Here is a 223,378-nt window from a genome sequence, read left to right on the forward strand (position 1 = left end):
GGTCCCCCAGGAGAGCTGACCGGGCTTGCGGGCCGGACCGCGGTCGTAGGCCTGGCGCCACACGATGCGGGGACCGCCGGTCTCGTCGACATCGACCAGGTACAGCGCGTGGGTGGTGGCGATCGAGACGCCCTCGGGCGCGGTGGAAATGCTGTTGGCGACCTTCTCCCCCGGACCGAGCGCGATCGACCGGGCCGCGCCGGTCGCCGGATCGGAGTAACCCGCCACCGCGTTGTCGGTGGCGAACCACACCCGGCCGTCGAAGTCGGGCATCACCGAACTCACAGCGTCGCAGTCGCTACCACCGCAGTGGCCCGTGACGGCTTGCGCTATATCGGTTCTCGTCTCGACGAACAGCTTCCAGTCGTCGCCGTCCTTGCGGTGACCGATCCGTAGCAGCTGACCGCTGCCGTCGACGGTGACCATGCGGTCGTCGCTGTCGAGATAGGCGTACACACCACCGAGGAGGCTGCCCTTGGCCAAATCGAGGGAGGCCAGCGGCTGCCCGCTGCCGGGGTCGAGCAGGAACACCTTCGGGGCCCGGTCGATGATCTTGGTGCACAGCGCCTGCGGAATCCCGTCCGCGCCTTGCAGAATGGTCGGACACGCAGCAGCGAGTTCGCGGAAGTCGCTGTCGATGCTTCCGGTTCCTGGACCCGCGAAAGGCGTGGCGTCGGACGACTCGGCATCCCCGTGCATCGTCGCGGTTCCCGGCGGGCCCAGGTGCGGATTCGCGGGCGGTAGCGAACCGAACTCCGCGGCGGCGGTTCCGGTGGTGACCATGAGCGACACGGTCAGACACAGCGCGGCGGTCGCGGCGATGCGACCCATTCTTGCGAACACGGGCGACTCCCTGATTCCTGCCATCGACGCGCTCGCTCGCCAGAGCGAACCCGCCTCGAAACAAATACTCGAACTCAGCCTTTCGAATACTCGTACAGCTCGCAGAGTAGGGGACCGCAGTCGCGACGGCAAGATCCGTCGGCGACCGTCGCGCACCCCGGTCGGCACCACTGGTTCCGGGTTGCGGGTGCCTCGGTTCCGATCCGCGACCGCCGACTCGAGCGACGCCGGCACCACGAACACAACGTCATTCCACGATCTTGGGGAACACTCGATGTCATGGAACCACTCGTGTCTGACGCGACCGACACCGAACCGATGTTGGTTACCACCCTCGATGCTTGGCGGTCGGGAGGTGATCAGCTGCCCGTCGACGACGACCGGACCGCCTGGGCGGCAGACGACGAGTCGGCGCTTCTGGTTGCCGATGCGCTGGCGCCGACCGCACAGATCCTCGTCGTCACCCCGCGCGCGGCATCGCCGACCGCGGGACATCTGCCCGCCGGGAAGGTGCGGTGGGCCCGGCGCGGCCCGGCAGGCCGCCATACCGAACTGCTGCACCGGCCCTCGACCGCGGAGACCCTCGACCTGCTGCCGCATCCCGAAGGCGGCTGGTTTCGCGAAACTTGGCGCAGTGCGCATACTTTCGCGCCCACTGACTATCCGGGCCCACGCGCCGCGGCGACCGGCATCCTGTTCCTGCTCCCCGAGCACGAACAGTCGATCTGGCATGCGGTGCGCTCCGACGAACTGTGGATGTGGCACCGAGGCGGACCGCTGGAACTCCTGCTGGGCGGCGACAGCGACACTCCCACCACAACCGAGACCGTGATCCTCGGCCCAGCCATCGAGTCGGGGCACCGCGTGCAGCAACTCGTCCCAGCGGGTAATTGGCAGGCGGCCCGGCCGTGCGGTGGTGCGGAGGTACTGGTGAGCTGCGTCGTCGCACCGGGCTTCGATTTCGAGGACTTCCGGAGCTGAACCCACACTCGATCGCCGGAAATGGCGAGCTCTCGGCTCGCCATTCCACTGTTACCGGGTTGCTGATTGATTCCTCGGCGCGCAGGGAGCAGAGTTGCGATACACAGCGCGACATCACCCCTTCGAGCACACGCTGATCGGAGAATCATGGGACACCGGACGAGTTTCGCAGTGTTTGTCGCGACCGCGAGTTTGTTCATTGCCACGGGCTGCGCGACATCGTCGGATTCCGGCGGCGATGCCACCAGCACGTCGGCCGGCGCGCAGGCCGAGCCCGCCTACGCCACCACCCTCAGGCCGGTGATCACCCAGCTCATGAAGGACAACGTCATTCCCGGTGCTGTCGTGGTCGTCAAATCGCCGAAGCAAGGCGATTGGACCGAGACATTCGGCACCCGGGTCATCGGGGCCGACGACCCCATGTCGGTGGACGACTATTTCCGCATCGCCAGCAACACCAAAACCATGACGTCGACCGTCATTCTGCAGTTGGTGCAGGAGGGAAAACTCGCACTCGAGGACCCGATTGCCAAATATTGGCCGGATGTGCCGAACGGCGACGAGATCACCATCGCCCAGCTCTCCGAAATGCGAAGCGGGCTCTACAGTTACACGTTCGACCCACAGTTCAATGCCATGCTCGACAGTGACCCGAACAAGGTGTGGACGCCCGAGGAGTTGCTCGCCATCGCCTTCTCCCATCCGGTCAATTTCGCGCCGGGGGAGAAATTCGACTACAGCAATACCAACATCATCCTGCTCGGCCTGGTCATCGAGAAGATCACGAAGATGACGGCCGCCGAGAATTTCCAGCAGCGGATCTTCGAACCACTCGGCCTGAAGCACACCTCGCTGCCCGCGGCGGCGGACCACTCGATCCCCGATCCGCACCCGCAGGGGTACGCGTTCGGCACCAATGTCTCCACCATCGACACCTTCGCCCTGCCGCCCGAGCAGCAGGCCGCCGCGCTCGCGGGCACGCTGCAACCCAACAACGCGACCGACGAGAGCCCGTCGTGGACGTGGACCGCGGGTGCCGCGATCTCGACGGTCGGTGATGTGGCCACGTACGTGCGGGCACTCGTCGAGGGCGACCTGCTGGACGAGCAGATGCAGCGAGTGCGGATGGACAGCATCCAGCCGATCGATCCGGCCGCCCCCGATGTCGCCGGATACGGTCTCGGCATCGTCCGATTCGGGTTGCATCTGTTCGGACACGACGGTCAGATACCGGGGTACATGACCTTCATGGGCCATGACCCGGAGTCCGACCTCACGATCGTGGTCGCCACGAACCTCGCGACGGTGCCGTCGGGCGAAGGGTCGGCACTGGTGCTGGTCAAGGGCATGCTGCCGACCTTCTACGGCAACGAGGCGGTGCCGGGCAGCCCGGCCGCGCCGAACACCGGCGCGACGACCGCGCCCACCAGCCCTGCTCCACCGACCACCACCGGCCGGTGACGACCCCGCGAGCCCGCCACCCGAACGAATGTCCGCTGCACACGATGACGCCCGGCTGATCCGATGTTCGCATGCGGTGAGGCGATCCTTGCTTTACTGCTCGAAGGAGATATCGGAGTCTACGGAGGTGTCATCGACGGTGCCCGCTCGACGATTCGCCCGGCAATGGGCCGCGCACCTGGCTGCGGTGAACATCCCGGTACACGGCGAAGACGAGCTCGTCGACGTCCTCGAAGATCTCCTGGCCCGAGTGCTGGTCGCGCTGGCCAACCCCGCGTGGGATCCCGCCATCGGCGAAAACCTCGGGATCGCCGTCGCCGATCTCGGTTTCCGCTCCCCCGCTGTCATCGACGCCTCGCTGCCGACCCTGCGTGAGGTCTGCCGGCACGCCGGAGCGCCACCCGAGGTCCTGACGAGCCTGGCCTCGCGATTCGGCCTCGGCGTCGGGCGCAGTCTCACCTCCGAGTCGGTGACCCCGCACGCCGCCGACGGCTTCGAGATCGCGTTCCGCCACGCGTCGGTGGCCATGTCCATCGGCGACGCCCGAGGCCGCATCATCGACGCCAATCCGGCCTTCGAACGCCTGGTGGGGTACTCGCTCGACCAGCTACGGGGACTCGACGGCTTCGACCTGGCCGGCGACACCGCCGACGTCGAGCGCCGGCGCATCTTCGCCGAACTCGCCGGCAACGATTCGGGGGCCGTGCGGTTCGAAAGCGAACAGCCTCGCCCGGACGGGACCACCAGGTGGGTCGGCTGGACGATCACCCAGTGCGTCTCGGCCGACGGCGAACGGGCTTATCTGCTCGGCTTCGGCCAGGACCTCACCGAACAGCACACCGCCGCGCAACGCCTGCACTGGCAGGCCCACCACGACCCGCTCACCGGCCTGACCAACCGGCGCGGCCTGCACACCGAGCTGCACTCGCTCGTCGGCGACGCCCACCCCGGACAGTGCGCGGCGGTGTGCGCACTCGACGTCGACGGGTTCAAAGCGGTCAACGACACCTACGGACATGCCGTGGGCGATCAGATCCTCGTCGAGCTCGCCGAACGCCTGCGGCGATGCTTGAGCACCGATGAGGAGCTGCTCGCTCGCCTCGGCGGGGACGAGTTCATCGTGGTACTCCCCCCGTCCGCGGTCGACCGAGCGCGCAAGACCATCGATCTGCTCCACGCCGCGGTGATCGATCCGTTCGCCCTGCCCGACGGGCCGATATCGGTATCGGTCAGCATCGGCGCGGTGGTGACGCCGCTGACCGGCAGACGCGTTTCCGAACTGCTCGCCGAGGCCGACGACTGCCTCTACCAGGCCAAAGCGCTGGGCAAGAATCGGTGGATTCTGCGCGAGCGGTGAGTCAGCGGGCGATTCCGTCGAACATCAGCCGCTGTATCGCGATACTGAGCTCTCGTTGCTGTTCGGGCGGCCCACTGTCGTCCGCGCTGCCCCGGTCCCCGGCATCTCTGGCGCAGGCGATGACCCCGGCCAGCAGCATGCCCATCACAGCCTGCGCCGTGTGGTCGACATCGAGATCGGCGCGCAGGTACCCGCGTTCGATCCCGTGTTCGAGATAGCCGGCCGTGAGCGCGTTGGCCGAGTCGAGCACGCTGAACATTCGTTTGTTCAATTCGGCGTCGACACCGACCGTCCCGGTGAACAGGAACCGGGGAATGCGCGGGTCGGAGTACAGGATGCCGGTCAGTCCGTCGGCGATGCGGCCGACCTGGGCGCGGTAGTCGTCGAGGGTTTCCGCGGCGGCGGGGGCGTTGTCGGTCGCCAAGGCTTCCAGCACGCGACCGAACAGGTCGTCCACGACGTGGTCGATGATGTCGCGCTTGTTCTGGAAATACCGGTAGAAGGTGCCGTGGCCGATCCCCAGCCGCGTGGCGATGTCGGCGATCGAGGTGTCGTGGTAGCCGCTCGTCGCGAAACAGTCGAAGGCGGCGTCGATGATGTCGCGGCGTGTTTCCTCGCGCATGCGTTCCGCTCGCTGAGCGCGTCTGTCTCCGAGTGCCTCTGGTCCGACCACGCCTGTGATGATAGCCTCCGTCAAAGTTGAGTGACACTTCATTCCGTAAGTAGAATGATGTGTCAGTCCAGGCATGGAGACAGAACAAGGGAGTTCGTCATGCGTGACCCGAAGATCGTCATCATCGGCGCCGGCGTCGCCGGGATCACCGCCGGCGTGATCTTCAAGCAGGCCGGCTTCGAGAACTTCGTGATCGTGGAGAAGGGCTCCGATGTCGGCGGGGTCTGGCATTGGAACCGCTACCCCGGACTGACCTGCGATGTTCCGTCGCAGATCTATCAGTTCGGCTTCGCACCCAAACCCGACTGGTCACAGATCTGGGCCACCGGTGGCGAGATCCAGCGCTACCACCGCGATGTGGTCGAGCAGTTCGGTCTGACCGATCATCTCGCACTGAACAGTGAGGTCACCGAGGCCGTTCACGGCGCCGACGGGTGGACCGTCACCCTCGCGGGCGGCCGAGAGATCACGGCGGACTTCGTCATCGCCGCCACCGGCGTGCTGCACCACCCCTTCACCCCCGATATCCCGGGAATCGACCGGTTCACCGGTGCGGTGGTCCATACCGCCCGGTGGGACGACGCGATCGAGACCGCAGGCAAGCGCATCGCGGTGGTCGGCAGCGGGTCCACCGGCGTTCAGGTGGTCTCCGCGCTGCAACCGCGAGCCGCGAAGTTGACCCAGTTCGCCCGCACACCCCAATGGGTGCTCTGGGCTCCGATGGGTCTGCCCCAGCCGCGACTGCTGGCCGAGCTGCTCGCCGCCGCGCCCGCCGCGCACCAGCGCCTCTACTCCACGCTGTTGTGGAGCTCGGGCATCCTCGCCGATATCGCGTTGAAACCGACATGGCGACGCCGCGCCGCGCAGCAGTTCGCCCGGTGGTCGCTGACCACCCAGGTGCGCGATCCACAGCTACGAGCGGCGTTGACTCCCGACTACGAGCCGTTCTGCAAACGGCAGGTCCTCTCCGGCACCTATCACCGCGCGATCGGCGCCGGCAACGCGGCGTTGGTGACCGACGCGATCAGCGAGATCACCGAAACCGGAATCCGCACCGCCGACGGCACTCACCACGATCTCGACGTGATCGTCTTCGCGACCGGCTTCCACCCACACAACTACATGCGCCCGATGAACCTGCGTGGCCGCGACGGACTGAGCATCGACGAGGCCTGGGCGAAGGGGCCACGCGCCTACCGGATGACCGCGATCCCCGGTTTCCCGAACTTGTTCACCGTGCTCGGCCCGAACTCGCCCACCGGATCGATCTCGCTGCAGTACTCCGCGGAACTGACTGCCCGCTACATCACGCGGTGGCTGAAACGCTTCCGCGACAACGAGTTCGACACCGTAGAGGTGACCGAGGAGGCCACCGTCCGGTTCAACGACTCCGTCGCCGACGCCATGGGCCCGACCGTGTGGAACACCGGTTGCAACTCCTGGTACTTCACCGAGGAAAACACCATCGACCTGTGGCCTTTCGACCGCAAGACGATGACCACCCTGCTCACCGAACCCGACGACCGCGACTACCTGATCGCTCACCAGGATGGAACTCTGTCATGACGACACGACACGTCGACGTACTGATCATCGGTGCCGGCCTCTCCGGCATCGGCACTGCCTGTCAGCTCGTTCGCGAGCGGACCGGCCGCAGCTTCGCGATCATCGAACGTCGCGACAACGTCGGCGGTACCTGGGATCTGTTCAAGTATCCGGGCATCCGGTCCGACTCGGACATGTTGACCTTCGGGTTCGGGTTCCGCCCGTGGATCGGCACCAAGATCCTGGCCGACGGGCCGAGCATCCGGAACTACATCGAAGACACCGCCCGCGAGTACGGCGTGCTGGAGCATATCCACTTCGGCCGCAGAGGAATTCGCGCCTCCTTCGACAGCACCACCGGACTGTGGACGGGCGAAGTCCGCAACGAGCGCACCGGCGAGATCGAGATCTGGTCGGCGAATTTCCTGGTCGGCGCCACCGGCTACTACGACTACGACAAGGGCTATCAGCCGGCGTTCCCCGGGGCCGCGGACTTCACCGGCCAGATCGTGCACCCGCAGCACTGGCCCGAGGACCTCGACTACCAGGGCAAGAAGGTCGTGGTGATCGGTTCGGGTGCCACCGCGATCACCCTGATCCCCGCGATGGCCGACGCCGTCGAGCACATCACCATGCTGCAGCGCTCGCCCACCTACCTCCAGACGCTGCCCTCGAATGATCCCGTCGCGATCACGATGCGCAAAGCCCGTGTGCCGGAGAAGATCGCCTATCGGATCGGTCGTGCCCGCAATATCGCGTTGCAGCGCGCCAGTTTCCAGCTCTCGCGCACCAATCCCGAGCTGGCCAAGAAGGTGTTCTTGAACCAGGTCAGACTGCAAGTGGGCGACAAGATCGACATGCGGCACTTCACGCCCGGTTACAACCCGTGGGATCAGCGTCTGTGCGTGGTGCCCAACGGTGACCTGTTCAAGGCGCTGAAAAGCGGCAAGGCCGATATCGTCACCGACCGCATCGCGAAGTTCACCGAGAAGGGCGTGCTGACCGAGTCGGGCCAGGAGCTCGAGGCCGACATCATCGTCACCGCCACCGGCCTGAACGTGCAGATCGTCGGCGGCGCCGAACTCGTAGTGGACGGCGTACCGGTGGACCCCCACGGTTCGGTGCTCTACAAGGGTGTCCTGATCTCCGGGGTCCCCAATGCCATGATCATTCTCGGCTACACCAACGCGTCGTGGACGCTCAAGGCCGACCTCGCCGCCACCTATTTCTGCCGAGTCCTCAACGCCATGCGCGACGGCGGATACTCCCGGTTCTCGGTGCGAGCGGGTGCCGACGACATCGCCGAAGAGTCCGTGATGGGTGGTGACCTGACCTCCGGCTACATCCAGCGCGGCGACGGTGTCATGCCGCGACAGGGGCGGCGCTCCCCGTGGAAGGTGGTCAACAACTACTACCGCGATCGCGCCCTACTCGGCAAAGGCGAACTCCTCGACGGCGTACTGACGTTCGACCGGATCGCCGCACCCCACGGCACGGGGTTGGTCCGATGATGTCGTGCCGGCGCACAAGGTTTTATCAGCCCCTCCCGGAATCGACCGTGAGCAGAGCCGCCGCCGGGGAAATTCTGCGAATCAGACCGATGACCGCACGGATCGCCCCGGGAATCACGGTGCGGGCCGACGCGTATCGCGTGTTGTACCGTTCCACCGACCTTGCCGGGAAGCCGATCACGGTCTCGGGAGCAATTCTGATTCCCCGCGATATCTCGGGACCGCTGCCACTGGTCGGGTTCGCTCCGGGCACGCAGGGAATGGCACGTTCGGCAGCGGTGTCGCGGCTACTCGAGCGCGGGCTGGAATACGAAGGAGTGTTCATCGCCGCCGCGTTGGCCCGCGGCTGGGTGGTGGCGGTCACGGACTACCCCGGGCTGGGAACCGAGGGAACTCATCCCTATGTGATCGGTCCGGCCAACAGCCGCGCCTTGCTCGACGTCATGCGTGCCGCGCGGTACCTGCTCACCACCCGATCGGCGCAGATCAGCCAGTACGGGATCTACGGCTACTCCGAGGGCGGCAACACCGCTGCCTGGGCCGCGCAGATCCAGTCGCTCTACGCTCCAGATCTGCCGTTGGCCGGTGTCGCTGTCGGCGCGCCACCCGCCGACCTCGCCGAAATGGGTGCGAGCCTCGATCGCACCGCGGGCTTGTTCCTGCTGGTGTACTCGGCGATGGGGCTGGAAGCCAGTTTCGACAACCTGGATCTGCGCCGAAATCTCAACGCCGCGGGCAAGTTCACGCTGCCGGTGATTCGTCGACTGCATCCGCTGGCGCTCGCCGCGGTCGGGTTCGTCATCCCGAAGTCGCGGACCGTCTATCTCCGCACCGACCCGTTCGAGGATCCGGTGTGGCTCGAGCGAATGCGTGAGGTCAGCCTCGGATACCTACCGCCGACAGCGCCGGTGCTCGTCGGGCACGGCCCCCGCGACCGGGTGGTTCCCTACCGACAGACTGAGCTGCTCACCCAGCGGTGGCGCGAACTCGGCGTCGAGGTCAGCGAACATCGGATCCGATTCGGTGGCCACTTCACCGCGGCACCGCAATTCGCCCGGGCCGGATTCGCGTTCCTCGCCGACTGCTTCGCCGAGCAGGACCGGACGGCGACCCCGACCGCCTCCTGAGCGATTCCGCCGGAGTCCGTCGGATGTCGCGGCGCAGCACTGCCGGTGCCGACCGACGCCCGCGCCACCCGGATCGCCGAGATCGTCACCGAGCTCACCGGTGACGCCGCGAAGCAACGCATTCAGTTCTGGCACAACGGAAATGCAGCGCCGGATGACGGATTTCCTCGCCGACGACGGGGCGGGTGCGGTGCTGCTCGATATGGCCGTCATCGGGGATCGTCCTAAGGGAAGGTTAGGAACCGCCCGTGCCGCTTCCGTTCGGCATGTGAGCGCCGACACAGTGGTCTCCGACGGCGCAATGCCGCGCCGATAGAGGAGGGTCCAAGGTGACAACGACACAGGCCGGTGGTGAACGGCGAGTCGTGGCGAACGTGCTGCGCGGCTCGATCGGCAACCTCGTCGAGTGGTACGACTGGTACGTCTACGCCGCGTTCAGCGTGTACTTCGCGAAGGCGTTCTTCCCGGACGGCGACCCCACGGCGCAACTGCTGTCGACGGCGGCGGTATTCGCGGTCGGGTTCATCATGCGCCCGATCGGCGGCTGGGCGCTCGGGCGCTACGCCGACCGGTTCGGCCGACGCGCCGCCCTCACTCTGTCGGTGACGGTGATGGCCGCGGGTTCGCTGATGATCGCGGTGACGCCCGGATTCCAGACCATCGGTATCGCGGCACCGGTGTTGCTGCTCATGGCGCGACTGCTGCAAGGACTGTCGGTCGGCGGTGAATACGCCACCAGCGCAACGTATCTGTCCGAGGTCGCGTCCCCGGGCCGGCGCGGGTTCTACTCGAGCTTCCAGTACGTGACGCTGGTCGCGGGCCAGCTCGTCGCCCTGGGCGTGCAGATCATCCTGCAGCAGATGCTCTCGTCCGAGCAGATGTACAGCTGGGGCTGGCGCATCCCGTTCCTGATCGGTTCCGGTGGCGCGATCGTGGTGATGCTGCTGCGACGCGGCATGGACGAGTCGGACTCGTTCAAGGCGATGGAGAAGACGGCCGACACCGGCAAGGCGGCCGCGAGCAGCTCGCGCGGTTCGCTGCGGGTCCTGCTGCAGTACCCCCGCGAATGCCTGCTGGTAGTCGGCCTGACGCTGGGCGGCACGGTGGCGTTCTACACCTACACGACCTACATGCAGAAGTTCATGATCAATACCTCGGGCATCTCCAAGGACACCGTGGCCTGGATCAACTTCGTCGCGCTCCTGGTCTTCGTGGTGCTCCAGCCGATCGCGGGCGGTCTGTCCGACCGGATCGGCCGCCGCAAACTGCTCATCTTCTTCGGTGTCGCCGGCACGGTGCTGACAGTGCCGATCATGACGGCGCTCGCGCACACCTCCAACCCACTCGCGGCCTTCGGCCTGATGATGACCGCGCTGGTGATCGTCACCGGCTACACCTCGATCAATTCGATCGTGAAGGCCGAGCTGTTCCCCACCAAGATCCGCGCGCTCGGCGTCGGGCTGCCGTACGCGCTGACCGTCGCGATCTTCGGTGGTACCGCGGAGATGATCGCGCTGGCGTTGAAGAAGGCAGGCCTCGAGTCGCTCTACTTCTTCTACGTCGCCGGATGTATCGCGATCTCGCTGATCACCTACTACTTCATGCGGGAGACCTCGGCCGAGTCGACCATCGACGCCGACGACGTCGTCGATGCCGATGCGGTCGAGCCGGAACGGGCGATGGCCGCCGTGCGTGGCTGACCGTCCGGAACACGCGCCGGTCCTGCCGCTATGGGAGGATCGGCGCGTGCGGCTTGCGGTGGTCGAGGACGACGACGGGGTGGGCGACGCCCTGGTAGAGGCGCTCACCGCGCGCGGCTACCGGGCCGAGCGCATGCGCCGTGGCGCCGACCTGCTCATCGCCCACCGCGATTTCGACGCCGTGCTCCTCGACCTCGGGCTGCCCGATGCCGACGGGTTGCAGGTCCTGCGTCAGCTGCGTGAGGTCAGCACGATCCCGGTATTGATCCTGACCGCCCGCAGCGACGAACGCTCCATCGTGCGTGGCTTGCGTGGCGGAGCGGACGACTATGTGGTCAAGCCCCCGCGGATCGCCGAACTGATGGCGCGGCTCGAGACCGTACTGCGCCGGGCCGCGGCCGTCGCCACGCGGGCCAGGACCGAAGTCGTCACCGGTGATGTCCGGGTGGATCTGCATGCGCGGGTTGTCGAGGTGGCCGGTGCTCCGATCGCGCTCACCCAGAAGGAATTCGAGCTCGTCGAGGTTCTGGTGGAACGGCCGGGCGCCGCGGTGAGCAGGCAGCAGCTGATGGACCGCATCTGGGGCGATGCGTTCGTCGCGGTCTCGCGCTCGCTCGATGTCCACATGACCGGGCTGCGCGCCAAACTGAACCGGCCCGGGCTGATCACCACCATTCGCGGCTACGGGTATCGGTGGGGCGAGTGAGTGCTCGAGGACCGGCATGCGCCGCAGACTGCTGATCGCGCTCACCGTCTTCGCGGCGCTCGCGGTGCTGGCCTTCGCGATTCCGCTGTCGCTGACCGCCGCCACCAGCCGAACCCAGGAGCTGGTGCTCGGCCGATCCGGTGACGCCGACCGCTTCGCGACCCTCGCCGACGCGGCGGGGTCGGCCGGCGGGGTGCAGGCACTCGCCGACGAGGTCGGCCGCTATCACGAGCTGTACGGGGAGAACGTGCTGGTCGTGGATGCTCGCGGGGCACCGATCGTCAACGCCGGGGTCGAGGTGAGCGATGTGCGGATCCGGGCCGCGGTGGCCGCGGCTCGCCGCAACCAGCGACCGCAGCAGGTGGATCGGCTGACGCCGTGGAGCGCCCCGGTCATGCTCATCGCCCGGCCCGTCGGCACGGGCGTGCAGGTCAACGGGGCCGTCGTGATCGAGGCGTCGACCGCCGCGGCGCGCGCGACGATCGCCCGGGTGTGGGCGGTGATCGCGGTGGGCGCGCTCGGCGCGATGGTGGTCTTCGTGCTGTTGGCACTGGTCCTGAGCCGATGGGTGCTGCGCCCGCTGGCCGCGATGTCGGACGCGGTCGCCGAACTCACCGCGACACTGCCGAAACCACGCGGCCGCGCCCCGATCACCAGAAATTACGGTGGCCCACCGGAGGTCCGTGATCTCGCCGAATCCGTCGACGCCATGGCCACCGCCGTCGCCGATTCCGCCGACGCGCAACACCAGCTCGTCGCCGATACCGCGCATGCCATGCGAAACCCGCTCGCCGCCTTGATGATTCGTCTCGACTCGCTGGAGTACGCGGTCCCCGGCCAGGCGTCGGCGACTTTCCGCGGTGCGACCGCGGAAGTGGAACGGCTGACCGCGCTCCTCGACGATCTGCTGGAGCTGGCCGTGGCACAAGCACCCGCGTCCTTCGGCACTGCGGCATCCACCGACGAGCGGTGCGATCCGGCACAGGTCGTGGCCGACCGAATCGACGCATGGGGGTCGGCGTTCGACGACGCGGGGATGCGGTTGACCACGGCACGCCGACCCGACGGATCGGTCAGCCCTGCGCCGCCGGACGGCGGTGAGGATTCCGGCAGCCACAGCGCGGCGGCGATCAGCTCGGCGGCGCTGGCCCAGATTCTCGATGTGGCACTGAGCAATTCGTGCCGGTACGCGGGATCCGGCGCGCACACGGTCGTCGGGGTGAGCGACGAACCGGGCTGGGTGAGGGTCCAGGTCGCCGACGACGGGCCGGGCGTCGCGCCGGACGAACTCGACAAACTCACGGCGCGGTTCTTCCGCGGTTCCGCCGCGGCCGCGGGCGGAACGGGGCTGGGGCTGTCGATCGCGCAGGCACTGGCCACGGCGTGGGGCGCGAGGTTGACGGTCGAGGCGGTGCACCCGCACGGGCTCGCCGTGACGGTCCGGATACCCGAGGTGGCGCGATGAGTGGTGGATCGCCGATGTCACGTCGCCGAATGTTGGCCTTGGCCGCACTTGTGTCGGCGGGCGTGGCCGGGTGCGGCACGAACGACCGGACAACGGTGCGGCTGGCCTCGGGCGAGGACGGGGGCTTCTACTACGCCTTCGGGCGACTGCTGGCCGCCGCGGCCGCTGACGACACCGACACTCTCCGCATCGAACCGGTGGAAACCGCTGGGTCGCAACAGAATCTGCGGATGGTCGCCGACGGCGACGTCGACACCGCACTGGCGCTGGCGGATTCGGCGAGCGATTTCGGCGGGCGTGTGGTGGCGCTCGGTCGCGTCTACGAGAACTATCTCCAGCTGGCGGTCCGCACCGGCGATCCGATCAACGAGGTCGCCGACCTGCGCGGACGCCGAGTCAATCTCGGTGCCGCGGGCTCGGGCGCCGCGGTCACCGGTCAGCGACTGCTGACAACCGCCGGGCTGGATCCGAGCGTCGACGTCGTGGTCGAGCATCGACCGCTGCGCGAGGCCGCGCAACGTTTGACCGACGGCGACATCGACGCGTTGCTGTGGGCCGGTGGCGTGCCCACCGCCGCACTCGCCGTGCCCGATCCCCTGCGCCTGATCGACCTCGGCGCCCTCGCCGCTCCCCTGCGCGAGCGATACGGCCCCGTCTACGACCGGGTCGCCATTCCCGCCGACGCCTATCCGGGTAGCCCGGCGGTGCACACGATCGGCGTCGCCAACCTTCTCCTGGCCGCCGCGACCCTGCCCGACGAGACAGCGGCCGCCATCGTCGACCTGCTGGTCCGCCACGCGGACGCGCTCGTCCCCGCCGAGGCCGCGGGCACCCAGTTCCTCGACGGCCGATTCCTGATCGGCACCGGGACGGTCCCGCTGCACCCGGGCGCCGTCGAGGTCTACCGCCGCTGGCACGGCTGAATCCGCCAGTCAATAGTAAGGTTTGCCTTACCTTATTGAGTATGGTCTAGTGATCGCGAACCGATAGCCACGTGCGGAGGAGAATCGTGATCGCGAACCAGGATCGACCCGACCGTGCCCTCACCCGGCGCCGATTCTTCGCGGTAGCGGGGGCGGTCGGGGTGAGCGCGAGTCTTGCGGCCTGCGGGGCCAACGCCGACAACGGACGCGACAGCACCGGGAGCTGGCAGTTTCCCGATGGCCGTGGCGGCACCGTGCGGACGGAGGGGACGCCGCGCCGGGTGGTCGCCTTCACCGGCTCGGCGGGCGCGCTGGTCGATTACGGGGTACGCGAGCCCATCGTGGGCATTTTCGGCGAGGCGCATGCCCGCGACATGCTGGGCGACCTCGATCCGAACTCGGTGACCGTCGTCGGTGACGCCTGGGGGCAGTTCGACATCGAGAAGTACGCGACGCTCGAGCCCGATCTGCTCGTCACCGATTCCTATGTGCCGGGCCGACTCTGGTATGTCCCCGACGACAACCTGTCCAAGATCGAGTCGGCGAACCCGAATGTGGTCGCCGTGCAGATCGCCGGTCAGCGGCTCCCCGACATCATCGCGCGCTATCGCGACCTGGCCGCGGCGCTCGGCGCCGAGACCGCCACCCCGGCGGTCGCGGCCGCGGAGCAGCGCTTCGCCGCCGCGTCCCAGGCGGTGCGCGACGCCGTCGCGGCGCGCCCCGGCTTGCGCGTGCTCGCCGCCTCGGCAACCCCCGAACTCTTCTACGCCTCCGACCCGCGCGCCTCGGCCGATCTGAGCTACTTCACCGAACTCGGGGTCGAATTCGTCGTTCCCGACCAGGTCGATCCCGGCGGCTACTTCCAATCGCTGAGCTGGGAGACGGCCGACCGCTATCGCGCCGACCTGATCCTGCTCGACGACCGAACCTCCGGCCTGCAGCCGGCCGCGCTCGCCGACCGGCCGGTCTGGCGCAGCCTGCCCGCGGTGCTGGCCGGCCAGGTCGCGCCCTGGTCGCCGATCTTCCGCTTCTCCCATGCCGCCACCGCTCCCCTGCTGGAACGCCTGGCGACCACGATCCGGGACGCGCAGCGAGTCCGCTGACCGACCTTTTTGCCGAACCCGCAATTTCGCGTGCCAGATCGTGGTGGCCTCAGCGAAACTGGGCGCGCCTGCTCATCCACCGCAGCGCCTGACGTTCGCGACGAAGGAAGGTGACCACCGTGCCCAGCACACCGCGTCGCGCCCGCCGCCGAGACACCCCGCCCCCACGGACGGGAAGCGAGGAGATCGAGGTCCTGCGCGGATTCCTCGATTATCTGCGGACTTCGATCGTCGCGAAGGTGGACGGCGCGCCCGAACCTCGAGTACGCACGGCAGCGGTGGCATCGGGCACCAATCTGCTCGGCCTGCTCGAGCACCTCACCTTCGTCGAACGCTCGATGTTCCTCGGGGACACCGTGACCGACTGGCAGGCGACCTTCCACGCCCCGGCGTCTGCCACTGTGACCGACGTCGTCGCCCGCTACCGGGCCGCGGTCGAGCAAGCGAACGAGATACTCGACGGCTGCACCGATCTCGGTGCCCCGCTGCCTCGACCACGACCGGGACGCCGCGCTCCCAGCGTGCGCTGGGCACTCGCCCACATGATCGAGGAAACCGGGCGCCACGCAGGCCACGCCGACATCCTCCGCGAACTGATCGACGGCGCCACCGGCCGCTGATCTCACCCGGACAAGGAACAGATGATCTCCACCTCCCGACCACACAGCGTCGGTCGATCCGCCTGCGCGGCAGCGGCTTTCGCGCTCGCATTCCTGCTCACGATGTGTGCCGCAGCCTGTTCCCCGGCCGCCTCCGACATCGCACCCCACGCCGCCGCGACGGCGGGCGACCCCGTGTTCGACAAGACATTCCGGCACGAGTTCGCCGACGTCGACGGTGTCCGGATGCACTATGTGACCGGCGGCAGCGGCACACCGGTGGTGCTGATCCACGGGTGGCCGCAGACCTGGTACGGCTGGTGGCCGATCATGCCCGCCCTCGCCGAGAACCACACCGTCTACGCCGTCGACCTGCCCGGGCTCGGTGACAGCACCGGTTCACCGACCGCCTACGACAAGGCCACGCTGGCGCGGTACGTGCACACCCTCATCGCCGACCGGCTCGGCGTGCGGGATGCGCGCGTGGTCGGACACGACTTCGGCGCCGCCGTCGCCTTCGCGTACGCCGCCCAGTTCCCCGCCGATACCGACCGCCTCGGCTACCTCGATCTCCCGCTGCCCGGGCCCGCGATCGACGCACCGACCTACCGCACACTGAGCTGGCACATCGCGTTGCACTCCCAGCGGCGAGTACCCGAAGCTGTTGTCGGCGACAACGTTCGCGAGTACCTGGCGCTGTTCTACCCGCAGGTCTCCTTCGGCGGCACGGCGTTCGGCGGCACCTCGGATCGGTCCCCGTTCACCGACGCCGAGGTCGACGAGTTCGCCCGCACCTACCGCAAGCCCGAGGCTCTCGCGGGCGGCTTCGAGCTCTACCGCGCCCTCGACCAGGACGTCCGCGACACGGTGGCGACCGCGCCGACTCCAGTCCCGACTCTGCTCATGACCGCCGAGGGGCAGCTCGAGGCGATCCGCGCCACCGTTTCCCCGCGCCTGAGCAACATCGTGCGGGCGGTCGACGTGCCGCACGCCGGACATTGGCTCGTCGAGGAGAACCCTCGATTCGTCACCGAGGAACTCCAGAGCTTCCTCGCCTGACACTGCCGTGCCGACACTGTCGCCTCGATATGCCATCATGAACTGTAACGAGTTCTAGAAATGCCCGAGGAGGCCACCGTGGGTGCTGCGCGATCGGTGCGGACAGGGCCGTTCGTCGTGCCCGCCGTGGACGAGATCCCCGGTGGGCGGATGCTCGACCTTCCCGGACGTGGCCGGACCTATGTCGTCGACCTCCCCGGACCACCCGGCGCACCGGTGCTGATCCTGCTGCACGGCACTGCGTGCACGGCGGCACTGAACTGGTTTCCCGCATTGGAGTCGCTGAGCGCCCACTATCGCGTGGTGCTGTTCGATCAGCGCTGGCACGGGCGCGGGATCCAGTCGGCCCAGTTCCGGATCGACGACTGCGCCGACGATGTGGTCGCGGTCGCCGACGCGCTGGGTCTGGATCGCTTTGTCTGCGTCGGCTATTCGCTCGGCGGTATCGTCTCGCTGCTCACGGCACGCCGGTACCCGGACCGGGTGGCGGGACTGGTCCTGTGCGCGACTCCGTATCGCTTCCAGGAGAAGTGGCGCGAGCGGGCGTTCCATCGCGGTTTCGCTTCCGTCGCCGAGGCACTGGGCGACTATCCGTATCGCCGCGCCCGGCGGTTCACGCGGGCCCTGCCGGATCTGCCGCCCGCCTTGGTGCCGGGGCAGCTCCGCCGCTGGGCGGTGGCCGAATTCCGCAGTACGAGTGGCTGGGCGCTAGCCCCCGTGCTGGCCGAGATCGGGACCTTCGACGCCACCGAGTGGCTACCCGAGCTGCGGATGCCGACCGCGGTGGTCATCACGACCAGAGACCGGGCGATCCCGGTGTACCGCCAGATCGAACTCGCGGCCGCCGTCCCGGGGTCGAGTATTCATCCGCTCGCGGCGGGTCACGCGGCGTGCGCCGTCGCGCCGGACCGGTTCGTCGCGGCGCTGACCGACGCGTGCCGGGCAGTGGCGGCACGGCTGTAGGTGACGACCCTGTTCGACGCCGGTGGCGAACAGGGCGATCGGCCCGAGCGGGTGATCAGCCCTTGGCTCGCGCCGCGGCGAGCAGGTCTTCGATCACGGCGGGCACGGCTTCGGCCAGTGCGTCGACATCGGGAACCAGGTCGCGGCAGGCGATGAAGCCGAAATCGAGATCGCCGCAGTTCGACAGCACGGTGACGGTGAGCCCGGCACCGTGGAAGACCGGACCGAACGGAAACATCCCGTCCACCCGGACGCCGAGGAAGTACAGCGGCATCGGCGGGCCCGGCACATTCGAGACCACCAGGTTGTGCACCACCGGGTGCCGTTCGGCCAGCTTCAGCGACGAGTACACGCGCGAGGCGAGCCGAAACGTGTTGGGCGGGGCGTACTTCGACCAGTCCTGCAGGAAGTCGGCGCCGATCATGTCGTGTTCGGCCTTGGCTTCGCGGTTCGCGACGGCCAGCACCCGCAGCCGCTCGACCGGATCGGCGACATCGGTGCCGAGGCGACAGAACAGCGTCGAGACCTTGTTGATCCCCTCGGTGTGCCGGGTGGATTCGTGCACCGAGACCGGCACCGACGCGATCAGGGAGCGATCGGGCAGCTCGCCTCGTTCTTCCAGGTAGCGGCGCAGCACGCCGCCGACGACGGCCAGCACCACATCGTTGACCTTCACCCCGAACGCGGCCTTGATCTCCTTGATCGCGCCGAGGTCGGTCTTGGTGAACGAGACCGACCGCGCCGCGGTGACGGCCTGGTTGAACGGGGTGCGTGGCGCGGAGAACGGAAGTTCCATCCCCGCTTGATTGTTGCGGCGCCGCCGGGCGAAGCCCGCGACCATCCCGAGGGTCTTGGGGACCATGCCGAGCATGCCGGCCCTGGCGGGCAAGCGGACCGCGGCCCGCGCCGCCAGTTCCAGATCGCCGGGCACCGGTTCCGGTTGCCACGGCTCGGGTTCCGGGCGGCTGGTCCCCGGCTCCAGATCGCACAGGTGCATCATCATGTTCGTGCCGGTGATGCCGTCGACGGCCGAGTGATGGTACTTGCAGACGACGGCCACCTTGCCGTCGTCGAGACCTTCCACCACCGACATCTCCCACAGCGGCCGATTCCGGTCCATCGGGCGACTGGCGATGGCGCCGATCAGCGCGGCCAGACCGCCCGTCGCCGGCAATTCCACGCGCCGGATGTGGTTGTCGATGTCGAAGTCGGCGTCGTCGACCCACAGCGGATGATCGAGGTTGAACGGCACCGAGTGGATTCGGCGGCGCATATGCGGGATGAGGGGCAACCGCTTGCGGAGCTCGTCGCGGAGGTCGCCGAAGGAGTAGGGCCCGTCGGCCGGGTCGAGGATCAGCAGTGCGCAGACGTGGAGATGCTGGGTGTCGGTCTCCAGATAGAGGAAACTGGCATCCAGTCCGGTGAGTTGTTCCATAGCAGAAGCCTACTAGAACACGTTCTAGTTTTGCCGTCACCCGTGCCGAATTTTGACGACGATCACAAGTGGTACGCCGGTGCCGACAACACCTCCGACCGGGCTGCACGCCCGGCCGGATGTGTTGTCGCACAGATCAACTCAGCGCGGCGCCATCCGGATGGCGCCGTCGAGGCGAATGGTCTCGCCGTTGAGCATCGGGTTCTCCACGATGTGGCGGGCCAACGCGGCGAACTCGGTGGGCTGCCCCAGGCGCGAGGGGTGCGGCACCTGCGCGCCGAGGGACTGCAGCGCCTCCTCGGGCAGCGTCTCGAACAGCGGCGTGCGGAACAGGCCGGGCGCGATCGTGACGACGCGGATCTTGAAGCTCGCCAGGTCACGTGCGATCGGCAGGGTCAGGCCGACGATGCCACCCTTGGACGCGGCGTAGGCGGCCTGGCCGATCTGGCCGTCGTAGGCGGCGACGGAGGCGGTGTTGATGATGACGCCGCGCTCCTCACCGACCGGGTCGGTGCCCGACATGCGCTCGGCGGCCAGCCGGATCACGTTGAACGTGCCGACGAGGTTGACGTTGATCACCTTGGTGAAATCGGCGAGCGGGAACGCGCCCTTCTTGCCGACCGTCTTGATCGCGTTGCCGATACCGGCGCAGTTCACGGCGATCCGCAGCGGCGCCAGCGACTCGGCGACGTCGAGGGCCGCGGCCACCGCCGATTCGTCGGTCACGTCCGCGGCCGCGAACGCCGCGCCCTCGCCCAGTTCCTTGGCGATGGCCGCACCGTTGGACGAGGGGAGGTCGACGATGACGACCTTGGCACCCTTGGCGTGCAGTTCCTGCACGGTCGCCAAGCCGAGACCCGACGCACCGCCGGTGACGATCGCGGACGAGTTGACGAAATCCATACTGTTTCTCCTGTTTTCGGTGAGGTCTCCCTGAATATTGACACACTTCGCCAAAACTGTTTGGCTTTCGCGGTGACCCAGCCAGCTCCCCGCCGCCCCGGCCGCCCCTCCGTGCTGGACACCAGGGCCGTGTCGGTCGGCGCACTGCGCTTGTGGACCGACCGCGGTTTCGCCACCACCAGCTGGAGCGATCTCGCCGAGGCCACCGGAATCAGCACGCGCACCCTGCTGCGACACTTCTCGTCCCGAGCCGAGATCGCCTGGATCGGGGTCGCGCCCGCGACGGAGCGGCTACGAGACGCGCTCGCCGGCGCCGCACCCGAGGAGCCGCCCGCGGTGGTCGTGCGGTCCGCGATCGTCGAGTCGGTGTCGCGCGATCCGCAGATCCAGGAGCTGGCGCCGGACTGGCTGCGGCTGATCTCCTCCGAACCCGAGCTGGCCGCGACCGCTCCCCGGATCTACCGCCCGTGGATCGATACGCTGTCGGACTACCTCGCCGGTCGACTGCCCGGCTCCCCCGCTCCCATCTGCCGGGCCATCGCCACCGCGTACCAGTCCGCCACCTTCGCCGCGCTGATCGAGTGGGCCGAGTCCGGCGCGCAGGGCGACTGCGCGGACTCGGTCGACCGGATGCTGCGCTGGATGGATCCGCACCTGCCGGGCTCCGCGCCGGACCGAGCGCCACTCGATCGCGGCTAGGCTCGCACGCGCCGCCGCGATCGGGCCTCGCCGGTCTCCGGTGCGAACGAGGTGAGGCCGATCTCCCGGTATCGCCCGGCCAGGCGTTCGTACTTGCGCCGATTGCGGGCCATCGGGGAGTCGGTGACCGCGGCCGGGAGCCGGGTGTAGGCGACGCGCAGAACGGTCGTGAGGATTCGGAAGTGCCGGTCGTGGCGAGCGGTCCAGGTGATCGGCATCTTGGCGCGCACCTCGGGGTGCATGATCCCGCAGCCGAGAACCATCGCAATATAGCCGAACGTGGGCGCGCTCACCCACCAGAACGGGGCGGTGACGGCGGGCAGGAAGTCCGGGCGCGGTGCACGGCGAACCGTTGTGGTGGCCGCCTCCAGCGCCGGGGTCGCGCGCAGTTCGGTGATCATCTGGTCGTAGTGGACGGCCAGGTCCGCGTAGTTCGCGATCGGCTGCGAGTTACCCGGCAGGTGCAGGCCGCGCGTTTTGGTGCGGTAGTGGTCCCAGATGGCCTGGTCGGCGGCCGGCGACGGGGTGTCGCCGGTCAATGCGAGGTAGGCGCCGCGCTGGACGAAGAAAGTCGAGTAGAGGATCCAGTTCCAGGCGTGCGGGTTGAGCGCCGAATAGCGTTCACCGTCCGGGCCGACGCCTTTGACGTCGCGATGCAGGAGCATGAGCCGCTGCGACTCGGCGTCCCGGTCGGCGTCTTCGCCGTGATAGATCAGCTGGTCGGCCGCCGCGGTGCGCACTGCCCGCGCCCACGGCTGATATCGCGCCCGGCCGGTGGCCTCGAGCGCGGCCGAGACGGGGGGCAGCATCGGCTGGTCGAACAGGCCGACCCCGAACAAACCGAACAGCACCGAGCCGCCGACACGTTCGAATCGTGCGACGGCGCTGTGGGATTCGCGCGAGGACGCCGGGCTGACGTCGACCGAGCGGGTTTCCTGATGTGGCACAGGACAGGTCATCGGTGAACTCCTTTGTTCCGCCGACAGTTCTGGTGCTGGACGACACCATAAACTAGTCTGGTGTCAGAGTGCACCAGAATTGAGGGAGGGTCAAGAGTTCCGGGTGGACTATTCTGGCGCCCGAGGTAGAGGAAGGGCGGCCATGCGCAACGACACCGACGACGCGGCGACATCACGCGTCTACGGCGGTGTAGCCGCGGACGAACGCCGGTCCCGCCGTCGTGGCGCGCTGTTCGACGCCGCGCTCGACCTGCTCGCCGAGGGCGGAGCGCCCGCGGTCACCAAACGGGCCGTCTGCGTGCGAGCCCGGCTCAACGATCGCTACTTCTACGAGCAGTTCACCGACCGCGACGCCCTGCTCACCGCGCTGGTCGAGGAGCACACCGCCCTCGGCATCGCCGCGGTGGTCACCGCCACCCACGACGCCGACCCCGACGTCCACAGCCAGGTGCGCGCGGCGGCGGACGCCGCGCTGGGCTTCCTGCTCGCCGACCCCCGCCGATCGGCCCTGCTGCTCAATGCGCAGAGCACCGAGGCACTGCAGGCCGCGCGACTGACCACCCAGCACGCGATCGCGCGCGCGATGTCGGCGGTGGGTCGCGAGATCCTCGCCGAACCCGCCGATCCGCTCGACGCCGACATGACCGCCTACAGCGTGGTCAGCGGCGCACTGGAGCTGGTCGCGGCCTGGATGCGCGGCGAATTCGACACCACCCGGGAACATCTCACCGACCTCATCGCCCGGCTGCTGCTCAGCTCCGACAGCACGCAGCACGTCACCGCGACGAAGTCGGCGCAATAGCGCGAGCCGCCCAGGCACGAAAGTCTCCCACTCCCCGGTCGTCCAGTGGTGTCGCCGGAGCTCGGCGTGGGACGCTCAGAGATCGAGACTGTCGATCGAGGAGGCCACCGCCAGATGCGGGGAATCAACCACATCGTTCTGTTCGTCGCGGATCTGCCGCGCAGCATCGCGTTCTACGAGGACGTGCTCGGATTCGAGCGGCTCGCCGAAGGATTCCCCGGCGGCGCGTTTCTGCGTCACCCCGGCTCGGCCAACGATCACGACCTCGGCCTCTTCCAGGCCAGGACGCCCACGGCGGGCCCGGCGGGCTCGGTCGGGCTCTATCACGTCGCCTGGGAAGTGGACACGTTGTCCGAGCTCGTCGCCGTCCGGGACCGCTTGACGGCGGCTCGCGCACTCACCGGTGCCGGTGATCACGGGTCGACCAAGGCGCTCTACGCCCGCGACCCCGACGGCATCGAGTTCGAGGTGTGCTGGCTGGTGCCCGATGAGCAGGTGGAGGACGCCCTCGCTCCCGGCACCTCATTGACCGCGCCACTCGACATCGACGCCCAGATCCGGCGGTACGGCGCGACCACCGCTGGCGGCCCACGCACCGATCCCCAGGTATGGGCGCGCGTGGCGGCACGTCGGGCGGCGGCGTCGTAACCCGCGCCGGTGTCGGCTAGCGGTTACCAGCTGATATCGGCCGTCGACTCGAGCGGGCTGCGCTGGGCCACCGACTCCTGGGTCACGAAAGTGTCGGCGATGTGGAGCGCGGCCGGGAATCGGCAGTGCGCTCGCTGTTCGATCTCGGCCACGGCGACCTGGAAAACGCGGAACTCGTCGAGGGCGAGCGCTTCGAGTTCGTCGAGGTGCTGGGTCAGCAGAAACGCCTTGCAACGCAGTCGGTTTCCCTCGGCGAAGCAGATCACCTTCCAGTACTCCCGAGGCAGGGCCACCCCACGATGCACCTGGTCGTCCGCGCGGAAGGCGGGCCCGCCGAGCACGCTCACCCTCAGGTTGTCGACCTCGACGTCGGCGAAGACCGCGTCTTCGAGTTGGCCCCACACCCCGGCGCGACTGCTCTGGTTGAAGTCGTCCATCTGCGGGGTGATGTTGGTGTAGAAGAACGAGTCGACATTGGCCTGCTCGGCTTCGGCCTCACTGCCCCACAGCAGATCCGCGCGCCGCGCCAGGTGGCCGCGATCGAGCCGATTCTGTCGGTAGAGTTCGTTTCCCACCTGCGCCTCGGCCGGGACGCGTGGGTCTTTCACGAAGTCGATGCCGGTGCGGGAAAGTTTGCGCATCGCGGCGCCGTCGATGTTCCAGGCCACCCAGAACGCGAACCGCCGTGGCCTGCTCAGCGCCAACGAGAAGTGGGTGTAGCTGATGACGTCGGAGCCGTCGAGGCGAACCGCATCGCCGCGCACGGCCGCATCCAGTTCCGGAACCTCGACCCGCGACCCGAGAAAGTCCGGGTCGTACCCGGTCCGCGGCGCGTCGCTCTCGAATCCGGTTGTCGACGGAGAATCCACGTGGACGGTCATCGCAGGCCCCTTCCCGAAGGGTGGACAAGGTGTGTCGGCAGTTGCGTACACACGATCGTCGTCGCCACCGCAGCCATCCTCACGAGTAGTCGACTACCCGTTGTCCGCGCCCGCGGGCGAGGAGAGGTCCGCTCCCCTAGCGCGGGTCCGGGGTCCCGTCGCCGGTCACGGCGAAGGTGGCCCACGCACGGACGACCACGGTGCCCGCGGCGTCGGCGCCGCACAGGCTCACATCGACCCGGGATTCGCCGTCTTGCACGTAGCTCTGGGTCACCCGCCCCGAACACGACATGACATCGCCGGGCGGCAGTGGTCGCACCGACCTGGTGCGGAAGCGGCGGATCGCCTCGGCCCCGAGCCAGTCGGTGGCGTAGGTCGCCAGCAGCGCCGCCGCCTGCGGTGACACCTGCTCGCCCGCGAAGGCTTCCGCCGCCGCCCACGACTCGGCGACCAGACCGCCCGTGCGGTCGAAGTATCGGGTGAGCGACTCGGCGGCGCCGACCGCGGGTTGGCCGGGGGCGCCCGCGCGGATCGCGGTCAACTGGTCACCCGCGCGCGGCGGCGGACCGAAGAACCGGTGATCGGTTTCGACTCGCTCCCCTGCGATGGATCCGTCGGCGGGCAGGAAGGTCGGCGGCACCACGGGCCGATCGGCGAGCCGGTAGGCCGGATTGTCCGAGCGCGCCGCCTGTGCGAACAGCCGGATGGCATCGGTGTCCAGTACCACCGCGACGTTACCCATGATTCACTCCTGCTCGTCGAAACCGATGCCGTCACGGTAGGGCGGTCCGCCTCCTGTGATCGGTTCCTCTCCCGGTCATCGGGACAGCGGCCGACCGGGACGAAAACATGTCCGCTGACCGGGAACACCACGACCCGCCGACCCCCGCGCGGCGCGACCATCGGCGCAGCTCATCCCCACTCCGTCCGAACATGGAGGTTTCGATGCCGGAGAACTCGCCGAACGGCCGATCGCAGGACACCACCGCCGACTACCGGCAGATCGAGGCCGCCGCGGCGCCGACTCGGTTCGCCCGCGGCTGGCACTGCCTCGGCCTGCTCTCGTCGTTCCGCGACGGCAACCCGCACGAGGTGAAGGCCTTCGGCACCATGCTCGTGGTGTTCCAGTCCGAATCCGACGGCGCGCTGCACGTGCTCGACGGCTACTGCCGCCACATGGGCGGCAACCTCGCGCGCGGCACCATCAAGGGCGACTCGATCGCCTGCCCGTTTCACGACTGGCGCTGGGGCGGCAACGGCAAGTGCACGGCCATTCCGTACGCGCGCCGGGTGCCGCCGCTGGCCAAGACCCGCACCTGGCCGACACTGGAGCGCAACGGCCAGCTCTACGTCTGGCACGACCCGCAGGGTTCCAAGCCCACCGACGAGGTGACCATCCCCGAGATCGAGGGGTACGGCACGCCGGAGTGGACCGACCTGACCTGGAATTCGATTCTGATCGAGGGCTCGCACTGCCGCGAGATCGTCGACAACGTCGTCGACATGGCGCACTTCTTCTACGTGCACTACTCGTTCCCGCGCTACTTCAAGAACGTCTTCGAGGGCCACGTCGCCACCCAGTACATGCGCTCGACCCCGCGCCACGACGTCACCGTCGGCACCAGCTACGACGACCCGGATTCCGCGCTGCGCTCGGACGCCTCGTATTTCGGTCCGTCGTACATGCTCGATTGGCTGTGGAGCGAATCGAACGGGATGACAATCGAGACGGTGCTCGTCAACTGCCACTACCCGGTCGACGAGAACTCGTTCGTGCTGCAGTACGGCGCGATGGTCAAGAAGCCCGAGGGCATGTCCGACGAGGACGCCAACGCGATGGCGGCGCAGTTCGCGCAGGGCGTGGAGTACGGCTTCGAGCAGGACGTCGAGATCTGGAAGAACAAGGCGCCCATCGACAATCCGCTGCTGTCGGAGGAAGACGGCCCGGTGTATCAGCTGCGCCGTTGGTACAAGCAGTTCTATGTCGACGTCGACGACGTCACCGAGGACATGACCAAGCGGTTCGAGTTCGAGATCGATACCGATCGCGCGGTGACGAGCTGGGAGGCCGAGGTGGCCGACAACATCGCCCGCGGCGCCGTCATCGACACCATGTCCTGATCCGCCACCCCACTACGAACAGAAAGCATCACCGGAGATGACCAGAGTTCTCGACAATATCGCCGCCATCGCGGACCAGCTGCGTGAGCAGGCACCGGAGGCGGAGCGGCTCGGGCAGCTGCCCGATGCCACAGCCCAGCTGCTGAAGACGGCGGGCCCGATCCGCCTGCTGCAGCCGAAGAAGTACAGCGGCTACGAGGCGCACCCGCGCGAGTTCGCCGAGACGGTGATGGCCACCGCCGCGCTCGACCCGGCCAGCGGCTGGATCGCCGGCATCGTCGGCGTGCACCCGTGGCAGCTGGCCTTCGCCGACCCGAAGGTGCAGGACGAGGTGTGGGCCGACGACCACGACACCTGGATGGCCTCGCCCTACGCGCCGACCGGCATCGCCCGTCCGGTCGACGGCGGCTACATCTTCAACGGCCGCTGGCAGTTCAGCTCCGGCACCGACCACTGTGACTGGATCTTCCTGGGCGCCATGCTCGGTGATGCCGAGGGCAAGATGGCGCTGCCGCCGACGATGCTGCACATGATCCTGCCGCGCCAGGATTACCAGATCGTCGAGGACTCCTGGAACGTGGTGGGCCTCAAGGGGACCGGATCCAAGGACATCATCGTCAAGGACGCGTTCGTGCCCGACTACCGGGTGATGAACGGCGACCACGTCATCGACGGCACCGCGCAGAAGGAGTACGGGGTCACCGAGACGCTGTACAAGATGCCGTGGTCGACGATGTTCCCGCTGGGCATCAGCTCCGCGGTGGTCGGCATCGCCGAGGGCGCGCTGGCCGCACACCTGGACTACCAGCGCGACCGGGTCGGCGCGCAGGGCACCGCGGTCAAGGACGATCCGTACGTGCTGTTCGCCATCGGCGAGGCCGCCGCCGACATCAACGCCGCGCGCCAGGAACTCCTCGCCAACGCCGACAAGATCTTCGACGCCGTCGATGCGGGCAAGGAGATCGGCTTCGCCGAGCGGGCCGCGGTCCGGCGCACCCAGGTCCGCGCGGCCTGGCGCGCGGTCACCGCCGTGGACCAGATCTTCGCCCGCTCCGGCGGCAACGCTATGCGGATCGACAAGCCGCTGCAGCGCTACTGGCGCGACGCCCACGTCGGCCTCGCCCACGCCATCCACGTGCCGAGCACGGTGTATCACGCCTCGGCCGTCAGCTCCCTCGGTCTCGAGCCCGCGGACAACCTGCGCTCGATGATCTGACCCGAACACCACGAAGGACAACGGAAATGACAGACATCAAAGGCCTCGGCTACGTCAAGATCCAGACCGCCGATATGGACCGGTGGCGCAAGTTCGCGTTCGAGGTGCTCGGCTTCGCGCAGGGCAGCGGGCCCGACGAGGACGCGCTGTACCTGCGGATGGACGAGCGCGCGGCGCGGATCACGATCGTGCCGGGCGACAGCGACGCCATCGTCACGATCGGCTGGGAAGTCCGCGACCACGCGGCACTGGTCCGCGTGCAGGAAGCCGTGACGGCGGCCGGGATCGCGGTGAAACCGCTGTCGGTCGAAGAGGCCGACGCGCGCGGGGTCGAGGAGGTCATCACCTTCCAGGACCCGACCGGCGCCACCCTCGAGATCTTCCACGGCGCGGTGCTCGACCACAGCCCGGTGATCACCCCGTTCGGCGCGCGATTCGTCACCGGCGCACAGGGTCTGGGCCATGTCGTGCTGCCGACCATGGACCCCAACGGCGCGTTCGGCTTCTACACCGACGTGCTCGGGTTCCTGCCGCGCGGCGCGTTCCGGATCCCGGCGCCGCCGGAGTACGGCCCGATGCGGGTGCGGTTCCTCGGTGTCAACGAACGCCATCACAGCCTGGCGCTGTGCCCTGCCCCGCACGGCGGCGCGCCGGGCCTGGTGCACATCATGGTGGAGGTCGACTCCCTCGATGCCGTCGGCCAGGCTCTCGATCGGGTGACCAAGGACGGCTTCTCGGTGTCCTCGACGCTGGGCAGGCACACCAACGACAAGATGGTGTCGTTCTATGTCCGCGCGCCCGGCGGCTGGGATATCGAGTTCGGTACCGAAGGCATGCGGGTCGACGAGACGTACTACAGCGCCGAGGAGATCACCGCGGACAGCTACTGGGGCCACGACTGGTCCGGGAGTGAGCCGCTCGCGGCGATGTAATTCCGCAGGTAGTCCCACGACGGCCCCTGGCCCGAGCTCCTCGCTCGGGCCAGGGGCCGTCTTTTTCATATTGACCTGCCGATTCATGTGACAACGACCACAACGGATGGTATGAATAGGTATATGCCTAATCGAAATATGCGACTGGGCATCAGCTCGTAGATCCGAATGGAGAGCTCATGGTCATCCAGGCCGAGGCCACCACCCCGAGCGCGATCCTCGATCGCGCGTCCCTGCTGCTCGACGCCTTCGACGGCCCGGGCAGGCTCACGCTCGCCCAGATCGTCCGGCGCACCGGTCTACCCCGGTCCTCGGCGCATCGCATGCTCGATCGGCTGGTGCAGTTGCGCTGGCTACGTCGCGAGGGGCGCGACTACGAACTCGGCATCCGGCTGATGGAGCTCGGCTCACTGGCGGTGCACCAGGACCGGCTGCACCGCGCGGCGATGCCGTTCCTGCACGAGCTGCACCGGGTCACCGGGTTCGTGGTGCATCTGGCCGTGCTGGACGGTCCCGACGTCGTGTACCTCGACAAGGTCGGCGGCGAGCTGTCGGCGGTGGTGCCCACCCGCGTCGGCGGCAGGCGGCCCGCTGCCTGTACCGCGGTCGGCAAGGCGATCCTGGCCTACTCCGACGAGCGCCGCATCGCCGATGCCCTCGCGGGTCAGGCCGGCGCACGCACCCGCTACTCGATCACCACCAAGGCCCAGCTCGACACCGAACTGGACAAGGTGCGCGCGCACGGGATCGCCGTCGAGCGCGAGGAGTCGCTGCCCGGCTTCGGCTGTATCGCGGCGCCCATCGGCGATCTCGGCGAGGCCGCCGTGGCGGCGGTGTCGGTGTGTGGACCGGTGGATCGGATGCTGTTCGATCACCGTCTCAGCGCGCCGGTGCGCACGACCGCGCTCAATATCTGGCGCCACGTCGACGACGGCCGGGTCCGGGTGCATCCGACGTTGCAGCAGCATCCTCGTCCGCTGGGCGTGAGCCGTTCGTACGCCGACCACCGCGGGCCGCGTACGGCGTGATGCCCCGTCGCGCCGTACGCCGCCGGCCCGAACGCGGGCGGCGCACGGCGCGACCCGGTTGTGCGCAGCAGCGGGTCAGATCCGTTCGCGGACGATCACTTCCGTCAGAGCGGGCGGTTCACGCAAAAACTGTGGCAGATCCGGTCGCGGATGATCATGTCCGGGCATTCGGGGTCGAACCAGCGGTCGACGTGCGCCCAGTGGACCGGATGCATCAGATAGGGGCCTGCGAGAGCGTCGAGGTCGGCGAACTCCTGCTCCCAGACATGGGTCCACGCCGCGAGTCCGGTGCCACGGGTGACCCGGCTCAACTGCCAGGATCGGATGCCCGGCAGGTAGCGGGGCATCCGCAGCAGGTCTGCCTCGAAGCGTTCGACCGTCGCGCGCGGGGTGTGCTGCTCGACTCGCAGCAGCAGTACCCGGTATACCGACCCGGTGGCGTCCGGCTCGGCGATACCCGCTGTGCCGCCGTGATATTCGGCGCCGTCGACGTGGGCGACCGGACTCTCGCTCAGTAGGGTATCCACCTCGGTGGTGGTCCCCGTCCAGTCCGCGGACTCGTCGAAGCGCAGGTGCACCAGGACATCACCACCGTTGCGCACGCCCGGCAATGTGGGCTCGACCAGCACGCGGCGTGCGGCCGGGGCGGCGATTTCGCGCACCCTGGTCATCAGCCGGTCACGCACCACGGCCTCGGTGCCGGGCGAAAGATGCACCAGCCGAGTCACTTCAAACATTGCCGAGCCTGTCGATGTCGGTGGCGAGCGCGCCGGTCGAGCGGGTCCGTTCGACGATCAGCTCCCGCGCCGAGGCCCACCACTGCCGCACCGACTCATCCGAACGTCCCTGCCAGGTCATCTCCCACCAGCCCTGTGCGCCGTCGAGCACCCAGCTCGCGATGATCGTGTTCGACTCGTCCGGGAACCACACGGGCGGACTCACCACGATCCGCTCCAGCGTCATGCCGCGTCGGCGCGCACCCGGGGCGTAGTCGCGCAGATAGGCGTCGACGAATTCCCTGGCCCGTCCTGGCTTGGTCACTACGGTGTCGATCACGTAGACCTTCGTGGCTTCCATGCACCGACCGTAGGCAGCCGCCGAAGGGCATCGACCTGGTGTTTCCGCCCAGTGGGAGAACGCGGTACGGATCGCGCGGCACCGACCCTACGGTGAGGCCGACGACGTCCGATTCCGTCGCCGAAATTCAGGAGGACCAGTGACTGTGCGAACGTTCCCGACCACCGGGCCCGGTGCGGTTCCCGATCCGGAAGTCGCGGCCGTGCTCGCCACGCTCGACGCCGGATTCCCCGATGTCGCCACGATGGCCGCGAGCGAGGCGCGTGCCGCGATCCGCGCCAGACGCGCTCCGCTGCAACGACTTCCCGATATGGCGCTGGCGCGCGACCTCACGATCGACGGACCCGGCGGCCCGCTACCGCTGCGGGTGTTCCGGCCGCATCTCGACGGCGAACCGCTGCCGGTGATCGTGTTCGCGCACGGCGGCGGCTTCGTGTTCTGCGACCTCGACAGTCACGACGAGTTCTGCCGCTCGATGGCCGCGGGTGTCGGTGCGGTGGTGGTCTCGGTCGACTATCGGCTCGCGCCCGAGCACGCGGGCCCCGCGGCCCATGACGACATGTTCGCGGCGCTGCGGTGGACCGCCGCCAACGCCGGCGACCATGGCGGCGACCCGTCGAGGATCGCGGTGGCCGGTGACAGCGCGGGCGGTAATCTCGCCGCCACCGTGGCCATCGCGGCCAGGGACGCGGACGGGCCACAGATCGCGGCCCAGATCCTGATCTATCCGGTGATCGACGACGATTTCGAGACCGAGTCCTACCGGCGATTCGGCACGGGCCACTACAACACCACCAGCGCCATGCGGTGGTACTGGGCGAACTACGCACCGCACGGCACCGACGACGTGCGTCTCGTGCCGACCAGGGCGGACTCGCTGGCCGGTCTACCGCCCGCGGTGGTGGTCACCGCCGAACTGGACCCGCCGTGTTCGGCCGGGGACGCCTACGCCCAGCGCCTGGCAGCCGACGGTGTCGCGGTTCGTTATCGCCGCTACACCGGGCTGTTCCACGGATTCCTCAGCATCCCGTCCCTCGCCGCCACCGTCGCCGCGCGCACCGAGATCTGGGCTATGGTGCGCGAGACGCTCGACCTCCCTCGGGACCCGAGGTGATCGGTACCGGTAGCGCCCCACCCGAGACCCTTCAGGCCCGCGTTCCGAGTAGGGGGTTCAGGTTCAGACCGCGGTGAAGTACTCGATCTTCGGCGCAGCCGCCAGCAAGGGAGCCATCAACTTGCCTGCCGCGCGGAAGTGCTCCGACCGGCCGTGGGCTTCGACGGCGGCGTCGTCGGAGTACAGCTCGAAGAACCGGTAGTGATCGGCGTCGGTCCGCGAACGCACCAGCTGGTAGGCCAGATTGCCCGGCTCGTTGGCCTTGATCTGTTCGACGAGATCGGCGACGACGGCTTCGAACTCCGCACCCGCACCGGCTTTGACGGTCACCTCGGCGATGACTGCGATCATGATTTCTCTCCTTTTTCCGTGCGACAGTACCCGCGATCGGAGAGACACGGCCTAGTCTGCCGGGTCGTGCTGCTCGAGCTCTTCTTCGCGCACCCGCTGCTCGATCTCGCGCCAGCGACCCGGCGTCGGGTGGGGGTAGTCGGTGCGGTCGTCGTGTTCGGCGCCGGCCAAGACGGTAGCCGCGTTGTCGATGTCATCGATCAGCTGCTGCGCGAGGTCGCGTTCGGTCGCGTAGTGGCGCTGCGCCCATTGCAGCACGAGCTGCGAATAGGCCCAGCCCGGTTCGGATTTCGCGGCTTCGGCATCGATCGCGGCGCGTTGGGCGAGTTTGTCGACGTCGGCGATGTGGTCGTGCAGGATCTGCTTGAGCCGATCCGGGGACCCGAGATGGCCGAACATCACGCGCAGCAGCACGTGGTGTTTGAGCACCGACGGATCGACCGGCGCCTTGTTCCACCACGTGGTCACCGCGGCCCGGCCCTCCGCGGTGATCTGGTACAGCCGTCTGGCGCGCATGGTGTTGTCGGGATCGAGTCGCGAACTCGCGAAGCCGTGCTGTTCGAGCTTCTTCAGCTCGGCGTAGATCTGGCTGTAGGACGGGGTCCAGTAGACGTAGCGCAGACTCCAGTCCGCCCATTTCTTCAGGTCGTAGCCGGAGATCTCCTCCTCGTACGAGAGCATGGCGAGCACCGCCCAGCTGGTCGGCGGCAGATTGGGCACGCCGGAGTCGGGGTCGGGGGTAGCCATGGCTGAATGCTAGCAACCGATCTTCCCGGAATTCACCCGTCAGCAACCGCTGACCGGGAGGCCGTCTTGAGGCGCTGCCCGATCTTCCCGGATTCTGGGAGGCATCGAATTCCGTTCGGAAGGACCTCTATGAATGCGGACAACGTCGTCGTCGACGCAGGTATCCCGGCCCCCGCGGACCTGCGCAGAGTGCTCGGGCACTTCGCGACGGGCGTCGCGGTGATCGCCGCCCACGACGGGACGCGACCGCTCGGCTTCACCTGTCAGTCGGTGGTGTCGGTGTCGCTGGACCCGCCGTATGTGTCGTTCTGCCCGGCCAAGAGTTCCACCAGCTGGCCGCTGCTGCGGGCGGCGGGCGCGTTGTGCATCAACATCCTGGCGCAGGAGCAGAGCGCGCTGTGCCGCCAGTTCGCGGTGAGCGGGGCCGACAAGTTCGCCGGCGTCGAATGGGACAGGGCGGGCAACGGCGCGCCCGCGCTGGCGGGGGCGCTGGCCCAGATCGAGGTGACGGTGGAGCTCGAGCACGACGCGGGCGACCACACCGTGGTACTCGCGCGCATCGGTGAGCTGCGGGCCACCGAGGGCGCCGAGCCGCTGCTGTTCTACAAGGGCGGGTTCGGCGGCTTCACGGCCTGACACGACGACGGGGTGGTCCGGTGCGGACCACCCCGTCGTCGCTCACGCCTCGATGACGTCGAAGCCCTTGTACCCGGCGGCCGCGACCTCGGCGATGATCTGGCCGTAGACGCCGAAGCCGCCGACGAAGGGCATGAACACCCGTGGCCTGCCTTCGATGTTCGCACCCAGGTACCACGAATTCGCCTGTGTCATCAGCGTTCCCGCGGCCCGGTTCACGCATTCGAGCACCCACTCCGCCACCGCGTCCTGGCGTGCCTCCAGCGCCACCGCTCCCCTGCCGTCGAGGAAGCCGATCGCCTCGGCCACCCAGTCGACGTGCAGTTCCGAGTGCAGCACCATGTTGGCCAGCACCGACGGACTGCCGGGACCGGTGAGGTTGAACAGGTTCGGAAACCCTGCCATCCCCAGTCCCAGATAGGTTTTCGGCCCTTCCCGCCAGGCGTGGTTGAGCGTCTCCCCGTCGCGGCCGACGATGTTCATCCGCGACACCGAACCGGTCATCGCGTCGAAGCCGGTCGCGAGCACGAGGGTGTCGAGGGGGTAATGCGTGTCGGTGGTGTGCACGCCCTCGGCGTCGATCCGGGTGATCGGTGTCGCCTTCAGGTCGACGAGGTCGACATTGGCGCGGTTGAAGGTCTGGTAGTAGTTCGTGTCGGTGCAGATCCGCTTGGTGCCGATGGGGTGGTCGTGCGGGACGAGCAGGTCGGCGACGCGCGGGTCCTCGATCACCGCCCGCACCTTCTCCTCCCAGAATTCGCGGGCGGTGTCGTTGGCGGCGAGGGTCGTCAGCTGATCGGGGAAGGTCTTGCTGAACAGCACACCGCCCAGCGCCCAGCGCTTCTCGTAGGCCTCGCGCCGGTCCGGCTCGCTCACCGCGACCGCGGATGCCGGATGCGCCTGGTGTGGCGAACCGCCGCCGCTGGCCATCGACAGCCGCCTGCGCTCGGGATAGTTCGCCTTCTGCGCGGCCCGGTCCTGTTCGGTCAGCGGCGTATTACCGGCGGGCACACTGTAATTGGCGGTGCGCTGGAACACGTGCAAGCGCTCGGCCTGCTCGGCCACGCACGGGATCGTCTGGATACCGGAGGAGCCGGTGCCGATCACGCCGACCCGGCGGCCGGTGAGATCGACCCCCTCGTGCGGCCAGTGCGACGTGTGCAGGAGCTGCCCGGCGAAGGTGTCGAGTCCGTCGATGGCCGGGGTGTTGGCGTTGGAGAGCGGGCCGGTGGCCAGCACGACGAACCGGGCCGAGACCGCGCGGCCGGTATCGGTGTCGACCTGCCAGCGCAGGGTCTGCTCGTCGAGCACGATATCGGTGACGCGCGTGTTGAATTCGATGTCGCGACGCAGTTCGTAGCGGTCGGCGACGTGCTCGAGGTAGGACAGGATCTCGGGCTGGGTGGCGTACTTCTCGCTCCAGTTCCACTCCTGTTGCAGCGCGTCGTCGAAGGAGTACGAGTAGTCGACGCTCTCGACATCGCAGCGCGCGCCCGGGTAGCGGTTCCAGTACCAGACGCCGCCCACGCCGTCGCCGGCTTCGAACACCCGCACGGTGAGACCGCTGCCGCGGAAGCGGTGCAGCGCGTAGAGGCCGGCGATGCCCGCACCGACGACGACCACGTCGACGTCGGCCGGGCCTTTCGCTGGTGCCGATGGGGTCTCGGGGTTCACAGTGCCTACCTTTCGATGGAGACCGGTTTCTCTGCGGGCGACGCTAAGGACGCGCACCGCGTTCGAGCAGGTCCCCTTCCCGCTGACCGGCACATTCGCGCATCGATGCTCTCCCGGTGATCGGGAGAGCCGCCCCACGACCACCGGCGCCGGGCCTACCGTCGAGCGCAATTCGAGGTGGTACCAGGAGGAAACAGTGGTGGACTGGAACGACGAGGTGGATGTGCTGGTCGCGGGGTCGGGTGGTGGCCTGGCCGGCGCCTACACCGCCGCGCGCGAGGGACTCAGCGTCGCGGTGGTCGAGGCGACCGACAAGTTCGGTGGCACGACGGCGTACTCGGGCGGCGGCGGGGTGTGGTTCCCCTGCAACCCCGTACTGGAGCGCGCGGGCACCGACGACACCCTCGACGACGCACTGACCTACTACCGCGCGGTGGTCGGTGACCGCACCCCCGACGAACTGCAGCAGACCTACGTGCGGCGGGGCCGCGATCTCATCGAGTACCTCGAAGCCGACGACCATTTCGCGTTCATGGTGCTGCCGTGGCCGGACTACTTCGGGAAGGCACCCAAGGCCCGGCTCGACGGTCAGCGCCACATCATGCCGACACCGCTGCCTGCCGCGGAGCTGGGCCCGCTGCGCGCATCGTTGCGCGGAACGCTGGACACCGACCGGCTCGGCGCTCCCCCGCAGGACCTGCTGATCGGCGGTCAGGCGCTGATCGGGCGGATGCTGCGCGCGATCTCGAGCTACCCGCACGCACAGCTGCACCTGGATTCGCCGCTGGTGGAACTGGTGGTCGAGGACGGTGTGGTGACGGGCGCGATCGTCGAACGCGACGGCGCCCGCGTCGCGATCCGCGCGCGGCGCGGCGTGATCCTGGCGGCGGGCGGTTTCGAGCAGAACGCCGAGCTGCGCACGCACTACGGTGTGCCGGGCGAGGCGCGAGACACCATGGGGCCCTGGGGAAATCAGGGTAGGGCGCATCAGGCGGGCATCGCGGCGGGCGCCGACACCGATCTGATGGATCAGGCGTGGTGGTCGCCCGGACTGACCCATCCCGACGGGCGGTCCGCGTTCGCGCTGTGGTTCACCGGCGGCATCTTCGTCGATCAGGACGGCAAGCGGTTCGTCAACGAGTCGGCCCCCTACGACCGGCTCGGCCGCGACGTGATCCGCCAGATGAACGATCGCGGGCTCACCCTGCCGTTCTGGATGATCTACGACGACAAGGAGGGCGAGGTGCCGCCGATCAAGGCCACCAATGTCTCTATGGTCGAGACCGAGAAGTACGTCGAGGCCGGGCTGTGGCACACCGCCGACACCCTCGCCGAGCTGGCCGCGAAGATCGGCGTGCCCGCGGCGAACCTGGCGGCCACCGTGGAGCGGTTCAACGCGATCGTCGCCACCGGTGCCGACCCCGATTTCGGGCGCGGCGACGAGGCCTACGACCGGGCCTTCTCCAACGGCGAACCGCCACTGGTGACCATCGACAAGGGGCCCTACCACGCGGCGGCGTTCGGCATCTCCGATCTGGGCACCAAGGGCGGGCTGCGCACCGACAGCGCGGCCCGGGTTCTGGGCCGCGACGGCGAGCCGATCCCCGGCCTCTACGCCGCGGGCAACACCATGGCTGCCGTGAGCGGCGAGGTCTACCCCGGCGGCGGCAATCCGATCGGCGCGTCCATGCTGTTCAGCCACCTCGCCGTCCGCCACATCCTCGGCGAATGATCCACCCCCTGTCTTTCCCGCTGGACGGGAGAGACCGGGGCATCCGAGCCACCGGATGTGGTTCGGTTCACAGACATATCCCTTTCGACATTTCAGGAGCGACACGATGGCTTCAGCGGACGACATTCGCGCAACGGTGCGCAAATATGTGGAGGCCGTCGGCAGCGGTACGGCCGCCGACGTCGTCGCCCTCTACCGCGAGGACGCGACGGTCGAGGACCCGGTCGGCACCGAACCGCATGTCGGGCACGCGGCGATCACGAAGTTCTACGAGAACATCGAGCCGCTGGAGCGTTCGACCGAACTGTTCTCCGTCCGCGTGGCCGGCAACAGCGCCGCGTTCAGCTTCCGGGTGGTCACCAAGTTCGGTGAGCAGACCTTCACCCTCGATCCGATCGATGTCATGACCTTCGACGAGGACGCCCGCATCGTGAGCATGCGCGCGTTCTGGTCCCAGGACGACATGGTCGTCGGCTGAGCGAGGCGGAAATGACTGCGACCGAACAACACTGGGATCACGAAGTCGGCTTCCTCGTCGTCGGCAGCGGCGCGGGCGGGCTCACCGCCGCGCTCGCCGCCGCCGATCGCGGCCTGGACACCCTGGTCATCGAGAAAGCCTCCGTGTACGGCGGCAGCACCGCGCTCTCGGGCGGCGGCATCTGGGTGCCCAACAACCCGGCGCTGCTGCGCGAGGGCCTCGGCGATTCCCGCGCCGACGTGCGCGCCTACCTCGACGCCGTGGTCGGCGATCGGGTGCCGTCGGCCAACCTCGACGCGTTCATCGACGAGGGCCCGCGGATGCTGGCCTTCCTCGAGACCAGCCCGCACCTGCGATTCCAGTGGTGCGCCGGCTATTCCGACTATCACCCCGAAGCACCGGGGGGACGGCCCGCGGGCCGCTCCATCGAGCCGCTGCCGGTCGATCTCAAACAGCTCGGCGCCGATGAGGATCTGCTGCGTCCGGCCGCGCTCGCGACACCGCCGGGGCTGTTCATCACCTCCAAGGACTTCGTCCAGCTCAATATGGTGACCCGCACCTGGAAGGCACGCTGGACCGCGCTGCTGACCGGCCTGCGGGCGGTCAAGGCGATCGTGTTGCGCAGACACATGGACACGCTCGGCCGGGCCCTGATCGCCCGGCTGCGCCTGGCCGTGCGTGATGCGGGAGTGCAGCTGTGGCTCGACACCCCGTTGCGCTCGCTGATCACCGACGACACGGGCGCGGTGCTCGGCGTGCTCGCCGAGCGCGACGGCCGCGAGATCCGGATCAGGGCGCGTGCCGGTGTGCTGCTGGCCACCGGCGGGTTCGAGTACAACCAGGCCATGCGCAAGGACCACCTGCCCGAGGGCGGGCGCGACAACTTCAGCGCGGCGTCGGCGGACAACACCGGCGACGGCATCATCGCGGGCGAAAAGATCGGCGCGGCAGTCGATCTCATGGACGACGCGTGGTGGATGCCGTCGTTCCAGCGACCGGAGGGCATCAACCAGGTGCTGGTGTCGGAGCGCTCGATCCCACGCTCGATCATCGTCGACAGCACGGGCAAGCGGTTCACCAACGAGGCATCGCCGTATGTGACGTTCGTGCACGCCCAGCTGAAGGGCGGCCACGATCCGGCCTGGCTGGTCTTCGACGCCAAAGCCAAGAGCCGCTACCCGATCGGTGGCATCGTGCCCGGCCAGAAGTTCCCGGCCTCGTGGTCGGGGGCCGGCCTGATCCGGTCCGCGCCCGATCTCGAGGGACTCGCCGCCGCCATCGGCGTGCCCGCCGACGCGTTGCGCGACACAGTGGGACGCTTCAACGGTTTCGCTCGCGACGGGCACGACGCGGACTTCGGCCGCGGGGTCAGCGCCTACGACAACTACTACGGTGATCCGACCCTGGCCACACCCGCACTCGATGTGCTGGACAAGGGCCCGTTCTACGCGCTGCGGGTGCGGATCGGCGACCTCGGCACCAAGGGCGGCCTGGTCTACAACGCCGACGCCCAGGTGCTGCGCGCCGACGGGTCTCCCATCCCCGGCCTCTACGCCGTGGGCAACACCTCCGCCGCGGTGATGGGCAACGACTACGCCGGTGCGGGCGCGACGATCGGCCCGGCCATGGTGTTCGGCTACATCGGCGCCCGCCATGCCGCCGGCGAGCGATGAGAGGGGCGGCCATGCAACCCGTCGAATGCGCTTCCTGCGGAAACAAGGTGCTGGCAGAGAAATTCAGTCCCAGTCACACCAGCATCCAGTGGCTCGACGACGCCGAGTCCGCGTGCCCCGAATTCGCTCGGCGCGCGGCCCTCGGTGAGCACAGCAGCTGGATCCCCACCTGCCCCGCCCTGCGCGACTCCATCGAGGACGCCGTCCGCGTCGGCGCGCTGGCGACCGATCAGCTCCGCCACGAACCGGTTCCCGGCCGACTCGGCTGACACCCAAGACCAGGAGAGAACCCCATGAACAGACTCGACAACCACCGGACGCTGGTCACCGGCGCCGCCTCGGGCATCGGCGCGGCCACCGCCCTGCGACTGCTCGACGAGGGCGCCAGGGTGGTCGCCGCCGACGTATCAGCCGAGGGCCTCGCCGCGACGAGCGCGCAGGCCGCCGAGCGCGGCACCGCCGACCGGCTCACCACCCTCACCATCGATATCGGCGACGAACAGTCGGTGATCGAGGGCGTCCGCTCCTCGATCGAGACCCTCGGCGGCCTGGATTCGCTGGTGAACGCGGCGGGCATCCTGCGTGCCTCGCACACCGATCAGACCCCGCTCGACCTGTGGGACCTGATCATCCGGGTGAACCTCACCGGCACCTTCCTCGTCGTCCGCGAGGCACTGCCGGCCCTGCTGGTCAACCCGCGCGCGACCGTGGTGAACTTCAGCTCGACGTCGGCGGCCTTCGCGCACCCGTACATGGCGGCCTACGCGGCGAGCAAGGGCGGCATCCAGTCCTTCACCCACGCCATCGCCCTCGAGTACGGCGGCAAGGGCTTGCGCGCTGTCTGTGTCGCGCCCGGCAGCATCAAGTCCGGAATCACCGAAGCCACTGGTGGATACGTGCCCTCCGACGCCAACTGGGCACTGTTCGGAAAGCTGTCGCCCGTCCTGCCGACCGACCTCGAATCCGGCGGCGCGGGCATGGGTGACCCGGCCGCGGTCGCCGGCGTGATCGCGATGCTCGTCTCCGAGGACGGCGCCTTCATCACCGGCACCGAGATCCGCATCGACGGCGGTACCCACGCATGACCGACCTGAGCTACGAGGGCACGCTGCGCGAGATCACCACCGACGCGGGCGTCTTGCGGTACCACGAGGCGGGCGAAGGACCGCCGCTGTTGCTCCTGCACGGATCAGGGCCCGGTGTCACCGGATGGCGCAACTTCCGCGGTAACCTCGCCGTCTTCGCGCAACGATTCCGTTGTCTCGTCCTGGAATTCCCCGGTTTCGGGGTGAGCGACGACTTCGGCGGACATCCGATGATCACCGCGCTGGATGCGGTGGTTCGTTTCGTCGACGCGCTCGGCCTCGACAGCGTCGACATCATCGGCAACTCGATGGGTGGCGGCGTAGCGCTCAACTACGCCATCGCCCATCCCGAGCGGGTCGGCAAGCTGGTGACGATCGGCGGCATCGGCCGCAATCTCTTCAGCCCCGGCCCCGGCGAGGGCATCAAGCTGCTCCAGGAGTTCACCGAGGAACCGACCCGCGAGCGATTGATCCAGTGGCTGCATTCGATGGTCTACGACCACGCGATGGTGACCGAGGAATTGATCGAGGAGCGCTGGGCCCAGGCCACCGATCCCGCGACGCTGGACAGCGCTCGCCGGATGTACAGCAAGGCCGCGTTCGCGATGATGATCAAGGCGATGGAGGCCTCCGACGCACCGCCGCCGTGGGCGATGCTGCACAAGGTGGCTGCCCCCACGCTGATCACCTGGGGCCGCGACGACCGGGTGAGCCCCCTCGATATGGCGCTGATCCCGATGCGTACCATCCCGCGCGCCGAACTGCACGTGTTCCCCCACTGTGGGCACTGGGCGATGATCGAACGCAAGGGCGAATTCGAGTCGGCCGTACTGGCTTTCCTCACCCGCAAGGACACCGCACACTGAACCGGCACAATGCGCGGGCCGCCATGGGCGGCCCGCGCATTGCGGTTTTCGCGGCGGATTCTCTGCCGGCTGCTGGCAGGATGAACTGCTATGCGCTTCACCGTGCCCACCATCGTGGTGATGATGGCGGCAGTCCTGCTCACTGGATGTTCGCTCTTCCCGCAAGGGCCTGATCAGGCCGAGCGTGACCGCTGGTCCCGGGTGATCGAGACAGCCATCGAAGCCCTTCCGGGAGTGGCCGACGCGTCGCATACGTTCCAGTACCACCCGTACGGCCCCAACTCCTACTACACATCCCGACTCGAGGTGCAGCTCGAGGACGGCGTCACACCAGCCGAGACCGCGTCCGTCGTGCGTGTCATGGGCGCTGTGCAGCTGCCGCCGCACTATCGAGGCGACTCGACCTCGGTCAAGATCCGCCGGATGACGGACTCCTATTCCGGGAGCTGGCGGTTCGGGCGAGACGTGGAGGTGGAGGCGAACGCGGCAAACACCTGGACCCGAGTGTCATCGGCCGATACCGGTGCGGAGATACACTGGGCCAGCCACGGCGTCAAGACCGGAGACGCGGACGGACACGCCGAATCCATCAGTGTCCGAGCGGGCTCCGAGGCCGAACCCCAGCGCGCCACCGCGGCGATGCTCCGAATCATCCAGGACTTCCCGGAACTGGCATCCAACGACTGGACAGTGTCGCCCGTTCACGGGGAGGGCATGTCCGAGCAGTACTCGAGACTGGAACCCAGTCTGACCCACTCGGACCGCCGCCCCCGTTTCCCCTCCAACGGCGAACTCGAATTGTGGGAGTGGTTCCTGACCGATCAACCCACTCCGTTCCTCGCCGAGGTGTCGGTGTTCGACCCGCCCGACGCCGCGGGCCGCACCCTGGATGTCACGGTGTTCCCGCCCGTCGGAGAGAAATTCAGCACCGCGCAGGCGACGCAACTCGCCGACCGGCATCTTCGTTACCTGGCCCGGCCCGGTGCGGTGGTCGACTACACGATCGTGACGCGCGACGGCCCCCGGGTCGCCGTCTTTGTCGGCGGCTGCCCGGCATCCGAGCGCGAGGTCGCACCGGAGTCGGAGCCCTTCGCGCGTCAGTACGAACGGTGCTAGCGCACTAGCGCTGGGTGCTGCCCGCGTCGATGGGCAACGTCACCGCGGTGATGTAGCGGCCCTCGTCCGAGGCGAGGAACAGGGCGGCGTTGGCGATGTCGACCGGGTCGACCCACGGGATGGGCAGCATGTTCATCGTCACGGCCGCCTCCGCGAATTCCTCGCGGGTGGGGTTCTCCCGGTCGGGCCGGAAAACCTTGCGCACCATGTCGTTCTGGATCATCGGGGTGTCGACATTGGTCGGATGCACCGAGTTCACCCGGACATGGTGCGGGGCCAGCTCTTTCGCGAGCGAGCGCATCAGCCCCACCACCCCGTGTTTGGCGGCGGTGTAGTGCGCGACACCCACCAGGCCGCGTAGTCCGGCGATCGAGCTGGTCAGGATCATCGCGCCGCCGCCGCGCGCGATCAGGTGCGGGGTGGCGGCCTTGCACGTCTGCCACACCCCGGTCAGATTGACGTCGATCATTGTGTGCCACTGCTGTTCGGTCAGTTCCAGTGCGCCGCCGCTGGAACTGATTCCGGCAGTGGCGCAAACGATGTCGAGACCACCCAGCTGCTCGACCGCGGCGTCGACCGCGGCCCGCAGCGCCGCGCCGTCGCGGACGTCGACGGTCGCGGCGACGATCCGCGCACCGGTCGCCTCGACCGCGCGCACGGTCTCGGCGAGGTCGTCGTGGGTCGCTCCCGGCGACACCACGGTCTCGACCGGCCCGCAGATGTCGACGGCGACGATGTCGGCGCCTTCCTCGGCCAGCCGGATCGCCTGTGCGCGGCCGATACCGCGCGCGGCGCCGGTGATCAGCGCGATCTTGCCCGAAACCCGTCCCATGTCACACCTTCTGAGTAAGTCCGGCATCCACCACGAGTTGGGTTCCCGTCACGTAACGGGACTCGTCGGATGCGAGGAAGAGCACGGCATTGCTGATGTCGACCGGATCCACCCACGGAACGGGCAGAATCGTGCGCCGGGCCAGCGCCTCCGCCGCGTCCTGCTGCGTCGGATTCGGCAGGTCGGGGCGCAGTTTGGCGTACACCGCGTCGTTGAGGATCATCGGCGTGGCGACCGAGCCGGGATGCACCGTGTTCACCCGGATCCCGCGCGGGCCGAGCTCGTTGGCCAAGGTGCGAGCGAGCCCGACCACGGCGTGCTTGCTCGCCGAGTAGTGCGCGGCGGCGGCCGCGCCGACGATGCCGTTGGTGGAGCTCACGATCACCACCGAGCCGCCGTCGGACAGGACGGGGACGGCCGCGCGCACGGTGTGCCACATACCCGTGAGGTTGATGTCGATGGTGCGCTGCCAGGCCTGATCCGACAGCTCCCAGGACAGGCCGAGGTCGGTGTAGATGCCGGCGTTGGCCACGATCACGTCCAGGCGGCCCAGCGCGGCGACGCCGTCGGCGACCGCCACGTCCAGGGCTGCCTGATCGCGCACGTCGGCGACGCCGGTGACGCACTGGCGACCCGTTGCCTCGACTTCGCGTGCTGTCTCGGCCAGCTCGGGCGCGGCGGCCTCGATGTCGAGTGCGATGATGTCGGCGCCTTCCTCGGCCAGCCGACGGCAATGGGCGCGGCCCATTCCCCCGGCCGCGCCGGTCACCAGCGCGACGGTGTGCTGCATGCGGTTCATCGGGTGCCCCCGGAGAATCTGGTGTCCACGAGCCCGACGCTAGGGTCGCCGTCCACCGCATCTGCCCTGGTCTTCCCGGTCAGCGGGCAGTGCACCGCGATCTCCCGGCCACCGGGAGCCACGGGCTCCGCAACGCCGGCGAGCCTGCGACGGTGCTCCGCAAGACCGGTTCCGAGATCGAGGAGAACACCAGTGACGAGGGCGACTGTCGACGTTCCGCGGAACTCGCGAGTGGTGACGCTGCGCGTATCCGCGGTGATCGAAGAGACCGCGGACGCGCGGACGCTGGTGTTCGAGGTACCCGAAGCGGTCGCCGACCGCTTCGCCTTCCGGCCGGGCCAGTTCCTCACGCTGCGGATCCCGAGCGAGCGGCCCGAACCGGTGGCGCGCTGCTATTCGCTGGCGAGTTCGCCGTTCACGGGCGATCCGCCGCAGGTCACGGTCAAGCGCACACCCGGCGGCTACGGCTCGAACTGGTTGTGCGACAACATCGCTGTCGGCGACACCCTCGATGTGCTGCCGCCGCAGGGCGCCTTCACCCCGGCCTCGCTCGACACCGATCTGCTGTTGTGGGCGGCGGGCAGCGGCATCACACCGGTGATGTCGATCCTGCGTTCGGCCCTGGCCTGCGGCACCGGCCGGGTGGTGCTGTTCTACGCCAATCGCGAGCAGGCATCGGTGATCTTCGCCGACGCCCTGCGCGATCTCGTCGCCCGGTACCCGGGCCGGATCACTGTGGCGCACTGGCTCGAATCGCTGCAGGGCCTGCCCACCGCGGCCCAGCTGGCCGACTTCGCCGCGCCGTATTCGTCCTTCGCGGCGTTCGTGTGCGGGCCCGGCCCGTTCATGTCGGCGGTGACCGAGGCACTCTCGGGCGCCGGATGGCCGCGCGAACGCGTCACCACCGAGGTGTTCGTCTCGCTGTCCGGTGATCCGTTCGCCGAACCCGAGCCGCTCGACCCCGTCGACGACGCGGATGCCGCGCGCGTGGAGGTAGAGCTCGACGGGACCGTGCACGCGTTGAGCTGGCCGCGCTCGCGCACCCTCGTCGACGTCATGCTCGCCGGCGGGCTCGATGTCCCGTACTCCTGCCGCGAGGGCGAGTGCGGAACGTGCGCGTGCACCGTCGTCGACGGTGAGGTCACCACGACCAACTCGGCCGTCCTCGATCAGGACGACATCGACGCCGGGTACACCCTGGCCTGCCAGGCCCGCCCGCGCACCGACCGGGTTCGTATCCGCTTCTGAGCGAGAGGTGTTCTGTGGCAACCGATACCGCGCGGCCCGATGTCGGCTTCGGCTCGGACCGTGGGCCGGTGCTGGCCTCGCTGATGCTCGCCACCGGACTCGTCGCGCTCGATTCGACGATCCTGGCGACCGCGGTGCTGTCGATCACCGACAGTCTGGGCGATTTCACGCTGTTTCCGTGGCTGTTTACGAGCTATCTGCTCGCCCAGGCCGTCACTGTGCCGATCTACGGCGCGCTCGCCGACACGTTCGGGCGCAAACCGGTGATGTTGTTCGGCATCGCGGTGTTCGCGCTGGGCTCGCTGCTGTGCGGGCTGGCGAGCAGCATGCTCGCCCTGATCGTGTTCCGCGCCGTCCAGGGCATCGGCGCCGGCGCCATCCAACCCACCACCATGGTCATCGCGGGTGATCTGTACACGTTGGCCGAACGTGCCACGGTCCAGGGCTATCTGGCCGGGGTGTGGGCGGTGGCCTCGGTGACGGGCCCGCTGCTCGGTGGCATCTGCGCCGACTATCTCGGGTGGCGGTGGATCTTCCTGGTCAACCTGCCGCTGGCCGTGCTCGCCGCCTGGATGCTGATCCGCAACTTCCACGAGTCCGTACCGCGGCGCAGGCGCAGCGTCGACTACGCCGGGGCGGTCCTGTTGACGCTCGGTGCGGGGGCACTGGTGCTCGGACTGCTCGAGGGCGGTCACGCGTGGGCGTGGGGATCGCCGGTCGGTATCGCGGTCTTCGGGTGCGCCGGACTGTCGCTCACGCTGTTCGTCGCCGTCGAAGCGCGGGCCACGCAACCGATTCTGCCGCTGTGGGTGTTCACCCGGCGGGTGGTGATCGCGAGCAGTGTCGCGGCCATGCTGGGCGGGGCGCTGCTGTTCGGGTTCACGACGTATGTGCCGATGTTCAATCAGGGCGTGCTCGGGTCGAGCGCCCTGGTCGCGGGGCTCGTCACCGGAGCGCTCACCCTGGGCTGGCCGTTGGCCGCGGCCAGAGCGGGAAAGGTATACCTGCGCTTCGGGTTTCGCACGTGCGCGGTGCTGGGCAGTACCGTCGCGGCACTCGGCGTGGCGACCACCCTGCTGCTCGACGAGGACTCGGCCCTGTGGCAGGTCGCCGCGTCGTGTTTCGTCGTCGGCGCGGGCATGGGCTTGGTGGCCACACCCACGCTCATCGCGGCGCAGACGAGCGCGCGGTGGGCCGAACGCGGGGTCGTCACCTCCGCCACCATGTTCGCGCGGTCGCTGGGCAGCGCGGTGGGAGTCGCGGTCTTCGGCGCCATCGTCAACGCGCGCTTGGCCGGCGACAGTGCACCGACACCGCAATCGCTGTCCGCCGCAATACATCTCGTGTTCGTGTCCATCGCGGTCATGACCGTTGTCCTGGTCGTCGCGTGCGCGGCGATCCCGCGCCGGGCCGGGGAATTTCCTGTCCATCCAGCGGGAGAGCCCGGCCCGGTGAGCCGCCTCGACCACGAGCATGGGGTGGCATCACCAGACGAGAAGAGGGAGCCAGGATGCTGACAACCGGCATGCGCACCGAGCTCGCCGCCGAACTGGCGCGGGCGGAGCTGGATCGGGTGGCCGTGTCCCCCATCGTCGACCGGTATCCGGGCATCGATGTGGTGGACGCGTACGAGGTCCAGCTGCTCAATATCCGGCGCAGGCTCGACGACGGCGGAAAGGTCGTCGGGCACAAGGTGGGGCTGTCGTCGAAGGCGATGCAGCAGATGATGGGCGTCGACGAGCCCGACTACGGTCACCTGCTCGCCGACATGGAGGTCTACGAGGACGTCCCCGTCGATACCACCAAGTTCCTGCTGCCGCGCGTGGAGGTCGAGGTCGGGTTCGTCCTCGGCGCCGACCTGCCCGGCGAGGACTGCACCGAAGCCGACGTCTTGGCCGCGACCGTCGCCTACGCGCCATCGATCGAGCTGATCGACTCACGGATCACCGACTGGCAGATCGGGCTCGCCGACACCATCTCCGACAACGCTTCCTCGGCCGGGTTCGTCCTGGGCCGCGAACGCGTCGCCCCGGGCGATATCGATATCACCGCGATCGATGCAGTGCTCACCCGCAACGGTGAGATCGTCGCCGAAGGCCGCAGCGACGCGGTCCTCGGGGATCCGTCGATCGCGGTCGCCTGGCTGGCCCGCAAGGTCGCGACCTTCGGGGTCCGGCTGAAAGCGGGCGACATCGTGCTCCCCGGTTCCTGTACCCGCGCCATCGACGCCCGACCCGGCGACGATTTCCGCGCCGACTTCACCGGACTCGGCTCCGTCCGCTTGTCGTTCACCTGAGCCGATCCCACCCGCGGCCCGTCCGGGCCGCCATTCCTCGAGGAGGCCAACCGTGTCCCACGGTTCCGTCACCGCCGCGATCGTCGGATCCGGCAACATCAGCACCGATCTGCTCTACAAACTGCTGCGCTCGGAGTCCATCGAGCCGCGCTGGATGATCGGCATCGACCCCGAGAGCGAAGGGCTCGAACGCGCGCGCGGACTCGGCCTGGAAACCTCCGCCGAAGGTGTGGACTGGCTGCTCGCCCAGGACGAGAAGCCCGACATAGTGTTCGAGGCGACTTCGGCCTACGTCCACCGCGCGGCCGCACCCCGCTATGCCGAACTCGGCATCCGCGCCGTCGACCTCACCCCCGCCGCGGTGGGTCCGGCCGTGGTACCGCCGGTGAACCTGGCCTCGCTGCTGGAAGCGCCGAACGTCAACATGATCACCTGCGGCGGGCAGGCCACCATCCCGATCGTCGCCGCGGTTTCGCGCGTCGTGCCTGTCCCCTATGCCGAGATCGTTGCGTCGGTCTCGTCCAATTCGGCAGGTCCTGGCACCCGCGCCAACATCGACGAGTTCACCAAGACCACCAGCCGTGGCGTGGAAACCATCGGCGGCGCCCAGCGCGGCAAGGCGATCATCATCCTGAACCCCGCCGAACCACCGATGATCATGCGCGACACCATCTTCTGCGCCATCCCCGACGACGCCGACCACGACGCGATCACCGCCTCCATCCACCAGATGGTCGCCGACATCCAGCAATACGTGCCCGGCTACCGCCTGCTCAACGAACCCCAGTTCGACGAACCCTCCGTCGTTTCGGGCGGACTGGCGAAGGTTTCGGTGTTCGTCGAGGTCGAAGGGGCGGGCGATTTCCTGCCCCCGTACGCGGGCAACCTCGACATCATGACCGCCGCGGCAACCCGTGTCGGTGAGGTCATGGCCGATCAGATCCTGTCGACGCGGGTGTGATCATGACCGATTCGTCAGCCCTGGACACCATCACCCCCGAGGCCCTGCGTCCGCCGCAGCCGAGCCGGGCGTAAGGAGACTCGACCATGCCATTCTCTGCTGAACTCGACATCCGGATCACCGACACCTCCCTGCGTGACGGCTCCCACCACAAACGCCACCAATTCACCACCACCGAAGTCCGCGACATCGTCACCGCCCTCGACAACGCCGGCGTCCCCGTCATCGAAGTCACCCACGGCGACGGTTTGGGTGGTTCCTCGTTCAACTACGGATTCTCCAAAACCCCCGAACAAGAACTCATCACCGTCGCCGCCCGAACAGCCAAGAACGCCAAGATCGCGTTCCTCATGCTGCCCGGCGTCGGCGTCAAAGAAGACATCAAGATCTCGCAGGACAACGGCGCCGCCATCTGCCGCATCGCCACCCACTGCACCGAAGCCGACGTCTCCGTCCAGCACTTCGGCTACGCCCGCGACCTCGGCCTCGAAACCGTCGGCTTCCTCATGATGTCGCACACCCAGCCACCCGAAACCCTCGCGAAACAGGCCCGGATCATGGCCGACGCAGGCTGCCAATGCGTCTACATCGTCGACTCCGCGGGCGCACTCGTCCTCGAACAAGTCTCCGACCGCGTCGCCGCCGTCGTCACCGAACTCGGCACCGACGCCCAGGTCGGGTTCCACGGGCACGAAAACCTCGGCCTCGCCGTGGCCAACTCCGTCTACGCCGTCCGCGCCGGCGCCACCCAGATCGACGGCTCCACCCGCCGCTTCGGCGCCGGTGCGGGCAACACCCCCGTCGAAGCCTTCGTCGGCGTCGCCGACAAGCTGGCCATCAAGACCGGCGTCGACTTCTTCGCCATCGCCGACGCCGCCGAAGACGTCGTCCGCCCCGCCATGCCCCAGGAATGCCTGCTCGACCGGCAATCACTGATGATGGGCTACGCGGGCGTCTACTCCAGCTTCCTCAAGCACGCCGAACGCCAAGCCGAACGCTACGGCGTCTCCGCCGCCGAAATGCTCGTCCGCGCGGGCAAACGCAAACTCGTCGGCGGCCAGGAAGACCAACTCATCGACATCGCTTTGGAACTCCAGCGCGAAGCCTCCGTCACGGTCTGAAGTACCCGATTCAGTCATCATCGCCCCGCGTGGATCGCACGCGGGGGCGATGGTGACTTTCCACGAAGAACACGGTGCGGATATAGTCTCGTCGGCGAAATCCACTGTCCGAATGGACATTTCGAGTGGGTCGGCTATCGTCTGTCGCACGCCGTTCGGGACCGGTCGACGTGCGACCACCGCACGCCGGGTCCCGATGAAGTGGGGGATCATGGCCCAGCGGAGTCATCGCAGGCAGACCGGTCAGCTGATCACGCCTGACGGCGTGCCCGGCGACGGCGTGGACCAGGTGCACGTCAGCGGTGCCATCGCTCTGCCCGTCGCCCCGGATGCGCTGTGGGACCTACTGTCCGAACCGCACACTATCGCCGCGTGGATGTCCGAACTCCACTCCTGGACCGGCCCGGCGCCGGATCGAGTCGGTGCCGATCTCGAACTCGCCGCTCAGGTCCAGATGTTCGACATGCTCCACGACGTGCATCTGGTCATCACCGAATACTGCCCGAACCGCAGCTGGACGATGACGTGCGGCGCGGTGACCGGTATCGCGGTCACCTTCGCCGTCGAACTCGAGCACCTGCGCGACCTCTCGCGCGCCACTCTTCGCACCGGCCTGCACGGCCAGGTGTTACGAGACGCCGACGCGGTCGTACTCGGTCACGCCCTTCAGCGCGGGTTGGACTCGAGCCTTCGTCAACTGGCCGACATCGCGGACCCGAACGGAATCACTGCCCGGCCCCCGGTAGCCGTCGTCAACCACCTGGGCTGAGACCGCCGGGGTCACCGGATGTTCAGGCGACGCGCGCGTGTTCCTCGACCGCCGCGGGCTCCTGCGCAGGCTGCGCCGGCCGACGTCCGGTGACGAGGAACAAGACAACCAGCCCGACCGCCAGCCACACATACGTGTCGCCGATGATGTGCTGATCCCACGTCCATGAGGTCTCACGGTGTTCACCGTCGGGCAGGAAACTGTGCGGCGCGATCACGAAGACCGCGGCGACGACGACAGTCGTGGCGTACCAGCCGCGAGCGCTGCTGACCGGCAGGGTACGGGCGTGGCAGACCATCGCCAGCAACGCGGGCGCGATCCAGACCCAGTGGTGCGACCACGAGATCGGCGACAGCAGCAGCGTGAAGACCGCGTTGAGCGACAGCGCGATCGCGGGGGCGTCGGCGGCCTTGCGCATCGCGGCGACGACCAGGACCAGCAGCAGGGTGCCCAGCACCAGCCACAGCGCGTCGAACGGCAGACCGGTGATGTGCAGGCGGGCCATGACGGCCTGGATCGACTGATTGGTATGGAAAGCCGAGCCGCTCAGGCCCGAGACGTTGCCGAGGCCGCCGAACCAGTAGCGGGTGGATTCGGTGGGCAGGAACGCGAAGGAGGCGATGGTGGCGATCGCCCCGGTGCCCGCGGCGGTCGCGGCGGCCTTGTAGTCCTTGCGTACCAGGAAGTAGAGAACGAAGGCGGCGGGCGTGAGTTTGATGGCGGCAGCCAGACCGATCAGCATGCCGCGCGGGTAGCGGGTCTTCGGGAGCAGGCAATCGGTGGCGACCAGCACCATCAGCAGGAGATTGACCTGACCGAAGTCGATGGTCGAGCGAACCGGTTCCAGCAGCATCGCCAGGGGGACCGCGCAGGCGGTGACGAGCAGGGCGACCTGCTTGCGGTCGGGGTGGTAGCGGCGGGCCACCAGATACAGCGTCCAGGCGACGGCGGCGATCGACACCACGACGTAGAGGATCTTCGCCGTGCCCCACGGCAGCAGCGCGAACGGCGCGAGCGCGATGGCCGCGAACGGCGGGTAGATGAAGGGCAGACCGATGCCGATCGAGGTCTTGGGCAGCTGACCGTACATATCGGCGCCGTCGCGCATCGCCTCGATGCCGAGGCGGTAGACCTGGAGATCGATGAACCCGCCGGAATAGCGTTCGAAGGGCCAGATCGGCGTCCTGACACAGACCACCGACACAATGGTGAGCAACACCGGCACCAGCCACCATGCTCGATTGATCGGGCGTGGGGAACGCTCTTGCTCGGGGTGGGTGGTGTCACTACTCATCCGCGGCGACTATACCGACTCGCACGCGCTGCCGGGGCACCGCCCATCGGCGGGGGTGACGTGCGCAATAGCCAGGCGGATGCCCGCCCACGAACCGAACGCGCTGAAGACGGGCCTGGTCAGTCGCCGCGGTTGTAGCGGGTCAGGTAACCGGCCATCGCCGCGACATCGTCGTCTGTCCAGTCGGCGAAACGCGCCTGGAAGGCCTCCCGGCGCCGGCGTTCGGCCTCGCCGGCGACGGCTCGGCCCTCGGGGGTGGCGCGCAGGACGTGGTTGCGCCGATTGCCGGGATCGACCGCGCGTTCGAGGTAGCCGAGCTTCTCGAGTGCGCCGACCTGCCTGCTGACGGTCGATTTGTCGAGCAGGAACTGCTCGGCCAGGTCGGTGGCCAGGCAACCGTCGCGTTCGAGGATCAGGTCGAGAATGCTGTAGGCGACCAGGCTCAGCTCGGGGTGTAGTTCGGCGGCGCGGCCGCGGGCACGGCGAGCGAAAGCGGTGAGTTCCCGCTGGATGGTGTCGACAGCCTGGGTTCTTGTGCTCCGCGCGTTCATAGTTGTATCATACAACCATACATAGTTGCATTTACCAACTGTTTGGAGATCTGCCCCGATGACTCGCACCCAGTTCCGGCACGTCGCCGGACATCTGCTGACGCCGCTGCTGATGTGCCTCGGTATGGCTCTGGCCTACCTCGGCGCGTTCCATCAGCCCGAGCCGAACAATCTCGCGCTCGCCGTGGTGGGCGATTCCCCGCAGACGATGGTGCTGGCACAGACGATGAAGGACAAGGGCGGCGCCGGGCTCGACATGGTCACCGTGCCCGATCGCGACGCGGCCATCGACGCACTGCGCAATCGCGAGCTCGTCGGCGCCTATGTGCCCGACGCCGCCAAGCCGGAACTGCTGGTCGCCACCGCGAGCTCCGACACCAGCGCGATGGCCGCGGAAGTGGCCTTCCGGTCGGTATCGGATCACCAGGGCGTGCCGCTGGTGATCACCGATGTCACGACCAAGGCGGGCGGTGACCCGACCGGGCAGGGCATCTTCTTCCTGCTGGTCGCGTTGAGCGTGGGCGCGTACGGCAGCGTCGCGGTGATCGGCGCGGCGGGCGCGCTGCTGCGGATGCGGGTGCGCGCCGCGATCGGTGTGGTGACCGCGCTGATCGTCAGCCTCATCGGCGTCGTGGTGGCGGGTCCGGTGTTCGGCGTGATCGACACCGATCTCGCGAGCGTGTTCGCCATCGCCTGGGTCTACACCTCGGGCATCATCCTGATCGGCATCGGCCTGCACACGTTCTTGAAGCGCTGGACCACCCTCGCTCTGATCACCCTGTTCGTGATGCTGAACTTCACCACCTCCGGCGGCGTCTACGGGCCCGAACTCCAGAACGGGTTCTTCGGTGCGCTGCACTCGTTCTGGAACGGCGCCGACTTCGTCGAAGGCCTGCGCAGTCTGCTCTACTTCGACGGTGGCGCCGGGTTCGGCTCCCGCCTGTTCGGGTTGTTCGCCTGGCTGGTCGTGGGTGTGGCGCTGGTCGTGGTGGCCGGTCGGTACGAGGCACGCCACGCACCCCAGCCGGTCGCACCTGCCGCGGTCGAGGAAGAGATCGGCGAATCGGTGGCCGTCTGAGGCGTCGATTCCACGCCTGATCAGTCAGGTCAGGCCCCGGCGAATCCCGTTGCCCGACATCCGGACACACTGTCGCGGACCAGGTCGACCGGGGTCGCCGGGGCACTGTCGTTTTCAACGGCCGTCTTGTCGTGAATCGACCACGACTCCACGTAGACACGAGTACGGTGTAGCGCGCAACCGCGGACAGTCTGGCGCCGCGAGGGGGTGTAACAGCGGAAAGGGCGGGTGCCACCGATGAATGATCCCGACGCGCAACGCCCTGGCGACCCACTCCCCCTCGATCAGCGCTACGACGGCGCCGATCCGATCGAATGGTGCGGTGCGGCGGTCTATCCGATGTACACCGAGGCGCTGCCCGCCGGAACGACGGCGGTGCATCTGCGCGCACTGTCGGTGATGGCACCCGAGGACGTGTCGGGCCTCGGCCTCGGTCTCTCCGTCCACGACGGGCACGTGAATCTGAACGGGAAATCGCTGGCGGGCGTCGACATCTGGTACGAAGCCCTCGCCGACGGCATCGACATCTCGGTGACCGCGGACGCACCCGACGCGCTGTTCACCCTCACACCCGTCTGGGTGGCCGAATCGGGCACACACCAATCCTGGACCGGCAACTACGGCATGGTCGTCGACCTGCTCCCCGACGGGGCCTCGACCCTGTGGTGCAGCACCGGTCCCGGCACACCAGATTTCAACGAACTGGTCGTCGAACTCAGCACCGGTCCGGCCGAACCGGCACGCCCCGAACCACCCCACGATCCGGCCGACCCGGCTACGACACCGCTCGGCCCGGCCCCCTCGACTCCCCCCGTCGAACCAAGTCCCCCCGCCGCTTCCACCGAACCGGCATCATCGGATCCCCCACCGAAAATCTCGATCGCCCCGACCGATCCGCCCGAGCACCCACGAACCAGCCAGGGCGTCGGCGGCGCCCTGCACGACCTGGGAACCGCCATGCACGAACGCGGCGAACACGACTCGGCCCGCGCCCTCTGGACCCAAGCCGCACAGGCAGGCCACAGCGGCGCCGCCTACGACCTGGGCACCCTGCTCCTCCAGCAAGGCGAACGCGCCGCCGCCGAACAATGGTGGAAGGCCGCCGCCCACGACGACCCACGCGCCGCGGCCTCCCTCTCCGCCCTGTCCGAACAGCCTTAGGACGAGAAAAGCCGCCACCCGTGGTGATCCGCGGGTGGCGGCTTCGTGGCCGACCTGCCTAGGGCGACTGGTCCGCCAGCACCGCACCGGCTTCGGCCGAATTCTTACGCAAGGGCGTGAAATCGCGGGCGGCGATGTGTTGCGGGCGGCGCTGGGGGGCCGCGAAAGGCTCCGCCAGGGCGTTTTCCACGCTGTTGAACACCAGGAAGATGTTCGAGCGCGGGAACGGGGTGATGTTGTTCGACGAACCGTGCATCATGTTGGAGTCGAACAACAGCGCCGAACCGGCCCGCCCGGTGAACTGGGTGATCCCGTAACGGGCGGCCAGGAACGTGACATCGTCCGTCGTCGGGACCCCGATTCGCTGCTCGCGCAACGACTCCCGATAGTGACCGCTCGGCGTTTCGCCCAGGCACGGCACAAAGGTGCGGTGTGAACCGGGCATCAGCATCAGGCTGCCGTTGAACGGATAGTTGTCGGTCAACGCGATCGACAGACTCACCGCCCGCGGGGCCGGCATGCCGTCCTCGGCGTGCCAGGTCTCGAAATCGGAATGCCAGCCGAAACCACTACCACCGAAACCGGGCATGTAGTTCACCCGGGTCTGATGCAGGTACACCGGCGAACCGAGGATCTGCTCGGCCAGGCCCGCGATCCGCGATTCGGCGACCAGCTCCGCGATCGGTTTGCTGAGCTGATGCACCTGGAACACCGAACGGACCTGCCCCGCAACGGGTTCCACGATCACCCGTTCATCGCCGTAGAGCACGGGGTCGGCCGCGAGATGGCCGACCTCGGCGCCGAAGGCGGCCACCTCGTCGGGGGTGAGCAGGTCGGGGATCGTCGCGAAACCGTTCGCGTCGAATCCGATCAGCTCCGGCGAGGTGACCTGGCCCCACACCGTGGGATCGGTGCGTTCGATATGCGGGGCAGGCTCGGACAACCGGGTCGGGTAGCGGTCGAGCTGATCAGACACTGGCGCCATCCTCCTCGATAATCAGCGGATACACCCCGTTCTCATCGTGTACCTCGCGACCGGTGACCGGCGGATTGAAGACGCACAACATCCGCAGCTGGGTGCGGGCGGTGACCTGGTGACGTTCGTGTCCGTCGAGCAGGTACATCGAGCCCGGGCCCAGCTCGTACGTTGTCTGGTTGTCGAGATCGAGCAGGCTGCCCTCACCCTCGACCAGCCACACCGCCTCGACGTGATTCTGGTAGTGGAACCGGTGGACGGTGCCCGCCTCGATCGTGGTCTCGTGGAAGGAGAAACCGACCTTGTCGCCGCCGAGCACGATGCGCTTGCTGCGCCAACCCGGCCCTGCCACATCGCGTTCGGTGCCGGTGATCTCTTCGGTGGTGCGCACGATCATGCGGCACCACCACAGACGGTGTCGATCGAGGAGACCAGCACCGACAGGCCCTGATCGAGTTCGTCGCTGCCCAGCGTCAACGGCGGCAGCAGTTTCACGACCTCGTCCATCGACCCCGAGGTCTCCACCAGCAGACCCTGTTCGAACGCGGTGCGGCACACCTTGCCCGCCTGCGACGGGTCGTCGAAGACGATGCCGTGCACCATGCCGCGTCCACGAGTGGACACTCCGGCATGCCGCTGCGCGACCGCGTCGAGCGTGCGACCCACGTAGGCGCCGTTCTCGGCGGTGCGCTGGGCGAGTTTGTCATCGGACCAGTACTCGCGCAGGGCGGCGGTCGCGGTGACGAAGGCGGGGTTGTTGCCACGGAAGGTGCCGTTGTGCTCACCGGGCGCCCACTGGTCGTGCTCGGGCTTGAGCAGCACCAGCGCCATCGGCAGACCGTAGCCGCCGATCGACTTGGACAGCGTCACGATGTCGGGGGTGATGCCGGCGATCTCGAAGGAGAAGAACGGGCCGGTGCGCCCGCAGCCCATCTGCACGTCGTCGACGATGAGCAGGATGTCGCGCGCGGCGCACAGTCCGGCCAGGTGACGCAGCCATTCGGCGCGGGCCAGGTTCACGCCGCCCTCACCCTGCACGGTCTCCACGATCACCGCGGCGGGGCGATCGAAGCCCGAGGAGCTGTCGTCGAGGACGCGCTGCATCCAGCCGAAGTCCTCGATGGTGTTGTCGAAGTAGCCGTCGTAGGGCATCGGGGTGGAGTGCTCGAGCGGCACCCCGGCACCGGCCCGCTTGGCGGCGTTGCCGGTCACCGACAGCGCACCGAGGGTCATGCCGTGGAAGGCGTTGGTGAAGCTCAGGATGGTCTTGCGGCCGGTGACCTTGCGGGCCAGCTTGAGCGCGGCTTCGACGGCGTTCGCGCCGGTCGGGCCAGGGAACTGGACCTTGTAGTCGAGGCCACGCGGCGAGAGCAGATTGTCGCGGATGGTCTCGAGCAGTTCACGCTTGGCCACGGTCGACATATCCAGACCGTGGGTGATGCCGTTGCTGCCGATGTATTCCAGCAGCGCCTTTTTCAGAATCGGGTTGTTGTGTCCGTAGTTCAACGCGCCGGCGCCTGCGAAGAAGTCGAGGTATTCGCGGCCCTGCTCGTCGCGCAACCAGGCGCCTTCGGCGGTGCTGAAGATGGCCGGCCAGTCACGGCAGTATCCGCGCACATTCGATTCCATGGCCTCGAAAATGCTGGTGTCGGTGGTCGTGATCATCGTCGTTCCTCCTGGCGCTGAGCCGGTGAAATCACATACAGCAGCTCTGCCTCGTGTGAATCGGGGAAATCGTTTTCTTCGAACAGGTCCTCGGTGCGCAAATCGGCACCGCGTTCCCGGGCCACCGCGGAGAACAGCGCATGCGAGGCGGTGTTTCCGGGTGAGATCGTGGTTTCCAAGGTGGTGATGCCCGCGCCGGCTACCGAATCCAGCAGCGCGTGCAGGATGGCGGCGGCCAGGCCGCGGCCGCGAGCTTGCGCGTCGACGGCGATCTGCCAGACGAACAGCGTGTCCGGAGCTTCCGGGCGCACATATCCGATGACGAATCCGACGGGCTGACCGTCACTTTCGGCAACCAACGAGGTTGCGGCGAAATCGCGACACCACAGCAGGTACGCGTAGCTGGAATTGACGTCGAGTACCTGCGAATCGCGGGCGATCCGCCACAGCTGGGCACCGTCGCCCAGCCGCGGATGACGCAATCTCGGTTCCGAACCAGGGGCCGCCGCGCTGGCGGCCGGCTCGATGGACATGGTGGACGTTGTCATATATCTAACGTGCCCAGCCGACTTTGCGGTCTTTGTGTCGAGCTCTTTGCGGTTGTATGACGAATCGTTTACTACGACTGCACGTCGAGGCGATACCCGAGACCGCGGACGGTAACCACGATGCGCGGGTCCGACGGGTCGCGTTCGATCTTGGTACGCAGGCGTCGCACGTGGACGTCGACGATGCGCTCGTCACCGAAAAAGCCCTGATCCCACACTCTTTCGAGCAGCACGGATCGACTCAGCACGCGGCCGGGGGTCTCCGCCAGTTCACACAGCAACCGGAATTCGGTGACCGTGAGGTGGATCTCCTCGGCGCCGCGACGCACCGCGCCCGCGTCGGCCGCCAGCACCAGCGGCGCGTGCGGATCGGCGTCGAGCACGGCCTCGGGGGTCGTGTCGCGATCGGCGGTGATGCGGGCGCGACGGCGGAGCGCGCGCATCCTGGCGGTGATCTCCTTGATTTCGAACGGCTTGCTCACGAAGTCGTCGGCCCCCGCCTCCAGGGCCGCGACCACGTCGTGGGTGTCGTAACGGGTGCTGATCACGATGATCGGCACATCGTGGTCACGACGGATCTCCCGGATGCAGTCGAAGCCGTCGGCTTCGCCGCGCATCAGGTCGACGATCATCAGATCGGGTGGCCCGTCGCTGCGCAGCCGATCGAGGGCGTCGGAAGGCACGCCTGCCTCGGCTACGGCATACCCTTCGTCTTCCATCGCGCGACGCAGGTCGCCGCGCATCTGGACATCGTCGTCCACGATCATCAGGTTCGCGCTCATGTGTGTGCACATCCTTTGCTGACACGCCGGGCGTGTGCCGGTGCACTGGGGGGTTTCGCGTCCCCAGACCGACACGACTACCCGCCTTCGAGCTTGTTACCGATCTGTTATGTACCCAGACTGGTGCAGACGTAAACCCGTCGTAACAATTCGCCCGCTCAACGGGCGGTTCGAGGGGACGTGGCCGGTGGCATAGTCGCAGGGGTGACCCCGACTTTCGCTGATATCGAAGCCGCCGCAGCGCGCATCGACGGACTGGTTCGCCCGATCACTGTCGCACCGGCCGGACCAGGGCCGGACCCGCTCTGGTTCGCACTGGAGTTCTTGCAGTTCACCGGCACGTTCAAGGCGCGTGGTGCGCAGAATTTCGTGCGCGCGCACGCGGCAGCGGAAACGTTGCCGGACGCGGGTGTGACGATCGCCTCGGGCGGCAATGCCGGGTTGGCGTGCGCATGGGCGGCACGGGAGGCGGGGGTGCCCGCGACGGTGTTTCTGCCCGAGACCGCGCCTGCGGTCAAAATCGGTCGACTTCGTGACTACGGCGCGCGGGTGCGACTGATCGGTCCGGAATACAAGCAGGCGTTGGCCGCTTGCCGGGAATTCGCCGAGACCAGTGGTGCGCTGGCCGCCCATGCCTATGACGATACGCTCGTGGCCGCGGGCGCCGGCACGCTGATGCGCGAGATCCAGGCGCGCATCCCCGACGTGGACACGGTGCTCGTCGCCGTCGGCGGCGGTGGGTTGTTCACCGGAACGGCGGTCGCCGCACAGCATTTCGGGATTCGCACGGTGGCCGTCGAACCCGTGGGCTGTCGATCGCTGAACGCCGCGCTCGAAGCCGGTCACCCGGTGGATGTCACCGTCGACTCGATCGCCGCGGATTCCCTCGGCGCCCCGAATGTGTCGGCGATGGCCTTGGCCGCCGCCCAGCATCCGAGTGTGCGGTCGTTGCTGGTGCCCGACGAGGCGATCCGCGCGGCCAGGCAGCAGCTGTGGACCTCCCATCGCATCGCCGTGGAGAACGGCGCGGCCACCGCGATGGCGGCACTGCTCGACACCGGTTCGGGCCCGGCCTATCGGCCCGAGCCCGGCGAACGGGTGTGCGTGATCCTGTGTGGGGCCAATACCGACCCCAGCGACCTCGTCTAGCGGACCAGGGCGTTCTTGTCGACATAGTTGGTCATCGCGGAGTTCAAACCGCGCATGGCCAAGGTGTAGCCGTAAGGGAAGTACCGCTGACCCCAGTGGGCCAACTGGATGTCGCGGGAGGTGTAGACCCAGTAGCGGTTGCGCTCGACACCCTTGATCACCGACGTGGCCGCCTGCTCCGGGGTGACGGCGTGGCGCATGAACAGCCTGATCGCCTTGTTCAGCGCCGCGTTGTCGCGGTCGACGCCCGCGATGTCGACGCTGTCGACCATCGGGGTGGCCATCGCGCCGGGGCAGACCAGGCTGACGCCGATCTTGTGGCGGCGCAGGTCGAACCGCAGCACCTCCGAGACACCGCGCAGGCCGAACTTGGTGGCGCTGTAGGGCGCGTGCCACGGTAGACCGAAGATGCCCGCCGCCGAGGACACGTTCACCAGGTGACCGCCGCGACCGGCGGTGATCATCGGGCGCACGAACTCCTCGATGATGTGGATGGGGCCCATCAGGTTGATGTCGACGGTGCGGCGCCACTGCTGGGGCGTGAGCTTGTCGACGGTGCCCCAGGTGGCGATGCCCGCCACGTTCATGACGATGTCGACATGGCTCACGGCCTCGAAAGTATGGGCGGCGAGACCGACGACCGCGGAATGGTCGCTGACGTCGGCCGCGTGCGCGAGATGCACCGTCGCCCCGGCCGCGCGCAGTTCCTCGGCGGTGGTGGCGAGCGTGTCGGCCGTGATGTCGGTGAGGACGAGCGAGGCCCCCTTCGCGGCGGCCGCGAACGCCGTGGCGCGGCCGAGGCCGCTGGCGGCACCGGTGATCAGGCAGGTCTTCCCGTCGAACTTCGTCATGGTCCCGACCCTACGTTTGGTGAACAGATGCGTCTACGGTTCCGCGGTGATCGCGATGGTGGTCCAGCCGCCGACATGGATCCGGCTGCCTTCGCGCAGTGCGACCGCCTGCTGCGGTGTGATCGATGATTCGGCGCCGTCCAGGCTGGTTCCGTTGGTGGAACCGAGGTCGGTGATGGTGAGCGCGCCCCTCTGATCGACCTGGATCATCGCATGTGCGCGGGAGACGCCGATATCCGCCGGGGCGATGCCGAGGTCGATCTCGGGCACGATCCCTTGCGAGGCCGATCGTTTTCCGATCAGGAACTGGTTGCCACGCAAGATGATTCGACGTTCGGGGTAGAAGTCCGGGAATTCGACACGCTCGGCATCGGGTCCCTTGCGGGCTCGGACGCGCGCGTAGAACTCGCGGTCGGCGAAGATCCGCGCGACCCACACCCCGGATCGACCACTGTCGGGGGGCGCGCCGGCGGCGATCATGGTGGGGTCGAATCCGGGATCGGCCGATTCCGCTCGGTCACCGGGACGCGCCGACGTCGCTGTCGCCGGTGGCAGGGCGGAATCGTGGCCGCATCCTTCGCAGAAGCGTCCGCTGGTCGGCGCGTGGCAGTTCGGGCACAGGCGCAGAGCCGCCGGGTCGGGCGCGGGCGCCGCGCCCAGAGCCGATCCGCACACATCGCAGTAGTCCGTCGACCGCGACTGGTGTCCGTCCGCGCACATCGGCATGTCAGCCGCCCTCCGGCCGCACCCGGGCGGTCTTGGTGGAGCGGATGTCGAGGGCGAGTTCGTCGGCCGCGGCGACCTGGCCGCGCAGCTTCACGGTGCCGTCGTGCTCGACCTCGACCACACCGCGCAGCAGTTTGGCGGTGGACTCGTGGCCGGAGGCGGCGGCGAGTTCCACCGCGCGACGCAGCTTCGCGGTCGCGGTAGTGACATCGCCGGTGCGGCGCGCCGCCAGACCTTCCTGCACGGCCTGGGCCAGTTCGACCTGGCCGGTGTAGTGGGCGACGCGGGTACTGATGCGGGTCGACAGCGTCGAATCGGTGGTCCAGACCGCGCGCACCAGGCCCTGGCCCAGTACCTCGTCGCCGGCCAGCACACTCAGCCGCGCGGCCAGCTTCTCCCGGCCCGGCGCGGCCGGTTCCAGTTCGATCTGCACGTGGTATTCGCGCTCCTCGGCTGCCCACGACGACAGCGGGTAGTCCCCCACCTGCGCACCCACGTCGATCCGGCGCCCGGTCAGATCCTCGAGCACCGGCGAGACCTGTTTGACCATCCGCACCCGCGCACCGGCCGGAGTCCACACCTTCAGCGTCAGTTCCGGGATCACGCGCGCGGCCGAGGAACGCATCATCGCGGCGAAATCTCGGGCCAGGTCCTTCGGATCGGCGACGATGTTCGCGTCACCGGACAGTTTCGAGGCGATCTTGCGCACCTCCTCGGCGACCCAGTCGTCGCCGACACCGCGGCAGTCGCAGACGAAAAGCCCTTCGGCACGGTCGAGTTCGGTCGCGAGCTCCTGCGGGGTCTCGTGCTCGTTCTTGCCGTCGGTGAGCAGAATCGCGTGCGCCTGCGCGCCGGGGTGCGCGGCGGCGACCTCGCGGGCCAGCGCCAGCCATGAACCCATCGCGGTGCCGCCGTCGGGCCGCAACCGATCCAGGGCTCGCCGGGCCGAGGCGCGATGTGTGCGGTCGGCGGGGGCGGACAGGGTGTTGTCGCTCGGGTAGATCATCCGGGCCGACTCGGTGCCCTCGATGATGGCGAACGCGGTGCCGTCGGGGATCTCGTCGAGCGCGGTGCGGGTGGCGTTGCGCGCGTTCTCGAATTTGCGCTTGTTACCCATCGATCCGGAGCAGTCGATGATCAGGATCTCGAGCCGCGGCGGCGGTGTCGCGACGGCGGCGAGTTCGGGCCCGGTGGTCACCGTCAGCACCGCGTCCACCACGCTCGCGCCTTCGGCGAGGAATTCGTTCTGGTCGACGGCGATCGAGATACCGGCTGTCTCAGGGGAACTCATGACACTCCTGGTTCGGGCGATACGGCAACGGGCACCGGAGCCAGGGCGACGGTGATGTTGTCACTGCCCCCGCTGTTGAGGGCGAAGTCGGCGAGCGCGCGCGCGGCGGCCTGCGGCGACGTCTCGACGGTGAAGCCGGCGAGCGCGACCGCCTCGGGCAGGTAGTTCCACAGGCCGTCGCTGCACAGCAGCAGCGTGCCCGGCTCGGTGGCGAGCATGCGTTGCAGGCAGTTCGCCGACCACGGTGCTTCGCCACCGTCGGCGCCGAGCCAGCGCAGCAGGGTGTGGGCGCGCGGGTCGTTCATCGCCGCGGTCTCGTCGAGGGCGCCCGCGTCGACGAGAGCCTGGGCCCAGGAATCGTCGACGCTGAGCCGGCGTGACGCGGTCGGATCGCCCGCCGCCAGCCAGAATGCCCTGCTGTCACCGACGTTGGCGACGGTGATGTCGGTACCCACGCTGGTCTCGCGCACGATCGCGGAGACGTAGGTGCACGACGGTGCGTACTCGGGGGTGCGTGACATGCCGCGCACCGCGGCGGTCGCCGCCGCCAGGCCCGCCATCGCGGCATCGGAGTCGGCCCTGCCCTCGGCCAGGGCGGCCAGCGCGGCATCGACACCGGTGCGGGCGGCATTGCCGGAGGCCGCCTGCGGATCCTGGGAAGTGGAGACGCCGTCGCTGACCACGATCACCCGGATGCCGTCGCCCTCGCGCACCGCGGCCGCGACCGCGTCTTCGTTGCGGGAGTGGCTGATTCCGCGGTCGGTGAGGACATACACCGCGCCGAGATCTTCCTCGAAACGGTCAGGGACAGGCTTGGGGCTGCCGCATTTGACGCAGTAGCCGCCCTCGTAGCGGCGTTCACCGCAGGTCGAGCACTGCGGCACCGCGACCGGATCATGCACGGGCAGTGCGACTTTGCGCACGCCGAGTTCGCGACCGCAACCTTCACAGAAGCGGTGTCCCGCCCGCGCCGAGCCCGCGCAGTCGGCACAGCCCGGCGCCGTCACAGGGTGGTCCTGGGGCGCACCGAGTTCGCCTGGTCCACCAGGACGAATCGGGTCCACATGTCGTCGGCCTCGCGCGCCAGTGTCCGCAAGCATCGTTCCAATCCCGTCCGCACGCCCTGCTCGGTGAATTCCACGTCCAACAGCTTGCCTGGTGTCCTCGGTTGCTGTCCCGACCGGATCCAGTTCAGTGCCGCCTCGAGGACGACCATCCGCACCTGCGCGGTGCGTTTGCGCGAGTCGAGGCGCAAGTGGTCGACCCGCTCGCCGGTCCGGCGGAGCAGGTCCTCGTCGAGGTCGGCCGGATCCCGGTACGCCAGTAGCGTTTCGACGGCGGAGAGCCGGGCCTCGGTGAACATCGAGGAGGTGCGGTCGACCTGATCGAGGACCGCCACCGCGCCCGTGCGGTCACCGCAGGCGCGGCGCAGTCGCGCGGCGCCGAAGGCGGCGGACAGATAGGTGTGGTCGGTGCGCCAGACCGTTTCGTAGAGCGCCGGCGCGCGGCCGAGCTCGAAGGCTCCGGTGTCGGGCTGCTCGCCGCGGGCGCCTGCACCGAGCTCCAGGGCGGCCGCCAGCGCGAGTTTGGGAGCGGATTCACCGGGCAGTGCCGCGTAGACGGACTCGAAATCGGCGGCCGCATCGGCATAGTCGCCGGTGAGCAGGGCAGCCTTGGCTCGATACCAGACGGGGCGCCAGTCGAATTCGAGCTCGGCGTCCAAGGCGGCCAGCCGGGTCAGCGCCGCTGCCGCGTCACCCGCTTCGAGCTCGGCGCGCACCAGTCGCAGCGGGATCTCGACCGACTCGCCCGATCCGGTCACCACCGCGCGCAGTCCGGCGGTGAGTGCCCGCTCGAGTTCGGCCGGGGTCGCGGCATCGGTGGTCGCCAGCAGGGCGGCGCCACTGTCGCCGGGGTCGACCAGCGGGGCGGGCAGGCCGGCGATGAGGGCGCCCGGTTCCGGTGTGACGCTGTCGATGCCGAAGACGGCACGGGCGGGACCGAACTGGCTCGACATGCCGGGCCGTGGGATGCCGTCGCCGGTCGCCAGCACCTCGCGCAGCACACCGGTGAGCTGGTCGGCCATTTCGCTCGTCGATGCGAAACGCGCCAGTGGGTCGGGGTCGGTGGACCGCTGCAGGAATCGGTACAGCGAATCATGTTCGGCCAGTACCGGTTCGGTCTCGGGACCGGGGATCGGGCCGAGCTTGCCGTCGACGGAGGGCACTCGCATCATCAGCACGGCCAGTGTGCGGCCCGCGGTGTAGATCTCGGTGGCCACCGTCGGCCCGGTTTCGGCGATCTCGGGTGCCTGGTAGCCGAGGGTGCCGTAGATGGGGCTGGTGCGGTCGTCCATCGCGATGACCGCACCGAGGTCGATCAGCTCGAGGCGTTCCTCGGTCTGCATCACATTGTCGGGCTTGAAATCGCAGTAGGCCCAGCCGCGAGCGTGCAGATAGCCGAGGGCGGGCAGCATTTCCAGCACATAGGCGATCGCCTGCGCGGGCGGCAGATAGCGCTGGGTCTCAGCGCGGTGGGCGCGCAGGATCTGCTTGAGCGAGGTGCCGCCGACATAGGCCATGACGATGTAGCCGACGGGTTCGCCGTCGGCGTCGGCGTGTTCGGTGAAGTTGTGGATCTTGACGATGTTGGGGTGGTCGACCTCGGCGAGGAAACGCCGTTCGGCCAGGGCCGCGGCCAGGGCGTCGGCGTCGCCGGTGTCGATGAGCCCTTTGAGGACCACCCAGCGTTTGTTGACGGCGCGGTCGGTGGCCAGATAGATCCAGCCGAGACCACCGTGGGCCAGCGCCCCCGCCACTTCGTACTGGCCGCCGACGAGATCGCCTGCCCGCAGCCGGGGCACGAAGGAGTAGCGGGTGCCACAGTGCGGGCAGAACCCGGCGGTGCGGCCGGGAACACCGGCCTGGCCGCGCCCGACAGGCTTGTCACACTTGCCGCAGAAGCGGTCGGATTCGGGCACCTGGGGGTCGGTGAGCACCGCCGTGGCCGGGTCGACGCGCGGGACCGGCGGCACTTCGACGAGCCCGGCGCCGAGCCTGCCGCGCGCGGCCGAACGCGCCGAGCCCGAACGGGTTCGGACCGAGCGGCTCGAGGTGCGCCCGCTCGCGCTGACCGTCGACGCGGACGGGCTGTGCATCGGACCCGTCACCGTGGCCGGTGCGGTACCGCAGGTGTCGCAGTAACCGTCGACGATCGTGCCGTCGCACTCGGGTTCGCCACAGGCGCCGGGAACCGGCACGGGTATCGGTGGCGGCTGCGGGTTCGCACTGCGCGGCTGCGCTGTCGTGCGCCCCGATCGGCCGTTGCCCGCGAGGCCGGCCTGCGGTACCGGTGGCGCGCTCGCGACGGGCGCGGTACCGCACAGTGCGCAGTAGCCGTCCTCGATCGTGCCGCCGCACCCCGGTTCACTACACCTCATGCTGTCCGCCCCGCTTTCTCCCCGATGATCGAACGATAGTCCGCGACGGCCCGGGTGACCGCGGCCAGATCGCACGGTGTGCGGGTGAGCAGACCGGCCGCGATCCGGTCGGCGGCGAGCACATCCCGGTCCTCGCTCACTCCGAGCCGCGAGGCCTTCGCACGGTAGGCGGTGAGTCTGCCGCGCAGTTCCGCGCGCCGATCGAGCAGACCACGCGCCAATTCCTCACGCCGTGTGGCCTTTTCGGCAGCGTCGCCTGCCCGCACGCGCAGCGCGAGCAGATGTTCCACTGTCGGCCGATCGGGCGTACCGCCGAGAGTGTCGAGTTCGGTGCGCAATCTCGTGGCCGGTTCGCCGCCATCGGGTAGCTCGCCGGTCGCGACCTTGTGCTGAGCCTGGGTGACGGTGCCGTCGGCGCGATCTTGCCGTTCGCCGAGATCGGCCAACTGTGCGCGCAGGGCGGCGACAGCGCCGGGCAGATCGGCGGCAACGGCGAGATGGTCGCTGTGGCGGGCGGATTCGGTATCGATCAGCGCCGTGAGCGAGGCGAGGGCGCCGGCGATCTCACCCGGCCCGAAACCGAGCGGATCGGTGCCCGCGCGACCCAAGAGCGTGGACAGTGGTTCGGTGGCCGCGTCCAGCGCGCCACGCGCTTGCTCGACGCGCTGTTGCAGCGGGGCGAGTGCGCCGAGCACCTGTTCATCGACCGCCGCGACCTCGTCGGCGAACGGGGCGACGAAGGCGAACGCGGCGCGCATCCGGTCCAGGCAATCGGCGATGCCGACTGTCACGACGGTCTCACTGGGACCGGTCAGGCCGCGCTGCGCCAAGGGGATCGGGATCCGCGCCACCTCGTGCGGGCGACCGCGCAGCAGCTCGGTGAGCCGCCCCCGCGACCGGTCGTCGACCCTGCCGCGACCGGCCCGCACCGCCTGCGCCTCGCCGAGGATGGCGCGCACCCGCCCCAGGTCCTCCCAGAGTTCGCCCAGTGCCTTCTCCACCGGCGCCCACCGACGCGCGGTCTCCCCCGTCGGCGGATAGCGGCGGACCAGGGCCAGGCCGGGGTGGCGGTCCAGTTCCAGCAGGGTCGTGGTCACCGTCGCCAATTCCGCTGTGCGCCCCGCCAGTTCACGATCGATCTCGAGCACGCCGAGCATCGGCCAGCTCATCCGACGTACCGGGGTACCGGCGGCCCCTGCGAGGGGCCCAGAGTCGACAGGTGCTGGGCGTAGATCCGCTGCCAGGTGCCGTCGGTACGGGCGCGGTCGAGCACGCCGTTGACGAAACGCACCAGCTCGTCGCTGCCGCGCGGCACCCCGACGGCGTAAGCGCCCGCGCCGATCGGGTCGCCGACGACCTCGAGATTGTGGTCCTGGGCAACCAGCCCCGCCAGGATCGGCTCGTCCCCGCTGATCGCGTCGACGGTGCCCTGCTGCAGCGCCACCAGGCAGTCGGTCCAATTGGTCACGCCGAGCACGGTGGGTGGGGTCGGCAGCGTGAACAGCGGCGCGGCGGCGGTGGTGCCCTTCGCTACGCAGACCCGCTTGCCCGCGAGCCCGGCGCCGTTGGTGATGCCCGCCCCGTGCGGGGCCGCGATGCGCTGCGCCGCACGGTAGTACACGCTGGAGAAGTCGACCTCACGGCGGCGTTCGCAGGTCGCCGAGAAGGTGCGCACGATCATGTCGACCTTCTTCTCCTGCAACAGCGGGATCCGGTCGGCCGCGGTGACGGAACGCAGTTCGATCTTGTCCGGGTCACCGAACAGATCGCGCGCGATCTCCCTGGCCAGGTCGATGTCGAAACCCTCGAGCTTGCCGGTCGACGGGTTGCGGAACCCGAACATGTAGGTGTTCTGATCGACGCCGACCCGCAGCCTGCCGTTGGCGATGATGGCGGCCATCGCCGACCCCGCGGGCATCGCACCCGGTCGCGGCTGGGTCGTCGGCGCCAATGTCGCTTCGGTATCGCAGGTTCCGGTGCCCTCGGCGGTCGGCGCCGAGGTGATCGCCTCGGCGCCGGGCAGCGGTGGGGCCACGGCGGTGGCGGCGATGGTCGACGGTTCGGGGGCGTCGGCACAGCCCGCGACCAGCGCGACGGCCGCGGCGAGCGCGACCAGCAGTGGACGCCTCACAAGAACTCCTTGAGTCGTGGCCAGAGTCCGGAGATCACCGCGCCGGCCGCGGCCAGCAGCAGGAGCAGGGTGCCGAAGGGGCTGAGGGTCAACGATGTTCCGGCAGCGGCGACACCGTCGCGCAGGTCGTCGCGGGCCTGGGCGAGGTCGTCGCGCAGTTCCTGGTCGAGGCGGGCGAAGCTGGTGGCCGAGCTGTCGGGGCCGGTGCCGATCGCCTGGGTGACCGCGCCGGGATAGTCGGCCTTCTCGTAGGCGGTGCGCTGGGCATTGTGCCCCGCGTTCCAATTCGTCAGCGCGCGTTCGGCATCGGAGTCGCCGCCACCGGCCGCGGTGAGGCGACCACGCAGGTCGCCGCTGTGGGTTTGGAAGGCCTTCTCCGTGGCGGTGATGTCGCCGCGGGTGATCAGGGCCAGGGTTTCGTCGGTGCGGGCCTGCTGGGCCAGGATGCGGGCCCCTGCCAGGTTCTCCACACGCGCTCCGGCGCCGGAACTTCCGTCCTCGAGCAATTGCGCGGCGGTCGAGGTGGCGCCCGCGGTCCACAGCAGCGCCACCAAAGCGGCCAGCGCCGCCATCGCCAGGCCGGTGTTCACCAGGCGGTTCGTCCGGCGCAGCAACACGATCGACCCGACCAGGCACACCGCGAGGACCAGCAGCAGGAGCACGATGCTCGTCCACGGCAGCGCGCCGATGCGCTGCTGGTCCTCCCGCACCGCGGCGAAGCGGGCCCTACTGAGTTGTTCGGCATTGGGCAGCAGCGATGTCTGCATCAGATCCGAGGCCTGGCGCAGATACGCCGAACCCACCGGGAAGCCCTGACGATTGTTGGCGCGCGCGGTCTCCACCAAGCCCGTGTAGGTCGGCAGGTCGGCGGCGATGCGGGCGACGATCGCCCTGGTCTGCGCGTCGGTGGCACCGGCGGTCGCCTCCGCCAGGGCGGCGGCGGCCTCGGCGAGCGCCTGCTCGTAGGTGTCTCGCACCTGTGGCGATTCGATGCCGCCGGACAGGAAGGCCGTCGCGGCGCCCGCGTCGGCGGCCGAGAGCGAGACATACAGACTCTGCGCGGCGAAGGCCAGCGGCTCGGTCCGATCCAGCACCTGTTCGGTGCGCACGATCTTGGCGTCGAGCTGTCGTCCCGCCGTCGATCCGGCAACCAGGCAGGCCACCGTGGTCACGACGAGGACCACCCCGATCGCACCTGGTGTCGTCGCGGCGAATCGCCGCAGCCACGTCCCCGCGTCACGGATGGTCGCCGGTAGGCGAGATCCCACACCGTCCTCCTTCATCTCCCCGGGCGGTGTCTTCGATCGCGATAGTACGGGAGCCGCTGAAAGTTCGCCCGGGTGAAGGAAATCGGCCGAAACGCGACAGCGAGGAGGCCCGCCACGCGGCCCAGCGACCCGGTGCGGACACGCAAGAATCCACTGCGGCCGATTCCTGACCGCGACAGCCCCCGAATTCGTGGCACAAGATCGTCGACAGTGACCCTCAACGGGTAGGACTACACTCTTTTCCTACGGTGACCCTCGGGTAGATCGGAGTCGACATGTCGAAGTTGATGAACTCCTTGTCCGAAGACGAGTACGTCCTGATCCGCGGCACAAAGAAAGCGCAGATGGCCGATCTCGACGAAGAGGCGCTGATCCGGCTGCATACCCGTGTGCGGCGGGCGCGCAACAAATTCGTCAAGGTGTACCGCCGATCCGGCGCGGCCAAGGTAGAAGCCAAGGGAGCGCGCGGCGCCGGAAAATCGGCGAACACCCATAACGCCGGCAAAGCGGAAGTCTTCGAAAGCGCGCTAAGCAGGGTGAGCCGCCAGCTGGCCACGGCCTCGAAGCGCAATGCCCGCAAGTTGAAGGCCGAGAGGCTCGCCCGCGCCCGCAAGGACGCGCCGTCGTTCAGCGATATCGGCGACAGTGACGGGAAGGTGCGCTCCGCGGGGAAAGCGCGCACCGACGCCACCCGCGAGTCCTCCGGTCGAAAGAAGTTCGAGGCCTCCAGCATCGCCGCGGGGGCACGGCGCCAAGCCGCGAAGGACGGGCGCTAGCTCCGAGGAGAGCTAGCGCTGCCACCGGCCATCCTCAGTAGCGCGCCTAGGCGCCGATGCTCTCCGCGCCCGGCTCCACGCTGGTGCCGGTCTTGCTGAACTGGAGCACGCCGTCCTCGATCGGGGCCTTGTGCATCAGGGTGCGGTCCCGGTAGTAGTTGTTGACCAGTTTCCAGGCACCGCGCGCGCCCTGGCGGGGCATGGCGTCGTTGCCCCGCTGGATGTAGCCCGAGGTGAGGGCGCCACCCATGAGCGACTCGTCGGCGATGTCGTCGGGGTTGGCGTGCACCTCGAAGGTCGTGTAGCCGCGGTCGCGCATGATGTTGAGCACGCGGCACAGGTACGCGGCGGCGAGGTCGGCCTTCAGGGTCCAGGAGGCGTTGGTGTAGCCGATGATCATCAGGAAGTTCGGGATGTCGGAGTACAGGACGCTCTTGTAGGCGACCGTCTCGTTGAACTTCACCGGAGCGCCGTCGATGGTGAGCGTGATGCCGCCGAGCATCTGCACGTTCAGGCCGGTGGCGGTGACGATGATATCGGCCTCGAGCTCCTGGCCCGACTCGGTCAGCACGCCCTTCTCGGTGAACTTCGCGATGCGGTCGGTGACGATATCGGCCTTACCGCTCTTGAGCACCTTGAACAGGTCACCGTTGGGCACCACGCACAGGCGCTGATCCCACGGGTTGTAGCTGGGGGTGAAGTGGCGCAGGTCGACCTTCTTGCCGAGCTGCAGGCGCACCTGCGCCAGCATGAGCTTCTTGGCCAGCTCGGGGTTGGTGCGCGAGAGCTGGAAGCTGGCGCGCTGCAGGGCGATGTTGCGGGCGCGACCGATCTTGTAGGCGACGGCGTCGGGCACGCGCGACTTCTTGAAACCGATAGCGACCGGGTCGTCCGACGGCAGCGCCTGGATCCAGGTGGGCGAGCGCTGCAGCATGGTGACGTGCGCGGCGGTGTCGGCCATCGACGGGATCAGCGTGATCGCGGTGGCGCCGGAACCGATGACGACGACCCTCTTGCCTGCGTAATCCAGGTCCTCCGGCCAGTGCTGCGGGTGCACGATCTGACCCTTGAAGTCGTCCTGACCGGGGAATTCGGGCTGGTAGCCCTTGTCGTAGTTGTAGTAGCCGCTGGCGCCGACGACGAAGTTCGCGGTCCAGGTCTCGGTCTCGCCGGTCGCCTCGATCACGGCCTGCACGGTCCACAGCGCGGTGCCACGATCGAAATCGGCGGTGACGACCTTGCGGCCGAACGTGATGTGGTCGGTGACGCCGTATTCCTTGGCGGTGTCCTCGACGTACTGCCGGATGCTGGCGCCGTCGGCGAGCACCTTGGTGCCGATCCAGGGGCGGAAGCCGAAACCGAAGGTGAGCATGTCCGAGTCCGAGCGGATGCCGGGGTACTTGAACAGGTCCCAGGTACCACCGATGTTCTCGCGGCGCTCGAGGATCGCGTAGGTGCGTCCGGTCTGCTCGCGAGTCAGGTGACAGGCCGTACCGATTCCGGAGAGGCCAGCGCCGATGATCAGTACGTCGACATGCCGCGTCATTGAGGAAACTCGTTTCGTAGGGTCGCCGGCCCGAGCACCGTCGCCCGAGCTTTTCACGAGGTTACGTGTTTCGCTTAGTTACGTCTAGTTCGGCATGCCCGCGCTGCGGCGTGTCGGGGGTTGCGCGCACGGTGATCGGAATCCGTGACGGGGGCGAGCGCACCGGTCAGCATCGAGGGATGACCGATCACCGACTGTCGTTTCACTGGTTCCTGCCCACCTACGGCGACTCACGCGGCCTGATGGCGGGCGGACACGGGAGCTTCATGTCCGGTGATCGCCCCGCGACCCTGCGCTATCTCAACCAGCTCACCGCCGCGGCCGAGGACAACGGCTTCGAGGGTGTCCTGACCCCGACCGGCGCCTGGTGCGAGGACGCGTGGCTGACCACCGCCATGCTCGTGCAGACCAGCGAGACGCTGAAGTTCCTGGTCGCGCTGCGTCCCGGTCTGACCAGCCCCACCCTGGCCGCCCAGATGGCGGCGACGTTCCAGCGGCATTCCGCCGGGCGTCTGCTGCTCAATGTCGTCACCGGTGGCGAGCAGCGCGAGCAGGAGGCCTACGGCGACTTCCTGGACAAGGCCGAGCGCTACGCGCGCACCGGCGAGTTCTTGCACATCGTGCGCGAGCTGTGGTCGTCGACCGAGCCGTTCAGCTTCACCGGCGAGCACCTGCGGGTGAAGGACGCGATCCTCAGCGCCCGTCCCGATCCGGTTCCGCCGGTGTTCTTCGGCGGTTCGTCAGGGCCTGCCGGGCCGATCGCCGCCCGCTACGCCGACACCTACCTCACCTGGGGCGAACCGGTGGACGCGGTCGCGAAGAAGCTGGACTGGATCCGCGGACTGGCCGCGATCGAGGGCCGCACCGTCGACTTCGGCCTGCGCATCCACGTGATCAGCCGCGACACCGCCGCCGAGGCGTGGACCGAGGCCGAACGGCTCCTCGACGGCATCTCACCCGGTGAGATCGAACGGGTGCAGGCGAACCTGGCCAAGAGCGACTCCGAGGGGCAGCGCCGGATGGCGCGTCTGCACAACGGGCGCACGGACGGGCTCGAGATCGCCCCGAATCTGTGGGCGGGCGTCGGCCTCGTGCGCGGTGGCGCGGGCACGGCGCTGGTCGGGTCGCACGCCGAAGTGGCCGATCGACTGCTCGAGTACGCCGCCATCGGGATCGACCACTTCATCCTGTCCGGGTATCCGCATCTGGAGGAGGCGTACTGGTTCGGCGAGGGCGTGCTGCCGATCCTGGAGCGCAAGGGCGTGTGGACCCATCCCTCACGGCCGGTGTCGGTGCCCACCGTCGCGCCGTTCACCGCGGCCGCCAGTAGCTGACGACTTCGGGCGCGCCCCCGGTTCAGGGTCGCGCCCCGGGGTTCGAAACCCTGGAACGGCAGTCACTGCACCATTGCCCTTACTGCCGTTTACCGGGTGGCACGCTGTCCCAACATCTTTCGATGGGCGTGTGACCTGCGGGTTATCCGGTTACCCAGCGGTAGGACTCAAATGCCATGACGCACACCGTGCTTGGCTGCACCGCACTCCCCCAACCGATTTCGGCATCGAGTGCAGCCGGGGTTCCACGTGAATCAGTGCGGTTCGGGACAGGTCCGGGCAGCGATCCACAGGGCTGGTGGCCCTCGGCGATAGGCTCGACAACGTGACTCTCACCGTCGGCTTCGACCTGGACATGACTCTCATCGATTCACGTCCGGGCGTCGCCCTGGCGATCGACACCCTCGCGCGCGAGTTCGATCTCCCGATGGACGGTTCACACTTCGCCGAGCACCTCGGCCCGCCACTGGCCACGCTGCTCGGCGACGCGGGCGCGCCCGACGATCTGATCCCCCACCTGGTCACCCGGTACCGCGAGCTGTACCCGGACGTCCTCGGCCACATCGGCGCCCTCCCCGGCGCGGACGACGCGCTGGCCGCCGTGCAGGCCGGCGGTGGGCGGACGTTGGTCGTCACCGGCAAATTCGAGCCGCACGCGCGCCTGCACGTCGACCATCTCGGCTGGCGGGTCGATCGCCTCGCCGGTGACCTGTGGGCGACCGGAAAGGCCGACGTGTTGCGCGAGGAGTCGGCCCACGTCTTCGTCGGCGACCACGCGGGCGACATGCGCGGCGCCAAGGCGGCGGGCGTGGTGGCCGTCGGCGTCACGACCGGACCCTACGACGCCGACGGATTGTGGACCGCGGGCGCCGATGTGGTCCTGGACGATCTCACCCGGTTCGGCGAATGGCTGTCCGAGCACGCATCCGGGCGATAGTCCTCGAAACAGCTTGTGACGCACACCAGTTCCGGAACCCATCCGCGGCCCGGCGCGTTCACCGGTCATGCCGACCGACCCCTACTGGAACCACAACACGCACTACCACCCCTGGGTACTCGATCAGGTGCCCGACACTGCCCGCACGGCATTGGACATCGGCTGCGGTGACGGGTTACTCGCCCGCAAATTAGCGACCCGCTGTGACGCGGTGCTCGGCGTGGACATCGATGACCGGGTCATCGCCAACGCGCCCGCCGCCCCCAACGTCCACCTCGAACACGCCGACTTCCGCGACCTCGACCAAACCTTCGACGTGGTCACCGCCGTCGCCACCTTGCACCATGTCCCGGTACGTGAGGGCGTCACCGCCCTGCGCCATCTCGTCGCCCCCGGCGGCACCCTCGCGGTGGTCGGCCTCTGGAAGATGCACCCGGTCAGCGACTTCCACTACCTCCCCCTCCTCCCCGCGATCTGGGGCCTGGATCGGTGGCGGCGCCGGTCGCACGGCGGCCCCGATGTGGCGCTGGCCGACCCACGCGAAACCCTCGCCGAAATCCGTTCCGCCGCCGCCGAACACCTGCCCGGTGCCGAGATCCACCGCCGCCTGATGTGGCGCTACACGCTGCGCTGGCAGCGCCCGCGCTGAGTTGTCACCGCGGGTACGCGGCGACCAGTCCGCCGTCGACGATGATGTCCTGACCGTTGATGTAGGACGCCTCGGCAGAGCCGAGAAAGGCGACGAGGGCGGCGATCTCGTCGGTGTTGCCGAATCGTCCGCTCACGACGCGGGACGCGGCCATGGTGGCGAACTCCTCGGTCATCGCCCCGGCGGACATGGGGGTATCGATATAGCCGGGGCTGATGGAGTTGACCCGGATGCCGCGGGGGCCGAGTTCGGTGGCGAGGGTGCGGGCGAGATTGTGGACCGCGGCCTTGGTGGCGGCGTAGAGGGACAGGGCGCTGTCGGCGCGGTGCAGGGTCCACGACGCGTTGAGGACCACGGCCGCGCCGGGGGTGAGCAGCGGCAACGTCTTCTGGACGGTGAAGAACACGCCCTTGAGGTTGACGTCGACGGTGTGGTCGAAGTCGGCCTCGGTGATGTCGGAGAACGCGGCGAAGGCGCCGGTGCCCGCGTTGGCGAAGACCAGATCGAGGCGGCCGAATCGCGCGGTGACGGCGGCGACCATCGTGTCGATGGCGTTCAGGTCGGCGGTGTCGGCGGCGAGACCGGTGTCGCGCGGGCCGAGCTGCGCGGCGGCGGCCCGGACGCGTTCGCCGGTGCGGCCGGTGATGACGACGTGGGCGCCTTCGTCGGTCAACCGCTGTGCGGTGGCCAGGCCCATTCCGCTGGTGCCGCCGGTGACGAGCGCGATCTTGTCGGTGTAACGGTTCATGAGATTCCTTCGGTGAGGTGGTCGGCGACAGTGGGCAGCCAGGCCGGCCGGTTGTTCCCGACGAGGTGGTCGCCGCCGGGGATGCGCAGGTAGTGGGCACGGGGTGCGGTGCGCGCCAGCAGTGCACCGTCGGTGACCCCGGGGATGGCGTCGTCCGCGCCGTCGACGACCAGCAGTGGGCAGCGCAGGGCCGGGGCGAGGGGTGTCAGATCGACTGTGGAGGCGAAGGCTTCGGCGGCCTCGCGGGACCCTGCTCGGCGGGTGATGAGGTCACCGACGGGGTCGGGCAGTGCCGGCCAGTCGAGTCGGAACGGTCCACTCACCGTGGCGGCCACGGTGATTCGCGGGTCGAGTGCCGCGGCGGCTGCCGCGTAGTACCCGCCGAGGCTGAGCCCGACGATGCCCACCTCCGCGACACCGAGCGCGTCGATCACCCCGCCGATCACGACGGGATAGTCGGTGGTCACGTTCGAGGTCGCGGCGAGCACGCCCTGCCCGGGTCCGTCCATGGCGAACACGGCCGCGCCTCGACGGACGAGCGCGTCGGCGAGCACATGGAACTCGTCCTTGCTCGAGTCCAGTCCCGGCACCACGATCACAGTGCGTGCCGCGTCAGCGGGGCCGCGCAGGATGCCGGTGAAATCGCGACCGGTGATCCGCCGCGAATCCGGTTCCAGGAGCGAGAAGCCCGCTTCGGCGGCGGAGTCGGCCGCCGCCGCGTGCACGTGGTGATCGCTGTCGGGGATGAGCGTGGCCAAGTGCGCCCATCGTGCCGCCATCAGGAGATTCTCGCCTCGGGTGACCGACGACGGCGGCGCTGTTGGATATCGCGCGGCCGCCGACCCACGGTCCGCCCGGTCAGGCCCGGGGTGCGGTTGCGTAACCCCCCGGTGCTGCTCGGCCGCGACCCGGAACCGCAGGGCCGCGGCCGCGCACGCGGGCGCCCAGTCGGCGGGTGTCGCGACCGCGGCACAGGCCCGGCGATAGGCGTGTGGGTCGATTCCCGCGCCCGTGGCGCGACTGAACATCGACTCGACCAGTTCGGCGTTCACCGCGCCGCACCCGTGGTCAGGACGGCCTTGCCTCGAATGCGCCGATCCCGCAGATCTACCAGCACTTCAGCGGTCTCGGACCAGTCGGCGACCCGGCCGATCTCCGGATGCAGCCTGTTCTCGGCGACGAGCCGCACGAGCGTGGCGAGGTCGCGATCGTAGGGCGCGCCCGCGTAGTGGAAGTGCCGGAGCGTCGCGTTCTCCGGGCCGGTGAAGAAGTCGAAGAAATCGAGCGTCGCCGGTGTTCGGCTCGCCTGCCCGAACCAGACCGCCGTGCCACCGGGAACGAGCTTTGCCAGGCACAGTGCCAGTGCGGGGCCGCCGGTCGACTCGAGGACGAGGTCGAAGGGCCCGGAGGCCGCGTCGAGGTCGTGCACCACCTGGGTGGCGCCCAGGGCCGAGAGCCGCTGTCCGCGTTCGGGCGACGCCGTGACGGCGGTGACCGAGGCGCCGGCTGCCGCCGCGAGTTCGGTCACGTAGTGCCCGACGCCGCCCGATGCCCCGGTGAGCAGGATCCGAGTCCCCGCTACCGGCCCCGCCACCCGCATCAATCGCAGGGCGGTGATGCCGGCCAGCGGAAGGGCGGCCGCACGGACCGCGTCCACCCCGTCGGGCAGGGGAACCAGTGCGTCCGTCGGCACCGCCGCGTATTCCGCCCAGCCACCCAGCGGCGGATGACCGACGACCCGGGTCCCGACCGATGGGCCGGATCCGTCGGCCGCGGCCTGCACGACCAGTCCGGCGATGTCTTTGCCCGGCAACAGATCCGGGCGCGGATCCGCCAACAGGAAGGTCTCGCCACGGTTGGGCGCGAAAGCCTCGACGCGGACGAGTGCCTCGTCGGCGCGGGGCACGGGTTCGGCCGCTTCGGTCATGGTGACCGGCCGCTTCGGGTCGCCGGTCGGAATCAAACGTCGCATGCCGTGATGTAACCGCCGCACCGTCGGCCCGGGCCAACAACTGGGCCGCGATGGTGACAACGCACGGTTGTCGCCGCTGCGTGTCATACCTGGACGCCGACCGCCGACGGTTTCGCCGCAGTCGGTGGAACTCCGTGTCAGGGCGGCCGACAGGAGCGCTATGGTGCGAACGTGGACCTGGACCTGGCAACCGTGCGCGCGTTCGTGCGCACGGCGCACGAACGGCATTTCGGCCGTGCCGCCGCGAACCTCGGGATCACTCAGCAGGCGCTGTCCAAGCGAGTGGCCCGACTGGAATCCAGCCTCGGTGTCCGCCTACTCGACCGCGACCAGCACGGGGTACGACTCACCGAGGCCGGCGCGCGGTTTCTGCCGGGCGCCGAGGAGACCCTGCGCGCCGGTGATCGGGCGGTGGCCGCCCTCGTCGGCGCGCACGGTCCCCTGCACATCGACGTGTGGGGACACCTGTTCGCTCCGCTGCGCACGGTCGCCCAGGTCGCGACCGCACCGGGAGCACCGCCACTACGACCGGGCCACGGACGCGACCTGCCCACCGTCGCCGCGGCCGTCGTCCACGGTGAGATCGACGCCGGATTCGGCCGGGTCCACCCGCCCTTACCGGACGGGTTGACCCATCGTCTCGTCCGCCTCGAGCCGGTCGATGTGGTCGTGAGCACCGATCATCGGCTCGCCGGGGCCACCTCACTGCGCCCCGACCAGCTGCGCGACAGCGTCCTGCACGCACCGGCCGATCTCGGCCGCCTGGACTTTCTTGCCCGTTTCGCCGAACGTTTCGGTATCAGCGAGCACCTCACCACGCCGAATCTCGGTCTCGCACCGATGCTTTCGACCCTGGCCGCCGATCCGCGTGGCTTCGCCCTCCTGCCCGCCGACGTCGAGTTCCCCGAGGCGCCAGGGGTCACCGCGATACCGCTGGTGGACCCGACTCCCCTCTACGCCTGGTCGTTGATCTGGCGTACCGGCGCCGAACCGCCACTGCTCGAAGCGCTGGTGACCGCCCTGGTCCGGACGGCAGGCGAGAATCGGTGGCTGGAGTACGACCCGGCCCGCGACTGGTTACCGACGCAGGAACCCACCCTCGCCTGATCACGGGCACAGCGACTCTGTCGGTCCGTATTGTCCGAATCGATGCGGGAGGTCCGCTCACCCGGTGATACAGTCCGGCAGGATTTTTCGATGGGGAGGGTCAGTCATCAACGCAGCACGGACAGTTGGGTGGCGCACCGGGTTCGGGGGGTCGGCTCGATGAATCGCACCAGGTGGATCATCGCGAGCCTGGTGGCGGTGGTCGCGGTCGTCGTGGCGGTGGTCGTCGTCGTGGTGGTCACCCGCGACGAGGATCCGCGTGAATTCGTCGCGGAGAAGTACCGGCGAGCACAGCAACTCGATCAGGCGAACAACGGCCTGGCGTTCCTCGCCACCGCCGCACCGGCCGCGGTGGCCGCCACGATCGCGAAAGCCACCGACCCGCGCGGCCTGCGCAACACCGGCGACAACCACTACCTACGCTTCGACCACGACCTCCTCGCGGTGTCACCGCATGCCGGTGGCTCCCTGATCCTCGTCGACAGCTACGCCAACGGCACGCGCCGCCATCACGCCCACACCAGCGGTTACGGCTGGACCAGCGGCTCCGCGGCGGGCGACTACCGCGGCGGCGGCAGCGACAACGGCGGCAAGTAGTTCATTCGGGCATCTCGCCCGCACAGCACAGGAGGACACTCATGCTCGCCGACCTGGCGGCGGACGCGGGCGCAGCGCTCGCCTATTCCGCGGTGGGAATCGTGTTGATGGCCGTCGGTTTCGGCGTCGTCGACCTGCTCACCCCGGGCGACCTGCGCGCCCAGATCTGGATCGAACGCAACCGCAATGCCGCGATCCTGCTCGCCTCGAACCTGTTCGGGGTCGGGATCATCGTGGCCGTGGCCATCTGGACCTCGGAAGGCAAGATCGCCGAGGCGCTGCTGTCCAGCGCGATTTACGGGGTGATCGGGCTGGCCGCGATGGCGGTGGCGTTCGTGCTGCTCGACGCGCTCACCCCCGGCGACTTCCGGGCCGTCGTCGCCGACGCCGAACCGCATCCGGCGGTGTGGGTCACGGCGTCGGCGCATGTCGCGGTGGCGCTGGTGGTGGCCGCGGGCCTGACCTGATGCCCCGGCACCGCCTGGCCAGGGCGGCACTGCTGGCGACCGTGTTCGTCTGCGCGGCATGCGGTTTGGTGTACGAGCTGTCGCTGGTCACCCTGGGCAGCTATCTGATCGGTGACACCGCCGCGCAGGCGTCGATCACGTTGAGCGTGATGGTCTGCTCGATGGGTGTCGGCGCGCTGCTGGCGAAACCGCTCCGGTCGCGTGCCGCCGCGGCTTTCGTGGCCGTGGAACTGGCATTGGCCGTCGTCGGCGGGCTGTCCGTGGCTGCCCTGTACGCCAGTTACGCGTGGCTCAATCTCTATACCGGCACGCTGGTGCTGGCGGCGGCGGTGATCGGGATGCTCGTCGGTGCGGAGATCCCGTTGCTGATGGAGTTGCTCCAGGACATCCGCGAGCAGGAGGCCAGCAGCGCGGTCGCCGACCTGTTCGCGGCCGACTACGTGGGCGCGCTGCTGGGTGGCCTGGCGTTTCCGTTCCTGCTGCTGCCGGTGTTCGGGCAGATCCGCGGCAGCCTGGTGGTCGGGGTCGTGAACGCGATCGCCGGACTCGCGTTGGCGTTCTTCTTCTTTCGCGACAAGATGACGCGCGGCGCTCGCCACGCCCTGATCGCCGCGACCGTCGTGGTGGCCTGCGGGCTGACCGGTAGTTACCTCTACGCCGACCGTTTCGAGGCGACCGCGCAGCAGGCGCTGTTCGCCCACCCGATCGTGTGGCAGACGCGCACGCCCTATCAGCAGATCGTGCTCACCGAATCGTTCTCCCCGTTCGCCACCACCGATACCCGGCTCTATCTCAACGGCGGACTCCAGTTCTCCTCGGTCGACGAATACCGCTATCACGAGGCGCTGGTGCACCCGGTGCTGGCGGGCCCGCACCGTTCGGTGCTGGTGCTGGGCGGCGGCGACGGCCTCGCGCTGCGCGAGATCCTGCGCTATCGCGACGTCGCCGAGGTGACCCTGGTCGAACTCGATCCGGCGATGATCGAGCTGGCCCGCACCGACGACCGGCTCACCGATCTCAACCGCCGCGCGTTCGACGATCGACGGGTCACCGTGGTCGAGGCCGACGCCTTCACCTGGTTACGCAGTGCCCCAGGGCTTTTCGACGCGGTGATCGTCGATCTGCCGGACCCCGACCAGACCTCGGTGGCCAAGCTGTACTCGCAGGAGTTCTACGCGATGACCGCCAACGTGCTGGCCCCCGGCGCCCGCATGGTCGTCCAATCGGGCTCGCCCTTCTTCGCCCCGCGCTCCTTCTGGACCATCGACGCCACCGTGCGCTCGGCGGGTCTGCACACCACCCCGTATCACGTGGACGTCCCGAGCTTCGGCGACTGGGGCTTCGTGCTGGCGTCGGCGGGCGCGGCGCCGACGCCGTCCCTGCGCAGCCCCGGGCCCCTGCGTTCCCTGGACGAGACCACCCTCACCGCGGCAACCGTCTTCCCACCGGACCGCCGAGCGGTCGACCCCGAGGTCTCGACATTGATGCGTCCGGTGATCCTGGATCTGCAACGCCAAGAATGGCGTTGACGTCAGACCTGACCCGAACAGGCCAGGTGCGTACCGACGACGACGAGCCCGAGGACGGCGACCACCGCCGACAACGCCGGGGCAGGTTCTCGCATTAACCGGGACGCGCCGCGCCGCACAGCGACACCTGCCCGCTCCAGCCGGCTCCCAAGGGCCGGACGCCCGGTGGGCTCGCCGTCCGCGCGCCCGCGGAACTTGCGGCGGACGACGCCGAGCAGTGTGAGGACGAGCGCGGTGATCAACATCGTCTTTCCTTCCCGCTCAACGGGTTCCGACAACAGCACGCGATGAGTTCGCGGGCCGTCCGGGAGCGGTGACGATGCCGAACGCGATCAGGCTGTCGGCGGTGTCGCGCACGGTGTCCTCGATCGGGCGCATGGTCCAGCCCAGTTCGCGGCGGGCCTTGTCGGCGCTGACGTGTTCGGTGCGGCCCAGCACCGGCACGGTCAGGCGCACACCTTTGTCGAAGACGGCGACCACGCGGATCACCCAGTTCGGCAGGACCCGGGTGGGGACACGGAAGCCCTCGGCGGCGTAGTCGCGGGCCAGCATACCGGCCAGCTCCCCCATCCAGAGCGGATCGGCCGCGCAGATGTACCGATTGCCCGCGGCCTCGGGAACTTCCATCGCCAGCCGGTGCGCCACGGCGAGGTCGCGCACGTCGACGGGGGTCCAGCCGGTTTTCACCGAACCGGGGACGTCGCGGGCCAGCAGTCGGCGGACCGGCTCGTGGGAGGTACTGGTCCTGGCTTCGAGCAGCGGGCCCAGGATCATGCCGGGATTGACCACCACCAGTTCCAGATCCGAGGCGGCGGGCAGGGATTCGACGAAGTCCCAGGCCGCGCGCTCGGCGAGGGTCTTGCTCTTCTGATACGCGGGGATGCGCTCGACCACCGACCAGTCGTCCTCGGTTCGTACCTCGTCGGTGTCGTGGCCGTAGGCGACGGCGGCGACCGAGGAGGTCAGCACGACGCGGCGGACACCGGCGGCCGCTGCGGCGCGCAACACGCGCAGGGTGCCCTGCACCGCGGGCTCGATGAGGTCCTGCTCGTCCTCCGGCGGTGCCGCGGGGAACGGCGAGGCAACGTGCAGCACGGTGTCGCAGCCGGTGACCGCCGCGGCCCAGCCCGCGTCGTCGTCGAGGGAGGCGGCGACGAATTCCAGCTCGCCCCCGGTGCGGCGGGCGAGTTCGGTCAGGTGGGCGCGGGTGGCGTGCGCGGCGAGGTCGCGCACGGTGGCGCGGACGGCATAGCCGTGGTCGAGGAGTTCGGCGATGCAGTGGCCGGCGACGAAACCTGTCGCGCCGGTGACGAGTACCCGGGTGGTCATGGTGGTCATCCATTCCGTCGATTCGGTGGAGCACGCATCTAAGCGATGCTCAATTAATCTAAACACTGCATAGATTTCCTGTCCAGTGCCAATTCCGGCGGAGGTCTCGCATACGCTCGGAGGGTGAAGCGCACCAGTTACCACCACGGCGATCTGCGCGCCACGCTGATGGACGCCTGCCTGCGCCTGATCGAGAGCGAGGGCCTGGCCGCGGTGAGCCTGCGCCGGGTCGCCAGGGAGGCCGGGGTCAGCAGCGGCGCGCCCTATCACCATTTCGCCGACCGCGCCGCGCTGCTCTCCGCCCTGTCGATCGACGGCTTCCAGCAGTTGGCGGCCTATCTGACCGCCGCCAGGGCCACGACCACCGACCCGCTGGCTGCCCTCACCGAACTCGGCGATGCCTACGTGCGGTTCTCCCGCGAACACCCGGCCCAGTTCCGGCTCATGTTCCGGCCCGAACTGTCCCAGCCGGAAAAGCACCCCGACGCCCACGCCGCCGGCGACGCCGCCTTCGACGTCCTGGTCCGGACGGTCGCCGACTGTGTCGCCGTCGGGGCGCTGCCCGCCGATCGCGCCGAGACCCTGGCCGTCGCCTGGTGGGGACTGGCACACGGGCTGGCATCGCTGTGGCTCGACGGACATCTCGAAAAGCGCAGTGAACAGATGGGCACGCACGCCCCCGAACTCGTCGACACGATCATGCGCACCTTCACCGCGCTGATCGCGCCGGGATCGGCGACCGCCTGACGCGCCGCCCAAATTCCGGCGACCCGGCACGTGCACTCACCTAGAGTGAGTAACACCGTCTTTGTCCGTGCGTACCCGCTTCGAGCAGGAGGCCCGATGTCCGGCACCGCGAAACTCGATCCCGTGGTCGAAGCGTTCGTCGACGCGCTCAACGCGCAGGACACCGACCAGTTCTACGGTGTGCTCACCGAGGACGCGACGATGTCCGATGACGGTGTCGAACGCAATCTCGCCCAGTGGACCGAGGCCGAGATCTTCAGCAGCAACGGACATCTGGTCGTGGACACGGTCGACTCCGACGACGGCCTCGCCCTCACCGCCGACTACACCAACAGCCGGTGGGGTTCGATGCGCACCACCTGGCAGTTCGTCCTGCGCGACGGGCTGATCAGCCGATTCGAAACAGGACAGGCGTGACCGACGATCTTCTTCTCACCCCGCGTTACGGCACAGCCACACTCGCCGATCTCCTCCCGTCGGTACTGAGCTGCCTCGGTGTCCCCGGCGACACCGACCGACTCGGCCTCGATCTCGATGTCGACCGTGTCTGCGTATTACTCGTGGACGGACTCGGCGCACAAGCCCTGGCGGCCGAATCCGCTGCGGCGCCGTTCCTGACGAGCCTGCCCGAGGCGAGCATCGACGCCGGGTTCCCGAGCACCACGGCGACGAGTCTGACCACCCTCGGCACCGGCCTGCCCGCCGGCGAGCACGGCATCGTCGGCTACTGCATGCGCCTGCCCGGCGAGGAACGCCTGTTCAACTCGCTCAGGTGGCAACTCATGGGCGACGGACCGAAGGCCGACGCACGCGCCACGCTCCCACCAGACCGGATCCAGCCGCATCGCACCGTCTTCGAGCGCGCCACCGCGGCGGGCATCGCGGCGGTACAGGTCGCACCGAGCTACCAGGACGGTTCCGGCCTGACCTCGGCCGGCTGGCGCGGCGGCGAATTCCGCACCGCCTACTCGGTCGGCGATCTCGTCGACGGAGTTCTCAACGCCCTCACCTCGGCACCGAAAACCCTGGTCTACACCTATCATTCGGAACTCGACACCACCGGCCACGCTCGCGGGCCGGCCAGCCGCGCATGGCGGTTCGAACTCGCCAATGTCGACCGGATCGCCGCCGAGATCGCCGCGCGCCTGCCCGCTCGCTCGGCGCTGATCGTCACCGCCGATCACGGCATGATCGAACTGCGCGAGCGCGTCGACTTCGACACCCACCCGCACCTGCCGGACGATGTCGCGGCACTCGGCGGTGAACCACGCGCCCGCCACGTCTACACCGACAACCCCGCCGCGGTCGCCGACACCTGGCGCGGCGTTCTCGGGAGCGGATTCCTGGTGCGCACCCGAGACGAGGCGATCGAGGCAGGCTGGTTCGGCCCGGTCGTCACCCGCGACGCCGCCGCGCGCATCGGCGATCTCGTCGTGATCGCGAGCGGCGACGGCGGTGTCGTACGGTCGGGCGCCGAACCGCTGCAATCGATGATGATCGGCCACCACGGCTCGCTCACCGCCGCCGAGCTGCGGGTTCCCCTGCGAATCCACCGCGCCTGAGCACCACCGCATAAGCTGGCGTCGACGCGCAACCGCGCGCAGCGAACCATTCCAGGAGGAATCATGCACGCCAACACCCGAACCGGCGCCGTCGCGGTGGGCGTCGCGGTGCTGGCGGCACTGGCCACCGGATGCACCGAGGTCGAGCGAGTGCTCAACCAGGGCGGTGACACGAGCTGTCGCGACTACGTCAACCAGGACGCGAACACCAAGCGGATCACCATTACCAAGGCGATCAAGCAGCAGACCGGCAACGACAACGAACCGGCGGGCACCGTGGTCGACTCGATGATCGTGCAGGTCGATCTGCTGTGCGCGACTCAGCGCAATGTCGACACCCCGATCAAGAACGCCGATATCGCCGGGATCTTCCTGAACAAGTAGTCACCGGCGTCAAGGCAACGCGACAGCCCGGCGACCGGTGACCGGTCGTCCTCGGCACAAACGTTCCCACGGCGGTGGCACAGCTGATAGACAGTAAGCGCCACACCCGTTCTCGTCGCTGGAACGGTGCGTCACCGACGAAGCAGGGAGTGAACGTGGGCGAGGAACTGGGCAGGGCACCAGGCGCCCACGACGACCCGATCGCCGGACCGCACCGGCCCGAACGACTCTCGGACTACCGGGTCGAACTCGAGAAGCAGTGGAACCGCCTCGCCGCACCCTCGCGCCCGCTGACCCTGCCCCGCGACACCGGGGCCGTGCGCAACGATGTCGCCAAATCCTGGCAGCGCTCCCTGCACACCGTCGACCCCGCCACCGAAGTCGCTCCCGGATTCAACGACATCAGTGACCGCTGGTCGGAATCCCCGCTGCGCAGACCGGTCACCGAACTCGCGGGTCAGCTGCGCGGAATGGCCGAGGAGTCGGGCTATCTCGCCGTCGTCAGTGACGAATCGGGCACCATCTTGTGGACCGCGGGCGATCGCACGCTGCGCCGCCAAGGGGAAGCGGTGAACTTCGCGCCGGGCGGGGTCTGGGACGAAAGCCACATGGGCACCAACGGGTTATCTCTGGCCCTGCACGACGACAGGGCCGTCACCGTGTTCTCCGCCGAACATCTCGTCGCCGCGCTGCACGGCTGGGTCTGCTACTCCGCGCCGATCCACGGCCCCGACGGCCGCACGGTGGGTGTGCTCGATCTGTCCTCGACGTGGGAACGTTCGCATCCGATGGTGATGACCTCGGTCCGCGCATTGGTCACCGCCGTGGAGACCATGCTGCGGGCCGAGGCGCCCACCCCGGCACCGGGTGTTCGGCTCGAATGCCTCGGCGCCGCACGGCTTTTGCGCGACGGCAGACCGGTGCCGCTGCCGCCGCGCCAACTCGAGATCCTCGCGCTGCTGGCGCTCGAGCCCGACGGCTACACCCCCGAGCAATTGCACGCCGCGGTCTACGGTGAGCGGCCGGTGTCGCTGAACACGCTCAAAGCCGATGTGTCGCACCTTCGCCGCGCCACCCGCGGCGAGATCACCAACCGGCGCTACATGCTCACCGGCCAGGTGTCCTGCGACGCGGTGGACCTACTGGCCGCCATCGAGGGCGGCGACCTCACCTCGGCGCTGTGGCTGTATCGCGGACCACTGCTGCCCGGATCGGATCTGCCCGGCGTCGAACAGTGGCGCGCCCACCTCGATGTCGGCATCCGCAACGCCGTGCTGGGCAGCGACCGGCCCGAGCACGCGGTCGCGTTCGGGCAGCGCTGCCCCGGCGATGTCGCCGTGCACGAGCACGCCCTGCGGCTACTGCCTCGCGACGACGTCCGCCGCGCCGTCGTGACGGCCCGGCTTTTCACCGCACGCCAGGGCTGACCTGCGCAGACGCCGTCACCAACCTCGTACCAACCTTCGCCGACCATAGTGTGGGGCACCACGCAGAGGTCGCGAGGAGCGAGGCGAATGATCTACGGCAAACCCGGATCGGATACCGGCATAGTCAGCTATGCCGCCCGATACGACAACTTCATCGGAGGTGACTGGTCGCCCCCTGTCGAAGGCCGTTATTTCGACAACACCTCACCGGTCGACGGTGAGATCTTCTGCGCGGTGGCCCGTTCCAGCGCCGCCGACATCGACATGGCGCTCGAGGCGGCACACCGCGCCACCGACCGATGGGCCGCGACCTCGGTCACCGAGCGGGCCGACATCCTGCTCAAGATCGCCGACCGGATCGAGAACAGTCTCGAACCGCTGGCCGTGGCCGAGACCTGGGACAACGGCAAACCGGTGCGCGAAACCCTGGCGGCGGACCTCCCGCTGGCCATCGATCACTTCCGGTACTTCGCGGGTGTGCTTCGCGCCCAAGAGGGCTCGCTGTCCCAGATCGACGCCGACACGGTCGCCTATCACTTCCACGAACCGCTCGGCGTGGTCGGCCAGATCATTCCGTGGAACTTCCCGATCCTGATGGCCGCCTGGAAACTCGCACCCGCGCTGGCGGCGGGCAACTGCGTGGTCATCAAACCGGCCGAACAGACACCGGCGTCGCTGCTGCTCGTCGTCGAACTCATCGCGGATCTGTTACCCGACGGAGTTCTCAACGTGGTCAACGGTTTCGGTGTCGAGGCGGGCAAACCGCTGGCACAGAGCCCACGGGTGGCCAAGCTCGCCTTCACCGGCGAGACCACCACCGGGCGGTTGATCATGCAGTACGCCAGCGAGAACATCATTCCGGTCACTCTCGAACTCGGCGGCAAGAGCCCCAACATCTTCCTGCCCGATGTGCTGGCCGCCGACGACGATTACCTCGACAAGGCCGTCGAGGGGTTCGTCATGTTCGCCCTGAACCAGGGCGAGGTGTGCACGTGCCCGTCGCGGGCGCTGATCCACTCGTCGATCTACGACGAGTTCCTCGCCCGCGCCATCGCCCGCACCGAGGCCATCGTGTCCGGTCATCCGCTCGACACCGAGACGATGATCGGCGCACAGGCCGGCAACGACCAGTACGAGAAGATTCTGTCCTATTTCGACATCGGCAGAGCCGAAGGCGCCCGTGTGCTCACTGGAGGGGAAGCACGCAAGGTCGACGGTCTACCGGGTGGGTACTACATCGAACCCACGGTCTTCTCCGGTGACAATACGATGCGGATCTTCCAGGAGGAGATCTTCGGCCCGGTCGTCGCGGTCACCCGCTTCGATACCGTCGACGAAGCGATCCGCATCGCCAACGACACCCTCTACGGTCTCGGTGCGGGCGTGTGGACCCGCGACATGAACACCGCCCACCGACTCGGCCGCGGCATCAAGGCAGGCCGGGTCTGGACCAACTGCTACCACGCCTACCCCGCCCATGCCGCGTTCGGCGGCTACAAGAAGTCGGGGTTCGGCAGGGAGAACCACGCGATGATGCTCGGGCACTACCAGCAGACCAAGAACCTGCTGGTCAGTTATTCGACGACGAAACTCGGGATGTTCTGATGCAGAATCGAATCCACCGTGTGGAGATCACCGAGCGCGCTCAGACCCTGCTCCGCCGCCTCATCGAGGACAACGGCCCGGTGCTGTTCCGCCAGGCCGGCGAGGGCTGCGACGACGACGCCGCACCGGTGTGCCTGTCGGCCAAGCAGTTCCCGATCGAGAAGGCCGACATCCTGCTCGGCCGGCTCAGCTGGCACACCGAATTCTGGATCAGCGCGGCACAATTCGAATGCTGGAAAGATACCCACCTCACCGTCGATGTGACGCGCGGTGAGGCTGCCGAGGATTCGCTCGAGGCAGGCCAGGGCATGCGATTCGTGTTGCGCGCCAGGCTGCTGACCGAGGCGGAGCACGCGGCACTGGCGGCCGGGCCGCCACCACGCACGGGCGCCGACCGCACACTGTAGCGGCGCCCGCCGAAAACCTGACCTGGCAGCATCTTTCCCGGCGCTGCCAGGTCGCGGCGAGCCCCCGCCGACTGGGCCATCGCGGCTCAGCCGGCGGGGTGAGCTCGCCGTTTTTTCGTTTTCACCCCCATATAGCAAATGTGTTCCCGCGCAAACCAAATCGCGTCTCGCTCAGCGAGACACAGGCGACAACAGTGCAACGATTCCGTTACGTTATGGCGATGTTCTTAGCGAGACTCGGTGTGCGCACCCGGATTCTGGCGATTGCTCTCATCCCGAGTTTGACTCTGGTGGTGGTCGGCGTCGGTACGGCGGGCTACCTGGTCGAGCAGAGCAACAAGGCCAAGTCGTGGGCCGTGCAGTTGCAGGATGCCGCTGTACCGGCCCGTGAGCTGATCGAGGCGGTCCAATCCGAGCGCCACCTGACCCTGGCCCACATCGCGGGCGACGAGACCGCCGCACTCGGCCTGGCCGCCGCGCGCACGCGCATGGACGGCGCCTTTCGCGGCCTGATCGCCGCCGGTGAGAACCTGCGCGCGATCGATGACTCCAACATCGGCAACGACAAGGCCGGCTTCGCCACTCTCGGCACGCATCTGGACGGCGTGCGCAAGGGCGCCGACGCCCGGATGCTGCCGATCGCGGACGCCTACCTGTTCTACAACTCGCTGCTCAACGTGATCATCCAGGGCACCAAGGTCGCCGAGCGCGCGGCGCCCGACGCGGTCGTCGCGACCGGTGTGTCCGAGGGCTTGCGCTTGCTCGGTGCCGCCGAGGCGATGTCGCGCAGCAACGCGGTCGCCGCCGCGATGGTGGCCTCGGACGGTGCCTCGACCATCCCGCTCGACGAGTTCACCAACCAGAGCGGCCTCTACCACGGCGAAATCGCCAACCTGGCCGCCGGACTCGACGAACCCGAGCGCGGCGCCGTCGTCGCGTTGACGGCCACCGGGCACTGGCAGCGGCTGAGCGCGATGGAATCCGCTCTCGTGCAGCGTTTCGCGGTGTCGGCGGCCGCCCAGGCGAGTACCTCGACCAGCAAGGCTCCCACCCCCGTCGCACTGCCGATGCCGATTCCCGAATGGCAGAACGCCGCGGCCGAGGTCAACCGGAGCCTGCTCGACTCCTACACCAGCTACAACGACCATGTGCAGAAGCTTGCCGAGGATTCCTCGCGCAAGGCCGAGACCAATGCCGCGCTGGCGGGCGGCGGCGTGCTCGCGCTCAGTGCGCTCGTCTTCCTCATCGCGATCGTCCTGGCGAACCGGATCATTCGCCGGCTGCGCCGGCTGCGCACCGCGACACTGCAACTCGCCGACGAGCAGCTGCCCGCCACCATGCGCACCCTGCGCGACGGTGGCGAGGTCGACCCGGCCGACACCGCGCCCACCCTGGACTTCGGGCACGACGAGATCGGTCAGGTCGCCAAGGCCTTCGAACACGCCGCCGCCGCGGCGATCGGTGCCGCGGTCGACGAGGCCCGTACTCGCGAGGGCGTGCGAGCGGTGTTCCTCAACATCGCCCACCGCAGCCAGATCGTGGTGCACCGCCAGCTCGAGATCCTCGACGAAGCCGAACGCCGCCAAGAGGATCCGGCACTGCTCGAGACGCTGTTCCGGCTCGATCACCTGGCCACCCGTGAACGTCGCAACGCCGAGAACCTGATCATCCTCGGCGGCGGTCGCCCGGGACGGCAGTGGCGTCAGCCGGTGCCGGTGATGGACGTGGTGCGCAGCGCCATCGGCGAAACGCTCGACTACGCGCGCGTGCGGGTCACCAAGCTGCCCGAGGTCAGCGTCGTCGGCACCGTCGTGGCCGACCTCGTGCACCTGCTCGCCGAGCTCGTCGACAACGCCACCGCGTTCTCCCCGCCGCAGTCGCGGGTCGAGGCGAGCGGCAATGTCGTCGGCAAGGGCGTGGTCGTCGAGATCACCGATCAGGGCATGGGCATGAGCGCCGACGACCTGGTCCGCTACAACACCATGCTGGCCGATCCGCCGGATTTCGGTGTCGGCACGCTGTCCTCGGACTCGCGCCTGGGCCTGTTCGTGGTCGCCCGGCTGGCCCTCGCGCACGGTGTGTCGGTGCGGCTGAGCGAATCCGATTACGGCGGCATCCGCGCCATCGTGCTGATCCCCCAGCAGTTGCTGGCAGGTGAGGCCGACCTCGCGGGCACGCCGCCCACGATGACCGGCCCGCTGCGTCGTGGGCTGCCCGCACCGCAGGATTCGGGACCGATCGCCGCTCTCGAATCCGCGCCCGCGCCGGTCGCGACCCTGGTCGCCGACCCGCCGACCCCGCGCCCGATGGCACCGGCCCCCGAGGCGCCCCCCGCGCAGACCCCGCGCTACGACACCGGCTCCGACGAACGACCCGCGCTGCCGCGTCGCAGCAGGCAGACCAATCTGGCGCCCGAGCTCGCCGAGCCCGCCGCCGAGGCGCCGCGCGCACCCGAGCGCCCCCGCTCCGCAGAACAGGCGCGCGACATCATGTCCGCGATCGAGAACGGCACCCGCCAGGGTCGCAAACAACAGACCACATCGAACCAGGACGAACAGGAAGGCTGAGGTGAACTCTTCCCCCGGTGATCTCAACTGGCTACTCGACGATCTCGTCGACCGGCTGGCAGGGGTCCGCTACGCGGTCGTGCTGTCCACCGACGGACTGCTGCTCGGACGCTCCTCGCAGATGAAGCGTGAAGACGCCGAACACTTCGCCGCCATGTCCTCGACCCTCTACGGTCTCGCCCGCAGCGCGGGCAGCCGGTTCGACGGCGGCGGCGTGCGCCAAGCGGTGATCGAGCTCGATCGAGCCGTGCTCTTCGTGACCTCGGCCGGTGACAACGCTTGTCTGGCACTGCAAGCCAACGAATCGGCCAATCTCGGCATGGTCGCCTACGAAATGAATCTCACCGTGCAGCGGGTCGGCAGCTATCTGTCTACGGAGCCGCGGCACGGGCATGCGCAGCTATAGAAAGTCTCGACAATGACTCGACTCGGCGATCCGTGGTTCGACGACGCGGCCGGACCCCTGGTCAGGCCGTACGCGGTGACCCGCGGCCGCACCATGGGCGCGGCGCACGACCTGGACATGCTCACAGTGGTGGTGGCGGTATACCCCGCCCCCACCCTGCGCAAACCAGAACCCGAGTACGCGACGATCGCACAGTTGTGCAAGCGTCCGCAGTCGGTGGCCGAGGTCTCGGCCGTGCTGAAACTGCCTCTGGCGGTAACCAAGATCCTCGTCGGTGATCTCATCGCCGAGGGCCACCTCATCTTCCGGGCTCCGGTAGCGGCCGAGGCCGGTGCCGGTGACCTCAACATATTGCGAGCGGTTCTGGATGGCATCCGAAAACTTTGACCCGATGTCCGCAGGCGACCAGCACATGGCCGCCTCGGTCAAAATCCTCATCGCCGGCGGCTTCGGCGTCGGCAAGACCACCATGGTCGGCGCGATCAGCGAGATCGCGCCGCTGCGGACCGAAGAGCTGATCACCGAGGTCAGCACCGGTGTCGACGACCTGTCGGGGGTGGAGCAGAAGCACACGACCACCGTCGCGCTGGACTTCGGCCGCATCACCATCGACCGGGATCTGGTGCTGTACCTGTTCGGTACGCCCGGACAGGACCGCTTCTGGTTCCTGTGGGACGAGCTGTGCCGTGGCGCCCTCGGCGCGATCGTGCTGGCCGACACCCGGCGATTGAGCAATTCGTTCGCGGCGGTGGACTTCTTCGAGCGGCGCGGCTTGCCGTTCCTGATCGCGGTGAACTGCTTCGACGGCGCGCCGCGCTACACGGTCGACGAGGTGCGCGATGCCCTGGACCTGGATCCGAACACGCCGGTGATCCTGTGCGACGCGCGCGATCGGCCCTCGGCCAAGGCGGTGCTGACCCACCTGGTCGAGTACTTGATCGATCGCGCCGCACGAACTCCCGTCACCACCTGAGACTATGCCGAGCCCGGCGCGGGGACTGCCCGTTCCGCGGCTCGGCTGGTCTGCTCCCAGGCCGACCAGGTGGCCATCTTGGCGCGCGCGAGGTCGAAGGCCAAGTCGTACACCATGTTTCCGAGCAGCAGGCGCAGCGGCGGTTCCCCGGCGCCGACGAGCGTGAGCAGCGCCTCGGCGGCGAGGGCGGGCTCGCTGTCGACCGATCCCTCGGCCCACTGGGCCTCGAGCTGGGCACGGAGCGGGGCGTAGGCCTGGATCGGGGTGGTAGTCACCATCGCCGAATACAGGTCGGTCCAGTACCCACCCGGCTGCAGAATACTCACGCGCACACCGAATTCCGCGGCTTCCATCGCCAGGGCCTCGCTCATGCCCTCGAGCGCGAACTTGCTCGCGGCATACATTCCCGACAGCGGGAACCCGGCGAGTCCGCCGATGCTCGACACCTGCACGATGTGCCCGCTGCGCTGCGCGCGCAGATGCGGGAGCACGGCCTGACTCACCCAGAGCGCGCCGAAGAAGTTGACCTCCATCTGCGCGCGAGCCTCGGCTTCGCTGAACTCCTCGATCATGCCCATCGAAAGCGTGCCCGCGTTGTTGACCACGATGTCGAGGCGGCCGAAGTGGGCGACAGCGGCATCGACCGCCGCGTGCACCGCGGCGCGGTCGGTGACATCGACGGTCAACGGCAGTACCCGGCCCGGATGCGCCGCGGCGAGCTCGTCGAGGGCGGATCCGGTGCGCGCGGCGGCGGCGACCCGGTCCCCCGCCGCCAGCGCCGCTTCGGCGAAGGCGCGACCGAGACCGCGGCTCGCTCCGGTGATGAACCAGACGCGGGATGCAGTGGTAGCGGCGGTGGTCATGGCGTTCCTCCTTGGCTAGACAAGACGTTGCGTCTCGTCTGATGATCCGAGGATGCCAGCGGTTCACCGGCCTGTCAAGACGCAACGTCTCGTCTCTTAGATTGCTAGGATGGCGACATGAGCCAGCAGAACCCCCGGGCGTCGGCCGACGCGACCCGGCGCAACGAAGGATCCCGGCGCGCCATCCTGTCCGCCGCCTTCGAGCTGGCGGGCGAGATCGGCTACGACAAGCTGACCATCGAGGCGATCGCCGCCAGGGCAGGTGTCGGCAAGCAGACGATCTACCGGTGGTGGCCGTCCAAGGGCGCCGTCCTGCTCGACGCCTTCCTGATGCTCAGCGAGACCGGCGACGACGCGACACCGGGCCTGCCCGACACCGGCGACCTGGAAGCCGACCTGAAACTGGTCCTGCGCGCGACCGTCGCCGAACTCGCCGACCCCCGCTTCGACCTCCCCCTGCGCGGCCTGACCAGCGCCATCATGCACGACACCGCCCTGGCCGCCACCTACGTCGAACGCCTACAGAGCCCCGTGGACGACCTGAAACGTCGCAGACTCGCCGACGCCCAAGCCGCGGGCCAGATCGCCCCCGATATCGACCTCGACGTGGCCATCGCGATGATCTGGGGCCCGCTGATGGACCGCTGGCTCCTGCGCACCGGCACCCTCACCACCGAATTCGCCGATCGCGTCGTGGAGACTGCGCTGCGCGGACTACGCGGCTGACTGATCGAAAGCACGTCCTATCAGCGACATTCGGCCCGCACCGCACAATTGTCGTGCCCCTGCCTCGATGACCGGCGCGCGACGATGACGCCGGGGCGACTTCACCCACGTAGCGACTCGGGTAGCGGAGAACGATCACCCGCGCCGGGGCCGTCCATCAGTGTCAGGTCGCGGCCGTGGACTCGCTCGCCGCAGTGCGAGCAGGTGGGCTCGATGGTGGCGAGGTGGGCGCAGGTGCGGTGCAGGACCTCTACCGGGGGCCCGTTCGGGGCGGCCCATTCGTCGCCCCACTGGCGCATCGCGGTGATCACCTGCCACAGGGAGCGACCCTTGGCGGTCAGACGGTAGTCGTAGCGGACGGGGTTGTCCTGGTAGGGCTCTCTCGTCATGATCTCGTGTTCGACCAGGCCTTCGAGGCGTTGGGTGAGCACGTTGCGGGCGATGCCGAGGCGGTCGCGGAACTCGTCGAAACGGGTCACGCCGAAGAGGGCGTCACGCACGATCAACAAGGTCCACCACTCCCCGACCACTTCCAAGCACTGGGCCAGGGAGCAGTTCATGTCTTCGAAGCTGGTGCGCCGCATGCCCTGAGTCTAGTCGGTTGCATGAAAGAACTCACCCATCTACGGTGAGTTGCATGATGAAACTCACTGGGCGGTTCGGCGCGCGATTCGCCCTCACCGCCACGGACTCCGGGCGGTGGCATGCCGTGGTCGACGACTCGTGGCGCGGCTGGACCGGCCCGCACGGCGGCACGCTCGCCGGGCTCCTGATCGACGTCGCCCAGCAGGCGAGCTCGCGCGAGCACCCCGTGCGCGCCGCCGATGTCCGGTTCCTCGGCCGACCGGCGACCGGCGCGTTCACCCTGCACGCCACCGAACACCCGGTCGGGCGCAGCACGACGATGCTGGACGTGGTCGCCGAACAGGACGGTGCGCGGGTCGCCGCGGCCACCGTCACCCTGGGCGCGCCCGGCGCGACCGCGATCCCCGCCCACAGCGCCAGACCCGCACCCGTCGTCGCGGCCGCACCGGACTGCGCGCTGTTCCGGCTGCCGCCGGAGATCGTGCCCGTCGGCGCGCATTTCGTCATCCGTCCCGCCGCGGGCCCATTGCCTCTCAGCGGCGCGGATGAGGCGATGATGTGCGCCTGGATCGCACTCGACCCCGCGCTGCCCCTCGACGCGCCGAGCCTGGCCGTCCTCGCCGACGCGCTGCCACCGGGACTGTTCCCGCTGCTCACCGCGCCGGTCGTCGTCCCGACCGTCACCCTGTCGCTGCAACTGCACGCCGATCTCACCCACCTCGGCGACACGCCCGTGCTGGTCCGCGCCGCGAACGTCAGTTCCGGTGACGGCTGGTCGGTCGACGACACCGATATCTGGGACGGCGACGGCGTACTGCTCGCCACCGCCCGTCAAACCCGCCGCGTCCTCGGCTGAACGAGAGCTGGAACATGCCATCCACTACCCCACTCCGGGAGACCAATCCCCGGTTGGTGCTCGCCATCGTCTCCATCGGCGTGCTGTTGTCGAGCCTGGACCTGTTCATCGTCAATGTCGCCATGCCCGCCATGGCAGACGACTTCGGCGCCGGCCTGACCGAACTGTCCTGGGTGCTCAACCTCTACGCCATCGTCTTCGCCGCCCTGCTCGTTCCGGCCGGTCGCCTCGGCGACCGCGGCGGCAACCGCGCCACCTTTCTCACCGGCCTGGCTATCTTCGTGATCGGGTCGGCACTGTGCTCGGCGGCCTGGAACGTGGAGTCGCTCATCGCTTTCCGTGTTCTGCAGGCGGTGGGATGCGCCCTGCTCACCCCGTCCTCACTCGCACTGGTACTCGCCGCGACACCGCCGCAGCGGCGCGCGGGTGCGGTTCGGCTGTGGGTCGCGTTCGGTGGTCTCGGCGCCGCGCTGGGCCCGGTGCTCGGCGGCTTGCTGGTCGAAATCGATTGGCGCTGGGTGTTTCTCGTGAACGTGCCGATCGGGTTGGCGGCGTTCGCGATCGGTGTCCGTAAGCTGCCGTGCCCGCCCGCCGCGGGCGGCCCGCTGCCCGATCTGCTGGGTGCGGGCGCGCTGATCGGGGCGGTCGGGTCGCTGATCCTGGCCGTCGTCCAGGGTCCCGACTGGGGCTGGACCTCCACCGGAGTCCTCGCCGCGTTCGGTATCGCGATCGCGCTCGGGGTCGTCTTCGCCGTGAGCTCGGCTCGTCATCACAGCCCGATCGTCGACCCCGCCCTGCTCCGGGTCCCGAATTTCGTGCTCGCGGGTGCGAATTCACTGGTGTTCCAAATCGCGTTCGCGGGCATGCTGCTCTCGGTCACGCTCTGGGCGCAGAACGTGTGGGGGTGGTCGGCCTTGCAGACCGGACTCGCGATCGCGCCCGGCCCCCTGGTCGTGCCGTTCGTCGCCATCGCCGCGGGCAAACTCATCGCGCGAATCGGTGCGGGACCGGTGATCGCGGCAGGCGGACTCGCCTTCGGCGGTGGACTCCTGTGGTGGGCGCGCGCAGCCGAACTGTCACCGGACTATGTCGGTGGCCTGCTCGGCGGCATGCTGCTGACCGGTCTCGGCGTCGGGCTCACCCTGCCGACCGCGTTCGCCGTCGGCGCGGGAACCCTGCCCCCGCAACGCTTCGCGACCGGATCGGGCGTCCTGAGCATGGCCCGCCAACTCGGCCTAGCCCTCGGCGTCGCGCTTCTCGTCGCGCTGCTCGGTACGCCCGACACCCCCGCTGCCACGCTCGACGCCTTCCAGCGCGCCTGGTACGTGACCGCCGCGGTCGCGGTCCTCGCCGGACTCATCGGCTTCGCCGTGCGGACCCCAGCGCAGGCCGGACCACCGATCGAATCGCCCGGCCACACTCCGGAGGCGACCGAAAGATCCGGGGGCGCGGCAGTATCGGCGTGACCCCGAGCGGTCGGCGACCACGATGTCGCCGGCCGCGTCCTCCGGTCCGCTCAGCCCCAGGTCGCCTGATCGGGGACCGAGGAATCGAAGATCACGTAGAAGAAGTGACCGGGAGTCAGCTCGTTCATGTCGTGCCAGCGGCCCCAGGGGTCGCGCTGGTAGTAGTTCTCCATCCCGGTGCCGTCGTCGTAGCAGACGATGTTCGACGTCCCGAACGGACTCCAGTACACGTCCGTGCCAGGACGTGGCATCTCGAGCGGGGTGCGGAACAGGTGACTGCACGGCGTGATGACGGGGTCGTAATAGCTGGGCTGGGCGGCGGCGGTGGCATGCCCGGCGATCCCGGCCACGGTGACGGCGGCGACCGCGAGGCCGAGACGAACGGTGGAACGCATCGAATCTGCTCCTGACCTGAGCGGAAATGAAGGCTCTTCGTATCGCGAACGATATTACGCCCGGTCGTCGATCGGCACGAAAATCAGACCACAGACGGATCTGCCGAGCCGTTCGGTCGCGCTACCGTGGCAGGAGCGGTTCGGCGGAGGGTAGGAAAGCTGTGGACAGCACGACGATTGCCCGGCAGTGCACATTGTGTGAAGCGCACTGCGGGATTCTGGTCACGGTCGAAGATTCGCGGGTCACCCGCGTCGAAGGCAACCCGGACGACGTGCTGTCGAAGGGCTACATCTGCCCGAAGGCGACAGCCATGGGCGGTCTGCACCACGACCCCGACCGGCTGCGGACACCGATGCGCCGCGTCGGCGACAGTTTCGAACCGGTCGGCTGGGACGAGGCCTTCCGCGAGATCGGTCAGCGTTTGCGCGCGGTGCGGTCCGCGCACGGTCCCAGCGCCATCGGGATGTACATCGGCAACCCGGCCGCGCACAGTTCCTCGGTGATGTACGCAGCGCTGCTGCGGGCCGTCCTGCTGACCCGGAACTTCTTCTCCGCGTCCTCGATCGATCAGTTCCCGCAGGAGTTCGTCGCGTGGCGGATGTTCGGCTCGAACGTTCTCATGCCGATCACCGATATCGACCGCACCGACCGGCTGGTGGTGCTCGGCGCCAATCCCGCGGTGTCCAACGGATCGATCACCACCATGCCCGGCGCCAAATCGCGCCTCAAGGCGGTCCGCGCCCGGGGCGGCACCGTCGTCGTGATCGACCCGCGCCGCACCGAAACCGCCCGGCTGGCAGACGAACACGTGGCGGTCCGTCCCGGCGGCGATGTGTACCTGCTGCTCGCGATGCTGCATGTGCTGATCACCGAGGAACTGTGCGACGAACGGGCGGTCCGCGCGCTGTGCACCGGCTGGGACGAGCTGGCCGCACTGGTCGCCGACACCACCGCGGAACGCATGGCGCCACTGGCAGGCGTCGACGCGGACACCATCAGACGGCTGGCCCGCGACCACGCGGCGGCACCCTCGGCAGTGTTGTACGCGCGAATCGGGGTGTGCCAGCAGGTGACGGGCACGCTCACCCACTGGCTGGTCAACACGATCAACGCGGTCACCGGCAATCTCGATCGCGCGGGCGGTCAGATGTTCGCGACCCCCGTCGTCGACGCCGCCCGCTACGCGAAGTACCTGCCCATGGGACACGGCGCGTGGACCGACCGCTCCGGCGCGCACAAGTCGTTCCGCAGCGAACTGCCGGTCGCGGTCCTCGCCGAGGAGATCCGCACCGAAGGACCGGGCCAGATCAAAGCGATGATCACCTACGCGGGCAATCCGGTGCTCTCGACTCCGCAGGCGGACAAGCTCGATGCCGCGCTGGAATCTTTGGGTTGCTATGTGGCCGTCGACATGTACATCACCGAGACGACCCGGCACGCCGACTTCATCCTGCCGCCCGTCTCCGCGCTGGAACGCGAGGAACTGAGCCTGCTGTTCCCGATCTTCAGCGTTCGCAACAACGCCCGCTACGACGCCAGGGTGTTCGAGCCGCCCGCCGACGGATTGGACGACTGGCAGATCCTGGCACGGCTGGTGACCGAAATGGTCCCGCTGCCGGCACGGCGGCTCACCGCACGGGTGCTCAATGCCGCGTTCGAACAGTTCAGCCCCTTGCGACTGTCCGCGGCGGCCGTCGCGACGGGCCCCTACGGAATCCTGCGTCGTGGACGGAACGGGTTGACGCTGAAGAAGATTCGGGACACGGCAGGCGGTGTCGACCTCGGACCGCTGCAACCACGGCTGCCCGAACTGATCGGCACCGGCGATCGCAAGACACACTTGGCACCCGCGGATTTCCTGGCGGCGGTGCGCACGGTCCTCGACGACGCGACCGGGGCGGCCGAGCCGGGCTACGACCTCCAGCTCATCGGACGGCGGCACCTGCGCAGCAACAACTCCTGGCTGCACAACATCCCGTCGATGGTGAAGGGCCGCGACCGCTGCACCGTGCTCATCCATCCCGACGATGCCGCCGCCCGTGGTCTCGCCGACGGTGATCCGGCCACGATCGAATCCCCGGTCGGCTCGATCGTGGTTCCGGTGGAGATCAGTGGCGATATTCGCGCCGGGGTGGTGGCGATCCCCCACGGATGGGGCCATCGCGAACCCGGGGTCGGCTGGTCGGTCGCGGCGGGCCTGCCGGGCGCCAATGTCAACCTGCTGCACGACCCGGCCCGCACCGACCTGCTCTCCGGCACGTCGGCGGTCAACAGCACGTGGGTGCGGGTGAACCCGGTGGCGTCCGAAACCCCGGACGCCACACCACGATCCGAGGTCGTGGCCGCGCCGCGGTGAACCCGGCTACGAGGTCGGGTCCACCGCGCCGGGGTCAGCGAAAGCGCAGGTTCGCGGTGGCGAGACCGAAGATCTTGCGGCCGCCGGACTTGGCGACGATGGCGATCACCGCGCTGCGGGTCTCCGGGTCGAGGGACTTCACGCGGCCGGTGTACTCGACCTGGCCGCCCTCCCGGCCGACGATGGTGTAGGTCGACAGGCGAACGCCGTAGCGGGTGACGGCGCCGGGGTCGCCGGACCACGTGGACAGGAAGCCCGCACCCAGACCCATGGTGAGCATGCCGTGGGCGATGATGTCGGGCAGGCCCGCCAGCTCGGCGATCTTCTCGTCCCAGTGGATGGGGTTGCCGTCGCCGGAGACGCCGGCGTAGTTGACGAGGTCACCGCGCGAGACGCGGGCGTCGCGGAGCGGGAGTTCGTCGCCGACGGTGAGTTCGTCGAACGACAGCCTGGTGCTGGGGACGCGGGCAGCGCCCTCGACCGACAGCACAACCTCGCCCTCGGGACGCAGGGTGGTCTCCACCACGGCGTTCTTGTCGGCGCTGTAGATGCTCACGCCGTGCAGCATGATGTTCTCCACCGCGGCGGTGATCGCGGGATCCACGCCGTCGTCCCCGGTGATACCGACGACCGTGGTGTGCATGATGTGCACGGTCTCGCCGAGCTCGTCGACGAAGGTGTTGGTGACAGTGATCAGGTCCTTGCCCGCGATCGTGCGCACCGAGGTCAGCTCGACATCGACCACGAGTCGGTCACCGGCCACGATCGGCTTGTGCTGTTCGAAGACCTGCTCGGTCTGCACGAACATGTCGTAGCCGACGACCACCGTTTCGAACAACAATTTGTTCGCCGCCATAGCCGGGATGGAGACGAACGTCAGCGGCGCGACCAGCCCCGGGTAGCCGAGCGCGGCGGCGGCCTCGTCCTCCCAGTGGGCAGGATGGAAGTCCTGGACGGCGCGCGCGTATTCGCGGATCTTCTCGCGACCGACCTCGTAGACGCCCTCGACCCGGTAGTAGTGCCCTACCTTCGACGCGGTGTCAGGGCCATCGATGGGCGGGGCATCGACTACGGAAGTCACTATGAATCACCTTCGTTCGGGGAACGGACACCCGGCAGGCTAGTCGACGCGCAGGCGGACCGGGCATTCCTTGGCACAGTTCACAGTTCTGCGCTCTTCCACCGCGGTCAGAACGAGGGTACGTCGCTGGTGCTGGCGTTGCCACCGATCGAAGGCTGCAGCGTGATCTCCCAATCGGAGTCACCGTCGAACGGGTCGTCGAACTTCTGGAACTCACGCTCGCGGGTGAAGGCCAGCGTCGCCTCGTCCCAATCCTTGCCGGTCTTCAGATAGACGTAGTACGTGCCGTCGATCCCGGTGAGGGTGGCGTTGGAATTGCCCTGCACGTAGATGGTGGCCTGCGGCTTCTTGGGATCACCGTTGGTCACCACGACCGCGAAGTCGTCGCTGTTGCCGTTGACGATGTCGAGCTTGCCCGCACCGACCAGCCCGTCCTGCTGGACCACCGCTCCGTTCTCGCCACGACGGTTCAGCACCGGCGCCGCGGGAGTGGTCGCGCGCACGGTCGTGGTCGCCTTCGACGAACTGCTCGCCGGCGCGGCGTCGACGGACTGTCCCGACTCGCATCCCGCTACCAGAAGGGCCACCGCGATCGCGGACACGGCATACCACTGACGATTCGACATCGTTCCCACCCCATGCTCATGGACCGGACTCCCCGATCCGGTCTTCCTCGCCAGTATTGCGCGAATTGCCCAGTATGTCATCACAACTCATCCTGGAAACCCGCCCCCACATCATCTGGAATGAGTCATGATCTGGAATGTGTCCACCACATCGGACTTCGAACAGATGCTGCGCGCAGCCTCCCTGCGCGTCACCGCGCCACGCCTGGCGGTGCTCACCGCAGTGCACCAGCATCCGCATGCCGATACGGACACCATTCTGAGCCGAGTCAGAGCCACCCTCGGGGCCGTCAGCCAGCAGGCCGTCTACGACGTACTGCGGGCACTCACCAGCGCCGGACTGCTCCGGCGGATCCAGCCGATGGGCACCGTCGCACGCTATGAGACCCGCGTCGGTGACAACCATCATCACCTGGTGTGCCGATCCTGTGGGGTGATCGTCGATGTCGAGTGCGCCGTCGGCGACGCACCCTGTCTGACTCCCCTCGACGACCGCGGTTTCGTCGTCGACGAGGCAGAAGTCATCTACTGGGGCAGGTGCCCCGACTGCACGACATCACCATCACTCTCCTGAAAGGATTCACCGTGCCCGAGGAACACCCACCTATCGCGGAAGCCAACACGGAAGCCGGTGACAGTGGTTGCCCCGTCATGCATCGTCCGTTCGCCTCCACCGACGCGCGCGGAGCGAACGCCGAGTGGTGGCCGAACCAGCTCAATCTCACACTGCTGCAGAAGAATCCGCCCTCGGTGAACCCGATGGGCGAACACTTCGACTACGCGGCCGAATTCGCCACCCTCGACCTGGCCGCGGTGAAGGCCGACATCGAGCAGGTCATGACGACCTCACAGTCCTGGTGGCCCGCCGACTTCGGCCACTACGGCCCGTTCTTCATCCGGATGGCCTGGCACTCCGCGGGCACCTACCGGGTCGGTGACGGCCGCGGCGGCGCGGGCGCGGGCCTGCAGCGCTTCGCCCCGCTCAACAGCTGGCCCGACAACGCCAGCCTGGACAAGGCGCGCCGGCTGCTGTGGCCGGTGAAGAAGAAGTACGGCCGCAAGCTGTCGTGGGCCGACCTCATCGTCTACACCGGCAACGTCGCGCTCGAGTCGATGGGCTTCGAGACGTTCGGTTTCGGTGGCGGCCGCGTCGACGCGTGGGAGCCCGAGGAAGACGTGTTCTGGGGCCCCGAGCGCACCTGGCTCGGCGACGAACGCTACACCGGTGACCGTAACCTCGAGCGTCCGCTCGCCGCGGTCCAGATGGGCCTGATCTACGTCAATCCCGAAGGCCCCAACGGCAATCCGGATCCCATCGCCGCCGCCGTGGACATCCGCGAGACCTTCGCGCGGATGGCGATGAACGACGAGGAGACCGCCGCGTTGATCGCCGGCGGCCACACCTTCGGCAAGACCCACGGTGCGGGCGACGCCGATCTGGTCGGCGTCGAACCGGAAGCCGCACCGCTGGAACAGCAAGGGCTGGGCTGGAAGAGCAGCTTCGGCACCGGAGTCGGCGAGGACGCGATCACCAGCGGCCTGGAAGGCATCTGGAACAGCACCCCCATCACCTGGGACAACAACTTCCTCGAAACCCTCTACGGGTACGAATGGGAGCTGACCAAGAGTCCGGCGGGCGCGCACCAGTGGATTCCGAAGGACGGCGCGGGCGCCGACACTGTGCCCGACCCGTTCATCACCGGCAAGAAGCGCGCACCGATCATGCTCACCACCGACCTGTCGCTGCGGTTCGACCCGATCTACGGCCCGATCACCCGCCGCTGGCTGGAGAACCCCGCGGAGTTCGCCGACGCGTTCGCCCGCGCCTGGTACAAGCTCACCCACCGCGACATGGGTCCGATCGCCCGCTACCTCGGCCCGCTGGTTCCGTCCGAGGAACTGCTGTGGCAGGACCCGGTGCCCGCCCAGAACGGCCCGGTGATCGGTGATTCCGAGATCGCCGCGCTCAAGGGCCAGATCCAGGCCTCCGGCCTGTCCATCGCCCAGCTGGTGACGACGGCGTGGGCGGCGGCCTCGTCGTTCCGCGGCAGCGACAAGCGCGGCGGCGCCAACGGTGGCCGGATCCGGCTGCAGCCGCAGGCGGGCTGGGCGGTCAACCAGCCCGACGAGCTCGCCCAGGTGGTGCGCGTCTACGAGGGCATCCAGGACACGTTCAACGCCGGCGGCGGCACGCAGGTGTCGTTCGCCGACCTGGTCGTCCTCGGCGGCGCGGTCGGTGTGGAACAGGCCGCCCAGGCTGCCGGTTTCCCGGTGACGGTGCCGTTCACGCCGGGTCGTACCGACGCGACCCAGGCCCAGACCGACGTCGAGTCCTTCGACGCGCTCGAGACCCCGGCCGACGGGTTCCGTAACTACGTGTCCAAGGACGCGCAGATCCCCGCGGAGTTCCTGCTGATCGACAAGGCGAACCTGCTCACGCTCAGTGCGCCGGAGATGACCGTGCTGATCGGCGGTCTGCGCGTGCTCGGCGCGAACTACCAGTCCTCGCCGCTGGGCGTGTTCACCGATACCCCGGGTGCGCTGACGAACGACTTCTTCGTCAACCTCCTCGACATGGGTACCGAGTGGGCGCCCTCGGCCGCCGACGAGAACAGCTACGAAGGCCGTGACCGCTCCTCCGGTGCGGTCACGTGGACCGGCAGCCGCGTCGACCTGGTGTTCGGCTCCAACTCGCAGCTGCGGGCCGTGGCCGAGGCCTACGCGACCGACGACGCGAAGGAGAAGTTCGTGCACGACTTCGTCGCCGCGTGGACCAAGGTCAGCAACCTGGACCGGTTCGACGTCACCGCCTGATCCGAACAGCGAAACACCCTGCGGCTCAGCTCGAGTCGCAGGGTGTTCCGTTGGTGACTAGGACTCGGCGAGGGCGGCCAGCCGGTCCACCGATGCCTGCAGCTTGTCGGCGGTGGTGGCCTTGGCCCGCACCTGACGCAACTCGTCGTGCAGTTCGGTCCAGTCGTAGGTGTGGGTCACCCGGGTGTGGGTGTCGTCGATCGGCTCGAGCTCCCAGCGCCACAGGTGTCCCGGCGGGGTCTTGTCCCGCTCCGACGGGTTCCACGCGATACGGCGACCCTCCTCGAACTCGACGATGTGGTTGTCCCGGTCGGCGCCGTTGGTCAGCGTCGTGGTGAACACGTCACCGACCGCGCGGACCCGCTGGCCTTCGACGGCCTGCGCGAGGTTGTCGTTGCCGTCCCAGCGCGGCTGCTGCGCGGGATCGGCGATCAGGTCGAAGATCGCGGCGGGGGTCGCCGCGATGTCGCGGGAGGCGTGGACGATGCGTGGCACGTCGATGGTTTCGGTCACCGGGCGATAGAACCAGCAGCTCACCCACCCCGGCAACCATTCCGCTCGAGCACGCGACTAACTCGTTCGATACACCGCGAACACCGGGATCTCCCGATCGGTCTTGTCGCGGTACTCGGCGAAGCCCGGCAGCCGCTCGACCATCCGGTCGTAGAGGGCGGTGCGCTCGGGATCGGCGACGAGTTCCGCCTTGCCCCGGTATGTTTCGGTCCCGACCTCCACGGTGAGTTCCGGGTCGGCGAGGAGGTTGTGATACCAGGCCGGGTGTTTGTCGGCGCCACCGTTGGAGGCGATCAGCACGATCCGGTCGCCGTCGGGCAGGAACACCAGCGGATTGGTGATCGCGCGCCCGGACTTCGCGCCGGTGGTGGTGATGATCACCATGGCGTCGTTGCCTTCGAACATGCCACCGACGCGGCCGCCGTTAGCACGGAACTCGGCGATCACCTGGTCGTTGAAAGCATTCATCGTGGTCCTTCCGTCGGGTAACTCCCCCTGCCCCAACGATCCAGGCGCGCCCCGCATTCCGGCGCTGTCCACGGCATATGCGCCAAAGTAGTGACTTACTCTAACGTTGCGGGGTGCTAGGACATTCTCATGCGACGAGTGGGGCGCTGGCCTGGGCCGGTACGGCCGCCGCGTTACCGCTCACAGTCGCCGCTTTCCCCCTGTTCGACAGCGATACAACGCGATTCGGCATCGCCGAACTCATCATGGGCACGCTGCTCACCGCGGGTGCGGCGCTGCTGCCGGACGCGGATCATCCCAGCGGCACCATCTCCCACGTGCTCGGGCCGGTGTCACATCACCTGTGCCGGTTGATCTCCTGGGCGTCGGGCGGACATCGTCACGGCACGCATTCACTGCTGTTCGTCGTCGCCGCGGTCGCGGCCACCTGGGCCGGGGAGCACTACCTCGGCAGACCGTTCACCCTCGGCCTCGTGTTCTTCCTGCTCGCCCTCGCGGTGCGATCGCTGCACCTGTGCCCGCCGGGAAAGAGCGTCCGGACCTACGGAACGGTGATCGTGCTCGCGACGGCGGGCACCTTCGCGGTCGATCAGTGGATCGTCGACCGACCGGCGTGGCTGCCGATCTGCGTGGGTCTCGGCTGCCTGGCCCACCTGCTCGGCGACTGCCTCACCGATCGGGGCTGCCGGTTGCTGTGGCCGTTTCCGTTGCGCACCCGGGTGCCGCTGATCGAGCGGACCGGGAATCGGGTCGAGACCTGGGTCATCTCTCCCCTGTTCGTGCTCGGCACGATGGGCGCGCTCTGGTACGCGATCGTCCACCGGCCGTGATCGCTGGGACGGCGGGGCTCCCGCCGTCCCGAGCCGACCGGCGTAGCCGGTTCTTCGCCGATTGCCCCGACTGGTTAACATGTTTAGATGCGCATATCGCAGTATCAGAATGATTTTTGTGAGGCCTCCCAACTCTGACACTCAGGGCATCGTCGCAGGTCTCGAAGCCGCCCCAACCCCACCATCATTCAGTGCACAGTTGTACTCTCAACTCTGTGACGGAGCAGCTCCCCCAAGCCCAGGCCGAAGTACAGGCGCTCACACGGCTCGCCGGTGACGAGTTCGCCGGGGCGGTCGATGGGATCGCGGCCATCCACCGAGCCCTCTCCGACCGGGTATTCGCGGCGGTGCGGCTGGGCGTCGGTCCCGCGGCGGCGCCGGTGAAAATCGTCCACGACGCCATCACCGATGGCGTGTACGCCGCTGTCAGCGGCACCGGCTTCGTCGTCGGCGAGGTCGCGAGCGCGGTCCAGCTGCCCGGTGTCACCGCCCCCTCGCGCACCGTGTGGGGTGCGGGCATTCTCGCCGCGATCCAGGGACTGATCGGTGACACGCTCGAGGACGAGACCCCGATCCTCTCCTCCCCCATGACCTTTCGCGTCGACGGCGTCCCCGTCCCACCCGAGGAGTTCGCCGCCCACGTCCCGGTGCCGACGACCCGGCTGGTCGTACTCCTGCACGGACTCGTGGAGACCGAACACTCCTGGCGGCTCGGTAATCGTCCCACCTACGGCGAGCGCCTCGACGACGATCTCGGCTACACCCCGCTCTTCGTCCGCTTCAATACCGGTCTGCACATCTCCGAGAACGCCGCCCAGCTCAGCGCCCTGCTGACCCGCCTGGTCGACAGCTGGCCGATGCCGGTGCACGAGATCTGCCTGATCGGGCACTCGATGGGCGGACTGGTCATGCGCAGCGCCTGCCATCAGGCCGAGGAGTCGGGCCAGCAGTGGGTGCGATCGGTGCGGCAGGTGGTGTGCCTGGGCTCACCACACCTCGGTGCGCCGCTCGAACAGCTCGTGCACTACGCGTCGGCCGCGCTCGATCTGCTGCCCGAGACCCGGCCGCTGAGCACACTGCTGCGCAGGCGCAGCGCGGGCATCCGCGACCTGCGGCAGGGCTCGCTGGTCGACGAGGACTGGCGCGACCTCGACGTGGACACCCTGCGCGCACGAGCGGTGAAGGAAGTGCCGCTGCTGCCCGGCGTCGATCACTACTTCGTCACCACCACCATCACCCACAGCCCGAAACATCCGCTCGGCGTGATCATCGGCGACGGCATGGTTCTCACCGGCAGCGGGTCGGGGCGCGGCCGGACCCGGCGCCTCGATTTCGACGCGGTCAACAGCCTGCACATCCCCGCGGCGAACCATTTCAGCCTGCTCAATCACGACGCTGTCTACGAAGCGCTGCACGGCTGGTTGACGAGCGCACCCCGCCGCGCGCGTCAGGTGGATACGCTGTGGCCATGACTCTCGACCACGGCGACCCGGGCGACGCACCTGCCATTCCGCTGCCGACCGCCCCCCTGGCCAACGAGGCCCGCCCCTCGCCGGCCGAAGAAGCCAGAACGATCGCGGCGGGCACCAATACCGGCACACTGGCCAGCCTCACCGCCGACGGCGCGCCGTGGGCGTCGTTCATCACCTACGGATTGCTCGACGGTGCACCGGTACTGAGCGTGTCGCGCCTGGCCGAACACGGCCGCAACCTGGCCGCCGACCCGCGCGCCAGCATCGCGATCGTCACCCCCGACATCCCGGCCGACCCGCTGGCGGGCACCCGGATCACCCTCGCCGGTTTCGTGGAACGCCCGACCGGCGCCGAGGCGGAAGCGGCCCGCGCGGCCCACCTGGCGGCGATCCCGGCGGCCAAGTACTACATCGACTACAGCGATTTCACGCTGTGGGTGCTGCGCGTCGAGCGGGTGCGCTGGGTCGGCGGCTACGGCCGGATGGATTCGGCCTCGGCCGCGGAATACCTTGCCGCACAGCCGGACCCGATCGTCGCACACGCCGCGCCCGGTGTCGCGCACCTCAACGCCGACCATGCCGAAGCGCTGCTGGCGATGGCCCAGCAGCTGGGCGGATTCCCCGACGCCATCGCCGCCACCTGCGAGAAGGCCGACCGCTACGGCCTCGACCTGCGGGTGGAATCACCACGCGGCGTGGCGCTCACCCGAGTCGGCTACGCCAGCCCCCTGTCCGAGATCAGCGAATTGCGCGCGGCGACAGTGGAACTCGCGCGCCGGGCCCGCGCGACGCCCTGATCACGCCTCGTACAGCTCGAGCGGCAGGTCGTCCGGATCGAAGAAGAAGGCCATCTGCTTCCCGGTGTGCTCATCGGTGCGCAGTTCCTCGGTCCGGACGCCCCGTGCCCGCAGCTCATCGAGGGCGGCGGGCACGCTCGCGACCGCCAGAGCCAGATGCCGCAACCCCGCCGCTTCCGGTCTGCTCGGGCGTGCGGGCGGGTCGGGAAACGAGAACAGTTCGATGCGGACCCCGCCGGGCAACTCGATGTCGAGCTTCCACGAATCGCGATCGGCCCGGTAGTTCTCGTCGAGGACGGTCCCCCCGAGAGTCTCGATATAGAAACTCTTGGAGCGGGCGTAGTCCGTCGCGATGATCGCGATGTGGTGGATGCCGAGAAATTGCACGCCGCAACGCTAGCGGATGCCCGCCGGCGGATCCCGCACGGACGCGACCGGCGCGACCTTCCTCGGTATCGGGCGCGCACTCAGCTCCAGAGCACCGCGACCAGCACGTTCACGATCGCGAGGCCACCGGCGGCGTCGGTCATCCAGTCGATCTGCTTGCCGCGCTTCGCGTCACCGCGGCCCATTTCGGCGAACGCCGCCACCGCGACCGCGACAACCAGTTTCACAGCCAGCTTCGTCGTATCCGGATCCTTGTCGAGCGAGTCGACCGCCGAAGCCAGCCCCGCCAGGATCACCCCGGTGATCAGCTGGGCGCGCGCGCCCCACACCATCAGCTCGGACACCACCGGACGCGAGGCGACGTACCCACCGACCACCGCGGCCATGCCGAGCAGATGGGTGACAACCACCAGGTCATAAACGAATTCCATGGGTGCGAAGCGTAGTTCAGACGGCAGCGTGGTTCAGACGAAAGCGGCCGGTGCCCGAAGGCACCGGCCGGTTCAGACGAACTATTCCGTGGCCAGGATCAGCCCAGCTGCTCGTCCAGCAGATGCGCGTCCTTGCGGATGCCGAAGGCGGTGATGACTTCCATGACACCGATGACGATCAAGAAGATGCCGACGACCCAGACCAGCGTGGTGAGGGAGCTGATCGGCCACACGATCAGGACGACACCGGCCAGCGCGCTGATGATGCCGTAGAAGATCTGCCAGCCCCGGCCGGGCACGCCCGACTCCGAGATGGCGGCGAACAGGACGGCGACGCCACGGAACAGCCAGCTGATGCCGATGAACAAGCCGAGCAACACAATCGAGGTGAGGTCGTCGCGGAAGCAGAACACACCGATGATCAGCGACAGCACACCACTGATGAACGACAGCACCCGAAAGCTGGTGCTCGGCAGGTGGGTGAAGGCGGCGATCAGCTGGAAGATACCGCTGACAACCATGTAGATACCGAACAGAATGCCCGCCACGAGCAGCGACGGACCGGGCCACACCAGCACGATGATGCCGAGGACCACCGCGAGGAGGCCGGTGACCAGAACTGTTTGCCAGGTTTTCTTGGCAAGAGCCGTGAACGGGCTCCCAATCACGGTATTTGTCGTCATGACGAGATGTTATGCCCGCTTGCTCTGGTTTTCCGGAAATTAGCTGGAGCTGTCATCGTGTCGCGATCACGCACAGCGCCGTGAGCGGGCCCACAGGCGAGCCGTCACATCGTTGCCCTCGCGAAAGTTTGGTCGCCGACAGTCTCGGGTAGATGAAGAATGTGTCGGTTGTACTCGTGCTGCAAGCTCGGGGCCTCGGTGAGCTTCTCTCCGCGGTCCCGGCTCTGCGTGCCCTGCGCCGGGCCGAACCACAGAGCCGGATCGTCCTGGCGGCGCCGCATCGGTTGGAACAGATCGTCGACCTGATCTCCTCGGTCGATGAACTCGTCGCCACCGCCGACCCGGCCGCCCTGATCTGGGATGGACCCGCGCCCGAATTAGCGGTGAACCTGCACGGCCCCGACGGCGCCAGCGCCCGAGCACTGGCCGATACCGGCGCCGCGCGGATCATCGGTCATCGCACGCCCGCGCTGCCCAAGCTCGCCGGTCCGCGCTGGGATCCCGACGCGCATGTCGTCGACCGGTGGTGCCGCCTGCTCGAGGGCGAGGGCATCGACGCGGATCGGCGAAACCTCGGATTGGTGCCGCCGGTGGCCTCGATCAGCCGGCGCGATTGCATCGTCGTCCATATCGGCGCGGGCGCGCCCGCCCGGCGGTGGCCGCCGGAGCGGTTCGCCGCGGTGGTGCGCCACCTGCTGGTACTGGGCCGCGACGTGGTGCTCACCGGCGACCCGTTCGAGCACGACATCGCTCGACAGGTGGCCGCGCAGGCCGGCTTGCCCGACGACCGGGTCCTCGCCGGTCGGCAGAACCTCACCGACCTCGCGGCGACGGTGGCCGAGGCCGCCCTCGTGATCAGCGGCGATACCGGTGTCGCACACCTGGCGACAGCGTTCGGCACCCGCACGGTCCTGTTGTTCGGTCCCACGCCACCGCGCCGCGGCGGCCCGCCCGCACATCTGCTGGGCAGGCACGCGGTGCTCTGGGCCGGACAGGTCGGCGATCCGGACGGCCTGAGCACCGACCCCGGTCTGCTGCGGATCGGCGTGCCCGAGGTGATCGCGGCGGTCGATATGCAGCTGGACAAGCAGGCGTGGGCCGAATCCGGCCGGTCACGTTACCGCCGGGTGGGCTGAGCCGGGTCGGCGTCGGCCGCCTCCCGCAGAGCGGCGGCATGGGCGGCCAGCGCGCTGGGCCAGTACTTGTCGAGGTAGTCGCGCGCGTCGTTGAGGCCGCGCGGGTCGAGGGAGTAGAGGTGCCTGTTCCCGTCGCGGCGCATGCGGACCAGGTGGGCCTCGCGCAGGACGCGCAGGTGCTGCGACGCGGCCGAACTGGTGATCCCGGTGGCGGCGGCGAGGTCGGCCACCGAGCGGGGACCCTGCGGCAGCAATTCGAAGATCGCGCGCCGGGTGGGGTCGGACAACGCCGTGATGGCACGGACTCCGTTAGCGTCCACTGAATCAGTGTCCCTGGGATGCGGAATTTCGGCAACGATCTTGACCAGGGCAATTTCACCCGGTGAGTAACAGGATGTTGGCCATTCGTTAGAGTATCGTTATAGATCAACTGGGGTTATAGCGCTTCGTGATCGCAGCCACAGGATTGGCCGCGAAGGTTACGGTTTAGCTACGTTCATAACCATGTTCGTGACCAACCCGTTATCTGCTCGAGTCTCTGACGCCTTCGCAGGTCGTTGGGGAGGCGTGGTCGCGGGTGCGGTGGCTCTGTCCGCACTCGTGGGTACCTCCGTCGCCACTTTCAGTGAGCCCGAGAGCCCTGTTCCCACTACCACGATCGCCGCGGACGCCACCGAGGCCATCAACGCCGGCCAGTCGCCGTACCGCTTCACCGCGTACACCCCGGCCGAGGCCCAGGGCCCGCAGGGCGCGACCCCCGCGTCCGCCCCGATCCCGTGGGAGGAGCACCGCGAAGCCGTCGGCCTGGAACTGCCGCCGCTGCCGTTCATCGCTCCCCCGCCGCCGCCGCGCCCGCAGACCGTTCGCCCGGTCAGCGGCAGGCTGACCTCGTACTACGGCGCCCGCTGGGGCACCGCGCACAACGGCATCGACTTCGGTGACCCGATCGGCGCACCCATCTTCGCCGTCACCGACGGTACCGTGATCGAGGCCGGTCCGGCGTCGGGCTTCGGCCTGTGGGTCCGCGTCCAGCAGGATGACGGCACCATCGGTGTGTTCGGCCACGTGAACGACATCCTGGTCGAGGTCGGTCAGCACGTCAACGCCGGTGACACCATCGCCACCGTCGGTAACCGTGGCAACTCCACCGGCCCCCACCTGCACTACGAGGTGCACGTGCCCGACGGCTCGCTCTACGGCGCCCCGATCGACCCGCACCCGTGGCTCGCCGCGCGTGGCGTCGATGCCGGCGTCGCCCAGGACTGATACCGCTCACCCACTGATCGCCGCCCGGCGCGCGATCAGGAATTCCCGAAGCCGCGCGACCGCGAGCGTCGAGTCATGGTCTCCCGAGACCAGGCCGACCTCGCGGTCGCGTTCGCCATCGATGGGTATCACCGCCAGGTCGGGGTTCGCGACCTCGGCGGCGGGCAGTAGCGCGACGCCCTGTCCGAGTGCGACCAGTGCGCGCAGGGTTTCGAACTCGGTGATCTCGAAGACCACTCGTGGGGTGAAACCCGCTGCGGCACACCAGCTGTCGAGCAGGGTGCGCAGCTGGTAGCTGGGCGGGTTCGCGATGAACGCCTCATCGGCCAGTTCGGCGAGGTCGACGCGGGCGCGCCGAGCCAGCGGATGCGTGCGCGACACGTGCAGGTCGATGCGCTGACGGCCGAGATCGACGGTCGGCAGGTCGGCCGGGGGCGGGATCATCACCGCGAGGTCGAGCCTGCCCTCGCGCACCTGCTCGGCCAGCGCCTCGCCGTGCGCCTGCACCAGATGCAACCGGATCCGAGGCGCGCGGGTGTGGAACTGCGCGAGCAACGACGGAATGCTGACCGGGCCGAGCGTGAGCGGGAATCCGAACCGCACCAGCCCGCTGTCGGGGTCGGCGTCGGCGCGCACCTGCCGCACCGCGTCGTCGAGTGCGCGCACCAGTCCCCGGGTGTGTGCGTAGAGATCACGCCCCTGCGGGGTGAGGGTGACCCCGCGCCCGACCGGCTGGAACAACGCCACGCCGAGGAGCTGCTCCATCGTTCTGATCCGGCGGCTGAGCGAGGACTGCGGCACGCCGAGTCGCTGAGCCGCGCGCGTGAAGTGGCCTTCTTCGGCCGCCGCGTCGAAGGCGGTCAGCAGCGGAGCCAGTGCCTGCGCTCCCACCTCCGCTGAATCATCCATATCCGGATCATATCCTCGGCGATTCCGTATTGGACGGATCGCTGTTTCCGGCGTGACGATGGCGGTACACAGCTCACGGGAGGTTCGACCATGAACGACACCACACCCACACGGCCCAGCACCGGCGGCGGCGACGACATTCTCGACGCGGTACTCATCGGCGGCGGCATCATGTCGGCCACGCTCGGCGCCCTGCTGAGCACCCTCGCGCCCGACTGGTCGATCGCGCTGTTCGAACGGCTCGGCGAACCGGCCGCCGAGAGCAGCCATCCGTGGAACAACGCGGGCACCGGACACTCCGGGTTGTGCGAGCTCAACTACATGCCCGACGCGGGCGACGGCGCCAAGGCGGCCGGGATCGCCGATCAGTTCGCGCTCTCGCGCCGGTTCTGGTCGGCGCTGGCCCACCGTGGTGAGCTCGCGCCCGACACCTTCCTCACCTCGACACCGCATGTCACGGCGGTCTTCGGCGAGCGAGACATCGCCTACCTGCGCCGGCGGTACGCCACGCTGCGCACGCTGCCCGCGTTCGCGGAGATGGAGTACACCGAGGACCGTGCGGTGATCGCCGGCTGGGCGCCGCTGCTCGTGCGCGGCCGGGCCGACGGCGAGGCGATGGCCGCCACCCGGCACACCGCGGGCACCGATGTCGACTTCGGGGCGCTGACCAGGTCGTTGTTGTCGACGATGAGCGCGGCGGGCAACGCGGTCCGGATGCATCGTGAGATCACCGGGCTCACCCGCAGCGCTGACGGGCTGTGGACCGTCCGCGGCCGCGATCTCGACAGTGGGCGGCGGTTCCAGGTCAGGGCGCGGTTCGTGTTCGTCGGTGCGGGTGGGTACGCGTTGCGGCTGTTGCAGCGGGCCGGTCTCCCCGAGGTGCGTGGATACGGGGTGTTCCCACTGGGCGCGCAGTTCCTGCGCACCGACAACCCCGAGGTCGTCGCCGAGCATCGCGCCAAGGTCTACAGCCAGGCCGCGCTGGGCGCACCGCCGATGTCGGTCCCGCATCTGGATCGCCGCGAGGTCGACGGCACCGGCGCGCTGCTGTTCGGCCCCTACGCCACCTTCAGCACCCGCCTGTTGCGCCACGGCAAGCTCACCGATCTGTTCACCACGCTGCGCCCGCACAATATCGTCCCGCTGGTCGCGGTCGGTCTGCGGAATTTCGATCTGGTCCGCTACCTCGTCACCGAGCTACTGGCCACACCCCGGCGCAAGTTCGCCCAGCTGCAACGCTTCTACCCCACCGCCGACGCCGCTGATTGGACCCTGGTCCAAGCCGGGCAACGCGCCCAGCTGGTCAAACCCGATCGCGAGCGCGGCGGCGTCCTCGAATTCGGCACCGAACTGGTCACCGGCGCGGACGGCACCATCGCCGGCCTTCTCGGCGCCTCCCCCGGTGCCTCCATCGCACCGTCGATCATGAGCGACCTGCTCGAGCGCTGCTTCCCCGAACGCCGATACGAGTGGGCCACACTGCTCGCCGAATTGCTGCCGCCTGCCCGATCGACCACCGACGTCACGTCGTAGAACACCTGTCGGACAAGCACATCCGCACCCCGGCCGGGGTGCGGATTGCGTTCACCGCGGGGCGGTGACGAGTGCGCCGATCAGGCGGTGGCTGCGGGCCGACATCTGGGCGGCGGTCTGGTCGGGATGACGCAACCACCACAGGACCAGCGAGGTCACCGCGCCCATCCAGACGTCGGTCAGCGCCGAGAGGTCGGTGGGGTCGGTGAGCTCGACCGCGCCGATGGCATCGGCGACACCGCGCGCGGCCTGGGCGGCGATGCGGCGGCGGGCGGCGCGGACGGCGTCGGCGGCGGGGCCGTCGTCGGGGTGGGAGCGGTCGAAGAGCACGGTCCAGTCGTGTGGGCGCGGTTCCAGCGCGACGAAGATCGCGTCGAGCGTCCGTTCCGCCTTGCTGAGACCGCCGGCCCCGGCGATAGCGGATTCGATCGCGTCGAACAGGACGGTGGCCGCCCGGTCCACACAGGTGATGTAGAGCCCGTCCTTGGACTGGAAGTAGGTGTAGACCAGCGGCTTGGACACGCCCGCGCGCTGCGCGACATCGGCCAGGGACAGCCCCGCGTAACCCACACGACCGATTTCGGCGACGGCGGCGTCGAGGATCTGCTGTTCGCGCTCGGGGCGGGGGACACCTTTGGTACCGGCTGTGCTCACCGTTCCATCCAACCATCGACCTCCGTGCCGGTTGACACCCAATTGGTCCCTTTGTAATTTACCATTAAGTAAATTACCTGTTCGCCCCCGCTGTACGCCTCGACAGGAGTCCCCGTGTTCGCCGAAGTCGCACAATCGGTACTGCTCAACCCGCCCGCACTCCCCCGCGTGCTCGCGCGGCTGGTTCGTGGTGAGCAGCACGAGATCGCCGGGAAGACGGTCGTGCTGACGGGCGCCTCGTCGGGCGTCGGCAAAGCCGCGGCACACGCGCTCGGCCGGGAAGGGGCGCGGGTGGTGCTCGTCGCCAGGAATGCCGAGCCGCTGGCCGAGGTGCGCGACGCGGTTCGCGCCGAGGGCGGGGATGCCGAGATGATCACCTGCGACCTCGCCGACGCCGAGCAGACCGACGCGCTGGCGAAGACCCTGCTCGAGCAGTTCGGGACGGTCGACGTGCTGGTGAACAACGCGGGCCGTTCGATCCGCCGCGGCGCCGCCGACACCACCGACCGGTTCCACGACTACGAACGCACCATGGCGCTGAACTACTTCGGAGCGACCCGGCTCACGATGGGACTGCTGCCGTCGATGCTCGACGCGGGCACCGGCCACGTCGTCAATGTCGCGACCTGGGGTGTGGCCGCGGGATCGATGCCGCTGTTCACCGCTTACCACGCGTCGAAGGCGGCGCTCGGCGCGTTCGGGCGCAGTCTCGGCGCGGAGACCCGGCGCCGTGGCGTGCACGTCACCACCATCGGCTATCCGCTGGTGCGCACCGAGATGATCGCGCCCACCGGCAAGTACGCCGACGCGGCGGCACTGTCGGCCGAGGAAGCCGCCGACTGGATCACCACCGCGATCCGGACCCGCCCGGTCGAGCTGTACCCGACCTACACTCGCGTACTCCAGGCCCTCGCGCTCGTCTCACCCCGCGCGGTCGACGCCGCGATCTGGCGCATGGGAATCTGAGACAACCCCTAGAACTCGCGTAGCCCGACCCGTACCCGGGTATCGGAGCCGAACCGTTCCACAGCGGGACGTGGTGTGGCGCACCGGATTTCTACCTTCGGTACATGGCGACGATCGACCTCACCCACACGCTGTCCCGCATCACGTCCCCCACCGCGCGCGACGGCACCGACCGCGCCCCCTGGCACGGCCCGCTGCTGGTGAATTCCGCGCTCATGACCGCACTGGTGGTGGTGTCGATGGTCGGGATGGTGGTCGACGACCGACTGCTGCTCGGCGAGTCGGTGTGGCTCAAACCGGCCAAGTTCGGGCTCGCCTTCGCCCTCTACGGCGTGACCCTGGCCTGGATACTGCGGCTGCCGCATCGCGGACGGCGTGCCACCTGGTGGCTGGGCACTGTCTTCGCGATCACCGGGGTCGCCGATGTGGGATTCATCGCGGTCCAGGCGGCACGCGGGACGTTCAGCCACTTCAACGACGCCACCGACCCGGTCAACGAGATCGGGCAGCAGGTGTTCGCGTCCGGCGTTCCCGGGTTGTTCCTCGCGAATCTCGTCCTGGCGGTGATCATCTCCTGGCAGAAACTGGCCGACCGGCCGACCAGGATCGCGTTGAAGGCCGGGCTGTGGCTGGCGGTGACCGGGATGGCGCTCGGGTATCTGATGGGGTTCACCGGGCCGCAGCTCGTCCGCACGGCCGACGGCACCGTCGTGGGGTTGATGGCCGGGCACACAGTGCGGCCCGGCGATACAGCACGTGACGCTGCCGCGGGCATGCCGATCACCCACTGGAGCACCATCGGCGGCGACCTGCGCATCCCGCACTTCGTCGGGCTGCACGGCATCCAGGTGCTGCTGCTGATCGCCTTCGCCCTGGTAGCACTCGCGCCTCGCTACCGCTGGTTGCGCACCGAAACGACCCGTGCGGCGCTGCTCGTGGTCGCAGTCCTCGGCTACTTCGGACTGCTCACGCTGGTGGTCTGGCAGGCGCTGCGCGGACAGTCGCTCACCAGTCCCGACCTCGCGACAGCCGGTGCCGCCGCAGCCCTCGCGCTGTTCGTCGCGGGGGGCGTCACCGCCGTGTACCTGCGCGCCCGGGAGTCACTGTCGAGCTAGCGCGGTAGTCGCCCATCGGTGCCGCTGCGTGTGCCCCATCGGCTTACGATGGGGCACACGGGTTTTCGCATCGTCAGCGGAGTCGTTCCGCTTCCCGGGCCAGCTGCAGCAACGTCGCGCTCAGCTCTGCCAGCTCCGCCGGAGAAGCTCCCTCCCCCACGGCTGTCGCCACGTCCTCGGCCGCACACCGCGCGGCGAACCACCGATCGGCGAGATCGGCGGCCTCCTGCGCGGTCAGCACCACCGCGTCCTCGGGAATTCCGGTCCCCTTGAGGCTGCTCCGGTGCTCATAGGCACGTTGGCGACACGACTGGCGGCAATAGCGGCGACGCCGACCCGACTCCGAATCCACGATCTCCCGCCCGCACCACAGGCAGGACAGCAGGCGACTGCGCGACATGATCGGAAACCCTATCGGCCCGCGACACACTTCGCCGGTTCAGGTCTCGCTGAGCGGGCACCCTCCCGATACCGACCTACCGTCGACGCCGATTCGGGGGTCGCTCGGCTGATGTGGCCGGGCGACTACAATGGAACAGTTCAGACTTCCCGTGCGTTGAGGTAGTACGAGTTGCGGCACCAGCCGCCGAAATTACAGGAGCACACATGGCAGATCGCGTACTCCGGGGCAGCCGGCTCGGAGCGGTGAGCTACGAGACCGATCGCGACCACGACCTGGCCCCGCGCCGGATCGCCCGCTACCGCACCGACAACGGTGAGGAATTCGACGTCCCGTTCGCCGACGACGCGGAGATCCCGCCCACCTGGCTGTGCCGCAACGGCCAGGAGGGTCAGCTCATGGAGGGCACCTCCGTGGAGACCAAGAAGGTCAAGCCGCCGCGCACCCACTGGGACATGCTGCTGGAACGTCGCAGCAAGGAGGAGCTCGAGGAGCTGCTCAAGGAGCGCCTCGACCTCCTGAAGACCCGTCGCCGCGGATAACACAGAAGATGTGAACGCCGAAGGCCGCCTCCCCCTCGGGATGGCGGCCTTCGGCGTTGTGTGGCCGTACTCAGTGGCTGGCGACCTTGCGGTACTGCAGTAGTGCCGCGGGCATCGCGATGGCGAGGATGACCAGCGAGCAGATGATCGCGTAGAGGATGCAGTTCTCCGCGGCCCAGCCTGTGGCGGGGACGAAGGTCGGGGGCGAGTCGTTCTCGAAGAGCTTGCGACCCGCCGCCGACACCGCGGTGATCGGATTCCATTCGGCGATCGCGCGCAGGGGGCCGGGCAGGGTTTCGGCGGAGATGAACGCCGAGGAGATGAACGTCAGCGGGAACAGCCAGATCAGACCCGCGCTCTGCGCCACCTCCACCGTCGGGGAGACCAGACCGGTCAGGGCGCCGACCCACGACATCGCGAACGCGAACAGCAAGATGATCGCGAACGCGATCACGGCATCGCCGAAGCTGCCGTGGATGCGCCAGCCGACGATGTACCCGCAGATCGACATCACACCCAGGCTCACGATGTTGACGACCAGGTCGGACAGCGTGCGCCCCATCAGGACCGCCAGCCGCGACATCGGCAGCGTCCGCATCCGGTCGATGATGCCCTTCTGCAGGTCACCGGCCAGGCCGACGGTGGTGAACGCGGCATTGAACGCCACGGTCTGGGTGAAGATGCCGGCCAGCAGGAACTCCCGGTACTGGTCGCCGCCGAGCGAGGCACCGAAGATGTAGGCGAACAGGAACACGAACATCAGCGGCTGGATGGTGGCGGTGACCAGCAGCGTCGGCACCCGCAGGATGGTCAGCAGGTTGCGGTAGGCCACGATCGCGCTGTCGCGCACGAACCGGGCCTTCGGTTCCATCTCCTCGCCTGCGGGCGGCCGCGGGGTGGCCGGCTGGATGGGCAGATCGCGGGTCTCGTACTCGTCCACCGTGACGTCGGGGGCACTCACGACAGGACCTCCTCTTGCACGTCGTCGGTTTCGGGTTCGGGGACGGTCTCGGCCGGGGTGCCGGTGAGGGAAAGGAACACATCGTCGAGAGTGGGACGCACGACGTTCGCGTCGAGCACGCAGACACCGGCGTCGTCGAGGCGGCGCAGCGCTTCGACCATCGTGCGTGACCCGTTGCCCACCACCACCGACACCTCGTCGCTGCCGGGCTCGTGAACCGGCTCGCCGACCCCCACCTGCTGCAGGACCTGCACCGCGGGCCACGGGCTCTGCCCCGCGGCGAGGGTGACCGTGAGCCGGTCGCCGCCGATGGAGGTCTTGAGTTCGTCGGCCGAACCGCGGGCGATGACCGTGCCCTTGTCGATGACGGTGATCCGGTCGGCGAGCAGGTCGGCCTCCTCGAGGTACTGGGTGGTGAGCAGGACGGTGGTGCCGTCGTCGACGAGATCACCGATCACCTGCCACATGTCCAGGCGACCGCGCGGGTCGAGGCCGGTGGTCGGTTCGTCGAGCACCACCACCGGCGGCCGCGCCACCAGCGCACCGGCCAGGTCGAGGCGACGGGCCATGCCACCGGAATAGGTGCCTGCCCGCCGACCCGCCGCGTGGTCGAGTCCGAACGCGGTGAGCAGTTCCTCCACGCGCACGACGGACTGCTTGCGTCCCATGCCGTACAGGCGCGCCACCATGCGCAGGTTCTCGTAACCGGTCAGGTTCGCGTCGACGGCCGCGTACTGGCCGGACAACCCGATCCTGGTGCGCGCGGTGGCCGGGTCGGCCAGCACGTCGATACCGGCGACCCGCACCGAACCGGCATCGGGTCGCAACAGCGTGGTGACGATCCGTACGGTGGTGGTCTTGCCCGCACCGTTGGGGCCCAGCAGGCCGAGCACGGTCCCCGCCGGGATCTCCAGGTCGATCTCCTTCAGTACGCGCACCTTGCCGTAGCTCTTCGCCAGGCCGCGCACTTCTACCGCGAGACTCACGGTCGCATCTCCTTCTGGCCGCTGCCGCACACGGTGATGTCCGGGACGGCGTCGAGGTGGCGATGCAGCACGGGGCCGATCGCCGCCAGCGATTCCGGTGTGGTCATCGCCGCGTGCCTGCAGGGCAGGTCGTGGTTGTGGATGTTGCCGGTGACGAACGGCTGCCAGGCGTCGGCACAGCGGCTCGGATCGGCGGCGTTGATCTCGTCCGCCGTGGCGGTGAAGAACACGAGGTCGCCGTCGAAGGTGCGCGGCCGGAACCGGTTGGCCATGACGGTGCCGTCGGCGTACCCGGTGTAGAGGCGTTGCAGATGTTCCACCGAGAGCGCGGCGAACGGACCGGCCTGGGCCCGCAGCAGATCCGCCGCTTCGTTCAGGTCGAGGTCGGCGGGCAACGGTTCGCCGTCGACCAGGTCGGCGCCGAACTCGCCGAGGATGTCGGCGACACTGGGCATCGAGGTGTCGAGCCAGCGGTCACCGAGCTGGTAGCTGTCCATCATCGCCAGCAGCGCGACGTCTTCGCCCGCGTCCTGCAGCTGCACGGCGATCTCCTGCGCGATCAGGCCGCCGAGCGACCAGCCGAGTAGGTGATAGGGACCGTGCGGCTGGATCGACTTGATATGGGCGACATAGTGTCCGGCGGCTTCGGGGATCGAGATGAAGCTGTCGTCGCCGGACACGTGCGGGGCCTGCAGGCCGTACACCGGGCGCTGCGGGGCGAGATGAGCGAGCAGTCCCGCGTAGCACCAGGCCAGCCCGATCGCCGGGTGCACGCAGAACAGCGGGGTGTCGTGTGGGCTGGTGGACGGGCGGATGGCCAGCACCGGGCTGGTGGCCGCCTCGATCACCGCGTCCGGGTCGAGGTCGTCGAGCTTGGCCGCGATTCCCGCGGGGGTGGCGTCGCCGAACATCATCTGGACGGGCATGTCGTAGCCCTGCTCACGCAGTGCCGCGACAACTTTGGTGGCCAGCAGGGAGTTGCCGCCGAGTTCGAAGAACCCGTCGTCCACGCCGACCCGCTCGACCCCGAGGACCTCGGTGAACACCGCGCACAGCGCCATCTCGGCGACGGTCGCCGGCGCGCGGTACCCGCCGGACGCGGTGAACACCGGCTCGGGCAGCCGGGCTCGATCGAGCTTGCCGACCGGACTCAGCGGCACCTCGTCGAGCAGCATGATCGCCTGCGGGACCATGTAGTTCGGCACGTGACCCGCGACGTGCTCGAGCAGTTCGGGCACGCTCGGCGCGCTCCCGTTGCGTGCCTTCACATACGAGACCAGCGCGGTGACCCCGGCCTGCGTGGTGTGACCGATGGTGAGCGCGAGCTCGACATCGGCGTGCCGGGCGAACGCGACGTCGATCTCGCCGAGTTCGATCCGGAATCCGCGGACCTTCACCTGATGGTCGGTGCGGCCGACGTACTCCACGTCCAGCGCCGACTTGGCGCCGTCACGCCAGCGCACCAGGTCGCCGGTCCGGTACATCCGTTCGCCCGGCGCGCCGTAGGGATCGGCCACGAACCGCTGGGCCGTGAGTCCCGGCCGGTTGAGGTAGCCGCGCGCCAGGGCCGAGCCCGCCAGCTGCAGCTCGCCGGTGACACCGATCGGGGTCGGGTGCAGTCGCCGGTCGAGCACGGTGGCCGCGACGCCGCGGATCGGCCCACCGATGGTGATCGGGCCCCGCGGGCTCATCGGCTGCGGCATCAACGTGACGATGGTCGTCTCGGTGGGGCCGTAGACGTTGTAGAAGTTGCGCCCCGGCGCCCAGCGGGCGAGCAGTTCCGGCGGCAGCGCCTCACCACCGGTGAGCACGTGGGCCAGCGAGTTCACGCCCGCCGGGTCGACAGTGCCCAGCGCGGCGGTGGTGATGAACGCGTGGGTGATCCGTTCCCGGATGAACACCTGCCGCAGGTCCTCGCCGCCGACCACCCCGGCCGGGGAGATCACCAGCGTCGCCGCGCCACCGAGCGCGAACAGGATGTCGAGCATGGCGGCGTCGAAGCTCGGAGTCGCGAAGTGCAGCACCCGGCTGCCGGGACGCACATCGAACCGGTCGGCGGTCTCGGCGGCGAAGTTCGACAGACCGCCGTGGGTGACCACGACGCCCTTCGGGGTCCCGGTGGAGCCCGACGTGTAGATCACGTACGCCGGATTGTGCAGGCGCAGGGGGCGAATCCGTTCGGCGTCCGTAACCGGCGAGTCGTCGGTCCCCAGCACGGTGGCCCTGGTCTGCGGGTCGTCCAGGACCAGCCAGCGGGTATCGGCGGGCAGTCGATCGCGGTGCTCGAGCAGCGTCAGACCCAGGGCCGCAGCGGAATCGGTGAGCATGTGACTGATCCGCTGCGGCGGGTAGTTCGGGTCGACCGGCACGAACGCGGCGCCCGCCTTCGCGACGGCGAGCATGGTCGCCACCGACTCCACCGAACGCGGAATACCCAGGGCCACCAGGGTTTCCGGCCCCACACCCTGTCCGATCAGGACACGGGCGAGCCGGTTGGTCCACCGGTCGAGCGCGTCGTAGGTGACCACGGTGTCCCCGGCGCACAGCGCGACGCCCTCGCGGGAACGAGCCACGGCGGCACCGAAGACCGCGGGCAGCGTCACCGCCTGCTCGGCGCGGGCACCGTGCACCGGTGCCAGCGCGGTCCACTCGACCGCGTCGAGCAGGGCCAGGTCGCCGACCGCGGTGTTCGGGTCGGCGGCCACGGCGGTGAGCAGCCGGACCAGGCGGTCGCCGAGCCTGCGCGCGGTGACCTCGTCGAACAGGTCCGCCGCGAAGTTCACCGACAGGCTGATGCCGTCGCCCACCCGGTCGGCGGTCTGGGTCTCGGTGAAGGTGAACTGCAGGTCGAACTTGGCGATACCGGCGTCGGCGTCGACGGCTTCGATCCGCAGACCGGGCAGTTCCAGCATCCGCACCGGGGTGTTGCGCACCGACAGCATCACCTGGAACAGCGGGTGGTGTGCCTGGGAGCGCGCCGGGTTGACGACCTCGACGAGCCGTTCGAAGGGCAGGTCGGCGTTCGCGAACGCGTCGAGGTCCCCGTCGCGGACGGTGCGCAGCAGGTCGACGAACGCGCGCTCGTCGGAAACCTCGGTGCGCAGCACCAGGGTGTTGACGAACATGCCGATCATCGCGTCGAGTGCTGGATGTCCACGGCCCGCGCTGGCGGTGCCGACGGCGATGTCCTCGGTGCCGGTGACCCGGTGCAGCAGGACCGCCAGCGCCGCGTGCAACACCATGAACATGCTGACGTTGTTCGCCGTGGCGATGCCGCGCAGCGCCCGGTGGGTCGCCGCGTCGACCGTGCAGTCGACGGTGCCGCCCTGGTAGGAGGGCACCGGCGGGCGCGAGCGGTCGGCCGGGACGGTGAGCAGCTCCGGCAGGCCGTCGAGCACACCGCGCCAGTGGTCGAGCTGCTTGCTGATCAGCGAGTCCGGGTCGTCCTCGGTACCGAGGAGTTCCTGCTGCCACAGGGTGTAGTCGGCGTACTGGACCGGCGGGATCTGTTCGCCGAACGGTTCACCGATCTGGATGCCACGGTAGGCGGCGGCCACTTCGGCGGCGAGCGGTTCCAGCGACCAGCCGTCCATCGCGATGTGGTGCACGACCAGCACCAGCACATGCTCGGTCGAGCGCGCGACCGCGAACTTGGCCTTGGCCGGTGCCGACTGCCCGGTGTGGTCGACGCTGATCAGCGCCGCCCGCATGGGCACCGAGGCCGACAGGTCGAATCCCGGGGTGACGAAACGGGTCACGGCGGTGTCGACCTCGCTCGCGGTGGCCGTCGCGTGGAACAGCGTGACGGCGGCGATCGCCGGGTCGAGCACCAACTGCTCGGGCTCGCCGGCGGTCTCCGGGAACACCGTGCGCAGCGTCTCGTGCCGACGTTGCACCGTGTGCAAAGCGGCAATGAGCGCATCGAGGTCGACCGTGCCGTGCAGGCGCAGTACGACCGGGACGTTGTAGGCGCCCGAGGACTGACTGTCACCGCCGGCACCCGCGTTGAAGCGGTTGAGGAACCACAGCCTGCGCTGCGCCGCCGACAGCGGAATCCGCTCCGGGCGTGGCTGGGGCACCAGGTCCGGCCGGTGTTCGTCGCCGGACGGTCCGGATTCGATGAGCGCGGCGAGTTCGGCGACGGTCGGCGCCGCGAACACGGTGCGCACTTCCAGGCGCACATTGCTGGCCGCGGCCAGCCGGGCCACCAGCTGGGTGGCCAGCAGCGAGTTGCCGCCGATGTCGAAGAAGCTGTCGGTGGCGCGGACCTCGCTCGCCCCGACCAGCTCCTCGAACACTCGCGCGACCGTCCGCTCGGCGTCGGTCTGTGGTGCCCGGCCCGCGGCGGCGGTGAACTGCGGTTCCGGCAACGCCGTGCGATCGAGCTTGCCGACCGGAGTGAGCGGCACTTGGTCGATCAGGTTCAGCGACGCGGGCACCATGTGCCCGGCCAGCCGGACCATCGCGTGCCGCTTCACCCCGGCCACCTCGGCCGGGTCGACGCCCTCGTTCAGCTGGATCCACGCGACGATCCGGTCGTCGCCCGCGATCCGGCGGACCTCGGTGTGTGCGAAGCGGACCTCGGGATGACTGCCGAGGACGGCGCTGATCTCGCCGAGTTCGATCCGGAAACCGCGCACCTTCACCTGATGGTCGCTGCGACCCAGGTAGTCGATCTCACCGTTCGCCGTCCAGCGCACCACGTCGCCGGTGCGGTACATCCGGCTGCCCGCCGGGCCGAACGGGTCGGCGATGAAGCGTCCCGCGGTCAGGCCGTAGCGCTCGTGATAGCCCTGGGCGATGCCGGCGCCGCCGATGTAGAGCTCGCCCGGCACCCTGCCGACGACCGGTCGCAGCCGCTCGTCGAGCACGAGGGCCCGTGAGCCGCGCACCGGCGTGCCGATGGCGACCGGAACACCCACCCGCAGCTCCGACATCGCGGCGATGACAGTGAACTCGGTGGGCCCGTAGGCGTTGACGAACCGCCTGCCCGGCGCCCAGTTCTCTACCAGGTCCGGCGGCACCGCCTCGCCACCGGCCATCAGACCGCGCAGCATCGGCAGCGGGTGGCGGGTGGGGTCGATCGAGCCCAGCACCGCGGGCGTCAGGAAGGTGTGGGTGATCTGCTCGCGTTCCAGCAGGGTCCCGAGTTCGTCACCGCCGTAGATGTCGATCGGGCCGATCACCATCTCGGCGCCCGAGTAGACGGCGAGGAGCATGTCGAGCACCGAGACGTCGAAACTGGGTGTGGAGAAGAAGAACGTGCGGGAGAACCGGTCGAGGCCCATCCGTTCACGCAGGTCGAGCGCGAGACTCGTGAGACCGCCGTGGGTGACGGTGACGCCCTTGGGCAGGCCGGTCGAACCGGACGTGTAGATCTGATAGGCCAGGTCGGCGGTGCGCACCGGCCGGACCCGCTCGGTGTTGCTGATCCGGACCCCGTCGTAGCCGGCCAGTTCGGCGTTCAGCTCGTCGCCGTCCATCAGCAACCACTGGGTGTCGATCGGGCCCGCGGCCTCGCGCAACGAGTCCGCGTCGGCGCGCGCGGTGAGTACCGCGCTGGCACCGGAGTCGGTGAGCATGTGCCGCACCCGGTCGGCCGGGTAGCGCGGGTCGACGGGCACGAACGCGGCGCCGCTGGCCGCGACGCCGAAGATGGCGAGGGCGCAGTCCAGTGAGCGGGTGAGCCCGACGGCCACCCGGTCGCCGGTGCCGATGCCGCGCGCGATCAGCGCCCGGCCCAGCCGGTGCGCCCGGCTCGCGACCTCGGCGTAGTCGAGCTCGCCCACGTCCCCGGCGACGCTGCCGTCGGCGAACCAGCGCAGCGCCGGCCGCTGCGGATACTTCGTGGCGGCACCGTCGAGGATGTCGGCCAGGATGACCGGCGTGACCGCGGCGGGTCCCTGTGCGGGGACGTGCTCACGGTGCTCGAGCACGGTGAGCGGGTCCAGATCGCACACCAATTGCCGTGGGTCGGCGGTCACCTGGGTGAGGATCTGCACGAACCGGTCGGCGAGGGTCTGAATGGTGGCGGCGTCGAACAGTTCGGTGGCGTAGACGAAGTCGAACCGCAACCCGCTGTCCTCGGCGGGCGCGACCCGCAGTTCCAGGTCGAACTTGGCCAGGGCGATGTCGAGCTCTTCCGCGGCCAGCCGCAGTCCGGGCAGTTCCAGCGCGGGTGTGCGGTTGTCCTGCATGCTCAGCGCGACCTGGAACAGCGGGTGGCGGTTGCTCGCCCTGCTCTCGCGGCCCAGCGCGTCGACGACGCGCTCGAACGGCACATCGGCGTGGGCGAGGGCGGCGAGCTCGCCATCGCGATCGGCATGCAGCAGCTCGGTGAAGCTGCGGCCGGGATCGACGTCGGAGCGCAGAACCAGGGTGTTGACGAACATGCCGACGAGGTCGTCGAGCTGGATGTCGGTGCGCCCGGCGACCGGGGTACCGATGGGGATGTCGCGGCCACCGGTGACGCTGCGCAGCAGCACCGACAGCGCCGAGCGCACGACCATGAACAGGCTGACACCGGTGTGGCCGGCCAGCTCGTCGAGCGCGTGCTGCAGCGGTGCCGAGACCGCGCAGGTCACGGTGCCCGCGGACCCGGTGGGTTCGGCGGGGCGTGGCCGGTCGAACGGCAGCGGCAGCTCGTCGGGCAGTTCGGACAACGTCTCGCGCCAGAACGCGAGCTGGGTGGCGGTGATGCTGTCCGGGTCGTCCTCGCTGCCGAGCACCGCCCGCTGCCACAGGCTGAAGTCGGCGTACTGCACCGGCAGCGGTGCGCGTTCGGGGACGGCGCCCCCGGTGCGAGCCACGTAGGCCAGTGCGAGATCACGCGTCAGCGGGCCGAGCGACCAGCCGTCGGCGGCGATGTGATGGACGACGACGCCGAGCAGGTGTTCGTCGGATGCAGTGCGCAGCAACGACACTCGCAGCGGCGTCTGCCGGGTGAGGTCGAAGCCCTGGCGGGCCAGCGCGGTCAGCGCCGCGTTCGCCCGATCGGGTGCGGTGTCGACGGCGTCGATCACCGGCATCGCCTGCTCGCGCGGCAGGATCACCTGCTGGGCGCCGGAGAGGTCTTCGGGGAAGACCGTGCGCAGTACCTCGTGGCGCTCCACCAGGTCGCCGAGAGCGCCCCGCAACGCCTCGACGTCCAGATCTCCGCCGATTCGCAAGACGAATGCGATGTTGTAGGCGCTCGATTCGGGGGACAATCGGTTCAGGAACCACAGCCGTTGCTGCGGCAACGACAGTGGTATGCGTCCCGGGCGCGGGGTGTGTACCGCCAGCGCCACCCGCTGCGTCCGGGGCGCTTCCGTGATCAGCCGGGCGATGCCCGCCACGGTCGGTGCCTCGAAAATCTGCCGGACCGGCAGGTCCACCTCGAATTCGGCGTGCAGCGCGGCGGCGAGCCGGGTGGCCAGCAGCGAGTTGCCGCCGATGTCGAAGAAGCTGTCCTCCGCGCCGGGGATCGGGCGGCCGAGAATCTCGGTGAACACCGCGGCCACCCGCATCTCGAGGTGCGTGCGTGGCGCACGCGACCCACCACTGACCACGAATTCGGGTGTGGGCAGGGCCTTTCGGTCGAGTTTGCCCGCCGGGGTGACCGGCATCGCGTCGAGCACCGCCAGTGCGGCGGGCACCATGTAGCCGGGCAACCTGCTGCGGGCGGTGTCGAGCACGGTGGCCGGGTCGATCGGGCCGTCGGCGGTGACGTAGGACGCGAGCCGCTGCTGCCCCTGCTCGTCGACGTGGACGACGGTCAGCGCGGACCGAACGCCCGGGTGTTCGCGCAGCACATGGTCGATTTCGCGCAGTTCGATCCGGAACCCACGGATCTTGATCTGATCGTCGGCGCGGCCGAGGAAACGCAGCAGGCCGGTCATGTCGGCGACGACGAGATCGCCGGTGCGATACATCCTTTCGCCGACGCGGCCGTGCGGGTTGGCGACGAACCGCTGCGCGGTGAGTGCCTGCTTGCCGAGGTACCCGCGGGCCAGGCCGGGCCCCGAGACGTAGAGCTCGCCCGGTGTTCCCGGCGGCACCGGGTTCATCCGGCCGTCGAGCACGAACAGCCGCATGCCGCGCACGGGGGTGCCCAGCGGGACAGGCTCGCCCGGAACCATGGCCGCGCTCGCGGTGACCGCGACGGTGGCCTCGGACGGGCCGTACATGTTGTGCATCCGGTACTTCGTGGCCCAGGCTTCGACGAGTTCGTCCGAGCACGCCTCGCCGCCGACGATCACCGTGTTGAGTGCCGGGAACTCACCGGCGGGCACCGTGGCCAGCGCGGCCGGAGTGATGAACGCGTGGGTGATGCGTTCCGAGCGCAGGAAACCGGCCAGCTCCGCACCGCCGTACAGGTCGGCGGGGGCCACCACGATCGTGGCACCCGCGGCGAACCCGAGCAGCAGTTCCAGCACCGAGGCGTCGAAGCTGGGTGAGGAGAAGTGCATGGTCCGCGCGTGGTCGGTCACCTTGAACAGCTGGGTCTGCTCGCTGGCCAGCGAGGCGATGCCCGCATGGGTGACCACGACGGCCTTGGGTGTGCCGGTCGACCCCGAGGTGTAGATGAGGTAGGCGGGCTGCCCGGCTCGCATCGGATGCCTGCGGTCGGCATCGGACAGGGGGCTGCCCGAGCGGACCGCGCAGTCGGCCTCGAAATCGGCCGTTCCGAAGACCATCCACTCCGGTGCCGACCGGTGCTTACCGGTGCCGGTGGGCAGCGCGGCGAGATGCTCGGGCAGGGTGAGCCCGAGCGTGGCCCCGGAGTCACCGATCATGTGCGCGATGCGATCGGCCGGGTAGGCGGGGTCGACGGGCACGTACGCGGCGCCGGTCTTGGCGACCGCCCAGATGGCGATGATCGACTCGAGGCTGCGCGGCAGCGCCACGGCGACCACCGTTTCGGGTGCGGCGCCGTGCGCGATGAGACTGCGCGCCAACCGGTTCGAGCGTTCGTCGAGTTCGCGGTACGTGGTGTCGAAACCGAGGTAGCGCACCGCCACCGAGTCGGGCAGGTGTTGTGCGGTGTCGCCGAGCAGCCGGGCCAGGGTGCCCGCCGGTTCGGCGGGCGCACCGGCCACGGGGACCAGGCGGGCGATCTCGCGACGGTCGAGCACGTCGAGGTCGCCGATCGCCGTGGTGGGGGTGGCGACAGCGGCGGCCAGCAGCGTGGTGAACCGCCGGGCGATGGCCTGCACCGTGGCGCGATCGAAAACATCCGTGGCGAAACCGAATTCGGCGTGCAGCGGTCCGTCGTCGTGAGTGTCGCGAACCTCGAGCTGCAGGTCGAACTTGGCGACGCCGATCTCGATCGGCACCAGTTCCGCGGTGACACCGGGCAATTCGACCCGCAGTTCCGGGGTGCGGTCGTAGGACAGCATCACCTGGAACAGCGGATGCCGGGTGGTCGAGCGATCGGGATTGACCAGTTCCACCAGCCGTTCGAACGGCACGTCGGGGTTGGCGAAGGCATCCAGGTCGGTCTCGCGGACCAGGTCGAGCATGCGCTCGAAGCCGGCGCCGAGGTCCACTTCGGTGCGCAACACCAGGGTGTTGACGAACATGCCGACCAGTTCGTCCAGCGCCGGATCGGAGCGGCCCGCGATGGGCGTGCCGATGGTGACGTCGGTGCTCGCGCACAGCCGCGCCAGCAGGGTGGCCAGGGCGGCGTGCAGCACCATGAACATGCTCACGCCGCGACCGGTGGCGAGTTCGGCTGCCGCGCGCCGGGTTTCGCCGTCGATGACGAATTCGACGGTGTCCCCGCCGGTGCCACGCTGTTGCGGCCGTGGCCGGTCGAGGGGCAGGTCGAGCTGATCGGGCAGCCCGGCCAGCGCACCGCGCCAGTGCCCGAGCTGGCGCGCGATGGGTGCCTCGGGGTCGGTTTCCTCACCGAGCAGTTCCCGCTGCCACATCGCGAAATCGGCGTACTGCACCGGCAGCGGTGCCCACTGAGGCGCGGCGCCGCCCGCGCGCGCCGACACTGCGACCATCAGATCCCGGGCCAGCGGTGCGACCGACCATCCGTCACCGCTGATGTGGTGCAGCACCACGAGCAGCAGGTGATCCTCGGCGCCCACCCGGTAGAGCGCGACCCGCAGCGGTGTCTCGGTCCGCAGGTCGAAACCGCGCCCCGCCACCTGCGCGGCCAGCGCGGGAATCTCGGCGGCGGCCACCTCGATCGGCATCAGCTCGGGTTCCACCCCGGCCGCGGGGTGGATGCGCTGGTACGGACCCTCGGGGCCTTCGGGAAAACTGGTGCGCAGGCTCTCGTGGCGGTCGAGCACGTCGCGCAGACCCGCACGCAACGCCTCCAGGTCGAGATGCCCGGTGAGCCGCAAGGCCAAGGGCATGTTGTAGGCGGCGGCGTGTTCGGCGAACCGGTTGAGGATCCACAGCCGCTGCTGGGCCAGCGACAGCGGCACCCGTTCCGGTCTGCGTGCCGGAACCAGTTTCGGTGTCGAGGTCTCGGGCCGGTGGGTGCTGATGTAGCCGGCCAGCGCGGCGATGGTCGGCGACTCGAACATCTCCCGGATGCTGAGGTTCGCATCGAGGGTGGTGTTGATCCGGGCGACCGCGCGGGCCGCGACCAGGGAATTGCCGCCGAGATCGAAGAAGCTGTCCTCGATCCCGATCGTGGTGCCGTCCAGGGCGAGAACCTCGGTGAAGATCTCCGCGAGCGCGCATTCCAGCTCGGTCTGCGGTGCGGCGGCGCCGGTGGTGACCCGCACACCCACCTCCGGTGCGGGCAGGGCTGTGCGATCGACCTTGCCGTTGGCGCTCAACGGCAGTTCGTCGAGCACCACCAGTGCCGAGGGCACCATGTAGGACGGCAGGCCGCGGCGCAGTGCCGCGAGCAGGACGGTGGGATCGGGCGCCGACGCGCCGGGCGCGGCGACCACGTAGGCGACGAGTTCGTCCTCACCGATGCGGCCGGTGCGGGCCACGCAGACCGCGCGGGCGATATCGTCCTGCGCGAGCAACGCGGATTCGATCTCGCCGAGTTCGATACGCAGTCCGCGAATCTTCACCTGGAAGTCGGTGCGGCCCAGGTATTCCAGGACGCCGCCGGCGATCTGCCAGCGCGCCAGGTCACCGGTGCGATACATCCGCTGCCCCGAGGCGAAGGGGTTGGCGACGAACCGGTCGGCGCTCAGGTCGGGACGGCCCAGGTAGCCACGGGCCAGTTGCGCGCCCGCCAGGTACAGCTCGCCGACGACACCGGGCGGGACCGGGCGCAGATGCGGGTCGAGCACATAGGTCTGGGTGTTCCACACCGGCGAGCCGATCGGCACCGTGGTGGCCTCGGCCGGGCACGGCCAGTAGGTGACGTCGACCGCGGCCTCGGTGGGCCCGTAGAGGTTGTGCAACTCCGGTCCGCCGTCGGGGCCGTGCAGCGCGGCGTGGAAATCGGCGACCGTCGCGCCGGGCAGCGCCTCACCACTGCAGAACACCCGGCGCAGCCCCGCCCCGCCCCGCACGCGCGGGTCGGTGACGAACAGCGACAGCATCGACGGCACGAAATGAGCTGTGGTGATGGACCTTTCGGTGATGATCCGGGCGAGGTAGGCCGGGTCGCGATGCCCTTCGGGAGCGGCGACGACCAGGCGCGCACCGACCTGCAGCGGCCAGAAGAACTCCCAGACCGACACGTCGAAGGTGGCCGGCGTCTTCTGCAGGACCGCGTCGGTGTGGTCGAGCGGGTACTCGGCCTGCATCCAGCGCAACCGGTTCACGATCGCGGCATGCGTGACACCCACGCCCTTGGGTTTACCCGTGGAGCCCGAGGTGAAGATGACGTAGGCGAGATGATCGGGGCGCAGCGGCGCGGTGCGGTCGGCGTCGGTGATCGGCGCGACGTCGTTGCCGCTCACGTCGAGCGTGTCCAGATCGACCCGGACGGCGCCCTCTGGCAGCCGGACCCCGTCGCGATCCGCGGTGAGTACGCACACCGGATGTGCCTGTGTCAGTACCGCTTCGATGCGATCGACCGGATGCCCGGGATCCAGCGGCAGGTAGGCCGCGCCGGTCGCGAGTACCGCGTAGATCCCGACGACCAGATCGACACTGCGATGCAGGCACACACCGACGGTGGTCTCCGGGCCCGCGCCGCGGGCGATGAGTTCGCGTGCCAGCTGGTTCACCCGGTCACCGAGTTCGGTGTATCCGAGTGTGCGGTCGCCGAATTCGAGACCGATGGCGTGCGGGCTGCGCGACACCTGGTCCTCGAACAGCGAGACCAGCGTCGCGGCCTGCATCGGCATCTCGGTGGCGTTCCACTCGCGCAGCACCCGCTCGTTCTCGGCGGTGGTGATCGCGGTGAGCGTGTAGGTGGGGGTGGTCGGCTCAGCGGCCAGGAAGCGCGCGAGGAAGTCGAGGTAGCGCGCGTGGTGGGCGGCGTTCTCGGACTCGCCGTAGAGCTTCGGATTGGCCTCGAAGTCGAGCTGGATGCGGCCGCCGTCGCCGTTGTAGATGTTGATCGAGAGGTCTTCGACGGGTCCGGTGGCGAGCACATGGAGCTGACCGGCGATGTCGTCGAACTTCAGCTCGTCGTGGAACAGCATGATGTTGACCATCGGCCCGAAGAAGCCGCGCGCGTCGCGGGAGTACCCGCAGTCCCGCCGGATGTCGTCGGAGCGGTAGCGCTGGTGGCGCAGGGCGCCGGTGATCTGGAGTTCGGTCTGGCGCACGACGTCGGCGACGGTGGTGTGCTCGTCGAACCGCAGGCGCAGCGGCACCACGTTCGACACCACACCCGCCGACCGGCGCAACGCGACGGTGGTGCGTGCCGAAACCGGAAGGCTCAGTACGACATCCGGGTCACCGGTGACCGAACGGACATAGGCGGCGAGCGCGGCGACGATCAGCGCGGAGTTGGCCGAACCGTGTGTGGTGATCGCGTCGGTGAGCAGCGTGTCGAGGTCGGCGTCGAGTACCGCGGTGGCACGGTGGCGCCCCGCGTCGTGGGTGTCGCCCGCGGCGGTGACCGACGACAGCGTCATCGGTTCGCCCACACCGGCGAGCTGTTCCATCCAGTACTCGCGGTCGGCACGGAACCGGCTGGACTCTCGATAGCGGGATTCGTCGGCGTAGAGGTCGACGAGCGCGGCGGCGCGGGAAACGGACGGCTCACGCTGCTCGCCGACCGCGGTGTAGATCTCGGCGGTGCGCGAGAGCGCGTTCATCGCACCGTAACCGTCGATCACGATGTGGTGGCCGCGTTCGTACCAGAACCAATCCCGGTCACCGATCCGCAACACCACATTGATGGTGAGGGGCTCGTGCTCCATGTCGATCGGGGTGCTGGCATGGGCGTTCATCCAGGCCAGCGCGGCGGCCCGGGGGTCGGATTCGCCGCGGAGGTCGATCCGGCCCCAGCCGGGCCGCCACGTGGGGTCCACTCGCTGGTGGGGCACGCCGTCGATCTCGAGTAGGCGGACGTGTCCCACCTGGGATTCCGCGCCGAAGCGCTCGACCGCGTACAGCAACCGGCCGACGTCGAGATCACCGTGCAGTTCGACGTAGTGAGCGATGGTGAGCGGAATATCGGGCCGGATCCGTTGCGCGTACCACAGTGCTGTCTGACCGGGCGAGAGGGCGAACGGTTGGCCCGGGTCCTCGTCGGTGATGCTCGAGCTGACGTGGTCGGTGGCCAAAGAACTCATCAAGCACTCCGTTTCTGCCTTGTGTCACAACTCCCCGAGCAGCGCCCGGGCACACGACGGCCCAGGGCGTGGCTTTTCCACGCCCATGATTCGGAGTACTACGGCAGCCGGATGGCTACGAATGTGAATTTATTTCGAGCTCAACGAATTACACCCCTGAAGCAGCAACTTTGTGCCGCTTCCCCCCGGTTGAAACAAACCGCTTATTCAGAATTGTCCGAACTTCGCGCAAGATGCGTCGGATTCGCGCGGCGGCGTCGAAGTAATAGCAATCCGACACCGATCGCGGTCAGGATAACGGACGCGAGTTCCGGCCACCCACCGATTCGGGTAGCGACTGTTGTTGTGTCGCGCAACGGTAGCTGGGCCACCAAGGCGGCGGGGACGACTTGCTCGGTGTGCTGCCTGAGCACGCCGTCAGCGGTGATGATCCCGCTGACACCCGTGGTTGCTGACACCACGAGCGCACGCCCGTGTTCGACCGCGCGTACCCGCGACATCGCCAGTTGCTGGTAGGTCATCTCGCTTTCGCCGAAGGTGGCGTTGTTGGTGGGCACCGTCAGCAATTGGGCGCCCGCGGCGAGGGAATCCCGAAATGCCCGATCGAACGCGACTTCGTAACAGGTCGCCACGCCGACCGGCACACCGGCGGCCGTCACCGTTCCGTCACCGTTACCCGGTACGAAATAGCCCGCGCGGTCGGCATAGGAGGAGAACAAACGGAAGAAACCGCGCATCGGCAGGTATTCGCCGAACGGCTGGATGATCTTCTTGTCGTGGCGCTCCCCCGGGCCCGCCGTGCCGTTCCACACGATCACCGAGTTGGTGGTCGTGCGGTCACCGTTCACCAGGACTGCGCCGACCAGGATCGGGGCGCCGATCCGTACCGAGGCTTCGGTGATCTCGGCGGCGGCGTCGGCATTGCGCAGTGGATCGATATCGGAGGAGTTCTCGGGCCAGATCACGATGTCGGGCCGCGCGGCCTGTCCGCGGGTGACGGCGTCGGCCAACTCCTCGGTGCGCCGGACGTGGTTGTCCAGCACGGCGCGGCGCTGGGCGTTGAAGTCGAGCCCGAGCCGCGGCACACTGCCCTGGATCGCCGCGACCGTGATCGTTCTGATACCTGCGTCCGGGGCGGGCAGTGTCGGCCGCAGGATCACTCCGGCCAGGGGCATGGTAGCCACGGCCACCACCGCGGTGGCAAATCCGGTGCGCACGGCGCGAGTGTTCGGGCGTGGCGCGGGCGTGCGGGCCCAGGTGACGACGCGCAGGGCGAGCGCGGCGAGCGCGGTGCCGGTCAGCGCGACCGCGAAGCCGACCAGCGGCGCACCACCGTAGGCGGCCAGCGGCAGATACCACCCATCGGCTTGACCGAAAGCGACCCGCCCCCACGGGAATCCGCCGAACGGGACGCTCGACCGCACCCATTCGCTCGCGGTCCACGCCAGGGCGAGCCAGATCGGCCAGCCCGGCAGCGCGCTCAACCCTCGAGCGAGCGCACCCCAGAGGCCGAAGTACAACGCGCACACCGTGGACAGCGCCAACCACGGCACCGGACCCACGTAGATCCCGGTCCACGGCAGCAATGGCACGAAGAACGCCAGCCCGCCGAGCAGCCCGTACCCGAAACCGCCGCGCAGCCTGCCCGGCCCGCGCACCGCGAGGGTGAGCAACGCGATGGCCACGGGGGCGAGGAACCAGAACGGGCGGGGCGGAAAGCTGCCGAACAGCAGCAGCCCGCCCACGACGGCCGCGAGCAGCCGCAATACCGCCGGGTGCGAAGCGGCGGCGGATCGGCCCGCACCGGGATCCACCTCGCCCGCTGATGATGCCGGCTCGGCTGCGGAGTCGGGGTGGTTACCCGTCGCGGGATCGATCATGGTGTGTCGCTCCGTGATTCGTTGCTGGCGGCGGGTCAGGCAGCGTAGATCGTGATGCCGTCGCGCACGGTGCGCAGGCAGGTCGGCAGGTCGACGCCCGGATCGAGGCGCGGGAGGCCGGGTACGCGGGAGCGGGGGTCGGTGGACCAGCGCTGCACGGTGTCGGCGGCCGCCGCGACGACGAGCTCGCCCGCGTCCCACACGGCATAGGAGGCGGGTGCGCCGGGAACCAGCGTGCCCGCCATCCCGTCGCGCACGCCGCCCGCGCGCCAGGCGCCGCGCGTGGCAGCGGCGAAGGCGGCACGCGGGGACAAGCCGTGGCCGGGGGTGCGGTGGTGGACGGCCGCGCGCACCTGTTCCCACGGGTTCATGACGGTGACGGGCGCGTCGGACCCGATGGCGAGGGAGATGCCCGCTGCCGCCATCGCCGAGAACGGGTTGAGGCCCGCGGCGCGCTCGGCGCCGAGGCGGGTCGCGTACATCCCGTCGGGTCCGCCCCACGCGGCGTCGAAGCCGGGCTGCACGGACGCGATCACGCCGAGCTCGGCCAGTTGTGCGATCGCAGCCGCGTCGGTCATCTCCGCGTGTTCCACCCGGTGCCCACGTGAGGCGATCGCCGGACCACCGAGTTCGGCTGCGACACGGGCGAATCCGGCGACGACGGTATCTATGGCGGCGTCGCCGATGGCGTGGAAACCGGCCTGGATCCCGGCCTCGGTGCACGCGCGAATATGCGCGGTGATCGTGTCCTCGTCGAGGAAGCTCTTGCCGCAGCCCGCCGCGTCGGCGTAGGGCGCGCGCAGCAGCGCCGTGTGCGAGCCGAGCGAGCCGTCGACGAACAGGTCGCCACCGAGCGCGTGCACGCCGAGCTCGTCGAGCAGGGCGCGCGCGTGCTCCGCGGTGCGCACGGCCTGACCCCAGTAGGCCCGCACGGCCACACCGTGGTCGAAAGCGAGCAGTTCGCGGATGTCGTCGCGGCCGGAGATCTCCGGGCCCGCGCATTCGTGGACCGCGACGATGCCGTGGGCGGCCGCCGCGTCGAGGGCCGCCCGGCGAGCCGAATCACGCTGGGCACGAGTGAGTTCCGCGAGCGCGATGGTGCGCACCCGGTGGTGGGCGTCGGCGCGCAGCAGTTCGCCACGCTGATACCCGTCGCCGAGGTCACCGGCGGCGTCGAGCAGCGCCGAGGAGGCGACGGCCGAATGGGCGTCGACCCGGGCCAGGTAGACCAGCCTGCCCGAACCGGCGGCCTCGTCGAGTTCGGCGGCCGTCGGCGGACGCTGCTCGGGCCAGCCGGTGTCGTCCCAGCCCTCGCCGATGATCACCCCGTCCGGCTGGCTCGCGGCGTGCGCACGCACCGTCTCGAGCAGGTCGGACAGGGATCCGGCGCCACGCACGTCGAGCCCGGTCAGCTGGAGTCCCAGCGCGGTGACGTGGACATGGGGGTCGACGAACGCGGGCGCCACGAACGCACCGTCGAGATCGATGATCTCCGCATCGGGGTGCATCGCGCGCCCGGGCGCCTCGGCGCCCAGCCACACCACGGTGCCGTCGGTGACCGCCATCGCGGCCGCGTCCGGGGAGCTCGAACTGTAGAAACGACCGCCGATCAGCAACTGGGTACTCACGATGCCCCAGTCTGCCGTATCGCCGGATCGGCACCTCGGCAGGGACAGGCTCCGGTCGGCGGCGCGAGCGTCAGGTCGGCAGCGACAGTGCGGCGCGCACTTCGGCGTCGCCGAACCCGGCGAGACAATGCCCGCCCGCCTCCACGGCGATCAGTTCCAGCCGCCATGCGGCGGTGGTGAAGTCCGACATCGACTGTCCGGCAGCGGCGCTCGCTCTGCGCACCGCGTCGGCCAGTTCCTCGCTCACCGTGACGGTGATCTGCTCGGTGGCCATGTCGGTACTGTAGACCCTTCGCCGCCGCGCGCGGGCGTGTCGGTCGAGGCCTTGTCGGATCAGGCTGGGCCGAGCGCGCGCGGACCCGCGGTGTGACCATCGTCGTACCACTGCCCGACCACGGTGCCGTCGACCACGTCGCCGTCCGCGTCGACGACCATCCCGCGATACGGCGAGGGCGCGAACGAGGGCAGCGGGCCGAAGCGCCGGGTGCCGAGCTTCTCCAGCGCCGGTCGCAGCAGCGCCCTGGTCGGCGGGAACAGCGCGAGCAGGCCGACGAGTCCGGTGACCAGACCGGGCACGAACAGCAGCACCGAGCCGGTGGCGACGATCACCCCGTCGGCGACCGCGCTCTCGGCGGTCACCTCACCGCGCGAGGCCCGCCGGAATCGGTCGAACACCCGCCTGCCCTGCCGTCCGAGCAGCACCAATCCCACGCCCGAGACGGCGACGAGCACGATCAGCGCCCAGCCGATGCCGATCAACTGGGCGAGACCGACGAGGGCGGCGATCTCGACGACGAGGTAGAGGACGAACAGCACTGCGGTCATGGCGATCCTTTCGGACGATCTACCCCTTCAACGCACGAGCGCCCGATTTTTCTCCCGAGCGAGCCGGCGAATTCAGCCGCCCGGTCGCACGAGCCCGGTCTCGTAGGCCAGCACCACGGCCTGCACCCGGTCGCGCAGACCGAGTTTGGTGAGCACCCGGCCGACGTGTGTTTTCACCGTTGCCTCCGACAGGAACAGCGCCGCGGCGATCTCGGCGTTGGAGCGGCCGACCGCGATCTGTTCGAGTACCTCGCGTTCGCGCGCGGTGAGGACGTCGAGGATCTTCGGGTCGCGCAGGCTCGTCGGGTCCTCGGCCACGAGCCGGTCCAGCAGCCGCTTGGTGACCTTGGGCGAGACCACCGCGTCACCGGCGGCGACGCTGCGGATGGCCGAGACGAGATCCTCGGGCGGGGTGTCCTTGAGCAGGAATCCGCTGGCGCCCGCACGCAGGGCGCCGAGCGCGTGTTCGTCGAGGTCGAAGGTGGTCATCACGAGCACCCGCACGCCCTCCCCCGCGGCCACGATCTGCGCGGTGGCCGTCACTCCGTCGACAACCGGCATCCGCACATCCATCAGCACCACATCGGGTCGCAGTTCGCTCGCGCGCCGCACGGCTTCGTCGCCGTTGCCCGCTTCACCGATCACGTCGATGTCGGGGTGCGCGCCGAGCACCATTTTCAGGCCCATCCGCATGAGTTCCTGATCGTCCACCACGAGCACGCTGATCGGCATTGCCCCACCCTAATAGTCACCGCCGCGCAGCATTCCCCCGTGTTTTCCCGCACGACCGCGGGCGAGCGGGGTTCAGTCCGTTTCGGTCCGCAGTGGAAGGTCGGCGCGTACCTGCCAGCGGCCGTCGTCGAGTCTGCCCGCGGACAGAGTGCCGCCCAGGACCGCGACCCGTTCGCGCATGCCGACCAGCCCCATCCCCGCGCCGGGAATCTCGGCGCCCGGACTCACCTGTGCGGGAACACCGCCGCTGTCGACGACTTCGACGCGGATGTCCTCCTCGCGCCGATGCACCCGGACCACCGCCTTCGGCTCCGCTCCCGCGTGGCGCAGGGTGTTGGTGAGCGATTCCTGCACTATGCGGTGCACGCCGAGGCTCACCTCGGGGGCGATGTCGTCGAGTTCGCCGGTCAGCTCGAGGTCGACGGCCAGGCCCGCCTCGCGCATCATCTGGGCCAGCTTCGCGATGCCCGCGCTCCCGTGCTGGGGCAGCAGTTCCGGTGCGTGCTCGGTGCGCAGCAGGGCGACGGTGCGGCGCAGTTCGCGCAGCGCGTCGCGACCGGTACCCGCGATGGTGGCGAGCGCGCGTTCGGCGGTGTCGGGGTCCTGACGCAGGGCGTACTTGGCGCCGTCGGCCTGCACGATGATGACGCTGACGGCGTGCGCGACCACATCGTGGAGTTCGCGGGCGATGCGGGTGCGTTCGGCGGCGACCGCGTCGTGGGCGCGCCGTTCCTTGTCGTAATCGGCGACGGCCAGCCGCGCCGCCACCTCGGAGTCGTACGCGTGCCGGGCACCGTTGAACTCGGCCAGTGTCCAGCACAGCGCGTAGATGAGCGCGACCATCGCCAGATCACCGCCGCGCGGCTCGTCGAGCAGCAGGACCGACGCCACCATGTCGAGCGCGAGGAAGGCGAGGAAGATGAGCCCGTCACGTCGGCCGACATAGGCGACGAGCGTGTAGAGCATCACCCCGAGCCCGATCAGGGCGACATGGTCGGCTACCTGTCCATCGATCAGGTAGCCGATGAGAGTGTTCAGCAACGACAGCACCAGCATCGCCGCCGCCACCGCCCGCGGATACACCCGCCGCAGGATCAGCGGCAGCGGCACGATCACCGAGAAGATCAGGTAGACGACCTTGTTGTGTTCGTCGCCCACCCCGAGGGCATCGAGGAACAGCAGCAATCCCGCGAGAATCGAGTCGGCGACGATGGGTCGTCCGCGTAGCCACAGGCTGAACCGGCGCACGGGCCCAGCGTAGCCCCGGCTGGCTTTCCGGCCGTGATCTTGATTGCCTGGACGCGTGCAACTCGGAGACTGGACGGTCCTGCTGGTGGCCGCCGCGGCGGCGGGCTGGGTCGACGCCGTGGTCGGCGGCGGCGGGCTGATCATTCTGCCGACCCTGTTCCTCGTCGTTCCCGGCATCGCACCGCAGACCGCGCTGGGCACCAACAAGCTCGCCGCCCTGGCAGGCACCGCGACCGCGGTGGCGACCTTCGCGCGCAAGGTGCCGATGCAGTGGAAGGTACTGCTGCCCGGCGCGGTGATCGCCGCGATCACGGCCGCGTGCGGCGCGGCGGCGGTGTCGCTGATCGACCGCGACCTGTTCATCCCGCTGGTGATGGTGGTGCTCGTCGGGGTGGCGGTGTTCGTGACCGTGCGCCCCTCGGTCGGCCTGACGATGGCCACCCATCCGCCGACCCGGCGCAAGGTGATCCTGGTGGTCGGCCTCGCGTCCGGTCTGATCGGCCTCTACGACGGGCTGCTCGGGCCGGGCACCGGCACCTTCCTGATCATCACCTTCGCGACGCTGCTCGGCACCGAGTTCGTGCGGGCGGCCGCGATGGCCAAGGTGATCAACTGCGGGTCGAACGTGGGTGCGCTGCTGTTCCTCGGCTCGACCGGCCACATCCTGTGGGGTCTCGGCGCGGGCATGGCGGTGGCGAATGTTCTCGGCGCGCTGATCGGTTCGCGGATGGCGCTGGCCAGGGGCGCGGGGTTCGTCCGGATCGTGTTGCTCGTCGTCGTGGTGGTGATGGTGATCCGGTTGGGGTGGCAGCAGTTCGGTTAGGGCGCCGATTCGGTCAGCGCACCGGTTCGGCGGCCGCGGACGCGGCGAGCCACGGTTGCAGGACCCGCGAGGTGGTCTCGTGGATCTTGCGATGGAGGCGTTCACCGTCGTCGATGCCGTGCTGTGGCTGCTGGAACAGCACCGTCAGCGCGCCCGACACCGCGCCGACCACGGCGCCGACCAGCGCCGCGGCGCCGACCTCGTCGAGTTCGTGCGGGAACGCGATGTGCAACTGGTGGGCGATCTCGCGCTGCGCGACCAATTGCGCGTGCGCGGCGCGACCGCTCACCGAGGGGACGGTCCGCGAGACCCGCGCCCGCAGGGCGGCCACCCGCGAACCGACGTCGTCGACGAGGTGTTCGCCGGGGTTGTCGCCCGCCGCGCGCAAGGCCCGCAGCAACACCTCCACCGGTCGCTCGCCGGGCCGACGGGTGGCGATGGCGGCGACCGCCGCGCGCACCCGTTCGTCGGGTTCGGGGAAGAGCAGTTCTTCTTTGCTCGCGAAGTAGTTGAAGAAGGTCCGGGTGCCGACCTCGGCCTCGGCCGCGATGTCGGCGACGGTTGTCTCCTCATAGCCTCTGGCCTCGAACAATTCGACGGCGGCCACGAGGATCGCACGTCGGGTTCGTTCCCTTTTTCGATCGCGCAGGGCAGATGGCGGCACGGCGGGCACCCTACGGCATTTTCGGCACCGCTCGCGGGATGACCGGAGTCCGCGCGTCACAGCGGCAACAGACATGACGGTGCGCCGGAAGCGGTTCCGGCGCACATGTGTCGGTGGCACCGGTTAGCGTAGGTGCGGTGAGCGATACCACGACTTCCAGAGATGTGGACGAGGAGTTCCGCGCGCTCGGGCTCGCCACCCTGGCCGAGGCCGCGCTGTCGGCGGCCCGCGCGGCCGGCGCCGAGCATGCCGACCTGCGCGTGCAACGGTTGGTGACCCAGTCGATCCGGTTACGGGATGGTCGCGTCGAAGCGGTCACCGACGCGACCGAGCTGGGATTGGCGGTGCGCGTGATCGTCGACGGCACCTGGGGTTTCGCCTCCCACGCCGCACTCACGCCCGAGATCGCCGCCGAGGTGGCGCGCCGGGCGGTGACTGTGGCAAAGGCGCTGCGCGCGCTGAACCGGGAGCGCGTCGAACTGGCCGACGAACCACGCTATGACGAGGTCTCGTGGGTCTCGGCCTACGACCTCGACCCGTTCACGGTGCCGGCAGCCGACAAAGTGGCGCTGCTGCAGGACTATTCGGAACGGCTGTCCGCGGCCGACGGTGTCGACCACGTCACCGCCTCGGTCCTGCAGGTCAAAGAGCAGACGTTCTACGCCGACACCGCGGGTTCGTCGATCACCCAGCAGCGGGTGCGGTTGCACCCCCAGTTGGAGGCTGTCACCGTCGATTCCGCGTCGGGGGTGTTCGAGACGATGCGCACGCTCGCCGCGCCCGCGGGCCGCGGCTGGGAGTACGTCACCGGCGCCGACGGAACATGGGACTGGACGGGCGAACTCGCGCAGATCCCCGGCTGGCTGGCCGAGAAGGTGAAGGCGCCCAGCGTGGTCGCGGGCCCCACCGATCTGGTGATCGACCCGACCAACCTGTGGCTGACGATCCACGAATCCATCGGTCACGCCACCGAATACGACCGCGCGATCGGCTACGAATCCGCCTACGCGGGAACCTCGTTCGCGACGCCCGATCAGCTCGGCACGCTGCGGTACGGCACACCGATCATGCACGTCACCGGTGACCGTACCGAGGTCAACGGGTTGAGCACCGTCGGGTACGACGACGAGGGCGTGGCGGGCCAGCGGTGGGACCTGGTGCGCGACGGCATCCTGGTCGGCTATCAGCTCGACCGCGTGTTCGCCCCGCGTCTCGGGCTCGATCGCTCCAACGGATGCTCGTATGCCGATTCGCCGCACCATGTTCCGATCCAGCGGATGGCGAACGTGTCGTTGCAGCCGGATCCCTCGCGTGACACGACCACCGCAGAGCTGATCTCCCGTGTCGAGGACGGCATCTACATCATGGGCGACAAGAGCTGGTCGATCGATATGCAGCGCTACAACTTCCAGTTCACCGGTCAGCGGTTCTTCCGGATTCGCAACGGCGAACTGGACGGGCAACTGCGCGATGTCGCCTACCAGGCGACGACCACCGATTTCTGGGGGTCGATGGAAGCGGTCGGCGGGCCGAGCACCTGGCAGCTCGGCGGCGCCTTCAACTGCGGTAAGGCACAGCCCGGTCAGGTGGCGGCGGTGAGCCACGGCTGCCCGTCGGTGCTGGTGCGCGGGGTCAACATTCTCAATACCCGGACGGAGGGCGGTCAGTGAACGAGGGTCTGTTCCCGGCGGGCACGGTGGTCGAGCGTGCGCTGGCGGCGTCGAAGGCCGACGAGGCGATCGTGATCGTCACCGACGCGCACGAGGCGTCGCTGCGGTGGGCGGGCAACTCGATGACCACCAACGGCTCGTCGATTTCGCGGGAGTGGGCGGTGATCTCGGTGTTCCGTGACGGCCCGAACACCGCGCGGGTCGGTTCCATCAGCTCCACCAGCGTCGATCCCACCGAGATCGAGGCCGTGGTGCGCGCCAGCGAGGAAGCCGCGCGCACGGCCGCCCCGGCCCGCGACGCGATGCCGCTGCTCGAACCCACCGACGACGACACCGCCGCGTGGGATCAGGCGCCCGGCGCCACCGAGATCGACGTGTTCGCCGGGCTGGCGCGCGACCTGTCCACCGGTTTCGACGGCACCGACCGGCTCTACGGTTTCGCCCACCACCAGGTGCACACCACCTGGCTGGGCACCTCGACCGGTGTTCGCCGCCGGTTCAGTCAGCCGACGGGTTCGGTGGAGATCAACGGCAAGCGCGGCGAGGGCAAGGATCTGGCGAGCGCGTGGGTGGGGGTCGGCACCGCCGACTTCACCGACGTCGACACCCCGGGCCTGCTCGCCGAGTTGTCGCGGCGCCTGGGCTGGTCCGCGCGCCGCGTCGAGCTGCCCGCCGGCCGCTACGAGACCCTGTTGCCGCCGTCGTCGGTGGCCGATCTGATGATCTATCTGGCGTGGAGCATGGAGGGCCGTGGCGCGCACGAAGGCCACACCGCGTTCTCCCGCGCCGGTGGCACGCGAATCGGTGAGCGCCTCAGCGACATTCCGTTGACCCTGTACTCCGACCCGAACGCGAGCGGTCTGGAATACCGGCCGTTCGTGGCGACCCCGTCGTCGTCGGAGTCGCTGTCGGTGTTCGACAACGGTCTGTCCGCGCGGCGGGTCGACTGGATCGGCCGCGGCGTCATCGAATCGCTGGTCTATCCGCGCGCGACGGCGGCCGAATTCGCCGCCCCCGCCACGGTTCCCGGCGAGAACCTGCTGCTCACCGGCGGCGGCGAGGCATCGCTGGACGACATGATCGCCCGCACCGAACGCGGTCTGCTCCTCACCTGCCTGTGGTACATCCGCGAGGTCGACCCCGCCACCCTGCTGCTCACCGGTCTCACCCGCGACGGCGTTTACCTGGTCGAGGACGGCAAGGTCACCGGCGCGGTCAACAACTTCCGTTTCAACGAAAGCCCCCTCGATCTGTTGCGGCGGGTGTCGGAAGCGGGTGCCACCGAGATCACCCTGCCCCGCGAATGGAAGGACTGGTTCACCCGGACCGCCATGCCCCCGCTGCGCATCCCCGACTTCCACATGTCGTCGGTGAGCCAGGCCACCTGACCGGGGTGAACCCCCTCTGTTGGACGGCCCCGAGCGTGAAAGCATGATCGGGTGACTGGTATCCGGATGTTCGCCACCGACCTCGACGGCACCTTGCTGCGTTCCGATCGCACGATCTCGCCGCGTACCGCCGAAGCGATGGCCGGCGCGCAAGCCGCGGGCATCGAGGTGGTGTGGGCGACGGCCCGGGCCCGCCATTCGGTCCACGAGCTGGCGCAGTCGTGCGGTTTCCGCGGCAAAGCGGTGTGTGCCAACGGCGCGGTGCTGCTCGACCTGGCCGACGGCACCCCGGAGATCATCGACACGGTCTCGATCGACACCGGCGCGGCGGGTGCGGTGATGGCGCAGATCCGCGATCTGATTCCCGGTGTGGTGTTCGCCAATGTCGGCGCCACCCGGTTCGTCGCCGAGCCCGCCTATGCCGCGCTGTGCACCTTCGCCGATCACCACCGCAACCCGCACGAGATGGAACTGTCCGATATCTTGCCGACGGGCGTCGACGCGATGGTGAAGATCGTCGCCCGTCATCCCGAGTTGCCGGGCGCCCAGCTCTACCGCAAGGCGGTGGCGGTCGGGATCACCGGCGTGGAACTGACCCACTCCGGCGCCGCGTACATGGAGATGGCAGCGGAAGGTGTCTCGAAGGCCAGCGCGCTGGCCCGATTGTGCGCGCTCGACGGCATCCACCTGTCGGAGGTCGCGGCCGCGGGCGATGCGCTCAACGATGTCGCCATGCTGACCTGGGCGGGTACCGCGCTGGTTCCGGCCAACGCGGCACCCGAGGTCATCGCACTCGCCGACCGGGTGCTCCCGGCCAACGACGAGGACGGTGTCGCCTCCTACCTGGAGGAATTGACCGGCTCGGCACAGCGCGACTCGGCTAGCTGACCGATGTCGGCGCCCGGCCCACGCTGAGGTGCAGGATCGTATCGGTCACGCTCACGGTGTCCGCGTCCAGCGGGAAGTACCCCTGCTCCTGGGTGACATCGGTGCGGGTGTGTCCGGGTCCGAGCTCTGCCGCCGGGATCAAACCCCAGGTGCCGATGCGGTTCTGCAGCGTGTGTTCGAAGGTGCCCGGCCCGGGTTCGGCGAGTTCGAGGCCGTCACTGCGTCCCAGACTGCCGAGTATCACCCCGTAGTGCTCCCCCAGCAGCGATCCGACGATCGCCCCCGCGCCGGACCAGACGAGCTCCATCGGCCCCATCTGCATGACGCTGGTGTTGCGCCGCAGGTGCAGGTTGTGCGAGTACACCAGGGTCGGACCACGGCGTGCTTCGGTGGACCGGATGTCGAGCAGGTTCTGGGCCATCAGCGCGTCACGGGCGGCGGCCAGGCTGTTCCATCGCACGCCGTCCTCGGTCGGCTGGGCCGCCTGCCGGTGGTACCGGAGCAGGCCGAGTCCGGCGGTGAGATGAATTGCCGCCCTTCGCCACTCGGCGAGTGACGTGGCAGCGATCCGTTCCGGTGCACGGGTGTAGAGCAGGGCGAGCATGTCGTCGGCCATCACCCGCAACCGCTCGGCGTCGGGGGTGGCACCGGGCGAGACGTCGGCGTCCAGGACCGCTTCGGTGCGGCTCCAGCGCTCGTCGCTGCCGGCGGGCCCGCTGATGTCGAAGTCGAGTTCGAGGTAGTCGCGGGCGAATTCGAGGTAGGACCGCGGGCTCGGCGCACTCATCGTCTCCATCGCGGCGTCGAATCCGTGGAAGCGGACCTGGTCCTCGACCGGCCTGCCCGCGTTGTAGTCGCGCAGCCAGGCGACCAGGTGCCGGTTGCCGTCGAGTTCGCCGAACTCGTGCGAGAAGCCGGTCCGCATCACCTCGTCGAAGGCGCCGTGGCCGCCGCGAACGTAATCGTCCACGGCGAGCGCGGCAACCCGATCCGTTTCGAGAGCGATCGACCGGAACCCACTCGCCACCAACTCGGCGAACAGCTCATTGCGGACCGACGCGAAGCCGGGTTCTTTGTGCGTCGGTTCCCCGAGCGCAAGCAGTTCACAGGACGAACGGACGAAGTCGCTGATTATCTGGCTCATACCTATCAACCGTATCGTTGAAAGAACGGTTGAGACTCGAGCAGCGTCGATTCAGGAGATCTGTCGTAAAGTCTCAAAACAGTGAGAACCCTACGACCGTCCGACCTGGCCCGCGAGCACGCGATTTCGACCCAGGCAGTCCGCAACTACGAGCAGGACGGATGCCTTCCGCCGGCCGAACGCACCCCTGCCGGCTACCGGATCTACACCGACCTGCACGCGGCCGCGCTGCGCACCTACCTCACCCTGATCCCCGCCTACGGCCACGCGCAGGCGGGCGACCTCATGCGCGCGCTGCACGCGGACGACCTCGACAGGGCTCTCACGGTCATCGACCGCGGGCACAGCCAGCTCCTGCGAGACCGTGAGACTCTCGCTACGGTCCGCCGGGCCGTCGACCACCTGATCACCGAATCGAGCTCTGCCACACCGGGTTCGGCCACGACAAGAACCATCGGCGAGCTCGCCCATCACCTGCGAGTCACCCCGGCCACCCTGCGGGCGTGGGAAGCGGCCGACATCCTGTCTCCCGATCGGGACCCGGCCACCGGCTACCGCCGCTACGGCCCCACCGACCTCCGCGACGCCGAACTCGCCCACATCCTGCGCCGAGGTCACTACCGCCTCGATCACATCGCCACCGTCATCGAGCAGATTCGCGCCGCGGGCAGCACCGAGGCGCTGGCGAAGGCCCTCACCGACTGGCAGGCCACCATCACCGCCCGTGGCGTCCGCATGCTCGACGCTGCCGCCGCACTGAGCCGATACACCGTGGACATCCGGGCGCACCGTCCCCGCCCCGGTGCGCCCGCCTGACCTCAGACGCGTTCGAGTACCGCCGACGCGCCGATGCCGCCCGCCGCGCAGATCCCCAGCAGCGCGGTCTCTTTCCCGGTCCGGGCCAGCTCGTTGGCCATGGTCGTGACCATGCGGGCGCCGGTGGCGCCGAAGGGATGGCCCAGCGAGATCGAGCCGCCGTGCACGTTCAATCTTTCGATGTCGACGGTGCCCACCGGCTCGTCGCGGTCGAGACGGGCCTTGGCCCACTCGGTGCTCTCCAGCATGCGCAGCACCGACAGTGTTTGCGCGGCGAAGGCTTCGTGGATGTCGACGAGGTCGATATCGGCCAGCGTCATGCCCGCCTTGTCGAGGGCGCGCGGCATCGAGATCGCCGGGCCGATGAGCACCTGGTCGGCAGGGTCGACGCTGACGAAACTCCAGGAACGGAAGGCGGCTTGCGGGGTGAACCCGAGAGCGCGCGCCTTCTCCTCGCTCATCAGCAGCACCGCCGACGCGCCGTCGGTGAGCGGGCTGGCGTTACCCGCGGTGACCGTGCCGTTCTTCTCGAACACCGGTTTCAGGGTGGCGAGTTTCTCGACGCTGGTGTTCGCGCGAACGAGTCCGTCGACGTCGATCAGCGTGCCCGACGGCGTGCTGACCGGCACGACTTCGTCGTCGAAACGTCCCGAGGCGATGGCGGCCGCCGCCCGCTGGTGCGAGCGAGCGGCGAACGCGTCTTGATCGGCGCGCGAGATCCCGTTGATGCGGGCCATCTTCTCCGCGGACTCGCCCATCACCTCGCCGGTGGTGCGCTCGGCGATCTTGGGCTGGCGCGGCAGGATGTCGGTGAACGGCGCGAGCTGACGAACCACATCGAAGTAGTCCGTCGCCTTGGGCTTGCCCAGCGCGACCGGCGCGACCGCGTGCACGACCTTCTGCGGCAGCTTGATCTCGGCATTACTGGTGGAATCGCTGCCACCGGCGATCATGATGTCGTACTCGCCGCGTTCGATCGCCGCGGCCGCCGAGGTCACCGCCTGCAATCCGGACGCGCACGCGCGGGTGACCGTGTACCCCTCGCACCCGAAGTCCAGGTTCAGGTCGAGGGCGATCTCCCGCGCGATATTGGGCGCGTGACTGGGCAGCACGACGCCGCCCCAGACGATGGACTGGATCTCGCCGGGCGCGATCCCGGTCCGCTCGATCAGCCCGCGCACGGCCGCGCCGGCCAGGGCGATGCTGTCGAGGCGGGTGAAGTCGGTGAACGCGCGTACGAACGGCGTCCGCGCGCCCCCGACGACGACGGCTCGGTTGCGTTTGTCGGCCATGTGAGTCCCTTCGGAAGTGCTGCCGAAGACTCACAGTATCCGATACCGGCGGTTCTACATATCGGATCGACGCAAATCAGGAGGGCGTGATCTCGATGCCGATCGTGCCCGCCTTGCCCCGGCGCAGATTGCTGCCGAGAATCACGAGCGGGCCGGTCAGCCAGTACTTCTTGCGTAGCAACGAACGGAGTTCGTCGGTCTCGGCCGCGTCCAGCAGCCGGGCGGTGCCGGTCACGATGTCACCGTGCGCATCCCCGCGCACGTTGCAGGGTTGCACCGTCACCTCGGGGTTGCGCCGGACGCGCTTGACCTTCCAGCTGTCGGTGACCGTCCAGACGAACAGCTTGTCGTCGCGGGCCACCGCCCAGACGGGCGTCCCCACGGGCGTGCCGTCCTTGCGGAAGGTGGTGAGCAGTACGTAATTCGCGGTCGCCAGTTCGCCGAGGCGGTTCGTCATGCCCACAGCCTAGTGGGCGCGGCGATCCGCGGCCGAGCGGCAAAAAGAGTACGGGCACTTTCGCGAAACTGTTCGTAACCTCTGGAGCGAATCGACTCTCTGGCGAAAGGCCGACGATGACCGATACCGCGGTGCCACTGCTCTGGAGCGGCGACCTGCCGAGCACCCTCGAGTTCTACCGGGCGCTCGGCTACACCGTCACCCATGAGCAAACCCGCCCCTACGTCTACGGCGCGATCGAACAACACGGCTGCGCCCTGCATTTCGCGCCCGCGCCGCCGGGCATCGAGCTGCCGGTGGAGCATGCGGGCACGTTGCTGATGGTCGACGACGTCGCCGCACGCCATGCCCAGTACACCGCCGCACTGCGCGCGCACTACGGCAAGATCCCGAGCAAGGGCTGTCCGCGGATCACCCGATTCCGTCCGGGCCAGTCCCGGTTCTCCCTGGTCGACCCGGTCGGCAACACCGTCCTGGTGATCCAGCGCGACGAGCCCAGCGACCTCGAGTACGGTGGCTCGCGCGAGCTGGAAGGGCTGGCCCGGGTGCTCGACAATGCCCGTATCCTGCGCGATTTCAAGAACGACGACCGCGCGGCGACCCGCGCGCTCGAGGTCGGCTTGCGCCGTTTCGGGGCCGCCGCGAGCGCCTTCGAGCGGGCCCGCGCCTACGCCGCCCTCGCCGAACTCGCTGTCGTCGCCGCGGACACCGACCGGGCCGCACACTGGAAATCCGAACTCGACTCGGTCGAGTTGACCGCCGAGGAGCGCACGGCGATCACCGCCGGTGCCTCCGATCTCCTCACCGCCTTGCTCACCGCGACCGACTGAACCGGGTCATCGGGGCGATCGGCCAGTAGGCTTCGGCTATGCGAGGTCGATGGCACGAACGCACCACCCGTGGGCGGCTGATCCGTTGTGTGGCAACAGCAGTCACGGTTGCCGCCGCCCTCGGGGTGGGCCCGGCCGGTCCAGCGCAGGCTGGTGCGCCGTCGTGCGCCGACGGTTGGCACGTCGACGTGCTGGCGGCCGATCTGGGTGGCCTGGAGAACCTCGAGTACGACGGCCGCGGCGGCTTCTACGTCAGCGGCATCGTTCGCGGAGAGATCCTGCACGTCGGCGCCGACGGCCGGGTCACCACGATCCGCACCGGCCTCGACAACCCCGCCGGGCTGCGGCTGATCGGCGGCGATCTCTACTTCGTCACCGGTGACGGCACCACACCGAACGGCGGCGGCACCCTGAGCCGACTCGATACGGCCACCGGCGAGGTCACCGTCGTGCTCCCGAACCTGGTGCAGCCCAACGGATTACTGCTGCTCCCCGACGGCGACCTGCTCATCTCCCAGCTCTCCGTCCCCTGGCCGCCGGTGGGCATCAGCCGCTACCGCCCCGCCACCGGCGAATTCACCCTCGCCTGGTCCCCTGTCCCCCGCCCCAACGGCCTCGCTCTCGCCCCCGACCACCGAGCGGTCATCACCGAGGACGTCCTCACCTCCCAGCTCGTGCGGGTTCCCTTCGACGCCCCCGACCGGCCCACTCCCCTCGCCACCGTGAACGACGGCCTCCTGCCCGGACTGGACGACCTCGATGTCACCGCCGCGGGCCTCGCCTTCGTCACCGGCGACTACTCCGGCAGCGTCTACCAGGTCGACCCGGCCACCGGCGCCTGGTGCACGCTCGCCACCGGCTGGACCACTCCCCGGGGCTCGCTCCCCAGCCCACCGCCGATCGGGCCCACCTCGGCCCGCCTGGCCCCCGACCTCACCACCGGAGCGTGGTCGCTCTACGTCACCAGCATCGACGGCACACTCCGCCGTCTGCGGCCACCCCCCGGTATCGACCTCACGCCCTCCTTCCTGCGCTGAGCACGAGCAAGCTCCGAGCAAAGAGGTCAGCGGGGCCGCTCGGCCCGGAACCGGAACATTCCGAGACCGGTTTCCACGTCGATGCCCGTGAACCCCGCGACCGCCAGCCGGTCGGCGAGCGTGTCCGCCGGGACCGGCACGCACGTGTCACCCACATGCTGGAGCCGGAACAGCGGACTGTCGAGTCCGTCCGAGCCGGCGAACACCCCGCCGGGTCGCAACACCCGCAGCGCTTCGGCGAACAGGTCGTCCTGCTGTGCGGGTGAGGGGACGTGGTGCAGCATCGTGAAGCAGACCACCGAGTCGAACTCCTTGTCCGGCAACGGCATCGCGGTCGCGTCACCGTCGACCACCCGCAGCTCCCGCGCGAACCGGGTGCGCAGACGCGCGGCCAGCACGGGGTCGATTTCCAGGCCGGTGAGCGAGGCCGTCCGGTCCCGCAGTGGCGCCACGTTCGCGCCGAAACCCGGGCCGATCTCCAACGCGGACGCCCCGAGGTCGATGTCGCGCATCACCCACGGCACGATCTTCGTCGCCGTCACCCATTCCCACGCCGTGGACCTGCACAACAGCCTGTGCCAGTAATTCATCGCCATAGCTACGACGGTAGGAGCCGGGGGCCGTGGCCGACAGTCACTACGCTGACAGACTATGTCGCAGAACGGACATGACCTGCTGCTGGCCGCGAACACCGGTCCGACGGCCATGGTGCTCGGCGCGGGAATCCTGCCCGCCGGATACTGGTTCGACGAGCACCGCCACCCCCAGCATCAGATCGCCTGGGCGGGTAGAGGAGTCATCGGGATCGACATCGGCGCCCACCACTGGGTGCTACCGCCGACCAGAGCCTTGTGGATACCCGGCGGCGTCGCGCATCGCACCGGAACGACGGCCGGGGCCGATATGCGCGGCATCTTCGTCGAACCCGACCGGTGCCCGGCACTGTTTCCCGGACCGACGCTGCTGAGCGTCTCCCCGCTGCTGCGAGAACTGTTCGACCACATGACATCACGGCGATTGACAGACGACGGACGGACGCGGGCCGAAGCGATGGTGTTCGATCTGCTGGAGCCGGTCGAGGTCGTTCCGATCGGCGCGCCACTGCCGACCGACCCCCGTGCACGCGTCGTCGCCGAGGTCCTGCTCGACAATCCCGCCGACGACCGCACCCTCGCCGAACTGGGCAGGCACGCCGCGGCCAGCTCGCGCACCCTGGCTCGCGCGTTTCGCGCCGAGACCGGCCTGACCTTCGCGCAATGGCGGACCCAGATCCGCCTGGCGGCCTCGCTGACCCCACTGGCCGACGGTGTACCGGTGACCCGCATCGCCGCCCGGGTCGGCTATCACAGCCCGAGCGCGTATGTGGCCGCGTTCCGGCGGGCCGTCGGCACGTCGCCGGGACAGTACTTCGCCGGCCCCGTAGGCAATCGGTCGTCCTGACCGGTCGGGGTTTCACGCGTGGTGAGGTCAGCGGTGGCGCATCGTCGGTTGCCGTGGTGGACTGGCGGATTCGGCTATCGGGAGGTCAGCGTGCGATCGGCACCGCAGTGGGCACGGCAGGACGGATTCGGGATCCGGATGGAGTGGGGGCGAACCGGCGCGGCGATACTCGGGCCGGGGGCCGGGTGCCTGGTGGTGATCGACGTGTTGTCGTTCACGACGTCGGTGTCCGTCGCTACCGCCGCCGGCACCGCGGTCTTCCCGTATCGGTGGCGAGACGAGTCGGCGCGGGACTTCGCCGCGGAGAATGCCGCCGACCTGGCCGTCGGACGGCGGGAGGCCGGTCCGTGGTCGCTGTCGCCGGCGGCGATCCGGCGCGCGCCGTTCACGCCACGCCTGGTGCTGCCCTCGCCCAACGGTTCCACCATCGCCGCCGCTGTCGAGGAAACGCCGGTCGTCGCCGCCTGCCTGCGCAATGTCAGCGCGGTCGCCGACTGGCTCGTCGCCCAGCACTGGGGCACTCCCGATCGACCGATCGCGATCATCGCGGCGGGCGAGCACTGGCCGGGCACCGACACCGTGCGGCCCGCGCTCGAGGACTGGCTCGGTGCCGGTGCGCTCGCCGCCGCGCTGATCGATCGCGGCATCACTACTCCGTCCCCCGAAACACACACGGCTGCGGCAGCATTCGAGGCGACAGCCGACGTGGGCGCGCTGATCACGGAGTGCGCGTCCGGCCGCGAACTCGCCGCGATCGGCTTCGCCGAGGATGTGGCCATCGCGATCGAACGCGACGCCGACGCCACCGTCCCGGTTCTCACCGGCAACGCCTTCGTCGACCGCCGACCCCGCTAGCAAGGGCCCGCAAGCTTCGGCACGTCCGGAGCCGATCGATCAGCCGTGGGAGGTGAGGATCCGTGGGCCGTCGGCGGTGACGGCGATGGTGTGCTCGCTGTGCGCGCAGCGGGAGCCGTCGGCCGAGCGGATGGTCCATCCGTCGGCGTCGGTGTAGACCTTCGCCGTGCTCGCCGCGAACCACGGCTCGATGGCCACCGTGAGACCGGGCCGCAGCCGGAACCCGCGCCCGGCCCTGCCGTCGTTGGCGATATGGGGATCCTCGTGCATCGTCCGCCCGAGCCCGTGCCCGCCGAACTCGGTATTGACCGGGTATCCGTACCCGCGAGCGACGTTCGCGATCGCGGCGGAGATATCGCCGATCCGGTTGTCGGGTTGCGCGGCCGCGATCCCGGCGGTCAGGGCCTCTTCCGTGGCCCTGACCAGTCGCTCGTCCGCGGGTGCGGGGGTACCGACGATGAACGAGATCGCCGAGTCGGCGACCCAGCCGTCGATCGACACGGCCAGATCAGCCGTCAGCAGGTCGCCGTCGCGCAAGACGTAGTCGTGCGGAAGCCCGTGCAGCACAGCATCGTTCACGGCCAGACACACCGTATTGCGGAACGGCCCGCGCCCGAACGACGGCGAGTAGTCCCAGTAGCACGACACCGCCCCGCGCTCGCGAATCCGTTCCCGCACATACGCTTCCAGTTCGAGCAGGTTCACCCCGACCGCCGCACGGTCGCGCACCCCGGCCAGCACGTCGGCGACGAACCGGCCGGTCACCCGCATGCGCTCGATCTCCGCGGGTGATTTCAGCTCCACCATCACGCCTCCACTTGGTATTTTCATACCGACACTAGCCGCGCCGGTATAAAAATACCAAAATCAGCGGTTCAGGTTGCCCATGTCCACCGGAATCTGCGCACCGGTGATCTGGCTCGCCTCGTACGAGCACAACCAGGCCACGGTCGCCGCGATCTCCTCGGGCTGACAGATGTGGCTGGGCAGGGCGTTCATGAAGATGGGCGCGAGAGTGGCACCGTACTCCTCGAACAGCGGGCCCATCTCGTTGATCTGCATGCCGCTCGCCACGCCCGCGGGATGGACGGTGTTCACCCGGATCCGGTGCGCGCCGAGCTCGTTCGCCATCGTCTTGGCCAGACCCGTGATCGCGTGCTTGGTCGCGACATAGTGGCCGGTGAACGGCGTGCCCTTCAGACCCGCCACCGAACTGATGAACACCATCGCGCCACCCTCGCCCTGCGCGATCAGGTGGGGCACAGCGGCTTTCGCGGTGTGAAAGACGCCCGTCAGGTTGACGTCGATGGTCTCCTGCCACTGCTCGGCGGTGATCTCCCACGACATCGCCGCCGAACAGATGCCCGCGTTGGCCACCACCACATCGAGTCTGCCCAGCTGCTCGATGCCCGCCGCCAGCGCCGCGGACAGCCCGTCGAAATCGCGCACATCGACCTTGCTCGCGACGATCTCGGCGCCCGCCGCTTCGACGAGCTTCACGGTCTCGGCCAGATCCGCCTCGGTCGCGCCCGCGTAGCTGGTGCTGGCGAACTCCGCGCACGCGTCGATCGCGATCACGTCGGCACCCTCCTCGGCGAAGCGCACCGCCTCGGCCCTGCCCTGCCCACGCGCCGCTCCCGTCACGAAAACGACCTTGCCCTCGAACCGTCGTGTCATACCCATACCTTTCGAACTTCGATGTCCTCCCCTGACACCTACCACCGCTACCGCCCGGGCGAGGCGAAAACGGAGATCCCTACTCAGCTTGGCCATCGCGTTCGCGAGGACATACCATCGGTCGCATGGTCCGACTCCCGCTCAGCCCCGCGCAGGTCGAAGCAGGCCGCCGTCTCGGCCGTCGCCTTCGCACCGCTCGCGGCGACCGCGACCTCGCCGAGGTGGCCCTGCGAGCGGGTATTTCCCCGGAAACGCTGCGCAAGATCGAGTCGGGACGGCTGCCCTCACCGGCCTTCGGCACGGTCGTCGGCCTGGCCGAGGCCCTCTCGATTCCCCTGACCGAGCTGGCCGAGTCCTACCGCGACGAACAGGTCGCCGAGTCCGCCTGATCGGCACGCCGCGCACCCTGCCCGATGCTGCGCTCGACCCGCCTACCGGCGGTTCATCGACTCCTCGTTCTCGTATCCCAGCGTCACATCATGGGTGATCTCACCGCGGGTCACCGATACCTGACTCGCGACGGGCGGGTAGCCGCGGGCGACCACCGTGTACTCCCCCTCCGGCAGGTCCGGTACCAGGTACCGCCCCTTCTCGTCGGTGCGCGCCGTCGCTGCCGGATCGCCGCCCGAGTCCAGGACCGTGATCTGCACATCGGCGACGGGGCGGTCGCCGTCCACCCAGGCCGAGCCCAGCAGGATGGCCATCGGTTCGAGGTCGATGTCGCGATGCAGCGAGCCCGTCTCCGGCACGGTCAGCGCGACTGCCGCCGGCCGCATGTGATCGGCGACCGCGACCAGGGTGTAGGTACCGCTCACGACGTCGCGACACACGTAGGTGCCGTCTTCGCCGGTGATCGCCGCGCCCACCACCTCGCCCTCGGGATCGGTCAGCGTGATCGTGGCACCCCAGAGCGGTTCGCCGCGCCGCGCCGATCGCACGATCCCGGTGAGTTCACCCGCGCCGGTGAGCATCAGGTCGACGTGCTGGGCACGCTCCCCGATCGACACGCTCACCGCTTCGGGCTGATGCCCGGCCGCCGCGGCGATGAGTACATAGTTGCCCGGCCGGGGCGCCTCGATCACGTACGCACCGTCGGCGTCGCCGTTGCCACGGGCCACCTGATGCCCGTGCTGATCGATCAGGGTGAGCGTCGCGGCGGGTACCGGGCGCGCGTCGTCGCGTCGCAACAGCCCCGCGATCACCCGACCGGTGGCGACGGGGTGCAGTTCGCCCGCCATCTCGTGCGCGTCGTGCAGGCTCACATCGCGCAGCGCGGTGGCATCGGACTGATCGTCCGGCGCCGGATCCTCCTGCAGCGGAATCTCTTTCATGAAGACCAGCACCAGGCAGGCCACCACGGCGAGGTCGGCGGCGAGCAGGAACACACTGTGCATCGAGTCGGTGAATCCCTCGAGGATCGGGATCCGCAACTCGTCGGGCAGCGTGGCGATGCCGCTGGTATCGCTCAGCAGGCCGTCGAGGCGCGCGCCGTCGAAACCGGGCGGCAGACTCCCACCGAAGGCTTCCAGGATCGACGCGGGCAGCCCGTCGAACAGCACGGTCAGGAACACCGCGACTCCGAGGGTCCCGCCGAGCTGACGGAAGAACGTCGCCGCCGCGGTCGACACACCCATCTCAATGCGCCCGACCGCGTTCTGCGCGGCGATGACCAGCGTCTGCATGCAGCCGCCGAGCCCGAAACCCATGATCGCGCTGAAGGCCAGCGGCTGCCACAGCGGACCGTCATAGGTGATCCTGGCGAACAGCGCGCACCCGATCGCCAGGATCAGCGCACCGAGCACCGGCAGCACCTTGTAGCGGCCGGTGGCTTTCGTGATCAGCCCCGAGATCTGTGCGCCCACCATGATCCCGAGGACCAGCGGCAACATCAGCAGCCCCGCCTCGGTCGGTGAGAAACCACGAACGACCTGCAGATACTGCGGAACCATCGTGATCGCGCCGAACATCGCGACACCCACGAGGAACCCGCCGAGGATCGCGATGCTGAACGTGGAGCTGCGGAACAGCCGCAGCGGGATCAGCGCCGAGTCCTTCATGAGGAATTCGACCAGGACGAACAGCAGCAGCCCACCCGCGCAGATGCCGTAGCAGAGCAGCGATTTCGGCGCGGTCCACCCCCAGATCCGCCCCTGCTCGGCCACGATCAGCAGCGGCACCACACCCACGATGAGGGTGATCGCGCCGAACCAGTCGATCCGGCTGCGTTGGCGGGTGTGCCCCACGTTCAGCACCTTCGCGACCACGAGGAACGCCAGCACCCCGACGGGCACGTTCACCAGGAACACCCAGCGCCAGCCCTCGATGCCACCGAGGCTCTCGTAATCGGACAGGAAGCCACCGACCACCGGGCCGAGCACTGTCGCGATGCCGAACACCATGAGGAAATACCCCTGGTAGCGGACGCGTTCGCGCGGCGGCACGATGTCACCGACGATGGTGAACGCCAGCGACATCAACCCGCCCGCGCCCAGCCCCTGGAAGGCCCTGCACCCGGCCAGCTGATACATGGTGGTCGCGAAGCAGCAGGCGGCCGAGCCGATCACGAACAGGGCGATCGCCAGCAGATAGAACGGTTTGCGCCCGTAGATGTCGGCGAGCTTGCCGTAGAGCGGCGTGGTGACGGTGGCGGTGATCAGGTATGCCGTTGTCGCCCATGCCTGTTCGTCGAACCCGTCGAGACTGTTCGCGATCCGGACGATGGCGACGCTGACGATGTTCTGATCGAGCGCGGCGAGGAACACCCCCAATAGCAGCCCGGACAGGATGGTGAGTGTCTGGCGGTGCGTGAGGCGTGATTCGGCAACGACGGTATCGGTCATGGAAAAGCCCTGGTTCTGATCGGCTGGCAAGTGGGGGTCGATCATTCGGCCCACACGAGGGCCGACAACCCCGCTGCGAGGAAAACATTGCGCCGCGGGTGGAACTCTTCATGCACTGGTGCGCAGAGCTTACCCACGTCGGATTCGCCGCCTTCACCGAGGGATCAAGTTACCGTTCATTTCACCCGGAAACGATAGGCCGCGGGGCTGTGAACTGTCAGTTCGGCGCGCGGGAATTCAGCGGCCGAGTTCGGCCAGCGCGCACAGAGTTTCCGAGCAGCCCGCGTCGATCCGGAGGGTGGCGAGGTCGTCGCCGCGGGTACGTCCACGATTCACGATCACCACTGGCACACCGTTTTTCGCGGCTCTGCGCACGAATCGCAGGCCCGACATCACCGTTAACGAGGAACCGGCCACCAGGATCGCCTGTGCTCGTTCGACCAGGCCGAAAGCGGCTGCCACCCGGTCCGGCGGCACATTCTCACCGAAATACACGATGTCGGGTTTGAGCATTCCGCCGCACGCCAGGCAATCGACCATCCGGAATCGGTCGGTATCGGTCACCACGGCATCGGCGTCGGGTGCCACTTCGATACCGGTGGCGCCCGCCGAAACATTGTCCGCGAAACCGGGATTGGCCGCTTCGAGGTGTTGCGCGAGGGTCATTCGGGATATCAGATTCTCGCACCGCAGACAACGCACTCGCGCATACGTTCCGTGCAGATCGATCACCTGACGCGCACCCGCCTTCATATGCAGCAGGTCCACGTTCTGGGTGATCACTCCCGACACCGCACCCGCCCGCTCCAGCTGGGCGACAGCGCGATGACCGGGGTTGGGCCGGGCGGCGTCCATCCGCCGCCAGCCGATGTGGTTACGCGCCCAATACCGCTGCCGGAACACCGGGTCACCGACGAACTGCTGATAGGTCATCGGCGTGCGCGGCGGCGAGCCGGGACCGCGGTAATCGGGAATCCCGCTGTCGGTGCTCAGCCCGGCGCCGGAGATCACCACGGTGCGGCGCCCGCGCAGCAGCTCGGCCGCGCGCGCCACCGCGTCGGTGGTGTCGTGGTCCACCATGGGTTCCACTCTACGAGCGGGGCGGCGGCGCGTCGTGCGCGGGACGAACACGCCGGGGCCGAGTTGCGTGTGGTGGCCGCGCGGCGACATGATGTTTCATCCGCCCGGCATCGACCGCTGCAGAGGAAAACCTATGTCCGACACCGATGAGCACGGCCGCACCGCGCTCAATGCCGCGGTCGACGGGACCATCGTCGCCGTCCGCCGGATGTTCTATGTCCTGGGCGACGAGATCGACCGCACCGAGGGCCCGATCGAATTCACCTTCCACAACGGTTCGACCCTGCTCTTCGACGCCGGCGTCGACGGTGCGGAACTGCGCATCGGCGGCGCACCGTGGCGCGACCCGTTCGAGCCGCTGGTCGACCCGGTGAACATCGAATACGTCGCCAACTCCGGCAAGTACACCGCCTTCGACGTCACCGACGAGTCACCCTACGACGAGCTCGCGGGCCGCCGCGTCGACGCGGTCTCGGTCGTACCACTGGCCGACGGCCGCCCCCGCGCGGCGACCCTCTACCTGGGCACCGGCATGGTGAAGGCCGAGTCGATCGCCGACGAACTCATCGTGACCCTGATCTCCGCATAGCCGGCGGCGCTGGTGGCGCAGGCGCTGGTGTTGTCGCCGGTTCCCGTCGCCCGGTCGATCACGCTGGGCTACCTGCTCGCCACCACGGCGACCGGCCCGATCCTGTGTGCGGCGACGGTCGCGGCGGCGTTCACCGGACTTGCGGCTGCCCGAGCGCGTCCGCCGCGAACGACTCCGACAGCTCGTCGATGACATCGCCGCGGATCTGCCTGCGTTCGTTGGCCAGCGCGGTCGTCGTGCAGATGCCGAACGCGCCGCGCTCGTCGTAGAGCACCGCCGCGCCCGCCGCGATCCCGTCGTCGCTGAGGTGGCTCTCCGCCTCGAGGCCCATTTCGTCACCGACGGGCATGCGCGAGAACGTGATCGACACATCGGTGTTGATGAAACCGATGCCCTCGGTGCCCCAGTTGGTGACCAGGCTGGTCTGCTCGCCGGTCATCGCCGCGTAGCAGAACGGCGACGACGGCTCCCCCGCGACGACCGGAATATTGCGCACCCACTTGCGTTTGCGGGCGTCGTTCTGATGTTCGGTCATATTCATCGACCACCCCTGCCCGTCACTGCCGAACAGGTGCATCGTCTGGTCGATGGTGGCCAGCGCACTCGGGGGCGGCAGCGGCCGATCCCGGTCCGGGCGCCACACCTCGCCCGGCGGCTGGGTCGAACGCTTCAGCAGGAGCGCGCTGCCACGGGCGACGATCTCGCCGTCGGCACGCACGACGATACTCACCGAGCGGACCCGGTTGCCGTCGCGCACCAGTTCGCTGGCGATGGTCAGCGGCACGGCGGGCACCGGACGGTGCAGGTCGACGGTCAGTCGCGCCGGGGCGAACCCGCCGGTGCAGTACCCCGCCTCCACCTCGCGCGCCATCAACCCGCACACCGGCGGCCCGGACAGCGTGCTGGGCGCCCACAGGCTCAGCGAGTACCGCATCGGCGTGTAGACGCCGTCCGCGTGCGTGAAATAGCCAGGGGAGGTACTCATCGTGCCCCTTTCCTCCGCGGGCGCCGGGCGGGATCGCCACGGCGCACCATGCCTCACACTAGAACGTGTTGCAGTTTTGCGGCAAGTGCGGTCACTCCAGCTCACCCTCGGTTTCCAGGTAGACCTGCCGCAGTTTGTCCAGGGTCTCCTGCTCGGGGTGCTCCCACAGCTTGCGCTCGGCGGCCTCCAGGAGCCGTTCGGCGATGCCGTGCAGGGCCCACGGGTTGGACTGCTCCATGAACTTGCGGTTCACGTCGTCGAACACATAACTCTCGGAGAGCTTCTCGTACATCCAGTCGGCGACGACGTTGGTGGTGGCGTCGTAGCCGAACAGGTAGTCGACGGTGGCCGCCATTTCGAAGGCGCCCTTGTACCCGTGCCTGCGCATCGCCTCGAGCCAGCGCGGGTTCACCACGCGGGCACGGAACACGCGAGCGGTCTCCTCCGAGAGCGTGCGGGTGCGCACGGCATCGGGACGGGTCGAGTCGCCGATGTAGGCCTCGGGATTCTTGCCGGTCAGCGCGCGCACGGTCGCGACCATGCCGCCGTGGTACTGGAAGTAGTCGTCGGAGTCGGCGATGTCGTGTTCGCGGGTGTCGGTGTTCTTGGCGGCGACCGCGATGCGCTTGTAGGCGGTGCGCATGTCGTCGGCGGCGGGGGCGCCGTCGAGGTCGCGGCCGTAGGCGTAACCACCCCAGGTGGTGTAGACCTGCGCGAGGTCGTCGTCGGTGCGCCAGCTCTTGGAATCGATGAGCTGGAGCAGGCCCGCGCCGTAGGTGCCGGGCTTGGACCCGAAGATGCGCGTGGTGGCGCGCCGGGTGTCACCGTGCTCGGCGAGGTCCGATTGCGCGTGTGCGCGAATGTAATTCGACTCGGCGGGCTCGTCGAGATCGGCGACGAGGCGGACCGCGTCGTCGAGCAGCGCCAGCACGTGCGGGAAGGCGTCGCGGAAGAACCCGGAGATGCGAACCGTGACGTCGATGCGCGGGCGCCCGAGTTCTTCGAGTTCGATCACCGCGAGCGAGGTGACGCGGCGGCTCGCCTCGTCCCACACCGGCCGGACGCCGAGCAGCGCGAACACTTCGGCGATGTCGTCGCCGGAGGTGCGCATGGCCGAGGTGCCCCACACCGACAACCCGACCGACTTCGGGTACTCGCCGTGGTCGGCAAGGTAGCGGGCCAGCAGCGATTCCGCCATCGCCTGACCGGTTTCCCAAGCCAACCGCGACGGGACAGCCTTGGGGTCGACCGAGTAGAAGTTGCGACCGGTCGGCAGCACGTTGATCAGACCACGCAGCGGGGAACCGCTGGGGCCCGCCGGAACGAACCCGCCGTTGAGCGCATGCAGCACACGCGGGATCTCGATGCTGGTCTCACGCAGGCGCGGCACGACCTCGGTGGCGGCGAACCGCAAGATGGTGGCGACCTGGTCCAGCCGCTCGGCGTCGGCGACCACCACGGCGAGGTTCGTGCTCGACGCTGCGGCACGGTGCCCGTCCAGGATCGCGGTCTCGAAGTCCGCGACCAGCTGCTCGACCGCGTCGACCGACCAGTCCGTCGCCTGCAACGCACCGAGCAGTTCGCGAGCACGGGCCTCGACCACATCCACGCGAACGCGGGCCTCGTCGCCGGATTCACTGAGCCCCAGCGCCTCTCGCAGGCCCGGCACATTCTGCTCGCCGCCCCACAGCTGACGGGCACGCAGCATGGCCAGCACCAGGTCGAGTTCCATCTCCCCCTCGGGAGCCTGGCTCAGGATGTGCAGACCGTCGCGGATCTGGACGTCCTTGATCTCGCACAGCCAGCCGTCGACGTGCAGCAGCATGTCGTCGAAGACGTCCTCTTCGGGGCGTTCGGCGAGGCCGAGGTCGTGGTCCATCTTCGCCGCGCGCATCAGCGTCCAGATCTGCTGACGGATGGCCGGCAGCTTGGCCGGATCCAGGGCGGAGATGTTGGCGTGCTCGTCGAGCAGCTGCTCCAGACGGGAGATGTCGCCATAGGTCTCGGCGCGCGCCATCGGCGGGATCAGATGGTCGACGAGGGTGGCGTGCGCACGACGCTTGGCCTGGGTGCCCTCGCCGGGGTCGTTGACCAGGAACGGGTAGATCAGCGGCAGATCACCCAGCGCCGCGTCGGTACCGCAGGAGGCGGACATGCCGAGGGTCTTGCCGGGCAGCCACTCCAGGTTGCCGTGCTTGCCCAGGTGCACCATCGCGTCGGCGCCGAAACCGTCGGGCGCGGACAGCCAGCGGTAGGCGGCGAGATAGTGGTGACTCGGCGCCAGATCGGGATCGTGGTAGATCGCGACGGGGTTCTCCCCGAACCCGCGAGGCGGCTGCACCATCAGCACCACATTGCCGAAACGCAGTGCGGCGATGACGATCTCGCCCTGGGGATCGGCCGACCGGTCGACGTAGAGTTCGCCGGGCGGCGGCCCCCACGCCTCGACGACGGCCTCGCGCAGGTCCTCGGGCAGCGACTCGAACCAGCGGGTGTAGGTGGCGGCGCCGATGCGAATCGGGTTGCCCTCCAACTGTTCCGCACTCAACCACTCCGGGTCCTGACCACCCGCGGCGATCAGGGCGTGGATCAGCGCGTCGCCGTCCCGTTCCACCAGGCCGGGGATCTCGTCGATATCGCCGAGATCATAACCGGCGGAACGCAGTTCGGTGAGCAGGCGGATCGCGCTGGCCGGGGTGTCGAGACCGACGGCATTGCCGATGCGGGCGTGCTTGGTCGGATACGCCGAGAGCATGATCGCGATCCGCTTGTCCGCGGCCGGGATGTGACGCAGGCGGGCGTGCCGTACGGCGATCCCCGCCACGCGGGCACACCGTTCGGCGTCGGGAACATAGGCGGACAGACCGTCGGCGTCGAACTCCTTGAAGGAGAACGGCACCGTGATGATGCGGCCGTCGAATTCGGGCACCGCGACCTGGGTCGCGACATCGAGCGGCGACAGGCCGTCGTCGTTGGCTTCCCATTGCGCGCGCCCGCTGGTCAGGCACAGGCCCTGCAGGATCGGCACGTCCAGCGCGGCGAGCGCGGCCACATCCCAGGCTTCGTCGTCACCGCCGGCCGAGGCGGTCGCGGGCTTGCTGCCACCGGCCGCGAGGACGGTCACCACGAGGGCGTCGGCACGACCGAGCAGGGTGAGGAGTTCGGGTTCGGCGGTGCGCAGCGAGGCCGCGTAGACCGGGAGCGGGCGAGCGCCCTTGGCCTCGATCGCCTTGCACAGCGCCTCGATGTAGGCGGTGTTGCCCGCGAGATGCTGGGCGCGGTAGTAGACCACGGCGACCGTCGGGGCGTGCGGTTCGAGGATCCGCGAGGACCGGTCGAGTTCGCCCCAGGTGGGCAGCTGCGCGGGCGGTTCGAAACCGTGCCCGGTCAGCAACACCGTGTCGGACAGGAAGTTGTGCAGCTGCAGCAGGTTCTCGGCGCCGCCCGCGGCGAGGTAGTTGTGCGCGTCGGCGGCGACACCGACCGGCACCGTCGAGCATTCCATCAGCTCGGCGTCGGGTGCGATCTCGCCACCCAGCGCCACCATCGGCACGCCGCTCGCCCGGATCGCGTCGAGGCCCTCTTCCCAGGCGCGCTTGCCGCCGAGGATTCGCACGATCACCAGATCAGCGCCGTCGAGCAGGTCCGGCAGATCCTCCACGAGCAGCCGCGCGGGATTGCCCCAGCGGTACTCGGCGCCGCTCGCGCGGGCGCTCAGCAGGTCGGTGTCGGAGGTGGACAGCAGCAGGATCACAGGGTGAGACCTTCCTCGGGTTACGCGCCCATCGGGGTATGCGGTGCTCGCCGGGGAGGGTCTGGCTGTTCACAGTGGCGCGACCGCACCGGATTTCCACCGGTTTCCTCGACGCCCGCCGAGCAAGACGATGCTACTGGGCCAGTCCCGCCCGCAACTTTCCAGCCCGCTCCCCGCCGCTGGACAATCGATCAGCAGGCGATGGCGCGAGGACTCCGCGCCACTGCCTGATGATCTCGATCCGCGAGGCGGTGCTCAGCCGGTCGCTGTCGTCAATGGGTGGGCCGCCGGATGGTGTCTTCGGCCGCGATGGACACGGCGAGCTCGGCGACGACATTGCGGATCAATGCGCCGTAGTCGTCGTCCGGGAGGATGTCGAGGCGTTCGCGGGCGGCGTCGAGGTGGCGGGTGGCGGCGGGGAACGCGCCGAGGCGGCGGAAGTTGTCGGCGAGATTGAGGTGCAGCGAGGGGTAGAAGCCGGCGACCTGGAGGCCCGCGTGGTGGTCGTTCAGGCGGGTGTCGGTGAGGGCGTCGGCGGCGTCGAGGGCGCGAACGTCCCAGACCAGGGCTTCGGCCGGGTCGTCGTAGACGTCGGCCAGGTAGTGAGCGAGGGTGCAGCGGTGCAGCGGGTCACCGGCGGGGCCCACCTCGGCCCAGACCTCGAGCAGCGTCGTGCGGGCACGTTCGGCGTCGCCGGTGCGGAAGTCGGTGACTCCCTGGGTGATTCGGTTCATGATCGGGTCAGCGGTGGTCATCGGGAGGTCTCCTCGGTGGGTTCGGGTCTGCACGGCATGGCCAGGGTCGACAGGTCGCCGTCGTCGGCGGAGCGGATCAGAACAGGCTGGTCGGGGGCGATGAGGTCGAGCATCACGTCGGGTCCGACGGCGGTGGCGACGGCCGGGTAGAGGGTGGTGACGGCGAAATGGATCGTCATGGCAGGGCCGGTGACTGTCGCCTGTGGGATGTGCCGCGCCGCACCCGGTTCCGCGCACGCGGCGGCCGCGGCGCTCGTACTCTCCTGCTCGACCGGACCGCCCGTCGAGGCGGAGCGTGTCGGTGAGGCGTGCGCCGTCCACGAGCCGGCGGCCGTCACGGATACGGAGCCGGAGTCGGTCGTGTGTAGGACCACCGTGGGCGAGTCGGCATGTTCCATGGCGTCGAGCAGCGCCGCACGAGTGAGCACGACGCGGGTCCGTACGGGGGCGAGCGCGGCCAGCATCGCTCGGTAGTCGGGGAAGTCGTGGGTCGATCGGCGGCAGCGGTATCGGGTGCCGTCGGGCTGGGCGGCGTGGCGCGTCGTCGGCTCACCGCCTCCGCCCGTGCGGTCTCGGTCGACTGAATCCGTTGTGGCCATGCGGAATTCGATGCTGTCGCGATGGGGGCGGATCGCGACCACGTGCCGGCGACGCAACCAGGACGCGGCCGCACGGAGGTCGTCGGCGTCCACCGTCGCGTCCCAGACCCCGGCACCGGCGCGGGTGGGGCGGACGGTGCGGGTCGCCAGGCGGTAGCGATCCGTCGCGGTGAGGATCAGCTGGTGCCCGTCGGTCTCGAACAGCATCGTGTCGAGTACCGCCAGATCCGGATCGGCGACCGTGGCCGTCGCGACCTGGTCGATCGCCGCCGCCAGCACCGGTCCGCGCACCCACACGTCGTCGCGCGTTCCCGGCAGACCTCGCTCCGACTCCGGGTTTCGCACGAGCGGTGATCGAGCACTGCCTCGATCACCGGTCGGCACCGAGACCTGGTCGCGATGCCCGCTCCCACCGAATGCGGACGCCGATCCGTGGGTGGCCACAAGGGCTCCGAGGGCGGCTGCGGCGGCGGCGCGGACCTCGCCCTGGTGCCGGTCCAGGTCGGCGAGGTGCGCGTCGAGGAGGACGAGCGCACGGGCGGGATCGGGTTCGGCGAGCAGGGCGGTCACCGCGGGCAGTGGCATGTCCATCGCGCGCAGGTGACGCAGGAGGCGGGCGGGAGCGGACTGTTCCGGGGCGTAGTAGCGGTAGCCGGTAACCCCGTCGACGACGGCGGGGGCGAGGATGCCGGCGTCCGCGTAGAAGCGCAGGGCACTGGTGCTCAGGCCGCAGGCGCGGGCGAAGGCTCCGATGGTGATCAGCTCGGTGTCGGGCACCGGTTCATGATCGGGGTTCGAGTGAGTCGAAGGTCAAGTCGTCGGTCGGCCGGTGCCCGCGGCGACCATCTCCGGGGAACCCGTGCCGAGATTGCGGTACACGTTCGCGACCACCAGCTGACCGAGAGCGTTGTTGCCCACGCCACCGATCACCGCACCGATTCCCGCCGGAATCAGGGTGCCGAACAGCAGCAGTGTGCGTTTGACCAGGTAGTTGACGATGAACCGTTTGGCCGGGGAATCGGGCATGCTCGCCAGACCGGGGATGTGGTCGGTGACGACCGAGAGCCACTGGCCCGTCTTGTGGCCCGCGGTCTCGTCGAGCACCTTGGTGCCCGCGTCGCCGAGCACGACCTTCGACACCAGGTGCGCTTGCCGCGAGTCGTCGGGTTCGAGGCCGTACGCCGCGGCGGCGCCGACGGACAGCACCGACGACGCCTCGAGGAACACGAGGGTGTCCACTCCGGTCGCGGCCAGACCGAGCACCGTGCCCACCCCGGGCACCGCGGCGGTGAGCCCCACTGTGACGCCGCTGGCGGTGACGACCACCAGGTACTGGCGCGAGAGCCGCTGCACGATCTCCACCGGCGCGTCCTGCGGGTGCCTGCGGCCCAGCCAGTCGACGTAGCGGTGCACCACCGGCGCCTGGGCCTGCGCGACCCTGTCGAGCGCGGGAACGACACGCTTGTCCACGAATTCACGCAGCATGCGGCGACTCTCCTGTCAGTACTCGGCTGGCGAAGGATCCGCCACTCACCCTAGCGACTACCCGCGAATCGCCCCGTCACGCGAGAGGGCCCCGTCACATCCGCCGGACCGCTCGGGCGGCCGACCTCGCCGCTGGGCGGAGCGGGCGGCGGCCCCGCACGGTGCGGTACGGGCCGTAGCGGGTGCGTCGTAGGCTTGAGCATCATGACCAGGAGCGCGCCCGATTCTTGCCCAGGGGTTCTGCGGTTGCACCACGCTGCCGACGGGCCGTTGGCGCGGATCCGCGTGCCGGGCGGGCGGTTGACATCGGCGCAGCTGCAGGCATTGGCCGACGCTGCGCGTGACCTGGGCAACGGGAACCTCGAGCTGACCTCGCGGGGAAATATTCAGCTGCGTCAGGTCCGGGACGCCTCCGAACTCGCGCAACGGCTGGGTGCGGCGGGTCTGCTGCCCAGCGAGACCCACGAGCGGGTGCGCAATATCGTGGCTTCACCGCTGTCCGGGCGAGTCGGCGGGTTCGCGGACGTGCACGGGCTCGCGGTCGACCTCGACGCCGGATTGCGCGGCGATCCGCAGCTGGCGCAGCTGCCGGGGCGCGTGCTGTTCACCCTCGACGACGGACGCGGTGATGTGAGCACGCTGCGCGGTGACATCGGCGTTCAGGCGGTGGGCGCCGACGAGTTCGCACTGCTGCTGGCGGGCTCCGACACCGGGCTTCGGGTCACCGCGGGCGACGCGGTCGACGTGATGCTCGACGCGGCGCGCGGCTTTCTCGATCTGCGGGGGACCAGCGAGTCGGGGCAGTGGCGGTTGCACGAGATTGCGGGCGGGGTCGAATCGGTGGTCGAGACGCTCGACCGCTCGCCCGTCGGCGAACCGCTCGAACTCGGTGCGACACACGCTGTTCCGATCGGCTGGCTCGATCAGGAGGACGGCCTCGTCACGCTCGGCGCCGGGGTGCCGCTCGGCACGTTGTCGGCCAGGACGACCGAATTCCTCGCCGCTGTCGAGCGGCCCGTCTTCGTCACCCCCTGGCGCAGCCTGGTGATCACCGACCTCGACGAGGGACCGGCTGAAACCGTGGTGCGGGTACTGGCGCCGATGGGCCTGATCTTCGATGCGAATTCGCCGTGGTTGCAGGTCAGCGCGTGTGCCGGACGCCCCGGCTGCGCGAAATCGCGCACCGATGTTCGCGCCGACCTGGCCGCCGCCGTCGAATCCGACCGTGTCCTGCCCGAGGCAGCCGGACTCGACCAGCCGACCGAGCGCACCGCCACCTCGGCCGATCCCGAGAACGGTACCGCGACTGCGGCTTTCGAGCAGCGCAGGCCCACGATGGAACTCGTCGCGGCCGAATCCGTCACCGTCGCGGGTCGCCAGCACTGGTCGGGGTGCGATCGGCGCTGCGGTCGCCCACGCGGTCCCGTGACCGATGTCGTCGCCACCGATCACGGCTATCGCGTCGACACCGACGACGCGACCACCACGCCCTGACCTCACGGCGGCCGAGCGAAACTCGATCGACGGTCGCGGGATCGTTTCGTACCCTTGCCTTCTCACTACGAGGGGGTTCCCATGTCCACACTGCGGGTGACAGCCGAGCGGCTCGTCGTCGTACCACATCCGAATGCCGATCGGCTCGAACTGGCCCAGGTAGGGCTGTACCGGGCCGTGGTCGCCAAGGGTCAGTTCACGACGGGTGATCACGCGATCTACATTCCGGAACAGTCGGTGCTGCCCGGCGAGCTGATCGCCGAGCTGGGCCTGACCGGGAAACTCGCGGGCTCGCTGCGTAATCGGGTGAAGGCGGTGCGGCTGCGCGGCGAGGTGTCGCAGGGCATCGTGTGCACCCCGGCCGCGCTGGACGGAGTGGATCTCGCGGCGGCCGCGCTCGCGCGGACCGACTTCGCCGAGTCGCTCGGGATCGTGAAATGGGTTCCGCCGGTACCGGTCTCGATGTCGGGCCAGGTCGAGCCGGCGCCGGATCTGCTGCGGTGGGTCGACGTCGAGAACATCAAGCGGTTTCCCGGCATCTTCACGCCCGGAGAGCCGGTGGTGGCGACCGAGAAGATCCACGGCACCGCCTGCCTGCTCACCCATGTGCGTGACGGCGACCGAATTCTGGTGTCGTCCAAGGGGGTCGGTGGCCGGTCGCTGTCGCTGACCGAGGCCGACGGCAACCTGTACTGGCGCGCGATCCGTGCCCACGGGCTCGACGAGACCGCTCGCAAACTCGCCGCCGCGCTCGACGCCGACCGCATCGGCCTGTTCGGCGAGGTGTACGGCGCGGGCGTGCAGGACCTGCACTACGGCGCGTCCGCCGCGCACGACGAGTCGCTCGGCTTCGGGCTGTTCGACATCGCGGTGGACACCGGCGCGGCGCCGGTCCGCTGGCTCGACCATCACGAGATCAGCGCCCTGCTCGACGATCTCGGCCTCACCGTCTCGCGCGTGCCGGTCCTCTACGAGGGCGCCTACGACGCGGAGTTGCTCATAGAGCTGGCCGAGGGCACCGAAACCGTCAGCGGCGCGGGAACCAACATCCGCGAGGGCTTGGTGGTGCGGCCTGCCACCGAACGCCAGTCCCCGATTCTCGGTGGCCGGGCGATCGGCAAGATCGTCTCCGCCGCGTACCTGCTGCGCGATGGCGGTACCGAGTACGAGTGAACCACCGCGCTACGCGTGCACTGCCCGTCTCCGATCCGATGTCGCATCGATCACGGGAAAGTGCACGCGTAGCACGGCATTCAGTAGATCCAGGTCGCTACACGGGACGCGCTGAGCACATTGTCTCCGAGACCACCGCCGCGGCGAGGGTGCCCATCACGCCGAGCACCAACCACACCCCGCCGATGTGCGGCGCCGCCCCACCGAGCGCGAGCGCGACCACCAGGCACGGCACCGGCCACCGCAGCAACCACCGTGCCCCGGCGCTGCGCACCCCACCGAGGCCGCACACCAGGAAGAAGGCGGCGGCACCACCACCGAGCACCCAGCCGAGCCCGGCGGGCAGATGACCCGACGGGTGCGCCGCGACCAGACCCAGCCCCGCGGCGACGGTCGCGATCGCACCACTGATCGTGCAGTGAACCGCCATCACCCGCTGATAGGGCATACCGACAGCGCCCGGCGACTGCCCCATCAGGCGCGGCACGAACCCGTAGCGCAAGGTCAGCGCCCACATCGCGATCAGGCACAGGAACGATCCCGCCCCGATGACGCATACCGCGACGGTCCACTCCTCCGCCGACACCGCCGCGATCACCGAGATCACCCCTTCACCCAGCACGATGATCAGATACTGGCCGAGCCGTTCCCCCAGGTGCGGCGCATCGGCGTGCAGCGCTTGCAGTTTCGGTGGCGTCGTCTCGCGCGAGCGTCGACCCGGCCCGCCGCGTGGCGGCCCACCGCCGCCGCGGCGCAACCGGGCCCGCACCCGCCGTTCGGCATCGACCATCAGCCGTTCCGAGTCGATGGCGAACATGATCCACAGGTCGATCGCGAGCCCCACCGCCCACAGCACGAACTTCCACGGTGCGGGCACCCACAGCGACACCAGCCAGGGCACGGTGCCCGCGCCGATCTGCGCGATCGGCCAGTCCACCACGATCTGGCCACGCTGCCACGCCGACGACGACGCCACCCGCACCAGCACATAGATCGCGGCGAAGACGTTCATGTGCTCGTCGGGAGCACCGTCGACCGCAGCCATCATCACGCACAGACCGAACATGCACCCGAACACCATCGTGGTGCGCGCCTGCTCGCCCGCGACGTTGCTGTACACGGTGACACAGGCCCACACCACCCAGAAGGCCAGATACAGCACCACATACAGCCCGAATTCACCCAGCGAGGGGCCGCGGTGCAACAGGTGGGTGAGCTGGCCGATACCCGCCACGGCGACCAGGTCGAAGAACAGCTCGGTCCAGCTCGCGCGCCGTTCCTCGGTGCTGTGCTCGGGGTGTGCCATCGGCCCAATATGTGGGCGGTGGCAGTGGGGTCCGGCTAGCCCACGGCCGTGTCGCGGCGGGTGTGCAGCTCGAGCACGCAGCACTTCACGCCGCCGCCGCCCTTACGCAGTTCGGACAGATCCAGCGCCACGGGGACGAATCCCCGCGCCCGCAGCTGCGCGATGAGACCGGTGGCGCCGGGGTCGAGGAAGACGTGTTCGCCGTCGCTGAGCCCGTTCAAGCCGAAGCAGAGCGCGTCGTTGTCGTCGGCGAGGATCGCGTCGGGGTAGAGGGCGGTCAGCACCTCGCGAGCGGCCGGGCTGAACGCGGCCGGGTAGTAGGCCACGGTGGTGTCGTCGAGGACCATCAGCGCGGTGTCGAGGTGATAGAAGCGCGGGTCGACCAGCTCGAGCGACACCACCGGCACGTCGAAGTACCGTTCCACCTCCGCGTGCGCCGACAGCGAACAGCGGAACCCGACACCGGCCAGAATCCGCCGCCCGGCGAACGCGAAATCGCCCTCCCCCTCGTTGGTTTCGGCCGCGGCGGCCAGCTCACGCAGTTCCCGGGCCGCGAACCACCGATGGAAGGCGGGTCCCTCGGCGGCGCGTTCGGGGTGGGCGAACCGGGCCGAGAGCGCGTGTCCACCGATCACGATGCCGCTGTTCGCGGCGAAGACCATATCCGGCAGACCGGGTTCGCCGGGCACCGTTTCCACGGTGTGCCCGTGTGCTTCCAGGGTCGCGCGCAAGATCTCCCACTGGGCGAGCGCGCGCGCCCGGTCGACCGGAGCGGCCGGATCCATCCACGGATTGATCGCGTAGGTGACCTCGAAATGGTCGGGGCGGCACAGCACATAACGGCGCGGGGAGGCGGTCCGCGCGGGTGCTGAGACACGAAGGGGGCTGGCGGCGGTCATCAGGACTCCTGGTGGCAGCGCGGACGGTTTCACCGACCGTAATCGCCGTCCCATTGCGCCCGGAACACCGATTCGTTGTGCATTTCGATGTAAGAATGGGGAATCATTGCGTACCGCAGCGAAGGAGCGACGTGGACGATATCGATCGGCGCATTCTCGCGGAGCTGCTCGTCCACGCCCGCGCCTCGTTCCAGGAGATCGGTTCGGTGGTCGGGTTGTCCGCGCCCGCGGTGAAGCGGCGGGTGGACAAGATGGTCGCGAGCGGACAGATCACCGGGTTCACCGCGCAGGTCAACCCGGCCGCGCTGGGCTGGAAAACCGAGGCCTACGTCGAGGTCTACTACCGCGACAACATCTCCCCGGCCGAGCTGCGGCGCACCCTCGAACCGATTCCACAGGTCGTCGGAGTGTGGACCATCGCGGGCGAGGCCGACGCGCTCGTGCACGTGATGGCCACCGACATGGCCGAGATCGAGGTGACGGTCGAGCGGATCAGGGAGAACGCGCGCGTCGGGCGCACCCGCAGCTCGCTGGTGATGTCGCGCATTCTCGAACGCCCCCGCACCTGAGCCGCCGGACACCACGTCAGACCCAGGTTCTAGGGTTGTCGCCATGTCCGACGTGCGTGCCAGCTACCTCACCGACGGGGCCGAGATCTATCGGCGCTCGTTCGCGACGATCCGCGCCGAGGCGGATCTCGCCGGTTTCCCCGCCGATGTGGAACGGGTGGCGGTGCGGATGATCCACGGCTGCGGGCAGGTCGACCTGGCCCCCGACATCGCTTTCTCCGCCGGTGTGGTCGCCGCCGCGCGCGCCGCGCTGCACGCAGGAAAGCCGATCATCTGCGATGCCAATATGGTCGCCTCGGGGGTGACCCGCAAGCGACTGCCCGCCGACAACGCGGTGCTGTGCAACCTCACCGACCCGCGCGTGCCCGAACTCGCCGCGCGACTGGGCAATACACGCTCGGTGGCGGCGCTGGAGCTGCTGCGCGACCAGCTCGACGGCGCGGTGGTGGCCATCGGCAACGCACCGACCGCGCTGTTCCACCTGCTCGACATGCTCGACTCCGGTGCGCCGCGACCCGCGGCGATCATCGGCATCCCGGTCGGGTTCATCGGTGCCGCCGAATCCAAGCAGGCACTGATCGACTTCGGCGGGATCGAGTATCTGACCGTCCGTGGCAGGCGCGGCGGCAGCGCGATCACCGCGTCGGCACTGAATGCGATTGCGAGCGAACAGGAGTGAGTGAGATCAGCACCGGCAAACTGTGGGGTATCGGCCTCGGTCCCGGCGATCCGGAACTGGTGACGGTGAAGGCCGCCCGGCTCATCGCCGAAGCCGATGTGGTCGCGTTCCACAGCGCCAAGCACGGCCGCAGCATCTCCCGCGCCATCGCGGAGCCGTATCTGCGCGCCGGGCAGATCGAGGAGCACCTGGTCTACCCGGTGACCGTGGAGACCACCGACCATCCCGGCGGATACCAGGGCGCGATCGACGAATTCTACGAGCAGGCGGCCGCGCGGCTGGCCACCCATCTGGCCGCGGGGCGCACCGTCGCGTTGCTCGCCGCCGGTGATCCGCTGTTCTACTCCTCCTACATGCACATGCACCGGCGGCTGGCCGATCGATTCGAGGCCGAGATCATCCCCGGCATCACCTCGGTGAGCGCGGCCTCCGCGGCGCTGGGAACTCCACTGGTGGAGGGTGAGCAAGTGCTGACGGTGCTGCCCGGCACCATGCCCGTCGAGGAGCTGACCGAGCGGCTGCGCGAGACCGACGCCGCCGCGATCATGAAGCTGGGTCGCACGTTTCCCGGAGTACGCCAGGCACTCTCGGATTCCGGCCGGTTGGCCGACGCGTACTACGTCGAACGCGCGAGCAGCACTCGTCAGCGAGTGCTCGCCGCGGCCGACGTCGACGAGGCCGACGTGCCGTACTTCTCGATCACCCTGGTCCCGGGTCCGACGCCGACCACCGTGATCCCCGCGCGCGGCGCTTCCGTCCGTCAGCCCACCGCCGCCGACGACCGCACAGGCACCGCGACTGCGGCGCCTGGCCGTCCGGAAATCTCGCCGGATGCATCAGCGGAGGCGCCGGGCGAAGTCGTCGTCGTCGGTCTGGGGCCCGGCGACGCGGACTGGACGACGCCGCAGGTCACTGCCGCGTTGGCGGAGGCGACGGACCTCGTCGGGTACACCACCTACATCAATCGCGTCCCCGAGCGGGCGGGTCAGCGACGGCACGCCAGCGACAACAAGGTCGAATCCGAGCGCGCCGCGATGGCACTGGACCTGGCCAAGCGGGGCGCGCGCGTCGCGGTGGTGTCCTCGGGCGATCCCGGCGTTTTCGCGATGGCGGCCGCCGTTCTCGAGGTGTCGGCCGAACCGCAGTTCCAGGATGTCCCAGTGCGGGTGCTGCCCGGCCTGACGGCCGCCAACGCGGTGGCCAGCCGGGTCGGCGCACCGCTCGGGCACGACTACGCGATGATCTCGCTGTCGGATCGGCTCAAGCCGTGGGAGGTCGTCGCACAACGCCTTTCGGCGGTCGCGGCGGCCGATATGGCCATCGCGATCTACAACCCGGCCTCGTCGCAGCGCCGCTGGCAGGTCGGCGCCATGCGCGAGGTCCTGCTCGAACACCGCCCGCCGCACACGCCGGTGGTGCTGGGCCGCGACGTCGGCGGGCCCACCGAATCCGTCCGGGTGACCACTCTCGGTGAGCTCGATCCCGACGAGGTCGACATGCGCACCCTGCTGATCATCGGATCATCGACCACCACCATGTTCGACACGCCGGAAGGCACCCGCGTTTTTACTTCGCGTAGGTATGGGTCGGTACCGAGCCGGTAGTCCGCGCCGGACAGTCCACGAACCGCACGGTCGGTACCCCGCGTCACCCGGGCCGAACGGCCGCCGAATCAGCACCGCGGACGACCCCGGCGACCCCGCGACCGACCGAGACTTCCGCGATCATCGGCAACCCCCGTGGCCCGCGAGGCCCGGCGACACGCCCGTGCGATGGCACACTTGTTCCGCGGGCATGCCCGCATGCACACCAGTCTGACAGCTCGTTTCCTGGTTCGATTCCCCAACGCGTCCCACGAGGACGATGAAAGGATTCACCACGATGAGAGTTCAGCACCACGCACAGAACACGCTCGGTACCCGATTACGGCGCGGTGTGACGGTCGGCCTGATAGCCGCCGCCATGGCGGTTCCGGTCACCGCGGCCGCCCAGGCGCCCGCTCCCCCGGCCCCGCCTGCGCCCTCAGCGCCGGCTCCCGAAGCGCAGACGCAAGCGGACCCCGTCGCACCCGCGGCTCCCGCGGCACCCGCAGCGCCCGGGCTGCCTGCATTGCCCGGCTTGCCCGGAGCGCCTCTCGCCGAGGGTGCCTCCAGCATCACCTTGACGGTCAACGGCTTGGACGGCGAGCCCATCGCGGTCGATATCGACACCACGGCGACCGTCAAGGACCTCAAGGCCCTCATCCAGGAGCAGACCGGCGTTCCGGCGGCCGATCAGCAGCTCATCACCGAGAGCGAGGTCAAGCTCGAGGACGCCAACACTCTGGCGTCCTACGAACTGGCCGACGGTGACATCGTGAACCTCGCGCTGGCCTGAGCCTGACGAGTCGATCACCGCGGCGGTGGTGCTCAGCGCGCGAGCACCACCGCCGCACCCCGGTCCGGCGAACGCGCCGCAACACCGGCACTATTGGTGGACTGCGCACCCAGGCGTAACATTCCACTTAGGAATGTAGTTCGAAGGGAGTTGACCGTTGACCGACACCGCGACTCGACGCCGCCCACTGAACTCCACCGCGGCCTCGCTACTCGGGTTCCTGCACGAGGGCCCGAAGTCGGGCTGGGATCTCGCCACGCAGGCCCAGCAACGCATCGGCGACTTCTGGACCATCACCCAGAGCCAGGTCTATCGCGAACTGTCCACGATGGACGCCGCGGGTCTGGTGACCAAAGGCGAACGCGGCGCCAGAGAGCGCACGCCGTACCGGATCACCGATATCGGGCGCGAGGCCTTCGCCGAGTGGATCGGGCGCGATCCCGGCGCCGAGACCATCCGCGTGCCGCTGTTGCTCACGCTGTCCTTCGGCGAGCACCTGGATCCCGCGCATCGCGATCGGATCATCGCCGCCAACAAGAACATTCATCAAGATCGCCTCGACCGCTACCTCGACGAAGACGAGACCGCCCTGGCTCCTCACCAGCGCGCGACTCTCGAATTCGGCATCGCCTACGAGCGCGCGGTCCTGCACTGGTTCGACCAGCTGCCGACCATCTTCACGCCGCCGAACCCGCGCTGACGGAGTTCGGTCCCGCCGCCCGGTTCAGCGCACCCGGTGCGATGCGGACTCACGCAACCACTCGACCGCGTCGCCGACCTCGGCCACGGTGACGGCGCCCGCGGGCAGCGGTGGCCGGTCGATCATGATCACCGGCAGCCCCGCGGTGCGGGCAGCGAAGATCTTCGCCTCGGTCTGCTCGCCGCCACTGTTCTTCGTGACCAGCACATCGATGCGATGCCGCGACATCAGCACGAGTTCCTCGTCGAACGTGAACGGCCCACGCGCCAGCAACAGTTTGGCGCGCGGCGGCAGCGGGACCTCGGGGGCATCGATGGAGCGGATGACGAAACCGTGGCCCGTGCAGCCGACGAACGCGCCGACGCCCTGGCGGCCGATGGTCAGCAGGACCTGTTCGTCGCGCGCGGTCAGTGCCGCGGCCGCCGCGGCGAGATCGGGCACGCGCGTCCACAGGTCACCGCGCCGCTGCACCCACTCGGGGCGGCGCAGATGCAGCGCCGGGATATCCAGCTCGGCCGCGGCGGTGGCGGCGTGCGCACTCACCTGCGCGGCGAAGGGATGGGTCGCGTCCACGACAGCGTCGATCGCGTTCTCGCGTAGCCAGGTTCGGAGGCCCTCGACACCACCGAACCCACCCACGCGGACCGCACCGACCGGCAGCCGCGGATTGGCGACTCGACCAGCGAGGGAGGACACGATGTCGAGTCCACGCTCACCGGACGCTCTGCGCGCCAACTCCCTGGCTTCGCCGGTGCCACCGAGGATCAAAACTCTCAGGACAGCCCTCCGAAATCATCAGCGCCGGCATCACCATCGAACTTCGAGTACTTCATGTAACTCTCCATCGTGGAAAACGAACCGGGGGGATTACCCGGAACGGCAACGACCCTACCCCCGAGCCGTGGGTTCTACACGTTCGGTCCGAAACTTTTACGGCGCGCGGACCCTGCGGGAACGGATTCACCGTGATCTGCGCGTGATCTGACCGTGATCGGTGCTAAGCGTCCACACTCCGGCGACCAGCGGGTTTTCGGACAATCCACTGAGCGACCGGCAAGTGCGGTCGCCAGGCCGTGAACCCGCCGAGCGGTTCACCCCGATAGATCTGAAATTTGCGCAGGGTTCCGCCGAACCGCGCCGACCAGTCGAGCAGCAGCGCTTCCGATTCCGCGGTGACCGCGTTGGCGACCAGGCGGCCGCCGGGGCGCAGCCGCTGCCAGCACTGCTCGAACATGCCGTGCTGGGTGAGACCGCCACCGAGAAATACGGCGTCCGGAGCCGAGATATTTTCCTCGGCTAACTCTGAGCGCACCTCACCGCGTATCGTTATTCCCGGCACCCCGAGGGCGGTGATATTGGTCGCGATTTGTTCCCGGCGAGCAGGCAGCCGCTCGAACGTGACGGCGCGGCACAGCGGATGGGTACGGCACCATTCGATGGCGATACTGCCCGACCCGCCGCCGATATCCCACAGCATTTCCCCCGGTGCGGGGGCGAGAGCGGTGACGGTGAGGGCGCGAACCTCGGCTTTGGTGAGCTGGCCGTCACCGGCGAAGGCAGCGTCGGCCAGACCGGGCAATCGGGTGTCACGACGCGTATCGGGATCGGCGCGGCAGTCGATGGCGACAATGTTGAGCGGGTCGCCGGGCGGGTGTGACCAGGTAGCCGCGGAGCCGGTGTGGCAGTGTTCGGCGGGGCCGCCGAGTTGCTCGAGAACCGTCAGCGATGAAGCGCCGAATCCCTTGTCGCACAGCATTTCCGCGATTCGGCTCGGCGTCGTCTCGTCTTCGCTGAGGACGAGAATCCGCCGACCCTCGGACAATTCGGGCACGACGGTGGGCAATGGCCGGGCAACCACACTCACCACCGGGGTTTCGGCCAGTGGCCACCCGAGCCGCGCGCACGCCAGCGACGCCGAGGAGGGCTGCGGGAACACCCGCAGCGCCGCCGGGCCGAACCGGCGCGCCAGGGTGACACCGATGCCGTAGAACATCGGATCACCGCTGGCCAGCACGCCGATGCGGCGACCGGCATTGCGCCCGAACAACTCCGGCAGGGCGGGCAGCAGCGGCGTGGGCCACGGCACCCGCTCGATATCGCCGGCCGGGAGCAGCGCCAGTTGGCGCGAGGAGCCGAACACCACGTCACAGTCCCCGATTTCCCGGCGGACGTTCTCCCCCAGACCCGCCCAACCGTCGGCCCCGATGCCGGCCACCACGATCGGGTGGCCGGTCCAGTCCGCCGCCGCGTCGCCGGACGCGGTCACCGTGGCATCCGACGCCAGACCGATTGCGGGAGCAGGCGCATCACGAAGAAGGCGATGGCAAGTCGGCCCGGCACCGCGACCCGGGTGGCGCCCTTGCCGAGACTGCGGACCACGGCGTCGGCGACCTGGTCGGGAGTAATGGCCAGGGGCGCGGGTTCCATGCCGGTGGTCATGCGCCCGATCACGAAGCCCGAACGCACCAGCAACAGCTGCACGCCCGTGCCGTGCAGGGCGTCGCCGAGGCCGCTGGCGAAGCCGTCCAGGCCCGCTTTGGCCGAACCGTAGACATAGTTCGCCCGCCGCACGCGCACGCCCGCGATCGAGCTGAAGACGACGATCTGGCCGGATCCCTGCGCACGCATCACGGTCGCCAGGGTCGTGAGGACACTGACCTGGGCGACGAAGTCGGTGTGCACGACCGCCACCGCGTGCGCCGGGTCGTGTTCGGCGCGATCCTGATCGCCGAGGACGCCGAAGGCGAGCACCGCTGTCGCGATGCCACCGTGCTCGGCGGCCAGTTTGTCCAGCAGGGGCGCGTGGGTGGCGGTCTCGTCGGCGTCGAATTCCACGGTGTGCACGGCGGTCGCACCCGCCGCGCGCACCTGCTCGACCTCGGCCGCCAACGCATCGGCACGGCGAGCGGCCAGGATCACCACCCGTCCGGGTGCCAGCCTGCGCGCCACTTCGACGCCGATCTCACTGCGCCCGCCCAGGACCAGCACCGGCCCATCGTTCTGCTGCATTCCCATAGCGCCAGTCTGTCATCCGGCCCGTCCGGCCGGTGCCGGCCTGCCTCTGTTGCGTGCACGGCGCGAACCCGCGCAGCGACGCGCCGGTCGGCCCGGCTACCGTTTCCGGCATGCCGACCGCCACCGCACAGCTGTCCCCCGCTGCCCTCGCGTTCGTCACCGAGCGGCATCTGGCCACGCTCACCACGCTGCGCGCCGACGGCACCCCGCACGTGGTCGCCGTGGGTTTCACCTGGGATCCGGAGAGCGGGATCGCTCGCGTGATCACCGACGGCGCGTCGGTGAAGGCACGCAATGCCGGACGAAGCGGCTACGCGGCGGTGAGCCAGGTCGAGGGGCCGCGCTGGCTGACCCTCGAAGGACCGGCGACGGTACTCCACGACAGCGCCGACGTCGCCGAAGCCGTGCGTCGCTACACCGAGCGCTACCGGGTGCCCCGCGAGAACCCGACACGGGTGGTCGTCGCGATCCAGGTGCGCCGGGTGTTGTCGTCTGGCACGTTGAAATAGCCTCGCGAACCCGCACAGCGCAGTGCGGGCGTGTGCCGCTACGGCAGTGCTGTACCCCGACCGCTTACAGCACCGTCAGGCCGTGCGGCCGATTGTTCATCGACTCCACACCGTCGTCTGTGACGACCACGATGTCCTCGATCCGCGCGCCCCATTCGCCGCGGAAGTAGATTCCCGGCTCGATGCTGAACGCCATGCCCGGCTCGAGCACCAGGTCGTTGCCCGCCACGATGTAGGGCTCCTCGTGCACCGACAGGCCGATGCCGTGGCCCGTGCGGTGGATGAAGGCGTCGCCGAGGCCCGCGTCGGCGAGCACGCTGCGGGCGGCGGCGTCGATGGATTCCGCGCTCACCCCCGGCCGCACCGCCGCGACCGCGGCGGCCTGGGCGGCCTCCAAGACCGCCACCTGTTCGACGATCTCCGGGCGCGGGGTGCCGAGAACATAGGTGCGGGTCGAGTCCGAGTAGTAGCCGGGTTCGACGGGGCCACCGATGTCTATGACCACCACATCGCCCTGCTCGATGACGCGATCGGAGACCTCGTGGTGCGGGTCGGCGCCGTGCGGTCCACTGCCCACGATGACGAACGCCGCCTCGGTATGGCCTTCCTCGACGATCGCGGCGGTGATATCGGCGCTCACCTCGGCCTCGGTGCGACCGGCCCGCAGGAACTCGCCCATCCGCGCGTGCACGCGGTCGATGGCCGCGCCCGCCCGGCGCAGCGCGTCGATCTCGGCCTCGTCCTTGACCATTCGCGACTCGCGCAGCACCGGCGTCGCCGAGGCGGGCAGACCGGTGGTCGATTCGGCGAGCGGGATCAGGTGCAGCGCGGGCATGGCATCGGCGACCGCGATGCGGGAACCGGCGTGCAGAATCGAGCGGACCAGCTGGTACGGATCGACGCCGTCGACCCAGTCGAGCACCTGCAGGCCGAGTTCGCCCGCCGCGGAATCGGCGAGGGAGGCCAGCTCGAGTTTCGGGATGACCACCGAGGGCGTGGATCCGTCGGCCGGGATCACCAGGCAGGTGAGCCGCTCGAAGGATTCCGCGGCCGAACCGATCAGGTACCGCAGGTCGGGGCCCGGAGTGATCAGCAGGGCGTCCAGATGCGCCGCGCGCATCAACTCGACCGCCCGCTCCAGCCGCTGACCGTAGACCTTCGCCGCGAACCTGGCATCCGTGTGCGCGCTCATAGGATCCGACGTTACCCGCCCCGCACCGAGGGCAGCCACCGAAGCCCATCGGCACGGCCACGGCCACGGTGTCGGTGGTTCGGGGCACAATCACCGGGTGACCGCTGACGAGAGCACCCGTGGACCCCTGTTGATCCTCGACGGCGCCAGCCTCTGGTTCCGCGCCTATTACGCCATCCCCGACAAGCTCAGGGGCGCGGACGGCCGCTCGGTGAACGCGCTGCGCGGCTTCACCGACATGGTGGCCTCGCTGGTCACCAAGCATCGTCCGAGCAGGCTCGTGGTCGGGCTCGACCTCGATTGGCGGCCCCCGTTCCGGGTGGCCCTGGTGCCCTCCTACAAGGCGCACCGACTCGACACCAGCACCAGCGCGGCGCCCGGCGCGGAGGAAGTGCCCGACACGCTCACCCCGCAGGTCGAGATGATCCTCGAAGTACTCGAGGCGGCGGGCATCGCCACCGGCGGCGCGGAAGGCCTCGAGGCCGACGATGTGCTCGGCACCCTCGCCAGCCGGGAGCGCACCGACCCGGTTGTCGTCGTCAGCGGCGACCGCGACCTGCTGCAGCTGGTGCGCGACGAGCCCGCCCCACCGGTCCGCGTGCTCTACGTCGGTCGCGGTCTGGCCAAGGCGGAACTGTTCGGCCCCGCGGAACTCTCGGCGAAATACGGTGTGCCCGAACAGAACGCGGGACCGGCCTACGCCGACATGGCGACCCTGCGCGGCGACGCCTCCGACGGCCTGCCCGGCGTGGCGGGCATCGGCGACAAGTCCGCCGCCCAGCTGATCACGAGGTTCGGCTCGCTCGACGCGCTCATGGACGCCGTCGCTGATCCCGATTCCGATATCGCCAAGGGTGTGCGCGCGAAACTCGTTGCCGCACAGGACTATCTGAAGGTCGCCGCTCCGGTCGTGCGGGTGGTCCGCGACGCCGACGTGATCCTGTCGCGTCCGGACGTCCTGCCCACCACCCCCGCTGACCCCGACCGGCTGCTCGCGCTGGCCGCCGAGTACAACGCCGAGAGCCCGATCACCCGCCTGGTCACCGCACTGACCGCGGCACACACCGGCTGACCCGCCCGCGACGAGTTCGCGACGGCGCCACCGCCCGTCCGCATCTGCGCCGCCGGAAACGACACCGGGCCGCCCGCGTAGTCGCGGACGGCCCGGAAAACACAGTGCGAGCGCCTAGTTGGGGCGGCCGACCTCGTAGGTGCCGTCTTCCTTGGTGATCTTGACGGTGACCTTCTTCGCCTCGCCACTGACCTTCAGGTCACAGGTGAAGGTCGCGTCGACCTCCACCGCCTGGCCGGAGGGGCAGCTGACATCGGAGACGTCGGCGATGCCGTAGGAGTCCTTCAGCACGCGCGAGACACCGTCCTGCACGGCCGCGTTGTCGAGTTCGTCCGAGGAGAACACGACCAGGATCAGACCGATCACGGCGGCGACCACGAGCACACCCGCGGCGATGAGCCCGATGATCAGGCCCTTGCTCTTGCCACCGGAGGACGGCTGCTGGCCCCACTGCTGTTGCGGGGCGGGCTGCTGGCCCCACTGCTGCTGCGGCGCGGGCTGACCCCACTGCTGCGGCGCGTTGGCGGCCTGGTTGTTCCAGTCCTGCGGCGGCGGCTGGGTCTGGCCCCACTGCTGCTGCGGCCCGGTCGGCTGCTGCGGCTGCTGGCCCCACGGCTGCTGCGGCTGCTGGGGCTGTTGTCCCCACGGCTGCTGTGGCTGCTGCGCGTTCGGGTCTTTCCACTGCTGGGTGGGCTGGGCGCCCTGTTGTGGCGGCTGCTGCGCGCCACCCCAGTGCTCGGTGGGACCGGCGCCACCGGCCCCCTGCTGACCCCCCCAGTGCTGGGTGGGATCGTTGTTCCCCTCCCCGGGGTTGTTCGGTCCGTAAGGGCCGCTCATCCACTCGCCTCCACTCGCATCATTAGTCCATACGGTAGCCCCCCGCGCCGGGCCTGCCGCATTCGCACGACATCCGCCTCACGGTCGGTACGCGAAGAAATCAAATCACAGACGTGCCGACTACGCGGCGTCCACCGCGACGACACCCCGCCGTACCGCACGCACCGCCTTGGCGGCGGTGGACGCGATCTCGGGGTCGTCGGCGGTGTTGTGGATCTGATCGAGCAGGTCGATCACCTGCCTGCACCACCGCACGAAATCGCCCGCCGACATCGTCGTACCGTGGTCGCCGCTGGCCAGCAACGCCTCGGCCAACGCATCACCGCGCGCCCACTTGTAGACCCCGGTGACGAACCCCAGATCGGGTTCGCGGGTGGGCGGAAGTTTGTGTCGCACCTCGTCGGAGCGCAGATCCGACCACACTTCGATAGTGGCCGCGACCGCACGGCGGATCGGATCGGTCGGTCCCGCCGGCATCAGCAGGCCGGTTTCCTGGCGCGATTCGTAGACCAGTGTCGACACCACCGCCGCGAGTTCGGCCGGGCCGAGTCCGCGCCACAGACCCTGGCGCAGGGCCTCGGCGACCACGAGATCGCTCTCGGCATAGATTCGGGCCAGGCGCCTGCCGTCGGCGGTCACCTCACCGTGGGCGACGAAGCCGCGTTCCTCGAGCAGCCCGACGATCCGATCGAACGTGCGCGCCAGCGAATTCGTGGTGGCGGCAACTTTCTGGCGCATCGTCTCGGTCTCGCGGGCGAGCCGCGAATACCGCTCGCCGGTGCGGCTCAGCTGCTCCCGATCGGGACGATTGTGCGCGGGATGGGACCGCAGACTGCGCCGCAGCGTCGAGAGCTGACGATCTTCGCCGCCGCGAACACGATCGTTGCGCTTGCCACGGCGCGGAGCCGAGATTCCGGTGCCGCGCAATGCCGAGGCCAGGTCGCGGCGGATGCGCGCGGTCCGATGATCGACCCGGCGCGGCAGATCCATGCGCCCGAGCGCTTCGGCGGGCTCCGGGAAATCGGCCGCGGACACCCGGCCTGCCCAGTGGTCCTCGGTCAATACCAGTGGACGCGGATCGCCGGGCGTCTGGTCGGGTTCGAGGATCACCGCGAGCCCGGAACGCTTGCCCACGGGAATGGACACCACGTCGCCGCGACGCAACCCGATCAGCGCTTTCACCGCGGCACCGCGCCGGTCTGCCCGCCCCTGCTGCTGGATATCGCGCTCGCGCTGCTTGATCCGGTCACGCAGCGACAGATACTCCATGAAATCGCCGTCGACGCCGCCGAGCTGACTCTCCAGCTTGCGCAGCGCGCCCTCGTTGCGTTCGATCCCACGGACGAGCCCCACGACCGACCGGTCGGCCTGGAACTGGGCGAACGACCGTTCGAGCAGCGTTCGGGCTTCCTGGGCACCCATCCGGTCGATCAGGTTGATCGACATGTTGTAGCCGGGCCGGAACGAGCTGCGCAGCGGATAGGTGCGGGTGGAGGCGAGGCCTGCCACCGCACTGGTGTCGACCTCGGGCTGCCACAGCACCACCGCGTGGCCCTCGACGTCGATACCGCGCCTCCCCGCACGACCAGTGAGCTGGGTGTACTCGCCGGGGGTGAGCTCGGCATGGGTTTCGCCGTTGAACTTCACCAGCCGCTCGAGCACCACCGTGCGGGCGGGCATGTTGATGCCCAGTGCCAAGGTCTCGGTGGCGAACACCGCGCGCACCAGCCCCTTGACGAACAGTTCCTCGACGGTGTGCCGGAACGCGGGCAGCATGCCGGCGTGGTGGGCGGCCAGGCCGCGCTGCAGCGCCTCGCGCCACTCCCAGTAGCCGAGGACCTCCAGATCGCCCTTGGGCAGGTCACCGGTGTGCTTCTCGATGATCTCGTCGATCTGCGCGGCCTCGCCGGGACGGCTCAGATCGAGGCGGGCGCGCAGGCACTGGGCCAGCGCGCCGTCGCAGCCCGCGCGGCTGAAGATGAAGGTGATCGCGGGCAGCAGGTTTTCCTCGTCGAGGCGCGCCAGGACATCCGGTCGCGGCAACGGGCGGAAATTGCCGCCGCGTCCACCACGCCCACGCGGACCGCCGTAGCCGTGCATCCGGTCGGCGCTCTCGCGCTGGCGGATGAACCGCACGAGATCTTCGTCGACCACGACCTTGCGGTCGCTGGACTTGGTGTCGAAGAGGTCGAACATCCGCCGGCCGACCATCACGTGCTGCCACAGCGGCACCGGCCTGGTCTCGTCGACCACCACCGCGGTGTCGCCGCGCACGGTCTCCATCCAGGCGCCGAACTCCTCGGCGTTGGATACCGTCGCCGACAGGCTCACCAGCCGCACATCCGGTGGCAGGTGCAGGATCACTTCCTCCCACACCGCGCCCCGGAACCGGTCGGCCAGGTAGTGCACCTCGTCCATCACCACGTAGGACAGACCGTGCAGCGAGTCCGAGGACGCGTAGAGCATGTTGCGCAGCACCTCGGTGGTCATCACGACCACCGGCGCGCCGGGGTTGATCGACTGGTCACCGGTGAGCAGGCCGACACTGTCGCGGCCGTGGCGGGCGGTGAGATCGGCGAACTTCTGATTCGACAGCGCCTTGATCGGCGTGGTGTAGAAGCACTTTCCGCCCGAGGCCAGCGCCATGTGCACGGCGAACTCACCGACGATCGTCTTGCCCGCTCCGGTCGGGGCGCACACGAGCACGCTGTGCCCGTCTTCCAGCGCCGCGCACGCGGTGCTCTGGAAGGGGTCCAGATCGAACGAGATTTCACCGGCGAATTTCGCCAGTTCGCTGGGCAGCCCCGGAGTGTCGGTCACCCCTCAGAGCGTATCGGAGTAGTCCGACACCGGGCGCGCGGTTTTCTCCGGCTCGCTCACCGGATCGGCGGACGCCACCGGCTCGGGGGTCTCGAGTGGAGAGGCCTGTTCGTCGTCGAGCGTGCCCCAGCCCTCCTTCTCTTCCCGGCGGGCCTTGCGCGCGTCACTGAACCGCGCGAACTGCACGGCGAACTCGAACAGCACGGTCAGCGCGATCGCCAGCGCCAGCATCGAGAACGGGTCCTGCGGTGTGACGATCGCGGCGAAGACGAACAGACCGAAGATCATCCCGCGCCGCCACGCCTTGAGCTTGGTGTAGGGCAGCACGCCGACCAGGTTCAGCCCGATGATGATCAGCGGCGTCTCGAAACTGACGCCGAAGATGATCAGCAGCTGGATGATGAAACCGAAGTACTGATTACCGCTGAGCGCGGTGATCTGGACGTTGTCGCCGATGGTCATCAGGAACGACAACGCGTGCGAGACCACCACGTAGGCGAGCACGGCACCCGTCACGAACAGCACCGAACCGGTCACCACGAACCCGACCGCGAGCTTGCGTTCCTTCGCGTACAGCCCCGGGGTGATGAACGCCCACAGCTGGTACAGCCAGAACGGGGTCGCGATCACCACACCGGCGGTGAACCCGACCTTCAACCGGAGCATGAACTGGTCGAAGGGGCCCGTGGCGAGCAATCGGCAGGCGCCGTCGGGGGTCAGGCTGGCGCGCGCCGATTCGGGCAGCGCACAGTAGGGGCCGCGCAGGATCTCGCCCAGGCTCTCCATCCCGAAGAGGGTGTGCGCGTACCAGAAGAAGCCGATCAGGGTGGTCACCGCGATGGCGGCCAGTGCCAGCAGCAGCCGGGTGCGCAGTTCCTGCAGGTGCTCGACCAACGACATGGTGCCGTCGGGATTCGTCCTGCGCTTGGTGCGCCGGGGATCGAACGGGATGCGCATGGTGGGTGGTGGCCTCTAACCCTCGGTTCGGCGGATGCTCGGCGGCAACTTCTGACGAGACAGCACTTCGCCCCGGAGCGATGACTACCGCTCCGGGGTGATGGCCGAGGTCAGAGGGTTTTGTGGCCCTGCTGCGGTTCGACGATCGGGGTCTGTGCCTGCGGCGCCGACGCGGACAGCTGCTGCTGCGGCGCGGGGGTGGCCGGGGTGGCCGCCGGTGCGTCGGATGCCGACGACTCCGCCTGCATCTGCCCGACCTCGCTCTTGAAGATCCGCAGCGAGCGGCCGAGACCGCGTGCCGCGTCGGGAAGCCGCTTCGCGCCGAAGAGCAGAACGAACAGCAACGCGATGATCAGCAGGTGCGTCCAGCTGAACGTGCCCATTATCAGATACCTCCAAAGACTGTGGTGATTACCGATGCTACCTGGGTTCGGAGCGTGGTGGACGCCGAGCCGCAGCGGTGTTCGCCACGCGTTCAACCCGCGACAGCCGCCGCCGCCCCGGTCAGCTCGGCGAACAACCGGCTTCCGGTGAACCGGGCGGTGTCGCCGGACTCGGCGATCCTGATCAGCTCCGTCAACCGCCGGTTGACCGGCGTCGGGTGCCCGACCATGTCGCCGAGGCGCACGATTTCCCCGCACAACCACGCGATTTCGGTCCGCCGACCGAGCGCGAGGTCATCGGCCATCGACGAACGGGCGAGCGGATCGATGGCGAGCACGCGCCCGAACACCCGCCGGAAGACCGCGTCGGGAACGCGCAGCAAATGCACCATCAACTCGGGTGGAACGGGGGTGAGCTGCGCGGGCCGAATTCGCGCAGTGTTCATCACGGCGAGGGCTTCGGACTGGGTCAGCGCGAGGCAGCGGCGGTAGTCACGCTCGGCGAGTTCCTCACGCAGCGGCTTGCCCGACAGCGCGTTGATCGGGTTGTTCAGATTGAGCAGCAGTTTCGCCCATTGCACCGGACGCAGATCGCGGTGGCGGCGCAGCGGCAGTCCGGCCGCCCGGAAACGGTCGGCGAAGCGGTCGACGACCGGGTCGTCCTGAATCGCGAGGTCGCCGTCGCTGGCGCGGTGGAAACACCCGCGACCGCTGTGCACCACATTGAACATCACCATCCCGGCCAGGGCGATGCTGGTCGGCAGAATCTCTCTGATCACACTGGCGTTGCCGATGCCGTTCTGCAGGCTCACGACCGGCGTGCCGGGGCGTAATCGGCCCGCGACGGCACGGACCGCGGCGGCGGTGTCGGCCGATTTCACCGTCACCAGGACCAGGTCGGCCAGCTCGGGTTCGTCGGGCTCGAGCGCGAGGCCGAACCGGTCGGGCGTCACCTCGGTAGAACCGCCGTCCAGATCGGTGAGGCGCAGGCCGTGTTCGGCGATGTCGTCGAGGATCCGCTGACGGCCGACGAAGATCACTTCCATGCCCGCGGCGGCCAGGTGACCGCCGATGAAAACCCCGACGCTGCCCGCGCCGAGGACCAGTACTCGCTGACTCACGCGGGTTCGGTCTCCCCCACCAGTCCGGCGGCCGCGTAGGCGGCCAGGGCGGCGTCGGCGCGCAGGCGCACCGCCGCCACCAGTTCGGGTGGCCCGAGCACGGTGACGCCGGTGCCGAAGCCGAGCAGCAGCCGAGCCATCCAGTCCGGTGACGCGAAGCGCATGCCCGCCTCGATGCTGCCGTCGGCGCGCGATTCGATGCGGTGCATGGGGTACTGGTCGAGCACCCAGGCGTAGTCGGCGCGGATCCGGAGCCGGGCCAGCGGCACGTCGGGGTCGTCCTGGAACAGGTCGAGTGCCGCGGCGTCGTTGGCGGCGTGGCTCGGCGCACGGGCGGGTTCGTCGAGTTCGGTGGCGTCCTCGATCCGATCGAACCGGAACAGGCGAACGCCTTCGGCCTGCCTGCACCAGGCCTGCAGGTAGCTGTTGTTGTCGACCAGCACCACGCGAATCGGGTCGACGATACGTTCGGACACCTCGTCGCGGCTGGCGGAGTAGTAGACCAGGCGCAGGGCTCGCGCGTCGGCGAGCGCGGAGCGCACGGTCGCGACCACCGGCTTCTCGACGGGGACATCGACCGGTTTGCCGGTGACGACGGCGTCGGTGCTGGCGATCGCCGATTCGATCTTGGCGATGGCGGCGTGTGCGGCGGTCGGATCGACCATGCCCGGCATCTCCACGATCGAGCGCAGCGCCACCAGCAGCGCGGTGGCCTCGGTGGAGGTCAGCCGTAGCGGCCGTTCGATCCCGGCCGAGAAGGTGACCTCGATGCTCTCCTCGGAGAACGACAGGTCGATCAGATCGCCGGGACCGTAGCCCGGCAACCCGCACATCCACAGCTGATTGAGGTCGCTCATCAGCTGTTTGGTGGTGACACCCAGTTCGGCGGCGGCCTCGGCCGCGCTGATACCCGGGTGCGCGAGCAGGTACGGCACCATGTTCAGCAGGCGCGAAAGGCGTAGGGACAGACGCGAACTCACGACGTGACCTCCGTGTGGTCGAGTACCGAACGTAGCCGGTTCATCACGTCGGCGCGCAGTTCCGGTGGTTCCAGAACGAGAACATCGGGACCGAGGCCGGTGATCAGCCGGGCCACCCAGTCGCGGGATCGGACCGGCACCGCGAGCACCGAGCCGGGACGTCCGCCCAGGTCACGGGTGTCGACTTCGGTGCCGATGCGGCGCAATTCGCGACCGCGACCCTTGGCGACCCACACGGTGGCCGACCCGGTGACGGGAGCGTCGCCGGTGACCCGGTCGACGATCGCGCGCAGATCGGTGTGCGCGGGCTTGTGGACCGCGTCGACCGGACCGTACGGCCGCACCTGTCCACCGATCCGCGAGAGCCGGAACGTGCGAACGGCGTCACGTTCGCGGTCGTGGCCGACCAGATACCAGCGCCCGTGCCGGGTGACCACCCCCCACGGTTCGACATCGCGGGTCACGAACGGATCGGTGACGGCGCTGTGGTGGCCGAATCGCACCGCCTGCCCCGCGTCGATCGCCGCGAGGAGTTCCCGCAACACCGGCTCCGACCCTCGGGTGCGGGCGGGCACCGCGGGCACCGACACCCCGACGTTGTCGGTCTCGACGGTGACCCCGGCCGCGCGCAGCTTCAACAGCGCGCCCTCGGCCGCGCCCGCCAATTCCGGTGAGGCCCACATCTGCACCGCGACGGCGACCGCCGCGGCTTCCTCGCTGGACAGGTCGATATCGGGCAGCTCGTAGGCGTCCCGGTTGATCCGGTACCCCTCGAGTGTCGAGAACCGTCCCACCGGACCGACTTCCAGCGGGATGCCCAGATCACGCAGTTCGTTCTTGTCGCGCTCGAACATCCGGCTGAACGCCTCGTCGGTCGCGGAGTCCTCGTAACCGGCCACGCTGGCGCGAATACGTTCCGCGCTCAGGAACTGCCTGGTCGACAGCAGCGCGATGACCAGATTCATCAGCCGCTCGACCTTGGATATCGCCACTCGATAGAGGGTAATGGTCGCGCCCGCTCCCCCGCGCGTCGGCGCACACTTGGGCCACGGTCCCGCGACCATGGAACCCACCCGCCGAAAGGATCACGATGCTCGTCGCCTTCTCCGTTGCGCCCAGCGGTTCCGCCCACCACGACGGCTCGGTCGGCGAAGCGGTCGCCGCGGCCGTCCGGGTGGTCCGCGCTTCCGGCCTGCCGAACCGCACCGACGCGATGTTCACCACCCTCGAGGGCGAATGGGACGAGGTGATGGCAGTGATCAAAGCCGCCACCGACGCCATCCTGGTCACCGCACCCCGCTGCAGCCTGGTCCTCAAGGCCGATATCCGACCCGGGGTCACCGACGCGCTGCACAGCAAGGTCGACACGGTCGAGCGCTATCTCGCCGACGGGTAGCCGACGCCCACGGGTGCGAGAATGCGAGGGTGAACCTCCGTCCGGCATGCCGTGCCGCGGGCATCGGCGTGGTGTCGATCAGCGAGCACGTCGGCCCCGCTCGGGCACATCGGGCCGTCCCCACCTTGTCGGCTCGACTCGTTGTCGGTCTCGGGGCTCCGCTCGAGGTCGACTACGGCGGACAGACCTTGCGCACGCAGGCTGTCGTGGCCGGCTTGATGCGGCCGGGGCTCGCGACGCCGGTCACCACCCTGCTGCCGCGGCAGCCGACGGCTTATGTCGAGTTGTCGGCGTCGGCCCTGCGCCGCCTGATCGGCATGCCGCTCAGTGAAGTGGACGCGGGCGGTGTGATCGCCGACGCCGTACTGCCGTGGGTGCGTTCGATGTGCGAGGAGTTGGCGGAGCACCCGGCCGCTCGACGCGAGGCTGTTCTGCGCATTCGGCTGCTCGACCAGCTGAACCGGGCCGGGTACGACACCACCGCCGACCACGCCCTGCGCGCGCTGGATCTGATCAGAGCCGGTGGTGGAACGGCGTCGGTCGACGATCTCGCCGACCACGTACACCTGAGCGCCCGGCGTCTGCGCGAGGTGATGCGACGCTCGCTGGGGGTCACCCCGAAATTCGCCTCCCGCGTGGCCCGTCTCGAGTGCGCGGTTCACCGCGCAGGCACGGGCGCAACGTCCTGGGCCCAGGTGGCGGCCGAGTCGGGCTACCACGATCAGAGCCACCTCGTGCGCGAGTTCCGCGACCTCATGAACACCACGCCGACCGACTGGCTCGCGGAAGAGGGCCGAAATCTACAAGGCAGGCAAAGCCCGGTTCCACGACCATGGGAAACATGAACAGCCAACTGGTCCCGAAGCTGCTGGTCTCCGACGCGGACGCCGCGATCACCTTCTACACCCAGGTGCTCGGAGCCGAGGTGAGTCTGCGCGTCGCCGAGGACGCGGTGGTGCACCACGCCGAACTCACGCTCGGCTCCGTCGTGTTCGCGCTGGCACACAGTGCCGAGGAGTGGGGGTGGGCCGACCCGGAATCGGTGGGTGGCTCGCCGGTACTGCTCGTGCTCACTGTCGCCGATCCCGACGCGACAGCGCAGCGGATGGCCCAGCACGGAGCCGAGGTCGTGATCCCCGTCGGCAACCGTCCCTACGGCAAGCGACAGGGCAGGGTGAAGGACCCCTTCGGGCACCTCTGGGTCCTCAGCGGCGAACTGCGATAGGCCACCGGGCCGCTGTGGCGAGTGCGGGTGCCCTCGCCACAGCCGGATCTCACAGCATGCAGCGGGCGATCGAGTCGGCCACACACGCTGGGCGGTCGGCGTTTTCGAGCTCGACGGTGACGTGACGGTGGACTTGGACGCCGCCGGTGACCTCGGTGACCTCGGTGAGCGTGAGGTGGGCGCGAATACGGCTGTCGACCGGGACGGGAGTGAGGAAGCGGACTCGGTCGAGGCCGTAGTTGATGCCTGCCTTCGCCGCGCTGACGGTCATGATCTGCTGGGTCATCGGCACGATCAGCGACAGGGTGAGGAAGCCGTGGGCGATGGTGGTTCCGTAGGGGCCCGCGGCGGCGCGCTCGGCGTCGACGTGGATCCACTGGTGATCGTCGGTGGCCTCGGCGAACAGGTCGATGCGACGCTGGTCGACGGTGATCCAGTCGCTGGGGCCGAGTTCGGTGCCGACCGCCGCCCGCAGCGCGTCGACATCAGCGAAATCCGTGGTCATGCCGTTCCTCCGAAACGTTGGCGCAGTGCGCGTTTGAGAACTTTATGGGTGGGGCCGAGGGGTAGCTCGGTCACGAATTCGACGCGGCGCGGGTACTTGTACTTCGCGACCTGCTGCTTGGCGAAGTCGATCACTTCCCGCTCGGTCAGCGCGCCCTCGGGCACGACGACCGCCACGACCTCCTCACCGTAATGGGGGTCGGGCACCCCGATCACCGCCACCTGCGCGATCCGCGGGTGCCGCATCAGGGCCGCTTCGACCTCGGTCGGATACACATTGAATCCGCCGCGCAGGATCATCTCCTTGATCCGGTCGACGATGCGCACCCGACCGGTGTCGTCCCTCGTGCCGAGGTCACCGGTCCGGAACCAGCCGTCGACCACGGCCGCGGCGGTGGCTTCCGGCCTGCCGGTGTAGCCGCTGAACACGTTGTGCCCGCGCACCACCACCTCGCCCACGTCGCCGACCGGCAGCAGTTCGATGCGGTCGGCGATCGCGGGATCGGCGATCTCCACGTCGACGCCCCACACCGGATGTCCGACGGTGCCGGCCTCGGTACCGAAGCACGGCTGGTTCACCGCGGCGGTCGGCGAGGTCTCCGACAGGCCATAACCCTCGAGTACCGGCGCGTGGAAGACCCGCTCGAATTCCTCGAGCACGGCAACGGGCAGCGCTGCGCCACCGCTGATACAGAGTTTCAGCTCGGGCAGTACCGGCGCCGAACCCGCCGCTTCGATCAACGACAGATACATGGTGGGCACGCCGTGGAACAGGTTGACCCGCTCGGCCGCCATCAGCGACACCGCCGCGGCCGCGTCGAATCTCGGCATCAGCACCAGGGTGCCGCCCACCCGCCACTGCGAATTCATCGATACCGTCTGCCCGAACACGTGGAACAGCGGCAGCGCGCCGAGGGCGATGTCGTCGCGGTGGATCTCGTTGGCGTCGAAGGTGTTCACCGTCGCGCACATCACCATGTTGAGATGGCTCAGCTCGGCGCCCTTGGGTGTACCGGTGGTGCCACTGGTGTAGAAGACGACCGCCGTATCGAGCGGGCCACGCGAGACGAAGTTCGAGATCGCCGTGCCGGCAAGCTCTTCCGGCGCCACCACATCGATGCCCACGTTCCTCGCCGCTTCGCTCCCGGTCGCCGCGACCATCGGATGACAGATCAGCAGCGAGGCACCGCTGTCACGCAGCACGTATTCCATCTCCGGCGCGGTGAGCAGCAGATGGACGGGCACCACCGTCGCGCCCGCGGCGAGGACGGCGAAATAGGCGCGCGGGAAATCGACAGTATTGGGACACAGCAGCGCTACCCGGTCGCCGGGTTGCACACCACGCGCGATCAGGGCGCCGGCCTGTTCGCGGGCTTCGCGCCACAGATCGGCGAAGGTGATGCGGTGCTCACCCTCGATCAGCGCGAGGTGATGCGGGCGGCGGCGGGCGGGTTCGGCGAGGATGCTCGCCAGGGAAAGTGTGGCGTTCACGGGTGGTTCCTAACGACAACGTTGGCGGAAAGCAGTGGCCACCGCACAAGGCGGGGCTGGATGCGATGGCAACCGGGGGCGAACACCGCACCGGTCACGGATGCTCGTCACGATCGACGACAACCGCGCCACGTCGTCGACTGCGCCGAAATCCACGCTCGGCAGCCGCTGCACCAGGGCCGTGATCGCTTGTGCGGCAAGGTCATCAGGTTGAACCTCGGCCAGCGGGCCCCCGTACCGGCCGAACGGCGTCCGCACGCCGTCGGCCAGATACGCGGTGCCGGTCACAAGCCCATGTCCTTGGCGATGATCATCTTCATCACCTCGCTGGTGCCGCCGTAGATCCGGTTGACCCGGTTGTCGGCATACAGGCGGGCCACCGGGTACTCGTTGATGTAGCCGTAGCCGCCGTGCAGTTGCAGGCAGCGGTCGATCACTCGCGAAGCCACCTCGGAGCAGAACAGTTTGGCCGAGGCCGCGTCGGCGGCGGTGAGTTCCTCGCGGTCGAGGGCCTCCAGCGCCCGGTCGACGACCGCCTCGGCGGCATCGACCTCGGCCTGGCAAGCGGCCAGTTCGAACTTGGTGTTCTGGAACTGCGCGACCGGCCTGCCGAAAACGTCACGGCCCCTGGTGTACTCGAGAGTGAACCGGATCGCCGCCTTGGCCTGGGCATAGGCGCCGAGGGCGATCGAGAGCCGTTCCTGCGGCAGATTCCGGCCCAGGTAGCTGAACCCCTTGTTCGCCTCCCCCAGCAGGTCCGACACCGGAACCCGCACGTCGGTGAAGGACAGCTCGGCGGTGTCGGAAACCTTCAGACCCAGCTTGTCCAGCTTGCGTCCCACCGCGTACCCCGGCGACTTCGTATCGACCACGAGCAGCGAGATCCCGTGGCGGCGATCCGTTTCCGACGGCGGAGCGGTCCGCGCGCAGACGATCACCCGGTCGGCGTGCACACCGCCGGTGATGAAGGTCTTCGACCCGTTGAGCACATAGTGCGTGCCGTCCTCGGACAGCTGTGCGGTCGTGCGCATTCCGGCGAGATCGGATCCGGTGCCGGGCTCGGTCATCGCGATCGCGAACATGATCTCGCCCGAGACGAATCCCGGCAGCCAGCGCTGCTTCTGTTCATCGGTCGCGAGGTTCTTCAGATACGGCAGACACAGGCCCACGTGCACGCCGGAGCCGCCGAAAGACACACCGGCCCGGGTGGTTTCCTCCAGCAGGATCGCCTGGAACTTGAACGATTCGATGCCGGCGCCTCCGTATTGCTCGGGCACCTCGATCCCGAACACCCCGAGGCCGGCCAGCTCGGCGTAGAACTCGCGCGGCACGATGCCCGCCTCGTACCACTGGTCGTAGACCGGCGAGACCTTCGATTCGATGAACGCCCGCACGGTCTTGCGGAATGCTGCGTGCTCGTCGGTGAAAACTGTTCTCTGCATGGGGTTTCTCCGCAATCTAGAGACGGCGTCCGCCGTCGACGTACACGGTCTGTCCGGTGACGAAGCCGGCGTCGTCGGAGGCGAGGAACGCCACCACGTTCGCGATGTCGGCGGGCACGCCGACCCGTCGCAGCGGGGTGATCTCGGCGGTCTTCGCCTGCAAATCCTCGGCACTCACGCCCATCCGCGCCGCGGTGGCCGCGGTCATCTCGGTGGCGATGAAGCCGGGGGCGACCGCGTTGACGCGAATCCCGAACGGGCCGAGTTCCATGGCGAGGGTGCGGGTCAGGCCCTGGATGCCCGCTTTGGCCGCCGCGTAGTTGGCCTGGCCGCGATTGCCGAGCGCCGAGACGCTCGAGGTGTTGACGATGGCGCCGCCACCGTTGTCCACCATGTGCTTCTGCGCGGCCTTGCTGCACAGGAACGCGCCGCGCAGGTGCACCGCCATGACGGTGTCCCAGTCCTCGACCGACATCTTGAACAGCAGGTTGTCGCGCAGCACGCCCGCGTTGTTCACCAGCACGTCGAGCGAGCCGAGATCGGCCACGGTACGCGCGACGGCGTCGGCCACCTGCGCCTCGTCGGCGACGTCGCAACCGAGGCCGATCGCGGTGCCGCCTGCCGCGTTGATCTTCCCGGCGGCCAGCACGGCAGCGTCGGTGTCGAGATCGACGACGGCCACGGCGAATCCGTTGTCGGCCAGGCGGGCGGCGGTGGCCGCGCCGATGCCGCGAGCCGCCCCGGTGACGAAGGCTGTTCTGTGGGTCATGGGTCGTACTCCTGTGTCAGACAATGGCGTTCACGCCGGTGAGGGCGCGCCCGATGAGCAGTTTCTGGATCTGGGTGGTGCCCTCGTAGAGAGTCAGTACGCGCGCGTCACGCAGATACTTGGCGACGGGGTATTCGTCGATGTAGCCGTAGCCGCCGAACACCTGGATCGCGTTGTTGGCAGCCGAGACCGCGGCTTCGGAGGCGAACAGCTTCGCCATCGACGCGGCGGTGCCGAAGGCTTGCCCGCGGCCGGCGAGATCGGCCGCGCGCCAGGCGAGCAGCCGGGCGGCGTCGGTCGCGACGGCGATATCGGACAGCAGCTCCTGGACCAGCTGGTAACCGGCGATCGGCTTGCCGAACTGTTCGCGCTCACCGGCATAGCGCACCGCGGCTTCGAGGCAGGCCCGGGCCACGCCGACGCACCCGGACGCGACCCCGATGCGGCCCTTGTCGAGCGCGGACATCGCGATCCGGAAGCCCTGCCCCTCCTCGCCGAGGCGCAGCGCGTCGGGCACCCGGACGCGATCGAGGACGAATTCGGCGGTGGCCTGGCCACGCAGCCCGAGCTTGCCCTTGATCTCGGTCCGGCCGAAGCCCGCCGCGTCCGTCGGCACCACGAACGCGGTGACCCCCTTGGGGCCGGGCCCGCCGGTCCGCGCGAACACCAGCGCGTGATCGGCCCAGGTCCCGTTGGTGATGAAGATCTTGGTGCCGGACAGAACCCAGTCCGACCCGTCGCGGACGGCGCGGGCGTCCAGATTCGCCGCGTCGGAGCCGGTGCCGGGTTCGGTCAGCGCGAAACAGCCGAGCTGTTCACCCGCGCAGATCCCGGGCAGGAATCGCTGCTTCTGCTCCTCGGTGCCGTAGGCGGCGATCGACTTGCCGAACAGCCCGAGCGAGACCGACACGATGCCGCGCACCGCGCTGTCACCGCGGCCGAGCTCCTCGAGCAGCAGGCAGTAGTCGAAGGTGTCGCCGCCGGAGCCACCGTAGTGCTCGGCGATCCCGATGCCCAGGAAACCGAGAGCGCCGAGTTTGCCGACGATCGCCGGGTCCACCGATTCGTCGCGATCCCACTGCGCGGCATACGGCACGACTTCCTTGTCCACCCACGTTCGGGCGAGTTCACGCAGGTCGGACTGCGCGGGGGTGAGCTGGAAATCCACGGAACCACTCCTGAACCAAACGGCGTTAGGTTTACTCGGGCACCGTATCCTAACGCTGTTCGGTTAATCAAGAGTCATTTTCGGCATCGGTGATACCGTTCGATTCCCGACGAGAGAGGAAGTACCGCATGGCGAGGCCGCGCGTTCCGCTGTTGAGCCGCGAGCGCATTCGCGACGCCGCGCTGGTCCTGATCGACCGCGACGGGCTCGCCGAAGTCTCCATGCGCAAATTGGGCGCCGAACTCGGCGTGCAGGCCGCCTCGCTCTACGGCCACTACCCGAACAAGGACGACCTGTTCGACGACATCGCCACCGGCATCATGAGCCACGTCGACACCTCGGCCTTCGACTCCATGAGCTGGGATCGCGCACTCGCGGACTGGGCGCGCAGCTATCGCGGCGCGCTGGCCACCCACCCGAACTTCGTGCCGTACCTGGCCACCGGCCCGGGCCGCCGAGCCGAGAACCTGCGCGCCGCCGACGCCGTACACGGCGGTCTGGTCGGTGCGGGCTGGCCACCGCGCTACGCCACCATGATCGGCGCGGCCACCCGCTACCTGGTCATGGGTTCGACGGTGGGCTCGTTCGCCGGCGGCTTCGCCGACGACGTGCAGGTCTACCGCGACCGCTACCCGCACCTGAATCAGGCACACCTGCTGCGGGCGATCGCCGACGAAATCGATGACGACAGCTTCGAATTGGCGCTCACCGCGTTCATCGCCGGCCTCACCGCCACCTACGCGACCGTCGTCACCGCGGACTGAGCCTGCCCACACACAACAAAACCGGTGGCGCCTACGCGATCGCTCCCATGCGCCACCGGTTCTGTTGTCGGTCCCCCCGTCTGAGGGGTTCGCCTACATCGAGGCGATCAGCCGGTCGACGCGTTCGTCGACCGATCGGAACGGATCCTTGCACAGCACCGTGCGCTGCGCCTGATCGTTCAGCTTGAGGTGCACCCAGTCGACGGTGAAGTCGCGGCCGGCTTCCTGCGCGGCGGTGATGAAGTCACCACGCAGCTTGGCTCGCGTCGTCTGCGGCGGGGTGTCCACGGCGGCATCGACGGCGTCGTCCTCGGTGATCCGCTTGGCCAGACCCTTGCGCTGGAGCAGGTCGAAGACCCCGCGACCACGCTTGATGTCGTGGTAGGCCAGATCCAGCTGGGCGATCTTGGGATCCGACATCTCCATGCTGTAGCGGTCCTGGTAGCGCTGGAACAGCTTGCGCTTGATCACCCAGTCGATCTCGGTGTCGACCTTGGCGAAGTCCTGTGCCTCGACCGCGTCGAGCGTGCGACCCCACAGATCCACCACCGCGTCGACCTGCGGATCGCGATCGCGGTTGCGCAGGTGCTCGACGGCGCGGGCGTAGTACTCGCGCTGGATCTCCAGGGCACTGGCCTGGCGCCCGCCGGCCAGGCGCACGGGACGGCGACCGGTGAGATCGTGGCTGACCTCGCGAATGGCCCGTATCGGGTTGTCGAGCGCGAAATCGCGGAACGACACCCCTGCCTCGATCATCTCCAGCACCAGCGAGGCGGTACCGACCTTGAGCATGGTGGTCGGTTCGGCCATGTTGGAGTCACCGACGATCACGTGCAGGCGCCGGTACTTCTCGGCGTCGGCGTGCGGCTCGTCGCGGGTGTTGATGATCGGGCGCGAGCGGGTGGTCGCCGAGGAGACGCCCTCCCAGATGTGCTCGGCGCGCTGCGACAGGCAGAACGTGGCCGCCTTCGGCGTCTGCAGCACCTTGCCCGCGCCACAGATGAGCTGGCGGGTGACCAGGAACGGGAGCAGCACATCCGAGATCCGGGAGAACTCGCCCGCCCGGACCACGAGGAAGTTCTCGTGGCAGCCGTAGGAGTTGCCCGCGGAGTCGGTGTTGTTCTTGAACAGGTAGATGTCGCCGCCGATGCCTTCTTCGGCGAGGCGCTGTTCGGCGTCTATGAGCAGGTCCTCCAGCACCCGCTCGCCGGCCCGGTCGTGGGTGACCAACTGGACCAGGCTGTCGCATTCGGCGGTGGCGTACTCGGGATGCGATCCGACGTCGAGGTACAACCTGGCACCGTTGCGAAGGAAGACATTGGAGCTACGGCCCCAGGACACCACCCGGCGGAACAAGTACCGGGCTACCTCGTCGGGGGACAGCCGACGGTGACCGTGGAAGGTGCATGTCACACCGAACTCGGTCTCGATCCCCATGATTCGTCGCTGCACACTATCGACAGTACAGCCATGACCAGTGCCCGCGCGGCGCTCCTGACATCCCATTCGCATACGTGTTCACAACGATTCGGACAGCGAACGACCTCCGCGCACACGACGAGATCGGGCCTGCGAACCGGTGCGATTCGCAGGCCCGATCATGATCGTGACGGTGGGTTATTTCCCCGCGTCGTCGTCGGGTTCTGGCAGCTTCGCCTCTTTGACCGGCTTGGGCTTGGACTTCGACGCGGCCAGCGCCGACTCCAGGGCGGGGCCCTGCAGCCTGCGGAACGCCCGGCGCGGCCGCTGCTGCTCGAGTGTGGCCACCTCGAGGGAGGCCTCACCGAGCGAACGCTTGTCCTTGTCGGCTTCGGGCTGACCGGCCAGCAGTGCGCCGATCGCCACCTTCAACGCGTCGTCCAGGGACAGACCCGGCTTGTAGGTGGCTTTGAGCTGGGTCAGGATCGGCTCGGTGGTGCCGCCCATGACGACGTACTCGCGTTCGTCGACGATGGACCCGTCGAAGGTGATCCGGTACAGCACCGAGGTCGGTGACTGTTCGGGATAACCCACCTCGGCGACGCAGATCTCCACCTCGTAGGGCTTGAGCTGATCGGTGAAGATCGACCCGAGGGTCTGCGCGTACAGGTTGGCCAGTCCACGCCCGGTGACATCGCGCCGGTCGTACTGGTAACCCTTGAGGTCGGCCTGCAAGATGCCGCCGCGGCGCAGAGCCTCGAACTCGTTGTACTTGCCGACCGCGGAGAATCCGACGCGGTCGTAGAGCTCGCTGACCTTGTGCAACGTCGCCGAGGGGTTCTCGGCGACGAACAGCACGCCGTCGGCGTAGACCAGCACGATCACGCTGCGACCGCGACCGATGCCCTTGCGGGCGAGCTCGGTCTTGTCGCGCATGATCTGCTCGGCCGAGGCGTAATACGGCAGCGTCATAGGACGGCGCCCCCTTCTTCCGCGGCTTCCCGGTCGGCGATCACACCGCGGGCGATCTCGGCGAGACGATCCTCACCGATCTCGTCCGCACCGTCGGCGTCGATCACCACCGCTGTCGGGTAGATCCCGCGCAGCATGTCGGGACCACCGGTGGCGGTGTCGTCGTCTGCGGCGTCGAACAGTGATTCCACCGCGATCCGCAGCGCCCGGTCCTGGTCGATGCCGCGCTGGTAGAGCTTCTTCAGCGACGACTTCGCGAACGTCGAACCGGAGCCGACGGCGGTGTAGCCGAACCGCTCCTCGCTACGCCCGCCGACCACGTCGTAGGACACGATGCGGCCGGACCGGTCGGGGTCGAGGATCTGGTCGTCGAAACCGACCAGCAGCGGGATCGCTGCCAGGCCCTGCATGGCGGCAGGCAGGTTGTCGCGAACCATTTTCGACAGCTTGTTGGCTTTACCGTCGAAGGTGAGCGGCACGCCTTCGATCTTCTCGTAGTACTCCAGCTCCACGGCGAACAGCCGCACCATCTCGATCGCGATGCCCGCGGTACCGGCGATACCCGCGGCCGAGAAGGTGTCGGTGATGTACACCTTCTCGGTGTCGCGGCTGGCGAGCAGGTTGCCCATGGTGGCCCTGCGGTCGCCCGCGATCAGCACGCCGCCACGGTAGGTGACCGCGACGATGGTGGTGCCGTGCGGCGCCAGATCCTTCGTCGCGGTCAGATCCGAGATCGGGAACCTGTTGGCGGGCAACAGGTCCGGAGCGTGCATGCGGAGATGTTCGGTGAACGAGGAGAGAGCCCGCCCCGCGTGGAGGCGCAAGGGGTCACCTGGGGTCACTGGCCGCCCTTCTGCACATATGCCCGCACGAAGTCTTCGGCGTTCTCTTCGAGCACGTCATCGATCTCATCGAGCAAGTCGTCGGTTTCCTCCGCCAGCTTCTCGCGGCGTTCCTGCCCTGCCGCGTCTACGCCCTCGGGGCCCTCGTCCTCGTCGCCACCCCCGGCGCGCTTGGTCTGCTCTTGTGCCATGGCAGCCGACCTCCTCTTCCTCATCACGATGATCGTGTGTGTCCCACAACCCTACCGAGCGGATCCGACAAGGTGGTCGATAGCGATCGGATTGTCGCGCAGTCGACCCCTCGATCGCGTCAGTGGGTGAGCTGCTCGACCAGCTCCGCGGCCGTGCGCGAGGCATCGAGCAGCCTGCCGACGTGCGCTTTCGTGCCCCGGCGCGGTTCCAGCGTCGGAATCCGGACCAGCGAATCACCACCGAGATCGAAGATCACCGAATCCCAACTGGCGGCGGCGATATCGGCGCCGAAGCGTCGCAGGCACTCACCGCGGAAGTAGGCGCGGGTGTCGGTGGGCGGGTTGGTCATCGCGTCGAGCACCTGCTGTTCGCTGACGAGCCGCTGCATCGACCCGCGGGCGACCAGGCGGTTGTAGAGCCCCTTGTCCAGGCGAACGTCGGAGTACTGCAGGTCCATCAGGTGCAGTTTGGGCGCGGCCCAGCCCAGGCCTTCCCTGGTGCGCATGCCCTCGAGCAGTCGCAGTTTGGCCGGCCAGTCGAGCAGGTGCGCGGCGTCCATCGGATCGCGCTCGAGCAGGTCCAGGACCATCGCCCACTTGTCGATGATGTCGAGCACGCGCGGGTCTTCGTTGGCTTCGCGCTGGACGAACTTGGCCACGCGCTCGTGGTAGAGCCGTTGCAGCGCAAGGCCGGTCAGCTCGCGCCCGTCGGCCAGCGCGACGGTGGCGCGCAGCGTCGGGTCGTGGCTGATCTGGTGCACGGCGGTGACCGGGCGGGCCAGCTGGAACTCCGAGAGGTCCTCGCCCGCCTCGATCATGTCGAGCACCAGCGCGGTGGTGCCGACCTTGAGGTAGGTCGACATCTCGGCGAGGTTGGCGTCACCGATGATCACGTGCAGCCGCCGGTACTTGTCGGCGTCGGCGTGCGGCTCGTCGCGGGTGTTGATGATGCCGCGTTTGAGCGTGGTCTCCAGGCCGACCTCGACCTCGATGTAGTCGGCACGCTGGGACAGCTGGAAACCGGCGTGGTCACCCGATTGCCCGATGCCGACCCGGCCCGCGCCACAGATCACCTGACGGGAGACGAAGAACGGGGTCAGTCCGGCGATGATGTGGCTGAAGGGGGTGTCGCGGCTCATCAGGTAGTTCTCGTGGGTGCCGTAGGACGCGCCCTTGCCGTCGACATTGTTCTTGTACAGCTGCAGCCGGGGCGCCCCCGGCACGCTGGAGGCGTGCCGGGCGGCCGCCTCCATCACCCGCTCGCCCGCTTTGTCCCAGATCACCGCGTCGAGCGGGTCGACGACCTCGGGGGCGGAGTACTCCGGGTGGGCGTGGTCGACGTAGAGCCGGGCGCCGTTGGTGAGGATCATGTTGGCCGCGCCGACCTCGTCGGCGTCGATGACCGGGGCGGGCCCGCTCATCCGGCTGAGGTCGAAACCACGCGCGTCACGCAGCGGGGATTCGACCTCGTAGTCCCAGCGGGTGCGCTTGGCTCGCGGCACTCCCGCGGCGGCGGCATAGGCGAGAACGGCCTGCGTGGAGGTGAGGATCGGGTTGGCCGTCGGCTCCGTGGGGGTCGAGATGCCGTATTCGACCTCGATTCCGATGATGCGCTGCATACCGTCGAGCCTAGGCGACGTGCTGTACCCGCACCCGCATCTCGGCCCAGCGGGGCTGCTGGAGGCCGGTCACCTCCCCCAAGAGGGGGACCCCGGAATCGTTCTCGTGAGCGATCCGCCGGGCCGCTCACGCGCTGATACTCGGTGCATGACCGATGCCGTCGCACCCCCCACCGAAGCGCCCGTCGCGCCCCGGCCCGCTCGCCTGATCGCGCTGGATGTGCTGCGCGGCATCGCGATCCTGGGCACCCTCGGCACCAATATCTGGATCTTCACCAATTCGGCGGGCATGGTCGGCTACTTGGACGAGCTCGCCGCGGCCCCCGAGAACGCCTGGATGTGGTCCGAGCGGGTGCTGCAGCAACTCGCCCAGGGCAAGTTCCTGGGCCTGCTGACGGTGATGTTCGGGATCGGCCTGGCCATCCAGCAGGGTTCGGCCCAGCGGGCGGGTCGGCCGTGGCCCGGCAGATATCCCTACCGCGCGGGGCTGCTGTTCCTCGACGGCCTGCTGAACTTTCTGCTCGTGGCGGAGTTCGATGTCCTGATGGGTTACGCGATGACCGGCCTCGTCGTCGCCTACATCCTCGCGACAACCGAACGAGCGCAACGCCGTTGGCTGATCATCGCCGCCTCGGTCCACGTGACGATGTTGACGTCGATAGCCGCCGCGTTGGCCTTCGCGCCACAGCAGGACAGCACCGAGTCGGCGCCGCTGGATCCCAATCCCTACGCGGACGGCTCCTTCTGGGATCTGGTGCTGTTCCGCCTCGACCACGCGCTGATCTTCCGGCTCGAGGCGATCTTCGTGTTCCCGATGTCGATCGCGCTGTTCCTGCTCGGCGCGCGCCTGTTCCGGGCGGGCGTCTTCCGGCCCGAGGGCGCGCGCATTCGACGGCGGCTCATGGTGGTCGGGTTCGCGATCGCCGCCCCGCTGGATCTGACACTCGGCCTCGCGGGCGGCGGCGACTTCATCTTCGTCGCGCGGTACGCGACGGCACCGTTCGTCGCCCTCGGAATCTTGGCCGCGGTCGCCGAGTTCTACCTGCGCAAACCACGCCTCGGGTTCGCGGGCACCCGGCTGAGCGAAGTCGGCCGCACCGCGCTCAGCTGCTACATCCTGCAGAATCTGATCGCCGGTTTCCTCTGCTACGGCTGGGGTCTCGGGCTGGCGGCGCGGGTACCGGATTCAGCCAAGGCGCCGTTCACGGTGGCGATCTACCTGGTCGTGGCCGTCGCGATCATCCTCTTCGCGCACCTGTGGTTGCGTCGTTTCGAGCGCGGTCCCGTGGAGTGGCTGTGGAATCGAACCTATCGCGCGCTGGCCGGTTGAGTCAGCGCAGCCGCTCGTCGGGCGGCGGGGCCGCGTCCGGCGCGATGAGCAGGTCGGCGATCAGCGAATCCCGTTGCAGCGGAACTCCGAGACTGCGGGCATTGCCCTCGAACAGCGACAGCACCGACTCGGTCAGAATGCCCTGCACCTGCTCGGTGGTGAGCACCGGCTCCGGGTCCGCACGCCAACTCGCCACCACACCGTCGACGAGGCCGACCATGCCGAACGCCATCGGCCGCCCGCGCGCCGGGTCGATGCCGAAGCGGGCCAGGGTGGCCGCGAAGATGTCGGCGAGCTGTCCACCCACCGCACGGCCCGCGCCGCTGAGACTCGGCGCGCCCTGCGGTGCCGCATCGCCGAGAAAGCGATGCAGATTCGGGTGGCGCTCGATCCAGCCGAGATAGGTGCCGATGGCGCCGCGCACGGCGTCTTTGAGTGCGCCGTCGGACTGCAGCGCGGGTAGCAACTCCGCGAGCAGCAACTCCAGGATCCGCTGCCGCGCGAGTGCGTCGAGTTCGGCCCGGCCACCGACATGGCGGTAGACCACCGGTCGTGGCAGCGCCAGATGCTCGGCGATCAGCTGCACCGAGATCTCGAGACCGTGTTGCTCGATCACCTCGATGGCGGCGTCGATCATCTCCGCGCGACGGCGCTCTTTGTGCCCGTGCCAGCGGGTGGCGCGACCGTCGGCGGCGGTCTGATCGGCGTGCGCGGATGGGGCAGTCACAGTGCTAACGATACCCGTGCCGACATTGACCGTGACACCGCGTTCCACTAACCTTGGTGATACACGCTGTAACACCAAGCGTGGCACGTTCCGCCGAGAGTGAGCCCGCGATGCGCAACGTTACCGCCTCCCCGCGCGATTCCTTCGCCCAGCGCCTGCTGATCGGCTCGCTGCGAAGAACCTACGACCCGGTGGTCGACATCGCCTGGGAGCAACCCCTCGACCCGGCGAAGCTGTTCCTGCCACCGCGCGTCATCTCGCTCTACGGGACCGACCTGTGGGCGGCGATGACGTTCGACCAGCAGCGGGAACTCTCGCGCCAGGAACTGGCCAATGTGCTCTCGGTCGGCATCTGGTTCGAGAACCTGCTCAACCGGCTGCTGCTGCGTGAGCTGCTGCGCGGCGATCCCACGTCCGCGACCTCGCACTACACGCTCACCGAGATGGCCGACGAGTGCAGGCACATGATGATGTTCGGCAAACTCATCGAGCGCATCGAGGCCCGCCCCTACTGGCCGCGTCCGGCGGCGCGGCTCGCGATCACCGCGCTACCCGCCGTGCTGCGCGGCCCGATGGTGTGGGTGGCGGCCCTGGTCGGTGAGGAGATCTTCGACGCCCTGCAGCGACGGATGCTCGACGATCCGCAGTTGCAGCCGATCGTCGCGCGCGCCATGCGCATCCACGTCACCGAGGAGGCACGCCACATCGGCTTCGCCAGGGACGCGCTGGCCCGGCGCGTGCCCGCGATGTCGGCGGGCGAGCGGGCCTATGTCCGCCTGTGTGTGGCAGTGGCCGGACCGCTGTTCGTGTCACTGATCACCAACCGGCACATCTACATTCGCGCCGGACTCGACGGTCGACAGGCACGTGGCGCGGCACTTCGCAATCCGGTCGCGCGGGAATCCAGGGCGACCGGAGCGGCGGAACTGGTGACGTTCCTGGGTCAGCACGGACTGATCGGATCGGCCGGACGCAGGCGGTGGCGGGCGGTGGGTCTGCTGTGAGCGTCGCTGTCATCGGGACCGAATCCCGGGCGATCGTGCGGCGGCTGCGAGCGGCCGGAATCGCCGAAGTAAGTGTCTACGAACCGGTTTCAGCGGGCGAGGCGTCCCGATCTCCGGTCGGCAGACAGCGCCGGACACCATGGACGGCACCGCGCAGATGGCTGTCTCGCGATGATCGGCCGGTCCCCCGGCGGCTGGTCGATATCAGCGAACTCGTTTTCGACGAGAACGGGGACCACTGGCTGATCCACTCGGCCGGGAACGAGCCCGCCCAGGCGAGGGTGGTGATTCTGGCCGCCGACACCACCCGGCGGCTCCGGGTCGGCGCCGCATCGGAATCCACATACCGTCCCGTCGGCGCCCTGCCCGAGACACCGTCCGGCGTCCGACTGCCGGTGACGGGACGTGCGGCCCGCACGCTCGACGCGGCGTGGTCGCACGCTCCGGTCACCTTTCGCGGGATCGCGACCCATGGCTTCCCGAACCTGTTCTTCGTCGGCAGTACCGAACCCGCCGTCGAGGAACCGCGGGTCGCCCAGTCGGCCCGAGTCGATCTCATCGCCACCTGGGTCCGCGCTCTGCAGCGGCAATCAGGCACCCGGATCGAAGTGCGCGCCAGCACCCAGCACGAATACCACCGGAGGCTCGATCCGTCCTCGAACACACGTCGCCCGGGCCGCCCAAAACCCCACCATTTCGACATCACCGTCGCCGCCGACCGGCACTCGGATCACGACTACGCCGGGCCTGCCGTCCTGGATCTACCCGGCGCCGAATATCCCGTCATCGCCACCCTCACCGGCCACATCGACCCGATCGACGGCCGCTACCACTGGTACGGCCGCCTCGACCCCGCCGAGTCCACCGCGCTCCCCGAACCGACGCGAGCCTCCGCCCTGCTCGTCGTGCCCGGTCGCGCACCCGCGGCAGCGAACCTCACCGAACGCGACCCGTGGGGCAATCTCCGCGTTACCGGCATCGGCACCCCGCCCTTCGCGCTCGAGGCATAGCCGCGACCCTCCTCCGTCGAGTCAGCCACCGACCTCGACCCGGTGTGCATTGCCGGGCGGTGAACGGCCCCCCACTCGGCGTGCGGGCACCGCCGCCCTGCACCGTCGGTATGCTCGGTGACATGCAGGCACGGGCGATGGTGATGGCGTACGCGGTTCTCGCGTGCGTGCTGCCCGCCTTCGTGCTCATCTCCACACCGGGCGGCGAGGCCACCCGCATGCTCGCGTTCGGTGCGGTCGCCGCCGCGATGGTGTGTGCGCTGGTCGCGGTCACCGGTCGCAGTCACCTGCCGGTCCGGGTCGCGAGTGTGGGTCCGCCGCGGTCGGCACAGCGCCGCCTGCGCGGTTCCTTTCTGCGACAGAGCAATCCGGATTCCGCCGGTCGTCCACGTCCACGAGCTCCGGGGATCGATCACCTCTGACAGGTGCCGCGCCATCGGCGCCGCCTGTCGGATCTCGTGATCCCACTCCCCCTTTCGTGCGTTCGCGCACGCTGCACGGACAGGTCGTCCCGTCATGCTCGATTTCGTCTATTTTCCCGTGTCCGCGGTCCTGTGGTGCTGGCACCAGCTCTTCGCCATCCCGCTCGGCGCGGCCAGTGGTCTGGCCTGGCTTCTCGCCGTCGTCGCGCTGGTCGTCACCGTCCGCGCGTTGCTCGTGCGCACCGCGCTCCGGCAAGCCCGCTCCCAGCAAGTTCTGCGTTCGCTGCAACCGCAGATGGACGCCATTCGCCGCACCCACCGCGACGATCCGCGCGCCCAGGCCGAGAAGATCCGGCTGCTCCAGCGCGAGCACAACGTCAGCATGTTCGCCGGGTTCGTACCGCTGATCGCGCAGGGGCTGGTCTTCCTCGGCCTGTTCCACGTGTTGCGCTCGTTCGACCGGACCGGCGCCTACGCGGTCGGCCCGTTCACCTCGACGGACAGCCCGCTGTCGGTCGAGGTGAACAACGCCACCGCCAACTACCTGTTCGGCGCGCCCGAGGTCCGTGCGTTCCTCGACGCCAGATTGTTCGGCGCACCGCTGTCGGCGACCCTGTCCGGCGCGGGTGAGGTTGTCGTCGCGGTCGCGGCGCTCGCCATCCCGCTGGTGCTGATCGCCGCTCTCGCCACGCACTTCACGGCCCGGCTCATCCCGGCGGTCGCGGACAACAGCACGGCCGCGATCATGCGCACCTTGTCGCTGTGGGTGTTCCCGGCGGGTGCGCTCATCAGCGGCGCCGTCCTGCCTGTCGTCGTGCTCACCTATTTCGCCACCAACGCGCTGTGGACCTGCGGCCAGCAGTACCTGATCCGGCGCACTCTCGCCGCCGAGGAATCCGCGAAGAAGGCGCTGGTCGCCACGGCGGCCCGAGCCGCCGCTCCGCGACCGGGGGTGAAGCCCCAGCGCCGGAAACGATGAATCACGGGCCGAGACGCGGGGATGTAACTCCCCGCACTCGCGGCCGATCGACCGCGCGCCGGTCAGCGCTTCCGGCGGTTACCCTCGGGCGGTGTCAGCGAATCCGGAAGACGAACTGCTCGCCGTCTACGACGCCGAGGGGCTGGTGATCGGCGAGGCCGATCGAGGCACCGTCTACCGCGACGGCCTGTGGCACGCGAGCGCGGGCGTTCTCGTGCGATCGTCCGACGGAACCCGCGTGTACGTCCACCGGCGCACCGACACCAAACTCGTCTTCGCGGGCATGCACGACTGCCTCGCGGGCGGGGTGGTCGACGCCGGTGAGAACCCGTCCGACACCGCGATCCGCGAACTTCGCGAGGAGCTGGGCATCGCCGTCCCCGCCGGCACGGTACTTCCGTTGCGCGCCACCGCGTCCTGGGACGGCGACTGGGCGGGTCGCGCGCTGCGTTGCCACCTGTTCGGTTACGAGTACCGCTGCGACGGTCCGTTCGTCCACCAGCCGTCCGAGATCGCGGACGGCTGGTGGTGGACCGATGCCGAACTGCGTGCGCACCTGCGTGATCCGGCGTGGCCGTTCGTTCCCGACACGCGAGCGGTCCTGGACGGTCTGCTCATCGGAGACGACGGCGCGCGGCCCTGACTCAGTCGAGCGCGCGCAGCGATTCCTCGTCGCGCGCCACCACCGCGCCGCCGTCGGCGGTGAGCACGATGGGCCGCTGGATCAGTTGCGGATGCTGTGCCAACGCGTTCAGCCACCGGTCCCGGTCGGCCTCGGTGCGCCCCCATTCCGCCATTCCGAGATCCTTGGCGATCTGCTCGCCGGTGCGGGTGATATCCCAGGGCTGCGCACCCAGCCGCGTGAGCACCGCCCGCAGTTCCTCGACGGTCGGGGGATCATCGAGGTAGCGGCGCACGGTGTATTCCACGCCGGCCGCGTCGAGGTGCGCGGTGGCGTTGCGGCTCTTCGTGCAGCGCGGGTTGTGCCAGATCTCGGTCTGCCCAGATGTCATCTTCGCAGCGTAGGTCACCTGTACTGCGGGCACGCTCGCACGTGGCGATACTGGGATCATGAGCGATTCCGCGTCTCCCGAAAACCCTTACGGCACACCGACGACCACCGGCCCCGAGCCGATCCGCTCCTTTCAGTCCCAGCTCAATACCCTCATCCGCGGCCTGCTGAAGGTGCCGGTGCTGTCCGGCATCGTCGGCAAACGGCTGGCCACCCTGCATGTGGTCGGCCGCAGATCCGGCGCCGTCTACGACGTCCCGGTGGCCTACACCGTGCACGGCGGCGACTTGCTGATCGGCACGGCGCTGCGGCCGTGGGTGAAGAATCTCCAGGGCGGCGCGCAGGTGCGCCTGTCGCGTGGCGGGGCACCCGAAACCTTCACCGCCACCGTGTACACCGACGAACAGCACGTTCTGGAGCTGTTCGCGGTGATCGCGCGCGACAACGAGCAGAACGCGAAGTTCAACGGCATCGGCTACCTCCCCGACGGCGAACCGTCCAAGGCCGACATCTACCAGACCTGGCAGCAGGGCGGTGTGGTCATCGGCCTGACTCCGCGCTGAACGCACGGCGACGGTCCATCGGCCGTGCGATGGACCGTCGCGCGTGGGTGAACTACTTACCGCCCTCGGTCGGGGTGACCTGCGCGGGCTGGTAGCTCGCGCCCGTCACGTCCACCCCCGCGGCCTTCAATCGGTCCAGCGCCTTGGTGACGTACTCGGTGGTGTAGGCGTCGGCATCGGGGTTTTTGGTGAGAACCGTTGCGCCCTCCGCGTTCTTAGTGTTCTTGGCGATCGAGACCGTGCGATCCCATGCGGTCTTGTCGAGGGTGCCGATGCCCGCGGGTGAGGGCCAGATCAGCTTGTTCACCTCGTTGATCTGCCACTGCTGATGCCCGGCGCCGAGCGTGGCACCCGCGGCGACGGTGATGTCGCGGCACTTGTCGAGGTTGTCGCGGCAGAACGCCCAGCCCTGGAGCGAGGCGGTCAGGAACTTCACTGTCTGATCCTGGTACTTGCTGTCCTTCAGCTTCTCGGTGTTGGCCCACAGCGCGTCCTGCAGCATGGCCACACCTTCGTCGTTCCAGTCGATGGTGGTGAAATCGTCTGCGGTGTAGAGCTTTCCGGTGGCCGGATTCTTGGTTTCGAGCAGCTGAGCGTACTCGTTGTAGGACATGGCCTGAGCGGCGGCGATGTCCTTGGCGAGGAAGGCGTTCATGTCGAACTGCTGCTGGACCAGTTTCACGTCCTTGGCCGGGTCGATGCCCGCCTTGGTCATCCCGGCGAAGAGCTCGAATTCGTTGCCGTAGCCCCAGTTTCCGACGGTCTTGCCCCGCAGTGCGGCGGGCCCGGCGATGTTCTCGGACTTGAACGAGACCTGCTTGGTGCCCGATTTCTGGAAGATCTGAGCGATCTCGGTGATCCCGGCGCCCGCCTCCCGCGACGCGAGGGCCTTGGGTACCCAGGCCACCGCGTAGTCGGCCTGGCCCTGGGCGAGCACCGTCTGGGGGACGATGTCGGTGCCGCCGTCGAGGATCTCCACCGACAGACCCTGTTCCTTGTAGAAGCCCTGGTCCACCGCGGCCAGGTAGCCCGCGAACTGCCCCTGTTTGAACCATTGCAGCTGCAGGGTCACCTTGGTGAGGCCGTCGGCGGTGGTCTCGGAGCCACTGTCGGTGGTACTACAGCCGGTCAGCGCGGCGGCGGCCACGGCGGCCAGCGCCAGCGCGGTGCGCAACCGGAGTGCGGTCTCGGTCATGGATTGATCTCCCTCATCGGATCGTGGACAGCAGTGGGGTTCGGGGTCGACGGGTGAGTTGTTCGAGCAGCAGGACGGCGGCCAGGAACACCAGGCCCACGCACATCGCACCGACGACGTAGGCCCAGGCCCGCGGATAGGCGGTGTTGGCCGCGGCGGAGGTGATCCGGCTGCCGAGTCCGTTCTGCAGGCCGCCGAAGTATTCGGCGATGATGGCCGCGATGACCGCGCCGGGGGCCGCGATCCGCAGTCCGGTGAACAGGTGCGGCAGCGCGGCGGGCAGGCGCACGGTGCGGGTGATCTGCCATCCCGACGCGGCGTAGGAGGTCATCAGGTCGGCTTGCACCTTCGGCACCTGCCGCAGTCCGCGAGCGGTGCTGACGAACACCGGGAAGAACACGACGATGGTGACCACGAGCCGTCGCGGTGTCTCGGTGGTGGTGGAGTACATCGAGTTCAGCAGTGGTGCCAGCGCCACGATCGGCACCGTGGCAGCGGCGGCGGCCAGCGGCGTGAGCAGCCCGTCGATCACGCCGAATCGCACCGCGAGAACGGCGGCGGCCAGGCCGAGCACCGTCCCGGCGACGAACCCGATCAGCGCGTTCGTGCCGGTGGCGAGCGAGGCGTCCAGGATCCGGCCCGCGTTCTCGACGAACTGAGCGGCGATAGCGCTGGGCGCGGGAAGCAGGAACGAGGGCACGCCCGCCACCACGGTGAGCACCTGCCACAGCGCGAGGGCGACGATGCCGACCAGTACCGGCGGCAGCCAGGTCTTCATCACAGATCCCGTCCGGCCACGGCGGTGTCGTCGTGCTCGCCGCGCAGAGCCGCGCGCACCGCGGCGACGGCGGCGAAGAACTGCGCGGACGCCCGGACATCGGTGCCCGCCTCGCGATCCCAGCCGCCGGTCGCCACGATGTCACTGATCCGGCCCGGTCGTGCGGACAGCACCACCACCCGGTCCGACAGGTACACCGCCTCGGGAATCGAGTGGGTGACGAACACGACGGCGGCGCCGGTCTCCCCCGCGATGCGCAGCAACTCGCCCTGCATGCGTTCCCTGGTCATCTCGTCGAGCGCACCGAACGGTTCGTCCATCAGCAGCAGCGACGGTGTGCGGGCCAGCGCGCGGGCGATCGCGACGCGCTGTTGCATGCCGCCGGACAGTTCGGCCGGATACCGGTCGGCGAACTCGCTGAGCCCGGCCATGGCGAGCAGTTCGGCACTGCGCGCCCTGCGCTGCGCCTTCGGCACCTTGTGCAATTCCAGGGGCAGTTCGACATTGGCCGCGACCGTGCGCCAGTCGAGCAGACCGGCCTGCTGGAACGCGATGCCGTAGTCCTGATCGATCCGTGCCTGCCGCGCCGGCTTGCCGTGCACAGTGACACTGCCGCTGCTGGGCGTCTCGAGATCGGCGACGATCCGCAACAGGGTGGACTTGCCGCAGCCGGAAGGTCCGATGAGCGAGACGAATTCGCCCGCCGCGACGGTGAGCGAGACATCGGACAGTGCCGTCACCGCACCAGCGGCGAAGGTCTTGCCGAGATGGCTCAGCTCGACCGCGGCCGAGACCGGTGACCCCGGGCTGCCGGGTTCGGCGACTGAGGTGGTCATGGGTACTTCTTCCTGAAACGTTGTCGTGGAGAGTGTTTCGGCGGCGCTCATCAGCCCTCGCTCACCGTGCCGGTGCCCGGCGGGTGGCTGTAGCGGCGTAGCGCCAGCTCCACCAGACCGACCAGCGCGGTGAGGACGACGCCGAGCAACGCGGCGGCGAGCACGGCGGCGTACAGCCGGGCCGCATCGCCGGTGGCCTGTTGGGAGAACACGATGATCTGGCGCCCGATCCCGCCCGCGGTGCCGGTGGAGATCTCGGCGACGACCGCGCCGATCACCGCGGCCGCCGCGGCCAGGCGCAGCGCCGGAATCAACGAGGGAACAGCGGCGGGAAACCGCAAGCGCGTCAACGTCGCCCACCACCCGGCCGAACAGCTCCGCATCAATTCGACCGAGGCCGCCGACGGCGCCTGCAGCCCGCGCAGCATCCCGATGGCGATCGGGAAGAAGGCGAGATAGGCCGCGATCACCACGATGCTCATCCACGGCCGCCACGGCTCACCGCCGATGGACAGTTTGCCGCCCCAGACCGCCACCAGCGGCGCGAGCGCGATCAGCGGAACCGTCTGTGACAGCACCACATACGGCAGCAGGCCGCGTTCGAGCCAGCCGAACCGTTGCATCGCGACCGCCAGCGCCACTCCGACCACCGCGCCCAGCAACAACGCGAGCAACGACAGACCCAACGTGAACATCGCCGTGCGCAGCAGTGTCGCGCCGACGGTGCCTTGACCGTCCGCGTCGCCGAGCACGGTGAACACCGCCCAGACGTGCGGGAGCGCGCCGTCGCTGGTGCGAGGGAGTACTCGGGTGCCCGCGATGCTCACGCCGTCGGCGGGCACCAGCACCTTCACCAGCTCCCAGATCACCGCCACGAGCACGAACGCGCTCACCCCGTAGACCGCGCGCAGCAACCGGGTCCGACCCGGCGTGGAAGCTCGGATCTTCTGCGGCACCACAGCTGTCGCCGGATCGATGGTCCCCGTGGTCACCGGCGCACTCCCACCGGCAATTGCCCGGCGATCATGACAGACCGGCCGCTCGGATCGCGGTGACCTGCCGATTCAGCCGCGGCAGCACCTGCTCGCCATAGGCCTCGAGCGTGGCCGTTTTGGCATCGTGCTGCAGATACACCGCGAACTGGCCGACGCCGAGCTGCTCGAGCTCCCACAGCCGGGCGAGCTGCTCGTCGGGGGTCCCGATCAGGCAGAACCGGTCCACGATCTCGTCGGGCACGAAATCGGCATGCGTGTTGCCCGCCCGCCCGTGCTGGTTGTAGTCGTAGCCCTGCCTGCCGGCGATGTAGTCGGTCAGCGCCGCTGGAACATCGCTGCCCGTACCGTATTTCGCGACGATGTCGGCGACGTGGTTGCCGACCATGCCGCCGAACCAGCGACACTGGTCACGGGCGTGTTCCAGGGCGGCCTGCGATCCGTCGGTGACGTAGGCGGGCGCGGCGACACAGATCTTCACCGACAGCGGATCTCGGCCTGCCGCCGCTGCCGCCGCACGCACCTTGCCGATGGTCCATGCGGTGATGTCGGGGTCGGCGAGTTGCAGGATGAACCCGTCGGCGACCTGCCCGGTGAGCTCGAGGGCCTTGGGCCCGTATCCGGCCACCCACACCTCGAGCCGCGAATCGGCGGCCCACGGGAATCGCACCTCGACGTCACCGACGCGGGCGCTGCGACCGTTGCCCAGTTCCCTGATCACCTCCACCGATTCGCGCAGGGTGGCCAACGTCGTCGGCTTGTTCCCGACGGTGCGGACCGCCGAGTCACCGCGCCCGATGCCGCAGATCGTGCGGTTACCGAACATCTCGTTGAGCGTGGCGAACACGGACGCGGTCACCGTCTGGTCCCGGGTGGCCGGGTTGGTGACCATGGGCCCCACGGTCACCTTCCGGGTGGCGGCCAGGATCTGGCTGTAGATCACATAGGGCTCCTGCCAGAGCAGGTGCGAGTCGAAGGTCCACACGTGCGAGAACCCGTGGGTTTCGGCCACTCTGGCCAGTTCGATCACCCGCGACGAGGGTGGTGTGCACTGCAGGACGACTCCGATGTCCATCGGCACTCTCCGTTTCGGCAGTTGGTTTCTACAGCAGGTTCTGTGACAGGCCGCGCCGGAGGAACCGGCCGTGCCCGGCGCGGCCGTGGTAGGCGCCGCCGTCGACGATCACCCGGCCGCGCGACAGCACCGTGTCGACATGACCGTCGATTTCGAAGCCCTCCCACGCCGAGTGGTCCATGTTCATGTGGTGGGTCTTGCCGAGGCCGATGCTGGTGTGTCCGTTGGGGTCGTAGATCACGACGTCGGCGTCGGCACCCGGGCTGATCACGCCCTTGCGCGGGTACATGCCGAACATCCGGGCCGGGGTGGTGCAGCAGACCTCCACCCACCGTTCGCGCGAGATCCGCCCGTCCTTGACGCCCTGGAACAGCAGATCCATCCGGTGCTCGACCCCGCCGATCCCGTTCGGGATCTTGCTGAAATCGCCCACACCGAGTTCTTTCTGGTCCTTCATGCAGAACGGGCAGTGGTCGGTGCTCACCGCGGTGACGTCGCCGGTGCGGATGAACCGCCACAGCTCGTCCTGATGCCCCTCGGCGCGCGAGCGCAGCGGTGTCGAGCAGACCCACTTGGCACCCTCGAAACCCGGTGCGCCCAGCTGTTCTTCGAGTGAGAGGTACAGGTACTGCGGACAGGTCTCGGCGAACACGTTCTGGCCGTTGTCACGCGCGGTCACGATCTGCTGCATCGCCTGTTTCGCCGAGACGTGCACCACATACAGCGGGGCACCGGTCAACTGCGCCAGCATGATCGCGCGATGGGTTGCTTCTTCTTCCATCTGCCACGGACGGCTGGTGCCGTGGAAGTAGGGCGAGGTGTCGCCGCGCGCGAGGGCCTGTTCGACGAGAACGTCGATGGCGATGCCGTTCTCCGCGTGCATCATCATCAGCGCACCGAGGTCGCCCGCGGACTGCATGGCGCGCAGTATCTGGCCGTCGTCGGAGTAGAAGACCCCCGGATAGGCCATGAACAGCTTGAAGCTGGTGACGCCTTCGCTGACGAGTTCGCTCATCCCCTTGAGGGATTCGTCGTTGACGTCGCCGATGATCTGATGGAATCCGTAGTCGATCGCGCACCGCCCCGCGGCCTTGCCGTGCCATTCCGCGAGGGTGTCCTGCACCCGCTGGCCCGGTTTCTGCACCGCGAAGTCGACGATCGTGGTGGTGCCGCCCCAGGCCGCTGCCCTGGTCCCGGTTTCGAAGGTGTCGCTGGCCTCGGTGCCGCCGAACGGCAGCTGCATGTGTGTGTGCCCGTCGACACCGCCGGGGATCACGTACTTGCCGGTCGCGTCGATCACCGTGTCCGCGTCGGCCGCGAGATCAGCGCCGAGCGCGGTCGAACCCGGTTGCAGGACAGCGACAATCGTCTCGTCGTCGATCAGCACGTCGAGGAGCTGGGAACCGGTGGCGCTCACCACCGTCCCGCCGTGGATGAAGGTGCGCATCAGGGGTTCACCAACGGTCCGTAGGCCTCCGGGCGACGGTCGCGATAGAACGCCCATCTCTCGCGCACGATCTTGATCAGATCCATATCGAGATCACGGACAACCAATTCCGGCGAAGTATCGGAGGCGACCTCACCGACGAACTGCCCCTCGGGGTCGACGAAATAGCTCGTGCCGTAGAAGTCGTCGTCGCCGTATTCGCTCTCGATGCCGACCCGGTTGATCGCACCGACGTAATACTCGTTGGCCACCGCCGAGGCCGGCTGCTCGAGTTTCCACAAATAGCTGGAAAGCCCCCTCGACGTCGCCGAGGGATTGAACACGATTTCGGCACCCGCGAGGCCGAGCGCTCGCCAGCCCTCTGGGAAATGGCGGTCGTAACAGATATAGACGCCTACTCTGCCGACCGCGGTGTCGAATACCGGCCAGCCGAGATTGCCCGGCCGGAAGTAGAACTTCTCCCAGAATCCGGTCACCTGCGGGATGTGGTGCTTACGGTATTTGCCGAGGTAGGAGCCGTCGGCGTCGATCACAGCCGCCGTGTTGTAGAGCAGCCCGTCCATCTCGCGCTCGTACACCGGCAACACCATCACCATGTTCAGCTCGGCGGCCAGAGCCGAGAACCGTTCGGTCGTCGGGCCCGGTACCGATTCGGCGTACTCGTAGAACTTGGTGTCCTGCAGCTGGCAGAAATACGGGCCGTAGAACAACTCCTGGAAGCAGATCACCTGCGCACCCTGCGCCGCCGCCTCCCGTGCGTAGTCCTCGTGCGCCGTGGTCATTGATTCTTTGTCACCGGTCCAGGTGGTCTGGACGAGCGCCGCTCTGACGATTCCCATGCTTTGTTATACTGCACCTACAACTGATTCTGTTGTGTTACAAGAGCGCGGAAACAGTTTCGGTGCCGTAAACGTTGGCGTGCACCACGGATCGGCCGCGCAGTACCCCGCAGAATGAGTCCATGACCGAAGCCTCGCCGACCGCACTGCCCGCGGACTTCGCCGGGGACCTCGACGAGCGAACCGCCGCCGGGATCGCCGCCGCGATCGGTCGCCGCATCCGCTCGGGCGCACTCGCTCCCGGTACCCGGCTGCCCACCGTGCGCGAGGTGGCCCGCGAACTCCGGGTGTCCCCCGCCACCGTCAGCCAGGCCTGGCGCGCGCTGGCCGCGACCGGCGCGATCACCGCGCGCGGGCGGGCGGGCACGTTCGTCGGCGAGAGACTGCAGACGCCGATCGGGCGGTATCAGCGCCTGCACTCGCACTCCGACAACGCCTTTCGCGTCGACCTCTCGCACGGCACCCCCGATCCGGCGCTGCTGCCCGACCTGGCCGCCGCCTTGCACGCGCTCTCGCGCGATACCGCGCCGGGCGATCTCTCGGCGCATTATCTCGGCGAGGCGGTGCTGCCCGCACTCGCCGAGGCGCTGCGTGCCGACTGGCCGTGGCCGTGCGAACGGCTGACCGTCCTCGACGGCGCCCTCGACGCGGTGGACCGGCTCCTCGCCGCACACGTGCGCTTCGGTGACCCGGTGATCGTCGAGGATCCGTGCTTCCCGCCGTTTCTCGATTTGCTCGCCCGCCTCGGCGCGCGCCCGATCGCCGTCCGCCTCGACGAATCCGGCTTCCGGCCCGAGGAATTCGCGCGCGCGTTCGACGGACCGGCGCCGCGCGCGGTGATCCTGCAACCGCGCGCCCACAACCCGACCGGCGCCTCCCTCGGCGCGGCCAGAGTCCGCGAACTGGCGGCGATACTGCGCTCGTACCCCGCGCTGATCATCGAGGACGACCACTCCGCGGGCATCGCGACCACCCCGCTGCGCTCCCTGGCCGCGCGATTCCCCGATCGCGGGGTCTACATCCGCTCTTATTCCAAGTCCCACGGCGCCGATCTGCGGCTGGCCGTCGCGGGTGGGCCCGCGGCACTGCTGGATCCGGTGGTCGAACGCCGGATGCTCGGGCCCGGGTGGTCCAGCCGGCTACTACAGCGCGTGCTGTTGACGATGCTCCACGATGCCGGAGCGCGCGCCGCCGTCGCGGGCGCGCGCCTCGAATACCGCAGGCGCGCCACCGTTCTGCGCCGCGCGCTGGCCCGCCACGATGTCGTCGTGGCCGCGGGCGACGGCATCAATGTCTGGCTCCCGGTCTCCGACGAGAACGCCGCGATGATCAGCCTCGCCGCCGCGGGCATCAAGGCCGCGCCGGGCGGCCCGTTCGAAGCGGGCGAGCAGCCTGCCGGCGACCATCTACGTCTGACGCTGGGCGCACTCGGCGACACCGATATCGCCTGGCTCGCCGCCGAGCTCGCCGCCGCGGCGACCGCCACCCCGACCTACCGCCGCATCCGCAGATCCTGAACGCTGATCACGCCTGGCACGGCGACGGCCTGGTGGGGCAGGGCTGGGCCCGCCGCACCCCGGCCGCCGGCCCACTCCGTCCACCGCTTCCGACGGGCGGCCGTGCGCGGTCACGTTGTGGCGCTACATCTCACGCAGGTCGGTCCACAGTTGCGACCACGGTCGCACCGGCAGTTCGCAGCGCCAGATCGTCACATCACGGGTGGCACCCGCGTAGCCGAGCCGGGCGTCGGCCCGGCCGATCGGCGTCACCGATCCGAAGTGCGCGCGCAACTCCTCGTGCTGCGCGCCGACATAGACCACCGTGGACGCCGAATCCGGTGGAGTGCCGAGATAGCCGTACCCACGACTCGGGCTGTACACCGCGGGCCAGCCGTACTGCTGCCGATATGTCTCGAGTGCCCCTGCTTGCCAATAGGATTCGGCGACGATCACCGCGTGCGCGCGCTCGGCCGGTGACAGTGTCCGGTACGCGAGGTCGGTGGACGAGGCCAGGTCGGACCAGCCGAACTTGCCGTGCAGCAGCAGGTCCGCGCCACCGGTGCTCGGCGGGATCGAGGACTCCGGCTGCCAGGGCAGCGACCACGCGGCGAGCGCGACCGAGAGCCCGATCACCGGAACCGCGGCGATCCGCTGCCACGTGGCCCTCGCCTCGACCAGCCCGACCGCCCCGGCCGCCATCGCGATCGGATAGATGCCGACGGCGTAGTAGGGCCGCCCGCCGGTCGCCACGAACGCGACCACGAGCAGCACGACCACCAGCCCGAAGAACCGGTAGGGGCGAAGCGATTCCGCACGGAACAACCGGATCGTGCCGTAGACCAGCAGGATCGCGCCGAGCAGCCCCGCCGCGAGCAGTGCGACCGGCACGAAGATCAACCGCCCGCCGATCATCTCCTGCTCGGCGCTGACCACGCCGCCCATCGCGAGCTGTGGCCATCCGTTCGCCGCCTGCCACAGCAGGCTGGGCACCATCGCGACCGCGGTGATCGCGGCGCCGATCCACAGCGCGGGCCTGCGCACCAGCTCACGGGGCCCGTAGGCGAGCACGCTGATTCCGACGCAGATCCAGAAGAACGGGATGAGCCATTTGACCTGCATGTCGATCGCGGTGACGATGCCGGCCCAGATCAGCAACGCATCGGCGCGAGTCCGCACCCAGCGCACGAGCAGCCAGGTGATGAGCACCCACAGCGGCCCGTCGATCGCATTGGTCGAGAGCTGGCTGCCCTGCACGAGCAGGAACGGTGACGTCGCGTAGGCGGCCGCGCTGATCAGCTGCGCGCCCCGCCCGCCCCCGAGCTCCCGTGCGATCGCCGCGGCGAGCACGATGCCGGCCACGGTGACCACCAGAGCCGGAAGTCGCAGTGCCACCAGCGAACCCGGTGCGAGCCAATCCATCGACCGGGCGATCAGCGGCACCAGCGGGCCCTGGTCGGCGTAGCTGACCGCCAGGTGATGGCCGCCCGCCGCGAGGAAGTACAACTCGTCGCCGAAGAATCCGTACTGCCCGAGCACCGCGAACAAACCGATCGAGGCCACCAGTGCGATCGCACCGACGCCGAGCGTGGCGAACGACGGAACCTCCCGCGCCACACTGGGTTCCGTGGATACCGCAGTAGTCGTCATCGGTCGTCCTTCCTGGTCACCGCGTCGTACATCCGGATGAGGTGCGTGCGATACCGGCGCACATCGAAATCGGGATCTCGCACCGCCCGGACGGCGACGCCGTCGATCGAATCGCGGATCAGCCGCGCGAGCACGGTCGGATCGAAGTCACCGAACTCACCGGTGCGCTGCCCCTCGGCCAGCGCCGCGGCCAGCGGGGCGATGATCTCCCGCTCACCGTCGGCGGTGTCGAATCGCAGCGTGCCGTCCGGGCCGCGCACGTTGAGCACGATATCGCCGACGGCGGCCACGTAACTCTTGTTGTCGTCGATGAATTGCAGATTCGACGACAGGTAGGCGTGCAGGGCCGCCCGGTAGCCGTCGGCGATCGCCGCGGTGAGAATCGGCGCCATGAACTCCGATCCCGAGACGTAGAGCTGGGTGACGACTTGCGACATCAGCTCGTCTTTGCCGTCGAAATGGTAGGAGATCACCCCCTTGGAGATCCCGGCACGCTCGGCGATCCGGGCCAGAGAGGCGTTGGCGTACCCGAGTTCCGATACGACCTCGACGGTGGCGGCGATGATCTGCCGCCGTCGCGCCTCCTCGATGAACGAGCGGTGTTGCCCATCCGGCTTGTTTTCTGGCCGCATGGTCAGAATTTAGCACGAACGACCTGAAAATGCGCCCTAGATGACGTCAGCCTGGGACGATGCGGCAGAATGAGGAATCCCTCCCGCGGAAAGGCAGCAGTGGTGACGCTCGACACGGCCCTCGACGACGCAATCGGTCGCATCCCGGCGCACTAGCGACCGACCTCGGCGTCGGGCATCGCGTCGATGCACCCGAGTCACCAGCACCGTCGATCACCGGGAGAGCCCGTGTCCACCATCGCATGGACCGAAGAGCACAGTCAGCACACCGCCGTCTGGCATTCGGAGAACGGCGCGCCCGCGCCGCGCACCGTCACCACCGCCGACGACCGGCTCTCGGCCGATCACGCGTATCGCCGCATCAGGGCCGGTGAGGCACTGCTGTGGCAGGGCGATTACAACAATGGTCGCCAACTGTTACAAGCGCTGGGCCGGCGCGCCGATCGCAAGCCGGCGAGGAAGCCCGCAGGCGGTGATCTCGGCGCGCTCTACGAACACGAGCGAATCCGAAGGCGCACCCGGGCGGGCATTCTCGGCAGTCTCCTGATCCGGCTGGGCAAGGGCTACGAGCTCGATCTGCGCCGGGCTCCCGACGTGGCGGCGGCGTGCGAGGCGGCGTACGGTCCGGCGGACGCCGAACGCGTGGTCGCCTTCACCGAGCTCCTCGGTGTGGTGAGCGCCTACCGGTGGCAGCAGCAGGGTGTCGAAGTCCCCGCGCTCGGAGCGCGGGTGTACCCCGGATACGGCGTGTTCTCGCCCACCCGAAGCGAATACGTCGATCTCGTCGCCGACGCGCCACTGGATCCCGAGATCCGCACCGCGTTCGATCTCGGTACCGGCACGGGCGTGCTGGCCGCGCTGCTCGCCACCCGCGGCGTCCCCGAGATCGTCGCCACCGACATCAACCCGCGGGCGTTGCGGTGCGCGAAGGACAACGCCGAACGGCTCGGCTTCGGCCGGACGATCGCCGTGACCGGACCCACCCTGTACCCGCCCGGCCGCGCCGATCTCGTGGTGTGCAATCCGCCCTGGCTGCCCGGCGTACCGACGTCGGACCTGGAACGCGGTGTCTACGACCAGGATCAGTCGATGCTCACCGAATTCGCCCGCGACCTGCGCGCGCACCTCACCGCCCACGGCGAGGGCTGGCTGGTGCTGTCCGACCTCGCCGAACTGCTCGGCCTGCGCCCGCCCGACCACATCCCCCGCCTGCTCGACGACGCGGGCCTGTCCGTGCTCGGCAAGCTCACCACGCGGCCGCGCCATCCCCGCGCGACCGATCGCGACGACCCTCTCGCCGCGGCCCGCACCGCCGAGACGACCACACTGTGGCGGTTGCGGACTCGCTAGCGAAAGCACAGGATTCTGTGTCGATCACACGACGAGCGGACCGGATCCGGTGGTCTGTCCCCACGCGAGCCGCTGCGGCTGGCAGGATGCGCGGTACATCGTCCGGCAGCACCGCTCTCGAGGAGATCCCGCCAAGGTGACCAGCATTTCGCAGGACCGACCCTTCATTCGCGCGCTCGTCGGCGTCGGCATCGCCGCGGCCGCCCTGGTCGCACTCGCCCCCGCCGCGCAGACCGCACCGGTGCGGCAGGCAGTGATCCCCGGCTGCGCACCCGCCGCGGCGGGTCAGCCCAACGGCAAGCAGTGGCCCACCGAACCGGCACTCACCATCGACACCGCGGCGAGCCACACCGCCACCCTCGACACCACCTGCGGCGCAGTCACGATCGCGCTCGATGCCGCCGCTGCCCCGCGCACGGTGAACTCGTTCGCCTTCCTCGCGAGCGAGGGCTACTTCGACCACACCCGCTGCCACCGGCTCACCACCCAGGGCATCTTCGTGCTCCAGTGCGGCGATCCCACCGCCACCGGCATGGGCGGCCCCGGCTACAAGTTCACCGACGAGAACCTCGCGGGCGCCGTCTACCCGGCGGGCACCGTCGCGATGGCCAACGCGGGCCCCGGTACCAACGGCAGCCAGTTCTTCCTGGTCTACCGCGACACCCAGCTGCCGCCGAACTACACCCCCTTCGGCACCATCACCGAGGGCCTGGACGCGCTGACCAACGTCGCCAACGCCGGTGTCGCGGGTGGCGGCGCCGACGGCACCCCGGTGGCCGATGTGGTCTTCAACGCCGTGACCACCACACAGGGCTGATCCACGACGAGGGCCGCGCCTCCCGTTTCGGGAGACGCGGCCCTCGTCGCAGCAGGCTGGTTCGATCAGCCGGCGCTGATCGAACTGAACAGGTTCTGGATGGTCTGCAGGATGATCTCGGTCAGCAATTCAGCGGCGGAACCGGCCATGACAACGCTCCTCGTAAGTCCTCATCAGGTGAAACGAACAAGTGAAGCGTGCCCTATTCACTTGCCGCCGCGCAGCGTTTCGGTGAAAAAAAGTGCACAGAAACGCGAAGGCCGCGCCCCACGGGGACGCGGCC

The 223,378-nt window shown here is 68.9% G+C and carries 214 protein-coding genes (1 of these 214 running past the window's edge); 107 read left to right on the top strand and 107 right to left on the bottom strand.

Features of this window, described 5'->3' with window-relative positions:
- On the bottom strand, positions 1–831 hold the 5' portion of the coding sequence (locus ACWFRF_RS05715; RefSeq protein WP_452449156.1) for a hypothetical protein. It extends 591 nt beyond the left edge of the window; only the first 831 of its 1,422 coding nucleotides appear in the window; the start codon lies at positions 829–831; the stop codon falls past the left edge of the window.
- Positions 832–1,134: 303 nt separating this feature from the next.
- On the opposite strand from ACWFRF_RS05715, the gene ACWFRF_RS05720 reads away from it, so the two are divergent.
- The 3 genes from ACWFRF_RS05720 to ACWFRF_RS05730 all read left to right on the top strand — a co-directional run bounded on the left by ACWFRF_RS05720 (position 1,135) and on the right by ACWFRF_RS05730 (position 4,642).
- Positions 1,135–1,824 carry a cupin domain-containing protein gene (locus tag ACWFRF_RS05720; RefSeq protein WP_449965170.1) on the top strand — a complete coding sequence of 230 codons (690 nt, stop codon included), beginning with the start codon at positions 1,135–1,137 and terminating at the stop codon, positions 1,822–1,824.
- 171 nt (positions 1,825–1,995) lie between these two features.
- Positions 1,996–3,285, top strand: coding sequence for a serine hydrolase domain-containing protein (locus tag ACWFRF_RS05725; protein ID WP_387443558.1), 1,290 nt, complete (start codon positions 1,996–1,998; stop codon positions 3,283–3,285).
- A gap of 139 nt (positions 3,286–3,424) precedes the next feature.
- Complete coding sequence (locus ACWFRF_RS05730) at positions 3,425–4,642, top strand: diguanylate cyclase domain-containing protein (protein WP_452449058.1); 1,218 nt, start codon at positions 3,425–3,427, stop codon at positions 4,640–4,642.
- Between the two features lies 1 nt (position 4,643).
- Here ACWFRF_RS05730 and ACWFRF_RS05735 read toward each other — a convergent pair whose 3' ends face one another.
- Positions 4,644–5,264, bottom strand: coding sequence for a TetR/AcrR family transcriptional regulator (locus ACWFRF_RS05735; protein WP_452449059.1), 621 nt, complete (start codon positions 5,262–5,264; stop codon positions 4,644–4,646).
- 150 nt (positions 5,265–5,414) lie between these two features.
- Between ACWFRF_RS05735 and ACWFRF_RS05740 the strand changes: the two genes are divergently transcribed.
- The 11 genes from ACWFRF_RS05740 to ACWFRF_RS05790 all read left to right on the top strand — a co-directional run bounded on the left by ACWFRF_RS05740 (position 5,415) and on the right by ACWFRF_RS05790 (position 18,016).
- Positions 5,415–6,881 (top strand): flavin-containing monooxygenase, encoded by a 1,467-nt coding sequence (locus tag ACWFRF_RS05740; protein WP_452449060.1) that lies wholly within the window; start codon positions 5,415–5,417, stop codon positions 6,879–6,881.
- A complete protein-coding gene (locus ACWFRF_RS05745) occupies positions 6,878–8,371 on the top strand; it encodes a flavin-containing monooxygenase (protein WP_452449061.1) in 1,494 nt (497 codons plus the stop codon). Before ACWFRF_RS05740 ends, ACWFRF_RS05745 begins: the two co-directional genes overlap by 4 nt.
- Positions 8,372–8,460: 89 nt before the next feature.
- Positions 8,461–9,498 carry a lipase family protein gene (locus tag ACWFRF_RS05750; protein WP_452449062.1) on the top strand — a complete coding sequence of 346 codons (1,038 nt, stop codon included), beginning with the start codon at positions 8,461–8,463 and terminating at the stop codon, positions 9,496–9,498.
- A gap of 329 nt (positions 9,499–9,827) precedes the next feature.
- Complete coding sequence (locus tag ACWFRF_RS05755) at positions 9,828–11,198, top strand: MFS transporter (RefSeq protein WP_452449063.1); 1,371 nt, start codon at positions 9,828–9,830, stop codon at positions 11,196–11,198.
- A gap of 46 nt (positions 11,199–11,244) precedes the next feature.
- Complete coding sequence (locus ACWFRF_RS05760) at positions 11,245–11,904, top strand: response regulator transcription factor (protein ID WP_378987621.1); 660 nt, start codon at positions 11,245–11,247, stop codon at positions 11,902–11,904.
- 16 nt (positions 11,905–11,920) lie between these two features.
- On the top strand, positions 11,921–13,369 hold the full coding sequence (locus ACWFRF_RS05765; RefSeq protein WP_452449064.1) for a sensor histidine kinase: 1,449 nt from the start codon (positions 11,921–11,923) through the stop codon (positions 13,367–13,369).
- Positions 13,370–13,383: 14 nt separating this feature from the next.
- Positions 13,384–14,292: a TAXI family TRAP transporter solute-binding subunit gene (locus tag ACWFRF_RS05770; protein WP_452449065.1), complete on the top strand. Its 909-nt coding sequence runs from the start codon at positions 13,384–13,386 to the stop codon at positions 14,290–14,292.
- An 86-nt stretch (positions 14,293–14,378) separates the two neighbouring features.
- On the top strand, positions 14,379–15,395 hold the full coding sequence (locus tag ACWFRF_RS05775; protein ID WP_452449066.1) for an ABC transporter substrate-binding protein: 1,017 nt from the start codon (positions 14,379–14,381) through the stop codon (positions 15,393–15,395).
- Between the two features lie 119 nt (positions 15,396–15,514).
- A complete protein-coding gene (locus tag ACWFRF_RS05780; protein ID WP_452449067.1) occupies positions 15,515–16,015 on the top strand; it encodes a DinB family protein in 501 nt (166 codons plus the stop codon).
- 21 nt (positions 16,016–16,036) lie between these two features.
- Positions 16,037–17,053 (top strand): alpha/beta fold hydrolase, encoded by a 1,017-nt coding sequence (locus ACWFRF_RS05785; RefSeq protein WP_452449068.1) that lies wholly within the window; start codon positions 16,037–16,039, stop codon positions 17,051–17,053.
- Positions 17,054–17,131: 78 nt separating this feature from the next.
- Complete coding sequence (locus tag ACWFRF_RS05790; RefSeq protein ID WP_452449070.1) at positions 17,132–18,016, top strand: alpha/beta fold hydrolase; 885 nt, start codon at positions 17,132–17,134, stop codon at positions 18,014–18,016.
- Positions 18,017–18,071: 55 nt separating this feature from the next.
- On the opposite strand, the gene ACWFRF_RS05795 is transcribed toward ACWFRF_RS05790, so the two are convergent.
- Both ACWFRF_RS05795 and ACWFRF_RS05800 read right to left on the bottom strand, forming a co-directional pair.
- The gene (locus ACWFRF_RS05795; RefSeq protein WP_452449071.1) at positions 18,072–19,451 is read right to left on the bottom strand and encodes a WS/DGAT/MGAT family O-acyltransferase; all 1,380 of its coding nucleotides are present in this window, start codon (positions 19,449–19,451) and stop codon (positions 18,072–18,074) included.
- 141 nt (positions 19,452–19,592) lie between these two features.
- Complete coding sequence (locus tag ACWFRF_RS05800; protein WP_378987645.1) at positions 19,593–20,354, bottom strand: 3-hydroxyacyl-CoA dehydrogenase; 762 nt, start codon at positions 20,352–20,354, stop codon at positions 19,593–19,595.
- A 72-nt stretch (positions 20,355–20,426) separates the two neighbouring features.
- Between ACWFRF_RS05800 and ACWFRF_RS05805 the strand changes: the two genes are divergently transcribed.
- Positions 20,427–21,053, top strand: coding sequence for a TetR/AcrR family transcriptional regulator (locus ACWFRF_RS05805; protein ID WP_387443532.1), 627 nt, complete (start codon positions 20,427–20,429; stop codon positions 21,051–21,053).
- Here ACWFRF_RS05805 and ACWFRF_RS05810 read toward each other — a convergent pair.
- Complete coding sequence (locus tag ACWFRF_RS05810) at positions 21,050–22,012, bottom strand: oxygenase MpaB family protein (RefSeq protein WP_452449073.1); 963 nt, start codon at positions 22,010–22,012, stop codon at positions 21,050–21,052. The genes ACWFRF_RS05805 and ACWFRF_RS05810 overlap by 4 nt on opposite strands.
- Positions 22,013–22,154: 142 nt before the next feature.
- On the opposite strand from ACWFRF_RS05810, the gene ACWFRF_RS05815 reads away from it, so the two are divergent.
- Positions 22,155–22,814 carry a TetR/AcrR family transcriptional regulator gene (locus ACWFRF_RS05815; protein WP_387443529.1) on the top strand — a complete coding sequence of 220 codons (660 nt, stop codon included), beginning with the start codon at positions 22,155–22,157 and terminating at the stop codon, positions 22,812–22,814.
- 114 nt (positions 22,815–22,928) lie between these two features.
- Positions 22,929–23,462: a VOC family protein gene (locus ACWFRF_RS05820; protein ID WP_452449074.1), complete on the top strand. Its 534-nt coding sequence runs from the start codon at positions 22,929–22,931 to the stop codon at positions 23,460–23,462.
- 23 nt (positions 23,463–23,485) lie between these two features.
- Here ACWFRF_RS05820 and ACWFRF_RS05825 read toward each other — a convergent pair whose 3' ends face one another.
- Positions 23,486–24,343, bottom strand: coding sequence for a DNA/RNA non-specific endonuclease (locus tag ACWFRF_RS05825; protein ID WP_387443524.1), 858 nt, complete (start codon positions 24,341–24,343; stop codon positions 23,486–23,488).
- Between the two features lie 136 nt (positions 24,344–24,479).
- On the bottom strand, positions 24,480–25,085 hold the full coding sequence (locus ACWFRF_RS05830) for a hotdog family protein (RefSeq protein WP_378987663.1): 606 nt from the start codon (positions 25,083–25,085) through the stop codon (positions 24,480–24,482).
- Between the two features lie 203 nt (positions 25,086–25,288).
- On the opposite strand from ACWFRF_RS05830, the gene ACWFRF_RS05835 reads away from it, so the two are divergent.
- The 4 genes from ACWFRF_RS05835 (at position 25,289) to ACWFRF_RS05850 (ending at position 29,640) form a co-directional block, all read left to right on the top strand.
- Positions 25,289–26,464, top strand: coding sequence for a Rieske 2Fe-2S domain-containing protein (locus ACWFRF_RS05835; RefSeq protein WP_379313950.1), 1,176 nt, complete (start codon positions 25,289–25,291; stop codon positions 26,462–26,464).
- 37 nt (positions 26,465–26,501) lie between these two features.
- Positions 26,502–27,680, top strand: coding sequence for an acyl-CoA dehydrogenase family protein (locus ACWFRF_RS05840; protein ID WP_378987669.1), 1,179 nt, complete (start codon positions 26,502–26,504; stop codon positions 27,678–27,680).
- Between the two features lie 26 nt (positions 27,681–27,706).
- Positions 27,707–28,612 (top strand): biphenyl-2,3-diol 1,2-dioxygenase, encoded by a 906-nt coding sequence (gene bphC, locus ACWFRF_RS05845; RefSeq protein ID WP_379313951.1) that lies wholly within the window; start codon positions 27,707–27,709, stop codon positions 28,610–28,612.
- Between the two features lie 179 nt (positions 28,613–28,791).
- The gene (locus tag ACWFRF_RS05850) at positions 28,792–29,640 is read left to right on the top strand and encodes an IclR family transcriptional regulator (protein ID WP_378627732.1); all 849 of its coding nucleotides are present in this window, start codon (positions 28,792–28,794) and stop codon (positions 29,638–29,640) included.
- A 104-nt stretch (positions 29,641–29,744) separates the two neighbouring features.
- Here ACWFRF_RS05850 and ACWFRF_RS05855 read toward each other — a convergent pair whose 3' ends face one another.
- Positions 29,745–30,377, bottom strand: coding sequence for a Dabb family protein (locus ACWFRF_RS05855; protein ID WP_379316033.1), 633 nt, complete (start codon positions 30,375–30,377; stop codon positions 29,745–29,747).
- Entirely contained in the window at positions 30,370–30,717 is a 348-nt protein-coding gene (locus ACWFRF_RS05860; protein WP_378987678.1) for a hypothetical protein, read from the bottom strand. Before ACWFRF_RS05860 ends, ACWFRF_RS05855 begins: the two co-directional genes overlap by 8 nt.
- 139 nt (positions 30,718–30,856) lie before the next feature.
- Here ACWFRF_RS05860 and ACWFRF_RS05865 point away from each other — a divergent pair, with 139 nt between their 5' ends.
- Positions 30,857–31,831: an alpha/beta hydrolase gene (locus ACWFRF_RS05865; protein ID WP_452449075.1), complete on the top strand. Its 975-nt coding sequence runs from the start codon at positions 30,857–30,859 to the stop codon at positions 31,829–31,831.
- Between the two features lie 63 nt (positions 31,832–31,894).
- Here ACWFRF_RS05865 and ACWFRF_RS05870 read toward each other — a convergent pair whose 3' ends face one another.
- Both ACWFRF_RS05870 and ACWFRF_RS05875 read right to left on the bottom strand, forming a co-directional pair.
- A complete protein-coding gene (locus ACWFRF_RS05870) occupies positions 31,895–32,182 on the bottom strand; it encodes a putative quinol monooxygenase (protein WP_452449076.1) in 288 nt (95 codons plus the stop codon).
- 51 nt (positions 32,183–32,233) lie between these two features.
- Positions 32,234–32,929, bottom strand: coding sequence for a PadR family transcriptional regulator (locus tag ACWFRF_RS05875; RefSeq protein ID WP_378987687.1), 696 nt, complete (start codon positions 32,927–32,929; stop codon positions 32,234–32,236).
- A 129-nt stretch (positions 32,930–33,058) separates the two neighbouring features.
- On the opposite strand from ACWFRF_RS05875, the gene ACWFRF_RS05880 reads away from it, so the two are divergent.
- Positions 33,059–33,565: a flavin reductase family protein gene (locus ACWFRF_RS05880; RefSeq protein WP_378987690.1), complete on the top strand. Its 507-nt coding sequence runs from the start codon at positions 33,059–33,061 to the stop codon at positions 33,563–33,565.
- Positions 33,566–33,607: 42 nt separating this feature from the next.
- Here the strand turns inward: ACWFRF_RS05880 and ACWFRF_RS05885 are convergent, their stop codons facing one another.
- Positions 33,608–35,239, bottom strand: coding sequence for a flavin-containing monooxygenase (locus tag ACWFRF_RS05885; RefSeq protein WP_378987693.1), 1,632 nt, complete (start codon positions 35,237–35,239; stop codon positions 33,608–33,610).
- A gap of 196 nt (positions 35,240–35,435) precedes the next feature.
- Here ACWFRF_RS05885 and ACWFRF_RS05890 point away from each other — a divergent pair, with 196 nt between their 5' ends.
- From ACWFRF_RS05890 to ACWFRF_RS05920, 7 genes are all read left to right on the top strand, one after another.
- Positions 35,436–36,971 carry an FAD-binding protein gene (locus ACWFRF_RS05890; protein ID WP_379317947.1) on the top strand — a complete coding sequence of 512 codons (1,536 nt, stop codon included), beginning with the start codon at positions 35,436–35,438 and terminating at the stop codon, positions 36,969–36,971.
- A 106-nt stretch (positions 36,972–37,077) separates the two neighbouring features.
- Positions 37,078–37,449, top strand: a complete 372-nt coding sequence (locus ACWFRF_RS05895; protein WP_378987699.1) for a nuclear transport factor 2 family protein — start codon at positions 37,078–37,080, stop codon at positions 37,447–37,449.
- Positions 37,450–37,460: 11 nt separating this feature from the next.
- The gene (locus tag ACWFRF_RS05900) at positions 37,461–39,122 is read left to right on the top strand and encodes an FAD-binding protein (protein WP_452449078.1); all 1,662 of its coding nucleotides are present in this window, start codon (positions 37,461–37,463) and stop codon (positions 39,120–39,122) included.
- Between the two features lie 11 nt (positions 39,123–39,133).
- Positions 39,134–39,391, top strand: a complete 258-nt coding sequence (locus ACWFRF_RS05905; RefSeq protein ID WP_378627708.1) for a hypothetical protein — start codon at positions 39,134–39,136, stop codon at positions 39,389–39,391.
- Positions 39,392–39,415: 24 nt separating this feature from the next.
- Entirely contained in the window at positions 39,416–40,207 is a 792-nt protein-coding gene (locus ACWFRF_RS05910) for an SDR family NAD(P)-dependent oxidoreductase (RefSeq protein ID WP_378987705.1), read from the top strand.
- Positions 40,204–41,073, top strand: coding sequence for an alpha/beta fold hydrolase (locus ACWFRF_RS05915; protein WP_452449079.1), 870 nt, complete (start codon positions 40,204–40,206; stop codon positions 41,071–41,073). The genes ACWFRF_RS05910 and ACWFRF_RS05915 overlap by 4 nt, the downstream gene beginning before the upstream one ends.
- A gap of 90 nt (positions 41,074–41,163) precedes the next feature.
- The gene (locus ACWFRF_RS05920) at positions 41,164–42,189 is read left to right on the top strand and encodes a hypothetical protein (protein ID WP_452449081.1); all 1,026 of its coding nucleotides are present in this window, start codon (positions 41,164–41,166) and stop codon (positions 42,187–42,189) included.
- Between the two features lie 4 nt (positions 42,190–42,193).
- Here ACWFRF_RS05920 and ACWFRF_RS05925 read toward each other — a convergent pair whose 3' ends face one another.
- Entirely contained in the window at positions 42,194–43,021 is an 828-nt protein-coding gene (locus ACWFRF_RS05925; protein WP_379317934.1) for a mycofactocin-coupled SDR family oxidoreductase, read from the bottom strand.
- A gap of 1 nt (position 43,022) precedes the next feature.
- Entirely contained in the window at positions 43,023–43,820 is a 798-nt protein-coding gene (locus tag ACWFRF_RS05930; protein WP_452449082.1) for a mycofactocin-coupled SDR family oxidoreductase, read from the bottom strand.
- 192 nt (positions 43,821–44,012) lie between these two features.
- Between ACWFRF_RS05930 and ACWFRF_RS05935 the strand changes: the two genes are divergently transcribed.
- The 6 genes from ACWFRF_RS05935 (at position 44,013) to ACWFRF_RS05960 (ending at position 50,215) form a co-directional block, all read left to right on the top strand.
- Complete coding sequence (locus ACWFRF_RS05935; RefSeq protein WP_452449083.1) at positions 44,013–45,068, top strand: 2Fe-2S iron-sulfur cluster-binding protein; 1,056 nt, start codon at positions 44,013–44,015, stop codon at positions 45,066–45,068.
- A 14-nt stretch (positions 45,069–45,082) separates the two neighbouring features.
- Complete coding sequence (locus ACWFRF_RS05940) at positions 45,083–46,585, top strand: MDR family MFS transporter (protein ID WP_452449084.1); 1,503 nt, start codon at positions 45,083–45,085, stop codon at positions 46,583–46,585.
- Positions 46,579–47,364 (top strand): 2-keto-4-pentenoate hydratase, encoded by a 786-nt coding sequence (locus tag ACWFRF_RS05945; protein ID WP_378987725.1) that lies wholly within the window; start codon positions 46,579–46,581, stop codon positions 47,362–47,364. Before ACWFRF_RS05940 ends, ACWFRF_RS05945 begins: the two co-directional genes overlap by 7 nt.
- Before the next feature lie 52 nt (positions 47,365–47,416).
- Positions 47,417–48,325 carry an acetaldehyde dehydrogenase (acetylating) gene (locus ACWFRF_RS05950; RefSeq protein WP_378987728.1) on the top strand — a complete coding sequence of 303 codons (909 nt, stop codon included), beginning with the start codon at positions 47,417–47,419 and terminating at the stop codon, positions 48,323–48,325.
- 86 nt (positions 48,326–48,411) lie between these two features.
- On the top strand, positions 48,412–49,446 hold the full coding sequence (gene dmpG / locus ACWFRF_RS05955) for a 4-hydroxy-2-oxovalerate aldolase (protein ID WP_452449085.1): 1,035 nt from the start codon (positions 48,412–48,414) through the stop codon (positions 49,444–49,446).
- 211 nt (positions 49,447–49,657) lie between these two features.
- Positions 49,658–50,215 carry an SRPBCC family protein gene (locus ACWFRF_RS05960; RefSeq protein WP_452449086.1) on the top strand — a complete coding sequence of 186 codons (558 nt, stop codon included), beginning with the start codon at positions 49,658–49,660 and terminating at the stop codon, positions 50,213–50,215.
- 22 nt (positions 50,216–50,237) lie between these two features.
- Here ACWFRF_RS05960 and ACWFRF_RS05965 read toward each other — a convergent pair whose 3' ends face one another.
- Together ACWFRF_RS05965 and ACWFRF_RS05970 are read right to left on the bottom strand one after the other, a co-directional pair.
- Positions 50,238–51,509, bottom strand: a complete 1,272-nt coding sequence (locus ACWFRF_RS05965) for a glycosyltransferase 87 family protein (protein WP_378987737.1) — start codon at positions 51,507–51,509, stop codon at positions 50,238–50,240.
- 119 nt (positions 51,510–51,628) lie between these two features.
- Complete coding sequence (locus ACWFRF_RS05970) at positions 51,629–52,060, bottom strand: MarR family winged helix-turn-helix transcriptional regulator (protein ID WP_378987740.1); 432 nt, start codon at positions 52,058–52,060, stop codon at positions 51,629–51,631.
- Positions 52,061–52,118: 58 nt separating this feature from the next.
- Between ACWFRF_RS05970 and ACWFRF_RS05975 the strand changes: the two genes are divergently transcribed.
- A complete protein-coding gene (locus ACWFRF_RS05975; RefSeq protein ID WP_449965253.1) occupies positions 52,119–53,138 on the top strand; it encodes a hypothetical protein in 1,020 nt (339 codons plus the stop codon).
- A 237-nt stretch (positions 53,139–53,375) separates the two neighbouring features.
- The gene (locus tag ACWFRF_RS05980) at positions 53,376–54,299 is read left to right on the top strand and encodes a hypothetical protein (protein ID WP_449965256.1); all 924 of its coding nucleotides are present in this window, start codon (positions 53,376–53,378) and stop codon (positions 54,297–54,299) included.
- A 58-nt stretch (positions 54,300–54,357) separates the two neighbouring features.
- Here ACWFRF_RS05980 and thpD read toward each other — a convergent pair whose 3' ends face one another.
- The 5 genes from thpD to ACWFRF_RS06005 all read right to left on the bottom strand — a co-directional run bounded on the left by thpD (position 54,358) and on the right by ACWFRF_RS06005 (position 58,270).
- The gene (gene thpD / locus ACWFRF_RS05985; protein ID WP_449965259.1) at positions 54,358–55,284 is read right to left on the bottom strand and encodes an ectoine hydroxylase; all 927 of its coding nucleotides are present in this window, start codon (positions 55,282–55,284) and stop codon (positions 54,358–54,360) included.
- The gene (locus ACWFRF_RS05990; RefSeq protein WP_378627675.1) at positions 55,268–55,672 is read right to left on the bottom strand and encodes an ectoine synthase; all 405 of its coding nucleotides are present in this window, start codon (positions 55,670–55,672) and stop codon (positions 55,268–55,270) included. The genes thpD and ACWFRF_RS05990 overlap by 17 nt, the downstream gene beginning before the upstream one ends.
- Positions 55,669–56,937, bottom strand: a complete 1,269-nt coding sequence (gene ectB, locus ACWFRF_RS05995; RefSeq protein WP_449966211.1) for a diaminobutyrate--2-oxoglutarate transaminase — start codon at positions 56,935–56,937, stop codon at positions 55,669–55,671. The genes ACWFRF_RS05990 and ectB overlap by 4 nt, the downstream gene beginning before the upstream one ends.
- Positions 56,937–57,488, bottom strand: coding sequence for a diaminobutyrate acetyltransferase (gene ectA, locus ACWFRF_RS06000; RefSeq protein ID WP_378987753.1), 552 nt, complete (start codon positions 57,486–57,488; stop codon positions 56,937–56,939). Before ectA ends, ectB begins: the two co-directional genes overlap by 1 nt.
- Positions 57,489–57,559: 71 nt before the next feature.
- Entirely contained in the window at positions 57,560–58,270 is a 711-nt protein-coding gene (locus ACWFRF_RS06005; RefSeq protein ID WP_378987756.1) for a response regulator transcription factor, read from the bottom strand.
- A gap of 204 nt (positions 58,271–58,474) precedes the next feature.
- On the opposite strand from ACWFRF_RS06005, the gene ACWFRF_RS06010 reads away from it, so the two are divergent.
- Positions 58,475–59,419 (top strand): threonine/serine dehydratase, encoded by a 945-nt coding sequence (locus ACWFRF_RS06010; protein WP_449965265.1) that lies wholly within the window; start codon positions 58,475–58,477, stop codon positions 59,417–59,419.
- On the opposite strand, the gene ACWFRF_RS06015 is transcribed toward ACWFRF_RS06010, so the two are convergent.
- From ACWFRF_RS06015 to ACWFRF_RS06050, 8 genes are read right to left on the bottom strand one after another with little or no spacing between them, the layout of a single operon-like run.
- Positions 59,416–60,270 carry an SDR family oxidoreductase gene (locus ACWFRF_RS06015; protein ID WP_378987759.1) on the bottom strand — a complete coding sequence of 285 codons (855 nt, stop codon included), beginning with the start codon at positions 60,268–60,270 and terminating at the stop codon, positions 59,416–59,418. The two genes, ACWFRF_RS06010 and ACWFRF_RS06015, sit on opposite strands and share 4 nt — an antisense overlap.
- 33 nt (positions 60,271–60,303) lie before the next feature.
- Positions 60,304–60,996, bottom strand: coding sequence for an FHA domain-containing protein (locus ACWFRF_RS06020; protein WP_452449087.1), 693 nt, complete (start codon positions 60,994–60,996; stop codon positions 60,304–60,306).
- 1 nt (position 60,997) lies between these two features.
- Complete coding sequence (locus tag ACWFRF_RS06025) at positions 60,998–62,287, bottom strand: VWA domain-containing protein (RefSeq protein ID WP_378987764.1); 1,290 nt, start codon at positions 62,285–62,287, stop codon at positions 60,998–61,000.
- A complete protein-coding gene (locus ACWFRF_RS06030; RefSeq protein WP_378987767.1) occupies positions 62,284–63,294 on the bottom strand; it encodes a PP2C family protein-serine/threonine phosphatase in 1,011 nt (336 codons plus the stop codon). Before ACWFRF_RS06030 ends, ACWFRF_RS06025 begins: the two co-directional genes overlap by 4 nt.
- The gene (locus tag ACWFRF_RS06035) at positions 63,291–65,726 is read right to left on the bottom strand and encodes a tetratricopeptide repeat protein (protein ID WP_452449089.1); all 2,436 of its coding nucleotides are present in this window, start codon (positions 65,724–65,726) and stop codon (positions 63,291–63,293) included. The genes ACWFRF_RS06030 and ACWFRF_RS06035 overlap by 4 nt, the downstream gene beginning before the upstream one ends.
- Positions 65,723–66,895: a hypothetical protein gene (locus ACWFRF_RS06040; RefSeq protein ID WP_379314035.1), complete on the bottom strand. Its 1,173-nt coding sequence runs from the start codon at positions 66,893–66,895 to the stop codon at positions 65,723–65,725. Before ACWFRF_RS06040 ends, ACWFRF_RS06035 begins: the two co-directional genes overlap by 4 nt.
- Positions 66,892–67,857: a glutamate ABC transporter substrate-binding protein gene (locus tag ACWFRF_RS06045; protein ID WP_378987779.1), complete on the bottom strand. Its 966-nt coding sequence runs from the start codon at positions 67,855–67,857 to the stop codon at positions 66,892–66,894. The genes ACWFRF_RS06040 and ACWFRF_RS06045 overlap by 4 nt, the downstream gene beginning before the upstream one ends.
- Positions 67,854–69,125, bottom strand: coding sequence for a hypothetical protein (locus ACWFRF_RS06050; RefSeq protein WP_452449090.1), 1,272 nt, complete (start codon positions 69,123–69,125; stop codon positions 67,854–67,856). The genes ACWFRF_RS06045 and ACWFRF_RS06050 overlap by 4 nt, the downstream gene beginning before the upstream one ends.
- A 275-nt stretch (positions 69,126–69,400) precedes the next feature.
- Here ACWFRF_RS06050 and ACWFRF_RS06055 point away from each other — a divergent pair, with 275 nt between their 5' ends.
- Positions 69,401–69,901 carry a hypothetical protein gene (locus ACWFRF_RS06055; protein WP_379314038.1) on the top strand — a complete coding sequence of 167 codons (501 nt, stop codon included), beginning with the start codon at positions 69,401–69,403 and terminating at the stop codon, positions 69,899–69,901.
- Between the two features lie 46 nt (positions 69,902–69,947).
- Here ACWFRF_RS06055 and ACWFRF_RS06060 read toward each other — a convergent pair whose 3' ends face one another.
- Positions 69,948–71,447 carry a flavin-containing monooxygenase gene (locus ACWFRF_RS06060; protein WP_452449091.1) on the bottom strand — a complete coding sequence of 500 codons (1,500 nt, stop codon included), beginning with the start codon at positions 71,445–71,447 and terminating at the stop codon, positions 69,948–69,950.
- A gap of 179 nt (positions 71,448–71,626) precedes the next feature.
- Here ACWFRF_RS06060 and ACWFRF_RS06065 point away from each other — a divergent pair, with 179 nt between their 5' ends.
- The 3 genes from ACWFRF_RS06065 (at position 71,627) to ACWFRF_RS06075 (ending at position 74,367) form a co-directional block, all read left to right on the top strand.
- A complete protein-coding gene (locus ACWFRF_RS06065) occupies positions 71,627–72,781 on the top strand; it encodes an LLM class flavin-dependent oxidoreductase (protein ID WP_378987791.1) in 1,155 nt (384 codons plus the stop codon).
- Positions 72,782–73,106: 325 nt separating this feature from the next.
- Positions 73,107–73,718, top strand: coding sequence for an HAD family hydrolase (locus tag ACWFRF_RS06070; RefSeq protein ID WP_452449092.1), 612 nt, complete (start codon positions 73,107–73,109; stop codon positions 73,716–73,718).
- 67 nt (positions 73,719–73,785) lie between these two features.
- Positions 73,786–74,367, top strand: a complete 582-nt coding sequence (locus tag ACWFRF_RS06075; protein WP_387443458.1) for a class I SAM-dependent methyltransferase — start codon at positions 73,786–73,788, stop codon at positions 74,365–74,367.
- 4 nt (positions 74,368–74,371) lie between these two features.
- Here the strand turns inward: ACWFRF_RS06075 and ACWFRF_RS06080 are convergent, their stop codons facing one another.
- The 3 genes from ACWFRF_RS06080 to ACWFRF_RS06090 are packed head-to-tail and all read right to left on the bottom strand — an operon-like array spanning position 74,372 to position 77,087.
- The gene (locus ACWFRF_RS06080; protein ID WP_452449093.1) at positions 74,372–75,115 is read right to left on the bottom strand and encodes an SDR family NAD(P)-dependent oxidoreductase; all 744 of its coding nucleotides are present in this window, start codon (positions 75,113–75,115) and stop codon (positions 74,372–74,374) included.
- Positions 75,112–76,167 (bottom strand): alpha/beta hydrolase family protein, encoded by a 1,056-nt coding sequence (locus tag ACWFRF_RS06085; RefSeq protein ID WP_452449094.1) that lies wholly within the window; start codon positions 76,165–76,167, stop codon positions 75,112–75,114. Before ACWFRF_RS06085 ends, ACWFRF_RS06080 begins: the two co-directional genes overlap by 4 nt.
- The gene (locus ACWFRF_RS06090) at positions 76,164–77,087 is read right to left on the bottom strand and encodes a zinc-binding dehydrogenase (RefSeq protein ID WP_449965289.1); all 924 of its coding nucleotides are present in this window, start codon (positions 77,085–77,087) and stop codon (positions 76,164–76,166) included. The genes ACWFRF_RS06085 and ACWFRF_RS06090 overlap by 4 nt, the downstream gene beginning before the upstream one ends.
- Before the next feature lie 171 nt (positions 77,088–77,258).
- On the opposite strand from ACWFRF_RS06090, the gene ACWFRF_RS06095 reads away from it, so the two are divergent.
- The 4 genes from ACWFRF_RS06095 to ACWFRF_RS06110 all read left to right on the top strand — a co-directional run bounded on the left by ACWFRF_RS06095 (position 77,259) and on the right by ACWFRF_RS06110 (position 80,787).
- Positions 77,259–78,194, top strand: coding sequence for a LysR family transcriptional regulator (locus ACWFRF_RS06095; RefSeq protein ID WP_379313503.1), 936 nt, complete (start codon positions 77,259–77,261; stop codon positions 78,192–78,194).
- A 159-nt stretch (positions 78,195–78,353) separates the two neighbouring features.
- Positions 78,354–78,791, top strand: coding sequence for a DUF4247 domain-containing protein (locus ACWFRF_RS06100; protein ID WP_449965295.1), 438 nt, complete (start codon positions 78,354–78,356; stop codon positions 78,789–78,791).
- Between the two features lie 41 nt (positions 78,792–78,832).
- A complete protein-coding gene (locus ACWFRF_RS06105) occupies positions 78,833–79,258 on the top strand; it encodes a DUF350 domain-containing protein (RefSeq protein WP_378914280.1) in 426 nt (141 codons plus the stop codon).
- On the top strand, positions 79,258–80,787 hold the full coding sequence (locus ACWFRF_RS06110; protein ID WP_452449095.1) for a polyamine aminopropyltransferase: 1,530 nt from the start codon (positions 79,258–79,260) through the stop codon (positions 80,785–80,787). The genes ACWFRF_RS06105 and ACWFRF_RS06110 overlap by 1 nt, the downstream gene beginning before the upstream one ends.
- 2 nt (positions 80,788–80,789) lie before the next feature.
- Here the strand turns inward: ACWFRF_RS06110 and ACWFRF_RS06115 are convergent, their stop codons facing one another.
- Positions 80,790–81,032 carry a hypothetical protein gene (locus ACWFRF_RS06115; RefSeq protein ID WP_452449096.1) on the bottom strand — a complete coding sequence of 81 codons (243 nt, stop codon included), beginning with the start codon at positions 81,030–81,032 and terminating at the stop codon, positions 80,790–80,792.
- 16 nt (positions 81,033–81,048) lie between these two features.
- Positions 81,049–82,125, bottom strand: coding sequence for an NAD-dependent epimerase/dehydratase family protein (locus ACWFRF_RS06120; RefSeq protein ID WP_452449097.1), 1,077 nt, complete (start codon positions 82,123–82,125; stop codon positions 81,049–81,051).
- A gap of 114 nt (positions 82,126–82,239) precedes the next feature.
- On the opposite strand from ACWFRF_RS06120, the gene ACWFRF_RS06125 reads away from it, so the two are divergent.
- The 11 genes from ACWFRF_RS06125 to ACWFRF_RS06175 all read left to right on the top strand — a co-directional run bounded on the left by ACWFRF_RS06125 (position 82,240) and on the right by ACWFRF_RS06175 (position 92,194).
- Positions 82,240–82,863, top strand: coding sequence for a TetR/AcrR family transcriptional regulator (locus ACWFRF_RS06125; protein ID WP_378987823.1), 624 nt, complete (start codon positions 82,240–82,242; stop codon positions 82,861–82,863).
- A 96-nt stretch (positions 82,864–82,959) separates the two neighbouring features.
- Complete coding sequence (locus ACWFRF_RS06130) at positions 82,960–83,280, top strand: nuclear transport factor 2 family protein (protein ID WP_301900910.1); 321 nt, start codon at positions 82,960–82,962, stop codon at positions 83,278–83,280.
- Complete coding sequence (locus ACWFRF_RS06135) at positions 83,277–84,425, top strand: alkaline phosphatase family protein (protein ID WP_452449098.1); 1,149 nt, start codon at positions 83,277–83,279, stop codon at positions 84,423–84,425. Before ACWFRF_RS06130 ends, ACWFRF_RS06135 begins: the two co-directional genes overlap by 4 nt.
- Before the next feature lie 63 nt (positions 84,426–84,488).
- The gene (locus ACWFRF_RS06140; protein ID WP_378987829.1) at positions 84,489–84,809 is read left to right on the top strand and encodes a hypothetical protein; all 321 of its coding nucleotides are present in this window, start codon (positions 84,489–84,491) and stop codon (positions 84,807–84,809) included.
- A gap of 155 nt (positions 84,810–84,964) precedes the next feature.
- Positions 84,965–86,236 carry a transcriptional regulator gene (locus ACWFRF_RS06145; protein WP_378987832.1) on the top strand — a complete coding sequence of 424 codons (1,272 nt, stop codon included), beginning with the start codon at positions 84,965–84,967 and terminating at the stop codon, positions 86,234–86,236.
- A gap of 87 nt (positions 86,237–86,323) precedes the next feature.
- A complete protein-coding gene (gene exaC / locus ACWFRF_RS06150; RefSeq protein ID WP_449965314.1) occupies positions 86,324–87,841 on the top strand; it encodes an acetaldehyde dehydrogenase ExaC in 1,518 nt (505 codons plus the stop codon).
- Positions 87,841–88,248, top strand: coding sequence for a DUF779 domain-containing protein (locus ACWFRF_RS06155; RefSeq protein WP_378987837.1), 408 nt, complete (start codon positions 87,841–87,843; stop codon positions 88,246–88,248). The genes exaC and ACWFRF_RS06155 overlap by 1 nt, the downstream gene beginning before the upstream one ends.
- 221 nt (positions 88,249–88,469) lie before the next feature.
- Positions 88,470–90,815 (top strand): sensor histidine kinase, encoded by a 2,346-nt coding sequence (locus tag ACWFRF_RS06160; protein WP_378987840.1) that lies wholly within the window; start codon positions 88,470–88,472, stop codon positions 90,813–90,815.
- Position 90,816: 1 nt separating this feature from the next.
- Positions 90,817–91,221: a roadblock/LC7 domain-containing protein gene (locus tag ACWFRF_RS06165; RefSeq protein ID WP_067453425.1), complete on the top strand. Its 405-nt coding sequence runs from the start codon at positions 90,817–90,819 to the stop codon at positions 91,219–91,221.
- 12 nt (positions 91,222–91,233) lie between these two features.
- The gene (locus ACWFRF_RS06170) at positions 91,234–91,608 is read left to right on the top strand and encodes a DUF742 domain-containing protein (RefSeq protein WP_378987845.1); all 375 of its coding nucleotides are present in this window, start codon (positions 91,234–91,236) and stop codon (positions 91,606–91,608) included.
- Positions 91,589–92,194 (top strand): GTP-binding protein, encoded by a 606-nt coding sequence (locus tag ACWFRF_RS06175; RefSeq protein WP_101467406.1) that lies wholly within the window; start codon positions 91,589–91,591, stop codon positions 92,192–92,194. Before ACWFRF_RS06170 ends, ACWFRF_RS06175 begins: the two co-directional genes overlap by 20 nt.
- A 2-nt stretch (positions 92,195–92,196) precedes the next feature.
- On the opposite strand, the gene ACWFRF_RS06180 is transcribed toward ACWFRF_RS06175, so the two are convergent.
- The gene (locus tag ACWFRF_RS06180; RefSeq protein ID WP_452449099.1) at positions 92,197–93,057 is read right to left on the bottom strand and encodes an SDR family NAD(P)-dependent oxidoreductase; all 861 of its coding nucleotides are present in this window, start codon (positions 93,055–93,057) and stop codon (positions 92,197–92,199) included.
- A gap of 117 nt (positions 93,058–93,174) precedes the next feature.
- On the opposite strand from ACWFRF_RS06180, the gene ACWFRF_RS06185 reads away from it, so the two are divergent.
- Complete coding sequence (locus tag ACWFRF_RS06185; RefSeq protein ID WP_452449100.1) at positions 93,175–93,783, top strand: TetR/AcrR family transcriptional regulator; 609 nt, start codon at positions 93,175–93,177, stop codon at positions 93,781–93,783.
- A 101-nt stretch (positions 93,784–93,884) separates the two neighbouring features.
- On the opposite strand, the gene ACWFRF_RS06190 is transcribed toward ACWFRF_RS06185, so the two are convergent.
- The gene (locus ACWFRF_RS06190; RefSeq protein WP_379314349.1) at positions 93,885–94,367 is read right to left on the bottom strand and encodes a winged helix-turn-helix transcriptional regulator; all 483 of its coding nucleotides are present in this window, start codon (positions 94,365–94,367) and stop codon (positions 93,885–93,887) included.
- 53 nt (positions 94,368–94,420) lie between these two features.
- Between ACWFRF_RS06190 and ACWFRF_RS06195 the strand changes: the two genes are divergently transcribed.
- Positions 94,421–95,224 carry a thioesterase family protein gene (locus ACWFRF_RS06195; protein ID WP_452449101.1) on the top strand — a complete coding sequence of 268 codons (804 nt, stop codon included), beginning with the start codon at positions 94,421–94,423 and terminating at the stop codon, positions 95,222–95,224.
- 14 nt (positions 95,225–95,238) lie between these two features.
- The gene (locus ACWFRF_RS06200) at positions 95,239–96,690 is read left to right on the top strand and encodes an MFS transporter (RefSeq protein ID WP_379314351.1); all 1,452 of its coding nucleotides are present in this window, start codon (positions 95,239–95,241) and stop codon (positions 96,688–96,690) included.
- A 50-nt stretch (positions 96,691–96,740) separates the two neighbouring features.
- On the opposite strand, the gene ACWFRF_RS06205 is transcribed toward ACWFRF_RS06200, so the two are convergent.
- Positions 96,741–97,085 (bottom strand): hypothetical protein, encoded by a 345-nt coding sequence (locus ACWFRF_RS06205; RefSeq protein WP_379314352.1) that lies wholly within the window; start codon positions 97,083–97,085, stop codon positions 96,741–96,743.
- 161 nt (positions 97,086–97,246) lie between these two features.
- On the opposite strand from ACWFRF_RS06205, the gene ACWFRF_RS06210 reads away from it, so the two are divergent.
- Positions 97,247–99,442 carry a molybdopterin oxidoreductase family protein gene (locus tag ACWFRF_RS06210; protein ID WP_452449102.1) on the top strand — a complete coding sequence of 732 codons (2,196 nt, stop codon included), beginning with the start codon at positions 97,247–97,249 and terminating at the stop codon, positions 99,440–99,442.
- A gap of 34 nt (positions 99,443–99,476) precedes the next feature.
- Here ACWFRF_RS06210 and ACWFRF_RS06215 read toward each other — a convergent pair whose 3' ends face one another.
- A complete protein-coding gene (locus ACWFRF_RS06215) occupies positions 99,477–100,523 on the bottom strand; it encodes a fused (3R)-hydroxyacyl-ACP dehydratase subunits HadA/HadB (RefSeq protein ID WP_452449103.1) in 1,047 nt (348 codons plus the stop codon).
- 107 nt (positions 100,524–100,630) lie between these two features.
- On the bottom strand, positions 100,631–101,149 hold the full coding sequence (locus ACWFRF_RS06220) for a hypothetical protein (protein WP_378987873.1): 519 nt from the start codon (positions 101,147–101,149) through the stop codon (positions 100,631–100,633).
- A 139-nt stretch (positions 101,150–101,288) separates the two neighbouring features.
- Between ACWFRF_RS06220 and ACWFRF_RS06225 the strand changes: the two genes are divergently transcribed.
- Positions 101,289–101,723 carry a Fur family transcriptional regulator gene (locus tag ACWFRF_RS06225; RefSeq protein WP_056809750.1) on the top strand — a complete coding sequence of 145 codons (435 nt, stop codon included), beginning with the start codon at positions 101,289–101,291 and terminating at the stop codon, positions 101,721–101,723.
- Positions 101,724–101,734: 11 nt separating this feature from the next.
- Positions 101,735–103,963: a catalase/peroxidase HPI gene (gene katG, locus ACWFRF_RS06230; protein ID WP_452449104.1), complete on the top strand. Its 2,229-nt coding sequence runs from the start codon at positions 101,735–101,737 to the stop codon at positions 103,961–103,963.
- A 57-nt stretch (positions 103,964–104,020) separates the two neighbouring features.
- Here katG and ACWFRF_RS06235 read toward each other — a convergent pair whose 3' ends face one another.
- Positions 104,021–104,476, bottom strand: a complete 456-nt coding sequence (locus ACWFRF_RS06235) for an SRPBCC family protein (protein WP_378627592.1) — start codon at positions 104,474–104,476, stop codon at positions 104,021–104,023.
- Between the two features lie 57 nt (positions 104,477–104,533).
- Entirely contained in the window at positions 104,534–104,944 is a 411-nt protein-coding gene (locus ACWFRF_RS06240) for a nitroreductase family deazaflavin-dependent oxidoreductase (protein WP_378627590.1), read from the bottom strand.
- A 113-nt stretch (positions 104,945–105,057) separates the two neighbouring features.
- On the opposite strand from ACWFRF_RS06240, the gene ACWFRF_RS06245 reads away from it, so the two are divergent.
- The 3 genes from ACWFRF_RS06245 to ACWFRF_RS06255 all read left to right on the top strand — a co-directional run bounded on the left by ACWFRF_RS06245 (position 105,058) and on the right by ACWFRF_RS06255 (position 108,043).
- Complete coding sequence (locus tag ACWFRF_RS06245) at positions 105,058–105,774, top strand: metal-dependent hydrolase (protein WP_378987879.1); 717 nt, start codon at positions 105,058–105,060, stop codon at positions 105,772–105,774.
- Positions 105,775–105,989: 215 nt separating this feature from the next.
- Complete coding sequence (locus ACWFRF_RS06250; protein ID WP_378987882.1) at positions 105,990–107,246, top strand: lipase family alpha/beta hydrolase; 1,257 nt, start codon at positions 105,990–105,992, stop codon at positions 107,244–107,246.
- Positions 107,243–108,043, top strand: a complete 801-nt coding sequence (locus ACWFRF_RS06255) for a HugZ family pyridoxamine 5'-phosphate oxidase (RefSeq protein WP_379315108.1) — start codon at positions 107,243–107,245, stop codon at positions 108,041–108,043. Before ACWFRF_RS06250 ends, ACWFRF_RS06255 begins: the two co-directional genes overlap by 4 nt.
- Here the strand turns inward: ACWFRF_RS06255 and gloA2 are convergent, their stop codons facing one another.
- The 3 genes from gloA2 to ACWFRF_RS06270 all read right to left on the bottom strand — a co-directional run bounded on the left by gloA2 (position 108,044) and on the right by ACWFRF_RS06270 (position 109,544).
- Positions 108,044–108,430 carry an SMU1112c/YaeR family gloxylase I-like metalloprotein gene (gene gloA2, locus ACWFRF_RS06260; RefSeq protein ID WP_379315109.1) on the bottom strand — a complete coding sequence of 129 codons (387 nt, stop codon included), beginning with the start codon at positions 108,428–108,430 and terminating at the stop codon, positions 108,044–108,046.
- 80 nt (positions 108,431–108,510) lie between these two features.
- Positions 108,511–108,861, bottom strand: a complete 351-nt coding sequence (locus tag ACWFRF_RS06265) for a hypothetical protein (RefSeq protein WP_378987892.1) — start codon at positions 108,859–108,861, stop codon at positions 108,511–108,513.
- A 98-nt stretch (positions 108,862–108,959) separates the two neighbouring features.
- The gene (locus ACWFRF_RS06270; protein WP_378987895.1) at positions 108,960–109,544 is read right to left on the bottom strand and encodes an HdeD family acid-resistance protein; all 585 of its coding nucleotides are present in this window, start codon (positions 109,542–109,544) and stop codon (positions 108,960–108,962) included.
- 161 nt (positions 109,545–109,705) lie between these two features.
- Here ACWFRF_RS06270 and ACWFRF_RS06275 point away from each other — a divergent pair, with 161 nt between their 5' ends.
- A complete protein-coding gene (locus ACWFRF_RS06275) occupies positions 109,706–110,680 on the top strand; it encodes a glycosyltransferase family 9 protein (protein WP_378988464.1) in 975 nt (324 codons plus the stop codon).
- Here ACWFRF_RS06275 and ACWFRF_RS06280 read toward each other — a convergent pair.
- Positions 110,662–111,000, bottom strand: coding sequence for an ArsR/SmtB family transcription factor (locus tag ACWFRF_RS06280; RefSeq protein ID WP_378987898.1), 339 nt, complete (start codon positions 110,998–111,000; stop codon positions 110,662–110,664). The two genes, ACWFRF_RS06275 and ACWFRF_RS06280, sit on opposite strands and share 19 nt — an antisense overlap.
- 280 nt (positions 111,001–111,280) lie before the next feature.
- Here ACWFRF_RS06280 and ACWFRF_RS06285 point away from each other — a divergent pair, with 280 nt between their 5' ends.
- Entirely contained in the window at positions 111,281–111,946 is a 666-nt protein-coding gene (locus ACWFRF_RS06285; protein WP_378987901.1) for a M23 family metallopeptidase, read from the top strand.
- A gap of 6 nt (positions 111,947–111,952) precedes the next feature.
- On the opposite strand, the gene ACWFRF_RS06290 is transcribed toward ACWFRF_RS06285, so the two are convergent.
- A complete protein-coding gene (locus tag ACWFRF_RS06290; RefSeq protein WP_452449105.1) occupies positions 111,953–112,855 on the bottom strand; it encodes a LysR family transcriptional regulator in 903 nt (300 codons plus the stop codon).
- A gap of 90 nt (positions 112,856–112,945) precedes the next feature.
- Between ACWFRF_RS06290 and mqo the strand changes: the two genes are divergently transcribed.
- Positions 112,946–114,388, top strand: a complete 1,443-nt coding sequence (gene mqo / locus ACWFRF_RS06295) for a malate dehydrogenase (quinone) (protein WP_452449107.1) — start codon at positions 112,946–112,948, stop codon at positions 114,386–114,388.
- Between the two features lie 51 nt (positions 114,389–114,439).
- Here the strand turns inward: mqo and ACWFRF_RS06300 are convergent, their stop codons facing one another.
- The gene (locus ACWFRF_RS06300) at positions 114,440–115,042 is read right to left on the bottom strand and encodes a TetR/AcrR family transcriptional regulator (RefSeq protein WP_379314750.1); all 603 of its coding nucleotides are present in this window, start codon (positions 115,040–115,042) and stop codon (positions 114,440–114,442) included.
- 114 nt (positions 115,043–115,156) lie between these two features.
- On the opposite strand from ACWFRF_RS06300, the gene ACWFRF_RS06305 reads away from it, so the two are divergent.
- Both ACWFRF_RS06305 and ACWFRF_RS06310 read left to right on the top strand, forming a co-directional pair.
- Complete coding sequence (locus ACWFRF_RS06305; protein WP_379314749.1) at positions 115,157–116,008, top strand: SDR family oxidoreductase; 852 nt, start codon at positions 115,157–115,159, stop codon at positions 116,006–116,008.
- A gap of 104 nt (positions 116,009–116,112) precedes the next feature.
- A complete protein-coding gene (locus ACWFRF_RS06310) occupies positions 116,113–117,123 on the top strand; it encodes a hypothetical protein (protein ID WP_449965364.1) in 1,011 nt (336 codons plus the stop codon).
- A 73-nt stretch (positions 117,124–117,196) separates the two neighbouring features.
- On the opposite strand, the gene ACWFRF_RS06315 is transcribed toward ACWFRF_RS06310, so the two are convergent.
- A complete protein-coding gene (locus ACWFRF_RS06315) occupies positions 117,197–117,523 on the bottom strand; it encodes a hypothetical protein (RefSeq protein ID WP_378627566.1) in 327 nt (108 codons plus the stop codon).
- Positions 117,524–117,729: 206 nt separating this feature from the next.
- Here ACWFRF_RS06315 and ACWFRF_RS06320 point away from each other — a divergent pair, with 206 nt between their 5' ends.
- Positions 117,730–118,065, top strand: coding sequence for an RNA polymerase-binding protein RbpA (locus tag ACWFRF_RS06320; protein ID WP_067453486.1), 336 nt, complete (start codon positions 117,730–117,732; stop codon positions 118,063–118,065).
- Positions 118,066–118,135: 70 nt separating this feature from the next.
- Here ACWFRF_RS06320 and ACWFRF_RS06325 read toward each other — a convergent pair whose 3' ends face one another.
- The 9 genes from ACWFRF_RS06325 to ACWFRF_RS06365 form a co-directional block, all read right to left on the bottom strand.
- Complete coding sequence (locus ACWFRF_RS06325) at positions 118,136–118,936, bottom strand: ABC transporter permease (RefSeq protein WP_358110415.1); 801 nt, start codon at positions 118,934–118,936, stop codon at positions 118,136–118,138.
- An 86-nt stretch (positions 118,937–119,022) separates the two neighbouring features.
- Positions 119,023–120,012: an ATP-binding cassette domain-containing protein gene (locus ACWFRF_RS06330; protein WP_378987919.1), complete on the bottom strand. Its 990-nt coding sequence runs from the start codon at positions 120,010–120,012 to the stop codon at positions 119,023–119,025.
- Entirely contained in the window at positions 120,009–133,676 is a 13,668-nt protein-coding gene (locus ACWFRF_RS06335; RefSeq protein WP_452449108.1) for an amino acid adenylation domain-containing protein, read from the bottom strand. Before ACWFRF_RS06335 ends, ACWFRF_RS06330 begins: the two co-directional genes overlap by 4 nt.
- 203 nt (positions 133,677–133,879) lie before the next feature.
- On the bottom strand, positions 133,880–135,556 hold the full coding sequence (gene lnt / locus ACWFRF_RS06340) for an apolipoprotein N-acyltransferase (RefSeq protein ID WP_452449109.1): 1,677 nt from the start codon (positions 135,554–135,556) through the stop codon (positions 133,880–133,882).
- A gap of 35 nt (positions 135,557–135,591) precedes the next feature.
- Positions 135,592–137,184: an amidohydrolase gene (locus ACWFRF_RS06345; RefSeq protein ID WP_452449110.1), complete on the bottom strand. Its 1,593-nt coding sequence runs from the start codon at positions 137,182–137,184 to the stop codon at positions 135,592–135,594.
- 70 nt (positions 137,185–137,254) lie between these two features.
- Entirely contained in the window at positions 137,255–137,458 is a 204-nt protein-coding gene (locus tag ACWFRF_RS06350; RefSeq protein ID WP_378987931.1) for a hypothetical protein, read from the bottom strand.
- A gap of 59 nt (positions 137,459–137,517) precedes the next feature.
- Positions 137,518–138,009 carry an FxsA family protein gene (locus tag ACWFRF_RS06355; RefSeq protein WP_378987934.1) on the bottom strand — a complete coding sequence of 164 codons (492 nt, stop codon included), beginning with the start codon at positions 138,007–138,009 and terminating at the stop codon, positions 137,518–137,520.
- Positions 138,010–138,081: 72 nt separating this feature from the next.
- A complete protein-coding gene (locus tag ACWFRF_RS06360) occupies positions 138,082–138,741 on the bottom strand; it encodes a response regulator (RefSeq protein ID WP_378627551.1) in 660 nt (219 codons plus the stop codon).
- A 72-nt stretch (positions 138,742–138,813) separates the two neighbouring features.
- Complete coding sequence (locus ACWFRF_RS06365; protein WP_452449111.1) at positions 138,814–139,989, bottom strand: sensor histidine kinase; 1,176 nt, start codon at positions 139,987–139,989, stop codon at positions 138,814–138,816.
- Positions 139,990–140,044: 55 nt separating this feature from the next.
- Here ACWFRF_RS06365 and ACWFRF_RS06370 point away from each other — a divergent pair, with 55 nt between their 5' ends.
- Positions 140,045–140,812, top strand: coding sequence for a sulfite exporter TauE/SafE family protein (locus tag ACWFRF_RS06370; protein ID WP_378627548.1), 768 nt, complete (start codon positions 140,045–140,047; stop codon positions 140,810–140,812).
- A 13-nt stretch (positions 140,813–140,825) separates the two neighbouring features.
- Here ACWFRF_RS06370 and ACWFRF_RS06375 read toward each other — a convergent pair whose 3' ends face one another.
- Positions 140,826–141,419: a TetR/AcrR family transcriptional regulator gene (locus tag ACWFRF_RS06375; protein ID WP_378987940.1), complete on the bottom strand. Its 594-nt coding sequence runs from the start codon at positions 141,417–141,419 to the stop codon at positions 140,826–140,828.
- A gap of 194 nt (positions 141,420–141,613) precedes the next feature.
- Between ACWFRF_RS06375 and ACWFRF_RS06380 the strand changes: the two genes are divergently transcribed.
- From ACWFRF_RS06380 to ACWFRF_RS06390, 3 genes are read left to right on the top strand one after another with little or no spacing between them, the layout of a single operon-like run.
- Positions 141,614–143,146 (top strand): TldD/PmbA family protein, encoded by a 1,533-nt coding sequence (locus tag ACWFRF_RS06380; RefSeq protein ID WP_452449112.1) that lies wholly within the window; start codon positions 141,614–141,616, stop codon positions 143,144–143,146.
- A gap of 8 nt (positions 143,147–143,154) precedes the next feature.
- On the top strand, positions 143,155–144,534 hold the full coding sequence (locus ACWFRF_RS06385) for a metallopeptidase TldD-related protein (RefSeq protein WP_378988466.1): 1,380 nt from the start codon (positions 143,155–143,157) through the stop codon (positions 144,532–144,534).
- A gap of 51 nt (positions 144,535–144,585) precedes the next feature.
- Positions 144,586–145,422 (top strand): HAD family hydrolase, encoded by an 837-nt coding sequence (locus ACWFRF_RS06390; RefSeq protein ID WP_387443385.1) that lies wholly within the window; start codon positions 144,586–144,588, stop codon positions 145,420–145,422.
- Here the strand turns inward: ACWFRF_RS06390 and ACWFRF_RS06395 are convergent.
- Positions 145,415–146,566 carry an erythromycin esterase family protein gene (locus tag ACWFRF_RS06395; RefSeq protein WP_452449113.1) on the bottom strand — a complete coding sequence of 384 codons (1,152 nt, stop codon included), beginning with the start codon at positions 146,564–146,566 and terminating at the stop codon, positions 145,415–145,417. The two genes, ACWFRF_RS06390 and ACWFRF_RS06395, sit on opposite strands and share 8 nt — an antisense overlap.
- Positions 146,567–146,647: 81 nt before the next feature.
- Between ACWFRF_RS06395 and ACWFRF_RS06400 the strand changes: the two genes are divergently transcribed.
- Positions 146,648–147,382, top strand: a complete 735-nt coding sequence (locus tag ACWFRF_RS06400) for a TioE family transcriptional regulator (RefSeq protein ID WP_378987952.1) — start codon at positions 146,648–146,650, stop codon at positions 147,380–147,382.
- 2 nt (positions 147,383–147,384) lie between these two features.
- Here ACWFRF_RS06400 and ACWFRF_RS06405 read toward each other — a convergent pair whose 3' ends face one another.
- On the bottom strand, positions 147,385–148,674 hold the full coding sequence (locus ACWFRF_RS06405; protein ID WP_452449114.1) for an acetyl-CoA C-acyltransferase: 1,290 nt from the start codon (positions 148,672–148,674) through the stop codon (positions 147,385–147,387).
- A 76-nt stretch (positions 148,675–148,750) separates the two neighbouring features.
- Positions 148,751–149,131 carry a PPOX class F420-dependent oxidoreductase gene (locus tag ACWFRF_RS06410; protein WP_452449115.1) on the bottom strand — a complete coding sequence of 127 codons (381 nt, stop codon included), beginning with the start codon at positions 149,129–149,131 and terminating at the stop codon, positions 148,751–148,753.
- A 116-nt stretch (positions 149,132–149,247) separates the two neighbouring features.
- Between ACWFRF_RS06410 and ACWFRF_RS06415 the strand changes: the two genes are divergently transcribed.
- Together ACWFRF_RS06415 and ACWFRF_RS06420 are read left to right on the top strand one after the other, a co-directional pair.
- Positions 149,248–149,961: a glyoxalase gene (locus ACWFRF_RS06415; protein ID WP_452449116.1), complete on the top strand. Its 714-nt coding sequence runs from the start codon at positions 149,248–149,250 to the stop codon at positions 149,959–149,961.
- A gap of 38 nt (positions 149,962–149,999) precedes the next feature.
- On the top strand, positions 150,000–150,998 hold the full coding sequence (locus ACWFRF_RS06420; RefSeq protein ID WP_449965391.1) for an SMP-30/gluconolactonase/LRE family protein: 999 nt from the start codon (positions 150,000–150,002) through the stop codon (positions 150,996–150,998).
- Between the two features lie 26 nt (positions 150,999–151,024).
- Here ACWFRF_RS06420 and ACWFRF_RS06425 read toward each other — a convergent pair whose 3' ends face one another.
- Positions 151,025–151,594, bottom strand: a complete 570-nt coding sequence (locus tag ACWFRF_RS06425) for a class I SAM-dependent methyltransferase (protein WP_452449117.1) — start codon at positions 151,592–151,594, stop codon at positions 151,025–151,027.
- Between the two features lie 55 nt (positions 151,595–151,649).
- Between ACWFRF_RS06425 and ACWFRF_RS06430 the strand changes: the two genes are divergently transcribed.
- Both ACWFRF_RS06430 and ACWFRF_RS06435 read left to right on the top strand, forming a co-directional pair.
- The gene (locus tag ACWFRF_RS06430; protein ID WP_452449118.1) at positions 151,650–152,438 is read left to right on the top strand and encodes an AraC family transcriptional regulator; all 789 of its coding nucleotides are present in this window, start codon (positions 151,650–151,652) and stop codon (positions 152,436–152,438) included.
- A gap of 90 nt (positions 152,439–152,528) precedes the next feature.
- On the top strand, positions 152,529–153,293 hold the full coding sequence (locus ACWFRF_RS06435; RefSeq protein ID WP_452449119.1) for a 2-phosphosulfolactate phosphatase: 765 nt from the start codon (positions 152,529–152,531) through the stop codon (positions 153,291–153,293).
- Between the two features lie 39 nt (positions 153,294–153,332).
- On the opposite strand, the gene map is transcribed toward ACWFRF_RS06435, so the two are convergent.
- Positions 153,333–154,100: a type I methionyl aminopeptidase gene (map, locus tag ACWFRF_RS06440; protein ID WP_452449120.1), complete on the bottom strand. Its 768-nt coding sequence runs from the start codon at positions 154,098–154,100 to the stop codon at positions 153,333–153,335.
- 60 nt (positions 154,101–154,160) lie between these two features.
- Positions 154,161–154,976 (bottom strand): mycofactocin-coupled SDR family oxidoreductase, encoded by an 816-nt coding sequence (locus ACWFRF_RS06445; RefSeq protein WP_378987979.1) that lies wholly within the window; start codon positions 154,974–154,976, stop codon positions 154,161–154,163.
- 119 nt (positions 154,977–155,095) lie between these two features.
- Here ACWFRF_RS06445 and ACWFRF_RS06450 point away from each other — a divergent pair, with 119 nt between their 5' ends.
- Complete coding sequence (locus ACWFRF_RS06450; protein ID WP_378627518.1) at positions 155,096–155,359, top strand: helix-turn-helix domain-containing protein; 264 nt, start codon at positions 155,096–155,098, stop codon at positions 155,357–155,359.
- Between the two features lie 42 nt (positions 155,360–155,401).
- Here the strand turns inward: ACWFRF_RS06450 and ACWFRF_RS06455 are convergent, their stop codons facing one another.
- Entirely contained in the window at positions 155,402–157,810 is a 2,409-nt protein-coding gene (locus ACWFRF_RS06455) for an MFS transporter (protein WP_452449121.1), read from the bottom strand.
- 237 nt (positions 157,811–158,047) lie between these two features.
- Positions 158,048–158,890, bottom strand: coding sequence for an NAD-dependent protein deacetylase (locus ACWFRF_RS06460; protein WP_378987985.1), 843 nt, complete (start codon positions 158,888–158,890; stop codon positions 158,048–158,050).
- 133 nt (positions 158,891–159,023) lie between these two features.
- On the opposite strand from ACWFRF_RS06460, the gene ACWFRF_RS06465 reads away from it, so the two are divergent.
- Positions 159,024–159,479, top strand: a complete 456-nt coding sequence (locus tag ACWFRF_RS06465) for a hypothetical protein (protein ID WP_378627515.1) — start codon at positions 159,024–159,026, stop codon at positions 159,477–159,479.
- 130 nt (positions 159,480–159,609) lie between these two features.
- On the opposite strand, the gene ACWFRF_RS06470 is transcribed toward ACWFRF_RS06465, so the two are convergent.
- The 5 genes from ACWFRF_RS06470 to ACWFRF_RS06490 all read right to left on the bottom strand — a co-directional run bounded on the left by ACWFRF_RS06470 (position 159,610) and on the right by ACWFRF_RS06490 (position 167,057).
- A complete protein-coding gene (locus ACWFRF_RS06470) occupies positions 159,610–160,464 on the bottom strand; it encodes an acyl-CoA thioesterase domain-containing protein (RefSeq protein WP_452449122.1) in 855 nt (284 codons plus the stop codon).
- A gap of 91 nt (positions 160,465–160,555) precedes the next feature.
- Positions 160,556–164,218: a cobaltochelatase subunit CobN gene (gene cobN / locus ACWFRF_RS06475; RefSeq protein ID WP_452449123.1), complete on the bottom strand. Its 3,663-nt coding sequence runs from the start codon at positions 164,216–164,218 to the stop codon at positions 160,556–160,558.
- A gap of 272 nt (positions 164,219–164,490) precedes the next feature.
- The gene (locus tag ACWFRF_RS06480; protein ID WP_379312434.1) at positions 164,491–164,973 is read right to left on the bottom strand and encodes a hypothetical protein; all 483 of its coding nucleotides are present in this window, start codon (positions 164,971–164,973) and stop codon (positions 164,491–164,493) included.
- Positions 164,970–166,349 carry a DNA polymerase III subunit beta family protein gene (locus ACWFRF_RS06485; protein WP_452449124.1) on the bottom strand — a complete coding sequence of 460 codons (1,380 nt, stop codon included), beginning with the start codon at positions 166,347–166,349 and terminating at the stop codon, positions 164,970–164,972. The genes ACWFRF_RS06480 and ACWFRF_RS06485 overlap by 4 nt, the downstream gene beginning before the upstream one ends.
- Before the next feature lie 33 nt (positions 166,350–166,382).
- Positions 166,383–167,057, bottom strand: coding sequence for a hypothetical protein (locus ACWFRF_RS06490; RefSeq protein WP_378988003.1), 675 nt, complete (start codon positions 167,055–167,057; stop codon positions 166,383–166,385).
- 204 nt (positions 167,058–167,261) lie between these two features.
- On the opposite strand from ACWFRF_RS06490, the gene cobG reads away from it, so the two are divergent.
- Entirely contained in the window at positions 167,262–168,551 is a 1,290-nt protein-coding gene (cobG, locus tag ACWFRF_RS06495; protein WP_452449125.1) for a precorrin-3B synthase, read from the top strand.
- A gap of 81 nt (positions 168,552–168,632) precedes the next feature.
- Entirely contained in the window at positions 168,633–169,724 is a 1,092-nt protein-coding gene (locus ACWFRF_RS06500) for an RNA ligase (ATP) (protein ID WP_452449126.1), read from the top strand.
- A gap of 97 nt (positions 169,725–169,821) precedes the next feature.
- Here ACWFRF_RS06500 and ACWFRF_RS06505 read toward each other — a convergent pair whose 3' ends face one another.
- Together ACWFRF_RS06505 and ddaH are read right to left on the bottom strand one after the other, a co-directional pair.
- Complete coding sequence (locus ACWFRF_RS06505; protein WP_452449127.1) at positions 169,822–171,030, bottom strand: low temperature requirement protein A; 1,209 nt, start codon at positions 171,028–171,030, stop codon at positions 169,822–169,824.
- A gap of 35 nt (positions 171,031–171,065) precedes the next feature.
- On the bottom strand, positions 171,066–171,929 hold the full coding sequence (gene ddaH, locus ACWFRF_RS06510; RefSeq protein ID WP_378988013.1) for a dimethylargininase: 864 nt from the start codon (positions 171,927–171,929) through the stop codon (positions 171,066–171,068).
- A 95-nt stretch (positions 171,930–172,024) separates the two neighbouring features.
- Here ddaH and ACWFRF_RS06515 point away from each other — a divergent pair, with 95 nt between their 5' ends.
- From ACWFRF_RS06515 to ACWFRF_RS06535, 5 genes are all read left to right on the top strand, one after another.
- Positions 172,025–172,498, top strand: coding sequence for an Lrp/AsnC family transcriptional regulator (locus ACWFRF_RS06515; RefSeq protein ID WP_452449128.1), 474 nt, complete (start codon positions 172,025–172,027; stop codon positions 172,496–172,498).
- Between the two features lie 43 nt (positions 172,499–172,541).
- Entirely contained in the window at positions 172,542–173,177 is a 636-nt protein-coding gene (locus ACWFRF_RS06520) for a precorrin-8X methylmutase (protein ID WP_378988017.1), read from the top strand.
- A 5-nt stretch (positions 173,178–173,182) separates the two neighbouring features.
- On the top strand, positions 173,183–174,781 hold the full coding sequence (cobJ, locus tag ACWFRF_RS06525) for a precorrin-3B C(17)-methyltransferase (protein WP_452449157.1): 1,599 nt from the start codon (positions 173,183–173,185) through the stop codon (positions 174,779–174,781).
- 277 nt (positions 174,782–175,058) lie between these two features.
- The gene (locus tag ACWFRF_RS06530; RefSeq protein ID WP_449965436.1) at positions 175,059–175,553 is read left to right on the top strand and encodes a ubiquitin-like domain-containing protein; all 495 of its coding nucleotides are present in this window, start codon (positions 175,059–175,061) and stop codon (positions 175,551–175,553) included.
- A 157-nt stretch (positions 175,554–175,710) separates the two neighbouring features.
- Entirely contained in the window at positions 175,711–176,253 is a 543-nt protein-coding gene (locus ACWFRF_RS06535; protein ID WP_378988022.1) for a PadR family transcriptional regulator, read from the top strand.
- Between the two features lie 24 nt (positions 176,254–176,277).
- Here the strand turns inward: ACWFRF_RS06535 and ACWFRF_RS06540 are convergent, their stop codons facing one another.
- The 3 genes from ACWFRF_RS06540 to ACWFRF_RS06550 all read right to left on the bottom strand — a co-directional run bounded on the left by ACWFRF_RS06540 (position 176,278) and on the right by ACWFRF_RS06550 (position 179,268).
- Positions 176,278–177,030, bottom strand: coding sequence for a cobalt-precorrin-6A reductase (locus ACWFRF_RS06540; RefSeq protein ID WP_378988470.1), 753 nt, complete (start codon positions 177,028–177,030; stop codon positions 176,278–176,280).
- 220 nt (positions 177,031–177,250) lie between these two features.
- Positions 177,251–178,519, bottom strand: a complete 1,269-nt coding sequence (cbiE, locus tag ACWFRF_RS06545) for a precorrin-6y C5,15-methyltransferase (decarboxylating) subunit CbiE (RefSeq protein WP_379315144.1) — start codon at positions 178,517–178,519, stop codon at positions 177,251–177,253.
- Positions 178,516–179,268 (bottom strand): SDR family NAD(P)-dependent oxidoreductase, encoded by a 753-nt coding sequence (locus ACWFRF_RS06550; RefSeq protein WP_379315143.1) that lies wholly within the window; start codon positions 179,266–179,268, stop codon positions 178,516–178,518. Before ACWFRF_RS06550 ends, cbiE begins: the two co-directional genes overlap by 4 nt.
- A gap of 110 nt (positions 179,269–179,378) precedes the next feature.
- Here ACWFRF_RS06550 and ACWFRF_RS06555 point away from each other — a divergent pair, with 110 nt between their 5' ends.
- Entirely contained in the window at positions 179,379–179,777 is a 399-nt protein-coding gene (locus tag ACWFRF_RS06555; protein WP_378988029.1) for a TIGR03618 family F420-dependent PPOX class oxidoreductase, read from the top strand.
- Positions 179,778–179,841: 64 nt separating this feature from the next.
- On the opposite strand, the gene ACWFRF_RS06560 is transcribed toward ACWFRF_RS06555, so the two are convergent.
- Complete coding sequence (locus ACWFRF_RS06560) at positions 179,842–180,969, bottom strand: M24 family metallopeptidase (protein ID WP_379315142.1); 1,128 nt, start codon at positions 180,967–180,969, stop codon at positions 179,842–179,844.
- A 97-nt stretch (positions 180,970–181,066) separates the two neighbouring features.
- Between ACWFRF_RS06560 and ACWFRF_RS06565 the strand changes: the two genes are divergently transcribed.
- The gene (locus ACWFRF_RS06565; protein ID WP_379318814.1) at positions 181,067–182,041 is read left to right on the top strand and encodes a 5'-3' exonuclease; all 975 of its coding nucleotides are present in this window, start codon (positions 181,067–181,069) and stop codon (positions 182,039–182,041) included.
- Between the two features lie 114 nt (positions 182,042–182,155).
- Here the strand turns inward: ACWFRF_RS06565 and ACWFRF_RS06570 are convergent, their stop codons facing one another.
- The 7 genes from ACWFRF_RS06570 to ACWFRF_RS06600 form a co-directional block, all read right to left on the bottom strand.
- Positions 182,156–182,878, bottom strand: coding sequence for a DUF4333 domain-containing protein (locus ACWFRF_RS06570; protein ID WP_452449129.1), 723 nt, complete (start codon positions 182,876–182,878; stop codon positions 182,156–182,158).
- 120 nt (positions 182,879–182,998) lie between these two features.
- Positions 182,999–185,698, bottom strand: coding sequence for a DEAD/DEAH box helicase (locus ACWFRF_RS06575; RefSeq protein ID WP_379313793.1), 2,700 nt, complete (start codon positions 185,696–185,698; stop codon positions 182,999–183,001).
- 3 nt (positions 185,699–185,701) lie between these two features.
- Positions 185,702–186,655 carry a twin-arginine translocase subunit TatC gene (gene tatC / locus ACWFRF_RS06580; protein ID WP_378627485.1) on the bottom strand — a complete coding sequence of 318 codons (954 nt, stop codon included), beginning with the start codon at positions 186,653–186,655 and terminating at the stop codon, positions 185,702–185,704.
- Between the two features lie 110 nt (positions 186,656–186,765).
- The gene (tatA, locus tag ACWFRF_RS06585; protein WP_378627484.1) at positions 186,766–187,038 is read right to left on the bottom strand and encodes a Sec-independent protein translocase subunit TatA; all 273 of its coding nucleotides are present in this window, start codon (positions 187,036–187,038) and stop codon (positions 186,766–186,768) included.
- A 92-nt stretch (positions 187,039–187,130) separates the two neighbouring features.
- Positions 187,131–188,159 (bottom strand): 2-dehydropantoate 2-reductase, encoded by a 1,029-nt coding sequence (locus ACWFRF_RS06590; protein ID WP_378988045.1) that lies wholly within the window; start codon positions 188,157–188,159, stop codon positions 187,131–187,133.
- Entirely contained in the window at positions 188,156–189,139 is a 984-nt protein-coding gene (locus ACWFRF_RS06595) for a helix-turn-helix transcriptional regulator (RefSeq protein WP_452449130.1), read from the bottom strand. The genes ACWFRF_RS06590 and ACWFRF_RS06595 overlap by 4 nt, the downstream gene beginning before the upstream one ends.
- The gene (locus tag ACWFRF_RS06600) at positions 189,136–190,131 is read right to left on the bottom strand and encodes a helix-turn-helix transcriptional regulator (RefSeq protein WP_378988051.1); all 996 of its coding nucleotides are present in this window, start codon (positions 190,129–190,131) and stop codon (positions 189,136–189,138) included. The genes ACWFRF_RS06595 and ACWFRF_RS06600 overlap by 4 nt, the downstream gene beginning before the upstream one ends.
- Positions 190,132–190,229: 98 nt before the next feature.
- On the opposite strand from ACWFRF_RS06600, the gene ACWFRF_RS06605 reads away from it, so the two are divergent.
- From ACWFRF_RS06605 to ACWFRF_RS06615, 3 genes are read left to right on the top strand one after another with little or no spacing between them, the layout of a single operon-like run.
- The gene (locus ACWFRF_RS06605; protein ID WP_378627478.1) at positions 190,230–190,535 is read left to right on the top strand and encodes a thiamine-binding protein; all 306 of its coding nucleotides are present in this window, start codon (positions 190,230–190,232) and stop codon (positions 190,533–190,535) included.
- 29 nt (positions 190,536–190,564) lie between these two features.
- A complete protein-coding gene (locus tag ACWFRF_RS06610) occupies positions 190,565–191,380 on the top strand; it encodes a helix-turn-helix domain-containing protein (RefSeq protein WP_379313791.1) in 816 nt (271 codons plus the stop codon).
- Positions 191,377–191,760, top strand: coding sequence for a VOC family protein (locus tag ACWFRF_RS06615; RefSeq protein ID WP_452449131.1), 384 nt, complete (start codon positions 191,377–191,379; stop codon positions 191,758–191,760). The genes ACWFRF_RS06610 and ACWFRF_RS06615 overlap by 4 nt, the downstream gene beginning before the upstream one ends.
- A gap of 49 nt (positions 191,761–191,809) precedes the next feature.
- Here ACWFRF_RS06615 and ACWFRF_RS06620 read toward each other — a convergent pair whose 3' ends face one another.
- From ACWFRF_RS06620 to ACWFRF_RS06645, 6 genes are read right to left on the bottom strand one after another with little or no spacing between them, the layout of a single operon-like run.
- A complete protein-coding gene (locus tag ACWFRF_RS06620) occupies positions 191,810–192,265 on the bottom strand; it encodes a MaoC family dehydratase (RefSeq protein WP_378988060.1) in 456 nt (151 codons plus the stop codon).
- Positions 192,262–193,755 (bottom strand): long-chain-fatty-acid--CoA ligase, encoded by a 1,494-nt coding sequence (locus ACWFRF_RS06625; protein WP_452449132.1) that lies wholly within the window; start codon positions 193,753–193,755, stop codon positions 192,262–192,264. Before ACWFRF_RS06625 ends, ACWFRF_RS06620 begins: the two co-directional genes overlap by 4 nt.
- Positions 193,756–193,764: 9 nt before the next feature.
- Entirely contained in the window at positions 193,765–194,043 is a 279-nt protein-coding gene (locus ACWFRF_RS06630; protein WP_379314981.1) for a thiolase family protein, read from the bottom strand.
- On the bottom strand, positions 194,040–195,197 hold the full coding sequence (locus ACWFRF_RS06635) for an acyl-CoA dehydrogenase family protein (RefSeq protein WP_379314982.1): 1,158 nt from the start codon (positions 195,195–195,197) through the stop codon (positions 194,040–194,042). The genes ACWFRF_RS06630 and ACWFRF_RS06635 overlap by 4 nt, the downstream gene beginning before the upstream one ends.
- Before the next feature lie 16 nt (positions 195,198–195,213).
- Positions 195,214–195,966 (bottom strand): 3-oxoacyl-ACP reductase FabG, encoded by a 753-nt coding sequence (gene fabG, locus ACWFRF_RS06640; protein ID WP_452449133.1) that lies wholly within the window; start codon positions 195,964–195,966, stop codon positions 195,214–195,216.
- 16 nt (positions 195,967–195,982) lie between these two features.
- Positions 195,983–197,134, bottom strand: coding sequence for an acyl-CoA dehydrogenase family protein (locus ACWFRF_RS06645; RefSeq protein WP_452449134.1), 1,152 nt, complete (start codon positions 197,132–197,134; stop codon positions 195,983–195,985).
- Between the two features lie 128 nt (positions 197,135–197,262).
- Between ACWFRF_RS06645 and ACWFRF_RS06650 the strand changes: the two genes are divergently transcribed.
- Positions 197,263–197,898: a TetR/AcrR family transcriptional regulator gene (locus tag ACWFRF_RS06650; RefSeq protein ID WP_378988079.1), complete on the top strand. Its 636-nt coding sequence runs from the start codon at positions 197,263–197,265 to the stop codon at positions 197,896–197,898.
- 93 nt (positions 197,899–197,991) lie between these two features.
- On the opposite strand, the gene pafA is transcribed toward ACWFRF_RS06650, so the two are convergent.
- From pafA to dop, 5 genes are all read right to left on the bottom strand, one after another.
- Entirely contained in the window at positions 197,992–199,350 is a 1,359-nt protein-coding gene (pafA, locus tag ACWFRF_RS06655; protein ID WP_194824832.1) for a Pup--protein ligase, read from the bottom strand.
- A gap of 165 nt (positions 199,351–199,515) precedes the next feature.
- Positions 199,516–200,289 (bottom strand): proteasome subunit alpha, encoded by a 774-nt coding sequence (gene prcA, locus ACWFRF_RS06660; RefSeq protein ID WP_301901013.1) that lies wholly within the window; start codon positions 200,287–200,289, stop codon positions 199,516–199,518.
- Positions 200,286–201,131: a proteasome subunit beta gene (gene prcB, locus ACWFRF_RS06665; protein ID WP_378988084.1), complete on the bottom strand. Its 846-nt coding sequence runs from the start codon at positions 201,129–201,131 to the stop codon at positions 200,286–200,288. The genes prcA and prcB overlap by 4 nt, the downstream gene beginning before the upstream one ends.
- A complete protein-coding gene (locus ACWFRF_RS06670) occupies positions 201,128–201,322 on the bottom strand; it encodes a ubiquitin-like protein Pup (protein WP_019047503.1) in 195 nt (64 codons plus the stop codon). The genes prcB and ACWFRF_RS06670 overlap by 4 nt, the downstream gene beginning before the upstream one ends.
- A gap of 119 nt (positions 201,323–201,441) precedes the next feature.
- Positions 201,442–202,941, bottom strand: coding sequence for a depupylase/deamidase Dop (gene dop, locus ACWFRF_RS06675; RefSeq protein ID WP_378988087.1), 1,500 nt, complete (start codon positions 202,939–202,941; stop codon positions 201,442–201,444).
- A 148-nt stretch (positions 202,942–203,089) separates the two neighbouring features.
- On the opposite strand from dop, the gene ACWFRF_RS06680 reads away from it, so the two are divergent.
- A complete protein-coding gene (locus ACWFRF_RS06680) occupies positions 203,090–204,271 on the top strand; it encodes a DUF418 domain-containing protein (protein WP_452449135.1) in 1,182 nt (393 codons plus the stop codon).
- 1 nt (position 204,272) lies between these two features.
- Here the strand turns inward: ACWFRF_RS06680 and ACWFRF_RS06685 are convergent, their stop codons facing one another.
- Complete coding sequence (locus ACWFRF_RS06685) at positions 204,273–204,998, bottom strand: TetR/AcrR family transcriptional regulator (protein WP_378988093.1); 726 nt, start codon at positions 204,996–204,998, stop codon at positions 204,273–204,275.
- Positions 204,999–205,108: 110 nt separating this feature from the next.
- Between ACWFRF_RS06685 and ACWFRF_RS06690 the strand changes: the two genes are divergently transcribed.
- From ACWFRF_RS06690 to ACWFRF_RS06710, 5 genes are all read left to right on the top strand, one after another.
- The gene (locus ACWFRF_RS06690) at positions 205,109–206,002 is read left to right on the top strand and encodes an AurF N-oxygenase family protein (RefSeq protein WP_452449136.1); all 894 of its coding nucleotides are present in this window, start codon (positions 205,109–205,111) and stop codon (positions 206,000–206,002) included.
- Positions 205,999–207,012: a DUF4873 domain-containing protein gene (locus ACWFRF_RS06695; RefSeq protein WP_452449137.1), complete on the top strand. Its 1,014-nt coding sequence runs from the start codon at positions 205,999–206,001 to the stop codon at positions 207,010–207,012. The genes ACWFRF_RS06690 and ACWFRF_RS06695 overlap by 4 nt, the downstream gene beginning before the upstream one ends.
- Positions 207,013–207,134: 122 nt before the next feature.
- Positions 207,135–207,434: a DUF6412 domain-containing protein gene (locus ACWFRF_RS06700; protein WP_379315386.1), complete on the top strand. Its 300-nt coding sequence runs from the start codon at positions 207,135–207,137 to the stop codon at positions 207,432–207,434.
- Between the two features lie 94 nt (positions 207,435–207,528).
- Complete coding sequence (gene yidC / locus ACWFRF_RS06705; RefSeq protein ID WP_452449138.1) at positions 207,529–208,413, top strand: membrane protein insertase YidC; 885 nt, start codon at positions 207,529–207,531, stop codon at positions 208,411–208,413.
- A 91-nt stretch (positions 208,414–208,504) separates the two neighbouring features.
- Complete coding sequence (locus ACWFRF_RS06710; RefSeq protein WP_378988108.1) at positions 208,505–209,056, top strand: NUDIX hydrolase; 552 nt, start codon at positions 208,505–208,507, stop codon at positions 209,054–209,056.
- Between the two features lies 1 nt (position 209,057).
- Here the strand turns inward: ACWFRF_RS06710 and ACWFRF_RS06715 are convergent, their stop codons facing one another.
- Entirely contained in the window at positions 209,058–209,426 is a 369-nt protein-coding gene (locus tag ACWFRF_RS06715; RefSeq protein ID WP_452449139.1) for an arsenate reductase family protein, read from the bottom strand.
- 58 nt (positions 209,427–209,484) lie between these two features.
- Between ACWFRF_RS06715 and ACWFRF_RS06720 the strand changes: the two genes are divergently transcribed.
- Positions 209,485–209,988 (top strand): nitroreductase/quinone reductase family protein, encoded by a 504-nt coding sequence (locus ACWFRF_RS06720; protein ID WP_379313818.1) that lies wholly within the window; start codon positions 209,485–209,487, stop codon positions 209,986–209,988.
- A 52-nt stretch (positions 209,989–210,040) separates the two neighbouring features.
- On the opposite strand, the gene ACWFRF_RS06725 is transcribed toward ACWFRF_RS06720, so the two are convergent.
- Genes ACWFRF_RS06725 through ACWFRF_RS06755 form a run of 7 tightly spaced genes read right to left on the bottom strand, consistent with a single transcriptional unit; the run spans position 210,041 to position 217,150 of the window.
- Complete coding sequence (locus ACWFRF_RS06725) at positions 210,041–211,183, bottom strand: ABC transporter substrate-binding protein (protein WP_452449140.1); 1,143 nt, start codon at positions 211,181–211,183, stop codon at positions 210,041–210,043.
- 13 nt (positions 211,184–211,196) lie between these two features.
- Positions 211,197–211,961 (bottom strand): ABC transporter permease, encoded by a 765-nt coding sequence (locus ACWFRF_RS06730; RefSeq protein ID WP_452449141.1) that lies wholly within the window; start codon positions 211,959–211,961, stop codon positions 211,197–211,199.
- Entirely contained in the window at positions 211,961–212,797 is an 837-nt protein-coding gene (locus ACWFRF_RS06735) for an ABC transporter ATP-binding protein (RefSeq protein WP_452449142.1), read from the bottom strand. The genes ACWFRF_RS06730 and ACWFRF_RS06735 overlap by 1 nt, the downstream gene beginning before the upstream one ends.
- Before the next feature lie 50 nt (positions 212,798–212,847).
- On the bottom strand, positions 212,848–213,789 hold the full coding sequence (locus ACWFRF_RS06740) for an ABC transporter permease (protein ID WP_452449143.1): 942 nt from the start codon (positions 213,787–213,789) through the stop codon (positions 212,848–212,850).
- A 31-nt stretch (positions 213,790–213,820) separates the two neighbouring features.
- Positions 213,821–214,864: a TIGR03842 family LLM class F420-dependent oxidoreductase gene (locus ACWFRF_RS06745; RefSeq protein WP_452449144.1), complete on the bottom strand. Its 1,044-nt coding sequence runs from the start codon at positions 214,862–214,864 to the stop codon at positions 213,821–213,823.
- Positions 214,865–214,892: 28 nt separating this feature from the next.
- Positions 214,893–216,311: a dihydropyrimidinase gene (hydA, locus tag ACWFRF_RS06750; protein ID WP_379313813.1), complete on the bottom strand. Its 1,419-nt coding sequence runs from the start codon at positions 216,309–216,311 to the stop codon at positions 214,893–214,895.
- Positions 216,311–217,150, bottom strand: coding sequence for a nitrilase-related carbon-nitrogen hydrolase (locus tag ACWFRF_RS06755; RefSeq protein ID WP_379313812.1), 840 nt, complete (start codon positions 217,148–217,150; stop codon positions 216,311–216,313). Before ACWFRF_RS06755 ends, hydA begins: the two co-directional genes overlap by 1 nt.
- A gap of 122 nt (positions 217,151–217,272) precedes the next feature.
- Between ACWFRF_RS06755 and ACWFRF_RS06760 the strand changes: the two genes are divergently transcribed.
- Positions 217,273–218,667: an aminotransferase-like domain-containing protein gene (locus ACWFRF_RS06760; RefSeq protein ID WP_387443282.1), complete on the top strand. Its 1,395-nt coding sequence runs from the start codon at positions 217,273–217,275 to the stop codon at positions 218,665–218,667.
- Between the two features lie 123 nt (positions 218,668–218,790).
- On the opposite strand, the gene ACWFRF_RS06765 is transcribed toward ACWFRF_RS06760, so the two are convergent.
- Entirely contained in the window at positions 218,791–220,296 is a 1,506-nt protein-coding gene (locus ACWFRF_RS06765; protein ID WP_379317299.1) for an ArnT family glycosyltransferase, read from the bottom strand.
- Positions 220,293–220,928, bottom strand: a complete 636-nt coding sequence (locus ACWFRF_RS06770) for a TetR/AcrR family transcriptional regulator (RefSeq protein ID WP_452449145.1) — start codon at positions 220,926–220,928, stop codon at positions 220,293–220,295. The genes ACWFRF_RS06765 and ACWFRF_RS06770 overlap by 4 nt, the downstream gene beginning before the upstream one ends.
- Positions 220,929–221,156: 228 nt before the next feature.
- On the opposite strand from ACWFRF_RS06770, the gene ACWFRF_RS06775 reads away from it, so the two are divergent.
- Both ACWFRF_RS06775 and ACWFRF_RS06780 read left to right on the top strand, forming a co-directional pair.
- Positions 221,157–222,278, top strand: a complete 1,122-nt coding sequence (locus ACWFRF_RS06775; RefSeq protein WP_379317599.1) for a methyltransferase — start codon at positions 221,157–221,159, stop codon at positions 222,276–222,278.
- A 136-nt stretch (positions 222,279–222,414) separates the two neighbouring features.
- A complete protein-coding gene (locus tag ACWFRF_RS06780; protein ID WP_379317597.1) occupies positions 222,415–223,095 on the top strand; it encodes a peptidylprolyl isomerase in 681 nt (226 codons plus the stop codon).
- Positions 223,096–223,378: the final 283 nt, after the last annotated feature.

It is taken from the genome of Nocardia sp. NPDC055165, assembly GCF_053606985.1.

Bases quoted from the DNA above. Each gene is read 5' to 3' on its own strand.
- ACWFRF_RS05735 (WP_452449059.1), bottom strand. From the start codon at position 5,264: ATGCGCGAGGAAACACGCCGCGACATCATCGACGCCGCCTTCGACTGT.
- ACWFRF_RS05740 (WP_452449060.1), top strand. From the start codon at position 5,415: ATGCGTGACCCGAAGATCGTCATCATCGGCGCCGGCGTCGCCGGGATC.
- ACWFRF_RS05745 (WP_452449061.1), top strand. From the start codon at position 6,878: ATGACGACACGACACGTCGACGTACTGATCATCGGTGCCGGCCTCTCC.
- ACWFRF_RS05750 (WP_452449062.1), top strand. From the start codon at position 8,461: ATGACCGCACGGATCGCCCCGGGAATCACGGTGCGGGCCGACGCGTAT.
- ACWFRF_RS05765 (WP_452449064.1), top strand. From the start codon at position 11,921: ATGCGCCGCAGACTGCTGATCGCGCTCACCGTCTTCGCGGCGCTCGCG.
- ACWFRF_RS05770 (WP_452449065.1), top strand. From the start codon at position 13,384: ATGTCACGTCGCCGAATGTTGGCCTTGGCCGCACTTGTGTCGGCGGGC.
- ACWFRF_RS05785 (WP_452449068.1), top strand. From the start codon at position 16,037: ATGATCTCCACCTCCCGACCACACAGCGTCGGTCGATCCGCCTGCGCG.
- ACWFRF_RS05795 (WP_452449071.1), bottom strand. From the start codon at position 19,451: ATGGAACAACTCACCGGACTGGATGCCAGTTTCCTCTATCTGGAGACC.
- ACWFRF_RS05800 (WP_378987645.1), bottom strand. From the start codon at position 20,354: ATGGATTTCGTCAACTCGTCCGCGATCGTCACCGGCGGTGCGTCGGGT.
- ACWFRF_RS05810 (WP_452449073.1), bottom strand. From the start codon at position 22,012: ATGACCTGTCCTGTGCCACATCAGGAAACCCGCTCGGTCGACGTCAGC.
- ACWFRF_RS05815 (WP_387443529.1), top strand. From the start codon at position 22,155: ATGCGCAACGACACCGACGACGCGGCGACATCACGCGTCTACGGCGGT.
- ACWFRF_RS05820 (WP_452449074.1), top strand. From the start codon at position 22,929: ATGCGGGGAATCAACCACATCGTTCTGTTCGTCGCGGATCTGCCGCGC.
- ACWFRF_RS05825 (WP_387443524.1), bottom strand. From the start codon at position 24,343: ATGACCGTCCACGTGGATTCTCCGTCGACAACCGGATTCGAGAGCGAC.
- ACWFRF_RS05830 (WP_378987663.1), bottom strand. From the start codon at position 25,085: ATGGGTAACGTCGCGGTGGTACTGGACACCGATGCCATCCGGCTGTTC.
- ACWFRF_RS05835 (WP_379313950.1), top strand. From the start codon at position 25,289: ATGCCGGAGAACTCGCCGAACGGCCGATCGCAGGACACCACCGCCGAC.
- ACWFRF_RS05840 (WP_378987669.1), top strand. From the start codon at position 26,502: ATGACCAGAGTTCTCGACAATATCGCCGCCATCGCGGACCAGCTGCGT.
- bphC (WP_379313951.1), top strand. From the start codon at position 27,707: ATGACAGACATCAAAGGCCTCGGCTACGTCAAGATCCAGACCGCCGAT.
- ACWFRF_RS05850 (WP_378627732.1), top strand. From the start codon at position 28,792: ATGGTCATCCAGGCCGAGGCCACCACCCCGAGCGCGATCCTCGATCGC.
- ACWFRF_RS05855 (WP_379316033.1), bottom strand. From the start codon at position 30,377: ATGTTTGAAGTGACTCGGCTGGTGCATCTTTCGCCCGGCACCGAGGCC.
- ACWFRF_RS05860 (WP_378987678.1), bottom strand. From the start codon at position 30,717: ATGGAAGCCACGAAGGTCTACGTGATCGACACCGTAGTGACCAAGCCA.
- ACWFRF_RS05870 (WP_452449076.1), bottom strand. From the start codon at position 32,182: ATGATCGCAGTCATCGCCGAGGTGACCGTCAAAGCCGGTGCGGGTGCG.
- ACWFRF_RS05875 (WP_378987687.1), bottom strand. From the start codon at position 32,929: ATGGCTACCCCCGACCCCGACTCCGGCGTGCCCAATCTGCCGCCGACC.
- ACWFRF_RS05880 (WP_378987690.1), top strand. From the start codon at position 33,059: ATGAATGCGGACAACGTCGTCGTCGACGCAGGTATCCCGGCCCCCGCG.
- ACWFRF_RS05895 (WP_378987699.1), top strand. From the start codon at position 37,078: ATGGCTTCAGCGGACGACATTCGCGCAACGGTGCGCAAATATGTGGAG.
- ACWFRF_RS05900 (WP_452449078.1), top strand. From the start codon at position 37,461: ATGACTGCGACCGAACAACACTGGGATCACGAAGTCGGCTTCCTCGTC.
- ACWFRF_RS05905 (WP_378627708.1), top strand. From the start codon at position 39,134: ATGCAACCCGTCGAATGCGCTTCCTGCGGAAACAAGGTGCTGGCAGAG.
- ACWFRF_RS05910 (WP_378987705.1), top strand. From the start codon at position 39,416: ATGAACAGACTCGACAACCACCGGACGCTGGTCACCGGCGCCGCCTCG.
- ACWFRF_RS05915 (WP_452449079.1), top strand. From the start codon at position 40,204: ATGACCGACCTGAGCTACGAGGGCACGCTGCGCGAGATCACCACCGAC.
- ACWFRF_RS05920 (WP_452449081.1), top strand. From the start codon at position 41,164: ATGCGCTTCACCGTGCCCACCATCGTGGTGATGATGGCGGCAGTCCTG.
- ACWFRF_RS05925 (WP_379317934.1), bottom strand. From the start codon at position 43,021: ATGGGACGGGTTTCGGGCAAGATCGCGCTGATCACCGGCGCCGCGCGC.
- ACWFRF_RS05930 (WP_452449082.1), bottom strand. From the start codon at position 43,820: ATGAACCGCATGCAGCACACCGTCGCGCTGGTGACCGGCGCGGCCGGG.
- ACWFRF_RS05945 (WP_378987725.1), top strand. From the start codon at position 46,579: ATGCTGACAACCGGCATGCGCACCGAGCTCGCCGCCGAACTGGCGCGG.
- dmpG (WP_452449085.1), top strand. From the start codon at position 48,412: ATGCCATTCTCTGCTGAACTCGACATCCGGATCACCGACACCTCCCTG.
- ACWFRF_RS05960 (WP_452449086.1), top strand. From the start codon at position 49,658: ATGGCCCAGCGGAGTCATCGCAGGCAGACCGGTCAGCTGATCACGCCT.
- ACWFRF_RS05965 (WP_378987737.1), bottom strand. From the start codon at position 51,509: ATGAGTAGTGACACCACCCACCCCGAGCAAGAGCGTTCCCCACGCCCG.
- ACWFRF_RS05970 (WP_378987740.1), bottom strand. From the start codon at position 52,060: ATGAACGCGCGGAGCACAAGAACCCAGGCTGTCGACACCATCCAGCGG.
- ACWFRF_RS05975 (WP_449965253.1), top strand. From the start codon at position 52,119: ATGACTCGCACCCAGTTCCGGCACGTCGCCGGACATCTGCTGACGCCG.
- ACWFRF_RS05980 (WP_449965256.1), top strand. From the start codon at position 53,376: ATGAATGATCCCGACGCGCAACGCCCTGGCGACCCACTCCCCCTCGAT.
- thpD (WP_449965259.1), bottom strand. From the start codon at position 55,284: ATGGCGCCAGTGTCTGATCAGCTCGACCGCTACCCGACCCGGTTGTCC.
- ACWFRF_RS05990 (WP_378627675.1), bottom strand. From the start codon at position 55,672: ATGATCGTGCGCACCACCGAAGAGATCACCGGCACCGAACGCGATGTG.
- ectA (WP_378987753.1), bottom strand. From the start codon at position 57,488: ATGACAACGTCCACCATGTCCATCGAGCCGGCCGCCAGCGCGGCGGCC.
- ACWFRF_RS06005 (WP_378987756.1), bottom strand. From the start codon at position 58,270: ATGAGCGCGAACCTGATGATCGTGGACGACGATGTCCAGATGCGCGGC.
- ACWFRF_RS06015 (WP_378987759.1), bottom strand. From the start codon at position 60,270: ATGACGAAGTTCGACGGGAAGACCTGCCTGATCACCGGTGCCGCCAGC.
- ACWFRF_RS06020 (WP_452449087.1), bottom strand. From the start codon at position 60,996: ATGCCGATGTGCGCGGACGGACACCAGTCGCGGTCGACGGACTACTGC.
- ACWFRF_RS06025 (WP_378987764.1), bottom strand. From the start codon at position 62,287: ATGAGTTCCCCTGAGACAGCCGGTATCTCGATCGCCGTCGACCAGAAC.
- ACWFRF_RS06035 (WP_452449089.1), bottom strand. From the start codon at position 65,726: ATGAGGTGTAGTGAACCGGGGTGCGGCGGCACGATCGAGGACGGCTAC.
- ACWFRF_RS06040 (WP_379314035.1), bottom strand. From the start codon at position 66,895: ATGAGCTGGCCGATGCTCGGCGTGCTCGAGATCGATCGTGAACTGGCG.
- ACWFRF_RS06055 (WP_379314038.1), top strand. From the start codon at position 69,401: ATGTCGAAGTTGATGAACTCCTTGTCCGAAGACGAGTACGTCCTGATC.
- ACWFRF_RS06060 (WP_452449091.1), bottom strand. From the start codon at position 71,447: ATGACGCGGCATGTCGACGTACTGATCATCGGCGCTGGCCTCTCCGGA.
- ACWFRF_RS06065 (WP_378987791.1), top strand. From the start codon at position 71,627: ATGACCGATCACCGACTGTCGTTTCACTGGTTCCTGCCCACCTACGGC.
- ACWFRF_RS06075 (WP_387443458.1), top strand. From the start codon at position 73,786: ATGCCGACCGACCCCTACTGGAACCACAACACGCACTACCACCCCTGG.
- ACWFRF_RS06080 (WP_452449093.1), bottom strand. From the start codon at position 75,115: ATGAACCGTTACACCGACAAGATCGCGCTCGTCACCGGCGGCACCAGC.
- ACWFRF_RS06090 (WP_449965289.1), bottom strand. From the start codon at position 77,087: ATGCGACGTTTGATTCCGACCGGCGACCCGAAGCGGCCGGTCACCATG.
- ACWFRF_RS06100 (WP_449965295.1), top strand. From the start codon at position 78,354: ATGAATCGCACCAGGTGGATCATCGCGAGCCTGGTGGCGGTGGTCGCG.
- ACWFRF_RS06105 (WP_378914280.1), top strand. From the start codon at position 78,833: ATGCTCGCCGACCTGGCGGCGGACGCGGGCGCAGCGCTCGCCTATTCC.
- ACWFRF_RS06110 (WP_452449095.1), top strand. From the start codon at position 79,258: ATGCCCCGGCACCGCCTGGCCAGGGCGGCACTGCTGGCGACCGTGTTC.
- ACWFRF_RS06115 (WP_452449096.1), bottom strand. From the start codon at position 81,032: ATGTTGATCACCGCGCTCGTCCTCACACTGCTCGGCGTCGTCCGCCGC.
- ACWFRF_RS06120 (WP_452449097.1), bottom strand. From the start codon at position 82,125: ATGACCACCATGACCACCCGGGTACTCGTCACCGGCGCGACAGGTTTC.
- ACWFRF_RS06130 (WP_301900910.1), top strand. From the start codon at position 82,960: ATGTCCGGCACCGCGAAACTCGATCCCGTGGTCGAAGCGTTCGTCGAC.
- ACWFRF_RS06140 (WP_378987829.1), top strand. From the start codon at position 84,489: ATGCACGCCAACACCCGAACCGGCGCCGTCGCGGTGGGCGTCGCGGTG.
- exaC (WP_449965314.1), top strand. From the start codon at position 86,324: ATGATCTACGGCAAACCCGGATCGGATACCGGCATAGTCAGCTATGCC.
- ACWFRF_RS06155 (WP_378987837.1), top strand. From the start codon at position 87,841: ATGCAGAATCGAATCCACCGTGTGGAGATCACCGAGCGCGCTCAGACC.
- ACWFRF_RS06160 (WP_378987840.1), top strand. From the start codon at position 88,470: ATGTTCTTAGCGAGACTCGGTGTGCGCACCCGGATTCTGGCGATTGCT.
- ACWFRF_RS06170 (WP_378987845.1), top strand. From the start codon at position 91,234: ATGACTCGACTCGGCGATCCGTGGTTCGACGACGCGGCCGGACCCCTG.
- ACWFRF_RS06175 (WP_101467406.1), top strand. From the start codon at position 91,589: ATGGCATCCGAAAACTTTGACCCGATGTCCGCAGGCGACCAGCACATG.
- ACWFRF_RS06180 (WP_452449099.1), bottom strand. From the start codon at position 93,057: ATGACCACCGCCGCTACCACTGCATCCCGCGTCTGGTTCATCACCGGA.
- ACWFRF_RS06185 (WP_452449100.1), top strand. From the start codon at position 93,175: ATGAGCCAGCAGAACCCCCGGGCGTCGGCCGACGCGACCCGGCGCAAC.
- ACWFRF_RS06190 (WP_379314349.1), bottom strand. From the start codon at position 94,367: ATGCGGCGCACCAGCTTCGAAGACATGAACTGCTCCCTGGCCCAGTGC.
- ACWFRF_RS06195 (WP_452449101.1), top strand. From the start codon at position 94,421: ATGATGAAACTCACTGGGCGGTTCGGCGCGCGATTCGCCCTCACCGCC.
- ACWFRF_RS06200 (WP_379314351.1), top strand. From the start codon at position 95,239: ATGCCATCCACTACCCCACTCCGGGAGACCAATCCCCGGTTGGTGCTC.
- ACWFRF_RS06205 (WP_379314352.1), bottom strand. From the start codon at position 97,085: ATGCGTTCCACCGTTCGTCTCGGCCTCGCGGTCGCCGCCGTCACCGTG.
- ACWFRF_RS06220 (WP_378987873.1), bottom strand. From the start codon at position 101,149: ATGTCGAATCGTCAGTGGTATGCCGTGTCCGCGATCGCGGTGGCCCTT.
- ACWFRF_RS06240 (WP_378627590.1), bottom strand. From the start codon at position 104,944: ATGAATGCTTTCAACGACCAGGTGATCGCCGAGTTCCGTGCTAACGGC.
- ACWFRF_RS06255 (WP_379315108.1), top strand. From the start codon at position 107,243: ATGACTCTCGACCACGGCGACCCGGGCGACGCACCTGCCATTCCGCTG.
- ACWFRF_RS06265 (WP_378987892.1), bottom strand. From the start codon at position 108,861: ATGGAATTCGTTTATGACCTGGTGGTTGTCACCCATCTGCTCGGCATG.
- ACWFRF_RS06270 (WP_378987895.1), bottom strand. From the start codon at position 109,544: ATGACGACAAATACCGTGATTGGGAGCCCGTTCACGGCTCTTGCCAAG.
- ACWFRF_RS06290 (WP_452449105.1), bottom strand. From the start codon at position 112,855: ATGGATGATTCAGCGGAGGTGGGAGCGCAGGCACTGGCTCCGCTGCTG.
- mqo (WP_452449107.1), top strand. From the start codon at position 112,946: ATGAACGACACCACACCCACACGGCCCAGCACCGGCGGCGGCGACGAC.
- ACWFRF_RS06310 (WP_449965364.1), top strand. From the start codon at position 116,113: ATGGCGACGATCGACCTCACCCACACGCTGTCCCGCATCACGTCCCCC.
- ACWFRF_RS06315 (WP_378627566.1), bottom strand. From the start codon at position 117,523: ATGTCGCGCAGTCGCCTGCTGTCCTGCCTGTGGTGCGGGCGGGAGATC.
- ACWFRF_RS06320 (WP_067453486.1), top strand. From the start codon at position 117,730: ATGGCAGATCGCGTACTCCGGGGCAGCCGGCTCGGAGCGGTGAGCTAC.
- ACWFRF_RS06325 (WP_358110415.1), bottom strand. From the start codon at position 118,936: ATGGAACCGAAGGCCCGGTTCGTGCGCGACAGCGCGATCGTGGCCTAC.
- ACWFRF_RS06335 (WP_452449108.1), bottom strand. From the start codon at position 133,676: ATGAGTTCTTTGGCCACCGACCACGTCAGCTCGAGCATCACCGACGAG.
- lnt (WP_452449109.1), bottom strand. From the start codon at position 135,556: ATGATCGATCCCGCGACGGGTAACCACCCCGACTCCGCAGCCGAGCCG.
- ACWFRF_RS06350 (WP_378987931.1), bottom strand. From the start codon at position 137,458: ATGGCCACCGAGCAGATCACCGTCACGGTGAGCGAGGAACTGGCCGAC.
- ACWFRF_RS06355 (WP_378987934.1), bottom strand. From the start codon at position 138,009: ATGACCGCAGTGCTGTTCGTCCTCTACCTCGTCGTCGAGATCGCCGCC.
- ACWFRF_RS06360 (WP_378627551.1), bottom strand. From the start codon at position 138,741: ATGCCGATCAGCGTGCTCGTGGTGGACGATCAGGAACTCATGCGGATG.
- ACWFRF_RS06395 (WP_452449113.1), bottom strand. From the start codon at position 146,566: ATGAGCCAGATAATCAGCGACTTCGTCCGTTCGTCCTGTGAACTGCTT.
- ACWFRF_RS06405 (WP_452449114.1), bottom strand. From the start codon at position 148,674: ATGGCCGACAAACGCAACCGAGCCGTCGTCGTCGGGGGCGCGCGGACG.
- ACWFRF_RS06410 (WP_452449115.1), bottom strand. From the start codon at position 149,131: ATGACGAACCGCCTCGGCGAACTGGCGACCGCGAATTACGTACTGCTC.
- ACWFRF_RS06415 (WP_452449116.1), top strand. From the start codon at position 149,248: ATGACCGATACCGCGGTGCCACTGCTCTGGAGCGGCGACCTGCCGAGC.
- ACWFRF_RS06420 (WP_449965391.1), top strand. From the start codon at position 150,000: ATGCGAGGTCGATGGCACGAACGCACCACCCGTGGGCGGCTGATCCGT.
- ACWFRF_RS06425 (WP_452449117.1), bottom strand. From the start codon at position 151,594: ATGGCGATGAATTACTGGCACAGGCTGTTGTGCAGGTCCACGGCGTGG.
- ACWFRF_RS06430 (WP_452449118.1), top strand. From the start codon at position 151,650: ATGTCGCAGAACGGACATGACCTGCTGCTGGCCGCGAACACCGGTCCG.
- map (WP_452449120.1), bottom strand. From the start codon at position 154,100: ATGGTGGAGCTGAAATCACCCGCGGAGATCGAGCGCATGCGGGTGACC.
- ACWFRF_RS06445 (WP_378987979.1), bottom strand. From the start codon at position 154,976: ATGGGTATGACACGACGGTTCGAGGGCAAGGTCGTTTTCGTGACGGGA.
- ACWFRF_RS06450 (WP_378627518.1), top strand. From the start codon at position 155,096: ATGGTCCGACTCCCGCTCAGCCCCGCGCAGGTCGAAGCAGGCCGCCGT.
- ACWFRF_RS06455 (WP_452449121.1), bottom strand. From the start codon at position 157,810: ATGACCGATACCGTCGTTGCCGAATCACGCCTCACGCACCGCCAGACA.
- ACWFRF_RS06460 (WP_378987985.1), bottom strand. From the start codon at position 158,890: ATGGTGGACCACGACACCACCGACGCGGTGGCGCGCGCGGCCGAGCTG.
- ACWFRF_RS06465 (WP_378627515.1), top strand. From the start codon at position 159,024: ATGTCCGACACCGATGAGCACGGCCGCACCGCGCTCAATGCCGCGGTC.
- ACWFRF_RS06470 (WP_452449122.1), bottom strand. From the start codon at position 160,464: ATGAGTACCTCCCCTGGCTATTTCACGCACGCGGACGGCGTCTACACG.
- ACWFRF_RS06480 (WP_379312434.1), bottom strand. From the start codon at position 164,973: ATGACCACCGCTGACCCGATCATGAACCGAATCACCCAGGGAGTCACC.
- ACWFRF_RS06490 (WP_378988003.1), bottom strand. From the start codon at position 167,057: ATGCTGCGTGAATTCGTGGACAAGCGTGTCGTTCCCGCGCTCGACAGG.
- cobG (WP_452449125.1), top strand. From the start codon at position 167,262: ATGACCAGGAGCGCGCCCGATTCTTGCCCAGGGGTTCTGCGGTTGCAC.
- ACWFRF_RS06500 (WP_452449126.1), top strand. From the start codon at position 168,633: ATGTCCACACTGCGGGTGACAGCCGAGCGGCTCGTCGTCGTACCACAT.
- ACWFRF_RS06505 (WP_452449127.1), bottom strand. From the start codon at position 171,030: ATGGCACACCCCGAGCACAGCACCGAGGAACGGCGCGCGAGCTGGACC.
- ddaH (WP_378988013.1), bottom strand. From the start codon at position 171,929: ATGACCGCCGCCAGCCCCCTTCGTGTCTCAGCACCCGCGCGGACCGCC.
- ACWFRF_RS06515 (WP_452449128.1), top strand. From the start codon at position 172,025: ATGGGGAATCATTGCGTACCGCAGCGAAGGAGCGACGTGGACGATATC.
- ACWFRF_RS06520 (WP_378988017.1), top strand. From the start codon at position 172,542: ATGTCCGACGTGCGTGCCAGCTACCTCACCGACGGGGCCGAGATCTAT.
- ACWFRF_RS06530 (WP_449965436.1), top strand. From the start codon at position 175,059: ATGAGAGTTCAGCACCACGCACAGAACACGCTCGGTACCCGATTACGG.
- ACWFRF_RS06550 (WP_379315143.1), bottom strand. From the start codon at position 179,268: ATGGGAATGCAGCAGAACGATGGGCCGGTGCTGGTCCTGGGCGGGCGC.
- ACWFRF_RS06555 (WP_378988029.1), top strand. From the start codon at position 179,379: ATGCCGACCGCCACCGCACAGCTGTCCCCCGCTGCCCTCGCGTTCGTC.
- ACWFRF_RS06560 (WP_379315142.1), bottom strand. From the start codon at position 180,969: ATGAGCGCGCACACGGATGCCAGGTTCGCGGCGAAGGTCTACGGTCAG.
- ACWFRF_RS06570 (WP_452449129.1), bottom strand. From the start codon at position 182,878: ATGAGCGGCCCTTACGGACCGAACAACCCCGGGGAGGGGAACAACGAT.
- tatC (WP_378627485.1), bottom strand. From the start codon at position 186,655: ATGCGCATCCCGTTCGATCCCCGGCGCACCAAGCGCAGGACGAATCCC.
- tatA (WP_378627484.1), bottom strand. From the start codon at position 187,038: ATGGGCACGTTCAGCTGGACGCACCTGCTGATCATCGCGTTGCTGTTC.
- ACWFRF_RS06605 (WP_378627478.1), top strand. From the start codon at position 190,230: ATGCTCGTCGCCTTCTCCGTTGCGCCCAGCGGTTCCGCCCACCACGAC.
- ACWFRF_RS06615 (WP_452449131.1), top strand. From the start codon at position 191,377: ATGAACAGCCAACTGGTCCCGAAGCTGCTGGTCTCCGACGCGGACGCC.
- ACWFRF_RS06620 (WP_378988060.1), bottom strand. From the start codon at position 192,265: ATGACCACGGATTTCGCTGATGTCGACGCGCTGCGGGCGGCGGTCGGC.
- ACWFRF_RS06635 (WP_379314982.1), bottom strand. From the start codon at position 195,197: ATGCAGAGAACAGTTTTCACCGACGAGCACGCAGCATTCCGCAAGACC.
- fabG (WP_452449133.1), bottom strand. From the start codon at position 195,966: ATGACCCACAGAACAGCCTTCGTCACCGGGGCGGCTCGCGGCATCGGC.
- ACWFRF_RS06650 (WP_378988079.1), top strand. From the start codon at position 197,263: ATGGCGAGGCCGCGCGTTCCGCTGTTGAGCCGCGAGCGCATTCGCGAC.
- prcA (WP_301901013.1), bottom strand. From the start codon at position 200,289: ATGACGCTGCCGTATTACGCCTCGGCCGAGCAGATCATGCGCGACAAG.
- ACWFRF_RS06670 (WP_019047503.1), bottom strand. From the start codon at position 201,322: ATGGCACAAGAGCAGACCAAGCGCGCCGGGGGTGGCGACGAGGACGAG.
- dop (WP_378988087.1), bottom strand. From the start codon at position 202,941: ATGCAGCGCATCATCGGAATCGAGGTCGAATACGGCATCTCGACCCCC.
- ACWFRF_RS06680 (WP_452449135.1), top strand. From the start codon at position 203,090: ATGACCGATGCCGTCGCACCCCCCACCGAAGCGCCCGTCGCGCCCCGG.
- ACWFRF_RS06690 (WP_452449136.1), top strand. From the start codon at position 205,109: ATGCGCAACGTTACCGCCTCCCCGCGCGATTCCTTCGCCCAGCGCCTG.
- ACWFRF_RS06700 (WP_379315386.1), top strand. From the start codon at position 207,135: ATGCAGGCACGGGCGATGGTGATGGCGTACGCGGTTCTCGCGTGCGTG.
- yidC (WP_452449138.1), top strand. From the start codon at position 207,529: ATGCTCGATTTCGTCTATTTTCCCGTGTCCGCGGTCCTGTGGTGCTGG.
- ACWFRF_RS06715 (WP_452449139.1), bottom strand. From the start codon at position 209,426: ATGACATCTGGGCAGACCGAGATCTGGCACAACCCGCGCTGCACGAAG.
- ACWFRF_RS06720 (WP_379313818.1), top strand. From the start codon at position 209,485: ATGAGCGATTCCGCGTCTCCCGAAAACCCTTACGGCACACCGACGACC.
- ACWFRF_RS06725 (WP_452449140.1), bottom strand. From the start codon at position 211,183: ATGACCGAGACCGCACTCCGGTTGCGCACCGCGCTGGCGCTGGCCGCC.
- ACWFRF_RS06730 (WP_452449141.1), bottom strand. From the start codon at position 211,961: ATGAAGACCTGGCTGCCGCCGGTACTGGTCGGCATCGTCGCCCTCGCG.
- ACWFRF_RS06735 (WP_452449142.1), bottom strand. From the start codon at position 212,797: ATGACCACCTCAGTCGCCGAACCCGGCAGCCCGGGGTCACCGGTCTCG.
- ACWFRF_RS06745 (WP_452449144.1), bottom strand. From the start codon at position 214,864: ATGGACATCGGAGTCGTCCTGCAGTGCACACCACCCTCGTCGCGGGTG.
- hydA (WP_379313813.1), bottom strand. From the start codon at position 216,311: ATGCGCACCTTCATCCACGGCGGGACGGTGGTGAGCGCCACCGGTTCC.
- ACWFRF_RS06755 (WP_379313812.1), bottom strand. From the start codon at position 217,150: ATGGGAATCGTCAGAGCGGCGCTCGTCCAGACCACCTGGACCGGTGAC.
- ACWFRF_RS06760 (WP_387443282.1), top strand. From the start codon at position 217,273: ATGACCGAAGCCTCGCCGACCGCACTGCCCGCGGACTTCGCCGGGGAC.
- ACWFRF_RS06765 (WP_379317299.1), bottom strand. From the start codon at position 220,296: ATGACGACTACTGCGGTATCCACGGAACCCAGTGTGGCGCGGGAGGTT.
- ACWFRF_RS06770 (WP_452449145.1), bottom strand. From the start codon at position 220,928: ATGCGGCCAGAAAACAAGCCGGATGGGCAACACCGCTCGTTCATCGAG.